We start from the raw sequence: 230686 nt of genomic DNA, 5'->3' as shown, positions 1-230686 counted from the left end.
CCCGGAGATGTGGACTATGGCTTTGATTACTTTGAGCTCAAACAAGTGGTAGCAGCTAAGAGTACGCCAAAAGGCATGGAGAGCGTTCCAGTCAAAATGGGTACAAAAACAGAGGTTCCTGTGCTGTCTGAGCAAGCCGTTTCTTTTCTTGTTCCCAAAGGCACTGATGCTTCTCAGCTTTTCTATCAGACGAATTTCGTGCCAGTAGAAGTCACTGCACCTTTTCCTGCCGGAACAAAGGTGGGGACCATTACTTACACGTACCAAATGCAAGGAATGGACATGATCCAAGAGAAAACGGTAAACGTGGTTTCTGCGGAACAATTGGAAAAGGCAGGTTGGTTTCGACTACTGTTCCGTTCTATATGGGAAGTCATAAGCGGTCTTTTTTGAGTTCGACAAACCCAGCATAATATCAAGCTGGAATTCAATGGTTTAAGTTGTAGACAAAATATGTGACTTGATTGATAATCAGAGCAAACGAATACATGAAGCCATTTCCCCCTAATGGTAGTTCATGAACCCATATCATTTACACGGCAGGAAAGTAGGTGATCGTATGCTTGGTCAAGTCTTGGCAGTTGTTGATACAAAAGGATGCGTAGCATTCGCTCAATCTCCCCCTTGTTGTAACGAAAGAGGGCAATGAATGAGGGGGTTGAACACCCCCATAAGGGGGAAAATCATGCACAGGAAGCTGTTGTTTCATCCACTTATCGTTCGGTATAGTGTGTTTATGCTTGGATTGGCCGTCATGGGATTTGGAATTGCCACGATGATCGAAGCCAATGTGGGTGTTGCCCCGTGGGATACCCTGCATATCGGATTGCAAAAGACATTTGGATTAACGATCGGCATGTGGTCACAAATCATGGGTGCGAGCATTATTTTCGCATCCTATATCATTGGTAAAATAAAGCCTACCGTGGGCATGTTTTTGAACATGATCTTCTTCGGGCTGTTTATCGACTTATTCATGTGGCTGAAATGGGTTCCCATCGGAGAGACAGTCATGGAGCGAGTCGTTTTTTTCGCCGCGGGTTTGCTCATCTATACTTTCGGTACAGGAATGTACATCTCGCCACGTCTAGGGGCTGGACCACGCGACAGCTTCATGTTGGCCCTACATGAACGAATGGGTTGGGACATCGGCAAAGCCAGAATCGGAATTGAATGCACAGTGACATTGTTAGGTTTTTTACTCGGTGGTCCTGTATCGGTGGGGACACTGGTGACGGCTTTGGCGATTGGACCATTAATCAAACAGTTTATCCCGTTGTGGGAACGAATGATGGCAAAACCGTATGGAAAAGAAGCCGTGAACAATCTAGTAGAATAGATTTCTGTATGACCACCACGCTAGCTTATCGCGTGGTGGTTTTATACATCGATAGAACCTGAGAAGTGATCGACCATTACATCCTTGTATGAATGGGAGGAATACGAATGAAAGCTATTCAAATAGTAGAGTTTGGTGGACCCGAAGTCTTGCAGTACGCGGAAGTAAACGAACCGATCCCAGCTCCTCATGAAGTACGTGTCAAACTATATGCAGCAGGTGTAAACCCAAATGAAACGTATATTCGCACTGGGACGTACTCCTTTTATATTCCGGAGCTGCCATATACCCCTGGATTTGATGGCGCCGGTGTGATTGATGCAACGCAAAAGCGGTCCATCGCTTGCCGGAGTCAATTTCCTATGAAACAGGGGCGTCTCTTGGCATTCCAGCACTTACTGCCTACCGGGCACTATTTCACAGGGCGAAAATCAAGCCAGGTGAGACCGTTCTGATACACGGGGCAAGCGGCGGTGTTGGATTATTGGCTGTTCAAATGGCAAAAGGCTTAGGGACGACCGTGATCGGAACGGCGAGTACAGAAGAGGGAAAAGCTTTGGTGAAAGCTTCAGGAGCTACACACGTGCTCGATCACATCACGGAAGATTCAATGGAGAAAATCATGTCTTTGACACAAGAAAGAGGACCCGATGTAATCATCGAGTTTTTGGCAAATGTGAATTTGGAGACTGATCTAAAAATACTCGCACCTTATGGCCGTGTCGTTGTAGTTGGAAATCGGGGCAGTATTGAAATCAATCCGAGATTGGCGATGATGAAAGAAGCAGATATTTTAGGGCTAGCTCTTTGGAACGCGCTGCCTGACGAGTACGAGGAGAGTCTACATGCTGTTGAGGCGTTCCTCCAAACCGGGATTTTACATCCGGAGATCGGAGAAGTATTGGCCCTTGAGGATGCCAAAAAAGCACATGAACAAATCATCAATCATAAAGCACATGGAAAGATCATTCTCTCCATCGATTAAGGATACGGCAAGACAGCTGCACCCACACAATTATGATTGTTAATACAATTTACGGTTTCCTTACTAGCTGCATAGATAAAAAGGTAGAGGAAGTTAATCGAAGGACAGTTTCTAATCGTGAAGCATGGAGAAATAGGACGAGGAAAGAAGGAATTACTGGGTATTCATTTGGCTTGTGCCGTTGCCACAGACGCCTATGCAGCTGCTCGACTGGCTGGACATCCTGTCATTGCGTTCCATCTCAGGTGCTTTCCTTGCTCATGGACTACAGGCCAACCGTATTCTAGCACTTGATGATCCTGATGTTGTTGTACAAGTGAGCCGCTCGTGTCACCCGTAGATGTATAGAAGAAGTAGAAGAAGTGGCAACAAAGATTTCGTTCAATTGTGCCTGTGTTCCGGTGATTTTTACAAAAGCAGATGGTTTGCAAATGATTTGGATGTTGATTAATCGGCTACTTAATCTCACTACCCCCTATAATTCGCAGAGTGGAAAGAAGTCATGGTCGCAATAACTTTCATAAGGAGTGAACCAGTGCTAAAGAAACCTTCAGTGAAAAATACGAATGGATAACTGGCTTGCATGCACATTTCAAATAAGTAACCAATTCATTAAAAAATGAAACGGGAGTCTTACTGCGTAAGCGTCAGGGACACCGTAGATAAATAAAAGAGGAAAAAGGAAGGTGCCGTTTGTTCGCCTTTCTTTTTTACAAATGACTAATCTAATTATGTTTAATGTGAATGGACGAGACAGAATATGGAAGGATATCTTTGGATACGACTGGTAATCAGGGGTAACTTCATCTGAGAGGGAGTGAGGGCTGAAAATAAGGGAATATGCGGGGTGAGCTAGTAAAGACAGTTATGTTACCATAACCCCCAAGTTAACCATAATGATTCGTGAGAGGAGAACAAGATACCAACCTCAACCAAATAAGGGCCTAGTTCCGCTCATGGCGGAAGCGGGGGAACCATCTATCAGGGGTTAATTCTGTGCAAACAGAAGGGGTGCAAAACTGCCATCCTACCCGTCAGCTAACCTCGTCGGCTAAAGCAGAGTAATCTTACATCAGTTGCATGTCATCTTTTTGATGCAAGTATCGGGCGCCCATGTCCATTGAGGAGATGGTTGGCTCTTCCCGTGATATTTGGCATGCGTATTTAGAGAAATCAGTCGGCGCATTTTGCTTTTCCGTCAGGGATGGCCCTCCTGAAGCGGAAGCGATGTGCCGACTTTTTTTCTACCATTTCTCATAAAAGAGAGGGGCAAGAGGAATGACAAAGACTAGCATAGCGAGATGGGGGGCTATGGCGATCCTGACGTGTGTCTTGCTGTTAGGAGGATGCGGCTCGGGAACACAGGAAGCCCAGCAAGTAGCAGGCGGGAATACCACTGAATCAGGCCAGGATACGCTGAAAAAAGCCAAGAGCCAGGGGTTTGTCACGGTAGGCTTCGCCAATGAAAAGCCGTACGCCTATGCCACGCCAGATGGAAAGCTGACGGGAGAAGCGGTCGAGGTGGCGCGAGTGATCCTGAAACGGATGGGAATCAATGAGATGAATGGCGTGCTTACCGAGTTCGGCTCCCTGATTCCCGGACTGAAGGCGAAGCGATTTGACATCATCACGGCCGGTATGTACATCACTCCAAAACGGGCACAAGAGGTTGCGTTTGCAAACCCTGAATACAGCATCGGGGAGGCTCTCGCAGTGAAGAAGGGCAATCCGCTCGGTCTTAAAAGCTACAAAGACATTGCGGCTAAGCCGCAGGCAAAAGTAGCGGTGATGAGCGGCGGCATCGAAACGGAGTATCTCGAAAAATCGGGAGTGAAAAAGGAACAGATGGTGCTTGTTCCTGATCAACCTTCTGCCATAGCCGCTTTGCAGGCAGGAAGAGCGGATGCCATAACGATGACAGGTCCATCCCTGCAAGCCATGCTTGAGAGCGCCAAAGACGACCAGCTGGAGCGTGTGATGGATTTTGTCCAACCGGAAATTGAAGGGAAGAGCGTACGCGGTTATGGGGCAGCGGCCTTCCGCAAAGAGGATGAAGCGTTCGTGAAAGCCTACAATGAGGAGTTGCAAAAGCTGAAAGAATCAGGGGAACTGTTGGAAATTTTGAAGCCTTTCGGTTTTACTGAGCAGGAGCTGCCGGGTGATATGACAGCGAATGAGCTTTTGCAGCCGTAGTGGAGGGAGAAGCAATGAGTGATCTTCTGCCGTTATTGGCAAAAGGAGCTGGAACCACTCTCCAGGTGACAGTCTTGTCGGTGCTTGTCGCTCTGTTTGTTGCATTTCTGGCAGGGTTTGGATGTCTCAGCCGATGGAGCGGCATTCGTATTGTGAGTACGGTTTACGTAGAGTTATTTCGCGGGACCTCTCTTTTAGTGCAGTTGTTCTGGTTATTTTACGCTTTGCCGCTGTTGGGGATCGAACTACCGCCTCTGGCTGCGGGAGTCATTGCGCTGGGACTCAACTACGGCGCTTATGGATCAGAGGTTGTGCGCAGCTCCATTCAGGCGATTCCAAAAGGACAGACCGAAGCGGCGATTGCCTTGAATATGACAGCATGGCAACGAATGAAGCTGGTCATCTTGCCGCAAGCCCTCGTCATGATGCTTCCTGCATTCGGAAATCTGTTGATTGAACTTTTGAAGGGTACATCCCTGATTTCATTGATTACTCTTGCGGATTTGACGTTCCAGGGCATGATATTGCGTACAACCGACTCGTCCAGAACATTTGAAATATTCTTTATGATTTTGGTTATGTACTTTCTCATGGCGTATCCACTGACACTTGCGATGCGGTGGCTTGAAAGGCGCTTTCATGCAGGGAGGGCGTAAGAAAAATGTGGAGCTGGTCTTTTACGTGGAGTATCCTTCCTGAAATTTTGCAAGCGATCCAAACGACGATTGTGGTGACGCTGGCCGGTTTTGTCCTAGCCATGGTCGGGGGCTTGGTACTTGCCTTCGGGCGCAGGTCGAAAAGGCGAGTGCTCTCCTGGTCTTCCGCGGCATTTATCGAATTTGTCCGCAGCACGCCGCTTCTCGTGCAGCTGTACTTTCTCTTTTACGGGCTTCCGGCGATTGGCATCTCGCTTGGTCCCCTAACCTCTGGTGTTCTTGGTTTGGGTATTCATTACAGCTGCTATTTGTCAGAAGTATACCGATCCGGCATTGATGCTGTCCCCCGCGGGCAATGGGAAGCAGCACGGGCACTGAACTTTTCCATCGGGCAGACATGGCTGCGCATTATTTTACCGCAAGCGATCCGTCCAGTGGTCCCCGTGCTGGGCAACTATTTGATCGTCATGTTCAAGGAGACGCCCATCCTGTCAGCGATTACCTTAGTGGAAATGCTGGCGACAGCCAAGATCATCGGTGCCGAATCGTTCCGTTATCTGGAGGCGTTCACGGTGGTGGGACTTCTGTTTCTGGTGCTTAGCTACGGTTCCTCCCTTTTGATCAAAAAATGGGAGCAGTCTTGGAATAAACAGTACATGCAGAGGTGATCGACATGAAAACAGGCATACAGACGGAACCAGTCGTTCGTTACCGAAATGTGAGCAAAGCCTATGGTGACCTGCAAATTTTAAAAGGGATTGACCTAGATATTCATCCTGGGGAAAAAATTGCGGTCATTGGCCCGAGCGGTTCCGGTAAAACGACGCTCGCCCGTATATTGATGACGCTGGAGGAGCCGACGGAGGGAACAGTTGAGGTGGCTGGTCAAAATTTATGGCAGAAGCAAGTAAGCGGCAGACTGGTCAAGGCGGATGAGAAGCATTTGCACAGCATCCGTGGGAATATCGGGATGGTTTTCCAGCATTTTAATCTGTTCCCGCATATGACCATCCTGCGAAATGTAACAGAGGCTCCGATCCATGTCTTGGGTATGAGCAAGGAGGAGGCAAAAGAACGGGCCGTGACGATGTTGAAAAAAGTTGGACTCGATGACAAGCTGGCTGCTTATCCTTCCCAGCTTTCTGGAGGGCAGAAGCAGCGAGTGGCAATCGCCCGTGCGCTGGTGATGCGTCCAAAGGTCATGCTGTTCGACGAAGTAACGTCCGCGCTCGATCCGGAGCTAGTGGGCGAGGTGCTTGCCGTGATCAAGGAAATCGCCAGGGAAGGTGAGATGGCGATGCTGTTGATCACCCATGAGATGGATTTTGCTCGCGATGTTGCGGATCGCGTCATTTTTACAGACGGTGGCACGATTGTCGAGCAAGGTTCTCCCGAGCAAATTTTTTACAATCCGCAAAGCCCGCGTTTGCAGGCGTTTCTGAGCCGCTTTCGTGCCGGCTGATGAAAGGAGGTGAAATCTTTGAAAGCGACAAGTCGAGACCGCATCGTCCTGCGCCTGCCGACTGAGGAGGATGGAGCAAGCATGTGGGAGCTGGCAAGAGATTCAAAGACGCTTGACCTGAATTCTTCCTATGCCTACTTGTTGTTTGCCAAGTATTTTTCGGACACATGCCTTATTGCAGAGGAAGAAGGCAAAGCTGTCGGTTTTGTAATGGGCTTCCATCCGCCAGAGTCTCCGGATACTTTGTTTGTTTGGCAGATTGGGGTATCCGAGAGCAAGCGCGGTCAAGGAATTGCCAAAGCGATGCTCCGGACAATGCTTCAGCGAACAGCCAAGAGTGACGTGCGTTTTTTGGAGGCGACAGTCTCCCCTTCAAACGGCGCTTCCCGTGCGCTTTTCACGAAAATCGCCAACGAGCTTGCTACCGAATGTGAAGTAACGGAGTGCTTTCCCGCAAGATTGTTTCCGGGACGTACACACGAGCCGGAATGGACGTACCGAATCGGTCCCGTTCCCACCATTTCATAAGGAGGTTTTGCATGAAAACGATTGTCGAGACGAGATCACATTTATCTGTGTTTGACCAGATGGAATCGGAAGTGAGAAGTTATTGCCGCAGCTTTCCTGTCGTCTTCACCAAGGCGAGCGGGCATACGGTCTGGGATCGTCAGGGCAAGGAGTACATCGACTTTTTTGCAGGTGCGGGTGCGCTCAATTACGGACACAACAACCCTGCGATCAAGAAAAAGCTGATGGAGTACCTGCAACAGGACGGAATCACGCACAGCCTGGATATGGCGACAGAAGCAAAGGAAGCGCTGCTCACCCAATTTCACGAGAGTATACTCACGCCAAGAGGGCTTTCCTACAAAGTGATGTTTCCAGGGCCAACCGGGACCAACTCGGTGGAAGCAGCATTGAAGCTCGCCCGCAAAGCCACCGGGAGAGAGATGATCATGAGCTTTACGAACGGCTTTCACGGAATGACCCTTGGTTCTTTGGCTGCCACAGGCAACCGGATGAAAAGAAAGGGAGCAGGTGTCCCGCTCTCCCATGTGATGGCTCTGCCTTTTGATAAGTACATGGGCGAGGGGATCGACACAACGGTTTATATTGAACGGCTGCTCGAAGACGATGGCAGCGGCGTACCTCTCCCCGCAGCTATGATCCTCGAAACCGTTCAGGGGGAGGGCGGCATCCATGTAGCGAGTGCCTCGTGGCTGAGACAGATCGAGCGTATCTGCCGCAAACACGACATCCTGTTAATCGTGGATGACGTGCAAGCGGGATGCGGACGAACGGGTCCTTTCTTCAGCTTTGAAGAGGCAGACATTACACCTGACATCGTGTGCCTGTCCAAATCGATTGGGGGATTCGGCTTGCCCTTTTCGCTTACACTCCTGAAGCCGGAGCTTGATGTGTGGCTGCCGGGCGAGCATAACGGAACCTTTCGGGGCAATAATCTCAGCTTCATCGCGGCAGCCGAAGCGCTGGAGTACTGGCGAGACGACAGCCTCAGCGAGTCAGTCAAGCAAAAGGGGAGCATCGTGCAAACGCATTTGTCACATCTGGTGCAAACGTATCCTGACCTGTCGGGAGAAGTGAGAGGGAAGGGCTTGATGCAAGGAATCGCCGTGGGTGTCGACGGGTTGGCAGAAGAAATATGCACGCGGGCATTTCAACGCGGACTGATTATGGAGACATCCGGGCCGAAAAGCGAAGTCATGAAAGTCATGCCGCCTTTGACCATCACCGAAGAGGCGCTGCGCAAAGGCTTGAACATGCTGGATGAGGCCGTGAAGGAGTGCCTATCTGGCGATTTTCGAAAAAGGAGTGAAGGAAAATGATCGTCAAGCATTTGGAAGAAATTATGGGGACCAAGGATGACATTGATACGCCAACATGGAGCAGCAGACGGATGCTTTTGAAGAAGGATGGCATGGGATTTTCCATGCATGACACGATTATCAAGGCGGGAACGGAGACCTTCATCTGGTACAAAAATCATCTGGAAGCCGTCTATTGCATAGAAGGCGAGGGAGAAATCGAGGTGGTAGGCGGCGAGACTTACCAGATCAAGCCAGGAATGATGTACGCCTTGTCGGAAAATGAAAAACACTATTTACGCGCCAGAAGCCAGATGAGGATGGTGTGCGTCTTCAATCCTCCGCTGACAGGCCGTGAAGTCCATGATGAAGAAGGCGTTTACCCTTTGCTGGAAGTGTAATGATTTTTAAAAGGAGAAAGGAGCTGTCGTATGAAGCAATCAAGACCTGAACTACTGATAGAAGATCAATACCCTTCCCGCATCCATGAGCATCCCGCACTCCTGCAACGAGTAGATCCTGTCGTCTACTGGAATGAAAAGACAAAGGAAGGGCCGCTTACGCAGGAGTCGCTGCAATCGTATGAGAAAAAAGGCTACATCAGTCTGCGAGGATTTTTCTCGCCGGAGGAAGTGCAGGAATTGCGCGATGAATTGACCAAACTCTGGCAAGAAAACCGCGGGTCCACACGCAAAGAGGTTATTTGCGAGCCGCATAGCAACGAAGTCCGTTCCATTTTTGCCGTTCACCGTGATAACCTCGTGTTTCAACACTTGTCTCGTCATCCGCGCTTAGTCTCTATCGCTCAACAGATTTTGGGGAGTGAGGTTTACATCCACCAATCCCGGATCAATTACAAGCATGGTTTTACAGGGAAAGAATTTTACTGGCACTCCGACTTCGAGACCTGGCATGTCGAGGACGGGATGCCGCGCATGAGAGCACTCAGTTGCTCGATTTCACTGGAAGAAAACTATCATTACAACGGGCCGCTGCTATTGCTGCCAGGCTCGCATCAAACGTTTGTCTCATGCGTAGGTCAGACGCCAGAGTCTCATTATGAGCAATCCTTGCGCAAACAGGAGTACGGTGTCCCAGATCAGCAGAGCTTGAAGAAAATGGTAGAGCAGCACGGTATCGATACGATGATCGGTCCTTCCGGTTCAGTAGTCTTTTTTGACTGCAATACCATGCACGGCTCCAATGGAAATATAACACCTATGCCGCGAAGCAATGTATTCATGGTCTACAACAGCGTAGAAAATCGGTTGGTAGCTCCTTTTTCCGGCCAAAAACCAAGACCGGATTACATCGCCACAAGGGACTAAGGAGTACGGCTCACAAGTCTAGCAAGCTAATGGGAGGAGAAAAATGGCTCTCGTTGTACAAAAGTATGGTGGCACATCGGTTGCTTGCGTGGAACGAATTCGCGCGGTTGCGCAACGGATTGCCCAATCAAGACAAAGCGGAAACAAGGTAGTGGTAGTTTTGTCAGCGATGGGGAAAACCACGGATCGGCTGCTGACAATGGCGACAGACATCGATCCTTGCCCAGAAGGACGTGAGCTAGACATGTTGGTCAGCACTGGGGAGCAGGCAGCTGCGGCTCTCCTGTCGATTGCTCTGCGGCAACAGGGCTGCGATGCGATTTCTCTTGCCGGGTGGCAGGCCGGAATTTTGACAGAAGCCAAACACACCGATGCCCAAATCGTGCAAATTGATCCCACCCCCATTGAAAAAAGGCTGAAAGAAGGAAAAGTAGTGGTGGTAGCAGGTTACCAAGGTGTGTCGGCGGACGGGGAAATCACGACACTTGGAAGAGGCGGATCAGATACAAGTGCAGTTGCGCTAGCTGGAAGCTTAGGTGCCGCGATTTGTGAGATTTTCACCGACGTGGAAGGTGTATACACGGCTGACCCGCGAACCGTTCCCACTGCTCAAAAAATTCACCGCATCTCTTACTCGGATATGCTGGAGCTTGCCCGTTCAGGCGCTGGTGTCCTTCATCCTCGTTCTGTGGAAGAGGCGAAGAAAAAGCAAGTGCCCTTAGTCGTGCGCTCCAGCTTTACAGAGAGAGAAGGGACCTACGTAGGCCAAAGTGAGACGAATAGAAGCGCGGAGCAGGTATGCGGAATTGCTCATCAAGAAGACATGTCCGTCCTTTCGATGAAGAGAAAATCGTATCTCACTGACAAAGTGGATACCGAGCTCGCTGGACTATTTCATGAAGCGGGTATTCATGCGGAAGTATGGGCGAGGGGAAAAAACAGCCTCGACATATGCTTACCCACATACCAGGTAAAACCCTTGCTCTCTCTTCTCCAGGATAAAGTGGACGGCAGCGTGGATTTTTGGAAGGAAGAGTTGGAATGGACCAAGATCAATATTATTGGTGTGAATCAGTCGAGCATTCAAGAGCTGATGCAAAAGGCTAAAAACTTCCCTTTTCCGATTCGCTGGGGGAGACAGGGAACGAAAGGGGCTTCTTGTCTCGTACCTCAAAAATTCAGCAAGCGTGCCATTCAGACTTTGCATACGGCACTTGGGCTGGACGCAAAGATGAAGGTAATCGTTGGTTGATAGCTGAGTATATCCAAACCGAGCGGAGGATCGTCCAATCGGTTTGGATATTTTTTATCTTTCCTGTAGGTTGTCTGAATGAGTAGTTTGATGTCCATGCTTGATTTCTGAAAAAATATTATCTTCGACAGTTAAAATGAATTAACTTCTGGATATCTTCTTTGGTTGCCGGTTGTTTATCTGATTTAAGTTGATAGAATCAGTAAAGTTCCTATGCCAATCATGACAACTACTTGGGCCATTGTCATTTGGGAGATAGATTTTCTGCCTGCAATACGAAGCAAAAGAGTACCTAATACGATAACACCGACGGTTCGCATTTACCCCCATCTTCCCATATCAGTATAGGTTTCTCAAATGGTAGAGGTATTATGAATGCAAATAGGTTTTCATCTACAATCATGATGCATGCATATCTAATTTTTTGTACATTCTACTGTTGGCTGAAATTAGAATTAAAATCACTCCTGCAAAGACATTTCCCATTACATATTCAGGACTATAACATGAAGGCCGAGTATTTGGGTAAAGCCGAGGGTGCAACGTCAAAGTTACCTGTGCCTGAGATCCAGCCAGTCCTGCAGTCGTTCATACAATCCCCGGTGCCCCCTTTTCCAGTTACTCCCAGAACGACAGTTCAACAATTTAATGACCGGGAAATCGCTACCGCTTATTTACTGACACTGAAACGGGCAGGCAGAGAATATGCGTGGGCAGCAATGGAGATGAGTCATCCGGAGATTAGAAGCTTTTTAGAGGATGCTTTTCGTATGAGTTCTCATCATGCCTATGACGTCTGGCAATGGATGGTAAAAAAGGGGTTCTACCCATTGGAATCTGCGTCGCAAACAACGACTAACATTCTTGGTGGAATGTATCAGGTCGTCCAAGAACAGGTCACCGTACCTGTACAATAAAGTGTGGCAACAAAAGGGCCCTCTTCGTTTTACAGAAGAGGGCCCTTTTCCATATCTCAAACACTGGAGGTTTTTGATTGCCAGCTTGTTGCTTATAATTTTCTTGTATCCAATAGTTACTGTTCTCGATCATGGGTATTTTAGAAAGTGTAGGATGCTTTGAGAGAATTAGTTTAAGTTCTGAAGGAACAGTGAGTCGGTATTTCGTTGATCTCATACGCCACACGGATGGCAGATTGTATTGCTCCCTGAATCCATCCGTGAAAATCAGAAGCATGTTCACCAGCGAAGTGAACTCTTCCCTCAGGTGTTGCAATGTATGGAGATAAATAAGTTTCTTGAAATGGTTTAAACAAGGTAAAGGCTCCTGCGGAAAATGGATCTAACGACCAATTATGTGCGACTCCAGTGACAAATGTCTTGTAGACTACGTCACCGTGTATGTCAGCCATGATCTTGAGAGCCTTCATCACTTGCTCTTCCTTTGACATGCTAATCCAAGGTAGCGCATCATCTTCCCATGTATAACTAGCTAAAACAACTCCACTTTCACTTTTAAAATTATGACTGGGGTAGTAAGAAAGGCGAATAGGCAAGTCAGTAACACTTTGGCCACCATACACCCCATTTTCTTCCCAGAATCTGCGTGAAAATTGGATGCCTATTTTCGTTGAAGCGACATAATGAAGCTGGCGAATGGCGAGCCGTTTATGATAAGAAAACGAATGGAAGGGTTCTACTTCGACAAATTGAAGCACAGTAAAAGGAACGGTAATAATTGCAAGGTCTGCCGTTACTTGAAATGACTCAAAGTTTTGAGTCTGTTCGCCAGCGATTGTAACATGGTTGTCGTACTGGATGATTTTGGTCATCTTACAATTGCAGTGTATATTCTCTTGTAATTGTGGTAGGAATGCATGAGGCAATTTGTCAAACCCGCCTGATATTTCATAAAACCGGGTAGTGGGTGTGAAGAGGATGAAGTCGCGCAAAATTTCAAGGAAAGAAAGTTCGGGAAAACCTTCAAAACCAGACATGACATTGATCATATTGACGGCAGCAGCGGACAATGATGGGCCCACAGGGTTGTTACGCAAAAAAAGTTCCATCGAATATTTATCAAACTTTTTGATTATGATGGGCCAATGCCTTTCAGGGTCTTGATTTATAAAATCTATGACCGGCTTGACTGCAAGTTGGGCTAATTCGTCAGCAGTCTTACCTCTTTCATGCGGTGCTAACGGAAAGCGAAGGATGTCGGGATCTTGTTCATATACCCATCGACGTGACCTTACTCCATTCACATACAACAAATCATTCGGTGTCAGGTTTAAAAATTCATTGAGAGGTAGCTGAAATTTCGAAACGTATTCCATCGTTAATTGATGGCTGCTGGGAATCCGCATAGCACCAGCCTCTATGTACTGATCATCATAAAAAGGGGAACGAAGTGTGAAGACTCTCCCTCCAATCCGGTCGGAGGCTTCTAGGATTGTTACGTGATGTCCCGCGTCTTTAAGCAGTGTGGCTGAAACCAGTCCTGCCATACCCGCGCCGACGATAACGATGTGTTTTGGAGTAGAAGTTTTGGGTAGCCCATGTTTAATTAGAGTAAGCATTTGAGCTTCAGATAGTGTAGAGGTATTTGCCATTAGTATCACCTTAGAGTTTAATATTGAATACAAATTATTCTGGGATTTGCCTAGGTGTGATTATTCCAAATTGAGTGGTTGGTATTTGTGTAAAATGAATTATTTTGTATTTCTCTTGTTCCGACTAATTCTTTTTTATCGAAACTTCATATCAATTAAGGTGGAATAAATTTCGGCTTAGGGCCGAACTATATGTACCAGGAGGTGAAGGGATATGACAGTAGCAGCTCAAGTAAAGCAAGCTCTTGCCACCTTGAAAGGTACACAAGCAGCTGAACAGACCCAAGCCATCGTTACCAACTTGCAACAACGGGTAACAGAACTGGAAAACGAGGAACCGCAGTACAAAGGATTCTAGAGATCTCGCTTGAACAGAGAGAGGGAATCCCTCTCTCTTAGATCTTGCCCATGGTTAACAGAGGTGGAATATACCTGACTGGTTGAACATACACTACTGGCTAAGGAGCTTATAACGTCGGCATCACCATGGGTTCCATCGCAGGTTTCTGCTTATGGAATGGATGTACTGCACGCTTAGCTTCACTATTAAGGAAGATTCTCCATGACGAAGTGATTTTTGCCACTTAAACAAATGCCAGTTAGACTTGGTTATGTTTTTTCTGTTCATAAAGTGAACTGAGAAGTTGTGAAATATCAGTGGTTTTTACAGAGCGTATTTGAATTGAGAGTAAGAAAAGGATAAATAGGGAATCACTAGAGGAACTTTTTGAACGACCGATTCTACATCGGCAGATCAATGGTGACGTAGTGTATATCGCTTTAGATTTAGCTCGCTTAGGTTGGAACGTCGAATCTTAGATAGAAGCTCCCGCACAGAATAGACTAGTATTTCCAGACTCATGAGGAGGAATTTAGAATCGGGAGTCCTAAAGATGACAAATAAACTAAACTTCATAACCCTCTCTTGCCCGAGAGATTTCCCCAGAAAAAACTGGATAAGGAGAAGAGCATGAATAAAGGTGAAAAAATACAAAATTCTAAAAATGACACAAAACAAAATATGTCCACATTCTTTATCACCGGAAAAAAAGAGGATACCGAAGCCATTCATAGTGATAATCTTGAGATCGATAGCGATGTGAATGAAGATCCTAAACGTGAAACCTTGCTTGATGACTCTTTACATTCATTTCTTGATCACTACATGAAGGGGTAATGAAACAAAAATATGATTGAACCCGTTTCTGCAGAAGAGGCGGGTTTATTTCATTTCCTTAGAACTGGATGATGAATTAAATGAAGTAATCGAACAACCAAAGAATAACCACAAACAAAACAGCTCCTATAAGAAACTTCATCCACTTTGATTTTTTCTTTTTTGGCTCTTTTGTTTGATTTTCTTCTTGTTGCTGTTTTTTGAGTAGTAATGGTAATTGAGATGAAGCAATTGCAGCTATGCCCGCAAATATCCAAAACCTCATTGTTTTCTTTGCTTCGTTATTCCCCAATCTTTTTCCCTCCTAACAGTTTTCAGTATGCCCAAAACATCCATAAACCGTTCGTGTTGATGATATAAATGATTTATGAATGGAAAACAAAGCATTAAGCATAATATGGGCAATTGAATACGTTTTTTAGAAACATTAAAAAATATTATAGTAAGTTGTTTAATTGAAAATCGTACGGAATTATTTTGCGAGTATAGACAGTTTCCCACAAAAAAAGCAAGGCGCCGGAAACAAGCGCCTCGCTCTTATAAAAGGGGCCATTAATGTGCTTACCCTGCTGTAATGTAGGGTGAAGGATCGTGACGAATTATCAACAGGTCAAGATCGTTTATTTTTGAATTCGGTTAATGTTTTCACTACCTTTTTTAACGCTTTCCGCCGTTGCGTCAATAGCAAATTGAGTTGCATCACTGGCAGTTTCCAGTGCATTTTGAGTAGCATCCGTTGCAGTTTCAACCCCTCTTTTAATTGCTGCTGACGTGGCTTCCAGTGTTGATTGCTCTTGATTATCAGGCATTTTTAACCTCCTGTTGTTCGATTTGATATTTAACAAACATAATTATGTCCTTTTTTCAAAAATACGATTCACTTCGGCGGAGCTGACAAATAATTTTCCAGCAATTTTTCTTTTGACATGATTAGGAATTTCGGGACCAGATCTTTTTCTTTGGCCATGCTTTTTCGATTCGGATGACATAAAATAAACATCGGTTTTAAATAGGCTTGTTTCAGTTGTAGATAAAGTGGATTGTTTATTTCTCTAACCTCAAATCCAAGCTTTTTTACTCCTCGCGTCAAAAGCGTAATCCCGATAATTCCTTTGATTAGTTTTTCCTGCGGATGCTTGGCTATGAATTGTGCTAAACCGGGAAGAGAATTTTCAACCCGATTATACACATACAATGCCCGCTTAACGTCATTTTCTATCGTCATCATTTCTTTTAAAAGTGAGCAGTTATGCAAGTGGATCTTGAGTAGCAGATCGTTGGGACGAAATGAAGTTCCGTCAGACATTGAAAGGGCGTCACCGCGAAAAAACAGAGGTTTTACACGAAAAATATTTCTTTCGGATTGATTCACATACTCTAAGCGGGATAAGCAAAAATAGAGTTTGTCTACAAGTGACCACATGTGAATGAAAGTTTTCATCTTCTTTAATCTCCATGAAAAATGATTTGAACACGTCATGATGAAACTTAGAGTCAACAATTGAAAAAAAGATATTCATCGCAAGGAATGGAAAAGAGAGGGGACCCGGATTTTTTACCCCTTAAAATACAAGCTACTTTCCTACATCAGTTTAATCCGGCAGAGGTTTGCAGCATTTCATTCAGTATTCGCATGGAGCCTCTTTATTGTTGCAACCCTTGGTATCACGGTGTTTGGGTTATTCCATTAATCCTAAGAATAGGTAGAGTAGAGGATTATCCACAAATAGATTGAGAAAGCTTTTTGTGGAAGGTGAAAATAAGCGCGGTGGATTATCAACGAATTAAGGCATGTTAAATAAGATAAGTATCTTGAAGAAACCGTGCAGGAGTTTTTATTGACAATTCAGTTTTTACATTTTGAATCACTGGCTGATGAGCAGCCTATTATGCAGAATTATATTCAGTTCATAAAAATGTTATTTCATGAACTGAACTTTATTTTGATCGAACGCGAGAACGTATATACCAAGTGTAAATGCATCGGGGCTTTTGAATCACTTATAGATGATATTGATGTAGATTATTTCACCAATTATGTATCGTTAGGCTACTCGTGTTGTTTACATTAATTAAACTGTGACACAAACAAGTATACAAATGATCTTATTTTAGTGTACATTTTTGTGTCACTCGACAATAACAAGTCCATAATCTCTAATTCGTATATAATCTAAATAATTTATTTAACAAGTATGACGCTGGTTAAAGCAGTATGTTTGTGTCGTGAATTGGTAGTATGTTTGTGTCGCCAGACATGTCTAGTGACACAAACATGTATACCAAAAGTGTAGCTGAAAACGACGTTAAATCAAGTTTTTTGCATCTTTTAGTATACTTGTTTGTGTCATTTTTTTGAGACACAAACAAGTATACCAGCACGAATTGTGACACAAACATGTATACCGAAGGTGCGGAACGAGATTCTGTTATGGTTTGAGAGGAAAATATAAAAATACGTAGAATTTTTATAAAAGGTATAATATTTAACATTTTCAGAAAAAATAAGATCATTAGCTTGTGGAGGTGACTCATGTACAAACAACCGGTCATAACGAAACGAAGTGCTAGGTATGGCAGTAACTATTGGCATGTTTTTAGCCCCAAACTCCAACGAATGGTCCATTTTTTCAGTGACCTTGAGTATGAACATTGGCTACTAGTAGAAGCTGACCAAACAGTTAAGCGGTTCTGTGAACAACCAGTTAGAATTGAAGGTTTGTACGAAGGTGCTAAGGTAAGTAGTATTTTTGATATGTGGATTGAAAGAGTAGACGGAAGCCAAAGTTTTATTGAAGTTAAATATACGCAAGAATTAGATCCGCGAAACCAAAGATCCGAGCGCTCTATTAGGCAAACTACCATTCAAAGAAAATGGTGCGTACAAAATAATTTCAATTATGAAATCAAAACGGAGAAAGATATACGTATTAATCAAATACTTCTTGATAACCTAAGAGTATTAATCCCAACGATAAAGAATCAATTAATTCCTAATGAAATTGACCGGCACCAAATATTGAAAGCAGTAGGTAGTCACCGAATGTCAATAAGACACCTTCGTGCGGAACTTCCACACTTTTTACCATCCCGCCTAAATGAAACGATATTCAATATGATCTATTTTGGGGTTTTTTACTCGAATATTGACCAAACGCTTTTGGGATTAGATACGGAGGTCTGGATTCATGGCTCACAGGAAAATACTTGAGGGGAAATCCATTGACCCTTCAGACTTGGATATGTCCACATGGCCAGGAGTCTTACTCGATACCCTAACTGCTAAAGACAGGGAAACTTTTTTGTCTCGAAAACGAGCTATTGAAATGTATATGTCTCCTCATTTTACTTTAGATCAGATAACGCGGGAGACAGGGGTTTCAAGGAATCGTCTTATAGGCTTTGTAAAACGTTGTTTGTCTGAAGATTCGAACGGTTTGCTTTGGGGCTACCGTGCCTTGATCCCTCAAAAAAAACTAAAGTCTTACACTCGAACCAATCTATCCTCAAAATCAGAAAAACTCACAGGAATCTTCAACCATTTCTTAAGTAAACATCCCCACATTAAAGAACTCATCCACGATCAATATTTGACAACCAAACAAGGAAGAGCCACTGATCCTGTGAAAAAACCCAAACATATACATTTAACATTTCTAAATGCTTGCAGATCCTTAGGGTTATCAATGAAAGACTATCCCTTTAGTACGAGGGATTTAGGGAGACGATCGCTTTATCGGTACTTAAAAAAACTGGAGCAAAATCTTCCAAAACAAGCTGCCAATCGATACGGTGACGAAGCTGCACGACATATCCGGCACACTGGCATTGGTCATAAAAATGCGGATCATATTCTAAAACCCTTTCAACGAGTTGAGTTTGACGGCCATCAAATTGACCTTATTCTCACTATCAAATTTCTAAATCAATTTGGGGACGAGTGCGTAGATGTGTTAGAAAGGATATGGCTACTCGTTATTATAGACGTTGCCACTCGAGTCGTTATTGGTTACCATATCTGTCTTCAATCACAGTATTCAGCAAGTGACGTATTAGCTTGCATCCGCAATGCAATTGTTCCAACATCTCCTAAAAAGCTCACCATTCCAGGATTGAACTATCCTACAAAAGGCGGTTTTCATTTTGAAGCCATTCCTCAAACACAATGGGCGCTTTGGAGTGAGTTCTGCTATGACAATGGAAAGGCCAATCTGGCAAAGATTGTTACAAACAGACTAGCTAACGTCGTCGGTTGTGCTATGAATCCTGGTCCCGTAAACATGCCGGAGCGTCGGCCATTTGTGGAGAGATTCTTTGGGCTCCTAGAAGAAAACGGTTATCATCGTTTTGTGAATACAACTGGGAGTCATCCTACTGACCCCCGTCGAACTCATCCAGAAAAGATGGCAATTAAATATGAGATGGATGTGGAAGAGCTTGAACAGATCACAGCTGTCCTGATCGCAAATTACAATCATGAGCCACACAGTAGTTTGGGATATCTGAGTCCACTTGAAGTCATGGAACAAAGGGTGGTGCATAGAGGTATGGAGCCAAGATGGTTGCCTGAAGAGCTAAGAAAAGAAGTTGAATTTTTTGGTGTACCTGCTATTCGAACTGTTCGTGGAAATATTAAACAGGGGAAAAGACCGTACATCACATTTGAAGGAGTTGAATATAGAAATGAACTACTTTCTAATACATTTGATCTGATTGGGGAAGAAATTTATTTACTAGTCAACACAAATGACATTCGGTATTTAAAAGCGTTCCTCAAAGATGGAGGAGAACTGGGGTACATTACCGCTACGGGTAGATGGGGTATTACTCCTCACACATTGCAAATGCGAAAACAAATTAACGCGCTACAGAGAAATAAACTTTTGCACTATGCTAATAACGCTGATCCAATTGAGGCTTTAAATAAATACTATGAAGAAAAAGCGACCAACAATAAAAAGGTCCGTAATTCATTAGCTACACATCAAAGATACATAAAACAAATGGAGTCCCAGGTTCCAGAACAAAAAAAGGACATGTCTGAAACGAAACCTTCAGAACATGCGAAACCCTTAAATCATGATAGACAATCGAAACAATCCAATAAGGGTGGTAGTCAAACATCAGATCTATCCAAACTACGTGAAAAGTTTAAAACCATAAATTTATAAAGGGGAGTACTCGGTGTCCAAAGATCATTACGAACAGATATCCTTTGAGAACCTCCTAGAGCAGCCTCGACCTCATGTGCCTACTGGAACGCATCCAATTGAAGAACAGTCCTACATTATCCCAACAAATGAAGTTTTACGAATGTTTCAAGCTATTTCAAAATGGATCAAATACCGTTCACCAGGAGGGATTATTTACGGTCGACCACGCTTAGGAAAAACACGTGCGATTGAATATCTATTACGAATTTTGCCAAACGAATTTGGGAATGATTTACCCGTATTCCACATTCGCACTTTACATACGAAGCTTGCCAATGAAGGTGTTTTCTTTGAAACACTGTTAAAAGATGTTGGTCATGGAGTCCCATTTTCCGGAAAACCCAGTATCAAAAGGGATCGTTTAGCCAAATTCCTAGCAGAAAAAGGGGACACATCCAGACATAAGAGGATTGTCATGTTTATTGATGAAGCGCAATGTTTGCATGAACTCAACTATGGTTGGCTAATGGATATTTACAATGAACTTGACCAGAATCGAATTGCAATGACTGTGATATTAGTGGGACAAGAAGAATTGTTACACCGTAGGACTCTGTTCATGGAAACCAAAAGACACCAGATTATTGGTCGTTTCATGGTACATGAGCATCGTTTTACAGGAATTAAAACCAAAGATGATTTAAGCATTTGTCTTAGTGGTTTTGATCAGCTTGCAGAGTTTCCAAAAGGATCAGGATGGTCATACACGCGGTATTTCTTCCCAGAAGCCTATGCAGTGGGAAATCGGCTTCAAGATTGTTCCGAGGAACTATTTGATGTTTTCTCTTCTTTGCGCCAGCAAGCTAAAATCCGAGGAACCTTTGAGATCCCTATGCAATATTTAATAACCACGATTGAATACGCTCTCTTAGAGTTCGGAGCAAACGGTCGGAATATTGGTTGGGTAACGAAGGCATTGTGGGAAGAAGCGATATACGCCAGTGGTTATATTCATGCTGAGCTTCGCATTCCGGCAGTAGAATTTGATGAATCCTTATGACATATCAATTTCATCAGAAAGTGAGGTCCATCAAAAGCTAATGAATCCCTACACATGGAGAAAAAATTGGATACGGCCGTATGAATCATCCTGGTCTATTCTTGAAAAGTTCAAATTCGCCAATACATTAACAGCCAGAGAAGTATTGAAAATACTCGGAACGGACCGGGTAAAAAGTCTGAAGGCAGGAATTGGGAGTTGCCATCGAAATCTGATAACTTTATCAGGCTTTGATTCACATACAGTTCAAGATGTGCTAGGCTTTGATATGGTTTCTTTCCATCAAAAAATAATAAACCAACTCTTATCACCGTTATTAGAAAGGCATCGCACTACATTTTTTCTCCGCGAAGATCTCGCCATTTGTGAAGCATGTCTTAAAACAGGCTACCATAGCATATTCCATCAATGGAGGTTCCTACACTACTGCCCCTTTCACTTATCTCCTCTACATTTCGCATGCCCGAATTGTAGTCAAATCTATACATACGAAATGACTGATGATGGATTTCTATCCCCTTATGTGTGCAAATGTGGCCATTTTTATCTACAAGAAAGCGCTGCTCGTTTTTTTTATAAGGAATGGGGGACAGATGATGCTATTCGCTGTAACAAGGTAAAAACTTGGTTATCCGAAGTTAATTACAACAGTAAGAAGATGGAATCTATCTATTTGTTTACAGAAAAGGGATTACATCAATCTCCAACTCTGTTTGATGGAGTATTAAGTTTTCTTACTAATGAAAACAGCAAGACACCAAAACGGTATATATCTCAGATAACTACCCCAAAAATTAGTATGATTAAAGGGGATCAAGAGAAATATGAAAATATGACATATTCCAAGAAAAGTTATCCCCATATCGGTGAGTATTCATTGGGAAAAAGTCGATTGCGTGTACAACAAGAGGACTTATTCCTTTCGTATAATCAGCTAATTTCTTCTATCGCAAGAAATCTCCGTAAAACCGTACTAATGAAACACAAAACTTGCATAGAACGTTATTTTCTTGGTGACAATGCAGCCCCTAAATGTCCTTATGCGTTTGCTTATGTACATTGGAGATCATTTGTCCAAGGCTTCCAATCGCCAAGACATGTCACGGCTAGATACAAACGCCCTAAAACGGTTGATCATCGATTTGTTCAATTTCCGTTTACCTTGTACTCAGAGTTTTTTGAGGATGTAGTGGATTTATGGAAATCACAAGTAGAAGATATTAGCAATGAAAGTAGAGCTTCGTTAAAGTGGGTACTGGGGCGGAGCATTGCTCATGTTTCCATCTCCCTTTTTTGGACGTGGTTATCTATAGCTAAAAAGCTTATGACTAAATTCATTATGTTACAGTTGCCACCGTTTTCATACGAATACCTGTCACCGTTTTTTCTCGTTCTTCCGTTCGGTGAACAAAAGGTATATGAGATTCATTCTGAAGCAATTCCTGACAAAATAAATATTATCAGTGAGCAAATATGCCCTTTTCAAACTGTAAAGAGCAGAAGAGATCCTAAAAGGAGAGAAAAGATACAACATGCCAAACAGCAACTACGCTACTACAAAATAAGTAAGCCGAATTATTCCAACTCATTAAAAAGGGATTAACAACACAACAGCTTTATTAAATCAATTGATTAAGGTCGAGGAACCTTCCTGACATACATTCGTATTACTATTGCGAACTTCTCAGATTTATTGCAAATTATGAAGAAGCTGTAACGTTGAATATAAAGAAGAAGGGACTAAAATCTTTACAATCTACATATTGAAATAACCATATGGTTATAATAGTATAAGGTTATTGTTGATGAATGGAGAGGAGGTAGAAAATAGACATGGACACAAAGCAAATGGTCAACGCACTAAAAGCACTTGCGGACCCTACCCGGTTAAAAATAATTAGTTTATTAAACCATCGAAGTTGCTGTGTTTGTGAGTTAGTTCCCATTTTTGGCATTTCTCAGCCTGCCGTGTCTAAGCACATGAGTAAGTTAAAAAGTGCAGATTTAGTTATTGAATCCAGAAGAGGACAGTGGGTCATCTACACTCTGAATCAAGAGCGTTTAGAACAGCTTCGCTTCGCTTTAGGGAATCTCCCCGATTACTCAGAAGAGTTCGAGAACTTGGCGGCACAAGGCCTCCTCGTAACTTGCGAATAGCGAAAGGAGAGAGAGCATGTTTTCTGTTTGGATCGCCTTTCTGATCTTTGCTGTGACATTGACCTTTGTCATTTGGCAACCGAAAGGACTTAACATTGGCTGGTCAGCAACAGGTGGTGCTATCCTAGCATTAGTTTTTGGTGTTGTCAGTTTTGCCGACGTTGTGACGGTAACGGGGATCGTTTGGAATGCAACGCTGGCGTTTGTCGCCATTATTTTGATATCGCTGATCTTAGACGAAATCGGTTTTTTTGAATGGTCTGCCTTGCATATGGCTCGGTTGGCCAGAGGAAATGGTCGGCGGATGTTCGTCTATGTCGTTCTATTGGGAGCAGCTGTTGCAGCTTTTTTTGCAAATGATGGCGCGGCACTCATATTGACACCAATTGTTCTTGCACAAGTCAGAGCACTGAAGTTCCCGGATAAAATGATTCTGCCATTCATTATGGCGAGTGGATTTATTGCGGACACTACTTCGTTGCCATTGATCGTTAGCAATCTTGTCAACATTGTCTCCGCGGACTTTTTTCATATCGGTTTTGTTGAGTATGCTACCCGTATGATTGTACCCAACTTTTTTGCGCTGGGAGCAAGCTTACTTGTATTGTTTCTTTATTTCAAAAACGATATTCCCAAACAATATGATTTAGGTGCGCTAAAACAACCTCATGAAGCGATAAAAGATGTTCGTCTATTCCGTCTCTCGTGGATCATTTTGGGGATTCTTCTGGTTGGATACTTGATGAATGAAGTCGTGTCCATCCCGGTATCTGTTACAGCAGGGATTGCAGCCATCATCTTTATCGTGGCTGCACGGAGCAGTAAAGGTATTGAGGCTAGGAAAATCATCAAAGATGCACCATGGGCAGTAGTAGTCTTCTCCATCGGGATGTATGTGGTTGTATACGGCCTGCGTAATGTTGGATTGACTGACATGCTTGGACAATTGATTCAAGCTTTTGCGGACCAGGGGTTGTTTATTGCAACAGTAGGTATGGGGTTCCTGTCTGCAATCCTTTCCTCGATCATGAACAACATGCCAACCGTAATGATTGACGCTTTGGCCATCCAAGGAACAAATACTTCTGGTATTATTCGAGAGGCGTTAATCTATGCTAACGTAATCGGAAGTGATTTAGGGCCTAAAATTACCCCCATCGGTTCACTCGCGACATTGCTTTGGTTGCATGTGTTGTCCCGTAAAAACGTGACGATTACATGGGGACAATACTTCAAAACAGGAATTATCCTGACCATTCCAACATTGTTTATCACGCTTATTGGCCTATATCTGTGGCTTCAAATCATCGCTTAACATCTACTACTATTCACAATAAAGGAGACTGAATCACATGGAGAAAAAACCACTCATTTATTTCCTTTGCACCGGGAACTCTTGCCGCAGCCAGATGGCCGATGGCTTTTTAAAAGCGTTGGGGGGAGAGCGTTACGAAGTAAAAAGCGCTGGTCTGGAAGCGCATGGTCTGAACCCAAGAGCTGTTCAGGTAATGAAAGAGGCTGGTGTGGACATCAGCAGCCACACTTCAGATGTGATCGACCCTGAAATTTTGGGACGCGCGGATTATGTGATTACCTTGTGCGGTCACGCTGATGAGCATTGCCCAGTGATCCCTAACAAGAACGTGGTTAAGTGGCATTGGGGCTTTGATGATCCGGCGAAAGCAACCGGCTCCGAAGAAGAAATTATGAATAGCTTCCGGACGGTCCGTGACGCCATCAAAAAGCGAATGGAGCAGTTTCTAAAAGAAGGTAAATAATTCGGGGGATAAATATGATCAAACGGATGCATGTGGCAGTGAATTGCAGCGATTTGGAAGCCTCTCTGAAATTCTATCGTCTTTTTTTCAACGCTGAACCGACAAAAGTAAAAGACAACTATGCCAAATTTGAGTTGGATTCTCCGGCTTTACATTTCTCCTTAAATGTGCGACCTTTTGAAAAAAAGGGCGTGCTAAACCATCTTGGTTTTCAAGTGGATAACACGGAGGATGTCCTTGCAATGGGAGAACGTCTGCGCGAGGCTGATTTATTGACAATTGACGAGATGGGTACCACGTGCTGTTATGCAGTCCAAGATAAAGTCTGGGTATATGATCCAGATGGCAATGCGTGGGAGATCTTCTATACAAAAGCTGACTCTGAATTTGAATCTGCCGGGGAACAGCGCGATATTTCTTTATGCTGCACGCCTCCATCTGGTCCTGTCTCCATTGAATTTGGTTCGTGGAAAAAGTAATTACCATTCATACCCCTCGCTTTTGAGGGGTATTTTACTAAACCAATCAGGAGGGGAAATCATGCATAAAGTTGTTGTCCTCGGAACAGGACCTGCTGGTCTAACTGCTGCCATTTATCTTGCACGTGCGAATATGAATCCACTTGTGATCGAGGGGAATGAACCGGGAGGTCAATTGACTCTCACAACCGAAGTGGAGAACTTCCCGGGGTTCCCTGATGGAATCATGGGGCCAGAGCTCATGCAAAACATGCGTAAGCAAGCAGAACGCTTTGGAGCAACATTTCAGACGGGGTGGGTAACCAATGTCGATTTATCAAGACGTCCTTTCACGCTAACCGTTGATGAATCAGTCCAAATCCAGGCCGAGTCTCTCGTCGTTTCTACAGGTGCTTCCGCAAAACTGCTCGGTATTCCTGGTGAGAAGGAAAACATAGGCCGTGGAGTAAGCACGTGTGCCACTTGTGATGGCTTTTTCTTCAGAGGGAAGAATGTTATTATCGTCGGAGGTGGAGACTCTGCAATGGAAGAGGCGAATTTCTTAACCAAATTCGCTACGGAAGTAAGAGTGGTTCATCGCAGAAATGAACTGCGAGCATCAAAAATCATGCAAGATCGGGCTAGGAATAACCCGAAGATTACATGGAGTTTAAACGCTACTCCCATTGAGGTTATCTCTAATGAAAAAGGGGTAACGGGGCTGAAAGTAAAACAGAATGACACTGGTGTGGAAGAAACGATCGATACGGATGGCATTTTTGTAGCGATTGGCCATCGACCGAATACAACTTTCCTTAAGGGGCAAATCAAAACAGACGAGACAGGTTATATCATGGTAACAGCAGGTACAACTGAAACCAATATTCCTGGCGTGTTTGCATGTGGTGATGTGCAAGATCACCGGTATCGCCAAGCCATTTCGGCAGCTGGGACAGGCTGCATGGCCGCACTTGACTGTGAAAGATTCCTGGAAGGCGTTGCCGTCCATGATTGGAGCATGTCGGAACCAAAACAGTATCAGGCATTAGTCGAAGATAAAATTTTCCTTGGGAGTGCCTCAGATGTAGAGTCCATGATCCAAAACGAAGGTGTAGACGTCGTTGTCGATCTACGTGGAGAAGCTCAGCAACCAGCGTTTTCAGATCCGAATGTACAGTGGATTCAGATTGCCCTCGGCGATGAAGGCAATTCGGATCAAGGTACTCTTTTTAAGCAAGCGATTGATGAAGTAGTGAAAGCTTACAAAAATGGCAAGAAGGTAGCCTTCCACTGTAATGGAGGACGCGGCAGAACAGGTGTTGTAGCAGCAGGTACACATCTTTCTCTTGGATTAAGCAGTACGCTGCAAGAAGCAGAAGAAAAAGTGAAAGAAATTCGGTCAGAAATCAACATTAAGCCTAAACAAAAAGAGGTTTTACACAAGCTGTTTTCTGAATAAAAGAGCAAGCAATGGAATACCAGAAAAAGAAAATCGATAAACGAAGAAACGACCATGGGGCTACATGGTCGTTTTTCCATAACGTTTAGCTGTTCTGCATATGTTTTACTACATATTTTGCATCACTGCCGACCCCACGTAGGGTAGCCGATGCTAGGGACCGTTGCCAGGGGAGCCCAACGTAATACAGGCCTGGAACTGTTGTACTGACGCCGTATTGATGCTGCGGAGAACCATCTTCGGTCAAAGCATGAAGAGAGGAAAGGTATTGGATATTAGGACGATAACCAGTGGCAAAGATGACTGTATCCACTTGTTCTTGAGTACCGTCTGACCAAACAACGCCTTTATTCGTAAAGTGGGTGAACATTGCTTTTCGATCAGGCTTTTGATTTTCGATGGCCATTTGGTATCTCCCGGTATCCAGTACACCTTCAGGTTTCGACTGAAGTAGCCACTTTCCAAAACCTGATTGGTCTAGCCCCAGTGCAGTGACCCAGAAGTGGATATCCTTGCCGAAAAGGATCTGCGGCTTAAAGACAATGGGTGATCGTGTGGCGATAGTAACCTCAGCATTTGTAGCCAACTCCACTGCAATTTGAACCGCAGAGTTACCAGCACCAACCACGATGATGCGTTGGTTTTGAAAAGGGGTAGGGTTTTGATAGTCCTTTGAATGGAGAGTCATTCCTTGAAATTGTTCAACCCCAGGAATTTGCGGAAGATAGGGTCGACTAAATCCGCCCGTCGCAGCGATAATATGTTTGGCTTGAAATACCTCATCTGATTGGGTTTTGACCAAAAATAAATCCTTTTCTTTTTGAACATTCGTTACAGTCGTACGGGTCAGAATAGGGAAGTTAAAATGTTTAGCGTAATGGATCAAATACGCAACGACCTCATTACGGGTAGGGTATCGGTTCGGGTCACCTGGGAAAGCAAATCCAGGAAGAGAAGAGTAGTTTGCAGGTGAGAACAAGGTAAGGCTGTCATAATACTGAGGCCACGAGCCAGCAGGTTTATCGGTAGCTTCTAGAATAAGAAAGTCACGCTGCTCTCGCAGAAGGTGATAACCAGCGGCCAAACCGGCCTGACCGGCACCAATGACAATACAATCATAAATACGGGTCATGTTCATCTTCCTTTCGTCATATCGGGATTTAACGATATGTTTCTTGAAAAAAGATTGTAAGTTTTCACTTACAACAATTGAGCAAGTAGGTATTGAGTTGCTGCATAGATGCTAGTATCTGCTCTCGGTTCGGAGAATAAAAAACCTCTTTTCCGTCCTTACGAGAATGAACTAAGCCTGCCCTTTTGAGTATGGCAAGTTGTTCTGACGCTGTTGATTGACCAATCGCAACCAAATGGGCAACTTCTCCTACTGTAAGTTCTTTACGATCTGTAAAGAGAAACATGATTTCCTGCCTTTTTTCACTTGCGAGAGCCTTTAAGAACGATTGTACTTCGTTAAACTGCACCAACCAGAAACATCCCTTCCGTCGTTATATCGGAATTTAACGATATAATATGTCTAATTTAGGTTGATGTCAAGGTCGTTACATTTGAAGAGTCTCTGTATCGTATTTTAACGTTTAATGAAATGCGGGATAGGCATCCCGCATTTCATTTATGAAGATTCTGGAAGGGTTTCAGTGGTAATCAGCAGCAGGACGGACTATTGTCTTTGGTATCAGAAGTGCAGCAAGAAGAACTGTCTCCTTGTTCTTCGGCCTCGCAGCATGATGCCGGTGCGGTTAATTCTCCCCCGCAGCATTCTCCTTTTTCATTTTCGGATGGACCTTTAACAAAGTTTGTCATCATCAATTCCTCCTAAGACGTTTTATTTGAACCCCGTATAGAAAGGGGGATTCAATGATTTTGCAGACAATATCAGTTACCACTTTGAATCATTTAACGATTGGCAAAAGATGAGATTATCATTAGCATGTTGCGCATTGATGCTGCTGGACTTGGAGGGGCGTTGTTTGTTGGCGTGGGTTGTTTGCAGATTGCACATTCTCCCCTCGATGAAACTGCCATGCCCTTCGTGTGACGAACTCAAGTTTTTGTTTTTGTTCTTCAAAAAGCATTTGTGCGAGTACATCATGCAAAATCATACGAATCAGCTCCTATATCAAGATTATTTGATGTATATATCAAAAAAAATTGATTAAAAGGTGAAAAAAAGAACTAGCAGCAATTATTTCGGCGGAAGATACAGCAAAGTTCTTCAGATAAAAGGTGATTCACTTCGTCAGGATTTAGGGAGTAGTAGTTCATGGTACCCTCTGTCTCTTTCAGAATCAGATTTGCATCCAAAAGGATCTTCAAGTGGTACGAAAGTTTAGATTGGGCCATATCTACAATTTCCGCTAAATCGGTGACACAAACTTTCCCTTTTTGGGTTAGTTCATACATAATCTGAAGTCGTTTTTTATCTGCAAGAGCTTTAAACTTTGCTTCATACTTCTCAAAGAAGGTATCGTTATTCGTATGTAGGATCGGTAGTTCTTTTAACATATTGTCACCTTCATCAATTTTTCTTGATGACATTACTATACTCCTCCATTTGTAAATTAGCAATGGGTAACATCAAATTTTTTTGATGAAAAAATAGTTGCGATTCGCAAATAATGTGTGTATAAATAGGAGGAGAGGTGAGGAAATGGAAAATATACGTGAAATTGTACAAACGATGACTCGACGTATTGGACTGTTAAATAAGAATTGTTGTTCGGTTGAAGGGATTGACATATCGGTTGCACAAAGCCACATCATCTATGAAATACACAGAAACCATCAACCATCCATCCAACAAATTGCCGAGATTCTTGGAATGGATGTAACGACATTTAGCCGACAGGTTCAAGTATTGGTCGATGCGGAGCTCGTGAAAAAGACTCCTTATGCAGAAGATCGTAGGGTACAGATTCTTTCTTTAACAGAAAAAGGCGAACGCATGCATGATTACATGGATCGGACGATGAATGCGTATTATGACGATATCTTTTCTCATATGTCCGAATTTGAAAAGGAAACAGTTATTCGATCCTTAAAATTGTTCAATCAAGCAATGGCAAAAACCAAGCAATGTTGTAATCCGATGGGTGATTAAACCCATTTCTCTTTCAATAATACTTGCAAAATGCAAATAAAAAGGGTGGTACGTATGTGGATTGAAGTACTAAACAGCTTATTGTGGATTGCTTTAGAGTTAACAGTATTGTTTATTGGGATCTCATTTGCTATCAGTTTGCTCCAGGGCTTTATCCCGTACGAAAAGGTTGAAAAATTCTTAGCTGGGAAAAACGCGGCCTTGGGAGCCCTCATGGCGTTGGTATTTGCTTTTGTTACACCATTTTGTTCATGTTCAACGATTCCGGTAGTTGTTAATTTGTTAAACAAAAGAATTCAATTCGGAATCGTAATGGTGTTCCTTTTCTCCTCACCAGTTCTGGACCCAACCATTATTACTCTCATGGCAGCAATGCTTGGTGCAAAAGTAGCCATTGCTTATACGATCATCACTTCCGTGTTATCGGTTATCATCGGGTTTACTCTTGAACGATTAGGGTTTGAAAAACAAGTGAAACAAGTCGTTATGACTGGATACAACGAGACAAAGAAGTCCTTTAGCCTGAAGGTAGCTCTCATAGAAACGATGGGGTTGATGAAAACGGTATACCCATATCTCATCATTGGTGCTGCTATTGGAGCCGTCATTCATGGTGTAGTACCGACCGAGTGGATTACGACCTATATTGGTGGTGATAAGTGGTGGATGGTGCCGATCGCAGCCATTATTGGTATACCACTATACATTCGATTGTCGACCATGATTCCCATTTCACAAATCATGATTGCTAAAGGAATGGCGCTTGGTCCAGCAATGGCATTAATGATCAGCTCTGCGGGAGCAAGTTTACCTGAATTGGCTTTGCTCAACTCCATTTTTAAAAAGCGATTAGTGGGAGCCTTTGTTGTATCTGTGTTCACTATGTCCACTATTTCTGGATTGTTATTCTATATCATCTAAGGAGGAGTCTAACATGGGATTCTTGAAAAGTTTGTTTGGAAAAAAAGAAGGTTCTTGCTGCAATGTGAAGATCGAAGAGGTAAAAGAAACGAAAGATGACTGCTGTAATCAAGAGGAGACAGTAAAAAAAAGAAGCAGAATAAAAAACGATTCTTGCTGTAAATAAACTGTCCGAAGGAGAGGCCTACCATGAATCTTTTCGTTCGAAAAGCAAGTGACGAAGACCTTGAATCCATCCTAGCTATCTACAATCAGGGGATCGTTGATCGAATTGCCACGCTTGAAACAGAAGTAAAGGCTTACACCTATATCCGAAAATGGTTTGATGAGCATCAGGGACGGTATACAGTCCTTGTGGCAGAGGTGGATAATACCATCATTGGATGGGCTTCTCTCAATCGTTACTCGAATCGTTGTGCCTATGATGGTGTCGCAGATTTATCTATTTATATTGAGCGAGATTACCGTGGGAAAGGTGTTGGAAAGGTACTTTTACGTAAGCTTGAAGAGACTGCCCGATCCCACCAGTTTTATAAAATCGTGTTGTTTACCTTTCCTTTTAATGAACTAGGGCAAGGGCTATATAAAAAATGCGGGTACCGCGAAGTCGGTGTATTTCATAACCAGGGAATCTTAGATGGAAGTTTTGTAGATGTGATGGCAATGGAAAAAGTTCTTATAGGAGGTAAGGAGAGTAATGAAGGTAAATAGGGGCAGCGTGCTTAGTAAGGAGTATTTTCTCGCGTATCTTACCCATGTTATGCGTGTATTTCAGTGTACTGCGGACGAGGCGAAGGTGAAAACCGTTGAGAGTCTTTTTCACGGGGATTTGGATGTTTATGGTGGAGAAACGCAACGAAATTTTTTAAATGCCTATGATGAGCTGACTTCAACCTGCTGATACTGCCTTGCAATAATAAATAGTTGAACATTGAAAAACGTTTACTTGCATCCGATTACATCACTTATTTCTAACGCTAGTATTATTATTCAACAAAAGGAATCTGCGGTAGATAAGGTGTTGAGTTGCTATAAAGAAGACAATGGCTTCAATTTGGCGACTACGAACTGAGCGAGCAGAAATTCGTCTGGAAAAGTAATCGCATCAAAATAATTTCAACGATGCATCATTTATGATCCTATCAATCAAGCATAGTAAAAACAAAAGCAGCACCCTTACTAAGTACAAGGGTACTGCTTTTACTGTGGATTATTTATTTTACAACCATAACTGGGCACTGTACTCTCTTAACTACCTTATGACTGACACTACCCAAAACAAATTCTTGGAATGCATTTAGCCCTCGGCTTCCTATAACGACCAAATCCACTTTTTCATTATTTGCATATTCTACAATAGCCGGGCCAGGATCTCCGATAATAATCTTTGTTTTATGATTAACATTCTTAGCCGACAGCTGCTCTGCGATGGGAATCAACTTTTGTTGTCGTTTTAGCTCGATTTCTTCATGACCTTGTGAATGGAGCACCTCATTCTTTACCTTGTCCATGTCTGCAACAAATAGGATTTCTACACATGAATCAGGAGCCAAAGAAGCAATTTTCGCAGCTTCCTGGGCCGCACGAATGGAGTTCTTTGAACCGTCAGCAGCCAGTAAAATACGCTGATACATCATCATCTCTCCCTTTTATTAATGTGTTTTTAGTTGGGCATTTTTATCGTGATAGATGGCTAACTTATCTATTAATTTCTTACTGGAAGCATTTAGTCCTGTGATCCTTACATGATTATTATTGTCACGATACTTGATGACCACTTTATCTACCGCACCAACCGCTGAATCGTCCCAAATATGTGCTTGAGAGAAATCAATAACGATTTCTTTTTCAGCAATAGTAAAGTCGAACTGGTTGACAAAACCCTCCACAGAAGCAAAAAACAATTGACCTGTTACATCAAAGATAATCTCTTCGTTCGCCTGGCGTTTTTTAACCTCCAGCTTTGAGATCTTGGCAACAAAAAAGATCGCGCTAAGAATGACACCAGCAATAACTCCTTTAGAAAGGTCATGCGTTGCCACCACAATAATTACAGTAGTCAACATGACAATGGAATCAGACTTTGGAGCTTTACGCAAATAGGAGAACGATGACCAATCAAATGTGCCAATGGAAACCATAATCATAATCCCAACCAGCACAGGCATTGGTATCTGCACAACCAATCCACCCAAGACCATTATGAGAAATAATAAGAATAGTCCTGCAATCAAAGTGGATAATCTGCCTCGTCCGCCTGATTTGACATTGATCACAGACTGGCCAATCATGGCACATCCAGCCATTCCACCAAAGAAGCCGGTAATAATATTTGCGATCCCTTGACCTCTGGATTCTCGATTTTTATTGCTATCGGTCCCTGTCATATCATCAACAATGGAGGATGTTAGCAACGATTCTAATAGTCCGACAATGGCTAAAGCAATGGAATAGGGAAAAATGATTTGTAACGTTTCTAAATTAAATGGAACGTCTGGTATAAAAAAGGAAGGCAATGTTTGCGTGATTTTACCTAGATCGCCAACCGTCCTTAAATCGTATTGTCCCCAAATGAAGGCGGCAGTTAACACAATAATTGCAATTAAAGGGGCTGGTATCGCTTTGAAAAATCTAGGTACAACATATACAATGATTAAAGTAATGGCAACAAAAACATAAGTCAAAGTCGATATCCCTACAAAATGAGGAACCTGCGCCATGAATATCAGGATAGCCAAGGCGTTAACAAATCCAATCATGACAGCTCTGGGGATAAATTTCATCAGTTTTGCAATCTTGCAAACTCCAAAAATAAGTTGAATGACTCCTGTGAGTATAGTGGCAGCCAATAAATATTGTAAACCATGTTCCTTAACGAGTGGTACCATAAGAAGAGCCATTGCACCCGTTGCAGCAGAAATCATACCTGGACGACCGCCAACAAATGCGATAATGACAGCAATACAAAAAGATGCATACAGGCCGACCATGGGATCAACACCAGCAATTATTGAAAAGGCAATTGCTTCCGGAATAAGGGCTAAAGCGACAACAATCCCTGCAAGTACATCCCCCCTAACATTGGAAAACCATTCTCGTTTCATTTGTTCTAGCACGGTTACTCTCACTCCTTATCTTTTTATCTTAGACTTTTATCAAAGCCTTTTTCGTTGAGCAGATTCATTTTATCATCGAACGAACCAAAAAGGAACCTTTTTGGTACTGATTTTGCGATATGCTTCAAAATAATAAGTGGACAGTCAGGAAGTGAAGGTAATGTTAATTGGTTACATAAGACCAAACGAAGAGGATAAAGAGTGTAAAAACCAAATTCAGCTACTGTCTGATTTAAACTGTGATCAGTTATTCATCGAGGAGCATTCTTCTCCCAAAAAAAGAGTCGTACTTAAAAAAATGATGGGTACACTTCAGCAAGGTGATACGATTGTTGTTGCCAAATTATTTTCATTTGCTGATTCTACCCGCCATCTTGCCGAGTTGTTAAATCAGATAAGTGATAAACAAGCCTTTCTTTTATCTGTTGAAGAAGGGATTGACACACGAAATTCTACAGGTTATTCCTTTCAGGATTGCGTGAATTTTTTGCTTCGTTTTCAAAGCGATGCCATTAGTGAAAATACGAAAAAAGGTTTATATGAAGCTAAGCAAAAGGGGATAAAAGCTGGCCGTCCTCGCAAGCCCGATGAGAATGTAACCCGTGCAATTAGTATGTATCAAAGCCAAAAATATAGTCTCGCCCAAATCAAAGAAGAAACAGGAATCAGCAAAACAACATTATACCGATACTTGGAGAGCTGATAAGTCCTATAGGGGAGTGAGCAGTCTTGAAAAGTAAAATCGCAGTATTGGTTAGTATGATGTTGGCGTTGTTAATGGCTTCGTTGGATACAACAATAATGAATACGACAATGCCACTTATCGCGAAAAGCCTTGGTGGCTTTGATCTTTTTGCATGGCCGTTTGCTACGTATATGATCGCGACCACCGTACTTGCTCCAGTAGCAGGTCGATTATCTGACCTGTATGGTAGAAAACAGGTTTTTGCTTCTGGCATGATCGTATTTTTAATTGGTTCTTTATTATGCGGTCTGTCACAAACCATGATACAGCTTGTCATTTTCCGTGGGATTCAAGGAATCGGTGCCGGCTTCATGATGCCGTTCCCGGCCATTATTGCAGGTGACCTCTTTTCAGTTGAAAAACGCGGAAAAATTCAAGCGATAGGTACATCCATGTGGGGCTTGTCAGCAGTCATCGCTCCATTGCTGGGTGCATTCTTTGTTGAGCATTCGACATGGAGATGGATTTTCTTTGTGAATATACCTATCGCGCTTCTTGCTTTGGTAGCATTGCTACCTTATCGGGAGGAGTATACTCCCAAGAAAGCACAGATCGATTATATAGGTACGCTCTTGTTTACCACCGGCGTTACCTTGTTGCTTTTGGTAACTGTTGTTGATCGGAATCCATTCGTTTATGGACTTGCTGGTGCATTGTTTGTCATCTGCTTTTATTTTTTCGAAAAGAGGCAATCATCGTCACTGATTCCCTTTTCCATATTTCGGGACAAGACTCTTCGATGGATGAATATAAACGGTTTTCTTGGCTGGGCTGCTTTGTTTGGGGCAGCAAGCTATATTCCGTTATTCCTGCAAAATATGGCTCATCTCACCATCTTTACAAGTGGGATCGTCCTGCTTGGAACAGCGATCGGTTGGATAACCGCCTCTGTTCCGACAGGAACGTGGATTTTGAAATATGGCTATCGACCGTTGTTTATTATTGGAAATGCACTATTAGCCTTTTCTGGGGTCTTGCTGGCTTTATTACATGAAGAGAGCGGATTTTGGTACGTATTTATCGTGATGATTATTCAAGGTCTAGCTTTTGGAATGTTGTCTACAACAGGTGTGATTGGAGCTCAACAGCTTGTTCAAGCACATGAAAAAGGGATTTCCACATCATTTATGATGTTTTCTCGCAACATAGGCACAGCAATTGGTGTAACCATTATGGGGGCTTTTTTGAGCAAATCAGAGGATTTTATGAGTGGTATGTACCAGTTATTTTTGTATGGGCTAATGGGAAGCTTGCTGGCTTTCGTAACCTCTTTCTTCATAAAAGATAGACAATCAGTAAAGTGAAGAAGATATCAGGTTGGGATTCATGGAATTAAATTTAGAAGCAACATAAATAATCAAGCCATAAATTATGTTTTTTGATTTGAGCATAGCTTTTACAAAACAGTAAACTTAGAACGAAATTATGTAACCTTTGATTAAGTCTTTACCTATATCTAAGGCAGCCTAAACTCCGCTGCCTTTTTCCATTTTGGGGATATGGTTTGTACCGAAATCAATTACGATTTTTCGTTTAATTTGCGTTAGAGCACCAATAAAAATGATATCAATATACTAATACATACTCTGTTTGGAAAGGATGAATAGAAGGTATGTAATCAGGAGTGATATCATGCATTATACATTAGCAACAATTCTTGAGCCTATCCAGATTGAAAATATGGGGGAATACACGATTAAATATGATGACCTCAATTTTTACTCAGTCTGGTACGAGGACCACTGTTTGTTGGAGAATAATACACTGAATGTTGCAAAAGAGTTCTGCAAGGCAAGACTCAATCGGGATGGTAAAATCGTTTTTGTTTTTAACACGTACTTCTTAAGTATTAGGGGAGAGACCTGCTCAAAATACGCGAATGAAAACCGTTGGCATAGAAGATACCATTTTCCTTGGCTTGGTTTTTATCCGATACCTCAAAAGATCGAAAGGGGAACGTTTCTTTATGAAATTCTCATCGATGAGTTTATTGAAGCAGAAAAAAAGAGAAGGATTTCAATTGTTTATAAGTCTTACTTCACTCAGAAAGAGCGTGAAAGGTTTAACAGAATTTAATTACTATGAAAAAGCCAAAAATACCTAACTACATTTCAGTTCATGAAATGGAAGTTTTATGAACTGAAATGAAAAAACACAAAAACTCACGCTAACGTTTTTATTATAGTACTGTATGGATTGAATTAGCGTTGTAAAGGTATATTCTGGTGCCGTAATTATAGATAACTTCATTATGCAGTTGCTCGTGTTATAAAAAACTGTGACACAAACAAGTATACTAAAAATCTTAATTTAGTGTACTTGTTTGTGTCACAGTAACTGCAAAGAAGTGTTAGTATACATGTTTGTGTCACTTTGGTATACATGTTTGTGTCACTAGACAAGACAAAATCCCATTATATTTGCACCTAGCCGATTTCTGCTCTTTTTATCAGTTTACATAATATATATTATCGGACTCAAAATGAAATGCATAATTTCTAAGAGGGGTACTCACCTGTTTTATAAGCCATGTGTCACAAACCCGTTCGTATATGGATCTAATTGAAAGATGATGCCAAATAAATAGCATTTTCCCATCTGTTGGTCCCATATGACATACATGCATGTGCCGAAACACGCTCTCATAAAAACCTTATTAGTAATAAGGAGCTTTTCCAGTATGTTTGTCAGCTTCACAGTAAGACATTAACAGCAGCAACCAAACTGCTGTCTGAACCATCACTCAAACATTTATCAACTATCTACATAAACTGCTTAAATTTCATTAGAATAAAAAAATTCATTTTAAATAAAAAACAGCATTTACATTTATTGTAAATTCATTTATAGTATAATTAAGATCACTATAACTAAAAACGCCCGGAGGTCCCCAAATGACCAAAGTAATCCCAAAATCCAAAGCGATCACCACTACACCGAAAAAAAGATCGTACGAAAATACCTTGAACAACTTGGCGCAATATCTCGAACGAAATAAGAAAAAATAACCAATAGAAAAAGAGTGCCACGGAGGCACTCTACTTTGGCGTCTATAAGCTTTTCTTCTCTCTTCCTTCCCCTTTTACCCCAACCTCTATTCTTCAGCCGTTCCCATCCAATCCAACAAGTAAAAATCTGTTACCAAACGTGCGATTTGTCCCTCGGCATCATAACCGATATAGCTCGCGTAGCTGCCGTCTCCCCATCCTGTTGAAAACATGGCAGCATTACAGCCTTCCGCTAAATCTATTAGACCCCAACTACGCGTGTGCTTATACGTTTGGTCCATTTTCTTCGTCAACGTCTCAAAGAACATCTCGTCCTTCTCCATTTCTCGTTCCAAAAGCGCGCAAGCTTCTGTATCCATGAACGAGCCTGTACCCGCATCCACACCGTAGCCAAAAAATTCACCTTCGCCAAGCTGTGACACATCTGACTCCGGCCAAACAGCCATTTCCCAAGACACGACAGGTTTATCCGAGAAGGCAATCCGTGCCAATGCTACCCGTTCGTCTGGCTCCAGAGAGTCATCTGTTTGGTTTTCCTTTGACAGGGATTGAACTTGCGCGATTGCGAGCTGTACGGGGAAGCTACCCTTAGGGAAAATCTCTGTAAACGGTTCCGTCTCAAACATGACAAACGGATCATTCGCCACGATTTTTCCTGTTTTCACCTGAAGCTTGCCCACATCTTGGCGGAACAACCGATAGAAATAGCCCTCTTGCTCTATCGTATACCCTTCGTCAAATGCCGTTTCAAAAAAGGCAGGGCAGTTATGAATCATGATTTCATCCCCTTTTTCCATTCTCTACATAAAATCCCACTGACGATAGTTTGCCAGTGGGATGTCGTCTGCATGCTAATTTACTTGATCAGAGCTGCGTCCAGCGCCACTTCAATCATTTCATTGAAGGTCGTTTGGCGTTCGTCAGCGGAAGTTTCTTCACCGGTCAGGATGTGATCGCTTACGGTGAGGATAGACAATGCGTTGCGTTTGTATTTTGCAGCCAATGTGTACAGTGCGGAGGATTCCATTTCAACAGCAAGCACTTGATAGGAAGCCAATTTTTTGTACAAATCCAAGTTCTCGCGATAGAAGCTGTCGCTCGTAAAGATATTGCCCACTTTGACAGACAGATTGCGCTCTGTCGCTGCTTGATACGCTTTGTGCAGCAAATCAAAGTTAGCAGTAGGAGCAAAATCAACCTGATTGAGCAGGAGACGATTCGTTTGGGAATCGGATGATGCAGCCATACCAATAATCACGTCACGTACTTTGATGTCTTCCTGGATCGCGCCGCAAGTGCCTACGCGGATCAGGTTTTGAACGCCATAAGATTGCATAAGTTCATTGACGTAGATCGAGATAGAAGGAACTCCCATGCCCGTTCCTTGTACAGAAACGCGCTTACCTTTGTATGTACCTGTGAAGCCGAGCATGCCACGCACGTTGTTGTAGCACTCTGCTCCTTCGAGGAAAGTTTCAGCAATGTATTTGGCCCGTAGCGGATCGCCCGGCAGCAGGATGGTTTCAGCAATTTGACCTTGCTGTGCTCCAATATGAATACTCATAATCTGTTTGCTCCTTTATCAGAAAAAAATGACCTACTTGCCTATCGTACTACAAAAACCGAACAATGCAAAGTCAAGAGATCAAATGATTCCAGCGGCTTATGATTGCTCATTTGCGTGAGACTTTTGAAAATAACGAATAAGCGATACCCACAGACGGCATCGCCTCAACAACGGTTTCATTCATTTGAGGGACATCACATAGTCCATCGCTTCCAGGTGATCTCCCAGGATCGTCTGGTTAACGCTCGGTTTATTCTTTCTCTGTGTCGCTCTTTTTCTCGTAAGCTTTGCTGATGCAATGTAATGAGATGGCACGACTCGCAATTGATTGTGTAGAGCAATGGCGTGCGCAACTGCAGGTACGACCAAATGTTGAACGCCAATGATAGAGGCAGCTTGTCGCGTCATAGCAAAAGGCAAATCGTACATCGAGGAAGTCCCTAGTTCATGTCGTGAAACCAAGGTATTGAGAAATGTCTTCGCTAGCAAAATGGTATCCGGTTCCATTGATGGTCGTCGAAGTGATGTCATGCGCTTTCTCAAAGCGATGTCTGCTCCCCGGTAACACGTTCTGACAAAGGACTGCATATCATTTGCAGCTACGACGTGATCCGCATCGAGAAACAGCCACACATCTCCTGCGGCCTCCTTGGCACCAATTGCTCTCCATACATCATTCCCTAAAGGAAACGGGTAAACAAACGCTGTGAGTGGGCAGGAGGAATATGTGAGTATCTTTTTCACCGATTGATCCGGGCAGCCATCCACAACGAGTACGATTTCCATGGGCCGGAGCTTCTCAATTTGTTTGAGTACTTTTTTGATCGTCCGCTCGTGGTGGTGAACGGAGAGGATGACACTTAATCGATTTAAGTTCTGGCATTTTTCTTTGCCATTAATGTTCTCTTCTTTGCTTTTTTTTGTGGGATCTCGCATATTTCGCTTTGCGTTTGCCACCCCATCCACCACCCTCCTTAACGCGCGATTCTAGATGAATGACCGAGCGCAAATGCAAAACGTTCGATGAATGCACCAAGTCGCGGTGTCGTTGTCCATCCTGCTCTGCGCGTCGCAGCTTCGTTCCACCCGTTAGTAATTGGATTGCCTTTGCATGCTCACGATAAATCGTACGGATGTCTTTTCGCACGATATCACGAGTGCCAGTTGCTTGTTTTTCCGGGGCAAACGGAGCGATTGTCGTCATTTTGAGCCCCAAGACTGACGCATGAACCAAAGCAACTGCCGGATTGATTAAAGTCTTGGAACCAATTGCCTCCAGAGCATATCGACTCAAGGCAAAGGGTATGTTTTCAAAGGAAGCGGAGCCCATGCTTTTTTGACCAAGAAGATGGTTCAGCAAGCAATAGGCACTTCTTGGTGAACCTCCTCCTCTTCTTGATACCGAGCGGTTGGAGCATGTCGTGATAATGACATCCGATCCCTTTTTGACCAGCGTGACATATTTCTTCAAATATAAAAGAGGCATGGCGACGCGTTCGTCGATAAAAAGGACAACGTCTCCCCTCGCGTGAGCAGAGCCAATCGCTCTGGCCTCATGGCTGTCTACTTCCAAACCGGTTGAAATAACGAGGGCTCCCCATTCATTGGACAGGATAGCTTCTTTGGAGCTTACTCCGTTGCGTACGACAATTACTTCCGTGTCTCGATCTATTCTTTTGGCAATAGAGAGCAGTTTCTTCATATTCCTGGCGTTGTCACTCATTGGGATGATGACGGACACGGCAGGGCGATCATAGATTCGGTTGTCCATCTCAATCCCCCTCACCAGAGATAAGTGATTACTCTAATGTACGCTCGTTTTTCACGATTGGACACGGCATCTATCCATCATAACTCAACAAGAGATGACCTGCTTGGAACACTGGTTTTCCCATGCGCTTTCACAAAAAAAACAGGACGCGCATATTGCCACGTCCTGTTTTGACTCTCATTTTTGTATTAGTAGAACCGCCGTTGAAGGTTTCGCTCACGAATTCGTTTATTCCTCTGTGCACGGGAAAACGTATACACGATTAAGAAAAGGTTCATTCCTAACCAGACGATTAAGACGCTATAACGGGCCAGAGGATGTGTGTTGCCACTTTCTGAATCCCCAAATACAGAAGCAGGAGCTGGAGCAGGCGGATCATGACGAAGCAACGGATAAGAGACGGTTAGGTTGCCAGCCTGAACAGACAGGTTCCCATCTGCTTTTAACTTTACCAAAGGCTCCACACCTTTGGGAACCGTCGCATACAAGTCCGCCTTGGCTGTAAAAGTCACAACGGAGTTATTGCCAGGAACAGCTACTTCTGAAAAAGCATCTCCTTTTTTGGCGATTGGTTTTGTCTCAAATCCTTGAAAGCCAAAGTCCAGTAGCTTTTTCACATCTTTGTATGCATTTGCACTAGTAGAGGCCTTCATCGTGACAGCGATGAGCTCCATTTCTCCACGCTTGGCGGAGCCTACCAGCGTATGCATTGCCTGATCAGTGAAACCGTTTTTCATGCCTGTCGCCCCTTCGTAATCGCGCAGGAGCTTGTTGTGATTCACTAACACTGTTTCCCACGTTTGTCCATGCCAAGGCAGCCGCTTCGTACCGACAATCTCCCTGAAAACGGGGTTTTTCATCGCGTACTGCGAAATTTTGGCCATGTCAGTGACAGTCGTGTAATGATTTGGATCATGCAGTCCGTGTGGATTGCTAAAATTCGTTTCGGTGACACCTACTTTTTCTTTCAAATAGGCGTTCAAATCCACTGCAAAACGCTCTGTCGTCTGGCTCATATGCTCCGCAATCGCTGTACCAGCGTCGTTGCCAGAATTCATGAGCAGTCCGTACAACAAATTGCGTAGGGAAATCTGTTCTCCCTCTTCCAAATAGACACGTGTTCCTTCTTCACGGCGTGCTTTTTTTGAGACGGTGACAGTGTCATCCAGATTCCCTTTTTCTATCGCGTAAATACCTGTTGCGATTTTTGTAATACTAGCAGGGTACAGCTTCTCATGAGGGTTCTTTTCAAACAAGACTTGTCCCGTTGTAGCATCAATCAGAATGGCTGATTGTCCAGTGAGAGTAGTAGGCTCCAGGCTTGATGACTCCTCGGCAAAAGCGAAAGGCATGCCAAGGTTGAACAAAACCATCACCACAACGAGTAGGTTCGTTAGTAAAAAGCGCATGTTAGTCTATATCCTTTCCTACTTTGTCGCGTTTTTTTCAGGAGACGTTATTTCAACCGGATCCCCAACAAATCGTGAATCATTTTAAACTTTGGATTGTCCGCAAAAGCCTCTTCGAAACCACTGACATGTTCCCTGTACAAGGCTGCGGCCGAATCCAAATCCTGCTTGACGTACAAGGAAAATATTTCTTCCAATTTTTCTTCCAGTGTCGTATCAACTTCTGCTGGTGTGAGAATTTCTTGACGCAAATTGTTCATCAGCACGTCGAGCTGATGCGTGATCACGGACGCTTCATGAAGCTGCTCCAACACGTCTGTCGGAATGTTGCCCGCATACTTGTATCGCAGTTCGTGTTCATTCGTCGCCCAGAAGTTCATGCCCAATGTACGGATTTGGATCTCACAAAAGAGTGTTTTCTTTTCGCTGCCGTGGTATACCGTATACGAAACAATCATGTGAATACTTCTGTAGCCGGAATCCTTTGGAGCTGCGATGTAGTCCTTGACATCGTGAATGACGATATCCTCCCGCTCCTGCAACAACTGCTGCACCTCGCGCACGTCGTCTACATAGCGGCATACAACTCGAAGACCCGCGATATCCTGGACTTCCTTGGCGACGTCACTTTGCCAATGATCTCCCAAAAAATCGATTCCTTTTTCATTCGCCTTCTTTACTAAACTGTCGACTTTTTTCACTCGTCCGACAACAAATTCAATAGGAGAATAGCGGCCGCTTTTTAGAAAGCCGTATTTAATTCCTTTTAGTTTTAACTTTAGCTCTTCAACTGCCTGTTCATACGGCGCCAAGAAATGAACCATGTTGTTGAGCACTTTGCTTGGCACGTTTGTGACTCTCATGAAGACACCTCCAATTACTTCCAGAGGAAAGGTGATGCATCAAAAAACGGCTGCGGATTCACATACGTATTTCCCACTAACATGCCGTAATGAAGGTGAGGACCTGTAGAAAAACCGGTGCTACCCATTTGTCCAATCACCTGTCCCTGTTTCACTTCTTGCCCTGTCTTGACATCTAGCTTGGACAAGTGAGCATATATCGAAAAAATATTTAACCCGTGATCGATGATGATGGTATTGCCTGTTAAGTATAACGAGTCGGCCAGAACCACTTTCCCATGGTTGCTCGCCCAAATTGGCGTTCCTGTTTTGTTCGCGATGTCAATCGCAGAGTGCCGGTTGGCTGGCACACCATTTACTACGCGTTGATAGCCGAATGGAGTCGTTAATTTTCCGACTGCTGGCTGTTTAAACGGCTCCAAGAAATACGGAATCGCTCTCGAGTTTGATCGGGCTGCATTGATCTTTTTTTGATCGGCATTGATTCGTTTCGTATCCTGTCGCATTTTGTTGAGCTGTTTACTTACCGTGAGCTTGTCTACTTCAAATTTTTTCGGTGCGATTGTCACAGTTACGGAAAGTTTTTTGTCAGCAGATGTAACTTTATAGGTCCCTGCTTTCGTGTTAAAAGGAATCGGGATGAACCGGGCATACTCATCTTGAGTCTTTTGCAAACGATAGTTCTGCGAGAATACCGTAACGGTTTGTGGCTCTTTACTGCGTACAAAAATAACGTCCCCAGGATATGTTTTGGCTGGTGTTACGCTGATTGCTGGTTGTTGTTTCGTTGTTTGGGCGTAAACCCCTTCTACTGTCTGGCTGAATATGCTTGTCCCAGAGACGAGCGTCAATGCTGTGACCAACATGAGACTAACCATTGATTTGAACATAGACATGCTCCCTCCCATTTTCTAGTATAACAAAACACACCCTGAAAGGAAAAAGAAAAAGAAGGCTAATGAGCTAGCCTTCTCCAATCATTCCAAATGTAATCTTACTGTTTCTTCGAATAATCCGACATCATTTCCATGATGGATTGCACGCCTGTCAGCATTTCGCTTGCACGTTTTGTTTTTTGCGAGATGCCTTCAAAATCAAGCACCCCTTTTTTTCGGTCGTTCCATCTTTTAAACAGCTCTTCAGCCATTCCCGGGTTGCTACGAACCGCTCTAATCCGCATGGAATCTTCGAGAACCCACGCTTCAAATTCGGGATGCTTTTTTAAAAGTTGCTTGATTTCTTTTTTCTTCATAGCCGGACGTCGCTCCTTTCCACTGGACAAACGAGGATAGTTAACTGTTCGTTACACCATATGACTAGTCCGCGATTGTGCTTGTGTGTTTGCACCACACAGGAAAGAAAAGGGCTTTTCATGGTAAACATAGAAAAGGCCCCTAAAAAGGGACCTCTCTTCATCCAGCTATTTACTTGTCAGTACGTTAAACTTGACGGCCTGCCATTTGTTGCTCAGCAAAGCTCACCAGACGCTTGGTAATTTCGCCACCAACAGAACCGTTTTGACGAGAAGTAGTGTCTGGGCCGAGATTTACACCGAATTCAGATGCAATCTCATACTTCAGTTGATCCAAAGCTTGGTTCGCTTGAGGAACTAGCAGGTTGTTGGTGCCACCTTGGTTGTTAGCCATGATTGATTCCTCCCGACGCGTTTTTTCTCCCGGGACGGGTTTGCACCGTCAGCGTTTGCTTCTCGCCTTGAGACCGGAAGTTGATTTTCAAGAGGTGGTTGTTGACCTCTTGTGGTACTATCATCCCACCGCAACAAAAGTACATGCACGTTTTCTTTCGATATTTCAGTTGTAAAATCTGACAAGGTTGTCCCGCTCCTTTATGCTATAATGGTGCGTATAGTTTGGTAGTGAGAGGGGCAAAGTTTTGTGAGTGATTCAGGAAAAGTACTGCTCATCGATGGCATGAGCTTTTTATTTCGCGCCTTTTATGGTTCTGCTTGGGGTGGAGCCTATCGCCAGACTTCAACAGGTGTGTACACAAATGCGGTTTATGGATTTACAAAAATGATGCTCGATTACGCAGAGTTGACACGTCCTACTCATCTCGTGGTGGGCTGGGATGTCGCTTCGCGCGAGTCTTTGGTGCGCAGTCAATGGTATGACGGCTATAAATCAAATCGTCAAGCGGCACCGGATGAGCTCATTCCACAATTCGATTTGGTAAAAGAAGTAACGGATGCGTTCTCGGTTCCGAACTTGGGTTGCCCAGGCTATGAAGGCGATGATGTATTGGGTACGCTCTCCACACGTCTTTCCGAAGAAGGACACGAGGTCATCATTGCGACGGGTGATTACGATAGCTTGCAGCTCGTATCTGAGCGAGTTAGTGTTAAAATCCTGAAAAACGGTGGTAAACACGAGCATTATGATCCAGCGAGCCTCTTGGCGTTGCGTGGAATTTCACCTGAACAGGTCGTTGACGTCAAAGCTTTAATGGGAGATGCATCTGACTGTATTCCAGGCTGCCCAGGTATCGGCGAGAAAACAGCGACAAAACTGATTACCGAGCATGGTGATCTGGACAACCTATATGTAAATCTGGCAAGCTGTACGCCCAAAATGCGCAGCAAGCTGGAAACGAATCGCGATCAGGTGTACTTGAGCAGAAAGCTGGCTACGATTATTCGGGATGTTCCGGTGGAGTATGAACTGGAGGATGCCGTGTGGGAATACGATCGTCAACTCGTTCAGAGCAAATTCGACGAGCTTGAATTCGGACGTACGATGGCAGCAAGAGTTGGTTAATTGGGGTCATGATTATCGGCTGAGAGGAAGCGGTCTATCCACTTTTTTTCAGCCGATTCCTTTAGGCACTGCATAATCGCTCCGTCAGTGAAACCCACACGATTCGACGATCCGTTCGGTCTCGGAATCTTCGTACCAAATTTTCCTCCTCCAGCCTACTAATTAAGCCGGAAGTTGTGCTGTTTGACAAATCAACAGCCTTGCTAATATCCCCCATTGTTTTTGGTCCGTTTCCCAGAAATTCGAGAATCAATACTTGTTGCCAATTAAGTTCATTTGTCGCTAGTTCTTTTTGTGCAATATTTGAAAACAAGACATTGGCTCCCCGGATAAGCTTGGCCAGCTTGATCAGTTCCTTCATGGTGTCCTCCTTTTACCATTTTCCTTTTGTTAGCTACGCTCAGCGTAGACGAAACTATTAAAGAAAAAAGTGGGTAAGAGTTAAATTTTTTCTTAAGCTTCCTAAAAAAATCCCGTCCCACGAGAGGAGACGAGATTTGGAATTGACGTCGAATCACTTATTTGGCTGTTTGAAATACATCCAAGAGCAGCCCTGTGTTCTCCTCCCCATCCGCTTCCCAGCTCGTCGCAAATTTGACGCGGTGAGAAACGCCCAGCAAATCATACGCTTGTACGAGATGCTGCCTCGCAGAACCCACAATCAAGCTGTGCAAGCGAACTTGTTTATACTGGCCCAAAGAGATGAGTTTTTCTTGGACATAAGGAGATATGCCCCCAATTCCATCCGTTACCATGACAAAATCTGCACCGCGCCACGCTTGTTCTTTTTCAACCAGCGCGATGGCTCGTTTCATTGGGGCATCGAAGTGAGTCCCTCCACCAAACGCCATTTGCGCCAAGCCGTAAAAGGCAGGCCAATCTGGCTTTTTGTAGTAGAGCGGTTGTTCTCTGATCTCGCCTTTTGCCCCGAACAAGAGGAGGATAAAATCACGCTTTTCCAGCATCGAGAGGGCGGCAAACGTCATAATGAAAATTTGCGCAAGCCGCAGCTTACTTCCGCGCATCGAATGGGATGTGTCGAGCATGCAGATCACCGGACCTTTTGGTGGTTCTTCTACCCATCCGGATGTATCGTAGGTCATGAGCTTTTGCTCCAGCCATTTGAGCATGAAGTAGTTCTCGAAGTCCGGATCAGCGAGAAGCACGGCTTCACCTGGCAGCATGCGTGCAATATCGCCTGATTGCCGCAAATCATAGTATTCCTCTGGAAAATGTCTGGAGCGAATTTCTTTGCGCTTCACACGGAAGCGATGGACTTGCCTGCCTACCTCGTTCAGAAAAGCGACCAGGTCAGGATGTCGCTTCAATTTCTCAATCCATTTTAAATACTGCTCAAAGCTTTGCCTGCGCAGCTTACCAAGCTCATGACCCCAGCTTCGGTTCGCAAAACGCTGACTGGCCGTAAATACTTCTTCAACAAAAAGCGTATCGAGTTCTTCAGTGGATAGGGTCACCTTTAACGATTGCTCCAGCCATTGTCCCAGCTCTTTTTCAAAAGCGGCGATCGCTTCCTTCTCTTGCTTTTGCAGTCGATCCAGCTGCTTTTCGCGCTGAGAGAGCTCACCCTCCAATTTTTTCACCTTTTGCAGCAGTTTGGTCCGTTTCGTGAACTGAACTTTCATTTCTTCTTGCAGCTCAGTAATGCGATTTTGCAAGGACAGTACCTCTGCCCGTATTAACGGTTTGGTGTCCATGGCCTCTTGCTTGTCTTCCACGACCCGCTTCCCCTGCTGAAGCGTATAACCGACTAACTCGAGCTTGGCCTTTTGTTTTTCTGTCAGCAGCTCGGAAAGCTGTGCTTGTTGGCTTCCTTCCTGGCCTTGCTGGTCTTTCAAGCCAGTTAAAAGCGGAGAAAGCCGTTGATCCTTCTCCCGCTGCTTCACTTCCTCAGAAAACGTCTCTGTCAGCCACAGCAAGGCCTTGATCGCGGTTTTGAACGACGCACTTTCCTGCCCGACTGTACGAGGATGAATCATGCGTGTAAAATACTGCTTCATGAGCGTACGAATCATCCAATGATGAAAAGGAGTGGATTCTTGCGTCAGATCGATCTCCGGTTTTTCCAAATAAAAGACGAGGAAAAAATCGGCCAAGAGCTCCAAATCAAACCATGCTGCTCGTACCCGCGCCTCATGAACCCATTCCTGAGCGGTGCGCGAAGAGGCGAGATACGTTTCAAATACATAGCGATCAACACCGCTAGCGCGAATGATCATGCGAACTACCCCCTACAACGTAAAATCATAATCCGCCCCGGGGATTTCCTTGTCAAAAATCGTCCGATACGTGCGCTGTAGCTGCTGCAAAATCCGTTCGCCTTCAATTCGCAGGTACGAATACTTGACTGCGTATTTTTCTACATGGGGAATCAAGCGGTTTTTTTCCAGGACATAGGTATGCAGATCGTGCTCCCGCTTCTCCCATTGAATGAGACGATTGCGCAAGTCTCGCGCCGTCTCTTCTACCTCTTCGCGACTCTCCTCCAACAACCGGATATTGCGCTCCATCGCTTCCTTGCCCAGCTTTGCGCCCACTTCCTTTTTAAACTGGAACGCATGCAGCTCCGATTCTTTTTCCTTCCATTTATCCGCAATTTGTCCGAAGCGCTGGAGTGGTAATTCACTCTCCATATCATTCTTCAGCACTTCCGTAAATTGTTGTTCAAACGCTTCCTGCATGACCGTCAAGTCCTCAGGAAGATTCCACAGCATATGCGGAGTGAAAACCGTGTCCCAGATGGTCACCTGTTCACGTCCATGCAAGGCAGCAGAAGTACGCCATACATGCGCGATTTTGCTCCAGCGGCGGTCGGAGAGTACATACTCTTTTGCTTCCAGGTCTTGTTTTAGACGGTACAAGAAATAAATGATGATTTCTGGAATGACCACTTGCTTCGCTGCCGCTTGAATATCCTTCACGTCATACAGCGAGAACACAACAGGAAGAGGCGTCGTTGGCAAAGAAAACATGCGCTCATAGCTTGCAGCATGCTTCAAATAGTAAACCTCATAGCGGAACAGGAAGCGGTCATAGAGAGCAGTCAATTGATCATCGTCATCGGGAAGTTCATTCGATGCAGCGATTAAGAACTGCAACGGAACCTCCTCTTTTTCTCTGCCATTGAAATAAATTCGTTCGTTCAATATAGAAAGCAGCGCATTCAGAATCGCGCTGTTCGCTTTGAAAATTTCGTCCAAAAACGCAAACTGCGCGTTGGGCAAATAGCCTGTTGTTTTTCGTACGTATTGATCCAGCTTCAATTGCTGGAGAGAGACCGGACCGAATATCTCATCGGGCGTCGTAAAACGGGTAAGCAAATACTCGAACCAATGTTCCGATCCAAAAAGCTGAGAGACAGATCGTGCTAGCTGAGACTTGGCTGTTCCCGGCGGACCGATTAACAAAGCGTTTTCCCCGCTCATGATGCCGAGCATTAAAAGGCGAATCAATTCACTTCTTTCCAGGAAACGGCGCTCCAAAAGCTCAATTGCCTGGTCCATTTTACGTTGGATGGGTGTAGTCGAATTCATCGTAGTTGGCTGCACGACGGACTGGTTACGTACGTCGATGTGCCGATCCCCCTCTCTTGCTTGGAACCCAAATATTCGTCATTCATTAATAGTGGCATATCATGGACAAAAATGCCAGTTTTCCAGCCGATTCACTCGCTTGATCTAGGATGTGCGTTCACCCATGGCCTATTTTTCGCATATGTTGTGACATCCAGGTACTTTCATCGGAGTAACGAAAAAGGAGGGTGCGACATGGGAATCGAGCTTTTGTGGATACATGGTGTGTACGTCTTGTTCGTAATCGGCATTGTTCTCGTAATGGTTTTGCGAAAAGATACGAGTCTGATCAGTATCGTAGGCATAGCGGTCCTCGGTTTCGTAGCGACCGGATCTGTGACAACAGCTGTCGGCGGAATATTCGGCAGCTTCATCTATGCGATTACCGAGCTATTGCCGACGATATTAGTCATCTGCATCATCGTTGCCATGAGTCACGTTTTGACGGATACGGGCGTAAATGAAACGATGATTCGGCCGATGACCCATTTGGTTCGAAATCCCACATTGGCTTATTGGGTCATCGGGATTGTCATGATGGTCATTTCCTGGTTTTTCTGGCCTTCTCCAGCTGTCGCACTGATCGGTGCTGTCATGTTGCCCGTGGCATTGCGCGCTGGCCTGCCGGCGATGGGTGTCGCCGTTTCGATGAACTTGTTCGGACACGGGATTGCACTGTCCGGCGATTATATTATTCAAGGGGCTCCTACTTTAACAGCCAAAGCCGCAGGGATTCCTGTCTCGGACGTGATTTCGGCCAGTGTCCCCCTCGTTATTATTATGGGCGTCGTGACAACAGCAATCGCATTCTGGTATTTGAAAAAGGACATGAAGCTCGGCGTGCTTGCTTCCCCCAAAGAGACAGTCGTACCCGATGCTGTTTTTACTTCCACACGAGTCCCTTTGTCAGATGGCGTGCGTCGTACGTTGGCTGGACTTGTGCCGGTATTATTTATCCTCGATGTCGTGGCCATGTTTGCTTTTGATTTACGCGGAGGCGATGCAACGGCGCTCGTGGGCGGAACCGCCTTGCTTATTCTCATCATCGCAACAATGCTCGCGCACAAGCAAAGTGGTCTCGAGCAAGTTACAACACATCTCATTCAAGGCTTTCAGTTCGGGTTTAAAGTCTTTGGGCCAGTCATCCCGATTGCTGCTTTCTTTTATATGGGCGACAGTGGGTTTATTAAGGTGTTTGGGCAAGTGCTGCCGCAGGGTTCACACGGAATCGTGAACGACCTTGGCGTGGCGCTTGCACAGACGATTCCCATTAGCAAGGAAGTGGCTGCTCTTACTGTATCCGCAGTAGGTGTCATTACAGGGCTGGATGGCTCAGGCTTCTCCGGGATTACTCTAGCTGGCTCTTTGGCCCAACTGTTCGCAACTGCTTTGGGTGCTGGTGCGGCAACCTTGACAGCCCTCGGACAAATTGCTGCCATCTGGGTCGGCGGTGGAACGATTATTCCTTGGGCATTGATCCCTGCTGCCGCGATTTGCGGAGTAGACCCTTTTGAGCTGGCGAGACGCAATCTATATCCGGTGGCGATCGGACTTTTGGTGACGACAATCGTGGCGATGTTTCTTCTGTAAAACGTCGCTATTTATACGAAAAAGCGAATGGTCACGTGCCATTCGCTTTTTTCTTGATCTGGTTTGGAGATAGACAAGTTTTCTCATTCTGTTTTTTTCCGAGGTTCATACACTTGTACTAGCAGTTATTTGGATGGGAAAGGAAAAAACCAGTATGAAGTTGTGGGGAAAAAGTATCCAGGTTGCAGCAACGTACATTGGAACGGTCGTAGGTGCCGGGTTTGCGAGCGGTCAAGAAATTCTCGCGTTTTTCACCGCTTACGGTCATGCGGGAACGATCGGCATCCTGCTCGCCACATCTCTTTTTGTTTGGCTGGGCTACAAGATGATGCTAATCGCTCATCATTTGCGCACACCCTCCTATGAGTCCTTTAATCAGAAACTGTTTGGACCGATGATCGGTCGTACGATGAATATTTTGGTCTTTCTCACCCTTTTTGGCGTAACGACTGTCATGTTGGCAGGAGCGGGCTCGGTCTTGGAGGAGCAGTTTGACATTCCGTATTTGGTCGGGACCATAGCCACTGTTCTGTTCGCCCTGTTGATTCTGCGAAAAGGGTTGGAGCAACTACTCGTCGTGAATGCGATTGTCGTTCCGTCGATGTTATTGTTTGCATTGCTTATATTGCTGGATGGCACAGCCGAATCACCAATGCCCCTCTCAGCGCCATCCGATTACTCGTTTCTATGGAAAACGATCTTGTATGTGTCCTTTAATCTGGCCATGGCCCAATCCGTTCTCATCCCGATCGGCTATGCGATCCGCGACAAGGTTGTTTTGTTTCGGGCAGCCGTTATTGGCGGAGTCGTGCTTGGATTCATGCTCCTTGTCGTCCATACTGCCATGTTGGCCAACTGGGACGATGTCCGTCTCATGAATATCCCGATTCTTTTCGTAACAGACCAATGGAACGAGTGGCTCCAGCTGTTCTTTGTTTTCGTACTCTATTCCGAGATTTTTACCACACTGATTTCCAACGTGTTCGGCATTGGTCAGCAGCTGCGTGAATTATTGGACGTTCCGGAATCGAGGCTTTACCTGTATTTGTTCTCAACTTCTTTTGTATTGTGCCTAATTGGGTATAGTCAGTTGCTCATGTTTTTGTATCCGTTATTTGGGTATTTGGGGTTGTCTACCCTCTGTCGGATTTCGGTTCCAGGGACGATTCCTAAGCATAGATTTTAAAAACGGACGACCACTCTTCCCATCAAGATCAAGAACACATATTGTTCGTGTTTAGGAGAGATACTTACGATAACCAAAAGTATTACCCCCGAGAATCTTTTAACAAATGAGATGACGGCTCAATATTTACGAACGATTTTAAATTATATTTATATATAGTTCGGAATAAATCCTGACCACGTTTCTCAACAGTCTTTCACATATGAACCTATACGTAAAAGCCGACTCTCCATCGTGAAGCAGTCGGCTTTTTACTATAAATGATCAATTGTTCGCGACTCGCTTCTTTGATCATATCTCCAATCATTTCCACCCGCTAGCTTTCAATTTTGTTGATTTGTACCCGCCAGACATATTCGCACTCTCTTTTGGAACTCTTTCATTTATTTACAAACGAATGGTAACATTTGTCACGACTGAACCGTCATAGTTTAAGCCAACTCATCAACCTACTAGAAAGGAATTCCTATCATGAAATTTTCTACCCTGTTAAAAACCATGCTCGCTCTGTTCCTCACCTTCGTCTCTACCTCGCCAATCAAGGCTGAAGAGCAGCAAGACCCATTAAATCCACCGCAATTACCAGTGGTTTATCAAAACCTGCAAATCCCGTCTCATTTGACCGAGCCATTCTTTCTTTTCACGAAGCAACCACTTTACAAGCACGATTCACCTCCAAAGACTTACACCATGTCATTGGTTTCACCGTCTGGAAAAGTAATAAAAAGCAAGTACCTCGCTTATAAAAGTGAAGTGTACCCGCTCCGAAATGGGTACGGTTATTTTTATAATGGCAGCTTTTTCAAGCATACGGAATATTTGGTCTACGATAAGCATGGCAAAGTTTCACCGATGGGTACCTGTTGCGATGTTGGTTTCAACCAGATACATGGGGAATGGTTTACGGGCACGGACTACCCGGGAAACTTGCCGTATCTGTACAATGCCAAAACAGGGAAAATTACCAAGAAGTTTCCGGACGCGGATCATCCATTCTACGTAGCCGAACCGACTGCGAAATCGTTTGATCCGTACTACTTGCCCTATGGTGAAATGGTAAAAGACGCAAAAGGGGACGAATACTACAAGATGGGTATGAGAAATATTCATGGAAAAAAACTGAGCAAGCCATTTTTTGATGAATATTTCGGATATGGTGAAGGCTGGCATCGTGTGAAAATAAACGGCCAGACGCATTTTATCAGCAATGAAGGCAAAATTATGCTGAAGCCTTCCCGTAATTACAAAGTCGAATCGAATATGCACAGTGGAGCATTCATTGTCTCAGGCAAGCTGGGGAACGAAGAATTTTATGTGCTGATGAATAAAAAAGGGCTCATTGTTTCCAAAAAGTATGCGTTTATCCGCCCGACAGCTGATGGTCACTTTCTCGCTGTGACGAAAAACAACAAGCAATATACCTTTGCCAAAATAAACGCAGCAGATAAAGTCGTCTCACCTCAACAATATGTGCTAAATAAGCCGGAACAATTAAAAGAGCTCAAACAGACGGGGCAGTTGTTCCATACGGATACCCAGATCATAACGAACACAGCTAACAATAAAAGCTTCAACTTTCCGCATCAATTGTTGATCACCCCTACGAATGAAACAGTTGCCATCGAGTACACCATCTCAGGGACCAAGAAAATAGGCGTGTATACTCATGACGGTAAACTGATCTATGAGGAGATTATCAAATAAGCAGGTACAATGAGCCTGGCTTCTCTAAAAATTAACGAAAAAAGCACGACAATGCCCTGCAAATCAAGGGAAATGGTCGTGCTTTTTCTTATCAAGTTTCCTTGGTCTCCCAAGTGATCACGCAATTATTCCAATCCCGCAGGCTTTTCCCTTCCATCCAATGGATACCAGCGAAGCACATCACGCGGAGGGCTTGCCAACCCTTCCTCCAACAAGACACACTTCCAAATTTCATCACCCGGCCCATCGGTTGTATCGCCGTCATTGATAACAGGACCATTTTCATATACATAGTTCGATATATTACGCAGGAAACTCGCAACTTCATTCGGATCGTAGGCATCCCCATTAAATACCGCCTCATGATCGATCACATCCAACTGTTGCATGCCGACGGTATCCATCAAAAGCCATCCTTCTGGAAGATTGAATAACCGGACATTGGACCACAGCTCCAGCGGAAGAAGCTGTATTTGCTCATAGCGTTGATCGAGCTCTTGCATCAGCTCGGCAGACGCGAGGCACTCTCCATTTGGATTAAAAAAGCAAAGGGCTTCTGGCATTTTCAACAGCGATTCCGCAATAGCAGTGACTGTCTTCAACTCCGGGAGCGGCTCGTAGTCCTCAGGCAGTACAGGAGCCTGATCGTTCGACTCTCCCAACACGAAAGAAGAGCGAATACGGATAAACGCTTTGTGCTCGGATGAGACTTGCCGCCCTTCGGGAAATCCCCACGACTGCTGAGCTGCCCGCTCAAGGCTATTCGAGAACGTAAACGGTCCGAAAAAGCCCATCGACCAAGCGCCAAACAGCATCGTATCTTCTGCCGGATCTCCCATACTATCCGGCCAAGGCTTATCGACGACATCGACCTGAATATATCCGTTTACATCTGGACGGTACGGAATAAGCAAGCTAGGACCGCTGAACACCCATTGGTCGAACGTTTCCATGATGTTGGCAATTTCGAATTGATCCTTGAGCATGTCTGCTATTTTATGAATCGGAACCGCCTCTGACAGCAGGACGGCAACTCCTTGAGAATACATACCTTTTGGCATATCGTCATCTTCTTTCCATTCTATTTTTATGAGGCATGGTGTGCTTTACGTAACTGTAAATCTGATCCCTTGAAGCTCCTTCATCGCCATTTCCAGATCAACTTCCGGATTCAGCTCCATCATCATTTCTTTGGTGATGGAAGTATTTGAATACGTGAAACCAACTAGATCGAGCGGGACTTTCACCTCGTAGTAGGCTTCTGCCCATTCTACATAGTCTTCTGGACTGTCATATATCATCCCAAGCAAAAAATCTGATCCGTCATCCAAGCCTTGCGGATTATGTACGTCTCCTGTTTTCCACACGCGATCAGTAGATTCTCGCCATAAGCAAAACGTAACGTCCTCCTTGGTAACCGCTTCGTCATCGAGTCGATGAAGCAAAGCAGGAGGGACTTGCTCATAGATGCCAGGCCAAACTTCGTATTCTCCTCTGGCGGGGACTCATTTCCGATTCATGATCGAACCCTTTTACAATGACGCCCTCAGGGGTGAACAGGATGAAAAGATCGTCGCCAGCGCCATTGCTAACGCTCGCGAAGGTTGTGTTTTCATCCCATTGTGGATCAAACTGATATCTGCGCAGCCATTCCTCTTGACACAATACGATATCCAGTGCGCTTAGGATAAGCAGGCGCTGTTTTAATGCTTCGGGCTCTAAGAAAGGCTTAGGCCAAATGCTCATGTTAGATTCTCCTTCAAGTTTCTAGCTACTATAAATAATTCGTCCAAATACTCGTATTTGTCTATGGGACGCCTTTTCTAATCCCAATGCAAGAAACACTCCACGGACAGCTTTTCCGTGCCGCACTCGGGACAAGCTAACGCAAGACCGTGATCAAGCTCCTCATCGACAGGCATAGAAGGCATTTTCTCTGAACATCGTGGACAATCATAGCTGTTCTTATATGTATCGGTATCCGACTCCATATGCAAATAGGTGGCATTCAGCAGGTAATTGCATTTCTCGCAAATATACAGACCTTGAAAGCAGCTATGTCTCGTGCTATTGTCCTGCATAAAATCACGGATGCGCTCCTTGCCAGCTTCATCCTCGAACCATTCCCATATTTCCGGCAATCGAATATATCTGAATCCAACGCCAACATATATTTTTTGGTTATAGGAACAATGATGACAAAGCAGCTTATAAGCTTCTCCCATACTATTTCCCTCCTCTATTGAGGAAACTTTTTCACTATGTCAAGAATCGATCCAGCAGACTAAAACAAAAATTTACCAGCACCACCACAATAACAGCCCGGACACTAGTCCCACCCAGCTTCTTTATCTCATCTAGATCAAGCGTTGTATGTTTACTGTGAGCTTTTTTAATTGTTTGCACTGCCGAAACATAGTACAAAAAATTGGCTGTTAATGCGAAAAGTACTCGTTGAGTAATTGCGAAGACAATGTATATTTCATAAAAAGTAGCATCATCAAGTCCAACTAAACCCAATAGTAAACCTACACATAGATTCACAGAATAAATAATGATTGCAAGCAGATACATCTTCCGGAAGGCAAACCATGCTTCTCCAAAAAATGCAGCTCCCCAATTCCATGAGAACCCTTTTGTACGCCACACATCCAGATAGTACTTATGGTGGTGGACATACGCAGATAAATAATTTAGCGTTAGTTGAGTGTCCAAGTATTCCCCTCCAATTCTAATCGTGCTTTTCTAACGGATTATTGTAATCTGCCAATCCACATATCGATCTGTTCATCCCCGAAAATGATTGTTTGGACTCCATACCGTGGCTTATTTACCCAAAATTCTCCAATCTCCATCACGATATCGATTGCCATCTCATCTGTTTTTGTAAATAAATCGTCTTCATCTGATCTCCATCTTGACCAAAACAGCCAACACCACTTTGCGACTTCTTCATGGGAGAGTGTTCTCGCTCTCGATCGTTCAAGTAGTTGACAAAGACTCTCTTTGCTATGAGGATATTGCCCCAGATTGATCATGTAATACAGTCACTTCCATTCATGTTGGATTCAACCCCAAAGCTTCAATGCCCTTGAATTATACCAAAAATAACCAACCCATTCGACACCAAACCCGATCTTGACAAAAAGACACTAGTAGAACGACTCTAGTGTCTTTTGAATCCAATATGTTGCCGTATAAACCTAGCTTTTACATACGCGGGCCAAATTTCACTTTCTTCCTCGACCATCCTCTGTTATTCGATTTGATTCAAATAATCGCGAAGCTTACCGATCATTCTCTCATCCACATCAAAATCATAGTGAGGCTCCAATTGCTTCCTCAATTTGTCCGCCAGCATCAGCGCATGCGTATAGGCTTGTTCCAATTCCTCTTTCCGCAATCTTGCTGTGATCAATGTGTAATCCTCGTATGCTTCAGGACTCAAGTCTCTCTCCAAATTCTTCGTGCTGTTTAGCCACCGCTCTACATTCTGCTCATTGATTCTAAGGAGCTGCAACATATACTTTTGCACATAGGTTAACACCTCTAAAGATCGTGCGAGTTCTCCTCTTCTCATCACGTTTATTCCCAACAACCAAGCGTTAACAAAGTTATGGAAAGCAAAGGAAACATTTTCATCAGTCAATCTCTCTGGACCTTTGCCCCCTAAATCATCCAGATATTCTCTCAGCATCCCTGTGTTGTCGTAAATAAACATGGAGTTTGTATCAGGGAAAACTCCCGTCGGCTTGAAGCTTTTTATGATTTCGATTTTTGAGGCAGGCAAGAAATGAAACTCACCTCGGATCAAATTAGAAAAAATCACGACTTCCGTTCCATATTCATTGAAAAACATCAAATCGTAAGGAGCAATATTGGCGACCCAATGTTTGGATTGAAATGTCTCAAAAGAAGGATCGTCTATAAAAATATAAAACTCAACATCCGAGTATTGATCCCCCTCGCCCTTTGTAAAGGAGCCATACATCATGCATGATGTAACTTGCTCATCTTGCTCACAAGCTTCTTGAACGGCTTCGATAATCTGCTTCTGTTTTAGCATTTCACACACTCCTTTCAAAAATTTTACAACAGATTTTTCTTTCGGTATACCGTCTACCTAATCCATAAGCCCTTGACTTTCACATTAGCGTGAACGTTTAGACTACATTCTGAAAGATTACTCATTCACTCAAGGAGGAACAGAAATGAACATCTATACAGGGAAAAAAGCTGTCGTAACTGGAGGTACACATGGTATGGGTTTGACTGTGGCAAAAGCATTGCTGGCAGGTGGCGCTGAGGTAATCGTTTCTGGCCGCAATCCGAAAAATGCGGAAGAAGCCAAACGTGAGCTGGGCGAACGGGCACAGGTTGTAGTGTCTGATGTTTCAAGCATGAAGGATGTGCAAGCATTCGGAGACTATGTTGAAAAGCATTTCGGCAAGATCGATTTTCTCCATGTGAATGCAGGCACTTCCATTCTGGAACCGTTTTTGGAAGTCACTGAAGAGACCTATGATCGGATTTTTCAAGTGAATACCAAAGGGGCATTTTTCACCGTCCAGCGCTTGGCGACACTTATTCATGAAGGAGGCTCGATCGTATTTACATCTTCCGTAGCAGATGAAGGCGGCTACCCCGGCATGAGCGTATACAGTGCATCCAAAGCGGCATTGCGTTCCTTGGCCTCCGGGTTTGCAGTGGAGTTGCTAGACAAGGGGATTCGCGTCAATGTCGTGAGTCCCGGTTTCATTGATACGCCTTCCATGGGAGTTGCCGGTTTCACGGATGCAGAACGTGCTACTTTCCAGGAGCTTGGCGACAAGGTTACACCAATGAAACGTCATGGTTCATCAGATGAAGTGGCCAAAGCTGTGCTATTCCTCGCCTTTGACGCTACCTTTACGACTGGTGCGAGGCTAACTGTGGATGGTGGTCTCGGGCAAAACTTAAGTTCATTGTAATAAGACAGCCCCGAAGCATCTGATCGCTTCGGGGCTGTGACTATGAACTAGCTCGTAACTTTTTTACCACGTGTAACGGATATTTGCCTCTCCAGCGTTTTCTTCCACTCTTGGAGTGCCTCAATCTGTTCATTCACTCTGCTGAGCTTTTGTTCGTAAATCGCAAGCATTTCCTCGCAATATTCGTAATCGTCGGGAGATGCAACTTCCCCTCTGAACAACGTTCTGATTTCATCCGCTGTTAACCCCAGCTTTAAGTACAGTTGAATCATCTTGACGCGCTTGACTGCCGATTCATTGAAATGGCGGTAATCATTTTCGAGTCTTTCTGCCTGTAGCAAGCCCTTTTCTTCATAATGGCGGATCGACCGGGTACTGACATTGGTTAATTGTGATAATTCACTTATTTTCACGCGGCAAAGGACCTCCTCACAACAATTGGCTACCTTAATTATATGCGAGTCGAGACGAGGAATGAAAGATGCCGCGTATCAGGATGATTCATAGATGTCGCTGTGTCGTAAATCCTTTCTCCTTATTGGAAAAGAGCAATGTCATTCCCATCAATATGACAAGCACGCCTACTACTGCAAAAGGGAGATGCTTTTCCAATTGGTAAAGACTTGTGCTGAGAATGGGCGCGATCACAGCAGAAATACCTTGGACGGATGCGACAAGCCCCGCTACGCCTCCCTGTTGCTCGCGACCAACTGCTAAGGAAGAGCCAGCCATAAATCCCGGCATCATGAACCCGGTTCCAATACCGAACAAGAAAAAAGCTACGTAATATACGATCAAGTTCATGAAAAAAAGAAAGAGAGCCAAGCTGATGATGACAAGCAACGAACCAATTAGAATAAGTGGTTTTGGCTGCCATTTCGGATTTCTCATTTGGAGTCCTTGCGTAACGATCATCGCTACTCCGGTAATCATGAGGCCAACTGAAATCATGCGAGCGGTTTCCTTCGTCGTCAAAGACAACTGGTCCTGAAAATAAAACCCACCCACGACCTGCAAGGTAACGATACTGACCATTGTCGCCAATCCAGCAAACAAATAAAGCGTTAGGCCTTTTTGAAAAGGATTCACCTTGGGTAGTTTTTCTTGAATAACTGGTTTGTGAGCAGGAATCAAGAAACTGACGACAAGCAAAGCGACAATCGGTAACAGGGCGCCAATGTATAACGGCCAGATGAGACCGATAAGCGCAAAGGCTCCAGCAATCGCCGGGCCAAGAACAAGCCCCATCCCATTGGCGGCGCCGATTAACGCCATACCTGCTGCTCTGCCTTTTTCATCCGTGACGTCCGCCATGTACGCCTGCGCCGCCGAAGGAACGGCCGGAATAAACATCCCGATTAATCCACGAGCCATAATCAGCAAAAGAACCAGTAATCCACCTCCTATGAGCTGCGACAAACCCGCATACATCGTTGCCGTGAACAGGACATAACTCACGAACATTCCGATAAAGCCAATGACAATGACTGCTTTCCTTCCCCTTCGATCGCTTAACCGTCCCCAAACGGGCGCCATCACAGCCATTGCAATGGAGCCGAGTGAAATAATGATGCCAGAATGGATTTCATTGAGTCCCAATTCACGAATGAGCGGGGGCATCACAGGAGCAATAATCATCAAGCCTACCATCGCGACAAACACACTTAAAAAGATACTGAACCGTATTCGAAACATTGTACATCTTCTCCTTCCAGACGTTCGCATTAGAGAAATCGTAAAAGAAATGCATAACGGCTGCTACCTCTGAGCGGAGAGTTTATGCCCCGAAACGGATTATTCTACTTCTCTCCTTTTGAACATTTTTGCATGATCGGGCATTGCTCCTTTGAGCGGGACCACATCGATGGCGCACGATCCGTGACTTCTTCAAGTAATGCTTTGAAATGCTCAAGCTGGCTTATTTTTTTGTTGATTTCTTCTATTTTGGCAAGGGCCAGCTGGTGCATTTCCTGAGTGGGAAGCTCTTCGTCTTTTTTGTACAGAATCAAAAGGTTTTTGATCTCTTCTAAGGTAAAGCCAATTTCCTGAGCACGTTTAATAAATCGGATGTCGGCAACGGTTTGCAGTGGAAACATGCGGTAGCCGGATTCATTCCGAGGGGCTGTGGCAATGAGTCCCCTTTTTTCGTAGTATCTGACTGTTTCAATATGCACGTTGGCTTCACTCGCCACTTGGCTTCTGGTCAATCTATCCATTTTTTCCTCCTCAATCGGTATGAGAAAGGCTGTAGTTAGGTACAGAGTCAATCAGCAAAAATGAGACTTCCAGTCAGCATGTAATAACGCCCCAGGAAGTCTCATCTGCACTTCTACTATGTTTCTTTTTTCTACAGCTTTACTACCATTTTTTCTTAGGTGGACATATCGGTTTGCAAGGCGGCGGAAATGTCGGTTTTGGTGGTGGTGTCGGTGCTGGTGTTGTTGGAATAGGAACTTGCTGATCCTGCAAAACCTTCAGGCCAAGACGCAGAACGATTTTTTCACGAACGGTCGAGAATGTCTTGGTTGTGTCTTTGCACCGCTTATTTTCCAAACCGATGTCTAATTCGGTGAATTCCGTGAATAGCAGCTCACAATACGGTCTTTCGTTGTAAAATTTTCGGTTGCCAAACAAACCTACGTTAATCTTTGCCCCATGACCCGATTTATTCAGATATTCTCCGTGTGACTCGAAATCTGGTGCCAGCTGCAAAGTCGGTCCTGTAGCCGGAAAGGTCAGATCCGTACAGAAATCGAATGGGATCAGCGCCGTTGTATGTCGTACATCACCGCATACAGCACTTCCCGTTACTTGATCGACTGTGGTGTACTCGATATTTTTGCGAATAAAACCACTGACGAACAACTTTGCAGATAACGGGTTGAATGTGGGAACCAGCTCACATTGCTCCAAAATGACACTCTTTAATACTCGAATGATCTCAAGTGCAGGCCTTTCCAAATGGACATTAGCCTCCACACAGACGACAACAGCCGTTTCTGCCAACGTTACAGGTACTTTAATTGTTTTAGGAAAAGCGGTTTCGGTTGAAGCCATTCCGAACACACGGGCGTTTTCCACCGTGCAGCTATTTTGCGTAACTTGAGTTTGGCCACATTTACAGCCATCGCCATGTATACCCATTTTTACTCTCTCCTTTATCAACGACCTACTCTCCTTATATTATATGGACTAGATTCAATATGGATTTGGCTGATGCCAAGCGTTATCTGCCCTTTTTTCTAGAAAAGACTGTTTACCTTTTTCGTTATGTATGGTGGCGGAACGGGAACCAGCTGCTTCCGATACCACCATACACGACCGCTAATGGTTGCCAAGCCGCTGAACTCCTTCCATTCTGATTGAGAATCCGTGAGCGGATCTGCCATCACTGTGATTTGCCATTCTCCCGTCTCTACCCATCTATTCGTCGGACAAGCTGGTGCTGTGAGGAGAATTGCACTTGTTCCTACATTTGCTTTCGGTAAGGATGGTCGTAATACTGTGGAGGTAAATGGAATGCGAATCGTTTCGTGCTCTAATTTTTGCGAATGGACAGTGATCCCCAAACCCTTGATTTCCAACTCACCAGACAGCCAGATAAGCTTTTTGCTATCATCGTGCCGAACGTGCTGGACATCAATCTTGCTTTGGCATTCCACTTCCTTCCAATTTAGCTTCCAGGGTATACGTAAGGAATGGACCCACTCTACGTCCCAAATTTCTTCCAAAAAAGCCACCTGCATGAACGATTGACCGGTGCGTTCCACGTAGACTACTTTTGCTTGAATCAGTTCATGCTGAGCACTGTTATTTTCTTGCGGAAGATCCTTGGCATCTATGGGGGTGGGACTGGAATGAGGAGAGACGTGTTCGGTAGCTGCCTGGTTGGCAGGAGGCCGCGTGGCATGATTTCGTCGTTTGCCCTTCTGTTTCTTAGAACGATACAATTTCTGCTTATCTATGGCACCTTCCTGAGGCAACATCTGTTCCTTCGTTTCGACATAGAGGAGCGGGAGTGATGCTCTCGACTTTTTCAAGGAGCCTCGATGATTAAGAATGGGCCTTCTATTCTTAGGATTTTTCTTGTCGTTCGGCATGTCCTCGCTCCTTTCCATCAAAATACTCCTCCCTTTATCCATACGTGATCGCCCGTCTGATTGTATAGACGCCTGCCCTTTCGGTAAACAATTCGTCTTCCCATCCACTTGCTTACAACAACAAGACATCCGCCTTTATAACGGATGTCTTGTTCACTACGATTCTTCATTGCTGCGCTTTTCTTTAATCAGGTAACGGCATTTCACTTGTCCTTCCGTCATACACGCAGTACGCTCTACATGCGCATCTACTAGCGACTCAAACAAGGAGAGCTCGCATTGACATGCGTGGCGATAGCGAATGGCTACTTGTAGGAGAGGACAATTTGCTTCTTCAAGCGCATACAAACCATCCCTGATTTTTTCCAAGTGAGGCATGTATCCTTCTTCATTTTGTATGCTCGCCAACGTTTTCACTCGCTGGTCAAAACCTTGTCCTCTCATTACCTCCCGATAGTTTTGTAACGACCGTGCCATTCTCTTCTCAAATAATTGATCGACGAAGGCTTCCCCATACAAATCCTGAATGCCCGCCACCATCTCCGTAGCCAAATCGCTGTAGTGACGCGGAAATAATTGCTCAGCAGTATTCGTCAGATAATACACATAGGTTGGTCTGCCTGTTCGCTGGCGGACGATTCGCGACTCGATATACCGTTCTCTATGCAAAACATCTAAATGCTTACGCACCGCGACTTTGGTTATGCCAAGATGCTTTGACAGTTCCTGGGCATTGATCGAACGGCGCTTCTTAAGCAACACCAAAATTTCTCGACGCTTCTCCTGTTCTTGAAAATAGACCGCGTGTCTGTTCATTGATGGACCTGCCTTAGCGGATTGCTTCGTTATACAAACGATTGACTTCCTCCCAGTTGACCACATTCCACCAGGACGAGACAAAATCAGGGCGCTTGTTTTGGTACTGCAAGTAATAAGCATGCTCCCACACATCTACGACCAATATGGGCGTTTTCTTCTCCATAAAAGGAGTATCCTGATTGGGCGTGCTCGTCACTTCCAACTTGTCTCCGTTGACTACAAGCCAGCCCCATCCTGATCCGAAGCGACTGACAGCTGCTTTTGTCAATTCATCCTTCATTTCCTCAAAACTTCCGAAATACTTGTCGATTCCTTTCGCAATATCCCCTGTCGGTTTCCCGCCGCCAGCCGGACTCATGATCGACCAATACAAGCTGTGTCCATAATGACCGCCTCCATGATTGCGAACTGCCATGCGAATGTCTTCCGGGATATCCTCCAAGTTACTGATTAGTTCTTCGACCGAAGCATTCCTGAACTGCGAGTAGTTTTCTAGGGCCTTGTTTAAGTTGGCCACATACGTTGCATGATGCTTCCCGTGATGAATTTCCATCGTTCTCGCATCCAGGTAAGGTTCCAGCTCATCATAGCGATATGGCAGTTCCGGTAACGTAAAGGCTTCCATTTCCTATCTCCTCCAATCTTGATTGTCAGTTACAAGCCTAGTTTACAAGATGAAAAATATTTTGTACATATACAAATTTGTTTCCTTAATGCAAAATGTAATTATGTAGGAAACATGCATTGCAAACCCTACCGCTCTGTTGTAAAATATCGACAACTTATCTTTCCTAAAGGAAACAATTTTTCTTTAAGTCAAATCTTTGGTGCAGGAAGGAATATGATTCCATGAACGTCGTATTGCAAAAGGAACCTCCATATCCTGTTTTTCAGCCCCTGGTGCATTTGACGACAGGACAATTTTTCGGGTATGAAGCACTTCTTCGCTCAGCTGCACACTACTCGCCAGAATCCCTTTTTCGAAAGGCTCGTTCAGAAGGACACTTGTATGAGTTGGATACGCTGTCGATAAAAAAAGCAATTCAATCGTACTTTACGAATGTGACTTTCAACGATCATGTTCCGCTCTTGTTCATCAACGTGTTTCCTTCTACGTTGTTGAACCCTGCTTTCCTATCGTTTATTACCGAGGGCTTGTTTAGATCGTGGAACAGTCGAATTGTCTTGGAAATTAACGAGGCCAATGAAGAAGACAAGATGTGGGAAATCAGATTGTTGGGGCAAAAAATACATGAGCTGCGACAGCATGGATTCTTGATCGCATTAGATGATGTCGGCTCGGGTGCCGCGTCATTAAAAAAGATCGTGGAGTATGAACCGGATATCGTTAAGCTCGACAGGTACTTCGGCAAGCAATTGTCCTCCGAACCGAATAAGCAAAAGCTCGTCTCGCTTTTCGTCCAATACTGTCAAGATCAAACGCAGCTTGTACTGGAAGGAATCGAGGAGCCGGAAGATTTATCTGCCGCTTTGGCATTAGGGGTACCTGTTGGTCAAGGTTTTTTGCTGGGGCACCCAGAACCACTTCAAGCAACACAAAAAAGACGATGAAAACTTCTCATCGTCCCCCCTTTTGCTGTTCTTCGTTCCTTGCGATTGTCTCGTCGGTCTCCTAACGATACGCGATATTTCGATCAAATGTGAGCGAAAGAAAAATCCCTCACAAGGAGGGATTACAAACGAAACATTTGCTGTTCCGCATATTGTACCAAACGCTTCGTCATCTCTCCGCCGACAGAGCCATTTTGGCGTGCCGACGTATCTGCTCCCAACTCGACTCCAAATTCAGCAGCGATCTCGTACTTTAATTGATCAAGTGCTGCGCGAGCTTGTCCATACACCAAGGAATTCGAACGTGCCATTGCTGTTCACCTCTGGTTGTGATTGTTTTAGTGAATGGTAGTATATGCAGATTATGGGAGCATATTCAAACATGCTCCGACCGAAGTATGAATATGAACAATGAAAAGAGGGCGGGACGGTCAGAATGGAACTGTAAGAGACGTTTTGAAGCAAATGCTTTGGAAGTGTCGTTGATCAATTTGGTATCGAGTGGCAGTTTCATTACGAGGAATAGCAATCGGATGAAAAGCCTACAATTCAGTCCTCTGAGTTGCTGTTTTTGATTTCTCCGAACCCAACCCTGGAAGGGAGATTCTTTACATCCTCACTGTGATAAGCATTGATGATATCCGGTACATACTCTTCCGTCAATCGCATGCCCGCAAGAATCATTTCCTTTTCTTCCTCTGACACGCTGAAAAACTGGCCACCGCATTTTTCGCAAGCCATCACCCACCGCTCCTCCAGCTTCTGCAGGCGATTCATATCCCATTGCACATCTTGTTCACATGTTGGGCACGCAATTGTTTTCATCGTCTTTCCTCCTGTACGCACGGCTTACTTTTCTTGCATTTTACTCGAATGGACAAAAAAAGACACTAACATCGTGTTAGTGTCTTCTCATATGATCGATGCGATGGGGAGATTCCTAAGGTGACGAGAATCCCCCCATATATGTAAAGCTTATCTCCCGAACCTGCACCTGTTGCCTGCCAACCGGACTTTCCAGCACAACAGAATCGTGTGGAGCCGCTAGCAGCAATTGCCTGCCTATGGGCGATAAGAATGAAATTCTGTTGTTATCCGGGTCAATGTCTGTGGGATACACCACAGTAAATGACTCCTCAAATTGATCTTCTTCAAATAGCACTTTTACGCTGCTGCCTAATAACGTAACTGCTTTAAGCGATTGAAAGAGTGCACTGTCTTCTTTTGACAAAAGGCTTTCAAGTGTTTGCTTGTAACGCTCGACAATCTCATCGATGGCTTGCTTTTCTTTTCCATAATTGCGTACATATTGATCGTAAAAGAGCGAATACTGCTCGTCAAAAAAGACAAGCTGGTTGATCAGATGATTTCTGGTGCCATTCAATATACTAGGGTTCATAGTAGATTTCACCCCCCAGTTGTTTTTCATAAACGTGTTTGATGAACGTAATGTTCTTCATCGGAAAAACCCTCCTTAAAAAAATAGCCCCCGAAGGGACTCTCACTATTGTATCAATAATTTCAAAATGATTCCATCTGCTGTTTAGAAATGCTTTACAGAGGATGATCAAAACGCTTGCGGACCGGCGTGAAGAATGCTTTCTCTACTTCCGTTGCGGGTAATGGGTGGCTAAAGTAATACCCTTGGATTTCCTTGCAGGCATTCTCCGTGAGAAAGTCTAACTGTCCCTGCGTCTCGATCCCTTCCACAATGACATTCATGTTAAAATGCTTCGCCATGGAAATGATCGTTGCGACGATCGCCTGATCACTCGGATTCATTGTAATATCCGTAATGAACGAACGATCAATTTTCAGCTTGTGAATGGGCAGCAGCTTGAGGTAGCTGAGCGAGCTGTAACCCGTTCCGAAATCGTCCAGACTAATTTTGACGCCATAATCATTCAATTCCTTTAAAATTTCTGTGGAAAGTTCTGCGTCCATCATCATGCTTTCCGTTATTTCTAATTCCAAGTACTGCGGTTCGAGTCCGCTCTCTACCAGAATTTGTCGAATATAACCTACGAGATTGGGTTGGTGGAACTGACGAGAGGACAGATTGACTGAGTTGATTGATCCCCGTCTGAATCTGTGGCTGCTGGTAGTACAAAACCAGCTCGTCATTCTTTACCGCTTTTCTCAAATCCCTCTCCAGTTCGATACGCATCAACACTTGGTCATCGAGCTCATTGGTAAAAAACTGAAATCCGTTTTTCCCGTTTTTCTTCACTTCGTACATGGCAGCATCTGCATTTTTGAGCAATTGCTCCTCACTGCATCCGTGATCGGGATACACCGCAACACCAATACTCGCCGAGACGTAATAATCTTTTCCTTGCAAGACATAGGGGATCTTGATTCCCTTGACCACCCGATCAGCCAACGTCGAAAACTCGTGATCACGTTTCAACATTTTGGCAGATCCGTGTGAACTCATCACCCCCCATACGGGCAATTGTCACATCGAATCCTTCCGCGCTTTTTTTGATACGCTCGCTCACTTCTTGCAAAAAACGATCCCCGTACGTATGGCCCAACGAGTCATTGATCATTTTAAAACGATCTATGTCCAGTACCAATTGCTGTTCAAAGCTGAGCAGCTTCGTAATGGCTTGTGCCAGTTTTTTTGAGTAAGGATAAACTTCTTTCCGATCATCTATAATTCGCATGAGTGTGCCTAACAGGTTTTGAAAAGAACCCATGTACCACTTGGGAGGAAGCCCGATTTTTTGATGGACCATCGCAATCTTCAAGCGTTTTTCAATGAAGGCGGGATCGATTCATAAAAAGAAGACGTAATCTGCTCAATTTCAGTCTCAATGACTGGACGAAACGCTGCTATTAACTGCAAATCCTCTTCCGTCAAGTTAATCATGTTCATTTGTGCTAGAACTTCGGTGTTTCCTTTTAGTAAAATCCGTGCAGAATCGTCTCCTGGCGAAATCGAAGGTTGGCAACATGCAGCGCTGTTTTCTTTGGACGAATTCGATTGAATATAAGTACAACCACATTTTCCATTTCTTTTAAAGCAACACATACGGGGAAAAGTATGCTGACCCAGCTTGCAAATTGGAAATTCTTCCTACATACTCTAATCAAGAGTGTAAAAACACAGCCCGGTTGGTAGTCCGGGCGCAGAGCATGTCCATATGCATACTCTGTCAGTAACCTTCCCCCCTCGGGATGTCCATCACTCTAAGTCTTGTTAGAGGGGGCGGTTTGTTTGAAACTAACCGTGTATTTTGATGGGCAGTACTGGGTAGGAGTCGTTGAGCAACAAGAAGCTGGACATTTGAAAGCGTCCAGGTACATTTTTGGAGCGGAACCTAAAGATGGAGAAGTCCAATTGTTTGTGTTGCACCAGATTCACTCTCTCCTTGATGCTACCCAACAAACGATCCAAGTGGAGACACCATCTCAGCAAAGAGTAAACCCCAAGCGTCTTGCTCGACAAGTCGCGAAGGAAATGAAGTCTAGCGGTGTGTCTACCCGTGCTCAAGAAGCCATAAAACTTGAGCTGAGCAGACGTAAGAAAGAAAAGAAAGTCGTCGGAAGACAAAGATTGCTTGAGATTCAAGAGAAAAAATGGCAGCAAAAGGTTCAAAAAGCAAAAAGAAAGCACAGAGGAAGATGATCTTTTCCGCTGTGCCAGGCCCTCAAGCTAACAAGCTATGAGGGTTTTTCTTTTATTGTCTCACCAAATCTGGTTGAAGCTCGCCTTTTCCGTATGGATTATCGCCAATCAATACAATCTTATCATCTTCTGTGATCAGCACATGGTAATGCGAGCCGGGGCCCTCAATTGCATAGTCATACGTGGATGAAATCAGTCTGACGGGAGCAGCCACTTTTTGCTTTTGAAGTGGTTCCCAATCATGTTCGAATATTTGCCCATCCTTGGTAATCCGCAAACGTCCGCTCATCATGGCAATGCCTTCTTCCGCTTTGGGTTCCAGCTTCACTTTGATGGCTCCTGCGTCATTCCCTTCGCTCTCAGGGTACACCTGAATTTCCTGAACCTTGCCTGCATCATCAATCGCCCAAACTGATGCGGTATCCTTTGTATAACGGACAAAATACTCAGGTGCAAGCTCACGAATGCCTTTCATACCAGCTATCTGCGCAAATGAAGTAAACGGTTCATCATTCTTCCGTTCTGCGTACAATACCTGACCATTTTTCGTCACTGCAAAGAACGTATAAAGATTGGCATAAAGCTTGGTTACATCCGCAGCCATTTTTGAATCGATCTTGAGGGTTTCCACTTTTTTGGGGCGCAAGTTCGTGATGCCAGATCCCCCTCCGCGTTCGGCGGAATTATAACTGAATTCCACAGTCAAGAATTGGTCATCTTCCGTACGCAACAAGAAATGCTTCTCCCCACCAACAAAATCCTTGATGCGAGAAGGCAACGCCAATGTTTCACAGCTGCTAAATTCACTCGTCCACAACTGGATTTGTCCGTTCTCATTCAAGGTAACCGGAAAATCCATGATGCTATCCATTGTTTTTACTTTCGCAGGTCCTTTCACTTCATATGGCACTCGATCCGCGCCAAAACTCCATACAGAACCATCCTTACGAACGAAGTACGGTCGATCCAGCTCAGTTACTACCTGTTTTACATCACGTAATTCGCCCAATTCTGTCCATTTGTCAAACGTAACAGGGATTCGTCCCAGCTGTCCTGTCATATTGCTGCCAAATGAATAAACGTTTCCTGTTTTATCGAGAGCAATCACATGGTCGGTGCCCGCTCGTACGTCTGTAATATCAGATAGACCTGCTATTTTGACAGGCTCCTTCAGCTCATTTTCCAGATTCGCACCGAGCATTCCATGGGTATTATGTCCCCAGCCCCAAACAGTTCCGTCCGCTTTTACGACCAAGTATAATCCTTCTCCGCCAACTGCCATCCGCGTGGCACCATCTGCATGAGCAGCACGCACTACTTTTTCATTTTCTTTTGTATTGTAGCTGTACACTTCGCCTTTTTCTGTTTGGATCAAGGCACGATCCGTGTAATCGACGGCTACCTGTTTGACTTTCCCTGGGATATCCATTTCCTGCAGTTTTTCTGTGTTCAGCTCTCCGGATTTGCCATCGAGATAAAGAAGCTTCCCTTGGTCATCTACTAGAAACAAGGAAAAGGCTGAGCTATACATGTCACGGATATTCGAGAGCTTCGTCACCTTTTCTGCTGCTTTCGCTCCATCTTGCCATTTCCATACAGTACCATCTTCTTTTAGTAAAAAGAGTACGCCTTCATGAAGGTCGATCTGCTGAATGTTCTTGATTTTATCCAGACCGGCCAGTTTTTCTGGTGCTTTCTTCTCGTCGATCTGCCATACTTCACCGGCGCTCGTGAGGACATAATCCGTCATGACTTGCTTGGCATCTTTGATCCCGGCTAGCTTGTGCGGTTCATACTTCTTGTCAGATTGAAAGCCCCATTTCCACACTTGCCCATCCTCGGTGAAGGCATAAGAAATGCCTGGCCTCCATCCATAGCCTGCTTCATCAAAAATGACGCCTGTTGCAATCGAAGTAATCCCTTCCAGTATCGGCTTATTCCCCAATGGTTTCCAGGACTTCATCGTTGTGTCCGAAGCATCCGCTTTTGCATCAGCTTGACTGCAAGCCTGCAGCTTCACCTCGGTATTTCCCGTCGCGCCAACCGATGCTTCTGCTTTTTGGGAAACTGCCTTCGCAGGGGATGCAGCAGCGACCCCACCCGTCGTAAATAGGGAGAGTACCGCGGTATAGCTCAATAATGCTACCCATTTCTCTCTTCGTACCATCATGATTCTCCTCGCCATCGTCTCATGTAAACAATTGTAAGACGCTGGCAACTCGAAATGCGTCACTATTTTTTCCGATTACTTTAGCACGCTTCTCACTGTTTCAGTCCAGATATCCCTCTGGTCTAGCTCAATCCCCATCAGCAAGTAGTTACTAATATTATCAACGACAAGCGCTAGAATATGAGCTTTTGCTACGACACGATCAGGTGGGACGACACCTAACTCTATCCCTCGCTCCAATAAGGAGGTAAAGCCCTGCAAAAAATCTTCTTGCATCAGCCGCAACTTGTCACGGTACTTCTCTTTTTGACTGACAGACAGCAGAAATTGATTGAAGACGCGTAAAAAGGCATAATCCTCTTCCTCGCTCGGCAATAACTTCAAGCCAGTTTCGATAAGGAGTTCCGCGAAATTGTCAGCTGTAAAATCCGTAACCGTGAAAAAATGGGAGAATGTATAGTTTCCAAACAGTTGATCAAACAAATAATCGAGAAGTGCGTCCTTTGATGCAAAGTGGTAGTAGATCGCCGGCTTTGTGATCCCTACTTCTGTAGCAATCATCGTCAAGCTCGTCTTTTCAATCCCATGCTCCGCGAATAATTGAAAGGCTGCATCTACAATATGTTGATGTGTTTTATTATCTTTTGACATGAATGACGTCTCCTTTGGCAAATCGATCCCATACGTTTTAGCCTACTGATTGTTAGGTAAAAATGCAACCGGATACAAAAAAGAGCTTTACCATGGATTCGGCAAAGCTCCGCTGTTCATTCAATCTTGATTGTTCACCGGGGTCATCAGTAAGGCTTGGACGGACGAGACTTCTGTTCGGCTTCCTTGACAGCCGCTCCGGGATTCGTTGCGCCCATCGGTCCGCCCATCTCCTTGCTGTTTCCGCCATTGCCCTGTGCGATTCCTGCTTTCAAACGCTCGCCGTACTCTTCGTCACATTGCGAGAAGTAGCCAAGCATTTTCTCTTGAATACGAGGATCACAGGAGAGGAGTGCATCCGTCAGATTGGCAATGAGGTCTTCTCTTTCCCAGTCTTCCATGATTCGATAACGTTCTCCCGCCTGTTTGAAATCGTTGGTGCGATCAATCTTTTGACGAACGACCTTCCCTTCCACTTCTGGCTGATGATCAGGAGCTGCTTGCTTGGCTTCCTGCAATCCGCCAATCGTTGATGGCTCATAGTTAATATGCCGCTGCGTCCGATCGACTTGATACAGCATTTGACCACCTTCCTGGTTGGTAGCTACATGCTTTTTGGGAGCGTTAATCGGAAGCTGCAAATAGTTCGCGCCAACCCGATAACGTTGCGTATCGGAGTAGGAAAAGGTCCTTCCTTGCAGTAGCTTGTCATCAGAAAAATCAAGTCCATCCACTAAAACACCTGTCCCAAAAGCTGCTTGCTCGACCTCAGCAAAATAGTTATCCGGGTTTTTGTTCAAAACCATTTTGCCTACAGGAAGAAACGGGAACTGATCTTCGGGCCATATTTTCGTTGGATCAAGCGGATCAAAATCGAGCTCAGGATGATCGTCATCACTCATGATCTGGACGCACATTTCCCACTCCGGATATTCTCCTCGCTCAATCGCTTCATACAAGTCCTGCGTGGCATGATTGAAGTTTTTCCCTTGGATCTCTTCCGCCTGTTTTTGTGTCAAATTCTTAATCCCTTGCGCTAACGGCTGCCAATGGTATTTGACCAGGACCGCTTTTCCTTCGTGGTTTACCCACTTGTACGTGTTTACGCCAGAGCCTTGCATTTGCCGATAGTTCGCTGGTATTCCCCACGGGGAGAACAAAAACGTAATCATATGCATGGCCTCTGGCGTGTTCGAGATGAAGTCAAAGATCCGTTCCACATCTTGAATGTTTGTCACTGGATCAGGCTTGAACGCATGGACAAGATCAGGAAACTTCATCGCATCTCGAATAAAAAAAACTTTAAGGTTGTTGCCAACCAGATCCCAGTTCCCGTCCTCTGTATAAAACTTCACGGCAAATCCACGTGGATCGCGCAATGTCTCGGGCGAATGTGTCCCATGAATAACCGTAGAAAACCGCACAAACACAGGCGTTTTTTTCCCTCGCTCCGAAAACAGCTTTGCCCTCGTGTACGTAGAAATCGGCTCATTCCCTACGGTTCCATACGCTTCAAAATAGCCATGTGCTCCTGCACCACGGCTATGCACGACACGCTCAGGTGTTTTCTCCCGATCAAAATGTGTGATTTTTTCAAGAAAGTCGTAATTCTCCAGAACGGTTGGTCCGCGATTTCCAACTGTCCGCAAGTTCTGGTTGTCTGTGATCGGATGGCCTTGACGATTTGTCAGGATATTTTCTTCTGATTGGTCGATGGACTTGCTATTGTCATCCATATGAATCCTCCCTGTCCAGTTTTTCTCATGTATGGTTCATAACCATGGTTACCGAATGAGGGATTCTTTATGCGAAAAGATTAAATCGCTTCGTAAGCAAAATCATTGTTCAGGACTGGAACCGTGCAGCTCCAATTCCATTGTGCTGCAAGTTCGACATCTTCCGGGTACCCCATGCTGATCAGTTCTTGGCCGGAAGCACATTTCTGCAAGTAAGCGGGAATATGACCTTGTGCCGATCGAAAGGCAGCCACCGCTATTTCGGCCTCTGGTGACAATCGATATCCCTCCAATTCGTGAAGCAATGCACCTGCCGCTATCATATCCTCAATAGCGGGTCGCAATGCTCCATTCCCCCACCGTTCACCGCAAGCAATGACCGTTACGGTTCCTTTCTGCTGCTGTATGTACCTGGCGACAGATGGCGCATTTCGCATGCATGCAGCGATTACCTTCGCCCCTGTTTTCTTTGCCAACACGGTGCAGGTCGATCCATTTGGCGAGGGTAACACCAACCTACTTCTCAGCGGTATCGTTTTCAGACAAGCAGGTGAAAGGGAGATTGGTTCTCCACGTTTCCCAGCGAGCAGCGCTGCTTTTTGTTTGGCGAATGCTACAGCTGACTCATCCTTTACTTGATAAGGATAGACGATACCACCGCGTCCCGTTACGATATCGACACATGTACTGAAGGAGAGCACATCGATAATGACGATCATATCCGAAGCTGCCCCGACCTGTTCCACCCCTTCATATCCCCAATCAAAGCGAGCCGTATAGTCTAGTTGTTTGCATACAGGCGTTTCTCCCAAAACCCCCACCATCCTCTATCAAAAATAGGTACTCGTCCCCTTACGTTCGCCGTTACAAATCAAGACAAGAAACAATATCGTATTATTGTCCCACTAGATTACACAAGAATGGAGTGAACATGGATGTCTGAAATCGAATACGACGACGATCAAGGCGGTAATGAAAGAAGAAGCAACAGACGCCCAAAACGAAATACTGTGAGAACGACTGGTATTTTGCAAAACAACCTCTCTGTTGCTCTCACCGCTCACCTTGACCTGGTCAATCTGAACACAGAAGATGTAGAAGTACGTGTGCAAGTATTGAGCTGGGGTACTGCAGTTACGCAAACCAATCCAGTTAGCACCTTGCTTGACATCACGCAATTTATCCCAGCGAATACTCGCACTGCTTTCAATGCGCTGGTCACCGCATCCAACCACTATGAAGTTCGCCTTACCGTTGCAGAAAACAACGGAAATGTCCTTCTCACCACTTATGGCCGTACTTCTATCGGCGGCGGTCAAGTTGTTGGTCTTACCGTTCTTGACAGTCAATTCCAAACGATCGAAATCGACACTTGTATTTAAATATTTTGTAGGAAGAGAATAAGGAATTATGGTGGGAAGCCATAGTTCCTTTTTTAATCCATTCGCAAGCAGGAAAAGGCGCTGGGGACGAACCCAACGCCTTTTTGCTTCCACGTCCTAAGACAAAAAGAAACTGCCCTCGAAAGGACAGTTTCTTTTAAAAGGAGACTTACAGTTTTACTACGTTCTCAGCTTGTGGGCCACGGTTGCCTTGAACGATGTTGAATTGAACTTTTTGACCTTCGTCCAAAGTTTTGAAACCGTCACCTTGGATTGCGCTGAAGTGTACGAATACATCGTCTCCGCCTTCTACTTGAATGAAACCGAAACCTTTTTCTGTGTTAAACCATTTTACTGTTCCGTTCGTTTGCATTTAAAAAAACCTCCAAAAATTCAATTTGAATATGCTAGTCATATTTACCGAAGCAAATAAAGCTCACATATCATGAAGAAATACCAGATCATGTGCTATGATACGCCTTCATGATATGTGAAATTTACCTACTCAGCAACTATGCGAATGTCATAGGACGGAACTGCAAGATTAAAAACAAAACCTTTTGAAAACCTAAAACAATGAAAGCCCTTCCTCTCTTCCATCCTTGCGGCTCCGATGACCGCGCCAGTGTGAATCGGGGATTCAAAAATGTTATCCATCAGCATACACCTCGATGAATGTTAGGTATCAATTTTTCAAGTAGCAACCTCATTCTACCATGGTTGTCCAATAAAAGCAACAGTTCTCCCTTATTCTGGGCGAAGCTGTTCTCTGTTACAATAACATTGGGAGGGATTTCATTGCAAAATCATACGTTAACAACCATACAATTATCAGAAATGCTCAAACAGAAAGTGCCCGTACTTTTATTGGACGTACGCGACGCCGAAAAATTTATAACCGGCAGCCTCGTTCATGAAAATGCACCGACTCGTAACGTTCCCTATCTTCTTATGAAAGAACAGGACAAGCCGTTCGATGAAGAAACCGAAAAACTTGTGAAAAATGTACAGATCGTTACCGTATGTACAACAGGTAACAAAGCTCAAAAGGCTGCCGCTCTGCTACGTGAGCATGGTTTTCAAGCAAATGCATTGGAAGGCGGCATAACCGCATGGAAGGAACAATCAAACGAAGCGAAATGAGCCTAATGTATCAACGCTTCCAGCTATTTGCCATATATTACTCCTTTATTTCGATTGGGATTGTCTGATATCGTTGTTCATGCCAAACGAAATAAGCCGAGACTTCCTACTGAAAAGGAAGTGCGGGGGACTTTTTTGTGGATGAGCTATTCCACATTGGGGTGAATCGCCGAACTGGCGTAGGGTTGTTTCCTCAATCCGAATCCGACAACTAACCTCGTAGGCAAAAAAAAGGAGAGATTTGTTTAATGAAACGTTTTGGTTCTGTTACAATCGCGATGACTCTTGGTCTGGGCTTGGCTCTAACAGGCTTCGCTACTTCTGCTTCGGCTGCTTCTACTTGTCCTGTTCCTGGCGGACAGTTCCAATATTATATGCCACAATTCCAAAAAGCTCCAAATTCCCAACCATTTTGGAACTTCTATCAACAAAAACAAGGCTTTACCCCTGGACAACCAATGCCAGTACAACAGCCAATGACGCCGATGCAACCTGCAAAGCCGGTACAACCAACTCCGGTTCAACCAGCACCAGTTCAAGCTGCACCAGCGCAACCTAGCAATAACGTCACTCAGCCTGCTGCTCCAGTAAATCAAGCGGATCAAGCAAAAGCTGGTGATTTTGCGAAACAAGTCGCGGATTTGGTAAACCAAGAACGTGCAAAAGCAGGTCTCAAGCCTGTTCAAATGGACGCAGCACTGTCCAAAGTAGCGTTGGCAAAAGCACAAGATATGTCTGCAAACAACTATTTTGACCACAACAGCCCAACGTACGGTTCGCCATTTGATATGATGAAGCAATTTGGCATCCAGTACTCGACTGCAGGTGAGAATATCGCCATGGGTCAACGCAGTCCTCAAGAAGTGATGACACAATGGATGAACAGTGAAGGTCACCGCCAAAATATTATGAACCCTGCGTTCACAAAAATTGGTGTAGGCTTCACAAATGGCTACTGGGTACAAGAATTTATCGGATAGAACACACTGCAAGATAAACGAAAAGCCGGTGTCTCGTAATCGAGACCCGGCTTTTTTCGTGTAGACGTTACTTCCGCTGCGCTTCTGTCGCCTGCTTTTTGGGGGTACAGCAGTTGTCCTCCTGCTCATTTAACAAAGCAACGTCCTTTTGATTCATTTCTTGCTTGGTTGGGTAAGCAGATACTTGCTGCAGCTCGGCATTGACATCAGACGATTGATTCATCCGTATGGCCCCCTCGCCGTTATTGGTGGTGCATCTCTATTATGCTCGCTGTTGTAAACGACTCATTCCTAAGGAACACTGGAAGCACATGCAAATGAACCTATCTGCTAATGATATGTTCAAGGTCTTTCAAGGCAGCCGCTGCTGCCGCGACAGGATCTGATTTTCCTCCAACGACCAATAAATCCCCCATGACATCTGTTACTACCCGTATGGCTTTTGTCGTACCTGATACAGATGCAAAAGGGTGGGTAAGATCCACTGCACAAAGCTCAACTGCGACAGAAACCGCGCCATTCGCTTCCTTTTGGATGGTTCCGATCAGCTTGGGAATCTTCGAATGCTTTTTCCACGTCTCGATTTGTAACGAGGTTATTTCGCGAATACTTGCGCGTGCGACATCGAGCAGTTTTACTTGCGCGCCAAAAGCGGCGTTTGCCAAGATCGTAAGCTTCGAAGCTGTATCCCAACCATCGATATCGTAAGAAGGGTCTGGCTCGGCAATCCCCATCTTCTGAGCCAACTCGACAGTTTCCACACAGCTGAGCCCCTCTTCCATCATTTTTGTGAGCACGAAGTTAGTCGTTCCTGTAAAAATGCCTTCGACTCGTTTTACTTCACAGCCTGCCAGATTATACTGCAAAAGATCGATCGTCGGCAGAGCTGCTGCTGTTGCTCCACTCACTTTCAACGCGACGCCATGTTTTTTGGCTAAAGCGGCTAAGCCAGCATAATCGACAACAAGCGCGCCTTTTGAAATCGCGATCGCATGCATGGCATTCTCCAATGCATAACGAATATAAGTCAGACCGGGTCCTCCCTCTTTTTCAGATGGACCAGCCTCGATGAGCACATCCGCTTGAGCTGACTTGATAAATTCCAGCGCGTCCCATGATGGGTCCCATGCTTGTTTTGTATGAGCATAGTCTTCCCATATTCCTGAATCGATTCCGTTCTCATCATAGAGGCCGGAAGCCGAACGAACGATTCCCACGAGTCTGACATCCGCTTGATATAGCTCGCGGTACCGCTCCCGTCTCTGCTCCAGCAGTCTGGCTACCTGCTGTCCTACTGTTCCAAAGCCTGTTACCATAATACTCCAACGCTTCATGAGTTAATCTCCTTGCTGTTTATGCTCCGTTTATTTCCACCATTTTTTTCCACTTGCAATCTGTATACGATGCAGATCCTTGCGATTCAATTTCTTTCCTGTTTTTACATAGTAGAGCTCTTCCGTATGATCAATAAACAATATTCCTTCCAAATGGTCCATCTCGTGCTGAATACACCGAGCAAGGAATTCTTCGGCTTCGATTGTCTTTGTTTCTCCTTGGCGGTTCAACGTCTGAACTTTGACATAATTCGCCCGACGAACGATTCCAAAAACACCCGGTATCGAAAGACAAGCTTCTTCCCCTACCTGCTCACCTGATTTTTCAATCAACACCGGATTGATCAGTTCAATCAAGCCGCTACCGCAATCCATCACAACTAAACGCTTCGGGATGCCAATCTGGATCGCAGACAAACCTGCTCGACCTTTCGCCGCGTAAATCGTTTGGGCCATATCATCCAAAATCTTTTCAACCTGTGGAGTAATGGATGGTACTCTTTTTGAAGTTTCACGCAAGACAGGGTCCCCCAGGCGAACGATCATGCGTTCAGCCATTTTCTTCTCCCTCCCGCATTCACTCAGTTTTCGATTTCAAGGTAGCAAATCAAGTCCTCGCTGTCAAAAGAAACCTCGTAAAATCTGAAATATCCCGCTGGGCAAGGGTGACAAATACATGTAGATACGCTATCTTTATTGGTAAAGAAAGATGTTTGTAAATGAAGAGGGAGGCTACCATGCATTCATTGGCATCAACGCTGAACGAAACCATCCAACGGGAAAACCCGCACGTGTATGAAATGCTTTCCAATATCGCCAAGCTGATTTATTTCCCAAAAGAGGGGATTCTCAGCCAGTCGGCAGAAGCGAAAGCAAAAGCGAAAAAGTACAACGCAACCATCGGGATTGCACTGGAAAACGGTCAACCGATGCATCTTAAGGTCATCCAGGATAACCTGTCTGCTTACCAGCCAAAAGACATTTACGAATATGCACCCCCAGCAGGAAAGCCTGAGCTGCGTGCAGCATGGCGTAAAAAAATGATCGAGGAACAGCCTGCACTGGCTAATCATACGTTTAGTAACCCAATCGTTACAAACGCATTGACGCATGGACTGAGCATCGTGTCTGACTTGTTCGCTGACAGCGGCGACAGTGTCATCATCCCGGACAAAAACTGGGAAAACTACGAGCTCACTTTTTCGATCCGCCGTGGTGCGGAAATGGTCTACTACCCATTGTATAACGACGAGATGAAGTTTAATGCTGCTGCTTTGCGTGATGCGATTCTCGCGCAAAAAGACAAAGGGAAAGCCATCGTCGTACTCAACTTCCCGAATAACCCAACTGGCTATACACCAGGTCCAGAGGAAGGAAAACAAATCGTCGCTGCACTCAAAGAAGGCGCTGAAGCGGGAATCAACATTGTTGCGGTGACAGATGACGCGTACTTCGGCTTGTTCTTTGAGGATTCCATGCACGAATCTCTCTTCGCTAGCCTGTGTGACGTTCACCCGCGTATTCTGCCTGTAAAAGTAGATGGGGCTACCAAAGAGGATTACGTATGGGGCTTCCGTGTTGGCTTCATTACGTATGCATCTCCATCCAGCGACTTGCTCAGCGCTTTGGAGCAGAAGACAATGGGAATCATCCGCGCGACTCTTTCCAGCGGATCCCATCCTTCCCAAACGTTTGTCCTGCAAGCAATCACTGCTCCGGAGTACAAAGCACAGAAGCAGGAGAAATTCGATATCATGAAAGGCCGCGCCAACCGCACCAAGGAAGTGCTCGACAGCGGTAAATACGATGACGTGTGGACCTACTATCCATTCAACTCTGGCTACTTCATGTGCCTCAAGCTAAAGACTGTTGAAGCAGAAACATTGCGCCAGCATTTGCTGGAACAGTACGGCGTCGGTACAATCGCTCTCGGTCAAACCGATTTGCGCATTGCATTCTCTTGCATTGAAGAAGAAAACATTGCGGACTTGTTCGAATTAGTCTACAGCGGTGTAAAAGATTTGGAAAATGCATTGACCAAATAAATGTAACTAGCTCTATTGCGAAAGCGTCTTGACCTCGTGTCAGGGCGCTTTTCGTTTTCTTTCAAAAAAAAGACTCGGATACCCAAAAAGTATAAATGCGAGGGTTTCCGAGATCTTTCCATCATGCTATTTCTATTAGCTTTCAACTGACGAACGTATACGACGAGGCTGCTGTGTACCGATAAAAATGGAAGCTAGCACCAGGAGCATCCCCACTCCGTGCATCCAAGTAAATGCTTCGTTCAAGAAAAAGACAGCCACGAGAGCAGCACTTATCGGCATCATACCGGTGAACAAGCCCGCTTTGGAAGCCTCCACCTTCTCCACTCCTTTGTACCAGAGAAAAAAGGATAAGACGCTGGCCGTAAACGCATAGTACACAAGAAGCCACCATACATTTGCAGGTACGGCACTCCAATCAAACCGCAAGCTTTCCCAGATCGCAAACGGAAGAAACAAGACAAAGCTGATGACATTAATCGCAGCCGTCATTTGAAAAGGTGTAATTTTCCCAGAAAGTCTTTTGGCGAAAATCGTGAAGAGCGCTTCGCTGACGACTGCAAAAAATACGAGCAAATTGCCAAGCATGCTTACCCAGTTTTGCTCCCCTCCGCTTCCTGTGAACGTAATGAACCCGATGCCGCCTACTGAAAAACCGATCGCCACTAAGCTGTTGGCGTGTAATTTTTCCTTGAGAATCCAAAACGAAAACAAAGCGATGCAGGCTGGTACCGTACTCGTAATGATACCGGCTGCAGTAGCAGTCGTCCATTGAACGCCGTACAGCATGCAAATACTAAACAGCAACACGCCAAAAAACGACTGCCAGAATAACACCTTGCCTTCCTCACGGCTCCAGGACGTTTTCCATTCTCCACGCATAGCCAGCAGCGGCAATAGGATGATGATCGCAAGCAAAAAGCGCAGCTCCGAAAACAAAAACACAGGAACATGGGAAACAATTTCTTTTCCGATGGAGATGTTGCTTCCTACCAGGGCCATAGCCAAGGCTAACTGAATGTAAGCAAACAGCATGATGACTCGCTTCTCCCTTCATCCTCCTACTATTCTCTTCATCTGGCCAAGCTGCTTTCGATTAACCTGCGTTTTGCCATTCTTTTTGAGAGGACGGAATCTTTTTTGTCTTTTTCTCTGCTGCCCCCACCAGCCAGGAACCAAACGGCAGTTTTCCCAGCCCATATGATATGGCAAAAGAAAGAATAGAGCACAAAACGAATGCTGCCATACTTCCCCACACGCCCATGTGAAAAAGCTGAAGCTCGCGTAAAACCTTCATCAAGTAAGTCAAAATTAGCGCATGAATTAAATAAGCTCCATACGAATACTTCCCAAGGAGTCCTAGCCAATGTGTCCATTTTGACTGCTTTTTGCTCATCCATAGGCAAAGAGCGTACACAGCCAATAAGCAAGCCATTGTATAGAGGAACATGGACGGTTTCAAGGATGTCGCGACGTTTAAATTGATCTGGCCTTGCCCTGAATCACGGAAAAGTTCATAACCAATGACTGCATACAGGGCACCAACTGAAACGATGATCCATTGCCAGTATCTTTTCAGGATGGCACGAAATGCAGGCAGCGTGAAGGCGACCAGGCCACCGAACAAAAAGTAATAGAAATAATAGAATGCATTTCGATCGCGGTATTTGATGAAGTACGTATCAAGTCCATTCATATCGAAACGGAAACCGTGCGCCGGAATGTACCGCGCTGAAAACCACATCAGGGCCCCATAAACCAATCCAGTCACACCAAGAGCGATAACAAGACGCAAGCGACTTGTCACGAATCTGCGAAAAAGTTCAAATACTCTTTGCCAAAACGGATACAAAAGATAAAACTGAAAAATCATCACGACGAACCACAGATGATACGAGGATGTCCCTGTCAGGAAATTTTTGCATATATTCCAGACGAACGCCGCTCCCTCACCCAAGGGTCTCTCCATCAAGTAAAGATACACCACTGACCAAATTCCATACGGAACCAAAATCTCCGTTATCCGCTTACGCGTGAAGGAAATATAGTTTACTTTTTCGGCGTAGTTGTAAAACAAAACAAGACCCGTGATGAAAATGAATGCTGGTACCGCGAATTTTAGCAAATGAAACAACATTCCGTAGACGATCGACACCTGCTCTGTCAGTCCCGGCTCACGGATATACACACCAATGACATGCTGATAAACCACAGCCAAGAATGCAAAGGCCCGGATCAGATCCAACTCACCAATTCGTTCTTTTCGAGCCATAATCAAATACCAGATCCTTCCTGTTTTACGAAAAAAAGTGCTACCTCCCATCTTACCGACCAAAAGTCAGTCTGGCAAGCCTCAAATCGAAAAAGACTGATACCCTTTGGACAGGTATCAGTCACGAATAACCTCCCTGATCCGAAGATAGATCCGCTAAACTGCGAATCGGCCAAACCAGACTTTGTACCCCACGTGAATACAGTGCTAGATGCGGAGAATCCGTGAGTGGAATTGACAGGTTTGCGGTCATCGAGTTTTCACGAATATGAAAGGCTGTCTCCTGTAGCTGCCACGGCTCATGCACCACGTCTGCATACATAATTTGCTTCGTTCTGTTACACGTGCAAAAGAGCGTGTATCGCTCTGTCAGCCAATGCATCAGCGTTCCCTCTTTGGCGAAAAATCTGTCAGCGTGAGGCTGATAGCTGCCTTCGAACCAGGGAGACTGAGGTAGACCAGATAGACGTCGAGAGGTAAAATCGATCCGATCCCCTTGGCGATGAAAAGCCATTTGGGCCGAATAATAAGGCAGTCGGTACCAAAATCTCGCAATCTTGATTACTAGCGGATTTGACGTATCCAGCGAAAGAAAATACACACCCGTCTTCCCTTTTGCCTTCACATACGTCCGCACATTGATTTCAGGGAAAGTCGTCGTGAATGGTACGGATGGCATCCGACGCAAGCGCACGCCACTCAGCAAAAACGGGATAATGCTGATCCATGCCTTGCCATCGTAAGTATCGAGCTCAAGTCCGGCTGGTATCAGCGCTTTGATAGATGTTGGGGAAATCGCCCAATGTAAAAAAAGAAGATGCTCCCACGTCTGCGTCATGGTCCATCCGTTATACTGTCCAGCCGATTTGATTTGGATGATCCTCTGTTCGATCCGAATCCCTCCCATTCGTACATCATCAAGCTGTCTAACTGGAAGAGGATGAATGATAGGCAAGGGGTACTTTCGTCACTTTGCTCGTCATCTCATCGAGTGAGACCATATCCGCAGCCGTAACTTCACGAATAGATGTTTTCCCCAGCGCGAGGATGGCTATTTCCATCTCATCCACAAACGAGAGGAAAAAGTTAGCCAAGTATTTCGTGGCTGAATCGGGGTCGAATTTGTTTTTCAAGCTCCCTGGATAGGTGACCAGTTCAGTCGGCGGTTCCCACGGTATTGCTTTTGTCACCTGATCATGAGTCATCGCCCACAAAACTGCTGTCCCCATAAATATGCCGTCTGCTCCCAAAGCAATTGCTTTCAGGCACTCACCCGGGGTGTTATATCCGCCCCCAGACAATAAGGTAATTCGGTCTTTCACACCTTTTTTCTTCAAATAGCGCACCGCCCGGGTCAGGGCATAAATCGTCGGCAAACCGAAATCATCCTCCAGGATGGGAGGTCCTCCTTTTGTCCCCGCTTGTCCGCCATCGATACTAATAAAATCTACACCGGCTCGGATCGCGATCTCCAGGTCTTTTTCAAGAATGGCACTCGCACAGATTTTGACGCCAATCGGTACACCATCTGTTATTGTTCGCAAATTGTCAACGAGCTTCTTGAGATCCTCCGGCTTCGATACTTCCGGATGCCGCGAAGGAATGACGATCATTTCTTCATCCTGAACACCCATGATTTCAGCAGCTCTTCCCTGGATATATTCAGCGGGGATAAAACTCGCGGCAGCTGCAGTCGCCCCCTGCCCAAAATGGATTTCGATGGCGTCCGCCTGTCGCAAAATTTCCGGCTCTTTCCCCCACTTTCCCGAGTTGTATTGGATCATCAGATGCTTGGCGAATTTCCTTTCTTCCGGTAATAACGGACCTTCCCCTGTATTCGTCAAAGTCCCTACTGCAGCCGTACCTTTTGCCAACGCGATTTTTACATCTTCACTCACACCGATACCGTACCCCATCGCGCCTACCATGAGCGGTATGTCCAAGGTTAACGGCTTTTTTGCCATGGGTCCAATCGTGATTTGCATATCCACTTCTGTATCCTCGCTCGAAGGCAGCACGGCCAGCTGTGCAGGAGAAAAAATCAGGCTATCAAAGTTCAAGAACTTGCGCGGACTTCCGAAAGGACGTTCGATGGCTTGTCCAGTAGTTGCACGCAAGCTGTTCTCCAAAACGTAGCGTGGACTGACTTTGGTCATTGCGGAGACCATCTCAAAAATATTTTCCGGATAGCGGTCTGACATAAGGCGCTTCATGAACCTGGCGAGTACCCACTGGGTGAGAGGTCGAAAAAGACAGATCAAAAGCAGTCCCACCACGATGAGTGCAGCCATCGATCCTACAAAGGAGCCGATTAAAAACGGAATCCAGTTGCCAGCCATCCTCTTTCTCCTTCCTACTGTCAGAGCGCTGCTGCTTGTTACTCGGCTATGTGAGATAGGAAAATTTTGCCCCAATCATGCCACTTTTATCCTAAGTCCTGCCCTGATGCTGAAGGATAAAAAAACGCCCAGATTAACTGGACGTTTTCGAGCGAAGCCTATTCCACAAATAAAAATAACAGGACGTCAGCATAAGCACGACAGCAATTGTCATGAGAGTGTCAAATCGCATGAGATCCTCCTTTTCGTTTCATTGGTACAAATTTGCCGTATGTCAAACAGCGCCAAAGCCATTCTGCCGGACCAAACTGATAGTAAGCGAGCCACCAGCGACTAACGAAGATTTGCGCAGTGAAGATCACCAAGCTAAACACCAATCCGAGAGCTAGCCCAGGCGTTCCGTACAAATGTCCAACACGCACCACCACTACAGCGATGATCGTTTGGCTCAAATAGTTGCTTAACGCCATTCTGCCGACCGGTTCCAAATGCTTCAGCATACGCTTGCCGCTCTCTTTCCGATAAAGAAGCAGTAGTGACGTGATGTAAAAAGCGCACAGACTAAGACCGCTCCAGGTAACAAATGTCTGAACGGCGATCGAGATCGAGGCTGGAAATTTTACGATGCCAAATTGAACAAGCGGAATCATCGGTACAAGCACAACACTCAAGCCCAGCGCCAGCCACCATACGCGGCGAATGGCCGGAATAAATTCTTCCGTCCTCTCAAATACACCCCGCTTGGCAGCCAGAAATCCGAATAAAAAGAGAGGCAGAACAGATAGGATAACAAACAACTCAAAAGAGAAAACTACCGGAATTTGGTAAGCAACCCTGAATTGTAACCACTCGATGAACGACCCATTGGTATGAGCATCGATAGCTTTTTGAATGAGTGGTGATTGGTCTGGCACAGGAACGAGTTCCTCTGGAACGGTCAGCATCAGAGCAGACAGGGCCTGCACACCGATCAAGAGCGTCCACGCCCATCTTTTGATCGTCTTCTCTTGCCTGTGGTAAAACAGCAACAGAAGAAAACCAGCTAGGGCGTACGTATGAAGAATGTCTCCATACCAGAGGAAAACAAGATGTGCCATCCCCACAATCAGCAGCACCAATAATCTGCGAGTAAACAGGCTCTGATAAGGCAACTGTTTGCTCTCGGCGCGATGCATAAACAGAAAAAAGCCTACCCCAAATAAAAACGAGAAGATGGTGTAAAACTTCGTCTGTACAAACATATTAAATAAAAGCCGTATCCAACCATCCATTTCCGAATGGGTATCGACCATCCCTGCATCTGGTAAGAACATGATCGGATACAAAAATGACGGCATATTCACCAGCAAGATTCCCAAGAGGGCAAAGCCTCTAATCCCATCTAGCTGCCGAATTCGCTCCCCTTCCGCAACAGGTGCTACTTTCACTTCAATGAACCTCCTCAACTGCTCCTTAGGCTTTAACACTTTTAATACGAATGAACCTCGAAAAAAGTAACAAATGCTTCTTCCACAACAAGAGAGCTTCGCAAAAACGAAGCCCTCTCTTACATGCTGCCTTATTTTGATGTGGAAGCCGTTGTTCCTGTTCCTGAGCGGTTTGTCCTTTTCCGAAAGTCGAGCAGAACACCGACAAAACCAGCAAATATTGCTGGCATGATCCAACCGGCGCCTTCCTTATAAAACGGAAGGAAACCCAAGATATCGTTCCAGCTCTGATTAAAAAACGTAAGATTCATCAAATCCACGACACCAAAAACCGTCACAACTGCGACAGTCGTCATGTACACAGAGGAATGCGCGGGTATCCAGCGCTCTAGCAACGCCAACAAAATGAGCACGATAGCAATTGGGTAAATAGCACCCAAAATAGGGACAGATACACTTAAAATCTCGGATAGTCCCAAGTTTGCGACTCCCATGCTCAAGACACAGAGAATGATCGCCCATCCTCTGTAGGACAAACCTTTGAATCGCCCATGAAAGTATTGGCTGCAAGAGGTGACGAGTCCAATTGATACACAGAGGCAAGCAACGGTAAAGATGACACCAAGAATCAGCGTACCGCTTGTCCCAAATAGCTGCCTCATGATTGCTGTCAGAAGCAGACCGCCATTCTCCGGCCTTCCTAAAGAGGCACCGGATGAACCCAGCAATCCCAAAATGACATAGATGAACGTCAGCAACATACCTGCTCCGAGACCTGCTTTGATCATATTCGCAGACAGTTGCTTTTTGTCTTCGATTCCCTTGCTCCGCAGCGTGTTGGCGATCACGATACCAAATACGAGTGCAGCCAAAGCATCCATCGTTAAATACCCGTCCAGAAAACCTTGCACAACCGGATTGGTGGCATATTTTCCTGCTGGTACCCCCGTTGGACCCAGTGGTGTGAATAAGCTCTTGATGTAGATCAATGCAATCATGGTCAACAGTGCAGGAGTCAGAATTTTCCCAAAGCGATCAATCAATTTGGAAGGAGTCAGACTGAACCAAAAGACAATGCCAAAAAACACGATCGTGTAGAGGAAAAGACTCCAGGTAGATTCAGCCGCTTGTACCGGCAAAAACGGCCCCATTCCCATCTCATACGCGAGACTGCCTGCACGCGGGATGGCAAGTGCGGGTCCAATCGACACATAAATCAAAATAGGAAAAATAAGAGCAAAGCTTGGATGAACACGACTCGCCAATTGGTAAAAGCTCCCTGCTTTTGCGATGGCAATCACCCCAAGGATGGGAAGACCGACAGCAGATAATACAAAGCCTGCAATCGACAGCCAAACATAGGTACCAGCCTCTTGACCCAGATAGGGTGGAAAAATAAGGTTGCCCGCACCAAAAAACATCGAAAACAGCATAAAACTGACCAGCAACATTTCTTTCTTAGACAAGGTTATCATCGACGTGTATATTACCTCCCACCTTATTGAGAGGCATTCTATCAACTTTTGCGTTCCTTAGCTAGTAGCAACGCCATAGTTGCAATTGCAAGATCATTATCATTTTTCCCACTATAGTTAGAAGTAAAAAAACAAGGGAAACCACCTGCCCATCTCTTACCGTATAAACATCGACAAGTGGCTTTCCTCTTATCGTTTTCGCATGGAGACAATTCGTTTGTAAAAGGACTGATCCTCCAGTTTTTGAAAGAGAGAAAGAGAAGGTCGGAAGTTGGCTTCAATAATCCACGGTTTGCCATCTACATCAATCCCTAAATCCAAACCGATCTCCCGGAGTGTCGGATAGGCTCTTCCCAATCGTTTAGCTACCGCCGCAGCTACCATGCGGATATCACTCAAAAGATTCGGGCCCGCTTCTATATTCGACAGCTTGATTGCCGTACGAATGGGCAAAACTTTTCCACGGCTGCGAGCCACATTTGTCACGACAAAGCCCGGACCTGCAAGCTTGGCACACCACCCTGTTATGACCCAAGGCTCCTTATTGCTCCTGCGCTGGATCATGACACGTACATCAAAAGGCTTGCCGTTGATTCTACCGAGTGGGATACGTGGCTGGAGCAGGTATGTTTTTGGGCGAAACAGCGATTCCACGTATCGGATCGTGGCATCCTTCCCGTCCACGAGACGCCGACGACTCCCGCTATGAACCAAATACTTCTCTTCTCCTCGTGCCGTTACTTGAATAATTCCTGCCCCACCGCCGCCTCCCGAAGGCTTCAGCATCACGTGTGTAAACGCTTCTGCATACTCCCATAGTTCTTTAGGTGAGTACACGCGGGTTTTGGGCAAATACTCCTGCAAAAATTCGTCTTTGACCATGTGCTTATGCTTGCCCCATTTACCTACGTTTGGCGGTTTTATGGCAGTGTCTCTCCATTCTTTATCAGATGATGCTCCTCTATTTTCGTGATGCGATTCTGTTCGTCCACAAACACGACCTTGGGAACGAGCTGTTCGATCTCGGATTCATCGTACATGCCCATACTCAAAATGATGACCAGATCTCCTGGCGAGAATAGATGGGCAGGTGGGCCGTTCAGACAGATGACTCCGCTTCCCGATGCTCCGGGTAACGCGTATGTTTTCCAGCGCGTGGCATTACGCAGACTGGTTATTTGCACGATTTCATATGGCTTGATATCTGCCGCATCCATGAGTGCAACGTCAATCGTGATACTCCCCACGTAATCCAGTTCGGCCTGCGTAACTGTCGCCCTGTGAATTTTGCCTTTGCACATGTGTCGTTGCATAGGCGGTTCACTCCTTTCCAAACCGATGACATTAGTCTATGTGCGATGAATTGTCCGTGAAACCACCTGCGAATGGAAATCTGGTTAGGCGATATGATACGCTGCCTGCAAATCGACACCATAGGTACGGCATAATTGGCTGAGTTCTTTCGTCAGGTTCGGATCGAATGGAATACCGTTTTCCATGCGTTCTTGCTTTTTTCGGCTCTCGATCTCCCCAGGTATGAAAATTTCGGATACACCTTCTTTCGTCGGTACGCTTTTCACCTCACGAATGTACGCATCCATTTTGGCGCAAAAATCGGGCAGTGGCATAAATCGTTCAATATCCACCGTCAAGAATAGATGGCCCACGTTCTGTGGATCGTTCCAATTGTCATACAGGCTTTTTACATGTGGTCCCGTTGCTGCACCCGTTAGCAGCCCACACAAGATATCGATGAACATCGCCATTCCGTAACCCTTTGCTCCCCCGATCGGCAAAAGCGAGCCTAGCAAGGCTTGTTTGGGATCAGTTGTTTCCTTCCCATTCGGATCGATGGCCCAATCGGCAGGAATCGTTTCCCCTTTTTTAACGGCTAAGGCGATTTTTCCCCTGGCAGCGACGCTTGTAGCCATATCTAACAAAAAGGATGGCTCTTCGCCTGCCGGAATTCCTACTGCCATTGGATTCGTGCCGAAAAATGGACGAATCCCTCCTGTAGGTGCCATTGCTTCGGGGGCATTGGAAAGGACAAGAAGAATCTTTCCTTCTGCGATTGCTCGTTCTGCATAGTACGAACAGGAGCCAAAGTGGTTGGAATGACGAACACCGACTACCCCGATTCCCATCTGCCGCGATAACTTGATCGCTTCCTCCAATGCCGCAACCCCGACTACCGCACCCAGCTGGTTTTTGCCGTCTACCAGTGCTGTTGCCCCCTCCTGTTTCCATACCACTGGTTCATCGTTCAATTCGATCAAGCCTGCTTCGATTCGTTGGAGATAAATCGGCAGCCTCGCCAAACCATGAGACTCGATGCCGCGCAAATCAGCATGGACGAGGGATTCTGCGACAAGCCTTGCATGCTCGCGTCTGGTACCTGCCTGTACAAGCACTTCTGTTACGACTTGCTCCAAACGCTTCCAATGAAACAGTGCAGGGTGCATCTTCTCTTTTTCCCCTCCTTCACCGCTGTTCTGTACTTCGCCTGCTTCCTAATCTGAATATAGATATGTCACCCTCTGATTGACCGCTACAGGCATTGACCCAGTTCGGTAGACGATACCAACAGAAAAAGGAGCTCCCGATATTGGGGCTCCTTTTTTGCGTGATACTATTCATAACTGGCCAGTGTCGTGATGATCTGGTCCTGCATCTTGGCAAACAGCTCTTCATCCTCGACATATCCATTAAACATAATCGAAACGATGAGCTTCTCTCCGCCTTTGGTCGTGATATAGCCCGACAAGGTGTTCACACCTGTCATCGAACCTGTTTTCGCATGAAGATTATTGGCGGCGGGTGTGTCCTTCAAGCGGTTTTTCAGAGTACCATCTATTGCTGCTATGGGTAATGATTCATCATAAGTGGCAAATGTCGATTCTTTGGTCATCCCTTCAAGTACGGATGCGATCTGCCGAGCAGAAATAAGATTGTAGCGGGTCAAGCCTGATCCATCCATCATGTCGAAGGTGGTATTGCCGCCAAGCGAAGCTACGGTTTCCTGAACGACCTCTGCACCAATGGCTGCGCTCCCTTTCCCTTTCTTTTCGGCTCCAAGTGTCTTGAGGAGCATTTCGGCGTAGTAATTGTCACTGCGCTTGTTGAGGTACAAAACGATGTCCTTCAGCGGCAGTGACTCAAATTGTGTCCATTTCACTGCTGCTGGAGGAACTGGCTGGATCATCACTTCGCTTTTCGGAGCAAATGCAATTCCTTGCTGCTCCAATGTTTCCTTCAGTACGGTCCCCACGTACTTGGCTGGCTCTTCCACAGGTACGCGCTCGTAATCTCCTTCGTGATCAAGCGGGAGGTTCCCCGACAGTCTGATGGTATTTGTGCCACGGTCACGCAGGATAGCAAACGTATTTTCTTCCCCTTTTTGTACGGTCTGGGCTTCATTGATTACTTGCACATACGCTGTTTTGGGTAGTACGTTGATGTCCACTGGTTCGCCAGCATCGTTAGCAGGCTTGAATTCGATCATGACTGTCCCGCGGTTCAGTGCAAGTGCCCCAATGGTCGGGTTGTAATAGTAGCTCTCATCATCCCATGCCCATCCGAGGCCAAGGCGTTGTTGGTCAAAGTAGCTTTCATCCATCACGAGGTTCCCGTTAATACGCGTGATTCCTTTTTGCTTGAGCCACCCCGCTATTTTCTCAATCGACACACCTTCCTGCACTTGAAGCGCATTCTCCGTATGCAAGGTAGGGTCACCGTATCCTTTCACATACAGATTGCCTTGTTGTACGCCCGTAGAGGTGATCGGTGCGTCTCCATACAGTTCCGTTTTGAATACATAATCCGAACCAAGCTGCTTCAAAGCTGTGGCAGTCGTCAGCAGCTTCAGATTCGAAGCAGGAGTAAGCAGTGTGTCTGCATCTCGTTCGTATAAAACGGGGTCACCTGTTGAATCCAACGATTTGATTATGATTCCAGCCGTTACACCTGCTGCTTCCGGCGTATCGAGGATGGGATCGATCAAAGCAGAGAGTGGGTACGTCTTTTTCTCTGGAGGGCTGAATCCTTCCGGTGCTACGATGTCCGGGTAGGTTGTTAACAAAATTCCGATTCGATCCTGTAGCTCCCTCGCATACTTCGATTGATAGATGCCGTTGATCAAAATTGAAAAGGCCAGCTGATGACCATTTTTTGCCGTTACATAACCCGACATGGTATTGACCCCGCTTAACGAACCTGTCTTCGCAAACAAATTCTTTTCCGCACTCGTTCCTTTCATGCGGTTTTTCAATGTGCCGTCCACTCCTGCGATTGGGAGTGATTTTTCCAGTTCCGTTCGATATTCTTGCTCCTGCAAAAAGATGAGGGTTTCAATCATCTGTTCTGGAGTGATCATATTAAATCTCGATAACCCCGATCCATCTACCTGACGGAAGCCTGACTCAATGCCAGCGCGCTTCATCACGTCCGCTACCGCTTCACTGCCTGCCTCAAAGCTGCCCTCACCTTTCTGAGTAACGCCCAGCGTCTTTAAAAGCATCTCCGCATAGAAGTTGTCACTATCCTTGTTGAGCTCCACCGTGATCTCAGCCAACGGTTTGGACAAGTGGGTATAGAGCGGCACTCCGCTTTGCAGCACAGTTTTTTTCACTTCTGTCTTCGGATGTAAGGCAATCCCTTGTTTCAGCAACTGATCCTTCCATAGATCCCCCACATAAAAAGCCGGGTCTTCCATCGTGACATCTTCCTCATAAGGAGCTGCTTGAAGCCCGATCGTACCGGATACGATGATTTCATTTTTTCCGCGCGGTCGCTCGACAAGCACGTTACTCTCCTTGCCCTCTGTTGTTTTCAACTGGTTTGTGACTGTTATGTATGTAGTAGCCGGATTCATGGTCAGGACGGGGGCATCGTTCACCGTTTTTCCAGGGGTTGCAGTTAGGGTGGTAAAGTTTTTATTGACGGCTAAACCACTTACCTGAGCGCTGTACCCATACGGTTCGTCATCCCACATCCAGCTCGTACCCAATCTGGTCTCATCGAAATAGCTGTCATCGAGAAGCAAGTTTCCATTGATTCGTTTGATCCCCAAATCTTTGATGGCTTTTGCCATTTGTTGCAAATCGCCTGTGGTCAGGCTAGGGTCCCCATAGCCTTTTAAAATCAGATCTCCTTGCAAAATGCCACCGTTATTTACCTTTCCTGAAACAAACACCTCGGTCTTCCACTGATAATCCGGCCCCAGCTTATCCAGACCGGCAATTGTCGTAAACAGCTTCATGTTGGAAGCCGGAATAAAATTGCGTTCCGCATTGTGCTTATATACGTACTTTTTGTCGGTTAGATCGTAGACCGCGATTCCAGCGTACATCCCCTTGCTATTCTCATCATTTTTCAAATCGGCGAGCAATTTTTCTATGCTGAGTGCAAGAGGACGAGAAGAAGTGACCTCTTCCCTGGCTAGTACAGGTGATACTGCTACCTGCAGCAAGAGAGCCAACACGAAAAACCACGTACCGACACGTCGAAAAGCAAATAAATGATTCATGATAACCTCCTTGTCATAGTCTGGGCGATTTCAACCAACAAATCACAGTACGCCATCATGATAGCACGTATTCTATTTATTCGGAATATTACCATTATACTAAAAGTCTACAGGCATGAATGATACCCATTCCGTTCATACTACCTTCAAGACTTCTTTCGTTTGGAGGAAATGGTTTCATGTTCTATCGATTGCTGCTCTGTCTATCACTTCTCTGCGCCTTTACATTCCCCGTCCATGCCCAAACCGACATCGGGCGTGTACAAGTAGATCCCTCCCGCTATTCTTCTCTTGCGGATCTCGTCAAAAAGTGCGACTTGATCGTAATCGCTTGGGTAGACAGTGCCCATCAGGCCTATCCAACGGGACGCACCATTCCCCAAGGCAAGATCGTGAACTACACACAAAGCCTCCAGGTAAAAACGGCCATTAAAGGTACGGCAGCCAGGCTATTAACGGTGATTAGCACTGGAGTAGAGCCGCTGCCTGATGCCTCCAGTCCACTTAACCTAACATACCCTGGGCCGCTGGCGGAAGGGAATTATTTATTGTTTTTACGAAAAGTGAGCGGATCACAGCTGTACAGTACAGCAGGTCTCTGGCAAGGCGTTTACCCCATCTATCAAGGAAAAACGATAGCTCTTTCCAACGTTGGCTTTACCGAGCTGAACCAGCTGTCACAAGAAGAAGCCATCCGAAAAATAACAGCGATATCCCGCTAACACCACAGCAAAAAACCGCTCTCGTAAATGAGCGGTTTTTTGACGGTTCCATCATGTGCTGTTAGTTGCGCATCACGTAGATGAAAATCACCATAGACACAGCACAAGCGAGTACACTGAGAATAAAACCCCAGATCACCCATTTGCTATTCGTCTTGTTTATGTGTTTGTCGTCCATGGAAACTTCTCCTCATTCAAGCATTCACCTTCTATTATAAGGTTGTTTGACAGGAAAGGGAAACCGTTTATGTGGCGAAACCTGTTAAAGACCTGCTCTCGTAAGACGGCGAATCCCCAGTGCACAGCCGCTCGTCACGAATAGTACACACATGACGACAAACGTCCCCAGCTCTCCTAGCGACAAACTCTCTTGACTAAGCACGCCCATGCCAATCGTCAAAAGTGACAGAGGAAAAAACATCCCGAGCCCAGACACATACAAGCCCAACCCTATAAAAACAGTGCAAACACTAATGCCGACAGGTACAGCAAAGCTCTGTATCCGCGTGGAAAGCCATAGTTGGAAGGCGATGATGGCGAGCGAGGCCAGCCAGCCTCGCATGATCCATCCGAACACTTCCATTGGAAACGAAAAATGTGCGTGTAGTCCAGCGATGAAACCCGCGCAAATATACAACACGAGGAAGAAAAGCTGCACAGCAAAAAGGAGAACACCAACCACCACCAGCTTCGCGAAAAAAATCGTTGGGGTTGCTACCGGTGCTGTCAGTATCACATTCCAGTTTCGGTTTACATGCTCCAGTCTGCACACGAACGAACAACAGATCGCGATGAGAATGGGCAAAAAAAATTCTCCGTAGAACAAGCTCACCTGCGTCCACAGGCTATACCAGCCATTTTGCAGGATCGCTTGGTTCATCCAGTAGTTGGCGAAGCCGATCAGCGTACTGAAAACAGGAAGCACAAGCAAAACGAGCCATATACGCGAACGTCGAAGTTTTACCCATTCTGCTCCCAAACATTTGATTAGCATACAAGTTCCTCCCTACACGTCTTGCCGGGATATGTGAATGCTCCCAGCAAGGTAGAATGCGATGCCCATGAGTACGACGATGATCGGCAAATGAACACCGATTTCGCGTGTAGTAAACAGCATGGTTTCGTTCACGTATTGATACGTAACGGGCGAAAAGTCCACATAGTACGACCATATGAAAAGGCGTCCGATTTGTGGCGGAAACAAGCTCGCTGTCATGCCAATGAAGCCCCCGATCATCCCGAGACATAGACTAAATGCCTGATTTTTGATGGCGAGAGAGATCCATTGCTGCAGAGCAATCACCACGAGATTCGTAAGCGTGGTCCCAGCTACATAGCGGAGTAATAGGCCAATCGGGACGGGCTCTGCTAATCCATAGCCAATGCCAAATGCCACGATCGCCAATGCCTGCAGAATGACTGCACTCCCCATCAAAACAGCCGCAGAGACGAATTTTGCCGCATAAACCGCTTTTCGGCTGACAGAAGCAGCCATCAACAGCTTCCATGTACGCCCTTTGTGTTCCATATCACATATCCGTGAAACAATGACAGCTGAACCGATCGGCAAAAACAATCCGTTCATGGCTGTAATCGTGACCAGTATGGCGCTCCACGTCGCGGCATCTGGATTTTTCGTCATGGAAGTACTGACAGCCATAAACCCCCATGCCAGTTCGATGCTCAAAAGAATGGCGAGCATGGGAAACAGACGCTTATGTCGAATTTTATAAAACTCTAGCAAGAGTGTCCTCATTACAAGCTCCCCTCCTTGCCTGTAAGGGAGAGGAAAATGCTCTCCAAGCTTTGTTTGTGCACTTCAATGCGATAAACATCAATGCCCGCCATAATCAGCGCCCGATTTGTCTGCGCTACCTCTCTATCCCCCATGCCTTCCATGACAAGGAAGCCATCTTGGAGACTTGGAGAATGCTCCCTATCTTGAAGAACCCTTCTCGCTTTTTCATTGTCCTGCGTTTTTATCCAAACATGAGGCTGACTGTTCCGTTGCAGCTGCTCCATGCTCCCTTGAAACAAAAGCTTCCCCCCGTGGATAATGCCGATAGACGTGGCCACTTGCTCGATTTCCGAGAGCAGATGGCTAGAGAGTAGCACGGTCATTCCATACTGTTGTGGCAACGATTGGATCAATTCCCGAATTTCACCGATTCCCGCAGGGTCCAGACCGTTTGTCGGTTCATCGAGGATGACGAGCTTTGGAAAATGCAGCAAAGCCATGGCAATTCCCAGTCGCTGCTTCATCCCGAGCGAATACTGATCTACCTTTTTGTTCTGTTGCTTTTCCAAACGGACGATTTGCAAGGCTTTCTCTACATGTTTGTCCGGAACACCTCGCAGCCGCTGCATGACGCGCATATTTTCCAGGCCAGTAAGATGACCGTAATAGGAAGGAGCCTCAATCAAGGAACCCGTCTGACTCAAAATTTCAATTCGGTTCCTGCTAAAATCCTTCCCGAATACAGAGACACTCCCTTCTGTCGGCTTGACTAATCCTAGCAGCATTTTAAGTGTCGTCGATTTTCCTGCACCATTTGGACCGAGGAAGCCATACACCTCCCCTTCTCCTACCGCAAGATTCACCCGCTGGACGGAATAGGCACCTCCATAACGTTTTGAAAGGTTTTCCGTTCGAATTACCGTATTCATCTTTTCTCGCTCCTATCTGTTGGTCTCTCCTACGAAATCATAGAGACCCAACCCGTCGATAAGCTGACAGAAACCTTACGACAACCTTAAATCGACTTCGAGTGGGTAGAACACACAATTCAAGCGAGTATAATAAATACGGGTGATTCAATATGGAAGAGTGGAAACAGAAAAAAGTGCTCATCGTGGAAGATGAGCTTGATATCAGAAATATGATCGATGGATTTTTGCGTAAGGAAGGATTCTCTCGTATTTTTCATGCGGGTAGCTGTAAAGAAGCGTTAGTGATATGCGCTTCGGACAAGCCAGATGTCGTAATCCTGGATGTCATGCTGCCTGATGGAGATGGATTTGGACTTTTGACTTCGATCCGTCGTTTCTCGCAAATCCCTGTCATTTTTCTGTCAGCCCGAGGAGAAGATGAAGATCGATTGCTCGGACTTGGCCTAGGTGCTGACGACTATATTGTGAAGCCATTTTTACCGCGCGAGCTCGTTCTCCGTCTCCTGGTCATTTTACGACGTGTATACGCCCCTCCCCAAATCGAACGGCTGCCTGTTTTCCAGCTTGGTGACAGTACAATCGATTTGGAGGCGGCAATCGTGACGAGAGATCACCACGAATATGCTTTGACCGCCAAGGAACACGCACTCTTGCGAAAACTCTATGAAAACCGGGGACGAATCGTCACAAGTGATGCCCTGTGCCAATCCGTATGGGGTGACGATTACTACGGGTATGAAAACACGCTGATGGTTCATATGCGGCGCATTCGCGAAAAGATTGAGCCATGTCCGTCCACTCCTGAATATTTGCTGACGGTAAGAGGACTTGGGTACAAATTACTCGTAAAGGAAGAGTTGTAGATGGATGGAGCTGTACGAATTTTACGTCGTTATACAGGTGCTTCTATCCTGATCGCCGTCTTTTTGCTCATCGTCAATTACATCATTCTCGGTACATTTGTTTTCAAAGGCATGAACGAAGGCTCTCCTCCCGTTCACGTCACACAAACTATCGCAGAAGGTCTCCACAAGAACGGTTCCCACTATAAGTTGGAACCAAATGCACAAGATTGGTTGCAAAAGAGCCAGGCTTGGGCCATGCTGATTGCGGACGATGGAAAGGTCATCTGGGACTACGCCATACCGGACCAATTGCCTCGCGCCTATTCCTTGGCAGAAGTGGCGCAGTTCTCGCGAAATTACTTACAGGACTATCCTGTTTTTGTCTGGGAGCATGAGATGGGGCTGGTCGTCGTGGGCTACCCGAAGGACAGTCTCGCCAAGTACCAGATTCATTTACCAATCAGTTGGATAAGCGATTTGCCGTATCGATTACTGGCTTTGCTATTCGGAAATATACTGCTCGCCGCTCTTCTCTCGCTATTCATCGGCACTCGACTCATTCGGGCCATCCGCCCTCTGATTAGCGGAATTCACGCTCTATCAGAAGATCAGCATACCCATGTCGAGGCAAAGGGAATGTTCAGCGGGATTGCCCGAAGCATCAATCATGCATCGACGCTTCTGCAAGAGAAGAACGCTATGCTAAAAGCCAGAGACGAAGCACGTTCGAATTGGATCGCGGGAATCTCCCATGATATACGCACGCCATTATCGATGGTGCTCGGGTATGCCAGTGAATTGGAAGAGAGCGACGCGGTGCCTTACGAACAGCAGCAAAAAGCAAGCATCATTCGAAAGCAAGGGGAAAAGCTCCGGTCTTTGGTCAGCGACTTGAATCTCGTTTCCATGCTGGAATACGAAATGCAGCCCATTCATACCAAACTGATTCGGCTATCGACACTTGCGCGGCAAATTGTTACTGACTTTTTGAACAATGATTTGGCAGAGGCCTTTACCATTGAGCTGGATGTCACGACTGAGCAATGCTTCGTGATGGGTGATGAAAAACTTCTTGTCCGCGCTATCACGAATCTCGTCCAGAACAGCATCGTGCATAACCCATCAGGCTGTCACATCCACGTGCAAACGACCCTATCAGCCAACCAGCGCAATGCTCTCCTAATTATCACTGACAACGGAAAAGGCATTGAGCAAAACATGCTGCCTGACTTGGTGGAATTGCCTTATTCGTCAAAAAGAAAATCTCCCTCACACAATGGTCATGGTCTCGGTTTGCCCATGGTTGCACGTATTGCAGCCGCTCATCATGGACGCCTGCTGTTAACAAGTGATACAGGAAAAGGGATGACAGCAGAACTTTGTTTCCCCCTCTCCTCCTAATCGGAATAGAACCATCCAGCAAAAAAAAAGCACCTCCTTTGCCTCGCTAATCGAGAGTAGACTCTCAAAAGTGTGCAAAGTGGGTGCTTTTCGACTGATTATTTCACGAGATCGCGCATGATATCTTCAGCTTTGATCTCTGCCGTAATCAGCTTTTCTTTTTTCATCCAATCAATCAGAGTTTGCCAAGACTCCACTGTCTGGTATCCAAATGGCTTTTCGCCAGCATCCATCAACGGAATCAGGATATCCAAACTCTTGGTTTCAATGTCTTTTTCCAGTGGGAAATCGGCAGCCTGTTTGGCAAGCAACAGATCGAGTGCCTTTTCCTTATTATTTTTCACATAGTCCTGGCCCTTGCCAATTGCACGGAGAAAACCTTCCACAGCTTTCTGCTTTTTGCCCAACGTATCGTCACTTGTCGCCAATACGAGCTCATAGTAGTCTGGAACACCAAACTCAAAAGGCTTGAACACATTGACAGGAACGCCGTGCTTCTCCAAAATCGGTTGCTCATGGTTGATATAGCCACCTACTACTGCATCGACCTTTTTGGCCGTCAACGCCGGGACGATGTCAAAGCCGATATCCGTGAAGGTTAGTCCGGAATCATCCCCACCAGCATGCTTCACAACTTGACGTACGATCGATTCATCGAGTGGAAGTGATGGATAACCGATATTTTTTCCAGCCAGCTCTTGCGGAGTATCGATTCCACTGTCTTGGCGCGTCATGATCACGTTTAACGGATGACGAACGAGTGCACCTACAGATACGACAGGTACTCCTTCTGCACGAGCTTGGACGAGCTGTGGTTGATAGCTGATCGCCAAATCTACTTTGCCAGCAGCTGCCATTTTCAGAGGATCATTGCTGTCGGAAGGCATTTGCATGGTCACCTTGAGGTTTTCTTCTTTAAAATAGCCTTGCTCCTCTGCGACATACAAGAAGGAATGTACGGCATTCGGATACCAATCGAGCGCAATCGTCAGCTCTGTCGGCTCCGCTCCTTTATCAGCAGGGGCTTGCGTCTGACCAGCATCCGAGCTCGCCTGATTGCCGCAAGCAGCAAGACCTGTTGCCAATGTGAGTGCCATGAATGCTTTCGTCCATTTGTTGAAAGGTTTCATTGTTGTTCTCCTTTGATTTTCATATGCGGGGAAAAATGACGTTCGAGTCGTCCAGCTAGCCAAAACAGCAGCATGCCGAGAATCGAGAGCAACAGGACCGAGGCAAACAACGCGGGAGCCTGAAAATTGCCGGATGCCCGTCTGCCAAAGTACCCGAGACCCTCGCTCGCTCCCAGCCACTCCCCAATCGTCGCTCCTGCCACACTGTAGGTAGCTGCCACTTTAAGACCACTGAAGAAATGGGGTAAACTCGACGGCAGTTGCAGCTTCGTGAAAATTTGTCCGTTCGTTGCCCCCATTGTTTTTAACAGCTGGAGCATTTCCTTGTCTGTCGAGCGAAGTCCATCATACGTGTTGACGACGATCGGAAAGAAAGTAAACAGAATCGTAACAGCGATTTTTCCAGATAAATCATACCCGAACCACAAAATAAAAACGGGTGATAACGCTATAATTGGGATCGTTTGGGAGATGACGATATACGGATAGACCAAGCGCTCCACAATCCGACTGCGAATCATCGCAAATGCAAGGGAGATTCCAAACACAATCGAGATCGATAGCCCCAGTAACACTTCCTTTAACGTCGCCCAAAGATGTATACCTATTAGAGAGGCACGTAAATCCCACAGCGATACGACCATAGCGCTAGGCGGCGGTAGAATGAATGGCGGCACTCCGAGGAAGCGGCATCCAGCTTCCCACACCAGGAGAAAAATGGCGATGGAGATACCAAACCAAATGCCTCTCCCCATCATGCTTCTCTCCTCAACGGCTTCATGGCTGCTTGGCGCTCCTGTCGAAGCAGTTCCCAAATTTGTTCACGCAATGCCAAAAATCCGGCTTGGTTGCGGCTGCTTGCTGTTCGCGGTCTGCTTACCGGAACGGCTAATTCGATCGGCCTGGTGATCGGACTACCAGTCAGCACAATAATGCGGTCCGCGAGCAATATGGCTTCGTCGATATCGTGCGTAATCATCAGCATCGTACTGCCTGTTTCCTGCCACTTTTCCATCAGCCACTCTTGCATGTCCATTCTTGTAATTCCATCCAATGCACTAAACGGCTCATCCAGCAGCATCATCTCTGCGCCGGAAAACAATGCGCGCAAAAAGGAAACACGCTGACGCATTCCACCGGAAAGCTGGGCTGGGTAGCTGTCAGCCCACTCCTGAAGCCCGTACCTTGGCAATTGCTGTCTGACGCACTCATGCGCTTCTTTTTTCGTCATACCTTTGATTTCTAGAGGCAAGGCTGCATTTTCGACAATCGTACGCCATGGCATGAGCAGATCTCGTTGGGGCATATAGCCGACTTGCCCCAAACGATTTGCAACTGCTACATTGCCAAGCCTGATTTCGCCTTGCGTGGGCGTAAGAAGACCTGCGATGAGTTGAAACAAGGTGCTTTTCCCGATCCCGCTCGGACCGATCAAGCTGACGAACTCCCCTTTTTCCACACGCAGATCAAAATGATCAAGAATCTGCTTGTCGCCATACGAAAAGCTGACGTCGACGAAAGCTAGTTGTTCTCCCACGGCCACATTTCCTCTCTGTAGGACATGTCCCAGAACATGTACTCCATTTTGGAGGTATTGACAAAATACTCTTCCAGTTTGGCCAGCTCTTGTTCGCTCTTTCCTTCCGCCAATTGGTTCATGATATCAATCAGCCAGATCGCCAGCTGCCCAAACTCATCGGAGCTGTACATGCGTACCCATTCGCCATACAGTTCGTGATCCAGCGCCCCTTCTACTTGTGCCAAGCGCTTGCCGATTTCCCAATAGCTCCACGTGCATGGGAGTAGTGCGCTCACCAATTCTGCCAACGACCCTTGATGAGCGACACGCAGCATGTAGCTGGTGTACCCCAACATCACAAACGAAGGCTCTGTCGCTTCCAGCTCCGCGCGAGAGATACCGAAGCGCTCTGCATACTGGCGATGCAGCTCCATCTCTGTGTTCAGCGTCGATTCTTGCAAAGCAGCGAAGCGAGAACTTGTTTCCAGATCGTACGCCTTCACACTCGCAATCGCGAACATTTTCGCGTAATCAATCAGATAGATGTAGTCTTGTTTCATGTAATATTTGAATGCACCAACGGGCAGGCTGCCATCTCCAAGTCCGGTGACGAAAGGATGTTGATGAACACGCTCCCAGATCGGGGCTACACTTTTTCTTAAACGATCAGTAAAGGTTGTCATGCAATACTCACTCCTTCGCTTCCTTTGGGGTATTGCACCAGGTGGCAATGAAGCGGGCCATGATCTGGGCAAAATGAACAAGCTGGTCGGGATCAATGGATTCATCTACGGCATGAGCATGCGTGAGCTCACCGGGTCCGAATAGGACAGCCGGAATGCCTGCATGCGCAAACCAGCCTGCATCCGTCACCGTAGGCGACATCGTAACGATAGGTGCTTGATGCATGTGACTTTCATAGGCGGATTGCAGCGTTGCCAAGCCTGGATGTTTCGTATCCAACTCCAGTGAAGGGAAGATTTCACCGCGCTCCTCAATCATCGAACGTCCACCCCACCGGAATGTAGGAGGATTGTCTCTCAGCCAAAGATCAGCAGCAGCTGCACGCCCGACATGATCCTCGATCTCTCGGATGATCTCTTCGTAGGATTCATTCGGATAAAAATGAACGGTAATCCACATAGCGCAACGGTCTGCGATAAATGCAGCGTGTCGACCTCCCTCGATGACTGCGGGATTGATCGTATTACTGCCTGCCGGGAAGCCGGGATAGGACTTCATGACAGCCCAGTCCCGCTCCAGTTCCTGCAGTGCGGTGATCACCTTCGTCATTTTTTCAATGGCAGAAGCTCCCCGAACACGTCCGCCTGCATGAATGGTCTGTGCACGCATTCCGTCATGCAGCGTCGTCGGACTCTCAATCGTGATCCAGCCTGTAATGACCCCGCCCTGCCCTTGCATGTGGAGATTGCTCGTGTCCACTACAACGGCGTAGTCAGCCTGATAGCCACGCTCGATAGCGACCAATGTCCCCGCTTCACCCGCTTCTTCTCCGATGACGGATTGAACGAGCAGATCGCCTTGGAGCTCGATTCCGTGTTCGCGCAGCATTTGGATCGCAAACAAGCTCGCTGCCAGTCCGCCTTTCATATCCGCAACACCACGTCCGTACAAGCGCCCATCCTTGCCATGTGTCAGAGCAAAAGGTGGATAGGTCCACCCCTTGTCATCTCCGACTTCAGCCACATCGATATGCCCGTTGACAATCAAGCTGTTTGCCTGGGTAGAAGCACTCCCTGATAACCGACCGACGATATTGTCGTCTCCTGGATATACCGTCCAGCGATCTACTTCGAATCCCATCGCTTGCAGTCTGTTGGCGATTACTCCTTGTGCGGCATCGCTATTTCGCGCGGGAGGACTCACAGTCGGATGAGAAACGAGCTCTGCCAATAGGGCGAACAGCTCTTCTTTGCGGCTGGCAATCGATTCTACCGCTTCTGTCAGTCGATCCACGCTACTCAATCATCCCTTCAGTCGGGCTGCTTGCGGACGCGTAACGCTTTTTCGCGATACGGCCTGCCAGGAAGCCTTTGCGACCTGCTTCCACCCCGAGCTTCATCGCTTCTGCCATCAGAACAGGATTGTCAGCGAGGGCGACTGCTGTGTTCAACAAGACACCGTCCGCCCCCAGCTCCATCGCTTTCGCGCAGTCTGCTGGCGAGCCAATTCCAGCATCGACGATAATCGGTACTTTGGCATCCTCGATGATAAAGCGGAGATTGTTTTCGTTGACAATCCCTTGTCCGGAACCAATTGGTGACGCACCCGGCATAACCGCATGTACGCCAACCTCTTGCAGGCGTCGAGCAAGAATCGGGTCGTCATTGGTGTAGGTCAGTACGATAAAGCCTTCTTCCACCAAGATTTTCGAAGCCTCGAGTGTGCCAATCGGGTCAGGGAGAAGAGTTTTCGGATCTCCAATGACTTCGACCTTGATCATGTCACACAGTCCAGATGCTTTAGCCAAACGGGCAATGCGCACGGCTTCTTCTGCTGTATAGGCACCTGCTGTATTTGGCAGCAGGGTGAATTTTTTCAAATCGAGTTGTTCCAAAAAGTTCGGTTCTTGCGGATTTTCCAAATTCAAGCGACGAATCGCAAATGTCAAAATTTCTGCTTCTGACACCTCTACCGCTTTCCCTTGTGTATCCAAATCAGCGAATTTACCTGTCCCTAAAAGCAAACGGGAGCGAAACTCGTACGATCCAATTTTCAATGTATCCATCATGATCATCCTCCTCCGACAAAATGAACGATTTCTATACGATCTCCGTCTGCAATCGGTGTTTGTTCGTACGCTGAGCGATCAATAATTTCACCATTTCGCTCTACGACGACAATTTTCTCTTGCAGGGAATAAGAAGCAAGCAAGGCTCGCACTGTTGTGATCTCTTCCGCCAACTCTACTTTTTTCCCATTCAGCTGAACAATCATTGATTACCTCCTTCTACTGGAAAAAAAACGGCTTCTCCCGCCTGCCTGAGTCGATTCAGACAAACAGAAGAAGCCGTATACCCATCCCATCTCACCGGACGAATGGCATAAAAAAACCATCCGCCTCGGATGGTTGAGTGTCATCTTATCATCCATGCGCGCAAACAAGCATAGTTCCGCTCGGATGCGACATGTGATACTGATTCCAAATACCTCTTCCTCCGCTGGCATGACCCAGGTCAGGTTCAACGGTCAGTAACACACTCGTTACAATCTCAGCCAACGTTGCTTGGCCCCCGTTTGGTAGTAAAGCTATGCAATTGTCGTACATTCGAGTACTACAGTACCACTCTATTTCGCGTTTGTAAAGGCTTCCTTGTGCATCTTTTCCAGCTCAACGAGACAACGCTCTGCCCAAGCTGCCATTTTCGCAAGCTTTTCCATTTCTCTCTCCATCGCCTGACGCACAGATTCCTTGTAGTCTGGAATCGTGCCATTATAGCGAATGACCCCTTGGACAGGTGTCATGAATTTTTCCATGTAAGAGAGTGCTGGACGCTGGTGAAACAGCGGCACATCTACTTCGTAGGAAGAATGCAAATCACCTTGCGTTGGGTATTTGGTAACTGCCAACACTTTTACCAGCAGCTTCGAATCGTGGATTTCCAATACTTCTGCAATATACTCACCAGTTCGCTGCGAAACGCGAACGATATCTCCCGGATTCCAGTTCATCGCGGATTCCTCCTTTTATTGAATCGAGTGCATCTACATTAGTGAGGCTTCCAGCAGTTTGCGTGCATGCAGCAATACTTCTTCCGCATCCACTACTGACTGACCGCCACCCTGTGCCATCGCAGGATTTCCCCCACCTTTTCCGTTAATGATCGGCAAGGTTTCTTTCAACACTTGATTAATGGCTACGTTGACTTCTTGCCCACGAGCAAACACGATTTGCATTTTGTCTTCGGTAGTAGCAGCCAAGAGGCAAATCGCATCTGGCGCCAGAGCAGTAGCCAGCTGTGCGAACTGTTGAAGCTGTTGAATGGTTTTGTCTGTGAAGGTACGCATAATGAGGCGAGAATGACCCAATTGGCTAGCAGCAGATAGTTGTTGATTGACTTCCACTTCTAAGAGCTGCTTATCCACTTCTGCCAATTTTGCCTTCAAGACATCACGTTCTGCAAGAAGGCGTTCCGTCTGTGCGAGCAGCTCCCCTTCATTGGTAGCGAGCAGCTTCGCCGTATCGCGAACGACAGCTTGCTTTTGGTTGTAGTCCCGCAAAGCTCGCCAGCCACAGATGAATTCCAGACGAATGTTTCCGCGATAGCGCTCCCAGCCCAAAATCTTGATCATCCCGACTTCGCCCGTTCGCGCTGGATGTGTTCCTCCACATGGGTTGTAATCAAATTCAGGTATCATCACGACCCGAATATTTTCAGTAACGGTCGGCTGTTTTTTCAAGGGCAGCGTTGCCAATTCCTCGTCATCAACGAACCGCGCAATAATGGGGTGGTTTTCCAGAACAATCTGATTCGCTCGCTTTTCTACCTTCTCCCATACATCTGCTGTCAACTCATCCAGTCGTACATCAATCGTGACACGCTCTTTGCCCAAGTGAAAGGCAACGGTCTCCGCTTGCACGACTTCCAGGAAGGACGCTGATAAAATGTGTTGGCCAGCATGCTGCTGCATGTGGTCGAAGCGGCGGTCCCAATCGATGTGACCGGTTACTTCCGCAATGCTTTCGGACAAGGGAGCTTCTAGTCGGTGACGAATTTCGCCATCTACCTCTTCTACATCCACCACACGAATTTCTTCCAATACGCCCAGATCGGAAGGCTGTCCGCCTCCAGTAGGGTAAAAAGCCGTTTGATCAAGTACCACGTAAGGTGTCCCATCTTGCTCGACACCAGTCCTCGTCACCTGGGCCGAAAACGTTCTTCTATAGGCATCCTGATAATAAAGTCTGTCTTCCATCGTTACTCCTCGCTGCATGGAACCATGGTTCCAGCCTGATTCTCCCACTTGGGGGCAAAACGAAATACGTATGTATAAAGCTTAGCCAAACAAGTGATCCATTTGTTTTTCGCGCTCTTGGCGCTCCTCTGGGCTTGCCAGGTCATACTTTTTCAATAAATGAAACAGCTCGTTTAGACGCTCTTGGCTGAGTTCGCCATTCAACTGCTTTTTGAATTGGCTCACACGCAACTCTGACAGATGTGGAGCTTGTTCTGCCAGTTTTTTGAGTACGTCCTCATGGCTGTGATCCAATTTGCATTCTCCCATGATTTCTCCCCTTTTCCTTACAGTCATCTTCATCATACCATGATTTTTCATGCGAAAAAAAGGCGTACAACCCGCGATGGAATGTACGCCAGATGACTATGCACGCTTACGGACGCGAAAGTTCTCCTCGATCAACAGCCAATTTTGCGGAAATGGCAAACCGAGTTTCCAGTAGCTGACACCTCTCAAACCAAGCTGTTTAACCAGATTGAACTTCGCTTGGATCGACCGCGCATCCTCAAACCACACCTGATGTTGCCTGCCTTGATCATCGGTGTACGTAAAAAACGGAGCTTGTGCGCGATAGTCATAGCGGATGACTGCATTATGCCGGGAAGCCAGGGCAATCGCTGCCTGTGGACTCAATGCACGCGCTGTCGTCCCTCTCTCATAGGGCAAGGTCCAGTCGTATCCGTACAGATTTTGACCCATCAAAATTTTTTCGGCTGGCATCTCGGTAATCGCATACTGCAAAACACGTCGTACCGGACCAATCGGGGAAACTGCCATAGGTGGACCGCCACTATAGCCCCATTCATATGTCATGATCACGACAAAATCGGCAATGGCACCGATCGCCTTGTAATCATGGGCGGTATACCATTTGCCTGCCTGCTCAGCACTTGTCTTCGGTGCCAGCGCAACAGACATCATCAGTCCTGCTGCATGGATACGGTCTCTCGCTTTTCGCAAGAAGTTGGCATACGCTTCTGCACCGGTTGTGGGTAATGCTTCCAAGTCAAAATGAATATCTCCCATTCCCAGCTCTCGTGCTGTCTGAAGAATATTGTTCAACAAGGTATTCTGAAGCTCTGGATTGTTGAGGATGAGCTCGCCCAATTCCGTGCTGAACTGCTCTCTTTCCAGATTCGTAATGACCATCATGAGCAGAACCTGGTTTTCTCTTGCGATTTGTGGAAAATTGTTCAATGTCGGTCGCACGAGGGTACCATCCCGTCTGATACGAAAGCTGAACGGAGCCAAATATGTCAGATGCGGTGCAGCCGTGCGAACATCGGCTTCCATAGCTGGTGTGACGGTGCGTCTCGGTTCCACATAAGCATTGAAATCAGCTGCACGCCGCGGACGGGGCGGGATGTAAAGGCGTTGCCCGACTTGAAGCGGTCTGTATTGCGGAATCCTATTGATTCGGGCAAGCTCTGCCGCGCTGATCTGATAACGCTGACCGATGGTATACAACGTATCTCCTTGCTTAACCCAATAGTAGCTTCCCACAATCGGAATCACCATCGCCTGTCCAGTTACCAGCTTATTAGGATCAGGCAGTTCATTTGCCTCCGTTATCGCCTCAGGTGTGGTTCCATACGTCTCGGCGATGCTCGCTAAGGTTTGTCCTTCTTCCACCACGTGGATTTGCATACGCCCCCTCCTTCGCATTTCTTCTCTCTTTGTCATATTCATGGCGAAGGAAATAGGTGTATGTCTAGGCCAGAGGTTTTAGAACATCGTATAAAAATCCAACGGACTGGATGGCATAATGACGTTCCAACAATTCATTTCTGTGAAAAATAAGCAAGGCGGGAACGCTGGTCACTTGCCATTGTTCTGCCAATGCTGGCGCCGTATTAATGTTGATCTGATACAGAGGAACGGTAGACAATGTTTCTTGTATGATACCGAGCATACGTGCTGCGAGCTTGCAGGTCCCACACATCGGTGTATAGATAAAAAGAGCGACCGACTCCTTTTCTTGCAGGTATTGGATCAATTCTGTTGAGGTTAGTTCTTGCAAGTCGTTCACTCCTTTCGATCACATCAGACATGATCTTTCATGCTAGACCCACTGTTTGGAGCTGTCAACAGCACGATACACATGCTCTCGAAAAAGTTGACAGCTTCTCTTAAATGTTAAATTTTGGTGCAATATTAATTTATTTTTGTATAATATAGCTAAAATTCGTTTAGATAATCATGCTTCAAAAAATCAATTTTACGTTGAATGGTGGATTGGTATGAGTTTTTTCAGCTATTTGTTTCATGATCGAAAAGATAATGTCAGAGCGTTTATTCTGTTTGCCTGTTTTTTCGCCTTCTATTTGTCGATGAATGTGCCTTTTCTTACTTATATGAATCAAAACATCGCCGTTCTGGCTCCGATCAGCCCTTTCTACGGCGTGCCGTTTACGCTTAATCTGTTTAATTTTGATCCGACGCTGTACTATAACTATACTAACCCAACGGTGATCCATCCGTTTATTCATTTTCTTTCAATTCCTTTGGCTTATTTATCGAAATTTTTCACGGAAAACTTCTTCTTCGCGGTGGTTCAAGCGATCATGAACGCGCTCGGTGTTGCCATGGTTTACTACTACCTGCGCAAGGGATGTAAAAGCTTCTATACCCCATTGCTTTTTGCTGTGTTTTTCGGGACGGCCTCTTATCAAATTTTCACGGCCATGATTCCCGATTCTTATCCGTATGCGCAGTTCGTCATTCTTTTATCCGTACTTTACACCCAGTACAGCCGTGCGGAAAAGAAATTGGCTTCGTGGCCGAACGCTTCGTTTGCCCTCGTCAACTTCGGTGTTACTTCGACGAACTTCATTCCATTTATGAGCGTTTTGGCCGTCAATCTGTTTCATACAGAAAAGAAGAGCATTTTTTTGAAGCTGGTGCGGATTGCGCTCGTATTTCTCTTATTAATCATTAGCTTCACGATTTTGCAGCATGTTCTGTTCGGGCAATCCTGGTTTTCGACCTGGTACAAATCGATTCATGCCGGAGGGTTCATCTACACGGCTCCGTTCTCGTTCGGCGAGCACTGGAAGGCTCTGTATATGCTCGTTATCAGTCCTGTACTGACTCCGGACATTGCACTTATCGACCCAAAACCGGGGATGGTCGCGTTCGCTACGAACCTAACGTTGCCGTATCCATGGTATGTGCATGTCATCGGCTTGACGCTGATCACTCTTGCTGTACTCGGTTTCATCAAAGGGATTCGCACGCAAGAAGCCTGGTCGCTCGCCGCCTATATCGGGTTTGCTTTCGTGCTCCACATTGTAATAGGGTTCGGTCTGGCCACGTTCCGGTATGATTTGTACCTGTATGCCGGACATTACTTCTTCGCCTTTTTCCTGCTCGCCGCCCGGTTCATCATGCAGCTGAGTCACATGAAAGTAAAGAAGGCATTGCTTGGTATCATCTTATTGTTCGTCATCGTGACGCTGGGGAACAATGTCGTGAAGCACTTCGAAGCTTTGCATGTGATTGAGCGGTCTTATGCGCATATGAACAAAACGAGTGAGTAAATGCTTGGGGACGAGCAGATGTTTCATGAAAATAGAGGTTGTAGACTTACCTCATTTCCCGTACGATTTCACAAGGTCGCAGAGCTGGAGTCATCTCCCTTCTTGGTGTCATACTTGGATTCGTGATTTACATGATCGCAACCATGCTCGGTCTCTCGGCTCTTTTCATAACGGTTCCGTTTGTTTACGAATCTGTCAAGTGAGTCGGAGCTGTCTACCTGCTCTGGCTCGCTTGGAATGCGGTCAAACCAGGTGCAGCGTTGGCTAATGGCAAGTGTCTTGACAGGCCTTGCTGCGAGTCTTGCTTTTGATCGCAGATAGTGATACATACTTACATTGAACAGCAGCCTACACAAAAAAGTAGACTACAAGCAATCGTTGCTGTAGTCTACTTTCTCTTTCAAACTCAACGCTTAACGCGCAATCGTTGTATGAGCCAGCTCCTCCGTCACGGTACAGACCGCACTCGAATCCCAGCTACCTTTCCCTTGCGCTTTCGCTGCCTCATACATTTGCGCAACCGTGCCTCCAACGAGAACAGGCACTTGCTGTTCACGTGCGGTTTGCGCATAGAGCTGTAAATCTTTGTGCATATGATCCAAGGAAAAGACCGTATTTTCATATGTACCATACAAGATGTTAGGCCCAAAAACGGAGAGTACACGATTGTGGGCAGATCCTTTGTCCATGACGGCTGCCAGCTTGTGAGGATCGACGCCAGCTTTTGCCCCGACACTAAACGCCTCACCCAACGCTGCTGTGATGACTGCAACGACAGAGTTGTGACAAAGCTTCGCCACTTGTGCGGAGCCGGATTCCCCCAGATAAAAAATTTCCTTTCCAATTGCCCTGAGATAGTCCATGATTTCTGGAAGCTTTGCCTCCTCACCGCCGACCATAATCGTCAACGTTCCAGCAGCAGAACCCGCAGGTCCTCCACTCACCGGACAATCGTAGTAGTAGATCCCCTTTTCTACGCCGTGCTGATTCAGTCGTTTGGCTGTAGCAGGGTCGATCGTACTTGTATCAAATACGAAACTGCCTGCTTCTAATGATAAGAAAAGTCCGTCCGCACCCAGCATGACTTCCTCAACAATCGCAGGACCTGGAAGCGAAGTGAAAACGACACGTGCTACGCTACCCACTGCCTGTGGAGACTCGACGACCGTCGCTCCTTTTTCCTTCGCCCAGGTTTTTGCTGCCGGACTTGGATCATAGGCATACACGTGGTAGCCTTTTTGCAAGAGATTGCAGACCATCCCTTTCCCCATTGCACCAATGCCGATAACACCAATCGCTTCCATCTTCGCTCCTCCTGCTTTCCTTATACTTAAGGCCGAATGTAAACTGTTTTTGTCTCGACGTAAAAGTCGAGCGCAGACTCCCCTTGCTCTCTCGGACCCAATCCAGATATCTTTTTGCCACCAAACGGAAACTGTGATTCAAAATGAGTCGACGGCATATTGACATGTGTGACGCCTGATTGAATGCCTTTGACAAATTGGAAAGCTTTTTGCAAATCGTTTGTAAAAATCGTGGAGGACAAGCCGAATTCCACCTGGTTAGCCACTTGCATCGCATGTTCGAAAGAATCCACATCGATCACGGCGATCACAGGGCCAAAAATTTCTTCGTTGGCAATCGTCATCTCCTGCGTTATGCCAGTAAACACTGTCGGTGCGACGAAGTAGCCCTGGGCGAGATCACCTTCTAGCAGGCGCTTACCCCCGCATTCCAGTACGCCCCCTTCTTCGATCCCCTTTTGTACATAGTGAAGATACAAATTGAGCTGATGCTCGTCCACTACTGGTCCGTTATGATTCTCTGGATTGAATCCATCCCCAATTTTCAAGCTCTTCGCTCGCTCGATCAGTTTTGCTTTTACCTGTTCGGCTACTTCGGGAACGACCAATACGCGACTGGTCCCCGTACAACGTTGCCCATTATCGAAGAATCCGCTCAGTACGATGGAATCAATGGCGAGGTCAATATCGGCGTCCGCGAGTATGATTGCCGGATTTTTCCCGCCCATCTCCGCCTGAATCTTGCCTCCTCTGGCTCCAACTGCTCTCCCCAAGGCAAGTCCCACTTCAGAAGAACCTGTAAAGGAAATGCCCTTGACCAGCGGATGATTCGCCAATTCATCACCGATTACCGCACCCGGTCCTGTTACCAAATTCACTACGCCACTCGGAACGCCGCTTTCAATCAGGAGTTCTACCAGCTTTACGCTAATCAAGGAGGTGTTACTCGCCGGCTTGAACACAACTGTATTGCCTGCGAGGATGGCAGGGACGATCTTCCACAAGCCAATCCCCAACGGAAAATTCCATGGGGCAATAATCGCGAAAACCCCGATTGGCTCTCGCACCGTGTAACCAATTACCCGTTCATCAAAGGAAGGCACTGTTTGACCTGTCAAGCGAGTAGCTTCCCCGGTTAACTGCTTCATGGAGGTGATTGTCTTGGCGACCTCGCCTCTCGCTTCCCGCAATGTTTTTCCTACTTCACGGGTGATGGTTTCTGCGAGCTCTTCTTTGTGTTTTTCCAATAAGTGAATGAGGGAGAACAAGAATTCTCCACGTGCGGGAGCTGATTTTTGCGACCATTCACCAAAAGCATTGGCAGCAGCTTCAATGGCAGAACGCGCATCCAGCCCGTCCGATTTTTGAAAATAACCGAGAACCTCATTCGTATTGGCAGGGTTCGTGCTAGGGAAAACCTGTCCAGTATGGCTCGTTACCCAAGCTCCATTGATGTAGTTATTGTAGGTTGCTGTCAAATCGTCTCCCACCTTCCGCATCTTATACGAGTATTGTATATAGTAAAAATTATGAATACAATGTATATACAGACACTTATTTCCAACTAGTAATGTGTATTTCTCTACATGGAGGACACGTGGATGAATTCATTTTCGCTCCTGCTTGAAAAGCTGCATGAATGGTTTGGCAATCAGCCTTTTTCGATCTGGTTCCAATTTTCGCGTGATCGACATTTTCGGCTTATTTTCTCTTCTTTTCATGAAAACGCTACCATGATTACGTCCCCTACGACAGTGCCTCTCTGTGACAACGGTGCTAGCCACATGCGTTATGAATATGCCCAACAGATGTACCGTTTTTTCTACGAAAACGAAGGACAAGCGGTTATTTGCCTTTCAAATCAAGCAAAACAACCGGTCATCCTTACCTCTGACCAATGGGAACTACTGTGGTTCGGCATTCGCCTGTTGTTGGCAGAAGAAAAAATGACAGCCAAAGCGGAGGAAAGCAAGAAACTCTTTGAAGGGATTCGCTCCATATCTGCTACCCTCGACGTTCACCAAATCATCCGTGGCATCATTGGTAACGCACTGGCTGTTATCCCGGCTGCAGACGCAGGACTCCTGCACTTGTATGATCCCACTATCGACCGATTGATTCCGAAAGCGACCGTCGGTTTTCATGATACGGTGTTCAAGGATCTCAAAATGCGGGTGGGAGAATCCATCGCAGGCAAAGTGTTTGAAGACGGAATCCCACGTATGTACAAAACCAGCCAAGAAACAAACCATGCGATGAAGGACATCTCCGCTGACAATTTTCACTCCCTGAACCACGCAAAAACATTGCGAGACTTGAATGGGTTGTTATGCGTTCCGATATCACGTGAAGAAAAGCGTATCGGCGTACTTGTCCTGCATCAGTTTCATCAAGAAAATGTGTTTACTGAGTACGACCTCGACCTCCTCCAAGGCTTCGCAGACCAAACTTCCATCGCCCTGCAGAATGCCGAGCTCTATGCAAAAGTCAAGAAAGCGTATGAACATATGGCTGCCATTAGCGCCGAACTGCAAGCCAAGCATGATGATTTGATACAACGCAACCATATCCATGAATCCATCAAGCAGTTGTCCTTGCAAAATAAAGGGGCGGAAACAATCGTAAAAACCCTCGGCAAAATGACAGGCCATTCCATTTATTTCGCCGATTGGCTTGAGCAGAAAATGTATCCTGAAGAAAGTGTTTCATTTTTTAGCTGGGATGAACTGTATACATTGCTGAACAAAAGAAGACAGCCTGTTTCTGTCAGCTTGTTCTCTCCCGCTTCTGGTAACGATCAACTGTTCTGTTTGTATCCACTAATCAATGGAAGCATCTTTCTCGGATGTCTCATGATTCCCTTAGACGAACGCGGGCTATCTGATCTCGCACGTATGACGGTCGAACAAGGGAGTGCTGTGCTCATACTCGATTTGGTGAAAAAGCAATCGATCAGCTCCGTGCTGTACAAGCGAGCACACGATCTTTTTCAAGAGCTGATCGCAAGCAAAGGAAATGAACTGTTTGACCGCGCCCGTTCGATGGGGTTGCAGCCGCAAGCAAAATACTACGTGGTTTATGCCCATCTGACGCAGTGCCACGACCTGGCATTGCTAGAAGCAAACATTCACCGGCTCATTACCCGTTGGAAATGGGAGTTCAATAAAACACAGATGTTCGTCTACGGATTCCATAATCACGTCACCCTCCTCATCCGGTCTCTCGGCTCCCGAGATGGCAAGGACATCCGTGAGAGGCTGCAACAGGCGTCCTACGAGTGGGAACTTGGCAAGGAAGCATCTTTGTCGATTGGCGTGGGAACTATGGCAAGCGGGATTGAGCAAATCAGCAAAAGCTACGAAGAAGCCAAGAAAGCCGCTCACTATTTGACCAACCGCAGCCGTTCTGGTGTGGTTCACTATAAAGACCTGGGTGTCAATCGCCTCATGTTGAACCAGAGTCAGGCCGATATTGATGCATTCATTCAAGATGTCTTTGCCCCTTTCTGGCAAGACCCGGAAAAATATCAGGAATGGGAACAGACGATCATGACTTATATGAAATGCAGTCAATCCCCTCAACTGACCGCCAAAGAGCTGCACATTCACGTCAATACGCTGTATCAGCGATTGCGCAAAGTTGAGGAGCTTCTTCACATCGATCTACGAAATCCGGAAGACTTGCTGAAATTACAGCTTGCTTGTCATTTGCGCCAGGAAGGATAACTCGAAAAAGGCAGGAGTAGCTTCGGACAGGAACAAGCCCTGGGCTACCACTGCCTTTTTTGTCTGCAAAGTGTTTTTTCGTGTGTTCGATCTGTTGTTTACCATAATTAATTTATGTAAATCAAACAATTGTGTATTTTTTCCTTGTAAAAATTGGATCATCATCCATAATGAACATGGGGGCATCAGAGGCTAATCACATCAGAGTTCGCGCCCTACTACAGGTAAAGGAGTGATGATGTTTTGGATTCGCAAAAACAAATGGAAAAGCATATGAGAGGTTCCAAACGATAATTTCATCCCCTCTCTCATATGCTGTGGGAGGAAATGAACGAAATGTTTGCTCAAAAAATGGTTCAGGGAACGGAACTCACAACCGATTGCTTCCATAGCGCGACCAATCTGTTTGAAGCGTTGAAGCATCATGTATCCATCAAAGGGGTCATTGCAGGTGTTATTCCTGGTAGAGTATTCCTGTCAAATGATGCAAGATCAGCCTTGTTGACAAGCCCCCAAGGTATTTTTCTAGGAGGCAGTGTTGATAATCCCCTCTTTTTTGAAGAAGTGAATACCTTAATCAAAGAGGAGATATTACCGCAGCTCGCTGCTGATGAACAGCTTGACTACGTCCTGTTTTATCCTACTGATAAGAAGTGGTATGACATTCTCGATATCGTAATGAAAGATGTATATCCCATGAGAAGCGGACGAATGATCTTTACTCACCATTTACAGGATCTGTCCTCTCCTGCTTGCGACCATCTTGTCCCGATAGACAGCACTTTGTTGAAGCGTAAAGAATTGGTAGGGCTTGAAGATGTTATCGATGAAATACAAGAGAACTGGCCATCCATAGAAGCCTATGAAAACAAAGGCTTCGGTTGTGCCGCGATTCAAGAAACCGATGAGGCGCCGACCATTATTAGCTGGTGCATGACGGACTGGGTAGTAGAAGACGAATGTGAATTGGGTATAGAAACCCATGAAGAGTATCGGGGGCTCGGATGGGCTCGAAAGACAGCATGGGGTGCTCTCTCTCTCGCTAAACAGCGCGGAATCAAAAGAGTGGGATGGCAGTGCTGGTCAAATAATATAGGATCGCAGCGAACAGCCTTGTCTGTCGGTTTCGAGCTGCTCGCGGATTTCCCGGTTCTGTTCGGATGGAACCTTCCGTTAAACAATTTCCTTGTCAATGGCAACCACTATATGCGTGGCGATTTGAATTATGGCGTGGAAAAAGACTACGCCCGCGCAGCATGGAGTTATGCCCAAGCACTCGATAAAGGCTGGGATTGGGATGGAGATCCGGCCTTGTATTGGAATGCTGCATGCTTATTCTATCTGAGTGGCGAAGAAGACCGCGCAAAGGATTACTACAAAAAGGCTATCGAGCATGGCTGGATAAGCATTCACCACCCCCATTATCATGATTATGTGTACAGAGAACAGGACAGCGAGCAGATCGCTCGTATTCTTGCTGAATCACTACTATAATGGAAAAGGCCGCCGTTTGATCGGCGGCTTTTTGGTGAGCTCATCCATTTTCCCTCTACTTCTCTGCCTTTGAATGAAAAAGAAATGGTGTGCCGTTCAAGTAGTTTTTGATCATAGCGATCGCATAAGGCTGTTCTGCTTTTAGCCCCTCGATTTCCCTGGGGTCAGAAGCATGATGACTATAATTTTCAATCATGACCATCACTGTGAAGCTCTCTAGTGTGGGGAGCCAGTCCCCTTCTAGTTTCCGCAAACTCTCGTAGCCTTTTATGACTAGCTCTCTTTGGGCAGGATATAAACCCAAAATGGTATGGGCGATATCATAAAGATAGTAACTAAACCCACATCTTCCAAAATCAATCGGTCGAGGGTCTCCCTTGTGAAAAACGATGTTACCTTGGTGCAAATCGCCGTGAATGATTCCATAGTGACTGCTATTCTGATCCAATTTGGCAAGACAAGTGAGTATTTTATCCGCCGCCAATTGATATAGCTCGAATTCTTCGTCTGTCAGAAATCGTTGGTAATGCTCCTTCAAATGAGTCATGGACTGCTTGAAGCTATCCTCTCCCCAGATCGGACGCGCAAATTCAGGGGTCAATCGGAAATCCTGGGATACTGTATGAAGCTTTGCTAACAGAACGCCCTCTTTGTAAACTTGGTCTTCCGAAAGCTCTTCATCTACATGCTCCCCTTCGACCCAATTATACCCGTTGGAATCGCTACCTCTATTTTTTCATGCAAATAGCTCAGCCAAGCAAGCTCGGAATCAATTTCCTTTCTGTTCTTGTTTCCATGAATGCGGAGTAAATAGCTACCATCCTTCTCTGTTTCTATCACAAACGTGCAAGTGTCGGACAGTTGATTGAAACGAAGCTGGTCCCCTTCTAAGTCGTATTCGTGCATCGCCTTTTGTGCGATTTGCTGCAACTGGGCCACTACCTTTTCGATGTCATCTTCAGAATCCAACTGAAATAACCTCGTCATGCGAATCCCCCTATCCAATATATGGATCATATGCTTACATTCGTTTGATTTCGGACTTACTCCTCTTTTCATATTTTTCACTTGACTCCAACCTAAGGTCAGACTGCAAACTCAATTTCAGGAGGTGAATCGCCATGTTGTATACCGTTAACGAGGTAGCCAAACTGTCCGGTACCACAATCAAGACACTGTACCATTATCAAAAGATTGGTTTGCTGATGCCCGAAATCGTAACAGAAAATGGATACCGCTATTACGGTGAGAATGAACTCAAGCGGTTACAACAAATCTTGTTTTATCGTGAGCTTGATTTTTCGTTGGACAGCATTAAAGCTGCACTTGATCACGAACCAGACAGACTTCGTTGCTTATGTGAGCAGCAAGCGATGTTAAAGGCACGCAAGCTTCGATTGGAGCGCATCTTGAATACTCTTGAAGAAACGATTCAACACGAAAGGAAGCGAGGAAATATGTCCACTGAGAACATGTTTGATGGATTGAACGAGGAAGAATGGAAGCAGGCATTCACTCAACAAAATGAGCATTTGCAGGAAGCGTACGATTTTCAATTGGATACGGAGAATCTGAACGCGGCTTCCATGAATGAAAAAGCTGCCGAAGCGACTGCTTTCATGACGTTTATGGCAGAGGCGTTGAAAAACAACAAAAGTGTCGATGATGAAGCAGTGGTTGCTGCGATCGAAAACCATCTTGCTTTTTTACAACAAGATCATCCGATCGATGCGAAAGCTTTTGCCGAGCAGTCAAGATTTTTCCTATCAGATGAGTTCCACCGCGCTATGTTGGAAGAACAGCAAACAGGATTAAGCTACTACATTTGCATTGCTGCCGAAAATTACGCTTCCAAGTAAAGTGTAGTTAAACGAGCGTTTAACAGTGAAACCGGGTGAGCTGCAACTCCCCGGTTCCTTGTTCCAATTCCTATCTGATGCCTTAGACTACCGCCCCGATAATATGCTCCTTGATCAGCGTCCATCGATCACGAGGATTCGGCATAAATTCAGATGCAATGGCTACGACGAGGTTTTTTTCTGGGATGCAACAGATAACATTACCGCCATCGCCTATTGCAGCATATGCAAAAACACCGTCCACTTCACGTAACCACCATAGATACCCGTATTGATTGGGATTCATCGCGGTTGATTCATCTATCCAAGTCTTTGGAATGATCTGATGATTGTCCCAACTGCCACGATTCAGGTAGAGCAAACCAACACGCGCCATGTCACGAGGGGTTAACGTGAGCCCCCACCCTCCTGTGGAGTTGTTATTTGGATCTTTTACCCATCCTCTCACATCTTTACCGAATAAATCTTCAAACGCGAACGCCTTCATTTCATAATCAGGAATATCTTTCATGCCGATGGGTGTAAACAAGCGTTCGTTAGCGAATTCTCGGGCACTTTTTCCTGTGCTGCGTGTGAGGATGGCTGAAAGCAGATGCGCCCCAGCGGTCGAATATTTAAATGTTCCAATCTGTCCCTTTTGCCCGAGCATATCCAGGGTATATTTTACCCAATCGGACTGCATGCACATTCTATCCAGTGGTTCATGCCAGTCCTCAAAAGAATACGGGGCCGTCATCGTGAGAAGATGGCGTATGGTGATTTCTTGTTTTTGCGAATCTGTAGAATCGGGCGCATAGTCGGGGAAAAAATCCAGCACCTTTTGATCGACATTTTTGATATACCGTTCCTCTATGGCAATACCAATGAGGGCAGATAGTATACTTTTCGTTACGGAGGCTACATGGTGCCTGTCTTCCGGTCCATAGCCATGATAGTATCTTTCATGGACGATATAACCATTTCTCACAACAACCATTCCGTTTATATTGCTGTACGCGTCTATTATGATAGAGTCTAGCTCTGCTAGTTTTTCAGCGTCTATGTTCAAGCTGGCCGGGTCTACTGCTTGCCATTGTGTAGTCGGCATATTGCTTCTTTGCATGATAATTCCCTCCTCGATAAGAGAATGTCATTTTTTCTGACTGGAAAATACACCTCCGTAACAAGCTCCTCGGGAACGCTGATTTGATCGAGTGAGGTTACATAGACTTCGTAGGGTGATCTCACCAGTTCATAGCCTTCATTTTCTACCCATTCCCTCAGCCTAGCATATACCGATGTCAATTCAGAATAAGGGCCCTTACATAAAGACTTCGCACAAAGACCTCCAGGCAGATCTCTTGTTCCCTTTACAGCCTCCGCGACCGGGAGTGCAAACTCGGTATCGTTACCGGCGGGATTGAACTCAGGGCTGTGATAAATCGTCATCGGCGTTCCGAGCAAGGTGAGCTTTTCAGTCGCAATCCTTTCATACAGCTTACTAAAATACTTTCCATATCCTGTTGCATAATCATCACTCGTCATCATGTGACGTATAGAAAGAATATGGATTGGCTGGGTCTCCACAAGCTGTACTTCTATATTGTCAAGGTATGACATCATGGGGATACCCTGCTCGATTATGGAAAGATCATGGTCAAGTTGTTTTATGGTATAGTCCAAAGCGTTTCGTTTTTCATACATCTCCCTTTGCTTGCGAAGAAGGGCGGAAACAAGCTTCTCCTCCGACTGATCTTCTTCCCATTCCAGAATGGCTTTTATTTCGTCCAGCGAAAAATAATACGATTTCAAACGGTTGATGAAGAGCATCTTTTTTAGTTGCTGGATGGAATAATACCGATAACCATTTTCCGAAGTAATCTCGTCCGGATTCATTAAACCTATTTCGGCATAATAGCGAAGCGTTTTGGTAGACACTCCGCAGATTTTTGAGAATTCTCCGATTGATAGCAAAGGCTCCCCTCCATTGTTCATTCCGTATCGATATTCTACTTATACCCCTTCCCCTAAGGGCAAAGTCAACGGCAATTATGAAAGCTTAGCTTGCTTCATCAAAAAATAAAACGATACTGCGTGAGATGCAGTATCGCTGTTTGAACAAAACACGTCAGATTTCGTTACGCCTTCCGAATGATTTTCTTATCCACAATGGTATAGACCATATCGGCTACGTTCTCCAGCAAGCGGACATCATGCGAGATGAAAATGATCGTACCCGCATAGCTTTTCATCAACTTTTCTAACGCTTCCACTGTCGGAAGGTCGAGAAAATTACTTGGTTCATCCATGAGCAAGATGTTGTATCTCCCCAACAACATCTTAGCAAGCTGTAATTTCATGATCTCGCCACCACTGAGCGCAGTCAGCTCTTTGCGTACATCCTGATGAGAAAAGCCCATAGAGGCCAGTACAGCACGAATTTCGGAAACCTGGTAATCGCAGCTTTCGAGCATGAACTCCATCACACCCTGATTGCGGTCGAACTTGTATCCATCCTGAGGTAGGTAGCCGATTTCGGCTTTAGGTGACAAGCTAATGCCATCTTCTCGATCCATGATCATTTTCATGAGGGTTGTTTTGCCTGTTCCATTCCCACCGATGATGCCAATCTTAGCCCCCAACGGAAACTGGAAGGAAGCCTGCTCGAATATGACTTTGTCCCCGAGCTGCTTGCATATATCCTTCCCCGTGATTGGATATGGATTGTGGAGCTCCAGTGCTTTACTCTGGCGAAACTGAATGGTACGAATTGTTTCAGGAGGTTTCACTTCTCCAAGTGCTTCGATTCTCTGCTCCATATTTTTCGCCGCATTGTGGAGCTTTTTCTGCTTGCTGCCCACCGTTTTTTGATGGCTCAAACGTCCACCGCTCTCCGAACTGTTTTTTCTTGAAGCTCCCTTCGCCTTCTGATCCAGCTTCCGCGCCTGATCTTTTTTTTCGGCGATGGCTTTCTCAAGACGGTCTCGTTCCGCTGTAAACTGCTTATATTGTTCAGCTTGGCGTTGCCGTTCCTCTTCCTTTTGAGCCACGTATTCGGAGTAGCCGCCCCAATACTCGGTTATCTTCCCCTCTTTCAACTCCCAAATCTTATCGACGACTTTATCCAGGAAATAGCGGTCATGACTGATCATGAGCATAGCGCCATTGAAATACTTCAGCTGGTTGATAAGCAGACCTACGCCCTCACGATCCAGGTGACTCGTCGGTTCATCAGCAAAAATACCATGTACCTCTCCGGAAAGGGCCTGCGCGATCTTTAGACGCGTTTCTTCTCCGCCGCTCCTATGCTCTTGTAATCGGTCCACTCCCAGCTTGCCCATTACCGCATAATCCTTTACCTCTTGTTCTACCGCATCCTCCAGCTGTGGGATGTAGGCAAAATTCCCTTCCCGTACTACTTTGCCAGACGGTAATGGCATCTCACCGAGCAGCACTTTTAACAACGTACTCTTTCCTGCCCCGTTTGCTCCTACTAAACCAATTCGGTCATATTCATAAATCTCTATTTCGTCAATGTCTAAGACTTCACGTCCCATATATTCCACATAAATATCTCTTGCCTTCAACAATACATTCATCATCGTGCCCTCCTTGGAAATCGCAGTTCTTTTGTTCGCAGGTTTGCCTGCGATTTTAGGAGAGCGGATTATATAAAGAAGTACCAATGCATATATATCGTTCGCATGGTTTTCAGTCCTTTTCGTTTTTTCTACGTTTCGAATAAAGGGATGCAGCATACGTTACGCTTGATTTTTTGGCAATAAAAAATACAGATCCCAGTCCACATTACGGGCCTAGATCTGCATGATCACGTTAGGAGCTCGCAGCGATAGAAAGGTACGGCAAAATAAGCCTTCCCAATCGCAGTCTATGTCCCCATCCGTAAAAATAAGCAGCTCAAAAAAAGCCCACAATTGTGGTGGATAACAAATCCGCTTTTTTATTGCCAGCTTATCGAATACGCACGGAATGTAACATAGATAACGAGCCTCCTCATTCATAATTAGCTTGGATGATAACATTGACTACGCTTTTTTGTCAAATTCAGAAACGATGTAAAGTTTGATTTACAACTGTACTTTCCCTATTTCTTGGCAACGAATGCACAAATAATAGTCTTATAGCGAAGTTTGCTAGATGAATAGAAAAAAGAGATAGGAGTTCGCTTTTTATGTCACAATCCGATAAACGTAATCGCTTCATTATCCTTGCTATGGCACTGGGCTTACTGATGTCTTCCCTCGACAATACCATCACCTCGGCGGCCATTAGTCACATTATTAAAGATATTGGCGGCTTTGAAAGCATGAGCTGGGTTTTCACCTCGTACGTACTTGCCGCGACCAGTACGATGCTCATCTTCGGGAAAATGTCCGATCTTTTTGGACGCAAATTATTTTACTTACTTGGCATTACGATTTTTCTCATTGGATCGGCACTTTGTGGCGTTGCCCAAAGCATCGAACAGCTGATTGCTTTCCGTGCCCTTCAAGGAATTGGCTCAGGGGCCCTCTTTCCTATTACTTTCACAATCCTATTTACGCTATCCTCTGATCCGAAATATACAGCACGAATCTCCGGCGTGTTTGCCGGTATCTTTGGGCTCTCTTCTATCGCCGGACCTCAAGTCGGGACTTTGCTCTCTGATTATTTGGGGTGGCGTTGGTGCTTTTATGTCAATGTTCCAATCGGTTTGCTGTCTCTCTTAACTCTTCTGTTTTCCCTGAAAGAATCCCGTTCTCATACAAAGCCAAAGATTGACTATTGGGGTACCGTTACATTAATCGTCGCCTGTATAGCTGTCATGCTGGCGCTTGAATGGGGAGGAAAAGCATATGAGTGGTCTTCGTGGCAAATCATCTCACTGTTTGTACTGGCAGGAATAGTGGGGCTCGCTTTTATCCTAGTAGAACGTCATGCACAGGAACCGATCCTACCCTTCCAAATTTTTCAAAGCCGTATGGTGGTCGCGACTTGTATCGCCTGTCTTTCTCAAGGTGCCATCATGTTTGCTGCCATCACTTATTTGCCCATTTTCGCTGTGGCCGTGCTTGGACATCCGAACTCGAATAGTGTTTTGACCCCGTTGATGCTCTCTTTGACGGGAGGTGCCGTGGTATTCGGAATGTTGCAAACCAAATTTTCCTTTCGATCTCTCATGGCGTTCTCGATGCTCGCTTGCGTAGTAAGTTCTATTTTGCTTATGTACGTGTCAACCGGCATTTCCTTCTTTTTCTTAACACTCTTGATGATTCTGTTCGGGTTTGCTGCAATCGGGCCGTTAATGAGCATTGCACAAAACGCGATTGTGCATTCGGTCGATAAAAAATATATGGGTATTTCTTCCTCGATCGTTGGGTTTTGTCGGAACATGGGAGGCGTACTCGGTGCATCGATTACGGCTGCTGTTGTGAACCAAAATTATGCGAGTATCGTATCTACAGGGGCGTCATTGCATGGTATTTCCTCGGGGAAAGTAGAAGGTCTGCTTAACCCTGAAGTACTCATGCGCGAGCCTTTAAAAATCGAGCCAGGTATTCATTCTTTTCTGATTGATTCTCTAGGAACCGCCATCAATCATGGTTATATCGTGGGATTGGTTTTCGCCGTTATCGGCTTCTTTTCGGTACTATACGCTGGCCCCGGCAAGCTTGAGCGCCATCAAAAGAGTCTCGAATCATAAAGGTTCACAGGTTTCTTACTCTGCATCACTTTCAAAAAATGGCATATTGATGTATGGTAACATATATGCATTGTGAAACTATACTTCACAAAGGAGAGTGTGCTTTGTGCCTGAAACCTGTGTTCCAACTGGCGTGGAGCTGAAAGACACTGGCTTTGGATATACGTTGTCTTTAATAGGCGGTAAATATAAAATGATCATTTTGTATTGGCTAGCTGAAAATAAGGTGATGCGGCATAATGAGCTGAAGCGAAGTATCGGTACCATTTCCTTTAAAACGCTGAGCTTAATGTTAAAAGAGCTAGAAGCAGACGACTTGATCATCCGCAAAGAATATCCACAAGTCCCTCCAAAAGTGGAATATTCTTTATCAGAACGTGGTCTTTCTCTCATTCCCTTGTTAAATATGATGTGCGACTGGGGAGAGAAAAACAGCTTGCCCCCTCTGGAGGCTGTAAAGCAGCAGGCATAACGCTTGTTTTTAACAGGAAAAGAAGTATCTCCTAAACGAGGAAATACTTCTTTTTTCATGTAGCTCCTTACAGGCTATCAACGAATTTCAAATAATCTTGCGCGCTCTTATCTAATAGGCTACCAGTTGGCTCAAGTTCTTGACCAGGTACATTTTCCCCTGACTCAGTCTCCGTACCATAATACGCAAAGAATGAACGATAATCCGCGTGGCAGTAGCGGAAGGTTGTTTCAAAAGGGGTCAATATTTGCTCAAGTGTATACCGGTATCTCCCCTTTTCCTGATAATCCTCTTCCCTAATTCCGGCAGAAACCGCTAATGCAGCTTTTCGATTCTTTAATTTATCGCCTCCCTTTGAACCGTATGCCCACCCATATGCGAAAACGTCGTCAAGCCATTTTTTCAGGAGCGGCGGACAATTAAACCAGTAAACCGGGAACTGCAATACTAGATTCCCATGCGATTCAACCAACTGCTGTTCTTTTTCCACATCAATGTTTCCATCTGGGTATGCCTTATGCAATTCGTGTACGGTATACTTTTCTGGATATTTTTTGAGTTCTTCTACCCAACGCTTATTGATGACGGATGTTTCGATGCTTGGATGAGTGACGATTACAAGAGTTTTCAAAGTAGGTCCTCCTTGAAGGTTTGTTGTGTTATGAGTATAAAATGCTTGCTGCAAATTTGTAAGTATGCACATTTTGTTCAGTTACTTACATAAAGGTGAGTGTAAAGAACAGAAAAAAGCCTCCCCTCGACCTAAAGATTCTAGGTTTGTATTGTTGGGAGGCCCTTTGAAAATGTATTATTTGAGCTGCTTTTCCATATACAACGTGCCTTCAATCGGATTGAAACGATAGGGCTCAATTGGATAGAATTCCAACGAGCGGTAAAGCTGAATCGCTTGTTGCATCGTAGGAAGCGTATCTAATCGGATGAATGAATAGCCTCGAATTTTCGCTTCGTCCAAGATCGCCAAGGCTAATTTTTTCCCTACTCCTCTTCCCTTCCATTGAGGCTTCACGTACAATCTCTTCATTTCGCAAACTTGTTCATCTATTTTTCGTAAGGCAACACATCCTGCTGGCTGCTCGTTTTCTAACGCCAGCAAAATACAGCCGTCAGGGGGTGCGTATTCGCCCGGTATATTTTGCAATTCGGTTGCAATGTTTTGAAAGCTCAAATCAACTCCTAATGACTCTACATACTCCAAGAAAAGTTCACGTGCTTGATCGTATTCAAATTCCTCCGTTGCATGAATCAAACGCAGCAAGCCTGACACCTCACTTCCCGTCGTGCGATCGTTTAAGAGGTGCGCAACGAGCGACGCAAGATTTTCCCCGTGCTGTTTTTGGGGAGCTCCGCTACGAATTCGACGTGACGAGGAACCTTATATTTCGCCAGCTTGTCACGACAAAATGCCATGATATCCTCTTGGGAAACCGCTATTTCCTTCAATGCCACAAATGCCTTGACTGCTTCGCCATGTACTTCGTCAGGAATCCCGATCACAGCCGCCTCAATAATCGCAGGATGCTGGTAAAGCACTTCTTCTACCTCACGCGGATACACATTATAGCCGTCAACGAGAATCATGTCTTTTTTGCGGTCAACGATGTACACATATCCTTCTTCATCCATCCGAGCCATGTCTCCCGTATACAGCCAACCATCTCGGAGCGCCACGGCCGTATCCTCTGGCAACCCGAGGTACCCTATCATGACATTGGGCCCTTGTACCACCAGCTCGCCCACTTCTCCACGTGCGACTTCGTTTCCTTCGGGATCAACGACCTTGTTCTTCACAAGCGGGATATCGACGCCAACCGATCCTGGTTTTCTGGTCCCGTGCAATGGGTTAAATGTTGTAGCTGGAGCTGCCTCTGACAACCCGTATCCCTCCAGTACCTTGGCATTGTATTTCGCTTCGAACTTGTGCAGGAGCTCCACGGGCATGGATGCACCTCCCGAGCAGTATATCCGGATGGAGGAGAAATCTTCTTTTGTCGCAGTCGGCAGCTGTAGCAGATAGTTGTACATGGTCGGAACACCTGCGAAACACGTGGCTTTTTGCTCACGAATCGTTTGTAGGACGTCTGCCGGATGAAATTTTGGCACGATAATAATGGCCGCTCCCGTGCGAATCGGGCCATTCATGCACACCGTCATGCAGAAAACGTGAAACATCGGAAGTACCGCGACCATGCGATCTTCTGGCACCAGCTCGAACAACATCCCCATCGCTTCCGCATTCGAAGCCATATTTCGGTGGGAAAGCATTGCCCCTTTTGGCTGGCCAGTCGTACCTGATGTGTACAGGATTACTGCGAGGTCCTCTTCGTTTCGTTCCGGCTCCGCGTACCCTGCCTCTGACTCTTGCCCTTCTTGTACGAGCTGATCGATCGTTATTTCATTTTCAATCGATTCCGTGTAGATGAGAAGCTGCAAATCTTCTATTTGGTCCTTCATTGGGGTTAGTACCGGCTGCAACGCGGATAAGGCAATGGCTGCCTTTGCTTTGCTGTAAGATAAAATGAAGCTAATTTCGCGCGCCGTATAGATGGGGTTCATCGGAACAACAACAGCACCTACGCGGAGAATCGCATAGTAAGCGTTTACAAAATGTGGCCGATTATCCATGAGCAGGGCGACAGCATCCCCTTTTCCAATCCCGTGCCGGGCAAGTCCTGCTGCGAGATGTTCGACCTGCTGATTGAATTGTGCATACGTCGTTGTTTCTCCCATAAAGATGAAGGCTGGGCGATCCGGAAACTGTTTCGCGCTCTGCATGAGGCTTTCATTCAAATGATACATCGCACATCTACCCCCTTTTCAGAAAATTTTAACATCTAGAACCAAGCCTATAAAGTATTACTTTTAGGAAACTTGGGAGATTGGCGGCGCTGATTGACTGACATGTTCATTGCGCTTCACAAAGAGCAGGAAAAGCACGCCGCAAATGATAAAGAGCAACCCGTTGACGATCATGGCATTGCCAAAACCTGTGCCAATATCTCCGGCTGACTGAACGATAGAGCCCGTTACCAGCGGCGAGATGATCCCTGCCAATGTAACCAGACTGGACAACACGCCTACCAAAAGTCCTGTGCGTTCCGGCAACAAACTGCTGACAATGACAGAGGCAGCTGTACCAACAGAAAAAGCAAATCCTTTTCCTAGGCACAGGAGAATCAAGACAAGTACCGTAGATTGAACAAGGCTAACACCGTAAAAGCACAGTCCCCCTAAAATAATCGAAACACCGCCAACCAGAACGTATGATTTGCGATAGCTGCGGTGCTTTTTAAAGAAACGATCACCCATCGAGGAAATCAGTATGGTCATCAGTCCAGCCAAAAGACCCGTACCGGCAATCGCATAGGCCATTTCCTGATTCGTAAATTGGAAGACCTTGACGAGATAGACAGGTTCCCATACGGTTGCGAAGGTCGTCCCCCATATTTGTGCGAAATAGATTAAAAAACAGAATAGAAACGTGGATGAGAGCAAGACACCGGATATATCCGACCATTTCGCTTTAGGCAAGCTAGGAGCTTCGACTTTTGCAGGAGCTACGCTGACAATTGGTTTCTCTTTTCCAATCCACAGCCAGAGCAAGAGCCATATCAGACTGAGTGCGCCCATAAACGCCCAGGAAAATCGCCATCCATAGCTATCAATTAGCGCCACGATCACCGGTGCGGAAGCAACCGCACCGACGAAAGCACCGAAATTCACGGTTGAATAAACCAGTCCACGCTTTTCTTCGGGAAACCATTTGTTCAAATGGCTGACAACCGTTGCCCAAAATGGCCCTTCGCCTATGCCAAGCAATACCCGCGCTACGACAAGCATCGGCAAACCCGCGATCGCATAAGCGCCGAATTGGATGACTGTCCAGGACAGTGCCATGATCGCCAGCATTTTTTTCGTCCCGATGCGATCCGACAATGCCGCGCCTACAATCCCGGCAATGGAGAAAAACCAGAAAAAGCTGCTACCAACAAGTCCCCATTCTTTCTCGTTCAACGAAAATTCAGCCATAATCGGAACAGCAGAATATCCCGCAATTGTTTTGTCCGCATAATTGATCATGTATAACACAAACAACATAACCATTGTGATTCTGGCCATCATATGAATCACTCCATTTGTCTAGGAAGTAGACTGCCGCTGTTCCCCCGCTATTTTGAAAGCCTCACGCGCCCAATTCCATCCATGATCTCAATCACTGTGCCATATGGTTCACTCAAAGTCTTGAGCCCCTCCAGGATTGAGGTATCCCCGCTTAATTTCGGCCACCCCATACGATGTACAGGCAGATCAAAGCCTAATTCAATCGGATGCAGCTCCAGTTCGAGCAGCTCACCATCTTGCATTTTCCACAAGGGAATAACCGACTCCCACACCTCTTTGTGCACACAGAGTCCGCGTGTGTAGTTGGCACTCATCGCTTCCAACGCATCTGCCACATTATAAGTGTGGTCTAGGCCATAGTGCTCGTAGAAATCAGCGGGCTGACTCGTAACGGCTTCTGTCTGAAAAATAAAATCTCCCAAGCTGTAAAAGATCGGCCGATTGTTGTAGATTTCAATGCCTCGCAATAAATGGGGGCCGTGTCCTACCACTGCGTGAGCGCCTGCATCGATGCAAGCTTTTGCAAAAACAGGCAAGAAATCAGCTGCAACCTCTTTCGCTTCCCCCTTCATCTCATGAGCGTGAATACTCACGATGACGTAATCAGCCCGCCTGTTTGCCTGCTCAATCGTTTTGACGATTCGGTTCAGATCGCGCGGATGCGGCTGGGTAGTCGTCCCTTCTTCGTCGCTTACCATGAAACGTGCATTTCCGAAGAGAAAGATCTCCTTGCCCGGATCGTTCATGAAGCCTTCCTCGATCAAAAGCTTGTTGAAGGCGTTAATGTCCGTCGACTCCGCAATGGCTTGCAAATCAGCGAGCTTTTCTTCCGTAATGTGGTGTGTCATCACATAGCGCATCGGATTGATCCCTGGTCTGCCGATACTATCCGAACGCTGGTCACCGGCCGCCCACCATGGATGAAAAGTCGACGTCGCTGCGATCAAGGCTACCCTGGCCCCTTCGCACTCAAGATAACGCGGAGCTCCCGCTTCTGCGAGATTTTTGCCTGCGCCAGCATGGACGAAGCTATACTCATTGAGATATCGTTCGGTTGCTTCTAGTCCCCCATACAAATAATCGAGCGTATGATTATTCGCCCAGCCAATCATGTTAAAGCCGTAATCCTTCATGACCTGCAAAACAGAAGGAGGTGACATCGCCCATGTGCCTCCGCTTTGCGCGCTGGGATAGCCCTCGTTATCGTGCACGGTTGTCTCCAGATTGGCAATGCGTACGTCCGCACGGTGTAGCAAGCTGGATACTTCTTGAAAAGCTTGATCCCTGTATGGCAGATTGCGTGTAATGAAGCTGTCGCCAGTCGCTGTGAACCAAATCGGCTTGGTCATTGGCAGGATTCCCCTTTCCCTTTTCTCATTTTTTCTGCTTTCAAAAGATCGAGAAGTCTTCCTCTTCCTCTCCGACAAACGAGTATAGCTTCGAGCTGATTTCATCATAGTGCTGCAATCGTTTCTGGACATTTTCCGCGTCGTGGAGCATGACGCCTTTGATCAAGACATTCAGCATGGAGAATAATGTGGGCATACCGCTAGTGGCAACGGGTTGGGGTGTGGTGATTTTCAGAAGATGATCTGCGACTTGGCTGATGGGAGAGAACTCGCCTTCCGTAATCGCCAATACCTTCGCTCCCAGCTCTTTTGCTGAATGGACCATTGCGACCGTCTCGCTAGGATGACGAGGAAATGAAATCGCAATGACCAGCCATTCTTGATCTCGTTCGGTGAGTAAGTAATCTGCGTTATCAACTGCTCCCGTATACAGATGTGTGTTTCCTTTGATTGCATTCAACGCCGAGAACAACCATTTTGCAGGAATATGGCACCAGCGAAATCCTACCACTACGATTCGGTTTGCCTGGATAATGCTTTTGACCACTTCTTGGAGCAACGTGTAATCAATTTGCTGCAAACCTTGTTGGAGATGCGCAATATCACTCTCCATCACTTGATGTGCGTAATTGCTCTGATCGAGCGTGACCTCGGTGTCTCGATATTTCTGCATCGGCCCCTTCCTTTGGTCTCCTATCAAAAGAGACTTTTTGATTTCTTCCTGAAGCTCTGTGTATCCGGAGTAACCCAATGCATAACAAAAGCGAATGACGGTCGCTTCACTGGTGTTCGTAAACTCCGCGATTTTTTTGGCGGTATGGATCGCAAGTAAGCTTGGCTTTTCAATCGCGATCTTACAGATGATTTTTTGGCTTGCTGTCAGCTTTCCATACTGCTTCCGAATCCGTTCTTTTACGAGTTGTGCCATACTTGAAGCTCCTTTATCATTCTGATTTGTTTTAATTTTGAGAATAGTATATCGTTTGCAATGAACTACTTCAACACTTCTTGAAAAATGTAGCTTATACTTCATTTTGTTGTATGGCAGCCTGAAAAAAGGGACCTCCACCGTTGGAAGTCCCCCTTCTTTTTATTGTTCCATGCTGAGACATTCGGTTAATCAAGCATGAGATACCAATAAATTGCTATCTCATCACTATCTTTATCTAAACCTCTGTAGACGTAGGAATCGAAACCTCCGATGACAAAACCACAACTTTCGTAGAATTTACATGCGCGGACATTATTATTTTGTGTCTCCAGCATGATTCCCGTCATACCGCCATCCTTCGTCCAGCGTTTAGCCTGTTCGATTAGTTTTTTACCGACACCATATCCTCTATATTGCTTATCCACTTTGATATCTTCCACATAGGCATATTTGTTCCAATTTCTTTTCAAAACAATTTGACCCACAACTTGATTATTTACGAGCGCTACATAAATGATTTGATGGGGATTACCGATATAGCTCGAATAATCCTCAACCGTATCTTCTTCAAACTGTTCTTCATCGTAGCTTTTATTCCTAAGAGGTCTCTCCTTCACCGTATATCCGATTCGCTGTCCCATTAGTTGCAAGACAAGGGTAGAGTCCACGATAAAGCTCCCCTCAATGTTTGTACCACACTCATCGTCCCCAGCCCTCAGTTCTCTAATGAAAATATCCATATTCGTCCTCCTATATTTTTATTAGGTGCGAATAGAGATATAAGGGGGACCACGGACTTCAGCATGTAAGATTCGATTCTCTAGATAATTGTACAATCATTGCTTAGCAGGTGCGACAGCTTTTTAATCGGTAAGCCCGTTACCATTCGTTACAACTAATTTAAGGTTCTGGCTTCTTAACTACTAATGAGCACAAACAATCTGGTATCAGTAAATATGTTAAATACTCGTACTTTCCATCCGACACGCATTCGCCTTCCAAGGGTACAGTAAATGACCTAGGAGGAAGAGAAAAGCCTTTTCCTTCTGCTTTCATGACAGCTTCTTTACGTGTCCATATTCGATAAAATGCCTGACGCTTGGCATCTGATGTCAGTTGACTGTTTACAAATTCGATCTCCTTTTCAACAAATACTACTCGCATGACATCGGAAGCGTCATGGTCTGTCCGCTCCACGTCGATACCCACTTTATCCCAAGGTGCAATGACACAAGCAATTACTCCTCTTGTATGCGAAAGATTAAAAAACAGATCTGGCTGAGCCTGTGACGGAATCAAATAGGGCCGACCGTATGCATTTTTCATAAATCGAACCTGATCCGGTTGCAATCCAAGCCGTACGCCTAACAAATTTTTGAGGAATACTCGACCCAAAAGGAATTCGATCCGCTTTTCCTCCACCCGATACGCTTCATAGGTCTTTCGTTCATCATCATCCAAATAGTGCAGATAGTGCTCCATTTCTGAAAGTGTTGTATGATCTGGAATCTCTAGCCAATATAGGTTTAATCCGGTGTTTTCGCCATTATTAAATAACCACTTAGGGGTGCTTTTCACCATACTCCGATGTACAAACAATAATGTTTTCTCCCTCCCCTTGTGGTTTACCTTCTCCTTAACTTTTGGTTCAAGTTAATCATGTAAGTTGATTTTTCACTATCTGAGTGATGTCATCTGTATGATCATTTATAAAGAAGTGCCCTCCGTTAAAATAAACGATCTGACAAGAAGACCTCGTATAGGACTTCCACCCTTCCATGTCCTCAGCATTGGCAATTGTGTCTTTGATTCCACTCAAAATTACGAACGGAACGTCAAGAAGTTCTCTTCCTTCTGGCTGATGATAAGTCTCAACCAATTGAAAATCTGCTCGCAAGACCGGCAAGAACAATTTTAGTAGCTCCCTATTCTCAAGCACTTCTTGTGGGGTCCCCCCCATCTCCACTAGTTCCTTTACAAAATCGTCGTCGGACATTAGATAACGTTTTCTCTCCTCAATTATGTGAGGAGGACGCCGACCGGATAAAAATGCACATACCGGCAAAGGCAAATTCTCCTTCCGAATGTGCTGCATTAATTCAAAGGCAAGTAAGTTACCCATGCTATGTCCAAATAGTGCATATGGTTCAGAAACGCACTCCCGATCTATTTTTTTTATGAGGTCCTCTACAGCATCTTCCAAGCACGTAAAAGGCTTCTCATTAATCCTTGCTCCCCGTCCGGGAAGTTCCATGGGGATAACTTCCACTTGTGGTGAGAGGAGATGTTTCCATTTAAAATAGAAGTTAGCTGAACCTCCTGCAAAAGGAATAGCGAATAGTTTTATCGATTGCATAACTTTGCCCCTTATTTCGGATATTTCCATGCCTTTATGAATTTCAATAATTACGAAAAATAGGTACGAAACTGATTTTGCACAATTAATAACGCACAAGTACACTTGGTTTATCGCTTCATCTCCACAGATAAAGCGATAAACCCTTATACCCATCTGGCTTGACTTGACGTGCTTCTGCTATCGAGTTTACTGGTTCTACTTAAGCTCGATTTTTACATACTCTGGATAGGATTTTAGTACGGAGAAGTCGTTTTCAAAAATGACTTTGTCACCTTGCACTTCAATTTCCTTGAACCCGGAAAACTTATATGTTACGTACATCATGCGGTTACGATCTGTCTTGACGAACTCCGCCTTCAAACGGACTCCATGCTCTTTAGCCATGTGCAACACATGGTTGATGATGATCGATCCGATACCCCGCGACATCACTCGGCAGGACATCAGGAGCAATTTGAGTGTCCACTCTCCCTTCACTGTGCAATCAATCAGAACCAGTCCGATTTTGCCATAGGTACCGAACTTGTCGTTTAATTCCATAATTAGTAGGAGATGGTCTTCTGACTGACGTAGCTCGTCCAATTCTTCATAGGAGTAGGTGTATCCGGTGGTGTTCAACTGGTTTGTGCGAACCGTCAACTCTTCAGCGCGCTGCAGATCATCCTCAGTCACTTTGGTGATCGCCAGGACCATACCAAGGGATGCGAGAAACTCTTCTTTGGGACCAGTAAAGTTTTCTTCGAGCTTGTTTCGCTCGATATCGCTGCGATACATCTGGCGGCGTATCTTCGAATCGGACGTGATAAACTTTGGTTTCATCTCCTGCATGTCTAGCAACCCGGTCAGATCGCCTGCGTCGATGCACATCACTTCCGGCAGTTCGAAAGCCACTTCCTCCCACTCAAACGCCTGATCGTCAATAAAGGCGACCGTATCTAGGCCAATGTTGATCGAGGATACGATAGAACGGATAGACGATGACTTGGAATTCCAATTAATTTGTGGATAGAGGAAGTATTCTCCGAGACCGTATTCTTCAATTTTTCTCCAGGCGATTTCATGTTCGTTCTTGCTTGAAATGGACTGCAAGATGCCTCTTTTGTCCAGTTCTTTGATGATATCCAAGACTCCGTCACGCAGACGTACGTTTTGATCTTCCATGAGGACACCATCCCAGATCGTGTTGTCAAGATCCCAGATGACACATTTTATTTTCTTGTCGGTCTTCCGTGCAGTTGTGGGTTTCATACCACAGTCCCTCCTGTGCTGTCCACCGTTAGGCAGACTTCCCCAAGTTCTTACTTTCTAAAAAACATCAATCGAAAACCACGAATGAACGTGTTGTTATCATCCATAGCAAAAGCCTTCCTGCGCGTTAACTGTAAGTATAAAATCCGCGGCCTGTCTTACGGCCGTGAAGACCAGCTTCCACCATCTTACGCAGCAGGGGACAGACTCGGAACTTGGAATCTTGGTAGCTCTCGTACAGGATATCCAAGGAGTTCACGACCGTGTCGAGGCCTATCAAATCGGCCGTCTCAAGAGGTCCCATCTTATGCCCGAAGCATTTCACAAAGATCTCATCGACATCTTTCGGATCGGCGACCTGATCTTGCACCACGAAGGCAGCTTCATTCATCAAGAGATGTGACAGACGGTTGGAAACAAATCCTGGCAAGTCGTTCACTAAGATCGCTTCCTTGCCCATCGTGGCGAGAAAGTCCATGGTCGCCTGGATGGTGTCCGTCGATGTGTGGTAACCCTTGATCGCTTCCACAGTCGGTTTCATGGGCACCGGATTCATAAAATGCACACCGATCACTCGATCCGCACGCTTCGTAAGTCCGGCAATCTTGGTGATCGAGATGCAGGAAGTGTTGACCAGTAAGATCGTACGCTCTGGACAGACTCGATCTAAGATCGGATACACGCTTTGTTTGATATCCCACACTTCTGGAACATTTTCGACGACCAGATCGGCATCATTCAGACTTTCGTAGTCGGTGGTGAACGAGATTCGCTTCATTACATCACCGACCGGCTCAAATTCCAGGTTATTGTCATAGAACCCCCGGAAGCGCACATTTTGGTAAATTTGAGCTTCCGCCCTTTGCAAAACCTCTGCAGTGAGATCTATCAAAATGACCTGATGGCCGGCCTGAGCAGCAGTTTGTGCTACTCCGGCTCCCATCACACCTGCTCCAATCACTCCTATGCGCATGTTGATCCGCTCCTTTTTTCTGGCTCCCGTTGCAAGTCCGGTACGTTTTACACGGACTCACTGCTTCCATTACCCGCTCTGAGCAACGCGGGCACGATATGCTCGCGGAACAAGCTCAGGGGTAACAGGGAGGATTCGTACAGCTCGCTTGTAATTGCCGCAACCATTTGATAGGCAGGGAGAACGATAATGAATTGACCGCCATAGCCGAGAGCAAAGTAGAACAAATTGGCCCCTTCTAAAGGCTGTTCACGATCTAGTGGGCCGACCCACCAATGACGAGCGTAGTGGCCAATGTTTTCATAGGTCATAAATTGCGGGGTCATCGAATTAGACACCCATTCCTTCGACACGATCTGTTTCTTACCGTACCTACCCTCGTTGAGATACATGATGCCGAACTTGGTCATGTCCAAGGTATGCATCATCATCCCGGAGCCACCGTTGTTGATGCCCTGTGGATCTTCGTGCCAAATGTACTCAGTAATGCCCAACGGTTTGAACAAGTGTTTATCAGCAAACTCGGACGCCTTCATGCCGCTGACCCTCTGCACAATGGCTGTCAGAAGATGCGTAGCGCCTGTGTTGTAGTTCATCCGCGTTCCAGGATCACATTCCAACTCCCGCTCTAGAACGAATCGCACCCAGTTTGATGCGTAAAACATGTGGCTGAACGCTTCCCATTCGCCAAACTCCGGCCAGTGATACCCTGGCGTCATTGTCAACAGATGATTGACCGTGATCGACCGTTTGCGAGGGTCCTGCTCCAACTCCGCATATTTAGGGAAAAAATCGAGGATTGGCGTATCCAGACTCGGGATAAGCTCTTGGTCGAAGCAAATGCCGACCAAGGCCGAGACGATGCTCTTAGTCACCGAGTGGATTTTTTGCGGTTTGCTTTCGATCTTTTTGTTTTTGTAGTATTCGAACACGCAATGCCCGTTCTTAATAATCAGGCAACTGGTGACCTTCTCCTTTTGCAGTCTTTTCTGCCATTTTTCAAGGTGATTCGGGTCAAGCCCCTGATCCTCCGGCTTTGTAAACGGAAAAATAGCAATAGTCTTGCCGTTTGCTTTCATCGTCAGGGTCAACTCCCTTGAACGGACGTGTATTGTTGGGTGAAGTGTTTTATGAACCCGATAAATTGCTTGTGCAGGGTTTGGAGCTTCTCTGCCGCCACTCGGTCTTGATTGACCACCATGCGGAGTTCGACCGTGGCGGCCTGCCATTCGATTCCAAAGTCATAAGGGGCGAGCCTCTCCCCCTCCTCCGCGAACGCTGCGAAGACGGTACCGCGCTCCGCAAGCAGCCGTGCGCGATAAACGTCCTCCCCATCATAAGCAAGGTTAGCATCCGCTTTTACTGCTGCTACCAGGCGAAACAGGTCGCCAAAATTAGAGTGGTGTTCCCTCTCGAAAACCGCTTGACAGGCCTTACCGCTCTTGACGAGATGCAACGCAACGTGAGCGGCTTGTGTCACTTCCGCCAGCACGTAGAGAAACAGACCTTGCAGGATGTCGGTGACATTCGCCCGCTCCAAGGCGGCGATCTCATCCAGTCGCTCCATCAGATCGGAGGTCATCACATACCGGTACGCTATGGTCCCTGTTCCTGCCGCATAGTATTCTCTCGGAAGCAGAATTCCCTTCAACGCCTTAGCACCCGGTGCTTTTACAGTCTCGGTTACCTTATCTGTGAGTTGCGCTATGGTAGCAAACGTAAACAAATCGGCTATTGTCAGCTTGCCAGGAAAGCGCTCTTGTAATTGATTGTGCAGTTGGATCAGTAGGATCGAATTTCCCCCGACCTCAAGGAAATGATCATAAACGCCAAATCTGTCATGCCCGAGCACCTGTGTCCACAGCTCATAAAGGGACTGCTCCACAGCACCAAGCGGTTTGATAGACGCTTCCGAAAATCCAAGTGCCTTACCGCTTGCGCGGAGCACACTTGCATCCACTTTACCGTTGCTCGTATACGGGATGGTGTCCACCTGATAGAAGAAGGCGGGCACCATGTAAGCAGGCAATGTGTCTTGTAAAAAGGTGCGCAAATCCTCCGCGACGAGAGGAACAGCGGCTGTTAGATATGCGCAAAGCTCAACAGGGCGGCCCGGTGTGACACGAGGCAGCACGACCGCCCGGTGAACCCCATTGAATTGGCTCAAGTTGTACTCTATCTCTCCCGTCTCAATCCGGTATCCGCGTATCTTCACCTGATGATCAGCTCGTCCCAGGTATTCCAGATTGCCATTGGGCATCCATCTAGCCAGATCGCCCGTTTTATACAATACATCGCCCGGTAGATAAGGGTTGGATAGGAAACGCTCGGCTGTTAATTCCGGGCGGTTCAGGTAGCCACGTGCCACCCCTTCCCCGCCGACATAGATTTCGCCTGTCATGCCGGGGGGTAGCAAATTCATGCCACGATCCAACACATACAGCGATAAGGTGGGTATTGGACGCCCAATGTTGCAGAGGTTAGACTCAATCTCCACATCATCGATCTCCTTGTACGTCACATGAACCGTTGTTTCCGTGATGCCGTACATGTTGATCAACGTTGTCTGAGGATAGCGGCAGCGCCATTCGCGCAATTGATAGGGTGCGAGCGCTTCTCCGCCAAAAATCACGTTCCGCACGTGCAGGATCTGTTCGGGATGCCTCTTTTCTTCCTCGATTAGCTGGTAGAACATTGTCGGGGTCTGATTAAGGATTGTGACTTTTTCCTTGCTTAGCAGTAGACGAAACGCCTGCGGATCGCGTGCGGCCTCTTTCGGTACGAGAACAAGTCGGCCGCCGTGCAGTAAGGCCCCGTACATCTCCCAGACGGAAAAGTCAAAGCAATAGGAGTGAAACATCGTCCAGACATCATCCGGTCCAAAATCAAACAAGTTCCGTTCGTGGAAGAATAGGCGCACGACGTTGCGATGTTCGACCATGACCCCCTTCGGCAGTCCGGTTGTGCCGGACGTATAGATGACATAAGCAAGATGCTCGGGCTGGGAAGCGGGAGGTGGATTGCTCGTGTCCCTTTCTGTCAGTGCATCCTGCAGCTGCAAAATCTCAATGGACGTTCCCAACGCCTTATCCACATGTTCCCTTTCGGTGAGCAGTACGCAAGCCCCACTGTCTTCCAGCATGAAACGGATGCGGTCCAGCGGATAGTCCGGATCAATCGGTACATACCCGCCGCCGGCTTTCAGCACTGCAAGCATCGCCACGATCATCTCCGGCTTGCGATCCACCATCAGAGCGACCAAGCGATCAGCACCTGTACCCTTTTGTTGAAGTCGTCGGCTAACACGATTAGCCTGCTCGTTGAGCTCCCGGTAAGTCAGGGATTCCTCTCCACATACGACTGCGATGCGGTCAGGTGTTCTGACTGCCTGAGCTTCAAACAGCGAAGTGAGGGTCTCGTGTTCCGGATAGAGGACGAGGTTTTCACGGGCGATGCTCAACTGCTGATGCCGCTCCCGAGTCGAGACCAGCTCCACTTCGAGTAAAGGCTTGTCCAAAGACTGCAGAATGACGCGAACCAAATCTCGAAAATATCGCTCGATCATCGCCGTATCTTCCTCAAGATAGACGAGTGCATTATATGTCATATGAACCTGAAGGGACTCCCCTGGCACAAAGATCACATGAAAATCGTATTGGGTCTGCTCGTAAGTCTCGACATCAGTGATTGTAAATCCCGTCTCGGAGTCACTCGAACCAAGCATTTCTTCATGCAGCAGATAGTTTTCAAACGCGATGATGTGGTTGAATAGATTTTGTTTAAGTGAAGACCTCGAAAACACTTGGTGCAAGGGGAAGTATTCATGGGGGTTTCCTTCCACCGTATTTCGCTGCACTTGCTGCAACAGGTCTGAGAAAGAGATATCGTGACCATCTTTAATACGCACCGGTATCGTATTGATAAAGAGTCCGACCATGCGCTCCACTCCAGGAAGCCCCGCGGGCCGGCCGGCAACCACAGCCCCGAATATCACATCATCAGTGTTGTTACATTTTTGAAGCAACACTCCCCACAGCGTTTGCATGACGGTATAAAGCGTCACTTGCGTTTCCTGGGCGATCTGGTGCAGTTGTTTTGTAACCGTTTGATCCAACGCGAACGATCTCTTGCGCATTTCGAACTTACCTGGCGCGAGGATTGTACCCGTTCGAGGAAGCAAGGCAGGCTGATCATAGCCCTCCACTACTTGCTCCCAAAAGTTGGCGGCTAATGACCTGTCTTGTGCTTCCAGCCACTTGATGTAGTGGCCATATGGGTAGGGCGTCTCCAAAATTGGTTCATTCCCAGCCAGAAGACTCCGGTAGATCTCCGTAAGCTCGTGAAAAATCACGCCCAGACACCAACCGTCCATCAATATGTGATGGTAGGTCAGGATGAGTTTGCAGGCTTGCTCCTCTGTACGAAGGATTGCAGTCCGAATTAAAAGGTCCTTTGTCAGATCAAATCCGCGCTCCAAGTCACAGCGCTTGAACTCGGTGACTGCACGCTCCCGCTCCACCGTCTCAAGCTCACGATAATCCTCCAGCTGAACTTCCGCCTTACGATGACGCAACACAATCTGCAGAGGCCGCTTTTTTTTGTGTGTAAAAATTGTCCGCAGGATGTCATACCGATCAATCAACCGCTGGAAGGCCTCTTGGAACAACTTCGGTTCGATCGTTCCGCAAATACTAAATTCCGTTTGAAGAACATAATCGGTGCTCTTCTGATTCAACAATGACTGAAACAGGAGACCTTCCTGCATAGAACTGAGCGGATAAATATTTTGAATCTCTATTTTTTTTGCCATCGTGTCATCCCTCGTCTTCCAAGCCCAAGTCTGTCAGGGTAGCGGCGACCTCGTCTGTGAGTTCGTCCAACTCCTCGATGGACAGGTCGTTATAATACAGATCACTCGGCGTCAATTCGATCGTTTTACGGCTTGCGCAATGATCAATCAGCATCAGCAGTTGATCCCGATACAGTTCAGCAAATTCACGCACCTGTGCGCGGTCGAACTGCTGGTTATGGTAGTCAAAACTGATCGTCAGAACACTGTCGATCACACGGCCGTTGATCAACAGGGCGTAAAGGCGTTCTGAACGGGGCGAAATCGCACGACCGACTGGCAGATCTGACAGCAACAACAGATCTTGCGGCACCGTCTGGTCGAACTGCCCCAGATAGTTAAACAGAATCTGCGACGCAAGCGACGGTAGCGCTCGTTCGCCTTCGCGCCGGGTCAGGTATTTGAGGACACCGTAGCCAAGTCCCTTGTTGGGGATGCGGCGCAAGCTCTCTTTGATGTATTTGATCTGGCCACCGATATCGTCACCAGTTAATGCGTCGAGCAGTACCGGATACAGCGAAGTAAACCAGCCGACGGTGCGGGAAACATCCAGATCTTCCTCAAACGGTTCCCGTCCATGCCCTTCCAGATCGATCAACACCTGATTCAACCCGGTCCATTGATGGACGGCCCTGGCGAGCGCTGTCAACAGTAGGTCATTGATCTCCGTGTTGTATGCATGGTTGGCGTCTTGCAGAAGTCGGCGCGTCTCCTCTGGCGTGAAGATGACTGTCTCCAGTGCGCTGTCCAACATGCGCGGACCCTCGGCCAAACTCTTCAGGTTGGGAAGAGGGCGCAAATCAGCCCGTTCCAGCGTCATCCAGTAGTCCCGCTCCTGCCAGAGCGCATCGCTTTGGGCGTACTGCGCTAAGCGAGCTGCGTACTCCTGGAAGGACATCGTCTTGTCCCCAAGCGAGACCGTCTCTCCCTGCAACGCTTGCTGATAAGCAATGGAGAAATCACCCAGCAAGATGCGCCACGAGATACCGTCCACCACGAGATGGTGAATAACCAACAGTAGATGATCTCCTACTTGGGTCTTCATGAGAGCGCCTTGAACTAGCGGACCTTTGGCCAAACTCAGTCCGGCCTGCAGGTGATTCGCCTCCCGTTCCATTCTATCCTCCAGATTCAGTTCCGCTCGGAAATCAAATACTCGCCAGCCGAAAATGCTGTCTTGGAAGAGTCTATTGTGTGCTCGTACAGCAGTGCCCTCGCGGACGAACACCATTCGCAGTGCGTCGTGATGTTCTACCAAAGCTTGCAACGCGGCCTTTGCGGCGCGTTCGTCCAAACCGTGGCGACCCTTGATCAGCACGGCATGATTGTAGTGATGAGGGTCGGTCAGATCTTGTTCGAAGAACCAATGCTGGATCGGCGTGAGGGTAACCTCGCCTTCCTCCCCTGCTGAGCACCCATCCACTTTGCGCTCTTTTTTCTGGACAAACAGACTCATTTGTGCAATCGTCGGGTATTCAAATAGATGCTTGATATCTGCTTTGTAGTCGTACTTCATCAGCGCAGACACGATCTGCAAAGCACGAATCGAATCTCCCCCGAGTTTGAAGAAGTTGTCGTGGATACCTATTGGCTGTCGACCAAGCACTTTCTCCCAGATGTCGACGAGGATATTTTCAACTTCGCTGCGAGGTACTTCATAACCTGACTGCGAGGAATTTGTCTCGTAATCGGAAGCCCGTAGAGTTTTACGATCGATCTTCCCATTTGGCGTGAGCGGGATTCGGTCGATCTGGATAAACTGCGTAGGAATCATGTAATACGGTAGGAAACGGCTCAGATGGCTTCGCACCGCTTGCTCCTGCACCGGCTGGTTCGACACCAAGTACGCGCAGAGATACCGCTCCCCTGCTTGATCTTCTCGGTCGAGCACGACAGCTTCACGAATGCCATCATAACGCTGCAACAGCGTCTCAATTTCCCCCGTTTCAATTCGATACCCACGTACCTTGACCTGTTCGTCCAGACGCCCCAATAATTCGATCGACCCGTCTGCTCTAAAACGCCCCAGATCTCCCGTTTTATACAGGTGACCATGTTCGGTGAAGCGGTTTGGCACGAAGCGTTCTGACGTTAATTCTGGACGGTTCCAATATCCTTCAGCGACTCCTTCCCCGCCGATGCAAACCTCTCCGGGTATGCCGATTGGTACGGGTTGCCCGTTCTCGTCCAGGATGTATATCTGCGTGTTGGCGATTGGTGTCCCGATGCAAAGCTGATTATTCTCGCGTGACAGTTCAAACGCGGCCGACCAGACGGTGGTTTCTGTAGGTCCGTACATGTTGAAGAGACGGGCGTCTGTCATCCGTTTCAACTCAGTAGCAAGATCTGACGGGAATGGTTCCCCACCTACAAGGATCGTGCGCAAGGAACGCAGGAATCGGCGAGACCCCTCTTCCTTGACCAGAGCCTTGAGTCGCGACGGTGTGCTCTGCAACATCGTCACCGGACGCATGACCTTTGCTTTGACAGCCGTCTCCTCTTTGAAGGTGGCACGCAGGGTAGCGAGCTGCTTCAGGCCTTGGATCACGTCATCCGGCGCCAGACCAAAATCGACTAGACAGGCGATCTCATCAACTCCGATCGCGGCCAGCCTGCGAACGAGTTGCTCGCAAGACTCCTGTGTTCCAAGCAATGCGGAAGTTTGCCAGTAACGTTCGAATCCGTAGTCGAGCAACGTCTGCATCGTTTCCTCGTCACCCAGTTGGTCGACTGGGACATTCAGGGCCTGTGCGAGGTTGCGAATCAAACTGAGGCTGGAGCGTAGATAGTCGCAAAATGGCTTTCTGACCATGGCTTTCACAACTTCGAGTTCATCACCTATGTATGTATGGAGCATCAGCGCTATGCGTCCGCTGTCGGCCGCATATCCATGTTCCTCCAGAGTGCGTCGATACAGACCGATGTTCTCCGCCAGCTCCTCTGTGTCCTGTCCAAGCAGATGGGTGAGCACGTTGGCTCCGAGCTTGCCTGCTTGGACGAACGTTTCTCGGCTACCGGACGTGGTGACCCAAACTGGCAGTTCGGCCTGCACAGGTCGTGGATACGTCTGTACCTCGATCTGTTGCCCTACTCCATTTAGAACCGACACCTTCTCCCCGCGCCACAACCGTTTGACTTCCTCGATCTGGCGGAACATCTCCTCGTGACGCATCTTGTAGACATCCGGCTGCAAGGCAAAGTCGTCCGCATGCCACCCAGCGGTAAACGACAAGCCTGCGCGACCGTTCGACAAGTTATCGACGACCGCCCATTCCTCTGCGATGCGCAACGTGTTATGCAGAGGCGAGACCACACTGCCCGATCTCAGTTGCAAGTGTTTCGTGACCATAGCCAACGCAGCCGAAATGACCGACGGATTCGGATACAATCCGCCAAATTCATGAAAATGGCGTTCCGGTGTCCAGACTGCTGTAAAACCGTTGTCGTCAGCAAACCGGGCGGAATCGAGCAGCAATTGGTACTTACCGCCCTCTTGAGAGTGATCATAGCTGGAGAAAAAGAACAGAGAGAAATCCATTTTGTTCTGAAGATCCCCCTGCCCATAGCGGTCGAATCGTTCGAACGGCTTTTGCTCCGGCAATATGACCTGTATCCCCCGTGTCAGCGTCCAGAGCTGTTCCAAGACGGAAATGTCAAATGAGAACGTCGTCACAGCAAGCAGCGCGTCATCCTCCTGCGGCTGCACACGCAGATCCATCCCGGCAAAAAAATTGCTGACATTGCGATGTGTGACACATACGCCCTTGGGCTGTCCCGTCGAACCGGAAGTGTAAATAACGTACACCAGATCTCTCGACGTCTGCACGGCAGGCAGGTTGTCCCTCAAGCCAGTGAACAGTTCCTCCCGATCCAGCAGAAGTGATTGCATGGTATCCGGCACTTGGGCCAAAAATGCCGTTTCTGTCAGTAGAAGAGCTGTACCACTGTCTTTCAAAAGATAGTCGATCCTATCTGGGGGAAACTGCGGGTCAATCGGCAGGTATGCGCCACCTGCCTTAAGAATCGCCAGCAGCGCCGCGACCATCTCCGGGCTGGGCTCGGCCATCAGACCGATAATTTGCCCCGGTGTTACGCCAGTAGCGCGCAGACGGTGGGCTAATTGGTTGGCCCGTTCATTCAGTTGTCTGTACGTCATGCTGCGGACGCCTTGTACCAACGCCGTCCTGTCCGGCGTCTTGGCAGCTTGAGCTTCAAACGCTTGATGGACAAGGACGTCCCAGGCGAATGGTACTTCTGTCCGGTTGAACCCGAACAGAATCTGTTCCCGCTCTTCCTCCCCAAGAAAATCCAAGTCACCGATCCGATCATAAGGTCGTTCCATCGCAGCCGTTAGGAAGCGACGTAAGTGGCCGGAGACGCGGCGGACGAACGCCTCTTCATAGACGAAGGCGTTGTAACTCAGTCGAATCGTCAATTCGTCCCCTGTCTCGACGATCAGGTTAAAGTCGTAGTTGGTCTGCTCAAACAACTTCACCTCAAGAATCTGAAACCCAAGTCGCTCTTGTCGGCACGCCTTGGTCAGTGCCTGCACCGGGAAATTCTCAAAGATCAGCAGGTTCTGCAACAACTGCTGCTTCAATTCACTCCCGTTCTGTGATTCACGCAATGGGTAGTGATCAAATGGTTGCGCTTCGATGCTTGCGCGATGAACTTGCTGCAAGAGATCTGCGAACGAAGTCTCTGGGCTGCTCGACACCCGCACAGGGACCGTGTTGATAAAAAGTCCCACCGCTTGCTCAATACCCGGCAGGTCAGCCGGGCGGCCGGACACGACCGTGCCGAACACTACATCATTGGTTTGGTTGTATCGCTGGAGCACCGCCCCCCAGACTGTCTGTATCAACGAATTGAGTGTTACACCCTGATCGTTGGCAAAAGCACGGATCCTCCAGCTCACTTCCAGATCGAATCTGTCAACCAGTTCTCGAGGATCGTAATGCTCCGGTACAGAGGGTCTCTGCTGCGGTACGACGGCTGTCTGCCCATACTCCTCCAACCTTCTACGCCAGAACCTACCCGCCTGTTCCTCATCTTGACGGGACAGCCAATCAATGTAGCGGCTGTAAGGATAGGCACGCACCGCCGAAGTAGGGTCACCATTACGGAGGGCTTCGTAGTTGGCGAACAGTTCTTCCGAGATAATTCCGATGCTCCATCCGTCCATCAAGATGTGGTGGTAGGAGATCACCATCGTGTACTTCTCTGCATGCGTCTGGAGCAGTGCCAAGCGAATCAACGGATCTTTGGACAGATCGAATCGGTGTTCCAACTGACGGAGCTTAAAAGATTCGACTGCGTCCTGTTTTCCGCTCTCCGGCACGTCTGTCAGATCAAGAAACTCCAGATCCTTGGGCCAGCTCGAAAAGACGACTTGCAACGGCCGCTTTACTTTCTCAAATATGAACGTCGTGCGCAACACATCATGACGCTCTATCAACAGATGGAAGCTCTTTTGCAATAAATTGGCATCGAGATCGCCTTCAAGCAAGATCTCATACTGCTGTAAATAGGCACTTGTCTCTGGGGTGAGGAGGGAATGAAACAACATCCCCTCCTGCATCGGTGACAAGTGGTACATGTCTTGTATGTTCTCTTTCTTCAACTTTGTCACTCTCATCCCACCCATTTGATTCTCACTAATTGTATCTCGTCAGAAATTTTTATCGATCAGGTCGAACACATCTTCCAAATCTTCGAGATCCAGCCCCTTCGCACTGAAATCGCTTGGGGTGAATTCGACGCTATCCTTACTCTGGCAATGCGTGATCAGCAATTGCAAGCTCCGCTCATACAAAGCCACCAATTTCGCGATTGTCTGGTCATCGTATTCATCCGCGCAATATTGGAAGTCGAGTCTTAAACACCCATCCGATACTCCGCCGTTGATGTCAAGCTTAAATAGCTGCTCACCTTGGGGGCTAACTGCCTCACCGGGCGACATAGTCGATTTGGAAAACGAGGAGGTCATTTCTTGCAGATCACCCCATTGACCGAGATAGTTGAAGGATATTTCCGGACGGATCTCTTGGAGTTCATTCCCTCGATATGCACGCAGGATTCCATAGCCGATCCCCTTGTGAGGAATACGGCGTAGGGTCTCCTTGACTTCCTTGATCATTCTGGAGATGTATTCATGTTCATCATTAACCGCCGGAAGGACGACGGGATACATCGACGTGAACCAGCCGACGGTGCGATGGACAGATAGTCCGACCAGCGCGTCTTCGCGCCCGTGACCTTCCAACTGTACTACCATCGACTCGTGTCCGCTCCATTCCCGCACAGCTATTGCCAGCGCGGTTAGCAGTAGATCGTTGATCTCAGTCTGGTAGACCCCGTGTACGTCCTTAAGCAGGGCAGCGGTCTGATCTGCTGAAAAGTTCGCGGTCAGAGTCCGCGATCGCGCGTTCTTCCGGACACTAACTTTACGGTCGGCTGGCAACGGACGGATCACAGTGGCGGCGACAGATTGCCAGTAGGGGAGATCGTTCGCTCTCATGGCGTGCTCTTGCAGAGCCTGATTCCACGTCTGATACGAGTCGGTCTTCGCTGGGAAGCGAATCGCTTCGCCTCGGGATGCCTGCTCCCAGCCGGTTACAAAGTCCTCTAGCAAAATTCGCCACGACACGCCATCCACGATCAGGTGGTGGAAGATCAACAGCAAATGATCTCCGTTGCTCGTTCGAAAACGCGCTACCTTGACCATCGGACCTGCAGCGAGGTCGATGGAGTTCTGCATACGGTTCGCCACGTTTTCAATCTGTGTTTTCAGTGCCTCAGAATTTAAGTCAAGCAAGTCGTGGCTCTCGAAATCGAACAGCGTCTCGTCCAAGCCGCGATGATTTGCGGTGATCAAACCTTCTTCTTCACGAAATACCAGACGCAACGCATCATGGTGTGCCACCAGTTCGCCCAGCACCGCTTTCAGACGCTGATCGTCCAACTCCTCTAGGCTGTGCAGAAGAAGCGACTGATTAAAGTGGTGCTTCTCAACGCGGATGTTCTCAAAGAACCATCGTTGCACCGGAGCCAGAACCAATTCCCCCTCTACCGGTCCCTGAACGATCGTTCTGCTTGCCTTTGTGACGAACGGGGCGACCGAGCGAACAGTGGGGTTGCTAAAAAGGTCTTTGACCTGCAGACACAGGCCCTCTCTCATCAGTTGAGACACCACTTGGATCGCTTTAATCGAATCGCCGCCCAAGTGGAGAAATGAGTCATCCACTCCGATAGGTTTCACTCCGAGCACATTCTCCCAGACAGCGATCACCCGTTCCTCGACCTGCGTACGTGGAGCCGCGTACTCGTTCTCCCGCTGCAGATGCCCTCTCGGGTCCGGTAGTCGCTTGCGGTCGAGCTTGCCATTTGGCGTGAGCGGCATCTCCGCCAACTCCACAAAGTACCCCGGTACCATATACCCCGGCATCCGCTCCGTCAGCGCCTGCCGGATCTCCCCCGCTGTCAGATCGCCCTGTTTCGTGTAATAAGCACACAGGTCTTTGATTCCTGCCTCGACTTCTCGGGCGGCCACCACTGCTTCCTGAATCCCTGCCACTTTGACCAGCGCCGCCTCGATCTCCCCGAGCTCGATGCGGTATCCACGCACTTTTACCTGATGATCCAATCGACCGAGGTATTCGATTTCCCCGTTCGGGAGCCAGCGTGCCAGATCTCCCGTCTTGTACATTTTCGTCCCCGGACGAAACGGATTGTCTACAAACTTTTCCCTCGTCAGTTCCGGCCTGTTCCAATACCCGCGCGCCAGTCCGGCCCCAGCGATGCACAGTTCCCCCGGCACCCCGATCGGTTGCAGGTGTTGCTGTTCGTCAATCACATACAGCTCGATGTTGTCGATCGGTTTCCCGATTGGCACGCTCATCAGATCGGCATCGCCCGTGCAGTCGTGAAACGACACGTCCACCGTCGCTTCCGTTGGTCCGTACAGGTTGACCAGTTCCGTCTGTGATAGCAACCGCTTGCATCGGTGCGCTTGCGGCACCTGCAGCGCTTCCCCGCTGATGAACACGCGGCGAAGACTGCTAAGCTGCTTTTCGCTCTCAGTGCTCTCCACCGCTTCCAGAAACAGATGCAACATTGACGGCACAAAGTGCATCACCGTCACGCCCCAACGCTCTACGGCCTCGACGATCGCCTGCGGATTTTTCTCCTCTCCTGGCCCTAAAAATGCTGCCGAAGCCCCCGTCATCCCCCACCAGAACAGCTCCCAGACCGAAACGTCAAAACTGAACGGGGTTTTCTGCAAGATCACATCCTGCTCCGTCAGGGGATAACGTTTTTGCATCCATTGCAGGCGGTTGATCACGGCATGATGCTCGATCATGACGCCCTTGGGCTGACCGGTTGAGCCGGAAGTGTAGATCACATACGCCAAATGACGGGGGCCCGATGTCACACCCAGGATGCTCTCGCCCTGGTACCAGCATTCATCTTCCAAATCCAGTGTCTCACCCGCAAAAGCCAGATCCACTAAAGCGCCCTTGACTAGCAAGAGTCTGGCTTGACTGTCTTGCAACAGATAGGCGATCCGCTCCTTGGGATATCCGGGATCGATTGGAAGGTAAGCCCCTCCCGCCTTCAAGATCGCCAAAATCCCGATGATCATCTCTGGCGAGCGGTCCGTCATGATGCCGACCGGTTGATCCGGCCCCACCCCTTTGGTACGCAAGACACGGGCTAATTGCCCTGCTTTCTCGTTAAGCTCTCCGTAGCAAAGCGTCTGCGTGTCAAAAATAGCCGCTGGAGCATCCGGATAGGCCCTGGCCATTTTTTCAAACAGCCCGTGCACCGTCTCCTCCTGGTCATACGCCACCGCTGTCGAGTTGAACTGATTCAGGATCAGATTCGTCTCCTTTTCATCGATCATCTGCAGTTCCCCGAGAGCTTTATCGGGTTGAGCAGTCAAACTCCTCACTACCTGTGTAAAATGGCGTGCGATCCGTTCCGCCGTAGAAGTTTGGAACAACTTGGTCGCGTATTCCAGCGTGAAGCGCAGCTCTGATCCCTCTTCATAGGTGTGCAGAGCAAGATCAAACTGCGCCGTACGTCCATCCAGCTTGACCGGCTCGATCTTTAAATCGTGTAGTTCGGCTTGGACAGAGCCCATATTGTCAAACACGAACAGGGTATCGAATAGTGGATTGCGGCTGGTGTCGCGGGGAAGACCCAGACGTTCTACCAACCGCTCCAAAGGATACTCTTGATTGTCGAATGCGTCCAAGCACGTACCTTTCACTTCCTGGAGGAAATCGCGGAAGGTGCGAGCGGCATGCGGACGCCCCCGTAACGGGACCGTGTTGACGAACATCCCGATCACCCCTTCTGTTTGTGCTGTCGGACGGCCTGCGACTGGAGATCCCACGATGATGTCCTCCTGCATAGTGAATTTGGCGAGCAGCACTTGGAATGCCGCTAGCAGCACCATGAACAAGGTGGAATCCGTTTTCAGAGCAAGTTCTTGCAAAGCCTTGGATAACTGGCTGTCGAAGGAAAATGCATGGCATGCTCCTTCATAACTCTTATTTGCCGGTCGCGGGAAATCGGTCGGTAACTTCAACAATGGCAATTCTCCTGCAAATTGGCTGAGCCAATACGCTTCTTGTTCTTGACCGAACTCACTCTCCAACAGTGTCTGTTGCCATTCGGCAAAGTCTTTGCTCTGCAATTCGAGTGGCTGGAGAGCGCGCCCTTTCCAACTGCTTAGCAGGTCGCGAAACAAAATGTTGACCGACAGTCCGTCTGCTATGATGTGGTGCAGATCGAGAAAGAGCACGTGTGTTTCATCACCAACCGTCACCAATCTGGCACGCATCAACGGGGCCGTTCCCAGATCAAACGGGCGGAGAAACGAATTAGCCATGCGGTGGATGTCGCCCTCCTCCCCGTCGCCTTCCTCAAGGCGCAGGCTAATGTCGTCATGCACGATCTGCCAACACTCTCCGTCATCAAAATGGAACGATGTGCGCAGGCTCTCATGGCGATGGACCACCTGCTGCAATGCATACTCAAGCGCGTTTCGATCCAAGTGCCCGGACAAACGAAATGCAGCCGTCAAATGATAGGCCGTGCTGGATGGATCGAGCTGGTTCAGGATGTATTGGCGCTTCTGTGCGGAAGAAGCCACATATCGCTCCTTGCTACGAATCGGCATGATCGGTGGCCGTTCGCGCGCTGTACTCCTATCTATGAAGCGGGCCAATTTAAACACGGTCGGATGCTCAAAGATCGTGAGAAGAGACAGATCGTTCCCCCACTCCTCCCTTATACGACCGATGATCTGAGCAGCCTTGAATGACTGGCCTCCCAGTTCAAAAAAGTGATCGTGGACCCCGATATCCGGTATCCCGAGCACCTCTTGCCAAAACGTAAGTAAACGGCGCTCTGTATCCGAGACAGCCTTTCCTCCGAGCAATTGCCGCTCCTGACACTGAAGTTCTCGGCCGAACAAGTCTGCGGTCAATCGTCGACCGCGTATCCCCAACGACCGCAGTTCTTCTCCCTGTCCAGGTAGAATCGCATACAGGTCTCCGTACACGCCGAGCGGAGCCGGGCGTCCCGTGTGTTGAAGTGCCACCAAGCTCACACCAGGTAACGCCCGTCCAAACGGTACGGTTTCAAGCGGATGTAAGAGGGCGTCCCCAACCTCATGAACTGCAACAAACTGTGCAAGTTCATCGGGACGATACAAAACGGTCACGGACGAACCAGGCGCCAGCCGCTCACGAAACGAATTGATGTCCGATCCGCTCAGCCGTTCATTGCCAATAGCCAGCCAGCGGATTGCATGCGATGGCAGGTACAAAGCGCCATCCTGCAGGGCGGATACCGGAACAGCGTACACCGTGGAAACATCGGCTGGGCCTTCCTCCGCACCCGCCGCTCGTGCGATCCGGATCAAGGATTCACGATCAGTCGGCAGCAGGCTGTCTGCTAATGTGAGACGATCCTCTTGAGAGATGTTTAGTGCGTTCGCGAGGGCCAGATCACCTCCGTCTTTTCCCTTCCGAGACTCAGACAAGAACTGAGGTGGCTCCCCGTCCAGCTCAAACTCGTCATGGAGAACCCCGGGCGAGGCCACGATCTGCTCTAAAAGCGACAAAAACTGTGCGGTCCAGCGTTGCACAGACTCGCTATAGAACAATTCGGTCTTGTAGTCAAAATCCAAGAGCATATCCCCGTCCACTTCCACTGCGTTCAAGGTGAGTTCATATTTTACGTATTGGATTGGATAGGCTACCATATCGGTCTTGATACCATAAAGCTGGGGTTTTCCCACTTGTCGATCCAGGTTGAACATCACTTGTACATCTGGTATAGTGGTCCCTTTCGCCAAGGAACTAACCGCCACATGCTGGTTCTTCATCGCGCTCGCCGAGTCGTGCTTGACCTTTTGCAACAAGTGCGCAAAAGCATCACCGCCCTCTACCTGACAGACGAAAGGCAGCACGTTGGCACATTGTCCTACCAAGTAGTTTTTAGGCATGTCAACCTGTCCTGCCGTAGGTATGCCGATGACAAATCGGTTCTGTCCGGTCAGTCTATACAAAAACAGTTGGAATACCCCAAACAGGGTATGAAACAGCGAGCATCCCTGATGACGACTGAACTTTTTCAATGACTCTAGCAACGGTGCCCCTACTTTGATGCGAAGGCGTGCGCCGGAAAACGAGCGTTGAACTGGACGTGGCAGATCCAAGGGCAGATCCAACGGAGGTATTGGTTCGGCGAATTGCTCCCTCCAATAAAGGACCATCTCTTCCCCTTCACTGCCACCCTGTCGCTCCGCCAGCCACTCTACATATTCGCGGAATTGCACTGGCTCGGGCAACGAGACCGGAATATGCGTGCATCCCTCCCGATAAATCGCTTCCAACTCGCCTAGTAAGACAGCGGTCGACCACCCGTCCGCCATCAGATGGGGCAATATGATGACCAATTGGTGACGAGTCGGTCCCTGCTTCAACAAGTACAGTCGAAACATCAGAAGGCTCTCCAAATCGATCGGGTGCTGTGCTTTCGACTCCAGCCAGTCACGAAGACGGTCCGCCTGTTCCGCTTCCGTAAAGGCTGTAAAATCAACGACCTGAATGTCGATTGCTGGGGACGCCTCTAGCAGGAACCCGTGTTCATCCACCCTCGTGGCTCGCAAGATCTCATGGCGTTGTACGATCTTCTGCACCGCGCCCCGCAAGGCTTTCGTGTGTAGCGGGCCGTCGAGGTCAAGGATCACATATTCGTTGTACGCCATAGATTCCTGGTGGCCGATCTGGGTATGAAGCCAGAGATTGCGCTGGCCCTCTGTAAATGGAATCCGTTCAATAGAAGAGGCATCACGCTCCTTGGCTTGTGTCAACTTTGGGAGGAAACCGCCTTCCCGCATAGCCTCGACGCTGTTGATCACCGCGTTGATCAGACGATCCACATCTCCATCGGTGTGTGCCGACGACAAAAAGCAATTGCGGCCTTCCCATACATAAATCCCGTTGTCGAGCAGGTGATAGAACAACAACTCAAGATCCCCACTCAGGACAAAGCGGAAAAGCGAGCCGAAATGCACCATCTTGATCGGCACTTCCGTTTGTTCAAAATACTCATTGAGAGTTGTGACCAATCGTGTCGTGCGCACATTAATCCGCTCTTGTACCACCGCCCCCTCAGCTCGAAGGTGGTCAAGCATTGCACGAATCGCAGCCATTGCCAGCGGATGATGGCAGAACGTCCCGCCAACCAGAGTACGGGTGCGGTCGCTTTGCGGATAAGAGTCATCTCCATATTGCCAATCGCCGCCATCGATCGAATTCATATATTTGGATTTGCCTGCGACAACACCGACCGGAAGCCCCCCGCCCATGATCTTGCCATATGTTGCAATATCCGCCTGAACTCCGAACCACGCCTGGGCACCGCCAGGGTGAATTCGAAAACCTGTAATTATTTCATCAAAGATAAGGGCAATGTCCCGCTCCTTTGTGACTTGCCGCAATTCCTGTAAAAACTCACGCGGTTGCAAGTCCGGTCTGCGGCTTTGTACCGGTTCGACCAATACACCCGCGAGTTCATGGGCGTGACGCTTGATGATCTCCAGCGATTCGGGGTCATTGTACTTCAAGACCACCACATCACCAACAAGATGATCGGTGATCCCCGGTGCAACTGGAACCGCCTGAACGCCGCCTGCAGAGTGACGCCGGGCCAGTACGCCGTCAAACGTTCCATGGAAAGAACCTTCAAACAAGGCGATCTTGGAACGGCCGGTGACTGCGCGCGCTAGGCGTAGTGCGACCATGACCGCTTCGGTGCCGGAGTTGAAAAAGGCAATCCGTTCCATGCCAGTAAATTCTGAAATAAGCTGTGCCACTTCGCCTGCCAAAGGATTCATCGGGCCAAGCGGCATGCCCCGGAGCGCTTCTTCACGTACCGCCTCCGTTATGAAGGAAGGCGCATGTCCGAGCAGATGCACTCCAAACCCCATCGAGATGTCGAGATATTCACGTCCGTCTACATCCCAGATTTTAGAACCTTGGGCTCGTTCGGCGATCACTTGTACAATCATTTCTTTCCAGGCAGGTTTAAACCCCGCCACGTTTCGATTGTTCGCTAATACCCTACGAAACTTTTGAGTCATCTCTTTGGTCAGCTTGAAACGCTCACTCAGACGCGCCGCCAATTCTTCTACATGTCGTAGCTGCTGTTCAGACATGGTCGAGGGAGTCAGCGCCAGTTTCCGATACGGAATAAAGACTCCCTGGTCTGGCTCGGTAGAACCTGTATCCCCCTCGTCCCGGATCTGTTGAACGGGGCTCGCCGTTGCGGTGGCGGCCGTTTGCAGAAACGCAGTTTGCGCCTTAGTCATATCTTGTGAAGGCTTACTAAGGAGTTCCAATTGCATCGACATCACCTGCAACTGCTGGGCCAGCAATCGCTCCAAATCAGATCCCCCGGCCGGAGGAAGATTACGAGCGGCTTGAGTAACGTCAGGAGCGACGGGATTTGACAACACCTGTTGAACAGGAGTGTTGTGAACCGACACGACACTCGCCTGATAATCTACGAGAGCATCCGGCGATTGTGCCGGCAGGTGCTCCGTTAGGTATGCGGCTAGCGCACCAGGCGTAGATAGTTCTTCGTAAAACTCGCCGAGCGGAATCTCCAGCCCATAATGGTCCTTGATCCGCTCACTCACTTGGACGAGCATAAGCGAATCAAGTCCCATTTCAAAAAGATTGTGTTCAGCGGAGATCTCAGCTTCGGAGATGCCTGTTATGTCCTGCACCGTTTGCTTAACAAATGCCAGGACTGTCTCTCCGTGCTTTATGGCCGCACTTTCATATGCCTGACTCATAGCGATGCCCTGCTCCTTTTTCGATAGATTGATCGGAATGTCGATCCAGCAACGCGTCCGTTCAAACGGATAAACAGGTAGGGAGGCCTTGTTCCAAACCTCATCCTGATAAACGAGGTTCCAAGGAATGTCTGCTCCTTGTACGTAGAGGATGCCAAGTTCGACAAGCAACTGTTCTCGGGCCTCTCCTTGTCTTTCCATTATCCATCGCGCCAACCAGCCGTCTACATCCGGCCCCTCAGTGTCCGACTTCTGCAACATCAGAGCTGAGCTGCTGTAAACACCTTCTCCTCCGCTAAGCTTCGCCAGCAGATCTGCTCTGCTCGAAGCTAAAATTGCCATGCGATGCTCATACTGCCCGCGCCCCAACGCCGCCGTCTGACACAGATCAGGCAACGATAGGTGTTCACCACTCATCAAGCGATGTCGGTATTGCTCTTTTAGAGCGGCCAGACCGCTCTTCGTTTTCGCCGACAAGGGCAACAGCCAGATCTTTTCTTCCTCCTTGCGGGTCTTGGCTCGTTTCGGTGCCTCTTCCAACACCACATGGCAGTTTGTGCCGGACAGTCCGAATGAACTGATGCCGGCACGCCTTGGGATTCCGTCTGTCGCCCATGGCATCAAGCGATCGACGACGTAAACAGGAGAATCTTCAAATCGAATCTGCCGATTTGCTTTCATAAAATGAAGCGAAGGCGGCAACTCTCCATGCTTCAAAGCGAGGATCGTCTTAATCAGCCCAACGAGACCAGCCGCGTTGTCCAAATGCCCAACGTTTGTTTTAACCGAGCCGATGCCACAAAATTGTGTGCGTGCTGTATGGCGACGAAATGCTTTTCGTAAGGCGTCGATCTCAATTGGATCGCCCAGTTTTGTACCGGTTCCATGCGCTTCCAGATAGGTGATTGTTTCTGGGGACACTCCGGCAGCCTGCCAAGCATCGAGCAACAACTGCTCTTGGGCCAACACGTTGGGAGCTGTCAGTCCGATTGAATTGCCGTCTTGGTTTATCGCGCTACCCTTGATCACCGCATGGATCTGATCCCCGTCATGCAATGCCTTATCAAGGGGTTTTATCAGCACTGCAACCACACCTTCACCGCTGCCTGTGCCGTCCGACGAATCGTCGAACGTTTTTGCCCGTCCGTCGGATGCCTGAATCCCCATACGCAATTCGCCTTTTTGCCGCAGGTAGTTAATTCGAATCCCGCCGACCAGCGCCTGTTCACAATCACCGTTGCGGATCGCCTGACAGGCGACATGCAAGGCAACCAACGAAGAGGAGCAAGTCGTATCTATCGCCATTGATGGCCCACGAAGGTCAAGCAGATAAGCGATTCGGCTGGCCACGATCGGCGAGAGGTTACCAGGTACCGCCATCGACACTGCATTCGGTTCAACAGTTTGAATCATCTGCATGTAATCGTGCAATGCATCCGATCCATACCCGATGTAGACACCTGTCTTGCTGCCGCGAAGCTGATTCCCTCCATAGCCCGCTTCTTCGATCGTCTCCCAAGCGGACTCGAGGAACAGGCGCTGTGCCGGGCTCATCAAAGAGGCTTCCTTTGGGGTCAGGCGGAAAAAGCGATAATCAAACGCATCGATCTCTTCCAAATACGCTCCTAGTTCGTAGTCGTGGGACAACTTTCCGAGAGCTTCCAGGTAGCGGTCTTCATCTTGACGCCTGCGCGGCGGAAGCGGTCCAATCGAGTCGATCCCTGCGCGCAAATTCTGCCAAAACTGATCAGGCGTCCGGGCGTGTGGCAATCGTACCGACATCCCGATCACGGCCATTTCAGCAGTCTGCAAGGTATGTTCGCGCTTCAACCGCGTGAGGAGTTCCACGCCGATGTTCCGATCTACCCTGCCAGCCAAGATCTGTTCGAAGAGATATGTGGTCGTGTCCTTCATCAGTTTCCCTCAAGTCTGTGATAGTCTCGTACAGTTTCTTCCAGCGTTTTCTCCCCCTGTTCCACCGCAGTGAGCAACGCTCGAATCTGCTCACGCAGTGACTCTTCGCCTCTGTCGCCCGACAGATCAAATTGCCCGGAGATCTGTTCGGCAATCTTGGCAATGGTTGGGTAGGCAAACAGGTCGGTCATCTGCAAACGGCCAGGGTATCGTTCCTCCAGATGAGCGTGTACCTTGATGATGTGGATCGAATCGCCGCCGATCTCAAAGAAATTATCGTGAACGCCAAACTCCGCAAAGCCCAGCACTTCCTGCCACACCGACGCAACATCCAGTTCCTGGTCAGTGTAGTCCTCTTGGGCCTTGCCACTCAGTTTGATCGACCTGCGAGGCGTTGAACTGCTCTGCTTGGGTTTGGATTCAGGCAGGCTCCACGTCCGCAATCCCTCCTCGATTTCTAGCGGCAATTGTCCGCTCAGTCCTAGCACCGGGCTCGTTTTGTTCAAGATACCGATTACCGCTCGGTCGATACGCTTAGACCATATGCCCGATAATGCTGTCAAAGCGACGTCTGGCGTCAGATAGCGGAACAATTCCCGATCTTGATCCACCGGCACCGGCGTCTCGGGCATGCTCACCTGCCAATACGGCCAGTTGATCGTCAGCACTTTACATGCGTTTAGGCGAGCCTGCGCTGCAAACGAATCCAAATAGGAATTGGCAGCTGCATAGCTGCCACCGCCGTGCGAGCCGACTAATGTCAACACCGAAGAGAACAGCAAGAGAAAATCCGGTCGGTCAGCCCGGATCGCTTTCTCCAACTGCCACGTCCCCTGCACTTTCGGCCAGAGTACCGCGGTATAAGTGTCCCGCGAGTCGGTCACAACGGGAGAACCGTTCATCCCCACACCAACTCCGGCACAATGCACAACGCCGCATATGCGCCCCCAACGCGACCGCACACAACCGAGCGCCCGTTCCAAAGACACCTCATCCGCCACATCCGCTTGCAGGACGAGCACCTCGGCCCCCGATTCTTCCAGCGATTGAATGCGGGCCCGTGTTTGGGCATCTGCTGTATCTGCCGTGCGGCTCAACAATGCGAGGCGAACGCCCGCCTTGGAAGCAAGGAAGCCCGCCATCTCCAGACCGAGCTTTCCAAGCCCGCCTGTGATCACATAAACTCCACCCTCATGAATCTCTACCGTTTCCTCTGACAAATCGTCAAGTTCGAGGGTCGTCAAACATTCAACATAACGAACACCGTTACGATAAGCGACTCCATAGGGAGTTTCCTCCGCGCGCAATTCCTCGATCAGGACTTCTATCGGGGTCACCGCATCGGTGTCAATGCTTCGACATCGCAACAGTGGCTGTTCCCATCGCATTGTCTTGCCTATACCGAACGAAAGCGCATGGTGAGCATATACAGGATTCTGTCCATCGGTCACCGGATGAGCCCAAGCCGAAAGGATTACGATATCCAAAGGATTTGTTCGCTCCGTTTGCCCTAGCGTTTTCAGGAGTTCCAAAAAACCGTACATCCCCTGCTCAAGCGTTTCTTCTAAGTCTGATCGGGTAGCTACCTCTCCCTCGATTCGCCAGTTCCGTGCATCGATCACTCTGTTGAACTCGGTGTCGCCGAGCGTTTGCAATAGGTCCTGGTACGCACGTTCCCCGTCGCCGAGTGTGTAAACATCGGTGCCACCGCACGAGAAAGCGTTTTCCGTCACTACTTCAATCACCCGTCCACCCGCATCACGCATTTGATGGGACAACTTGGTGGCGTGCTGTGATCCATCATGGAGCAGCAGGCTTGCGCCAATCGGCACACTTCCTTTGACAGCTGACACCGCCTGCCATCCAGCCCGGTAATGCAACGGCTCACTGGCCTCCTCGATCTCCAGCCAGCAGCGAGTCATCTCGAACGCATAGGACGGTAGAGAAACTCTTCGTCCTCCCCTTTTTGCGTGCAACAACTCCCAGTCAAACGCGGCACCATTCACGTATTGCTCACAACACTCGTGGAGGCGGGCGGGATCGAATTCTCGCTTTTCCCCAGTCTCCTCCGGCTTGCAGTGACCGTACAGTATCTCTTCGATGCTTTCTCGGCTGTTCAGCGCCTGCTCCAGTTTGTCGAGCAGTTCAGAACGGGTATGTGCCCAAAACACCAGCCTGTGTTCCCAGTGAGTACGACCTGTGTTCAAAGTACGACATACATCGGCCAGTTCGATCTCCTCATGTGCACACAGATGATCGAACAGATTGGTCACGGCCCGCCGCAATGCCTGAAGCGAACGAGCTGACAGCGTGATGATTTGAACACCTTCTGCCGCGGGTACGCTTGGCCGGGAAGGGGCCTCTTCTAAGACGACGTGGCAATTTGTGCCCGACAATCCAAATGAACTAACCCCGCAACGGCGAGGGCCAGCCGATTCCCAATCCCGCAGGCAGTCGTTGATGTAAACGGGAGAATTTTCTAACGGAATCTTGCGGTTAGGGCGTTGGAAGTGCAGCGTCGGCGGCAACTCGCGATGATATAAGGCGAGGATCGCCTTGATCAGTCCGGCGATTCCGGCTGCGTTGTCGAGATGACCGAAATTAGACTTGACCGAGCCAATCGCGCAAAACTGTTTACGATCCGTGTATGCGGCGAAGGCCCTACGAATGCCGTCTATCTCGATCGGATCGCCAAGCTTGGTGCCTGTGCCGTGCGCCTCCAGACAGGTGATCGTGGCAGGATCGATGCCGGCGTCCCGCCACGACCGCACAAGCACTTGTTCTTGCGCGGCTGCGTTCGGAGCCGTCAGTCCATTCGAGCGGCCATCTTGATTGATTGCACTTCCTTTGATGACCGCGTAGATGTGATCCCCGTCTTTTTTCGCCCTGTATAACGGCTTAAGCAGGACGGCAGCAACACCTTCCCCAGCTCCCGTACCATCCGAGTCATCATCAAACGTGCAGGTTCGGAAAGTCGAGGATTCGATCCCGACCTTCCCCTTACGTAGCGGCAAGACATGCACCTGCACTCCACCAGCGATCGCTTGGTCACACTCACCGTTTCGTAACGCCTGACAAGCCAGATGCACGGCCGTCAGCGAGGACGAACAAGAAGTGTCAACCACAAGGCTCGGCCCTCGCAGATCTAGTAGATAAGAAAGACGGCTGGGTAGCATGGCGTTCAAATTGCCCATCATCGCCGTCGACAGATCCGATCCGTCGATCGTTTCGACCATGCGCTTGTAATCCGCTTCCGAACTCGAACCCACGTAGATACCTGTGCGTGTGCCGCGCAGCCTCTCTCCACCATAACCGGCATCTTCAATCGCCGCCCATGCTGTTTGTAGGAACAAGCGCTGGTTCGGATCCATCAAGGATGCTTCCTTGGGCGACATACGGAAAAACGCATAATCAAATCGGTCGATTCCGTTGAGGAACCCCGCTTCGCCCGCGCGCAACATTTTTGCGTCATATGGCACGCCAGTGACTTTTAAGTAGCGAATCAGATCCTCCAGACGATCATATGGCAGTTTTTGCATACAATCGGCTCCCGAACGCAGGTTTTGCCAGAAACGTTCCGCAGTATCCGCCTGAGGAAAGCGCAACGAGAGACCGATCACTGCGATGTCCTTGCTATTCATTTTTTGAATCGCCTGTGCTTCGACTGATTGATCCGATAAGGCTTGACTCTTTTGCTGCAATAATTTTTTTAGCACGTGACGCGTTCTCCTTTTACCCGATTCGCGCGGCGTAGTGGGAGACGACAAGGCGAAGAACTTCCAGATACCCCTGCACCCACGCCTCTAGGATCTCCTCCCGCACCAGATCTGTCTTGCTTTCCAACGACATATGATCGCCTGACAGCTCAATCACCAGATCGTAGTTGTCAAAAAGATCAATCGTCAGCGTGAGACATTCCTTCTTGTAAATGAGTGGTAGGAGTCCAGCTCGCGCCCTTTTCAGTTGCCCCATCGAGTAACTTGTAGATGCATCGCTTCGTGCCCCGGACTCGGCAGCGCGAAACAGTTCCCCAAACTCTGTATACTGATTGACTGGCAAGAACAGCGGACGAACTTCATTGAACGGAACAAGCAGCGTGTCTACTTTCAATTCCTGCTGCCCAGTCCGATCACCCAGATGATAGAGCCATAGCCCCACTAGAACTGCCTCGATTGTTACACCTTCGTGAACGGCGATCTCTTGCAGCGACTGATAGAGTTCCTCCTCAAATTTCCATTCGTACCCGGCTGCCAACACTCTGTCCGCTTGCAATCCATGTGGCAACGCGATTTCCAGTACAGTCCGCTCCTCTTGACAAGTGAGTTTACGTTCTAAAAAAGCCGCCTGTTGCTGAACAGTTGGATTACTGAATAGGTCTGGAATTTCAAATAAATTTGGAAATCGTTTCTCGAATTTACCGTGCAGATGCATGATCATAATGGAGTTTCCGCCTAGATCAAAGAAGCTGTCTTGCACACTGACGGACTCCAACCTTAACACTTCCCGCCAACAAGCAGCGATGATTTCTTCCCACTCGTTTTTCGGCAGCACACGCTCCCCATGACTTTCTAGAAGCGCACGCGGGTCGGGAAGTTGTTTCATGTCGATCTTCCGGCTGGGCGTCAAAGGGAGTTCCTGCAATTCCACCCAGTAAGCAGGGATCATATAAGCGGGCATGCGGGAAATAAGGAATTCTTTCAGTTCTGCAATCCCCTTTTCCTCGCTTTCGCCCCAGACCACATAAGCACAGAGCGCTCTATCTCCACGGCCATCTTCGACCGGCGCAACCACCGTTTGCGCAATGTTTGGATGTTGCCGGATAGTCGCCTCCACCTCTCCGATCTCGATACGGAAGCCCCGCACCTTGACTTGGCGGTCCAATCGCCCGATAAACTCAACCGTCCCATCCTCCCGCCATCTTCCGATATCTCCTGTGCGATACAACCGTTCCCCTGGCACATACGGGTTGGGAACAAATCTTTCGGCTGTCAGTTCCGGTTTGTTCACATAGCCCCGCGCCGTACCCGCCCCGCCGACGCAGATCTCTCCGACAGCCCCGATCGGTTGCAACCGCAGATAGTTGTCGAGGAGATAGACACGTTTGTTCGGAAAGGGCTTGCCAATCGGCACTGGCTCGGGAATAGGTTCACCCGGTATGTAATGCCAGACAAGCGCCGAGTTAGTGGTCTCCGTCGAACCGTACGCATTCAGGTAGAAAATTCGGTCTCCCCACGACCGTACCAGTTTAGGACTGCTCTCTGAGCCAGCCGTGATAAGGCGCTTGAGCTTTGGAAAACGGAGGGGGTCCAGTTGGCTTAGATAAGTCGGAGCCATTGTGACCGTCGTAATCCCTTGCGTTTCAAAGTAATTTGTCAACTCTGCAGGGTCTTGGATCAGATTGGGCCCAAGCAGATGCAGTTGCGCACCGTTTAACAAGGCCATGAATACTTCCCAGATCGTCGCGTTAAACGCAAAGCTGGCGAATTGCCCTATTCTGTCTTCAGTTCCGATTCCTAGGACATGTTCCACATACGCTTTCTGGTTGACGATCCCATGATGCTCGATCTCCACGCCTTTGGGGAGACCGGTTGAGCCGGACGTATAATAGATTACCGCCACATCTTTCGGTTCTGTTACCACGGGAAGGTCGCAGCTGTCCTCAGCAAACACTGTCGGGTCTTTCAAATCCAGTATGGGAAGTCTTATTGGAGCTCGCTCCTTGTGCTGTGAGACGGTCAGCACCATAACGGCGGCGCTGTCATCGGACATATATTGAATTCGCTCATCAGGCAGGGCAGGATCGATTGGCAGGTATGCGCCGCCAGCTTTGAGGATTGCGAGCAACCCCACGATCAACTCCACGCTCTTCTCCATCAGAAGTACGACCGTAGCACCTCTTTGAATGCCGTGCTGATGCAGTGTCCTGGCAAGCCTGTTAGACTTTTCATGCAATTCTTGGTAAGTAAGCTGCACATCTCCCATCACGACCGCCAGATGGTTCGGCGTGCGTTCTACCTGTGCCGCAAACAACTGATCGACCGTCACGTTCTGCTGATAAGGAAGTTCGGTGCCGCTCCACGGACCCAGCAACGCCGCCCTCTCCTTGGGGAGCAGGGGGTCCAATTGCGCGACTAATCGATCTCCCGCCTCCGTAAGCGCCAACAGCATCTGAACAAATTGATCGGCAAAACGAGTAATTACCTCCGGCGCAAACAGAGCTGTTTGATAGTTGATCTCCAGTTTCAAACCCTGAAACGGATACACCCCCAATGTAAGAGGATAGTTCATCTTCTTACTCAAGGAGGTGAGTTCGAGTTTCTTTCCATCACCAGACCGGTTCAACCGTTCGTCCAACGGATAATTTTCCATGACAACTAAAGAATCGAACAAGGTCTCGCGTTTGTCGATCTCGCTAAGTCCACTAATCTCATACAGGGGAGCGGACTCAAAATCTTCTCTTTCATTCAAGGAGTAGTCCATACGACGCAACAACTCGCTCACTCGTTCCTGGCCATTCGTAGAGACCCGAAGCGGCAATGTATTGATAAACAGGCCAATCATTTGGTCGATGCCTTTGATGTTGGCTTTTCGGCCGGAAACTGTCGTGCCGAACACTACGTCATCAGCGTTGTTCCAGCGACCAAGGATTAAACCCCAGGCAGTATAGACCAACGTCGCCAGTGTCACTTGATGATCGTTTGCACAGAATTGTAGCTTGGCGGATTGTTCCTCGGTCAATTGATAGGTAATGGCCCCAATCTCGTCATGATCTGCATTCATCTCACGATTGCGCACATCAGTCGCCTTGATTCCCGGCAGGCGCGTACGGTTGTCAAATCCGGCCAGTACTTGTTTCCAATACTCATGTTGCGCCTTACGATCCTGTTTCTGATGCCAGCGAATGAACTCTTTATAGGACGGTTGGTGGATCAGTTCGCGTGGCTTCCCTTCTTCTATCGTCCGGTACACATCTATGAATTTTTGCAGCAAAAGCCCTGTGCTCCACCCATCAAACAGGATGTGGTGATAGGTCAGTACCATCTCCAACTCCGTTTGCGACAGTTTGCAGATAGTCAGGCGGAAGGGATCAGATTCAAGTGCAATGCCTCGATCGCGCTCAGCCTCGCGGATCTCTTTCAGGCGTACGTCTTGTTCTACTTGGTGCAAAGAAACCAAGTCATGTTCCGTCATAGGAATCACTTTGCGACGCAGGAAGATCTGCACAGGTTTGTCTACCTTTTCCCAACGAAAAACTGTACGTAAAGACTGGATTTCCTCTCCGAGCACATCCCACGCCTGACGAACAGCTTCACTAGATGTGAAACCAGTCAGGCGGAAGGAAAGTTGCTCCACATATGTTCCAGGTTCGCTGACGTGGTGAAAGAGGATTCCCTCTTGCAAAGGGCTTAAACCGATGATGTCTTCTACGTTTTGCTTGTCAAGCTTACGAGCATTCTCCAATATGTCCCCCTCCTTTTTACTGAGCATTCCAGTCACACCGAATCTCGATCTGCTCTTTCACAATCTCGAAACCAGCCTTTTGGTACAAGTTGCAAGCGGGAACGTTTGAGGCCGCCACATGCAACAATACCGACTGAAAGCCCTGTTTAAGCAAGTGGAACAACCCGTGTGCAACCAGCGCTTCGGCCAGTCCATGACCACGGAATTCAGGCAGCACGAACACATTTTCTATAAAACCCGCGGTCGCATCTTCTGCCCGCACCATGATCACACCTACCACCTCGTCAGCCGGCGTAAAGGCGGCGAAAGTCGTAAAATGCGGAATGCTTATGATTCCTTCCAACTGCTCCAGCGTTGCGGATTCCTCTGGAAAAGCCAATTTGTTAACCGCGAGAAACTTTTCCTTATCAGCCAAAGTCTCTAGCTTCCACTCGCGGATCTTCAAGTCGCCACGTACCAAACGATCGGGGATTTCCATATTCAGGTCACGTTGAAGCAATCGGTAGCTCTCTACCCTCTCAAATCCTTGGCCTGCCGCATAATCGAGAATCGGATGAACGGTCGCATAGTGTTGGATGCACAATTCAGTCTTGCGCGGCAACGCTTCTACCAGCATCTCTCCAACGCGCGCTCTCAAAGCCTCATACAGGGCATCGAGCACTCTCTCAGGCTGTTCTGCCTCCAGCGAGGCATTCATGTCCAGATAGATTGTGTTCGGCACATGTGATGGATCATTTGCATGAGCGAAACGGGGAATCAAGTGACCGTACCCAATCGCCTGCCTACCTTCGTAGGCTACGTACATGTTGTCCGGTTTTATCTCCGGTTTGTGGAGGTAGACCCAGTTTGCCCACGCAGGAAAATCCGGGAAGCGCTTTCTCATTTTCTTTTCAATCTCTTGCAGTTCGTCCAGCACTGCAGGGGTGTATGGGCGTACAATGATGTTTTGCATTTCACTTCCTCCGTTCTTTACATGAACACTTGCGGTTTCTTCAGGACGATATCCTCCATGATCAGCACATCCAGTGCACCTGTCATAAACGTTCGTACAGCATCGTACGGGGTACAGACCATCGGTTCGCCGCGCAGGTTGAACGACGTGTTCAACACCATCGGCAACCCCGTTTTCGCTTTGAATTTTTGGAGTAGATCATAATAACGCCAGTTTGTCTCTGCGGTCACCGTTTGTGGGCGTGAAGATCCGTCGACGTGTACAACACCCGGTATCTTGTCACGTTTGTCCACTTTGACGTTCACCGACTTCAACATGTAGCGTGAAGGGCTCATATGCTCAAACCAATCTCCAGCTTCCTCTTCGATTACTGATGGACCAAAGGGGCGAAACGACTCACGGAATTTGACGTTGTGATTCATATGATTTTGAATCCCAGGCACTGACGGGTTGGCCAGCATACTGCGGTTTCCTAGTGCGCGAGGCCCGTATTCGGCACGGCCTTGAAACCAGCCAACAGAATACCCTTGTGCCAACGACTCCGCCGCTAGTTCAGCGACATCGTCTGCCCGTTTATAAGACAGTCCCAGGTGCTCAACTGAACGAATGATCTCATCGTTGGTAAAAGACGGACCTGCGTACGGGCCGACAAGCTTTTCGATCTGATATCCGTACTGCACCGCTATTTCCGCAGCTGCCCCGATCGCCGCGCCTGCATCATTGGCAGCTGGCTGGATAAAAAGATCATCGACAATCCCGCTCCTCGCTAGTTTTCCGTTCGCCACACAGTTCAGAGCCACGCCGCCCGCTAAGCAGAGGTTACGTGAGCCTGTGCGCTCCACCAACACACGGGCAAGCGAGAAATAAGCCTGCTCCAGTGCCCTCTGGGCGGAAGCGGCCAAATTTTTGTGCTCCTCAGCAAACTCCAAGTGATCCGAGTGGCGGAATGTGACCGGGTTGTAAAGGCGCATGCTCGCATTTGGCTTGATTTTCAATCGTAAAAACTCGCGCTTCCAGATATTTTCGACCTGAGTCATGTGAAGACTGTGTTCGATGTTGATGTGATACCCGCGCTTTGCATCGATCATCAAGCGAGGAAATTCGTACACCGCTTCTCCGTAGGAAGCCAGTCCCATCGTCTTACCGGGATCATTCCAATCAAAACCTACAAATTCGGTAACAGTGGCATAGAACTCACCAAGCGACTCGTTGTGATGGATCGAATCCAGCTTCTTCAGTCGCCCGTTCTGGCCGTGATACAGGGTGGTGCAAGTGTCCTCACCCGCCCCATCCACGACAAGCACTCCAGCTGTTTCAAATGGCGAGAAGTAAAAGGTACTAGCAGCATGAGCAAGATGATGGTCGACAACTTCGACCCTCGGCAGCTTACGATAGTGGATCTTCTGTTTAGGAAACAAATTGTTCACGTCGTTGAAATAGTCTGGAAGTTTGATCTTTGTGTCAGGAATTAAGGATTGATCCCAGCTCAACGCAATGACATCCACTTCATCTAAAGTGATGCCAGCATGGCTTAGACAATATTCCATGGCAAGGTACGGCATCTGTCCACCTGGGGAGTGCGGCTTTCGGGTCAGCCGCTCCTCCTCCACCATTGCGACAATCCGGCCTTCATGCATCAAACAAGCGGCTGCATCGTGTCCCAACGGACCTGTGATTCCCAATATGTACATGTGAGTTCCTCCACGATAAGATTAGTCTACCCGTTGCACGAGTGCGTGCTTTTCAAGAAGCGTTGAGACCGTCTTGACCATCTCGGCCAGCTCTGCATTACTTACCTCGGGGTTTTGTTCCGCGATAAAACACATTAACTCTTCTTCTGTCCGTACTTCCGTCAGGAAACTGAGCAATTCGATCATCTCCGGTGAGATCTCCAAAATCTTGCCCGTTCCGCTGTGTAAAAAGTAGACGATTCCCTCTTCCTCCAGACGCTGAAGGTAATCAGATACCTTATATTGCAACACGGTCATCCCACCTTAACTTGTTTTCGCATCATGTCAAACACCTCTTGCTCCAACGCCGCGATGGTGCGAACGCGCTCAATCAACCTTTCGACCATTTGTTTGGGAGCAGCCCCTGCCTTGGCGAACATCATTTTGAGGATGTCCCACTGCTGGCAGAGTACCTCATACCGGACGACAGTCTCCTCAGAGACAGTTCCACCTTTCTGCAACTCGTGCATTACCGACAACATCTCACGACGAACGCTGGCCGGTCCCTTAGGATGAAACATGTGCTTGCCGAAGCAAGCTATGTATAGCTTGGCCAAGAGCGGGTTCAACCCCTCGACCAGCAATAGATCGGCGATCATCTTCTCAAAGTTTGCCGCACTATACCCTTTGGCCAGATCCGCTTGCAGTTGTGCTAGAAAGATCCGTTCCAGATATGAATGATCTAGCACTGGCATCTCCGTCATGCTCAGCTCCAACCACTGACATTCCGGCAAGGAAAAAGAAACGATTTCACGACGGGCTAAATCCAACTTCTCCAAACTTAGCCGTCCGCTATAAAACGTGCTGAAGACATCTACTGCCGATTCTTCCGGTAAATACTGGTTGATGGACATGAATGTCACAGTCTGAGTCGCTTCCAGATCAGGCAGCATATGGACAGCCACCCTCACAATCGGGTTCTGTCCCTTCATCAAGAGGGGTTCTAATCGGTTCCATCCTCTTTCAGACGTTACTGGGTCGTGCCAGATGGTTTTCAAACCCAGCCACTTCTCTAAATTCGTCTCGTCCGTGGGTTGGATCAGATCGACTTTCGGAAAAATATGTGAGGGATCCTCAAGGCGAGAAGAATAATGAAAATTCAGACTCCCAAAGATTATGTACAAAAAAACATCTGGAACTTCAACACCTAGTTGTCGATAGAACCAATGTTTTAATACTTCGATGAAACAATTTTTATCGTGCCTCTCTTCCACTGAAAATTTCACCTCCGTTAGGATATGTCCTAAACACACACATCTTTAATTGATCGTAAAATAGGAAATTTATAAAATTATCGTCTTCGTTACGACGTTGAAAATTAATCAGAGAAAAAGGCGAATCAGTTGATTTGCCGATTCGCCCATTTCCAACTGTGTGGCATTAGATTAGAAAGGTGTGCAAGCGTCTGCAGAAACATCTGCTACTTCTTTCACTTCGTAATTAGCCATTCTCACTGCACCTCCCCGCTATGTAACTATCCGAGATATCGTCATAAAATGACAAAATATCATCGGACTCTCTATTTATACCAATTTTAGATTTACTTGTAAATGAATTCTTTTAATTTTTTTAAAAGTTTCATTTTATCGAACAAATCGACTATTTACTCTCCTATCTTAGAAGCGATGAGATCAGCGATTTTTTTCACACTCGTAAAGTTTTCAATCAACAATTCGTCGTCTTCTACCACTACGCCTAAAGTGTTCTCGATTTCCACTAACAATTCCATCGCCTTTATAGAGTTAATGCCCAGCCGAATAAGCGGATCTTCTGGATTGATCTTCACTTCTTCTCCCAGTTCGGCCAGTTCCTTGATCTTGGTGATAATCGTTTCAATTATATGTTCCATATTTGTAGAGTTCATAGGAAACAACCTCTCTTGCGTTGGATGGATTAGCGGATCAGCGGTAGTACCCGTTCGCCAAGTCTTTGTAATTCCTCTTTCCCAGTCGATCCTGAGAATAGAAAACAATCTGCGCCTACCGACTGATAGAGACGGATGGTATCAGCAACTTCCACATACGATCCCACAATCGAAAGACTCTGAGCGGTACTTACCTGCGCTAGTCCAGCCCACAGGTTTGCCTGTAAGCGCAGGTTCTCCTTCTTGTTTAAAACACGGTTGCGGGAAATCCCCACCGAGTCACTGCTGTTCTGGTAAAGGCGAGCCATTCGCTTGTCAATCAGCCCGAAAGACGACTCCAACGCCTCGGCTGCCGCCCACGCTTCCGCAGAGGTTTCACGGGAAATCACATCAATCACCAATCCGCAGCGCGGCTGCCGTCCATAGACTTTCGCCCGTTCTCGAAAACGCGCAAACTGTTCGGCCACCTCACCAGGTTCCTGGGCATAGATCAAGTAGCAGTCTGCATAGGCTGCTGCCGAATCCATCGCCTCCTCTGAACTGCCTGCGAGAAAGAGAGACCCTGGGCTCTGAGGGTCCGGCTGCGGATAGACTTCCGCCCCACTCGCTTCGAAAAATTCACCTAGAAACGTAACAGGTCCTTGTTGAATTTTGTTCAGAAGTTCTACAAATTCCCTAGTCCTTCGATATCGAGTGGCGTGGTCCGCCACATGGGTAATCTGCCCCAGCTCGATTTTGGAGCTTCCGGTCACCACGTTAATGTCTATACGGCCCTCCGCGATCAGGTTCAGTGTGTTCCATGCTTTCGCGGTTATCATCGGCAACTGATAGTTGGTATTTTGGGCCACAAGTAGGCGGATTCGATCTGTCTTAGATGCTACATGGGTGGCAGTGATCCACGGATCCATATACCCGTTGACACTAATCGTCAGCAATGAGTCAAATGCGTAGCGTTCCGCCAGACGGGCTTGGTGGATAATGTTGTCAATATCGCCTTGTGGCAGTATCCAGCTGAATTCCATCAGTTATCCTTCCCTTCTTTCGTTGACGAGTGATCTACCGCCTCGATAGCTTGGATGGCTTTCGTCAACATCTCTTGCAGCAAAAAGGAGACAGCCGCCTGAGAACTCTCAACATCTTCGGCACGTAACGGTCTCTTACGGTAAATTCCCGTAGTATATTTGTTGACCAATTTGTTTGAGTGGAGCACCAGTTCATCGGCTAACGGTCGTAATACAGTACTCATCTCCGGACAAAAACGGCGGAGCAAGGTGTCTGCAAACAATTCCTTGGCACCGAGCACGATATATAGTTCGTTTAGCGCGTCTCCGTCCATTCTCCCCTCTCGGACCAATTCGGCCGCCAGATCAAAATCCCGCCCAGACTGTCCTGTCGCTAGCAACAGACGTAAGATCTCCAATGTTTCGGTCCGCAGAGAAGCTTCCTCCACAATAACGCCGGGAATTGGTTCAAGAGAAACCAGAACACGCGCTCCCAGCGGAAGATCGGCATAGATTTCCTCGAGTGATCCAAACTGTGCGTGGAAAGGCCCATAGGATACTTTTTGCGGACTCTCCAAATGCAGGTGGCTGTGGTTTACAATCTGATAGATGCCATTTTGCCGATTATAGCCATTGATGACCGTCAGATGATCGTTGTGTTCCTTGCGATAGTACGGCGAATAGAACATGTAAAACTCATCAAAACAAACGAGCACCAGTCTGCCACCCTCTACCAGACTACAGACTGCATCGTGCAGGCCGGAGAGTTCAGGAACAGTGGTAAGTTGAACACGCATGCCGAACTTGGCCAATAGCTGATGATCAGTTGCGTAGCCAAAAACTTTTTCTTCCGTCGAGAAAGAATACGGATAACCTTGATCTGTCAAGTTAAACCCACGTTTCAAGCCCAGCCACAGAAAAAAGTACGGGATCAAGCGTGCATTCGGTAGACCGAACTGTAATGCCAAGCCTCGGTCGTAACAGTTCAGTTGCCGCCATGACAGATCGGAAATAAGCTCGACCCCCGGAGAATCGACATAAGCCTGATCGGTGAGGTTTTTATGTGGAACCGAATCTGAGTTTTCTTCGTCATTCGCAGCCGTCTCCAAGCGTTGTGCTTGCTCAGATGATGGCTGAAATAGCTCGGCAGGTTCCGACATCATCACAACACCAAGCGATTCAAGATGCTGTGCCAGTTCATTGAGTGTTGGATGGTCAAATAGATCGGACACCTCAAGGTCCATGTGCAGGTGATCACTAATCGCGCTTACCAATTTGACGGCGAGAATCGAGTCGCCGCCAAGGGTGTAAAAATTGTCATAGACGCTGATCTCGGCAAACCCCAATGCTCCCCCCCACAACCTCCCAAGCTCTTGCTCAAACAAGGTATACTCCCCATCATGCCGCCCAGTGAGAACAACTTCCCGATATGCTTTGGTATCTTGGCGTGCTGCATTGGCGCTTAGGCGCCTTCGTTGGACCTGCAATAGAATATCCGGGCTCAGCAGGAAGGGCAAGTCGCCCTCAAATCGTGCCCATTGCAGCAAAGACATTTCCCCCGCCAGTAGATGAGCTTTCTCCTGCGCCATGGCCAAATCCAACAGGTGTAGAGCTTTTGCCGTCAAGAGAGGCTTGAACAGACGCTCTTCCTGCGCCACGTGGTACTCGACTGCCATGCCGGTCTCGCTCCAGCTCGACCATCCGATTGAGAGTGTGCTCTTGCCGCCGTGTTGGCGTGCCGCGGCAAATGCGTCGAGAAACGAGTTGGCTGCCGTGTAATCGGCTTGTCCGATTCCCCCGGTCAAAGCGGTCACCGAGGAGAAGAGCACGAAGAAATCTAGATCATCCTGTTGGGTCAATCGATCCAAATTCACGGTCCCATCCACCTTGGGAGAGACCACCTGTCGGAAGTCCCCTTCCTGCTTGCGCACCAGCAAACCTTCACCCGCAACACCCGCCGCATGTACGATTCCTTTAATCGGGCCTAGGTCTGTCCGGATCTGTTGCAACACCTCGCGCAAAGCATGTTCATCTGCTACATCGCAGGCATAGGGAACCACCTCGATGCCATGCTCCCTCATCTCGTGGATGGCTTGCAACGAGCGACGTGCTTTCACTGAGATGTCAAACTGATCTGATTCGGGCAATGGAGTACGGCTCAACAGGGCGAGCTTAATTTTTTTCATGGAACTGAAATGTTCCGCTACTTCCAAGCCGAGACCGCCCAACCCACCGGTAATGACATAGACGGCTCCCTCGTGCAGCGTGATCGACGACGCCCCTTTAGGCGAGACGCGCTGCAATTGTTGTACATAGCGTCGGCCATTACGGTACGCCGTCAAGCGATATGCGGATTGCTCTGGTCGTCCGAGCTCTGCCAGCAAGTTCGCGACCGGGGTCCGCTCGTCAACATCGAGGCAAGTCACGCGAAAATTCGCTTGCTCCTGCGCAATGCCTTTTGCCAGCCCGAACGCGCCTGCAGCATACGGATGCAGACTCCGCTCCTCGCCGGTTACCTTCGAGACGTTGCGAGCAGGCACGATCAAGTGAATTCTCGTACGTTCAGAGCGGGCGAGCCATGAATTGTACCACGTATAGAGGCTCTCGATCCCATCTTCCTCAGTGTCGAGCAACACGATTTCCACGACGGGTTCTCCGTCCGCGATAGCTAGCGTCCGTCCTTCCAAGACACGGCGGCCAGATTCGCGCAAAGCATCTGTCCACTGAGCGGCCCACGCTGATCCGCTGTGCAACACCATGGTCACTCCCAGCGGAAGATCGTACACCGCGTTGTCCAGGTCTTGGGGGATCCAAGTCAGTTCGTGTAACGCTGTACCGGCGTCGACCAGCGACAAGAACCGGTGTTCGTCAACTTCCTTGAGCAGTTTGATCGTGTACTGGGTTGCTGTCGCCAACACCTGCCCTGATTCATCAAACAGCGTGATATCGAACGATTTTGTTTCTTGCGCCCGCCCCTCCTTCATGTGTTTTACGATATGACTGTAAAAGCGATGGGGCAATGGACGATAGAACACGAACGATTTGAAGGCAAATGGGATGTAATGTCCTTCCCGGTCGAGATGGATCGGTACGTTCAGAGCATTATCGAGCAAGGCCGGATACAACGTATATCCGTCCAGGTCTTCTAGAAACTGTTCCGGCAGTTTGAGGTGAACGAGGTATTCCCCTTCACCGACTTTGATATCTGCCATGTTCGACCAGCGCGGGCCGAAATGAAAGTGGCGCATAGCGTCGGCCGGTCGCACTTCGTTTGCCTCTTGTGAGCAACGTCGACGGATCGCCACCGTGTCAGGAACGGCTGGAGCCGTTTGGTTAAGGATAGTAACTTGCCCTTCAGCGTGCAGCAACCAGTTCGTGTCTTGCTTACTGACCAGCCGGAAGTGCAGGCCGCCCATTTCTTTAGTCAGCACCGTCTGCAGTTCCAGTGATTCTCCTTCTGGCACGACCAGAGGAGCGAGGAACAGTACATCTCGAAACTCATAGGAGTGCTCTCCATACTGTTCACGACATGCCCCCAGCACCACTTCCAAAAACGCCACCCCCGGCATAACCGGATGCGTCTGCAAGCGATGCTCGTTCAAGACCCACAAGCGGTCGGCGTGCAGGGTCGTAGTGTAGATAGTCTGATCGATCGAATCAGCCATACAACGGTCTAGGAGCGGATGTTCCGCCGCCTTCGCCTGTGCCAGATCAGGCATGTGCACCTGGTTGACGCTCGCCCAGTAACGAGTCCGAGCCAATGGATAGGTCGGCAGAGACAACCGACGGTGCTGACCTTCCGGATACAGCATCTCCCACTCGATGTCCGCTCCGGCTGCATAGCACCGTGCAACCCCCTTGAGATTGCTTTGGATCGCCTCTTCCCTCGCACTGTGGTTCAGTTGACGCTTGTCCTGCTGTGAAAGATCGCCCTCCGCTCGAACTTTCTGGTCATGGACGATCTGATGGACCCCGTACCAACTCCGCTCTCCGTTCCATTCTGTCGGTGCCATCTGCAAGAACTGCGTCAATTGCGTATACAGGTCTTGGGTGCTCTCTACGAGGAGAGCCAGTCGATGACTGTAGTGACCACGGCCGGTCGCCACTGTGAAACAAATGTCGGCTAACGGAGCATGGGGCTCCCTTTCCAGATAGCGCTTGTATTGTTCCACCTGCCGAACCAGTAGTTCCTTCTGCCGCGCTGAGAGCACAAACAATCGCAGAGCTCCGCTCTCCTCCTCCAGACAACCTTTCCGAGCAGGTGCTTCTTCCAACACGATGTGACAGTTGGTGCCACTGAATCCAAACGAACTGACCCCTGCCCGCAACGGCTTATCACTATCAGGGACAAGCGGCTGAATTGTGTCGTTTACATAGAGTGGTGTCTGCGTAAACGAGATGTACGGATTGGGAGTTTGAAAATGCAAGCTCGGCGGCAATTCACGATGGCGCAGGGCGAGGATGACCTTGGTGATCGAAGCCAGACCGGAAGCACCAACCGCATGCCCGATATTGGTCTTGACCGAGCCGATGCCGCAAAATTGTTGCCTGTCAGTAAAACGGCGGAATGCTTCGGTCAACGCTTTGACTTCAATAGGGTCCCCGATCACAGTGCCTGTGCCATGTGCTTCCACATAGCGGATCGTCTCCGCATTGACCTTAGCGTTTTTCCACGCTTGCACGATCAAGTCTTCCTGAGCCGAAGCGTTCGGGGCAGTGATACCGTTGGAGGCACCATCGTTGTTCGTTGCGCTTCCTTTGATCACAGCATGAATCGGATCTCCATCCGCTATCGCTTTAGAGAGCGGCTTGAGCAACAGTGCACCGACCCCTTCGCTCCACAGCGTTCCCTTGGCTTCTTTGTCAAACGTTCGCACGATGGTCTCAGAGGTCTCTACCATTTTCATGTCACCATCCGGATTGATCAGCGGCAGGAACGACAGGTTGATTCCCCCTGCTACCGCCATCTCACACTCTTTGTTTCGAAGCGCCTGACACGCCTCATGAATGGCAACCAGTCCAGACGAACAAGCCGTGTCAATTACTTGGCTAGGACCTTGTAAATTGAAGATGTAAGATAAACGGCTGGCGAGAATTCCCGTCCACGAACCGGTAAGGTGCATCGCATCCGGCTCCGTCACCATCTTGTATAGTTGCATATTGGTATGATCCTTGCCGACGAAAACACCCGTCCGGGTGCCGACGATCTTGTCGCCGCCATACCCCGCATCTTCGATCGCCTGATAAGCTGTCTCCAAAAAGACACGCTGCCACGGATCCATATAGGTGGCCTCTCGCGGGGAGATGCGAAAAAAGGCTGCATCGAATGTGTCAATTGCATCAAGGTATCCGCCTGCCCCAAGTAGAACGGACAGCTCCTCTTCGGAGGGCGGCTGCCTGCCAAGCAGTAGTTGAGCGAAATACGGAACAGCAAGAATCTCAGCTACATCCCGACTCCTCTGTTCAGGAAACGAGGTTATCCCGTTGACACCGTTTCTGAGCAAACTCCAATACTCATCGATGCTGTTTGCAGAAGGATATCGTCCGGCCATGCCGATGATCGCGATCTCTTCGTCCTTAACGTTCTTGTTCAGTGACTGAAGTTCTTTCAACAGGCTCTTGGCATCCTGAGGATCGAGCTTTTTCTGAGCTACCTGATTAAATATGTAGTCCTTGATCAATCCCATTCGTCTTCCTCATCCTCCCATCGGAGCAGCTTATCCGCTTCCTTCGAGTCAAGCTCTCCACTGGCCAATTTACGTAGGACGCGCTCGATCTCATCGTCGTCCTCCGCCTCTTCCACCGCCTCGGGGTGCTCTGAAGCAGGTGCAGACACTTTTCCTTGCTTCTTCTCCAAATACGCAGCCATTTCGTACACGGACGAATACGTAAATATATCAGAAATGTCGATCAGGGAACCAAATTCGGCCTCCAAAGCTCTCAACATGCTAGCTGCCAATATCGAATCACCGCCCATGTCATGGAAACTGTCATAGACGTCAATCTCATCGAGTTCGAGTACTCCGGCCCAGATTTTCGCCAAGCGGATTTCGGTCTCGCTCAACCCCTGATCACCGTACCCGCGTATAGCGACCGCTTCCGATGGACGCACAACCTTATCAGCCGAGATAGAGCGCCCAACCATTTGAGCAACTCGACGGGAGATGAGACGGCGCAAGTCCGGAGAGAGCGGCAACAAATAGTCGTTGTCCTGCACGCTGCCGAGCACCGCATCGTTTAGCTTTCCAACCAGCACTTGCACGACATTTTTGCTCAGCAATTGATCCAGCACCTGTAACGCAGTTGCCGTGCGTATGCTCTGCAGGAATCCGCGATCTTCTACTCCGTAGTCAACCGCCATCCCCGTCTCCTTCCACGCTGGCCAGTTGATCGCCAACGTGCGTTTGCCTTGTGAATTGCGGAAAGCTGCATACGCATCGAGAAAAGCGTTTGCGGCAGCATAATCCCCTTGACCGACACCTCCCGTGAGTGCAGAGATCGACGAGAAGAATACGAAGAAATCGAGTTCGTCCTCTGCCGTCAGCCTGTCGAGCAGTATTGTTCCGCTGACTTTCGGCGTAAGTACGTGGCAGAACGTCTCGCGTTTTTTGTGGAACAAGAAACCATCCCCAGCCACACCTGCTGCATGAACGATCCCCCTTATTCGACCGTATCGCTCCCGCAGACCTCGCAATACAGGGCCAATCTCCGCTTCCACAGAGATGTCCGCTTTACAGACACACACCTCAGCACCCATCTGCTCCATCTCGATCAAGGCGCGGATCGCGCGCGTGATTTTGGGCGGTGTATCCCCACGATCCATCCAGGACGTCCATTCCTCACGTGGAGGAAATGTTGAACGGCTAAGAAACGCTAGCTTAACATTCGGGACATTCGCCCAATGCCTGCCCACTTCAAGACCCAGACCGCCGATTCCGCCGGTGATCAAATAAACACCGTCGGTTTTCAAAGCAAAAGGCACATCGGGTTGTGCTTGCAAATCAAACATGCTAAGTTGTGGGGTCCATCGAGTCCCAGCACGATAGCCGACTATGTAAGACGATGGTTCGTTGACGAGTTCCTTCCATAGAATAACGTCATCGGTGGACCGATCCCGATCGATACATCGAACGCGTAGATGCTCGAACTCTTCATGTATCACTTTTCCGAGTGCAAACGCTGCGGCTGTCAGCGGTTGCAATTCCCCTTCCTCACCGGTAATTCGATTCGCGTTCGTACCGAGCAGTGTCAGTTCAAGAGGATGATTCCAACGATTGGCGGATAAGGCCTTAGCCAATCCAAACAGATCTTCCGGCGTTTCCCCGTCAAGGAAATAAACGATTTGGCTGATGGAAGCCTCTCTCAATGAGCCGAGCAGTTCCGTCAGCTCCGTTTCCCTGTCTGTACCTTTCAGGTTCACCCTGACAACGGCGCGCTCTTCCTGCTTAGCCATCCGCAGAAATGGTTCCGCCGCATGTGCATCGCGCAACAAGAGCAGCAGGCCGCCTGTGTAGGTAACTTTTTGCTCGTTTCGGAACTCTTGTTTCCACTCCATTCGAAACATCTCGTTCACTTGCAAGCCCTGGTAGGTGACACCTTCTGGACGTACCTTCTTGACCACGTAGTCCTCCGCTTCCGCCACGACCTGACCTTCTGAGTCAAACAAAACCGCGTCAAAAGTCGCAGTCTCAGCATGAGCCTGCAAGGGGGATTTCAAGACCACCCAACTGGTGAACGCTTGCGGTATAGGTGCATACACGCGAAGCTTCTTGTATGTCCAAGGCAGATACATCCCGTCACCCACATGGTTGATCGCGATGTTCATTGCGTTATCGAACAGCGCCGGGTGAAGTACAAATTCGGTAAGATCAGGCGCATAGTCGTCATGCAATCGCAAGTCAACCAGCACTTCCCCTTCCATCGCGCGGATCAAATCGATGTTATGCCAACGAGGACCAAACTCGATAGCGCCTTGATGCTGTTCCTCCTGATGAATCTGCATCTTGCCTGTGAATCGGGCCGCTAGTTCCCCAACATCCAGAGGCGGAGCTTTTCGTTCTGAAAAGGATAATCTCCCCTCGCAGTGCTTGATCCACTGTTCGGCCGTGTCCCCGCGACTGACGATGGTAAAGGAGATCGGTTCGATTTCTTCTTTCAACATAACGTGAACTTCACGACTTTCCCCTGCTCCGACGATGAGTGGCGCCAGGAAGATTACCCCTTCCAGTTCCGAACTCTGGCCCGGTGCCAGCAACAAAGACAATTGTCGGATCATCTCCAGATACGTTGTCCCTGGCACCACCCCTTGCCCGTTGATCAGGTGCTCAGACAGCATCCAATGCGTATCGAAGCCGAACTGACTCCCATAAACGCGCAGATGCATCGTATCGGCCAAGATTCGATCGATCAGGAACGAGATACGCGGTCCGGCGGGTTGTGAAAGCGTCACCCGATTAGCGTTCTCCACCCAGTATCGCTTCTTAGCAAAAGGGTACAGCGGAAGAGCCACTTTGCGGTATGGCTGCCCTCCATACCATGCAGTCCAATCTACATCTGCACCACTTACATACAAGTGGATCCAGCCCTCCAGACAGTCAGCTTTTCCCAGCAGCGTCCGCGCCTCTACTGACAACTGTCTCTTGCGCTCTTCCGTCAGCTCTCCCTGAGCAAGAACGCCTTTTTGCTCGGGAATGATGCGGTGTTCTCCCCAGTAGATCCCACGTTGGGGGTCGGAGATCAATTGCTGACTGTAGACGAGTGTAGCCAATTGATTTCGGAGTTCCACATGGTTGTTGAATAGCAATGCCAGCCTTGTAGTGTAATGACCTCGCCCAACACTCGCTGTCGCGCAAAGGTCGAAAAGGTTAAGATTCGTTTCGCAGACGAGCAGACGATGGTATCGTTGGGTCAGTTCGCGAAGTGCCTCTTGAGATTTGGCAGAGATCGGAAGCACATACGGCCCGCTCCGATCGGCAGACTGGCCGTCCATTTCAATAGGTGGCGCTTCTTCTAATACCACATGGCAGTTGGTCCCGCTAAGCCCAAAGGAAGATACTCCACAGCGCCGCGGCATGCCATGACGCTCCCACGGCGTGCACCGGTCATTGACGTACAGCGCTGTTGAAGGGAACGAGATGTTTCGATTTGGCTTTTGAAAATGCAACGTTGGAGGCAATTGCCCGTACTGCATCGCTGCAATCGCTTTGACCACGCCGGCCAATCCGGCAAGATGGTCGAGGTGCCCGACGTTTGACTTGACGGATCCTATTGCACAAAACTGTTTTCGTTGTGTAAAGCGGTTGAACGCACGAGTTAGCCCCTCCATTTCGATCGGATCGCCAAGCTTCGTTCCCGTCCCATGCGCTTCAATTAAGCCAATTGTTTCGGGGTTCACTTGGGCATCTTGCCAGGCCCGGATGATTACATCCTCCTGTGCAGCAGCACTTGGAGCGGTGATACCGATGGAACTGCCGTCTTGGTTGATCGCGCTCCCCTTGATCACCGCGTAGATGCGGTCCCCGTCTCGTAGAGCACTCGGCAATGGTTTCAACAACATCGCGATGACGCCCTCACCAAATCCCGTTCCGTCAGCATCATCGTCAAACGTCCTTGCTTTTGCCGAGGTCGAGACAATATCTAGGCCTTCTTGACGGACTCGAAGCGGCAACAAGTTGAGCTTGACCCCGCCCACTAACGCATTATCACAGTCGCCATTTCGCAACCCCTGTACAGCAAGATGCAACGCTACCAGCGACGAGGAGCAGGCTGTGTCGACCAAAAGTGCCGGGCCATGCAAGTCCAGCAAGTACGCGATGCGGCTGGCGATGATGGACGAGATATTGCCTGGTACTGAGAGGGGCAGTTGTTCCGGGCTCTGATTCGCGATCATATCTTTGTATGCCTCGCTAAAATCACCTGTGTACCCGACATAGACCCCGGTACGGGTGGAGGATAACCTCCGCCCACCGTACCCAGCATCCTCCAACACTTTCCATGCAGTCTGCAAAAACAACCGCTGCTGTGGGTCCATCAATCTTGCTTCAACAGGCGAGATCTGAAAAAAGGCGGCGTCAAACTTATCCACTTCGCTCAAATACGAGCCTCGCGCATAGTCAGGCTCCTCCTGCCCGGCCTGGATGTGCGTGAGCAGTGGGTCTGTATCTTTCCTCCGTACGGCTGGAAAAGGAGCGACGCAATCGATTCCCTGTTGCAGATGGCTCCAGAACTGGGCTAATTCATCGGCATGCGGAAGTTGGATTGACAAGCCGACAACGGCAACCTCGTCCCGCTCCCCTGCTTTTTCTTCCAGTTTTAAACGCTTGAGAATCTCAACCCCAATCGTTTTATCAATGTTGCCGGACGCAGTCTTTTCGATGACATATTGAGTGACGTTGCTCACTTTTACCTCCGTGTGTTACGAATATTTTTTAACTGCTTCGTCCAGCGAGAGCTTACCGGAAGAAATCTGATCGAACATGTCCAACAACTCTTGTTCCAATTCAGCCTCCCCTATCTTAGGAGGAGCTATCACAAGCGGCCCTGGCTCTGCCTGATCGCTGTCCAGGTAGGCCGCAATCTTGGCGATTGTGGTGTGCGTGAACAGATCGACGATGCGCAGCCGTCCCGGATACTGTTCCGAGAGGCGGTAGTGCATCTGACTGACGAGGAACGAGTTACCCCCGATTTCGAAGAAATTATCGTGGATGCCAACGCCTTTCCAACCGAGCAGCTCCTCCCAAATCTGACTGATCAAGCGCTCCGTCCCCGTGGTTGGCAGGGACAATTCTCCCTCGTCGGTGAGTCGGTCCGGCAACGTACGCCCCGCGAGTTCCTGACGGTCGATCTTGCCGTTGGCCGTCCTTGGCAATTCCCCGAGTGCAAAGAAGTGCGACGGGATCATATACTCGGGCAAACTCTCCCGCAGATGATCCCGCAACCGAGCGGCCGTGACATCGTCCGGTGAGACGTAATAGCAAACCAACTTGTTTGTATCCCCTTCGCTCAATGCGACTACAGCCGTCTCGCTCACGGAGCCGATTCGGAGTAAAACGCTTTCTATCTCTCCCGCTTCAATGCGGTATCCGCGCACTTTGATCAGGCCGTCCCGGCGCCCGAGATACTCAATCACGCCTTTTGATGAGTAGCGTCCGATATCGCCCGTGCGGTACACACGATCCCTTGTCTTTGGATCGATGGAGTAGGCCTTGGCAGTCTGTACGGGATCTTTGTAATAGCCGGGTGTCACGTTGAGACCGCATATGCAGATCTCACCGGGCACACCGACTGGACACAACATGCCCTGTTCATCCAAGATCATAACGGCGTTGTTGACGAGAGGTCGTCCAATCGGCAGAATCCCGTTTATCCAATCGAGCTGCTCAACTTGGTAGCACGTCGCCCAGATCGTGGCTTCAGTTGGACCATACATATTCATTAATTCCGCTTGTGGAAAGAGAGCGAGAATCTCCTTGGCCAGTTCAGCGCTCCAGGCCTCCCCGCCGATCATGATCCGGCGGATGCTACTTTTTCCAGCCCATTCGGTTAGGTCGCTTCTGCTGCGCAAATAGAGCACCAACTGGTGAAACAAGGCCGGCACGGAATGCCATATCGTAATGCCATTGCCATGAAGATAGGTAAGCAGTTCTTCTGGATTCGTTAACAGCTCCTGCGAAATTATATGCAAGCCTGCCCCGCTGAGCAGTGCCCCGAAGATCTCAAAAACGGAGATGTCAAATGATATCGAAGTAACCCACGCCATCTGATCCCCACGGCCGAGACGTCCCTGAGCGATGCTGCCGAGGAGAAAATTCATCGCATTCAACTGGGTGACCATCACTCCTTTGGGACGGCCCGTGGAACCAGAGGTGTAAATCAGGTACATCAGATCGTCAAGACTGGACTGCAGCTTTAAGCCACTCGAGTCTTGCGCCTCGATGTCCGATCTGAGCCACACCTGGGAGACACCCGTCCAGATCGTGTGATCCGATCCGGTCAGATCCAGCACCTTTTCCAACAGAGGCAAATCGGCGCTCAAAACACGGAATCTCTCCGCTTGTTCTGCTTCGCTGATCAGCACCTGCACCTCACTGTGCTGCAACATGTAACAGACCCGATCCAGCGGGTATTGAGGATCAATCGGTACATAGGCCCCGCCAGCTTTTAAAATGCCAAGGATGCCCGCGATCAGTGGCAGCCCTCTGTTCAGCAACAGACCGACCGGCTGATTCCGGGTGACCCCCGCCTCCCTCAACAGGTGGGCGATGCGGTTCGACCAAGCCTCGAGTTCCCCATATGTGACTCGCTGATCGAAATACGTCACTGCTGTCTCACCCATATGGGTGGCAGCGATCTGTTCGAACCGCTGTATGACCGTGAGTTCTGGCACGCTTTCAGGGTCGAAATTCGTATACAATTCCCGCACATCTGCCTCTGCTGTCTCTCCCAATAACCGTACATTTGCGAGAATAACTTGCTCGTGATCGGTGATCACCTTTACCAGATGGAGGAAATACTCTGTTAAGCGCTCAATTGTCTTCGCGGTATATAAGTCTGTGTTATACTCCCAGCGCACTTCGATCTTGCTATCCGTTTCTTTGCAGAGGAAACAAAGTTCGTACAGACTCTGTCGCTCATTCGCTTGATAGTTCTCGAAAAATTGAAACATCGTCTGAAAGATCGGACTGCGGCTCAAGTCCCGCTCCGGGTTGACTTTCGAGACCAGCAAGTCGAAGGGATAGCGACTGTTCGCATAAGCCTTGACACTTTTAGCCTGAACAACCCGCAATAAATCGTCAAACGTGTGCAAGTCAGCGAACGAGACCCGCAGACAAATCATATTCATGAACAAACCAAGAACTGATTCCCATTCCTTCGACTCGCGGCCAGCGATGGGAAACCCGACGACGATCTCGTCTTGCTGGGACAGCTTTTGCAGAAGGAGGAAGTAGCTAGAAAGGAGCAACATGTGCAACGTTGCCTGATTGCGCTTGGCTAGCTCCTTCAATCTCGCCGAACGCTCCGCATCGATTTCGAACACATGATAGCTGCCGTTGTATGTCTGCAACTGCGGGCGCGGATAGTCGGTCGCAATCTCCAGTACGGGAAGAGGTTTCGTAAGTTCCTCAAGCCAATAACGTTCCATATTTGCAAATTCTGTACTTTGCATCCACGCGGCTTGTGTTTCAACCCAGTCCTGATATTGCACACGCAGAGGCGGTAATTCGAGCTCCGTACCTTTCAGTCGGCTCTCGTAGAGACGTTGCCATTCATCCAGCAACAAGAGCATGCTCCAGCCGTCTGTGATCAGATGGTGGATCGTCATTGCAATCACTTGCCGATCAGCACCTGTCATGAACACTTTGACCCTCCAGAGAGGCTCGCTAAAATCAATTGTCCGTTCGTGCTCTTCATTCAGCAGATCATGCAGCAGAACTTCGTCCGCCTCGACCCATTCCACAACAGGTTCATGCGATGGCAGCACCGCTTGTTTTGGGACACCTGACTCCTCGCGGATCACGGTGCGCAGTGCGGCATGCCGAGCGGTCAAGATACGCAAGGCTGAAAGAAATGCCTCCGGGTCGAGCCCCCTCATTTCAAAGTTTGCCCTCAAATTATAGACATGAATGCCCGGGTCTATCTGATGTAGGAACCAGAGGCGTTGTTGCCCGCTTGACAATTCGCCGACGTGTTCTTCTGCTCTAGTTCCTGCCGCCACTTCCGCGGGGACTTCCCGTTCGGCATCACCAATAGCTCGTGTCAACTCATAAATGGTCAGGTGTTGAAACAGGTCACTGATTGACACTCTAGTCTGTAGTCTTTCTTCTATTAAATTGGCGATCTTAATCGCAAGAATCGAATCCCCGCCGTATTCGTAGAAATTGTCGTGGATGTTCACTGTGTCGAGCCCCAGTACTTCGGCCCAGATGGCGGCGATCTGTTGCTCCCGCTCGGTGTAATCGCCTTCAGAACGGCCGCTCAGCACCACTGAAGCCGGTCGAATCAGCGATCTGGTAGTACGCTTGTTACGCTTTGAAGCAGACAATCTGCTGACCTCACGATGTATCTCCTCTGACAACAGGTAAGGGGCTTGATCCATGACATTCGTTAACAGATCATAATTCAACCTGCCGATAATCACTTGATGACGTTCCGGCGGCAACACAGCGGCCAGCCCTTGCAGAGCTTCTTCGGTGGTCAGGGATCGAAAAATACCGTCCGCAGTTACGCCATAGTCAAACGCCATGCCTGCCTCTTTCCAGGTAGACCAATTGATCGACAGCATCGGACGTCCCTTGCGTCTTTGTTCAGCCGCAAACGCGTCGAGATAGGCATTAGCTGCTGTATAGTCTCCCTGTCCTGCTCCGGATAGAATCGCGGTCACAGATGAGAACAGGATGAAGAAGTCGAGATCGTCTAACTGCGTCAACCGATTCAGCCACCATGTCCCTTCCACCTTCGGAGCGAGCACCTTGCGGAAGTCTACCTCGTGCTTGCGTATCAAAAATCCGTCTCCTGCCACCCCCGCTCCGTGAAACACACCGCGCAACGGCCCATGTTCTCGTACTTTCTGCAGAGCGCTTCGCAAGGAGTCGGCATCGGCTACATCACCTTGCACAAGCAAAAGTTTTGCACCCGAGGCTTCCAGCGTCAGTATTTTACGAATCTGGTGCGACAGTTTATCTTCGCCGCTTGACAACTCCGCCCAGCGCGCACGCTCCGGCAGCGGCGAACGATGCAACAAAGCGACCGTGACGTTCTGTTGGGTTAGCCAATGAGCAAGCTCCAACCCGATCCCGCCGGTGCCCCCGGTGATCAGATAGATGCCGTCGCGACGCAACGCGAACGAGGAATCGCTTAGTTGTGTATGTGACGGCCGCACTTCCGGGGTATAACGGACTCCCCCGCGGTATGCAATGCTGTACGGGGCTTCTTGTGAACTCAGTTCCCGCCACAGCACATCAAGCCCGGTAGCTTCGTCAAGATCGATCGTCCGACAGCGCAAGTTTAGCGCTTCTTCCCCGATTACCTTACCAAGACCAAGCAATGAGGCCTGTTCGGGCTTGATCACCGTTTCCTTCCCTGTGACCGCCGACGCATGATCGGCGATTAGAACGATCTGTATATCCTGCTTGCCGCGGCTGTTCATCAAGCATCGCGACAGACGCAACAGGCTGAGCACACCTCGCTCTTGATTGGCTTTGAGTTGCTCGATACCCTCAGCAGGCTTGCAGTTCCAGGTGAACAGATGGTACAGATGTTTCCACGGGACGTCGTCCGTCTCCCTCAGCAAACGTGCATAGTCGTCCTCGGTGCCACTCACGAGATAGCGATCGCCTCCCAGACTCCGGTACTCCTGTCCCCATTGCACCTCAATCACACGCCGCCCATTTTCCCGCAACCGATCAGCCAACTGATCGGCCAGACCGGAGTCGTCCTTCAAAATACAGACAGCTTCATTCGTCCATGCCGTAGTCTCCTTGAGCGGGGTCTCCCTCCACTCGGTCATATAGAACATCGTCTGTTCCTGACCGATCGGTACTCGGATCGTGGAAAATTCTCCGATCTCTGCCAGAACACACCCGCTCACATCGAACAGCTGCACTTTATAGACCTGCAAGTCGTCTGTCGAAACTTCGAGCCTGCGTACCCTCGAATAGAAACGTTCCGGCAACGGACGATAAAGACGTAGATTACGGTAGGAGAAAGCGAGATGCATCCCCTTTCCTTTTTGATCCGCTAAATCGACAACGGAGCCTGTCGCCCTGTCAAGAAGAGCGGGGTGAAGGGAATAATCGCCAAGTTCCTCCTGATGCGAAGAGGGCATCGTGATCTCGATGAGCGCTTCCTCCTCCCCGATCCACATGTTCGTGACGCATTGAAAATGCGGTCCAAACAGGATGCTATCTCCTGCCGCCACTACGTTCTCTTCTCTCTTTGCAAGATGCGGACACCGGGCGAACACAGCTTCCATATCGACATCCGCCTGCACGCCCTCCTCCGAATTCTCCAACAAGCCGGTTGCGTGCAACATCCACGTATCGTCCCCACCTTGTGAGCAGAGCGTGACGCGCATCCCATCAGCAGTCTTCGACAACACGGTCTGCAATGTGCGGGTCTCCCCGTCCTCGACTGTAAACGGCGCCAAAAACTGCATCTCGGCAACCGTGATCGGCTCTTGCATGCCATATTCACGCGCAGCCTCCAGCGAAATTTCCAGATACGCTGTGCCGGGTAGGACCGCCTTAGTGCCGATGCGATGCTCCTCCAACACCCAATATGTGGCGTCCAGGTCAGTCTCGTAGATCGCGCCTTCCATCGTTATCGCCTGACAACGGTCGACCAACGGTGTGGTCAGCTTCTTTGGCCTGCCGACATCCTCCCGTTGTTTCAACAGTAGTCCGTCAACTTGTACCCAATGGCGCAACCTGTCAAAGGGATATACAGGGAGACGCATCGCCCGATGCCCGATCTTGTAAAGAACACTCCAATCTATCTCTGCCCCGGCCAGATAGGATGCGCACAACTCCTCGGCCAGCTCCGGGGTCACCCCGTTCGGAGCGTGGACCAAGCGACGGTTGATCTCCGCGCTCATGCGGATTACATCTTGTTCAGACAATTCCCCTTGTTGCCGCTCCCCTTTGCGATGGACGATTTTGTGCTTTCCATAACCAGCCCCCTGCACCTGCCGAGTGATCTCCTCCCCCGTGACATGCAACACCTGCCGCAAGCGATCTCGAAGCTCCTTTACCGTTCTCACCTGGAAGATCATGCGCTCCTGATAATGCCCCCGCCCGGTGTTCGCCGTGTAGCACAAGTCCGACAGAGACACTTTCTCATGGTTTTGCAGATAGCGGAGATGACGGCGCAAAGACTCGCGTAATGCAGGGTAGGACTTGGCGGACAGAGTGAAGAGATGCAGCTCCGTTCCAGCCGGTGCTCTTTCTGGGAGCTGAGGAGCTTCTTCCAGTACCACATGGGCGTTCGTGCCAGAGAATCCAAATGCGCTCACCCCGCAGCGGCGCGGATGGTCAGCGCTCTCCCAGTTCCTCAGACGGTCATTCACATAGACTGGTGAGTCTACAAAGTTGATAAACGGGTTCGGTGTTTCAAAACCGATCGTTTGCGGCAACTGAGCATGTTCCAAGGCCAGCACCATCTTGATCAACGACGCAATACCGGAATTGCCGACCGTGTGTCCAATGTTGGTCTTGACAGAGCCAATCCCGCAAAATTGCCGCTTATCCGTATGGGCGCGAAACGCTTTGGCGATTCCTTTGATCTCAATGGGATCCCCGAGCTGAGTGCCGGTGCCGTGCGTCTCGATGTAGGAGATCGTCTCCGGGTGGATTCCGGACATCTTCCACGCCATTTGCAAGACCTCTGCCTGAGCATCGGCATTCGGCGCGGTGATCCCGTTCGACTGACCATCATTATTGATGGCGCTGCCTTTGATTACCGCCCGGATCGGGTCGCCATCCCGCAATGCCTGTTCCAGGGGCTTTAACAACAGTACGCCGACGCCTTCTCCCCAGACTGTGCCGTTGGCATCCTTGTCGAAGGCACGGATGATCCCGGTACCCGCTTCATGCACCAGATCCTTGCCTGCCGGAAATATGAACGTGGAGAGGCCACCGACTAGCGCCTGCTGGAATTCGTTGTTACGAAGTCCCTGACAGGCCATATGAAGAGCAACCAACCCTGATGAACAAGCTGTATCGAGAACCAGACTCGGACCACGCAAGTTGAGCAGATACTGGATGCGACTTGCAGTGATGCCCGTGTGTGAACCGACGAGGGCGAGTTCATCCTCTTCTTCAATTAATTGGCGATACTGATTGTTGAAATTAGTCTCCTGTCCAATGTAGACAGCCGTCTTCGTATTCTTGAGTTTTTCCTTGCCGACACCTGCATCCTCCATTGCTTCCCACGCTGTCTCCAGAAATAGGCGTTGATTGGGGTCCATCGCCTCTGCTTCCTTTCGCGAAATACGAAAGAACGGCGCATCGAACTGATCCACATGGGACAGATAACCGCCTTTGCGATATTCGACACCCTTTGGCAGGAACGGGTCTGTGTCACGCCTGCGGGAATGTGGGAATTCCCCCGTCGTGCGTACTCCGTTCATCAGCACGCCCCAATACTCTTCCGGTGATTGTGCCCCCGGAAGCTGGCAGGCCATCCCGATGATGGCGATGTCCTGTTTTGTTTTTGCAGCAGACGCCCCTTCCGCCTTTACAATCTCTTTGAGTAGCCGCTTCGCCTCGTCCTTGCTGAGCTGGTTTACGGCGACTTGGTGGAGGATATAATTTCTTACGCTTTCCACTTGTCATCACCCACTAATTTAAAGAGTACGGACGCCTCATCCACTGACAGTTTCCCGTCCGACAAACGATCGAGCAGATCGTCCAAGTCCTCCTCGTTTATGGTGTCTAGAGAGACGTTAACCGGATGTTTCTGTTGATTTTCCAGATACTCGGCCATCAGCGCGATGCTCGGATAAGAGAAGATGTCGGTGATGTCAAATTGATTGGGAAATGAATCATCCAATGCTCGCAACAGATGGGTCGCGAGGATAGAGTTGCCCCCAAGGTCATAAAAGTTGTCGTACAGCGATATCTCCTCAACCTGAAGCAGACGCGACCAGATCGCGGCGAGTTGTTGCTCGATAGCAGAGAATTCTTGTTGGTCCCTACCGATAAGCACAACCGGCTTCACTTCCATCTCTCTGGCCTCTGCCGATACGTACGGCGCGACCTGTTGCTGGGCCGCCCGTTTTTCGATCACCACGCGGATCTCAGTGGACAGAAAAGGGGGGTCGACTTGAAGCAATTCGGTCATCTCGCCATATTTGAGCCCCCCAATTACCACGCGGCTCTCCTGTCCGTGCAAGATGTCGTTCAAAGCTAACAACGCTTCATCCGTGTACAGTTCATGGAAAGGCGAATCATTTTGCACATCGTAGTCGACAGCCATTCCTGTCTCTTTCCACATCGCCCAGTTCAAGCACTGTGTCCACAAACCGCGTCGGTTCCTGGCCTTTGCAAACGCATCCAGATAGGCGTTTGCCGCTGTGTAGTCCCCTTGACCGACCGCTGCCATGAGCGTAGAAACCGAGGAGAACAACATGAAAAAATCAGGCGAATCAGCGGCTGTCAGCTGATCGAGGATCAACGTACCCCGCACCTTCGGGGCAAGCACCTCGCGGAACGTTTGCTCCGATTTGCGGACAAGAAATCCGTTTCCTGCAACTCCGGCTGCATGCACGACACCACAGATGCGACCAGATGTCGCCCGCAGATCTGCGATCACAGACTTCATCTGTGCTTCGTCTGCAACGTCAGCCGCATAGAACCGCAGATTGGCTCCGTTCTGTTCAATCTCTATCAACCGTTCGAGCGCGTTGCGTAGTTTGCGCGAGGGCTTGCCTGCCAACAGTCGCTCCCACTCCGAACGTGCAGGCAACTCCGAACGGCTCACCAACGCAATCGTTACACGTTCCTGCTCTGACAGATATCTAGCCACTTCCAAAGCCATACCGCCGGTGCCGCCGGTGATCAGATAGGCCCCGCCTCGTTTAACTGGTGCCGGAGCATTCGGGCGAACAGCCAACGGACGCAAGACCTCCGTATAACGCTCTGTGCCGCGGATCGCCGTCAGATAAGGTCGATCCTTCACTCCAAGCCATGCCGCCACCTGAACCGGATCGCCAGTTTCGTCAAGATCGAGACAAGTGCAGGACAAATGCGGGTACTCATGGGAAACGACTTTCCCCAATCCAAAGAGAGGGGCCGCTTCAGGATACAAAGTGGACTCGCTCCCCGTCACTTCATAGACTTGCTGACCGAGCAACAAGATTTCAACAGGGTGTTTCCACTTGTGTTCAAGCGTCGCTTTGGTCAGGTGGAAGAGACTCCAAACTCCGCGCTGCTGGGCTTCTTCCAGCGCTTCAAGCGCAGTCGCTTGTGGATCGTTCCCGATCATACCGGCGTGCAGGATTGTCTCGATGCTCACGCCCTTTAGATCTCCAATCAAGCGGCTATAGTCCTCTTGAATGGGACGAATAGTGTACGCGTCGTTACCCGTATGTGCATACTCAGTTCCCATAGACACTTCCACAACGCGCACGGCCAACCTTTTTAACTCTGCCAGCATGCGCTCCGACCACAAGCTCCGTCCCTTCAAAAATAGGACCGCGCCTGTGAGAGGTGATAGAATCAACTCGTTCTGAACGCTCTGCCATCCGATGACATGAAACAGACTGGTCTCCGGTGGGTTGTCGATCCAGCAACGAGATTTCTCAAAGGGGTATACGGGCAAATGAACGACCCGTCCATGGGTATACAAAGCCTGCCAGGGCACCGATGCCCCCTGCACATACAAGTCCGCCAATCTGGACAACTGTGCGTATGTGGCGGCTTCCTTGTCCATGTCGGCCAATAAGGTGCGCGTTTGCTCCGTGAGAATTTGCAATTCACTATTGGTGCGGGCATGCGCCTCGCACTTGGCCCCCTCGACAGATGTCAACCTGTGCACACCGGCGTACACATCGGTCGGTAGACGGTCCACATCTTCGATACCGCACAACTTGTTTTCAAGATCATGAAGGTTCTCGAACACAATTGCGAGGCGATGACCGTAGTGCCCACGTCCTGTGTTCGCCGTGTAACAGAGATCAGCGGGCGTAAGGTCAATGGACTGTTTCAACCGCTCCCGGTAACGGTCTACCAGTTCCAACAACGCAGATTGGCTTTTGGCAGACAGGGTGAGCAAGTGCAGGCGAGAACCTTTCACCCTCTCCTTGACGACACGTGGCGCTTCCTCCAATACGACATGGCAGTTCGTTCCGCTCAGTCCGAATGAACTTACCCCAGCCCGGCGCGGTTGTCCGTTGTCCGTCTCCCACGGGCGTGTCTCGTCTACCACATAGAGAGGGGAGCTAATAAACGGAATCTTGCCGTTGGGTCGCTGGAAATGTAATGAGGCCGGCAACCTCTCGTGCTGTAAAGCAAGGGTGGTCTTAATCAACCCGGCGATACCTGCACAATTGCCGAGATGTCCGATGTTGGTTTTGACGGAACCGATCCCGCAAAACTGTTGCTCGGTTGTGTAGTGCGCAAACGCCTTGTGCAGTCCCTCCACTTCAATCGGATCGCCGAGCTGCGTTCCGCTACCGTGCGCTTCGATGTAGGTGAGTGTAGTCGGATCGATGCCAGCTGCTTTCCATGCTTCGAGCAAGACTTGCTCCTGTGCTTTCGCATTCGGAGCGGTCAGCCCCATCGAAGCACCGTCTTGGTTGATCGCACTTCCCTTGATCACCGCATAGATCGCATCCCCGTCTCGCAACGCTTGATCGAAAGGCTTCAGCAAGACGGCCGCTACTCCCTCCCCGTTGCCGGAGCCATTGGAGCGGTGATCGAACGACTTCGTTTTGTAGTCAGACGATTCGATGCCCATTTTTTCATGAGCGTCTGCCTGTAAGGGCAAGAGGTGAACTTCAATACCTCCTACCAAGGCGTTGTCACAATCCCCGTTCCGGATCGCTTGGCAGGCCAAGTGCACAGCCACCAGAGAGGACGAACAAGTCGTGTCGATGACCATAGAAGGACCTTTCAGATCGAGCAGGTACGACAGACGGCTCGCAATGATCGCCTTGCTATTTCCCGTGAAAGCTAGCGCCGAGGATTCAGGTTGTATTTCAAAGATGTAGCGCTTGTACGTGCGCTCGGTATCGAAGTCATTGCTAAATCCTAAGTACACTCCTGTCTTCGTGGAAGCCAGCCTGTCACCTCCGTATCCAGCATCCTCCAGTGCTTGCCAAGCGGTTTGCAGGAACAACCGCTGGCAAGGGTCCATCAGACTCGCTTCCGCATAAGAGAGCCCGAAAAATCGGTAATCAAAAGTATCCACATCCCTGAGAAAGCCACCTTTGATATACGTGATCTCTTGCGGGGGCACCCCTTGATGACGCAGGAGTGGCAAGGTGTCCTTGCGCCGAGATAAGGGGAATTCGCGTATGGAATCCATGCCCCCGGAGATGTTTTGCCAGAATTCTTCAACCGTTTCAGCATGAGGAAACCGAACTGCCATGCCGATAATGGCAATGTCCTTTTTGGAAACACTTTGGATATCGATATCCACTGGGTCATCACGGAATTCCATAATACGAAAATCAAGCAAATTATCCACAGGATCTCCCCCCACTACCTGATGACCAACTCGGAGGTGATGTCAAAGTCAGGGAACAAGTGACGGGAGTTAGTCTCCTCAAACAGCTGTCGAAACCGCTCCTTTTGTTCCTCGATCGGCGTGCCTTTGGTACGGAACACGGAGAGCAGCATGTCGAGCGCTGCTCTCTTTTGCTCAAGAGTCGGTTCCAGGCCGTTCTGTTCGATCTCCTGAAGCATCGTCTGAATGCGGCGGTAGGGTTCCACAACACCGGATTGATAAGCATCTACATCCCAGGTGGAATTACGTGTGCAAACAGCGATGGCTAAGCTTCTCGAGATCAGGCACGGGTACGCCAGAACGCCAGAGTCGAACAGTTCGTTCATGTTAGCGATATCTTCATCCTTATCAAAAGAGAAACTGTGCACATCCGCAAAGGTCTTGCGCATCATGTTGCGCAGAACCACACCTGGTCCCAATTCAATTACCACATTTACACCTTGGTTTTTCAGGAAGTGCATGGTCTGATTCCATTGGATCGGCCGGGTCATCTGCACGGTGAGCTTTTCCACGATGTTCTTCGCCCCTAAGTAAGGCAGAGCGTTCACGTTGGCAATCACTGGCGTGCTCAGGTCCGCGTACTGATGGTCGAGCAGTTCATGCTCCAATTGAAAAGCTGCTTCTTTCATTAAGGGACAATGGAACGGCGCGCTGACTTTCAGCCGAACGACACTGCCCCCCATCGAACGAAGACGCTGTTCCGCACGCTCAATCGCTGTAACATGGCCGGCAATGACAGTCTGTCTCGGCGTGTTGTAATTGGAAACCGTCACGCGCTCTTCCGGTGTATCAAGTTCGTGGCAGACCTCTTCCACTGTCAGCGGATCTAGGTCGGATATTGCCGACATCGTCCCGACGCCGACCGGGACTGCTTGTTGCATAAACAGTCCGCGCTTTTGCACGATGCCTACCGCATCGGCAAACGGAATCGCTCCGGCGCAGACCAGCGCCGTGATCTCACCCAGGCTGTGGCCAGCCAAAAAATGTGGACGCAGGCCAAATTCCTGCTCAAACACGCGATAGGCCGCTATGCTATGCGTTAAGATCGCCGGTTGCGTGAACTCTGTCTTTTGCAGTTCATCGGCTGGACCATGAAAACACATGTCGGACAGATGATACCCAAGCGCCTCGTCCGCTTCCTCGAACGTGCGCTTGGCAACCTCATACGCCTTGTACAATCCTTGGCCCATGCCGACGTATTGGGAGCCTTGTCCCGGGAATATGAATGCGATCTTCCTCATTCTGATCAGACCTCCGGTTTCATTTTTATCAGGATCGCTTGCAGTAATCTGACAAAGCCGCGAATCCATTCTTCAAGAGCGTTGCGTTGTAACAAGCCCCCATCATAGTCGCACACGAATTTTATCGTCCCACTGCTGTCCGCATGCCCGAGCGCGAAACCGAACCATTCTCCCAATCGCTCCCCGCTTCTGACCGAATCCTGGCGATAAAACAGCGGTGCCACTTGGCCTGCTTGATTTCGAAAGGCGAGGAGACGTACAGCATCCATCGCGATGTCGATGGAACTATCGTGCCGGGCCATTCGCACTTGCTGGAAAAATTCCGAGAAATCACGCACTTGACTGCGTTCGACAGATACTGGTCGCAGCACATCCCTCTCCTCCATGGCATAAAGCGTGATTGGCTGATCGTGAACAATCTCGCCGAATAAATACAAACCGGCGGTCAGCAGAATGTCTTCCAGATCAACCTTCTCTTGCAACGCGAGTTCCCGCAGACCCTCTGTCAGAGGAGCCGGAAGCGCGAATTGGAGAGCAGCCCCTTCACTCCTCGCCCCTCGAGCTTGGAAACGCTTCGGCAAGGTGATTGTCTTGATATTAATGACCGACTGCGTGTCCGATTGTTCCAGACGAACGGCCAGATTGCGGACTGTCGAGTGAGAGAACAGCTCCGCGATTGTCACACGGCCGGGATAGAGTTGTTCCAGCTTGACGTGGAACTGCACCAGGGAGATCGAACTCCCGCCAAGTTCGAAAAAGTTGTCATGGACGCCGATCGTCTCCACGCCCAACACAGATTGCCACAGCCTGACCAATTCCTTCTCAGTCTTGCTCTCAGCCTCTTGGTAGGGCACACCCAACGCCTCCCGCGTCAAAAGCGGCGCAGGCAATGCCTTTCGATCTATTTTTCCGTTTGGCAGCAGCGGATAAGAATCGAGGCGGACAAAAGCGTTGGGCAGCATATAGTCCGGCAGAAGCAGGGCAAGATGCCCACGCAGTTCGAATACGGGCAGTTCTTCTGGGGCTAGATAATACGCGACAAGGAGCTTCTCGCCGGACTCTGATGGAACAGCGGCCGCTATCGGTTTTTGCAGCCCTTCCACACTTGCCAAGGCATGCTCGATCTCGCCGAGTTCGACGCGGTGTCCCCGAATCTTGACCTGTTGATCGAGACGGCCCAGATAGAGGATTTCACCGTTCGTACGCCAAAGGGCAAGATCGCCTGTCTTGTACAGTCGGCGCTCTGGGTCGAGCGGGTGCTGGATGAACTTCTCCTGTGTCAGATCCTCTCGGTTGTGATACCCGCGCGCGAGCCCGTCCCCTGCGATGCACAGTTCCCCAATCGCATCAAACATCTGAATCTCCCCGTTGCTGTCAAGCAATAGAATCTCTGTGTTGGCGATTGGTTCGCCAAGTGTTACCTCTTCCGCATGTGTCAGATCTACCGTCATCGACCAGACTGTGGTCTCCGTTGGCCCATACATGTTATGCAAGCGTGCCTTCGTGCAAGTTCGCAGCGATTTGATCAGATCCATGTGAAACGGCTCTCCGCCGATCAAAATCTCACTCAGTCCCGCGAGTCCTGCCCGACCGATCTCGTCGCCGAGCAACAGCTGGATCCTCGACGGAGTCGTCTGGAATATGTCTGCCTGGCTAGCCGCCAATAAGCGACCAAGCGCTGCAGGATCAGCCTGTTCCTTTTCAGTAGCTAACACGACGCGCATCCCGTTCATCAACGGCAGGAGCGTTTCCAACACAAATATGTCGAAGGAGACAGTCGTCACCGAAACGAACGTATTGCCCGGCCTGAAATCGATCCGCTCTACCATCCCCAACAGTAAGTTGACCACGTTGCGATGCTCCAACAGCACTCCCTTGGGTCGGCCGGTCGAACCAGAGGTGTAGATGCAATAAGCCAGATCCTTCTCACCGATGGTTGCCCCGAGATTGGGGCTCTCCCCCTCATACAAAGAGGAATTTTCAAGATTGATCCACTTGCCTGTATAAGTTCCTACTCCCAAGAGTGTCTCCGTAGACAGCAACAGTTGTGTACCGCTGTCCTCGATCATATGCCGGATGCGCTCTTGCGGATAAGTTGGGTCGATCGGAAGATAAGCGCCGCCCGTTTTCAAGATCGCCAACAGCCCGATGATCAATTCTACTGTGCGGCCGCACATCAGCCCGACGATGTTACCTGGGCCAACGCCGCTCTCCTGCAAGCGCCGAGCCAGTTGATTGGCACGACGATTCAGTTCCCCGTAGGTCAGTTCTTGATCCCTTGCAGCAAGAGCGGGCTCTGTTGGACGGTATGCCGCCTGGGATTCGAACCGCTCATGAATCGTTCCGGGCGGCACGACCCTCGCCATCCGGGCAGCGCGTTGGCATAAATAATCTAGCTGGTCTGGCAACAACAGATCAGACTTCTTCATAGGCCGCTCGGGTGTTTCGATAATCGCGTGCAGAGCACGCTCGTATATAGCTAAAAGTCGCTCCGCCACCGCCTTTGGATAGGCGCGCTCAGCAGTTGTCAGCACAATTGAGAGCTGTTCCTCTGCGAATACACAGGTGAAATCCAGATCTGAGTTGGTACGTTCGAAGTTGTTAATGTCGATGACTCCATGTGCCAGCTGCTTGGCATCGATTCGGCGTAACACATGAAAATCCACGTAGTTAAAGAAATTGTCAAACAAGGAACTGCTTTCAAACGTTGTTTTTCCGATTACTTGCTGGATGTGCTGCAGCGAAACCCGCCCATACTGCTGGATCTCCGTCAGCTTCCGATTCATGTCGTCCAACAAGTCAAGCCAAGTGATCTCCTTCTCCACACGTACGCGCACTGGCACGGTATTCAGGAAACACCCGAGAATCTGTTCGCCGTCTGCGCACAGGGGACGGTTGTTAACCACGAGACCGACAAGGAAATCTCCTTCCCGCGCCATGCTGTTCATCATAGCCGTGTAGGCGGAGAAGCAGACCGCCTTTATGGTCGTTTTGTGCTCGGCGGCGAACTGGCGCAGCATTACGCCCGTATCTGATCCAAAGGTCAGCGTCGTCTTGATAAACGCCTGATCTAAAATCGCCGAGTTCTGTGCTGTCAAAACCTCTAAGCGCTTGCAGTCATCCAGTTCACGCCGCCAATAGGTGGCGATGTCCTCTCCCTGCTTCAACATCGCTTGTTCGATCAGCAGTTCCTTGTAGCTATAGGCGAGCGGTTCGACCTGAATTTCTCCCTGCTTTCCGGCAAAATAGAGCGCGGATAGTTCCGTGATAACCAAGGCATTGCTCCAACCGTCCAACAGGGCATGATGGTAAAACCACCCGATCGAATAATTGCACTGATCCAGACAGAACAGCCTCATCCGCCACGGACTTGCTGCTACCCCGTTTTGGAAAAACGGCCGTTTCCGGTCTTCTTCCATCGCTCGGAAAATCGCCGCTTCCTGTTGCTCTTTATTCATTCCAACCAATGAGATTAGTTCGTAGTCAAGCGTTCCCCTCTCTCGCACGATCTGCACAGGAGCCGTAAAATCCTGAAGGTTGAATTCCGTTCTGAGTATCGGATGCTTGTCCACAAGCGCAGTCAGAGCAGTGAGAAAAGCATCCTCATTAAATGTTTTGTCCTCAAATTGATAGACAAACTGATCGTGATAGGCATACAGGTCAGGTCGGCTTAAGGAGTGATAAATCATCCCTTGCTGAATATCGCTTAACGGATAATAATCTTCCACCCCGTGCGTCAGCCACGACGGATCGTTTGCCTGCTCTACCAACTGGGATTTCCAGCTTTCCATTTCCTGTATCACTGCTGCCCGGCGACCATCCTCTACCCGCCGCTCCTTAGCTTGCAGGAAAGCCGCCAACTCTCGGATCGTGGGATGTTGATAAAACTCGATTAACTGCAACTCGATTTTCCATTCACGGTTGATGGATGTGATCACCCGGATCGACTTGATCGAATCGCCGCCGATGTCAAAATAGCGATCATCGATCCCAATCCGCTCTAATACCAACGCCTTTTGCCAGATGGTGACCAGTTTCGCCTCCGTCTCATTGCGGGGAGCCTCATACTTAGTCTCCCGCTGCAGATGCCCCCTCGGGTCCGGTAGTCGCTTGCGGTCGAGCTTGCCATTTGGCGTGAGCGGCATCTCCGCCAATTCCACAAAGTACCCCGGTACCATATACCCCGGCATCCGCTCCGTCAGCGCCTGCCGGATGTCTCCTGCTGTCAGATCGCCCTGTTTCGTGTAATAAGCACACAGGTCTTTGATTCCTGGCTCGACTTCTCGGGCGGCCACCACTGCTTCCTGGATCCCTGTCACTTTAACCAGCGCCGCCTCGATCTCCCCGAGCTCGATGCGGTATCCACGCACTTTTACCTGATGATCCAATCGACCGAGGTATTCGATTTCCCCGTTCGGGAGCCAGCGTGCCAGATCTCCCGTCTTGTACATTTTCGTCCCCGGACGAAACGGATTGTCTACAAACTTTTCCCTCGTCAGTTCCGGCCTGTTCCAATACCCGCGCGCCAGTCCCGCCCCAGCGATGCACAGTTCCCCCGGCACCCCGATCGGTTGCAGGTGTTGCTGTTCGTCAATCACATACAGCTCGATGTTGTCGATCGGTTTCCCGATTGGCACGCTCATCAGATCGGCATCGCCCGTGCAGTCGTGAAACGACACGTCCACCGTCGCTTCCGTTGGTCCGTACAGGTTGACCAGTTCCGTCTGTGATAGCAACCGCTTGCATCGGTGCGCTTGCGGCACCTGCAGCGCTTCCCCGCTGATGAACACGCGGCGAAGACTGCTAAGCTGCTTTTCGCTCTCAGTGCTCTCCACCGCTTCCAGAAACAGATGCAACATTGACGGCACAAAGTGCATCACCGTCACGCCCCAACGCTCTACGGCCTCGACGATCGCCTGCGGATTTTTCTCCTCTCCTGGCCCTAAAAATGCTGCCGAAGCCCCCGTCATCCCCCACCAGAACAGCTCCCAGACCGAAACGTCAAAACTGAACGGGGTTTTCTGCAAGATCACATCCTGCTCTGTCAGGGGATAACGTTTTTGCATCCATTGCAGGCGGTTGATCACGGCATGATGCTCGATCATCACGCCCTTGGGCTGACCGGTTGAGCCGGAAGTGTAGATCACATACGCCAAATGACGGGGGCCCGATGTCACGCCCAGGATACTCTCGCCCTGGTACCAGCATTCATCTTCCAAATCCAGTGTCTCACCCGCAAAAGGCAGATCCACTAAAGCGCCCTTGACTAGCAAGAGTCTGGCTTGACTGTCTTGCAACAGATAGGCGATCCGCTCCTTGGGATATCCGGGATCGATTGGAAGGTAAGCCCCTCCCGCCTTCAAGATCGCCAAAATCCCGATGATCATCTCCGGCGAGCGGTCCGTCATGATGCCGACCGGTTGATCCGGCCCCACCCCTTTGGTACGCAAGACACGGGCTAATTGCCCTGCTTTCTCGTTAAGCTCTCCGTAGCAAAGCGTCTGCGTGTCAAAAATGGCCGCTGGAGCATCCGGATAGGCCCTGGCCATTTTTTCAAACAGCCCGTGCACCGTCTCCTCCTGGTCATACGCCACCGCTGTCGAGTTGAACTGATTCAGGGTCAGATTCGTCTCCTCTTCGTCAATCAACTGCAAATCTGCCAACCGCCTATCAGGCTGGAACAACGCAATTCGCAACAAACGCTCCAGATGCACCATCCACCGCTCTACGGCATCCGCTGTGTACAGGCTGGCATCGAAGCGTACCATCAGTTGCAATTCCTCATCTTTCCCTTGCACGATAAACTGCGCATGAGTCTCACCTGGCTGAACAATGTTACTGTCGTGGATTTGATCGTGCAACACCAGTGTTCGCACCAGTACTTGTTCATCCTCCGTCCTTAGCCCGGCTAGTTGCAGTGCTTGCCGGATCGGGAAGTTCTGATAGCGGTTGGCTTCGGTTACCGTATCTTTCGTACTCAACACCAGATCCCGAAACGTGCCGCACTCTTCAAGAGAAGTGCGCAACAACAGCAAGTGATTGAGATGACGGCCGTCCTTACTCTCTTGCCGAAACACGGGCATGCCGACTACGACCTCTTGGCTGCGAGAATACTTGGCCAGCAGGACGTTCACAGCAGCCAAGATGAGCACATACAGGGAATAGGTAGAGCCCCTGCTCATCTGCAACAGCCGGGTTACGAGATCCGGCGCGACTGGAAAAACACATTCGTGTGAGGCTTTTTCCGGCGCATCTCCCCGTGGAAGGTCGGCAGGAAATGCACTGAGTACAAGATCGCCTTGCAATTGCAGTTTCCAATACTCGTATTCAGCGTCCAGTTTGCCATTGGCCACTGCGAGATTGTATGTAATTGTATCCGACATTCTGCACTCTCCCTAAAAACTAAAGTCGATCTCCTCGGTTAACACATTTTGCAGGGACACAGCACCACTTGCCATTTCCAACTGTCGGATCGGTCTTAGGGGGTCCTCTGCGATCTGTTTCAGAAGATGCCCAAAGTCTTCCGACATCCGCTCGATCGTCTTGGGATGAAACAAGGCCGTCGCGTATTCGATCACGAGGACTAACCGCTCCATCTCCAGCGTCGCCTCCAGCGTCAGGTCCACTTTTGCCACTCTATGCCCCATCGGTTGCGACTCGATATACAACGGCAATTCGGACAGTGCTACTTTGTTTTCATTGTGCATGACAAACATCGCGTCAAAAAGCGGATTGCGACTCAAATCCTTGCCGAGAGCCAGATCGGCAACCAGCTTCTCAAACGGATATTCCTGATGCTCGTATACGCGAAGAGCATTCTCCTTCACTTCCTGGAGGAATTCCGCAAAGGGGAGTTCACCCATGGGTCGGTTGCGATAAACGAGCGTGTTGGCAAACATCCCGATCAACGGCTCGGTCTGCACATGCGTCCGTCCGGCTGACGGCGAACCGATCACGATATCCTCTTGATTAGCGTACTTGGCCAACAGCACGTTGAAAGCAGCCAACAGCAACATGAACATCGACGTGTTCGTTTGTGTCGACCATTCCTTAAGAGAAGCCAGCACGTCTCCCCCTACAAAAAACAAGTGCGTGTCGCCGTCCAGGCTCTGCACCGCCGGCCGAGGATAATCCGCAGGGAGAAGGAGCAGTGGCGGTTCCGGTGAGAACTGCTCCTGCCAAAACGTCTGGTGCGATGCGAGGGCTTCGCCTGACAACTGCTCATTTTGCCAGTTCGCAAAGTCCTTATATTGAATGGACAAGGCAGGCAATTCATGCCCCCCGTAAAGCGCGAAAAATTCTTCGGTCAAGATGCCTATGGAGAAACCGTCAGCGATGATGTGGTGCATGTCGAGCAACATCACATGCGTTTCATTGCTAACCTGCAACAGCGTCACCCTCCAAAGTGGAGCAGTTTTCAAATCGAACGAACGAACGCTCTCCTCCAGAACTTGGTTTACCTCCGTCTCCGACACTTGCAGATGATTGATTGGCACCTCGATCCCGGTCAGCACCTGTTGCATCGGCACGCCGTCAACTACCAAAAATCGTGTGCGCAGAGTCTCATGGCGATCCATGATCGTCTGAAATGCCTCCGTAAATCGCTCGCGGTTCAATGTGCCTTTTATCCGTAATGCTACGGTCACGTTGTACGCCGTCTGCTCCGGCTGCATTTGATTCAGAATAAACAGGCGGTGCTGTGCTGACGAAAGCGGATAAGCATCCGCCTGCAATATGGGCTCGATGCGGTGATGCGCGGTGCCCCAACCACTAGCGGCTTTCTCTTTAAGAAAACGCGCCAGATCCGCGATGGTCAGATGTCCAAGGAACTCGACCATCGACAAAGACAGTCCGAAGGATACCTGAATTGCGTTGACCATCTTCGCGGCGAAGATCGAATCCCCTCCAAGCTCATAATACGAGTCGTAGAGCCCGACCTCCCGCACGCCCAGCGTCTGTTTCCAAATGTTTGCCAGTTGCCATTCATGCTCGTTGTATTCACCCGAGTCCCGCCCAGTCAACACAACTGGCTCCTCATCAACCGCGCTAATTTTCTCCCTGGTTTCGCTGGCATTTATAGCAGTTTCCACCAACTGCTCGACCTGAGCCAGCAATGGGGGACTGAGAATTATCGGAAAGCGGGGCTGATCCATAAGCGGTTTGATCTTTCTTAACTCACGGAAATTGAATGCACCGATCAGAACTTGGGTCAAGCGACTGTTCAAAGCGATATCGAACGCGTCCAGCGCTTCCTGAGTCCAAAGCGGATGAAACATGTGCTCTTGATCGACCACCCCGTGCTCCACTCCCATACCGGTCTCGCGCCACACTGCCCAGTTGATCGTTAGCGTCCGCGCTCCGCGCTTGGTGCGCGCCGGGGCAAGCGCGTCCAGATAAGCGTTTGCAGCCGCATATTCACCTTGTCCGAATCCTCCTGTTAGTGAAGTCATCGCTGAGAAAAGGACAAAAAAGTCCAACGGCTCTTCCTCCGTCAATTTCTCCAAAACCTGAGTGCCTTGAATCTTCGGTCGCAGCACGCGCTTGAACGTTTCCTCCTCTTTGGCATAGAGCATTCCAGCACTGGGTACCCCAGCCGCATGAACGATGCCGTTCAACCCACCCCATCGGCTACGCAGATCTTCGATCACCCTGAGCATAGCGGTTTCGTCCCCGCAGTCGGCAGCATAGAGTAACACGTTTGAACCGGCAGCTTGGATCTCGCGAATCGCTGCCCGCTGTGATTCCGTCCGGCCGGGATCACGGCTGACCAGTGCCAAGCGCACCGGCTGTTTCGTTGCGAGATGCTTGGCGATCTCCAATCCCATCCCACCAGTGCCGCCGGTGATCAAATACGTCCCGAATGGGCGGATTTTCACTTCCTGATGTCCTATGATCTCCGATGTCGCTTCGACGATCTGTTGGACATAGCGCCGACTGTTCCGATACGCTGCCAGATAGGGCGGTTCGGTATCATTTAGCTCTCGAAGCAAATCGTTCACGCATATTGATTTGTCCAAATCCAGAGCGCGCACGAGCAGTTGCGGGTGCTCTACGGCAATGGTTTTGCCCAGAGCGAACACGGCTGAATAGATGGGATGCAGATCCGTTTCCTTCCCATCTACTTCATGGACGGTCGGCGCGGCGAGCACAAGTTCCAGTTTGTCCCCCCATTTCTGGCTGGCGAACAATCGGACGTATCTGAACAGGCTCTCCACCGGATCGAACTCCCCTGGTTCTGAGGCCAATGCTGACATATCGAGAACCCGCGCGAACGTGCCGTCTGGAAAATCAGCTGCTTGCTCCAGCGCCACCGCTGTTTCGTAAGCCAGCCCCGCCTCCGTGCATACGTTCAAAAGCTCGTGCGCTAATGGGTTGCTCCCGCTTCCGGTGACGATAAGTGTTTTGCCCCAATGCCTTTCCGAATAGGCATGAGGGGCCGCTTCTACCCACTGGATCGTTGAAAACATTCTGCTTCCGGCTACGGGGTAAATCTCCAACCAACAGCGCGTCCGATCGAACGCATATTGGGGCAAAGGGATCCGCCGTTTGTCCTCGATGGTATACAACGCCTCCCAGTCAATCTCCGCTCCGCAGGCATAGAGGTTCCCCAGTGACGTCAGCGCACTCCAATCCGCATCTCTTTGCACCAACTGATTCGCTTGCTCACGCAGTACTAGCAAATCTTTCTGAGTCACGTCCCCTGCTTCGTGTTCCCTCTTATGGTCGGGAACAACCCTGTGAACTTGGCAGAAGACTCCTTTTTGAGACGGGACCAATCCATTCTCCAACAACCGCGCGATTTTAGACCTTAGATCGCTCACACTGTCTGTCACGATTGCTACCCGAAAGGGAAAGTGACCACGTCCCGTTTGTACCGTATAGCAGACAGCTCCAAGGCTCGCCTTCGTCTTTATGGTGAGCTCGCGTTCATACGAGCGCAACAGGGCGGCCAGCGCCGTGCGACTGTTCGCTGAGGCGGTAAACAAGCGCGGGACTTCACGATAAGTCAGCTCAAGTTGCGGTGCTTCTTCCAGTACCACGTGACAATTCGTTCCAGACAGCCCAAACGAGCTCACTCCGCAACGACGAGGCGTTCCGTCCGTCTCCCACGGCTCCAACTCATCCTGCACATAGACAGGGGAGTGAGTAAAAGGGATTTTGCGGTTGGGTCGCTGAAAGTGAATCGACGGCGGCAGCTCACGGCGATTCAATGCGAGCACCGCCTTGATGAACCCGGCGATTCCGGATGCCGCGTCGAGATGGCCGAGGTTGGGCTTGATCGAGCCAATTCCACAAAATTGACTTTGGTCTGTATACCGACGAAACGCCATCGTCACTCCTTCGATCTCGATCGGGTCCCCCAGCTCTGTTCCCGTGCCGTGGGCCTCGATATAGCGGATCGATTCCGGATGGATGCCCGCTGACTGCCACGCACGTTCCAGCACATTGGCCTGAGCCCGTGCGTTCGGCACCGTGATACCGTTGGTCGTCCCATCCTGATTGACGGCGCTCCCCTTAATCACGGCATAGACGTGATCACCGTCAGCGAGCGCTTGACGCAAAGGCTTAAGCAACACTGCCGCTACGCCTTCTCCGTCAGCCGTGCCAGTTGCCTGATCATCAAAAGTCCTCGCCCGGCCGTCCTGCGACTTGCCGATCTTGTCCTCATGTTCGAGTGACAACAAGCGGATATTCACGCCGCCGGCCAACGCCATGTCGCAATCCCCCGTCTTCAAGGCTTGGCAAGCCAGATGCAATGCAACCAAGGAGGAGGAGCAAGCCGTATTTACGATCAGGCTGGGCCCGCTCAAATCGAGCGCATAGGAGATACGGCTCGCAGCCATCGAAGTTAAATTGCCGGGCAGTGCTGTCTTCAACGCATCCGGCTGCACATCCCGGATATATTGGAAATAGTTTTCAATGGTGTTAGGATTTAGCCCCAAATAGACGCCGGTCACCGATCCTGCCGAGCGTTTCCCCACATATCCTGCATCTTCCAATGCTCGCCACGCACATTGCGTAAACAGACGCTGGACCGGGTCCATCAGGCTGGCCTCCAAGGGGGAGAGTTTGAAAAACCTGTGGTCAAAGCGGTCGATCTCGTCCAGATAAGCAGCAGGGGAAAACTCCACCTCTGCTGGGTCGTTTCCCTTATGCAGGAGATAGTTTTCGATGTCACGCCGTCTCCCGGTAGGCATCCCACCAATCAGGTCGCGGCCTGTGCGCAGATGATCCCAGAACGCCTCCAGCGTCTTGGCTTGCGGAAAATCAATCGCAACGCCGATCACCGCTACATCGCTGACTGCCGGCTCTTCGATCTCCTCGACGATTTCTCGATCCTCGATAGGCACATCTTTCAGAGACAGACCTTGGAAGGTCAACATGCAGTCTCCTCCTTTGAGAAGATGTCAGACAACCGTTCAGTCATCCCTGTATCGGAAAGCACCTTTTCGATGCGCCGCTTTTCTTCCTCCTCAGGAACCCCTTTGGTACGCATGATTTGAGAGAGCCACTCTAGCGCTTGGCGCATCTCAACCTCTGAGGGAAACCTGCGGGCAGCTTCCAACTCGCCTTGCAACCGTTCCAGTTGATCGTACGTCACGATGACGCCTTGTCGGTAAGCGTCTGCATCCTTGTTACGATTGCGTGTCGCTACAGCCATCGCCAAGCAACGAGTCACTACAGTTGGCACGTGCGGGTCAAACGCCGGTGCTGCAAGCCGTTCGCGTAGTTGGAGACGGTCTTCCCTCTGTCCATACGACATGGCTTCTATCGTTGTATTAGCCGTGACAAGATTGGTGAGCACTGCTTGCGGCCCCATCTCCACGACTAACTCCACTCCCTGCTCTTGCAAAAAGTCGATGGTCTTTGTCCACTGCACCGTGTCGGTCAACTGACGCGTGAGATAGGGGACGATACGTTCGGCCCCTTCGTATGGGCGACCGGTGACATTCGCGATCACTGCGTATTGTAACGGCCTAAACGACAATTTGTTCAATTCCGCCTCCAATTCCGTAGCAGCATGTGCCATCAGCGGACTGTGGAAGGGCGGAGTCGTCAACAACGGCGTGACTTGCATACTCTGCTCCAGAAAATAATCCTCTACTCTCTGCACGCCCGCCGCGTGCCCTGAGATAACGAACTGGTCACGGCCATTGTCACAGGCGAGTGCGATAGCCTCCTTCTCTGTCGAAAAAAGCCGGCATGCCTCGGAGACCTGCTCTTTCATGACGCCGTTGAGCACAGACATCGCGCCGCTCCGCACCGATGCGGCCAGCAGACTGCGCTTGCGAACCAACCGAATCGCATCAGCAAACGGCAATGCCCCCGCGCAGGTCAACGCCGAGTATTCGCCAAGGCTGTGCCCTGCCAGAAATGCTGGCTCGATTCCGATCTCTTCCAAATACACGCGAAAGGCAGCAACACTGACCGTCAGGATGGCTGGCAGCATATGTTCATGGCGATTCAATTCTCGCACTCCGCCTTCAAAGCAGATCTTCGTTATGTCATAGCCAAGGGCGTCATTTGCTTCAGCGAAGGTCAGCTTGGCCGCATTGAACTCTTCCCACAAAGCCTTTCCCATCCCGATATACTGAGATCCTTGACCTGGAAACAGAAACGCAAGTTTATACATTGAGAGGCACCCCTTTGGAAAAGTTACGGGTTTGATCTTTCAGAATACCGTCCGGATTACAAGAACTCCTGGTATGCGTGATCGGCGATAATCATCTCGTGCATTTGTGTCGAACCCTCGATTATCTCCATCACTTTACAATCGCGATAATGACGCTGCGCTGTCGACGCTTGGCTGCAACCGATGGCTCCGTGCATCTGCACCGCATCGCTGGTCAACTTGGGTAACATCGTCGAGGCAAAATACTTGGCTGTCCACATCTCTGCCAGCGACCGCGGATCTCCTTGCCCCTTTAACCGGGTAGCCCGCTCGCACAGCAGACGAGCTGCTTTCACCTGCGTGACCATTTCAGTGATCATCTTCTGGATCAGTTGGTGCTTGCGGAGAGGTACCCCGAACTGCTCACGGCTGGCCGTATAACGTACCGACTCCTCGATACAGGCTTGTCCGATTCCAACGCACCCCCATGCGATGGTAAAACGGCCATAGTCCAGACACGTTGTTGCCACATAGGTGATACCAAAACCGGGTAGCCCCAGCAGATTGGCCTGGGGGATCGCGCAGTCGATCATCGTCAGCTCCGCTATCATCGAAGCGCGGGTCCCCAACATACCGCTAACCGGATAAGTTGCAAATCCGGGCGTATGGCGCTCGACGAGAAAAGCGGTCGGTTTGCCTTCATGCTGCGCGAAGATCAGAAACAAATCGGCCAGCTGTCCATAGGTGATCCACTTCTTGTTACCATTAAGAACATACTGATCTCCTCGTAACTCCGCAGTCGTCCGGATGCTCTTCGCATCGCTTCCGGCAAATGGCTCGGTGAGGCCGAACGCGCCGACCAACTCACCACTCGCCAATCTAGGCAGCCACGTTTCCTTCTGCTCCTTCGTCCCGAAGCGAGTGATGGCTACACACACCATTCCGTGCACAGTTAGCAAGGAACGAATGGAGGAACAGCCTCGTCCGATCTCCTCATGCAAAAGTCCAAGCGACATCGCATCAAGACCAAGTCCACCCCACTCCTTCGGAACGGCCGCACCAAGATAGCCCTGCTCGGCCAATTTTCGGATAATATCGTTGGGGGTCTCTTCGCGCACATCCCATTCGTTCGCATTTGGTGTGATATGCTCATCCACAAAAGCTCGGCAAGAGGCGTAAAACGCCTCTTGCCCTTGTACAAATTCAAGATTCACGTGTATCCGTCTCCTCTATACCGCTTGCTTGGTTCTGATCAAGTCCAGGATTGCGTTGATACTGCGGAAATTGTCCAAATGAATATCTTGATTCTCAAGTTCAATTCCTAACTCCGTCTCGATGAACATCACCAGTTGCATAGCGAACAGCGAATTCACAAAACCAAGGGCGAATATATCATCGTCATCCTGCAAATCGGGTTTGCGGAAAAATCGATGTAAAAACTGTTTGAGCTGTTCTTTCGTCTGTTCCATGAATGATACCTCGCTTCCGTCTCGTATTTGTTACAGGGACACCAGAGGGTTCTGCCCCGCATACTCGACCACCCTGCCCATTTCCAGCTTGATATGCTGGTCAGCCATGTGAAAGTAGCGGTCGTCGTGCGTGATGGCGATTACACACTTGCCCTGTTCTTTGAGCCTGGGCAGAATCTCATCATAGAAATGCCGGCGGTACTCTGGATCTTGATCGGCTGCCCATTCATCAAACAGGCAAATCGGACGATCTTCCAGATAGGAAAGCAACAGAGCCAGACGCTTTTTCTGACCAGTTGACAAGGATGTCGTCGTAAAACGACCGTCCACTACAGCGACTTTTTCCGACAATTCCAATTGGCTGAGCAGTTCCTCAATCTTGGCCTCTTGTCCCTTAACGTAGATCCCGTATAAGCGATCAAACAGGTAATAATCGCTAAATATCGCTGAGAAATACTGACTTAGTTGCTCCGAAGATAAGCTCTCACCGTTGACGAGCACGAAGCCTTCCTGTGGGACGTACAGGCCCGTGAGCAGCTTGGCTAACGTCGTTTTGCCACTGCCATTGCCTCCCGTAAGGAATGTGATGCTTCCGGAGCGGAAGGTCAAGTCAATCGGTCCGACGCCGAACGCAGAACCGTCGGTCGCCGCATACTTGTACGATACCCCCCGCATGACCAGTTCTACTGGCTCCTGGCCGTTCGGAATATACAAGTCTTCATCATTCGGTGCATTCAGATTGGCTATCTCCTCGCTCAGTTCCTGAATCCGTTTCCAGGAAATGCGAATCTGCACGAATGTTGGATAGGACATCAGGATTCCATTGACTGGACCTGTCATATAGAGAAAGACAAACACAAACACTTGCAGGGTTCCCGCCTGAATATGGGGGAAGATCAATGGAAACAAAAAAGCCACAAACCCGATCACGACCGTGAACAACAATTCCCCGATCACCGTGACACTGGCAAATCGAACGTCTCCTTCCGTCCGTTTCCATCTATAAGCGTCACAACTCTTTTCCATCTGATCGCGAAAGCTCAGGTTACGGTGATGGTTAAGGCGCAACTCCTTAAACCCCTTAATCAGGTCGTTCATAAGACGGAAAAAGGTCGTTTGGATGTCGCGTGTCTCCTCCCACAGCTTCTCCGCCTTGTTGCCCATATAAAAATACAATCCGGCGGCGAGCGCGATTACGGCCATGGAGATAAAAAGCGCATATCCGTTCAGCAACCCTAGATAGAGAAAGCAACAAATCAGTGTAACCAGAGAAGTGAGGCCGCCGACCAGCACATTCATAGATCGAGAGACGACTTCGGTATCGTTATTGAGCACAGCGTGCATACGCCCGTCCGCGATGGCTTCCATCTTATAAAATGGTGTTCGCAAAATTTTTTGAATCATGTCCGTTCGTTTTTCATACACGAGATTATTGGTCATCGTCACGAGTTTTGTGCGAATGTACCGCTGCCCGCATACGTACATGATGATCCCAAGCACGAAGTAAAACAGCAACCCATTCGTCAAGTTGTCCTGATTGCCGAAAGTTTGGTTGATCACGAAGATGATAAACGCGTTACCAAAACCACTGACAATCCCGAGAAGGATCAATGCCGGATAGAGTTTTTCCATACTTTTTGGAAAAAACAGGATCAACAAGTGATACAAAAAGAACTGCACGCCTACTGCGATCATCGCCAAGACAGCCGGAAGCAGCGATTGAGGGCCCCAGACGCTCACTTCGCCCCATGGCAATCGCTCGAACAAGATATTTGGCAACCAATAAAAACCAAGGAGAAACAACCCGAGGAAAACACCGGATAAAAGTGCTCCCCTAACTTCCTTGCCTCGAAAGCCTGTAAACTTGCGCACGCCGCTCCCAATCTCCCGAACTGCTCGGATTTGAAAAACTAGCAGAGCGAGTGCCGTCGGTACCATTACAGCGAGAACGAGTGTTGCAATTTTGTCTACTTGGTCGAGTTGATCTTTTTGGGGTTTGACCAGCTCACGATCCTGAATCAGATCAAGTAGGCTTCGGGCGATATATTCGGTATAATCAGAATTCATGTTAGCGAGAACGGCTATTCCGATCTTGTCACCGGGACGGAGCACCATGAATGAAGAAAAGGCCGGATTCTCGCCTCCATGTGACAATTCGCCACTCCCACGCTGGAAGACCGACCAGCCTGCCGCATACGATGATCCGTTGCTAGACGGTGGCACAGTCGTGTCGGGGGCATGCGAGCGACGGATTAACTCCTCACCGAACCCGTTGATCTTTTTCGTGCCGAGCTGGATTTTCATCCATTCCGCCACATCCTGCATGGACGCGCTTATATAACCTGCAGGTACATTTCCCCTATATCGGGGCGCCTCATAGGCAAGTGGATATGTAAAACCCATCTTATATCCAGCAGAGAGCCCGTTACGAACGGCATCCTCATAATTGGCATAAGTATGATCGAGTCCAAGTGGCTGCAGGACATTTCGCTGCATGTACTCCTCATAGGGTATTCCACTCACCGTCTGAATCACCAAACCAAGAATATCGTAATTGGCTGTTGCATACTCGAATCGCTCGCCAAGCCGGGTTCCTTTGGCAGGCTTGAGTTCTATACCGCTCAGTTTCCGTACCCACTGCTCCAGAGCATCGTCTGAAGACGAGCGCGGAATGAGCCCGACGGTCTCCGGCGGAAGTCCAGACTTATGGTACAACAGCTGTTCCAGCGTTATTTCAACAGGCTGTCCACCAAGCGTTACCGTAAACCAAGGCAGGTACTTGCTAACCGGATCCTTTAACTTCAACCGGCCCTGTTGTTCCAATTGCAACACAGCCAGTGCGGTGTACGCCTTCGTGTTCGAACCGAGCTCAAACACCGTCTCGCGGGTGACAGGGCGCTGTTTCTCCAGATCGCTGTACCCAAAACCGCGCTCATATACGACCCGATCTCCATTTACAATTACCACAGCTAGGCCAGGGATTTTGCTTGCGTCCATCTGTTCATAGATGAATGTTTCGATCTTATCCGGAGCATTCGTTACTGCCATTGCAGTAGGAAGTAGTGGGCTACTCGCGATTAGGATAGTCAAGAGCAGGAGACACAATCGCAGCAGATTCATATAAAAGCTCCTTTTCTTATTCAAATAACAGGTCGAGTGCCTCTTGGCTAAGCCCAGCAGTTTCGAAGTCTGACGGCGTAAACTCCCTGTCCTCCTTACCCATGCAATGGGCGATTAATCGTTGTACCTGCAAACGCCACAGGCTCGCAAACCGTTCCATTGTGTCTGGGGAGAATTTGCGCGTGCTGTATGTAAACACTGCGCTCAGGCGCTGATCCTGTACATACGCAACGATGTCAAGCCGGGCTGTCAATACGTTCTCCCCCGACTGTTCAGGACCGGTGTCCAAAGAGCTACGCTCGATCCATTCGCTCGGGGCCTGATTGTCGATCACGCCCAAGTAGTTGAATCGCACCCGCTTGCGTCCGACTTCTCGGAGTTTGCCCCGAAGGGCTGACAGGACCCCGTAGCCGATACCTTTATTGGGGACAGCAAACACTTGCTCTTTGATTTGCTTGATTGCCTCTCCCAACTCTAGCTCGCCCGCAAAAGTTAGACGAATCGGGTACAAGGCTGTGAACCAGCCGACTGTTCGCGATATGTCTTGTTCCTCAATGAACGGTTCACGCCCGTGGCCCTCACTCTCCACTGTTACAGCTCCCGTGGTACCGCTCATCTCCCGTAACGCAAGTCCCAAGGCGGTCAATAGCAAGTCGATCGGCTGTGTGTTGTACGCACGGTTGGCGTCAGTGATCAGAAAACCCGTCTCCTCCTTCGACAGATTTACCGTTACAGCCTTACACTCTCGGAGAAGGTCAGCCCCGTAGTCGAACTCATAAGGCAAAGTCTCCGTCTCCTCCTCTAGAACCTGTTGCCAGTACGGTAACTCCTCGTCCAACTCCATATCGTGCAACGCGTCGGCCCACGCCTGATACGACATCGTCTTGGCAGGGAACTTCACCTCTTCTTCCCGTGACAGAGCGGTCAGGGCTAGGTTGAGATCCTCCAGCAACACATGCCAAGACACCGCGTCAACCAGCAGGTGATGAGCCGTTAGCAATAGGTAGTCCACTTCCTGCATATGGAACAACGCAGCACCAAACAGCGGTCCTCGAGTCAGGCGCAGGCTCTCTTTGAACAGTTGGGCCTGACGCTGCAGATCGTCTTCATCAGAGACGGTAATCTCCGCCAAATCAAACTCCTTCGTTAGCCATGCAGGATCATACCAGAGCGTACCTACGGCCTCGTCATAGCGAAGTCGAAGGGTATCATGATGGCGCATCACACAGGTCACAGCGGTTTGCAGAAGCGACGGCGAGACCAAATGACGCAGCTTCAAAAACACTGTTTGATGGAAAAAGTTCGGATTCGTAAGCTCTTGTGCCCAAAACCAGGCAACAATCGGCGTTAGCCGCACTTGCCCTTCAACCGGGACTTGCGCAGCGGCAACTCGTAAGCTTTGCTGCTCGATCACGGCAGCCAGTTCACCGATCACCGGGTAGGACAGGATGTCTCTGACCTTCAAGTGCAGACCCACCTCAGACAGCTTGGACACCACTTGGATTGCCTTGATCGAGTCACCGCCAAGGTGATAAAAATTATCGCTCGCCGCTACCTGGTCCACCTGCAAAATACTTTGCAAAATATTTCGTAAAATCTCCAACGACTGAAGTGAGTTGGTTAACATCGTACTACTTTCTGTCAGTGGATCGGGTAACGCCTTCCGGTCCACCTTCCCGTTTGATGTCAGTGGCAAACTATCCATCAACACCAGATAGGCTGGCACCAAATAGCTAGGCAAGCGTCCCAGCAAGGTCTTGCGAATCTCGAACGCTGTGAGCCCGCCGCTCGTGACCACAAACCCGGCAAGTGCCGTCTGCCCAGAAGCGTCTTGGACATCGACGACCACTGCTTCGACAACACCCTCCACAGCGAGCAGTTGATTTTCAACTTCCCCCAGTTCGATGCGATGCCCCTTCACTTTGACCTGGGAGTCCATCCGTCCGAGATACTCCATTACTTCATCCGCACGCCATCTCGCCACGTCACCCGTCTTAAACATACGCCCCGTGCCCCATGGGTCTTGCACAAATCGCTCAACAGTCAACTCAGGGCGGTTCAAGTAACCGAGCGCTACGCCGTCTCCGGCAATGCACAACTCACCTTTTTGCCCAATCGGCACAGGTTCGCCTCTTGGGTCCAGCAGATACAGGCGTGTGTTGAAAATCGGGCGCCCAATTGGCACTGAGCCTTTCCGGCCATCCGCTTGGTCATATCGATGAAACATGCACCCGACCACCGTCTCGGTCGGACCGTATTCGTTGAAGATCGACACTCTTCCATCGAAAATCGACAAGACATCTGCAGCCAACGAAGCTTTTAGGTCTTCTCCCCCAACAATCAATGTGTGTACCGCCGCATCTGGATAACGTTTCTCACGAATTAGCGCCAAGTGGGCAGGTGTCGTCTTGACAACCGTCGCTACTCCTTCACGCAAGAGCAAATCCAAGACGAACTCGTCTTCCTTGGCTGGATAAATAGCGATGGCGCCGCCACAGATCAAAACCGGATAAATTGAGGTGACTGTCAGATCGAAGGCGAGTGACGTGTAAAGAGCCGAAACATCGTCCGGCCCGCGAAGATAGCTTTTCATCGCCCACCACACGTAGTTGACCAGCCCCCTCTCCGTGACGACAACCCCTTTGGGCAGTCCGGTCGAACCTGATGTGTAGATCACATAGGCGGGGGCTTCCGCATTCATACTCGTCTCCAGATCTTCCGGCGAGCCTGCGTCATTCGCCAGCTCATTCACGCGTATTATATCGGTGACAACCTCAGCGCCGGCCGAAAAGGACTCGTCCGCCAACAACAGAGCCGCCCGACTGTCTTTTAATAGAAAGGAGATCCGGTCTGACGGATACGCCGGATCCATCGGTAGGTAAGCAGCGCCCGATTTTAACACTGCAAACAGTGAGATCAGTAGCTCAAACGAATGCCGAAGATGTACGGCTACAATCGATCCCGGCCCTATGCCACGCTCCTTCAGTAGATGTGCCAATCGATTTGAACCCTCATGCAATTCACCGTACGTGAGTGTCTTCCGCCCGAGGATTGCAGCTATTCTATGCGGGGCAGCTTTCGCCTGCTGAACGAACAGTTGATGCACAGGAACGGATGGATAGTCCGTAACGGTGCGATTGCGCCTCACAAGCAACTCCTCTCGTTCCGCCTCTTCAAGGATTGTCAGCCCCTCGATTGTGACCTGACCGCCGGACAGTAAAATCTGTTCTGACAGCAATACCATCCGACGTTGCATCCGTTCGATCGCGTCTTCATCATAATCGTCCCTTTTAAAATCAAACTGCAGTTCAATTCGTCCCGAATCCTGCCAATCCTTAATAACGACTTGCAACGAATAGACTTGATACCCGCTATAGAACTCCTCATTCTCTACCGTGACGCCATCCCAACCGCTCACTAGTTTTGTGTTGTAATAGTTTACGCAGACTTGAAACAGTTGATCGACTCCCTGCTTGTTCAGCTCCAACTCCGAGACCAGTAGATCGTACGGATAGCGCTGATGAAAATACGCGTCGCGAAATTCACGGTTCAACCGCTTGAGGAATTCGGAAGCTGTGGCTTCACCGTTGACAGTTGTACGAAAAGGAACTGTGCTGGTGAACATTCCTACCATTCGTTTTTCCTTAGCTCCGGAACGGTTCAATACCGGGCTACCGATGATTAAATCCTGCTGTTGAGTCGTCTTATAGAGATCGAGCAAAACCAACCCGGTGAAATATGTGTTAAGCGAACACTTCGTTTGTTCGACATACTCTCTGATACGCATAGACAACGGTCCGTCCAGCAAATACCGTTTTCGTCTTCCCGACAGGTCATCCGAACTCTTGTGCAGAAATCCCTCCGGCAGCAAGCGGAACTTGTCCAGCCAATAACGACGGTTTTTGGTGCAGCGCGCACTTTCCAAATACTCGCGCTCCCCTTTGATCGTTTCGATATAACTAGGTTCCGGGGTCTGATCGATCTCTTCTTGAGCGAGCAGTTGGAGGTATTGACTGCATATCTGATCAGTCATGATCTGAATACTCCATCCATCCGCCACCAAATGGTGAAACTTCACAAAATAAGCGTTATGCTGTTCAGTCATTTTAAGCAGAGCAAAACAGTACAGCGGCTGCCCAACAAGCTGGAAAGCTCGTCTGAATTCCGTCTCCGCCCACTTGGCCGCCGCAGCTTGTGGATCATCCTCTTGGCTGAAATCAAGCAACGGTACAGTTTCACGGCGATAGGGAACGACAATCTGAGCAGGTATACCCTCATGCTCGCTGATCCGAACATGCACGCCTTCATGTTTCTCAAGAAACAGATGGATTGCCTCTTCCAACAGCGCCAACTCAACAGGGCCTTTAAGATGTACAATCCCTCCGATGTTGTACATAGGCAGATTGGGATAGATTTTTTCAATGTACCAAATTCGTTTCTGTGGATGAGTAAGCGGTAACACCAGACTTTGCAATATCTTCGCCCCTTCTATTGACCGAAAAAGAAGAGATAATATACCTAAATCTCCTTTTGTTGGAAACCATATAAGAAATAAGTTAAATCATAGCACTTGGAACGTCAATATAATTTTTAATTTTACGAAAATAATTCATCCACAACCTTTTACTACTAAAAACTTCTCTTGCTATCAGCCGTTTTTTATGAGCTCGGTCAAGTAATTAAAATGTAATCCTTCACATCGTTGAGAATCTGGCTCCTCTACAATAACAATCGTAATCTCCCAAGGTGGACTCGAGGAGTCTTAAACCAAACTCAATGAAAAAAGGACTCCCTAAACGAAGTCCCCTACTCAAGTTGCTAATCGTATCACTTATGAAAGTGCTTCTGTCATCATTTGTGTGGCTCCTCTCATCGCGTGCACCTTCCTACTGGGCTGTCAAACGACTCCGAATCGCCTTCGTTGCCGCAACCATGTTTCGTAATGACTGAATGGTTTCTTCTCTCCCTCTTGTCTTCAGCCCGCAATCCGGATTAATCCAAAATTGATCTGGTGGAAGTACTTGTACACCTCGTGCTACCATCTCTTCCATTTCTGAGACAGCTGGAATCCGGGGGCTATGGATATCGTATACACCGAGCCCGATGCCTTTGTCATATGTACCTGTTTCGAACACAGACACGAGCTCTCCGTGGCTGCGGGAAGTTTCAATCGAAATCACATCGGCATCGAGTTCGCTGATGACATCCATGAAATCATGGAATTCGCAATAGCACATATGTGTATGAATCTGGGTACTCGGTGCAACGGTGGAGGTCGCTAGACGAAACGCTCTGACAGCCCATTCGAGATAAGCTGCCTGTTCTTCCTTTTTGAGCGGAAGTCCTTCGCGCAGTGCTGGTTCATCGACTTGAATCATGAGAATCCCCGCTTCTTCCAAGGCTTCTACTTCTTTTCGCAATGCCAAGGCGATTTGTTCGCACACTTCTTGTCGGGTGACATCGACTCGAGCAAATGACCAATGTAAGATGGTCGCTGGACCTGTTAACATGCCTTTCATTGGTTTGTCGGTCAATGACTTTGCATACACACTTTCTTTGACCGTCATCGGTGCCACAAACTCCACATCTCCGTAAATAATAGGTGGCTTCACGCAGCGCGAGCCATAAGACTGCACCCAGCCGTTTTTCGTGAACAAAAAGCCATCGAGCTTTTCGCCAAAATACTCAACCATATCGGTTCGTTCGAACTCCCCATGAACGAGGACATCCAAACCGAGCTCTTCTTGTATCTCGATCCACTCCTTGATTTGCGCCTGAATGAAAGCATCGTATTGTTCTAGTGTCCAGTTCCCTTTTTTAAACTGCTGTCGGGCTTGGCGAACCTCCGCCGTCTGCGGGAAGCTTCCGATTGTGGTAGTTGGCAGCAGTGGCAGCTTCCACGTGTTTTGTTGAATCTCTCGACGTTCGAGATAAGGGGCGCTTCTTTCAGGTTTTGCAGCAGCTATTTGACGCAAAGCATTCTTCACTTCTCGACGATTCCTCGCTGGAGATAGTGCCAGCTTGAGCAAATCCGCTTCATTTTGGGCGATCTCTCTCGAAATGACATACTTACCATATCGGAATCCTTGGACTAAGAGCTGTACTTCCCCCAGTTTTTCGTCGGAAAACGCCAATGCAGGCATGACTTCCTCTGGCAAATCGCTCTCTGCTTCAACCGTTACAGGTACGTGCAACAAACTACTGGACGGCTGCAGCCACAGCTTATCGAGTGGAACGATCTCGGAAATTTCTTTGACCAGCTCCCATTTCTCCTCAATGGACGTACGCCATATGTTTCGACCGTCGATGATTCCCGCTGCGAGAATCTTTTCTGCCGGAAACCCATGTCTTGTCAGATTCGCTAGATTGCGCTTGGCTCCGTGTACAAAATCAAGACCGATTCCTTTTATCGGTAATGAAACCAGCTCCGCATACCAATCCACCGCTTCAAAATAGGTTTGCAGCATGCACTGTAGATGCGGTAGTGCTTGATCGATTTGCGTATAAATCCGTTTGATGATGGCGCGATCATGCGACGAGACATCCCGTACAAATGCTGGCTCATCGATTTGCACCCATTCCACGCCATGCAGCTCCAACTCCCGGAGAACTTCTATGTAAAGCGGAACGAGTTGATCCACGACAGTCTCAAATTCGTTTTTCTCATATCCTTTGGACAATTTGACAAACGTATACGGGCCTACAATGACAGGCTTTCCGATGATACCGAGCTTTTCTTTGGCCTCCAAATATGCCTGGAGAGGCTTGTTCTCCGTTATGGATGGTTGTCGTTCACCGAACTCCGGGACGATATAATGGTAGTTCGTGTTAAACCATTTCGTCATTTCGCTGGCGACAGCTTCCTTCGAACCGCGAGCCATGGCGAAGTATGTAGCGAATGAAACCGGGCCTCCCTCGTATTCATAACGCTTGGGGACCATTCCAAACATCACAGCCATATCCAGCATGTGATCGTAGTACGTAAAGTCACCCACAGGGATCAGATCGACCCCTTTTTCCTGCTGACACAACAGGTTTTGGTGACGGATTTGCTCCATTTGCTGTACCAGGCTTGCCTCATCGATGGTGCCTGCCCAAAATGCTTCCAATGCCTTTTTCCACTCGCGGTTCTTCCCGATCCGTGGATATCCCAAATTGCTGCTTTTCATGAGCTTCCTCTCCATTCTTTAATCGATCTTGACTCGAATCCGCCCAATAAAAAAGGCATCTCCAACGATCAAAAAGAACGTTAGAAATGCCAAATAAGCACTGAGATCACAGCATCCTAACACCTCCCTATCTCCCGTAGGTTAAGCAGTGTCGTCGAAACAGGCAGGTCTCCTGACTTTGGGATCATCATCTGCACATGCCTTCCCAATCCGTTTGGATCAGTGGCTATTCAATGTGCCGACTCCCCTCATACAGTGGCGGGACCGTGTCGGAATCTCACCGACTTCCCTTTTCATCCTTGGTCGATCCTGACGACCAAAGAACCTGTTCCCACTCCTATGAAATTGTCATGGTTCTGTGAAGTGCCCCAATAAATTAGCAGGGCAGCATACTGTTCATACAGTAACACAGAATCCATTTTTTGTCATATTAAAATATAAAATCATCGTCCGTCAACGGTTCTACGTTCAGTGTGCGGACATAGCCATTTCCTTTTTTCGAGAAGAAGTCATGCTGCTTCGTCTGCGTCCGAATGCCATTCAGCACGATCGGGTTCACTTCTTCCTCTGGGAATAGCGGGTCCAGCCCCAGATTCATCAATGCCTTGTTCGCGTTGTAGCGCACGTAGGCATGAACCTCGTCAGCCAATCCGATTTCCGTATACAACGAAGTCGTATAGGCCTCTTCATTTTCTTGCAGCTCACGCAGAAGGGCATACAGCTCCTCTTTTGCTGCGGTCTGCTCGTCCACACTCAGACCTTGATATACTTCTTGGGCGAGAACGCCGACATAGAGTCCGTGGATGCTCTCGTCACGAACAATCAGGTCGATAATTTCCCCGCTGCTTGTCATCTTGCCTTGACCCGCCAAATAGAGCGGATAGAAGAAGCCGCTGTAAAACAGATAGCTTTCCAGGAAGACGGACGCTACCATCGCCATGTACAAGTTTTTCGGTTTCTCAATTTCCTGATAGCGCTTAGAGATGAGGGCCGCTTTCTTTTGCAGATGCGGATTGTTTTCTACCCACGAAAAAATACCGTCAATCTCTTCTGTCGATGCCAGCGTTGTAAAAATACTGCTGTACGATTTGGCATGGATTTGCTCCATCATGCCCATGAAGGCGAGAACCGCTTTTCTTTGCAGTCCATCGACATGCTCCATGATCTTCGGCATCCCTACTCCACCCTGAACCGTATCCAGCAAGGTGAGACCGCCCAATACTTTTTTATACGTATCCCGTTCAGTCGCACTGAGCTCCATCCAGGACATCTTGTCATCTGACAGCGGAATCTCATCATCCGTCCAGAACTGCATGATGTTTTGATTCCAAAACGTCATCGTAAAATCGTCGTCCGGCCTGTTCCAATTGACTGCTTTCATATGGCGTTCCTCTTCTCTTTTTGCTTGATGCTTTTCTTTCAATGAAGCTCGTTCCCTAAATTGCGCAGCTAATGCACTCTTCTACAGTCAAATGCTTCGTACGCGTATAGTAGAGTGACTTCAGACCTTTTTTCGCTGCGTAAATGTAATAGCGAGCCAGTTCTCTGGTGGAAATATTGCTGTTCACGTGCAGCACAGTCGAAATTCCTTGGTCGATGTGCTCTTGAATTTCGGCAATCAGATCAATCACTTTGAATTGATCGATCACATACGCCGATTTGTAGTAAAAATAGTTTTCCTGCGACAAGTACGGCATCGGGTAATACGTCGTAGAGTTGGCATACGTTCTCGTTTCGATATGCTCGACGATTGGCATCACGCTGGAAGTCGCATTCTGAATGTAGGAAATGCTCTGTGTCGGCGCAATTGCCAAACGGTACGCATGGTAAACGCCATGCTTTTGCACCTTTTGCTGTAGTTCCGCCCAATCCTCTGGCGTTGGAATGTGCATCCCTTCGAAGAGAAGCTTTGCTTTTTCCGTCCGCGGGCTGTAATCGTTCGTCAAATACTTGTTAAAATAAGTGCCTTTTGCATATTCCGATTGTTCAAAGCCCAAGAAGGTGCTGCCAGTTTTCTTGGCAATTTCCATGCTTTTCTCCAAGGAGAAGAAGTTCATCATCATGAAAAACGTACGAGCGAAATCCTTCGCTTCTTCACTCTCGTAAGCAATTCTGTTCTTTGCCAGATAACCGTTCAGGTTCATCGCACCGAGACCTACTGAGTGCAGCTCACGGTTTGCCTTTTGAACGCCTGGAGCGTTTTCTACACGCGTCATGTCACTCACGGCTGTAATGGCTTCGATGCCTTCGTGGACGGATTCACGAATCATTTTTCGTTCCATCACGTTGACGATATTGAGCGATGCCAGATTGCAGCTAATATCGCGACGGATGATATCCATCTCGCCGTAATTGGTGATCGTCGAAGTCTCCTGCAGCTGGAAGATTTCCGTGCACAGGTTGGACATTTTCACCGAACCAAGGTCTTTCAGCGCATGGTTGTTGTTCGCATTTGTTTTGTTCATGATGTACGGGTAGCCCGATTCCATTTGAATCATCGCGATTTTGGTCAGCATCTCGCGTGCGCTCATCACGGTCTTTTTCTTGATGCGATCGTTTGCCAAGAGCTCCTCGTACATGTCATCGAGGTCCATATCATCCAGATGCACGCCGTATTCTTTGTACACAGAGTACGGAGCAAACACAGTCAATGGCTTGTTTTCCTCAGCCAGCTTGTAGAATACGTTTGGTACGATCAGGCCGATGGACAACGTTTTGATGCGTGCTTTTTCATCCGCATTGATCTTTTTGCAATCGAGAAACTCGTTGATATCCCAGCCGAAGATGTTGTAGTACGCTGCACCTGAGCCTTTTCGTTGCCCCATTTGATCCGCGTAGGAAAACGCATCTTCCAGCAGCTTGAGAACGGGCATGACACCTTTTGCTGCGCCCTCGACGCCTTTGATCGGCTCTCCTCGTCCGCGAAGCTTGGACAGGTTCACGGCTACACCGCCGCCAATTTTGGATAGCTGCATACAAGTTCCCAAAATAAAGTTGATGGAGTTCAGTGAATCATCCATTTCGAGCAAGAAGCAGGAGACCATTTCTCCTCGGCGGCTTTTGCCTGCGTTCAGGAAGGTTGGTGTCGCTGGCTGCAAGCGTTGATCCATCATCGATACTGTTAAACGCTTGGCGAGTTCAAAGTCACCTTGTCCAAGGGACAGTGCCACAACGGCCACTCGGTCTGGATACTGCTCCAAGTACATCGATTTATCGTTCGTTTTCAGGGCGTAATCTTTATAAAATTTGGAGATAGCCATGTACGAAGCAAATTGAAAATCAGCGTCATAGGCCAAACGGAAAACTTCATCGACCTGCTCAACAGTGTATGTTTCATAGACGTTTTCATAGAAGTCATTCTCGATCAAATAGTCCATGCGTTCTTTGACACTGCCAAAAGTCATCGTATTGGACTGCACTTCTTCCATGAAGACCGCAACCGCTTCCCGATCCTTTTCCAGTTGGTAAAATCCGTCGTTGCCACGCTGCATCAGTTCGTTGTTCAATTCAATATGCCGCAATTGCTGCCACCCCACTCGTAAATTGTTCCACGTCCCGGCCGGTACCGGACAGTTCAAATTTAGAAATTACCGGAACGCCATATTGGCTCGCGATCGTATCCGCGCTTTTGGCAAAGCTGGTTCCCCAGTTGCGGTTGCCGCTGGCGGATACTCCGCGCAGATTGACATGATTTCGCTTCAGGAACGTCGCCACCTTCTCCGGCACTTGTCCGAATCCCGTCGTGTATGTTATCAAAATGAATGGCTCATCCAGCACCATATCTTGATCAATTTCCACATGTGGCAAATTAATTTTGTTGACGAATCTTCGGACGTTTCCTGTTTTTGAATCATAAGCGATTAACATGTCCCTCATCCTATCCTGCTATTTTTACTCTGTATGTATGAAATTTAGCCAAAGTAAAAGCGCATCCGACGTTTACATGCCGAATGCGCGTGATGACTTCCATCTAACAATTCGCCGATGCGAATTGAGCGCTCGAACACTTCCCTATCTCCCGTAGGGTAAACAGTGCAAGCGGTTAGGCAGGTCTCCTGGCTTTTGGATCATCGCTCCATTTACACCTTCCCGATCCTTCTTGATCAGTGGCATTCTTTCGCAAATGGAACTCTCTCATTACAGTGGCGGGACCGCGTCGGATTCTCACCGACTTCCCTATTAAGTCTACCAAATCTGGTGGTAAACACCTCACCGCATCAATATGTAGTTGGTAAAACTTACTTTACCTCAATATATCGTAGGAGTCAAGCTCGGTATGCGCTCTTATCGAAAACTAACTATTCTCCTTTTTCGGCTATTGCCAATCTCTGGTTCTCGTTCCTATAATAGATTTTGTGCGTGTTGGTTAGCCTTGGAGAGATTGGAGAGTCGCCCTCATGAAAAGCACCGACTATCAACCTGTCGTCATTCCTCGTTCTTACAGTAAAATGATGACTTATCAAGAACGTCACTATCACATTTTCGTAAGTATACCTGCCGATCCTCCTCCGGAATCAGGCTTTCCCGTCATATATTTGCTAGATGGCAACTCTGTTTTTGCAACCTTGACCGAAGCGATACGAATACAATCACGCGGCCCTGAACGAACTGGCGTGTATCCTGCAATCGTCGTCGGGATTGGGTATCCAACGGACGGTCCGTACCATCCTTCCCGTTTCTTTGATTATACGTATGAAGTTCCCGCCTCGGAGCTTCCTGGCAACCCAAGGGGAGCGGAGTGGCCTCAGATGGGGGGAGCGGAGCAGTTCCTCTCCTTTTTAGAGGAGGAGCTCAAGCCTAGCATCGAAAACGACTTCCCCATCGATCGGACGCAGCAAGCGATTTTTGGACATTCGCTTGGTGGCTTGTTTGTCTTGCATGTACTTTTGTCGAGACCACACGCTTTTCAGCGGTATATAGCTGGCAGTCCCTCGATCCACTGGAATGAGAGCGTGCTGCTTGCGAAGGAGAGTCAATTGCAGACCCAGCTGACCGATGACCTCGACGTCCATGTGCTCCTCACCATCGGGGAGTTGGAAAACGATGGGCGATTCTTGGTCAAAGAAAAATCTCTGGCGATGGTCGAACGATTGTCCTCTATGGGCAAAGGTCAAATCAAGGCTTCCTTTAAAGAATTTGCTGACGAAAATCATTCGTCCGTTTTGCCAGTCTTCATTAGCCAAGGACTCAAATTCGCCACGAAAAAAACTGCCCGCTAAAAACGGGCAGTTTTTGTTTATCATGATTCACTTACTGTAGAGACAACACTTTGGTGATTTGGGGTAGCTCTTCGATGGCAGATACAATCGTCGGTGTAATCTCTTCATCAGTCACAGAGATAAGCAGGGCATTCTTCCCTTTTTGTTCGCGCGATACATTTAACTTGGAAACATTGATTTGATACTCGGCCAGTTTTCGTGAGACATCATAAATCACGCCTGGATAATCGATATGGTGAACCAACAATCCATGGGCTCCTGGAGGTATGCGACACGCGCAGTAATTAATTTCGCTGATGTACACTTCTCTCCAATCTTGCGCAAAGGTGTACTTGTTCGCTCCTACCCGCAAAACCGCCAAATGATTCGCATATTCGCCGGAGCTGTGTTGGACAGAAACCTTTGTCCCGAGTCCTTCCACTAGCAGCGTTGCGATTTCCTCTTTATTTTCATGAGCAAGAATACTTAATTGTGCACCCGCTAACTCTGGCTCGAGTCTTCGAATCAGTTCAGCCAGCTCACGCAGTCCAGCATGTTGGGTCATGTGATGCCTTCACTCTCCCAGTCAGGTTTATCCTTGTTTTTACGGCAGAATCCATGCTTCCGGCTCTTTCTTGATGGAGGATTCGTTATCAGCACGATACCAAGCCGTCAACGTTTGCCCATCTTTCGTATAGTAGATTCGGTAGATGGTATTGCCTTTTCCGCTGTTGGTAAAAGGACTTTCTTCCAGCGGAACCGCTGTCACTCCACCCGAGGTAACAACCCCGCCGTTCTCCTTGATGACGTTTTGGATCGTTGTCATATGCTCTTTCCCCATGGAGGCCATCCCGAAATAAGAAATGATCGCCAAGAGAACCGCTCCCGCCAAAAACGAAACGATAATCACTTTTGATTTTTTCGTAGCATCCACCGAGTGCTTCCCCCGTCTATCTTAGTTCTCTTTATCGACTAAGCGTACCTTGTCAATCGTACCGCCACCCAAGCATACTTCCCCATCGTAGAAGACGACAGCCTGACCAGGTGTCACTGCTTTTTGCGGCTGATCAAATACAACTTCTACGGTGCCTTCTTCCAGCAGGTGAACGGTTACTCCCTGATCTGGCTGGCGATAACGGAATTTGGCTGTACAAGTAAACGTTTCGGATGGCTTCTTATCACTCACCCAGCTAACGTTGGTCGCCAAGAGACTCTTCGAGTACAGACGGATATGATCAGAGCCTTCACCGACGATCAAGACGTTGCGCTCCAGATCTTTGTCTACAACAAACCAAGGCTGTCCGCTCGTTCCATGACCTCCGCCTATCCCTAAGCCTTGTCGTTGACCCAGGGTGTAGTACATCAGTCCGTCGTGCGTACCGATGACTGCTCCATCTACGGTCTCGATATTTCCTGGTTTGGCAGGCAAATAGTTTTGCAGGAACTCGCGGAAGTTGCGCTCTCCAATAAAGCATATTCCTGTACTGTCCTTCTTTTTCGCTGTATACAGTCCTGCTTTCTCTGCGATCTCCCTTACTTGAGGTTTCGGGAGATGACCAATCGGGAACATCGTTTTGGAAAGCTGTTCTTGGCCCAATACATTCAAGAAGTAAGTCTGGTCCTTGTTGTTGTCTGCGCCACGAATCAGCTTGTACTCGCCGTCGATGTACTTGACCTGCGCGTAATGGCCGGTAGCAATATAATCCGCCCCCAGATCCATGACCTTGGCGAGAAGCTCACCGAACTTGATTTCACGGTTGCACATGACATCCGGATTCGGTGTACGTCCCCGTTTATATTCATCCAAAAAATACTGGAATACCTTGTCCATGTATTCTTTTTCAAAGTTTACCGTGTAATATGGAATGCCGATCTGTTCACAGACGCGCCGGACATCCTGGAAGTCTTCTTCCGCCGTGCAGTGGCCGAATTCATCGGTATCATCCCAGTTTTTCATGAAGATGCCGATGACGTCATATCCCTGTTGCTTAAGCAGGTAAGCCGTCACGGAGGAGTCGACTCCGCCGGACATGCCGACAACGACGCGTGTATCTTCTGGTCGCTTCATAAGTCTTTCTCCTCTTATTCAATTTGTACCCTTACAGATTACCATGTTTCGCAAAACAAATCATGTTTTGTTGCACTTTTGCCGGTTAGAATGAAAAAACGCCTGACGCGTAGTTGGCGCCAGACGTTTGGTAGCAAGGTTAAGCCTGCGTAGATTCATCCTTGATTTCCGCGCGAAATCCCTCGATGCTTTCTTCACGACGCTGATTTTTTGCTTCAAGGTTTGCTCTTTCCTCAGCAGAAATCTCTCCAGCATGAGCCGCCAGATAATCTTCGGACTCACGAATGCTCTCTTCGGTATTGGAAATCATCTGTTGAAGCTTTTCTGCGTTGTCAGAACGGTCATCCGGCTTCGCCATAATCGATACGCCTCCTACAAAGGGTTATATTCAACACCTTTACCATTGTGCGCCAATCATGGTTTCTTTATGTACCCGTGTTATAATAGAAGAAACGGATTAAACGAAAAAGAGGGTTTCACCTATGGCTTCCTTAGATTTGTTGGAAAGAAAGCTGCTTCGGATCATCTCTGATACCGATCCTGTCCGCCTGAAACGACAATGGGTGAAGGGGCAGCAAAAGATACCTGAATCCGAAGTGGAACAGCGCATGCGTATCGATCTTCTCTTGCGCAGACTCGACAAGCTACCTGAGGCCAAGCGTCAAGAAGTGCTTGCGCTACTCAAATGGTTTAGCTGGTAGAAGATTAGCGGATGGACGTTCCCAGACGCCACTGGCCGTCTATCCGATTCATTTGCTTCCTATCCACGATCGCATCTTGATTCAGAGGTCCGTAGATGTGCGGATACAGCAATCCATCCTTCGCAGGCTCGTATTTGACTTCCGAAGTCGTTTTCGTTTCATCGATAACGAGTACATACAACTCTTCATCAAACTGTGCGTAGACGCGGTTTGCTACCTTTTCAAGCAGCTCGTCCCCTTTTGTCGCGTGAATAAAGCCTTCCTGCTCGTAATCGCGCGGCAAATAGTGATCCTTGTCCATCCACTTTTCCCAGTATGCTTTTGGTACCATGCAGTAAATGATAGAGTCTTGCATGTTTCTCCTCCAGATTCGATTATTTTTTTGGCATTGCTTTGTTCAGGTGACGCATAGCTTTATCATAGAACATCTGATCCATTCGCCCCTGATCATGTCGCCATTGAATGAAGTTACGCAGAGAGTGCAGATCCACCCAAGCATCCTTCGCTTGCGGATTGCGGTCAGGTACCTCTCCCGTTATTTCACCATCGTAGACAAGCTTCGCCATCTCGGTTGGGTGCATGCCGATCTGATAAGCGATTTGGTGTAAAGCTATTTTCATGGAACCTCCCCTTGCTCTTCATGGGATACATCTTATCTTCCGTCTATTGTGCCAGTCTTTTCGAATGATGCCAAGCCCCAAGCCCTACTCCCAAAGGATGTACCTTCCTCCCTTGCGTTTTGCTACAATGGACAGAGGATTTTAAGGAAGGGGCGGTATCCCATCATGACAAAACAACGAGATCAACCACGAAAGAAATGGTTCCAGCGAAAACGTATCTGGATTCCCCTTCTTTTCATCGCTTTCCTGTTTGTTAACAACAGCTCTTATCTTGCAAAAGAGCCAGAAGGCGAGCCTTTTTTACTTGCTCATCGCGGGATGGCACAAACCTTTCATATGGAGAACATCACCAATGAAACTTGTACGGCGGAACGGATTTATCCACCGGAGCATCCGTACCTGGAAAATACGATTCCTTCCATGCAGGCGGCTTTTGATGCAGGCGCGGACGTTGTCGAGCTCGATGTACAATGGACCAAAGACAATCGGTTCGCCGTGTTTCATGACTGGACGCTCGACTGTCGGACAAACGGTACCGGTGTCACGAGAGATTATACCTTGGCCGAATTACAACAGCTCGACATTGGCTACAACTACACAGCGGATGAAGGAAAAACTTTTCCCTTCCGCGGAAAAGGGATCGGCATGATGCCCTCTCTCGATGATGCGCTACAAACATTCCCCGATCGCTCGCTGCTTATCCATATCAAAAGCAATGACCCACTCGAGGGGAAAGCGTTGGCGGATGTTTTGGCAGCATTGCCTGCCGAACGACTGGCACAGCTCTCTGTTTATGGTGGTGACAAGCCAATCGAGACATTGAAACAACAACTGCCCCAGCTGCGCGTGATGTCTGTGGCGACAATGAAAAGCTGCCTGATTCCGTACATCGCAGCAGGTTGGTCTGGATATGTACCAGAAGCCTGTGCGCAAACCCAATTGCATATTCCTGATCAAATTGCCCCATGGCTCTGGGGTTGGCCGAATCGTTTCATGGCAAGAATGGAAGCAAATGACACCCGCGTGATCCTAGTCGCAGGCAGTGGAGATGTGTCGCAAGGCTTTGATGTTCCGACTGATTTAAAACGAGTGCCTAAAAGCTTTACAGGGGGAGTATGGACGAATCGGATTGATCTGATCGGTCCAGCCTTTCACGATAACGCAGAAAAATAATGAAACGATTCTCCAACATATTCGTATATACTTATACGGAATAGACTTCCAACCTAACTAGGAGTGATTGATATGCTCAAGAAGCTTTTGAAAAATTTACTCGGTAATCACTCATCTTCGCACAAGTACCGGAAATACAGCAGCAGCGATTACAAGCATCGCAGAAAATACAGCTCTAGCAATCGGTACGGACATTCCCATTACGGCAGCTCCCATTATAAAAGAAAGCACTCCAGCCGTAGCTTCTTCAGCAGTTAAACAACTGTTTAACAAATGGTCAGACAACAAAACTCCGCTAACGCTAGCGGAGTTTTTTCATCATGTCGCTCTCCGGTCATTTTTGAATCTTCCCATAATAACGGTGTTGTAGTAATTGCCATCGGAAAGAACCTTGTCGTTTTTGAGTACCCCTTCGATTTCAAAGCCAAACCGTTTGTACAGCTCAATTGCCTTCTCATTCGTTTCCATTACATTCAACGTCATTTTGGTAATGTGGTTGGCGTCTGCCCAGGCAACCGATTCTTGCAAGAGATTTTTCCCAATGCCGTAACCCCAGAACTCTTGTAGGACGCATACACCAAACTCTACTTTGTGGGCAAATCTGTTTAAGTAAACACCTGCACATCTGGAAAACCCGACAATCCGATCCTGTACAACAGCAACTAAAAACAAGTTTCTTGGACTTTCTGCATCCGTATTGATGATCTGTTCGAATCCTTGCACATCGATGAAAGCCTCTCCTCTTTCTCTGTCCAAATTTTCAGTCTCCCCATCGATTTGCAGTCGCAGGTCCGACAACTGTTGTGCATCTGTTTTCATTGCAGAGCGAATCGTGTAGGATAACCCATTCACAGAAAGTAGTTGTTGGCTGATTATCATCATTTTTCTCCTATTGGTAAAATTTTGGCCTTTCATTCTAACATAGGTAGAAGTCTTTGTGAATCTTCTCTCTTCTCTCTTCATAACTAGAGAGAGGAAATCATTTTGTTTACATAACATTTATTATGTCTATTTATACGACTGACTGTAGATATGCTACAATAAGGAAAAGGAGCGTGCTCGCATGAATTTTTCCAAATCATTTTATTATACGGTCGATCATTCCAAGGTAGAGGAATATAAGAAGATGCTCGATCTAATGAAAATCCCCTACATCGTGGAAGCACCGATCGTCTTGCTGAATCAAGGAGCGAATGAATACTCCTTTGTTTTTCCTGACATGTCAGGTCGTCTCTACGGAATGGTGAGCAAGTTATTTCAAGAGGATGGCAAGCCTTATCCGAAGAAATGAACATAGGCAAAAAAAAGGACCCAATGACTGGGTCAAAATAGGAAGTGGAGAGAATGCATGCTATGTAATATATTCTAACATGTAAAAAGCAAATGTCAAACAAACTTTCGAATTTCCTGTGTTTTATGTTAGGTTTTGTTACATATATACTCTCGTCTTTGTGCGGAAAGGAAAGAACCCTAGCGATGAGTCCATTTTCACGTAAGGGTTCTATACGCACACCTATGCATGTACATTGGTAATCTTCTCCATATCGATCCATTGACTGCCCTTTTGGTTTGCTAATTGAACACGTCTCGCCTTCGGGTCTACCCATTTGACCACACCCCACATGCTGCACGTATTCCCCCGCTCCCCCTCAAAGGACACACACCAGCTCACATTCAAGGGATAATTCTCTCTTGCCGAATCTCGCAGCATGTACATAAATGCCTCTCTTTCTTTGTCCGTTACATCAAGGTTGCCGTTATTCACACTTTTCCACCCGCCTATTTACGAACATTTGATTATCCAGATACTCATCCTATGTGGGAAATTGTAATTACATTATAGTGATTACGAACATAAGTTCGCAACCCTTTTTTCAATTTCTTCATTTGAACCCATGATAGCCTTATGAAAGTTTCCTCTGTAAAAGTCTCCCCATTTGTTCAGCCAAGATTTGTTGTGAAATTGGACTTTTAATCACTTCTTGATAAGATCCTTCGTTCTTTGGTAGGAATCTGTAAGAAAAAAGCCGTTTTCCAATTGATTTAGGAAAACGGCTCTTGCTTTAGTTAGACAATTCCTGTGGTTGATGCTGCGGTCTTTTCTCAACCAGCTCCAAAAACTTTCCGAAGGTAGAAGCCAGTATTTGCTGAAAAAGCATACCGAGAACAACGGGAAGAGCAACAGGCGCAGGAAAGTACGTGATTGCCATAACTGCACCCGCACTAATGTTTCGCATTCCACTGTTGAAGGTTAACGTGACGATCACATCACGCTCCCATCCGAACAGCCTTGCGATCCCCCACCCCATCAAATAACCCAAAATGGCTACTACCAGTACAAGGACCGCCATTCCTACCAGTTTAGCGTCCATCATATGAAAGTAAGACGAGACCATCGAGCTGTTGATCGCGACGACAACACCCATTCCCATCTTAGAAAATGGCGCTAATTTGGGTGCCAGCGTTTTTTTGACGTTCCCATTTGATAAATGATTGAGCAGCATACCGACAAGCGATGGCAACACGATCATATAAAACAAACCCTTCATCAGTTCAGCTAAATCCATCTCGACTGTTGCCCCTAAAAACAAGGACATCCCCATCGGAACAACTAATGGGGAGAGCATCGTATCCAACAAAATAATGGATAGCGTCAGTGCGATGTTCCCGAAATATATTGATGACCACAAAAAGCTCGTGATCCCTGTGGGAATTAAAGCAGCCAACAAAAAGCCCGTGATGACATGGATATCATCTGGATAAAACAACCGAGCCATTGACCAAGCAATCAGCGGCATAAGTGCATGAA

The 230686-nt window shown here is 48.3% G+C and carries 186 protein-coding genes, 6 pseudogenes and 5 riboswitches (2 of these 197 cut by a window edge); of the genes and pseudogenes, 60 read left to right on the top strand and 132 right to left on the bottom strand.

The genetic code is table 11. The features are described 5' to 3' along the window. The 5 genes from EL268_RS14715 to EL268_RS33360 form a co-directional block, all read left to right on the top strand. Positions 1 to 52, top strand: the end of a protein-coding gene (locus EL268_RS14715) for a D-alanyl-D-alanine carboxypeptidase family protein (protein WP_106655344.1). It extends 626 nt beyond the left edge of the window; the window shows 52 of its 678 coding nt (coding positions 627-678); the start codon falls outside the window, past its left edge; its stop codon occupies positions 50 to 52. Beyond that, on the top strand, positions 46 to 393 hold the full coding sequence (locus tag EL268_RS14710) for a hypothetical protein (protein ID WP_141385441.1): 348 nt from the start codon (positions 46 to 48) through the stop codon (positions 391 to 393). The genes EL268_RS14715 and EL268_RS14710 overlap by 7 nt, the downstream gene beginning before the upstream one ends. A gap of 292 nt (positions 394 to 685) precedes the next feature. Then, complete coding sequence (locus EL268_RS14705; protein WP_106655346.1) at positions 686 to 1339, top strand: YczE/YyaS/YitT family protein; 654 nt, start codon at positions 686 to 688, stop codon at positions 1337 to 1339. Between the two features lie 107 nt (positions 1340 to 1446). Beyond that, positions 1447 to 1794, top strand: a complete 348-nt coding sequence (locus EL268_RS33365) for an alcohol dehydrogenase catalytic domain-containing protein (RefSeq protein ID WP_232030461.1) — start codon at positions 1447 to 1449, stop codon at positions 1792 to 1794. A 29-nt stretch (positions 1795 to 1823) separates the two neighbouring features. Further along, entirely contained in the window at positions 1824 to 2324 is a 501-nt protein-coding gene (locus tag EL268_RS33360; protein WP_232030459.1) for a zinc-binding dehydrogenase, read from the top strand. 283 nt (positions 2325 to 2607) lie between these two features. Here the strand turns inward: EL268_RS33360 and EL268_RS33950 are convergent, their stop codons facing one another. Beyond that, positions 2608 to 2793, bottom strand: coding sequence for a hypothetical protein (locus EL268_RS33950; RefSeq protein ID WP_377850508.1), 186 nt, complete (start codon positions 2791 to 2793; stop codon positions 2608 to 2610). Positions 2794 to 3255: 462 nt separating this feature from the next. Then, positions 3256 to 3391, top strand: a riboswitch (cyclic di-AMP (ydaO/yuaA leader). A gap of 211 nt (positions 3392 to 3602) precedes the next feature. On the opposite strand from EL268_RS33950, the gene ehuB reads away from it, so the two are divergent. The 9 genes from ehuB to EL268_RS14650 are packed head-to-tail and all read left to right on the top strand — an operon-like array spanning position 3603 to position 11041. After that, the gene (ehuB, locus tag EL268_RS14690; RefSeq protein WP_106655347.1) at positions 3603 to 4517 is read left to right on the top strand and encodes an ectoine/hydroxyectoine ABC transporter substrate-binding protein EhuB; all 915 of its coding nucleotides are present in this window, start codon (positions 3603 to 3605) and stop codon (positions 4515 to 4517) included. A gap of 14 nt (positions 4518 to 4531) precedes the next feature. Then, entirely contained in the window at positions 4532 to 5173 is a 642-nt protein-coding gene (ehuC, locus tag EL268_RS14685; protein ID WP_106655348.1) for an ectoine/hydroxyectoine ABC transporter permease subunit EhuC, read from the top strand. Positions 5174 to 5178: 5 nt separating this feature from the next. After that, complete coding sequence (ehuD, locus tag EL268_RS14680; RefSeq protein WP_106655349.1) at positions 5179 to 5841, top strand: ectoine/hydroxyectoine ABC transporter permease subunit EhuD; 663 nt, start codon at positions 5179 to 5181, stop codon at positions 5839 to 5841. Between the two features lie 5 nt (positions 5842 to 5846). Beyond that, positions 5847 to 6635, top strand: a complete 789-nt coding sequence (gene ehuA, locus EL268_RS14675; RefSeq protein ID WP_106655350.1) for an ectoine/hydroxyectoine ABC transporter ATP-binding protein EhuA — start codon at positions 5847 to 5849, stop codon at positions 6633 to 6635. An 18-nt stretch (positions 6636 to 6653) separates the two neighbouring features. After that, a complete protein-coding gene (gene ectA, locus EL268_RS14670) occupies positions 6654 to 7163 on the top strand; it encodes a diaminobutyrate acetyltransferase (protein ID WP_232030457.1) in 510 nt (169 codons plus the stop codon). 11 nt (positions 7164 to 7174) lie between these two features. Beyond that, positions 7175 to 8482 carry a diaminobutyrate--2-oxoglutarate transaminase gene (gene ectB, locus EL268_RS14665; protein ID WP_106655351.1) on the top strand — a complete coding sequence of 436 codons (1308 nt, stop codon included), beginning with the start codon at positions 7175 to 7177 and terminating at the stop codon, positions 8480 to 8482. Then, positions 8479 to 8862 (top strand): ectoine synthase, encoded by a 384-nt coding sequence (locus EL268_RS14660; RefSeq protein ID WP_106655352.1) that lies wholly within the window; start codon positions 8479 to 8481, stop codon positions 8860 to 8862. The genes ectB and EL268_RS14660 overlap by 4 nt, the downstream gene beginning before the upstream one ends. 30 nt (positions 8863 to 8892) lie before the next feature. Next, positions 8893 to 9789, top strand: a complete 897-nt coding sequence (thpD, locus tag EL268_RS14655; RefSeq protein WP_106655353.1) for an ectoine hydroxylase — start codon at positions 8893 to 8895, stop codon at positions 9787 to 9789. 43 nt (positions 9790 to 9832) lie between these two features. Next, positions 9833 to 11041: an aspartate kinase gene (locus EL268_RS14650; protein ID WP_106655354.1), complete on the top strand. Its 1209-nt coding sequence runs from the start codon at positions 9833 to 9835 to the stop codon at positions 11039 to 11041. Between the two features lie 197 nt (positions 11042 to 11238). Here the strand turns inward: EL268_RS14650 and EL268_RS33350 are convergent. After that, positions 11239 to 11361: pseudogene (locus EL268_RS33350) on the bottom strand (DUF421 domain-containing protein); the annotation flags it as partial. 186 nt (positions 11362 to 11547) lie between these two features. Between EL268_RS33350 and EL268_RS14640 the strand changes: the two are divergent. After that, positions 11548 to 11958: a spore coat protein gene (locus EL268_RS14640; RefSeq protein ID WP_232030455.1), complete on the top strand. Its 411-nt coding sequence runs from the start codon at positions 11548 to 11550 to the stop codon at positions 11956 to 11958. Between the two features lie 173 nt (positions 11959 to 12131). On the opposite strand, the gene EL268_RS14635 is transcribed toward EL268_RS14640, so the two are convergent. Continuing rightward, positions 12132 to 13610 carry a flavin monoamine oxidase family protein gene (locus EL268_RS14635; RefSeq protein ID WP_106655356.1) on the bottom strand — a complete coding sequence of 493 codons (1479 nt, stop codon included), beginning with the start codon at positions 13608 to 13610 and terminating at the stop codon, positions 12132 to 12134. Positions 13611 to 13824: 214 nt separating this feature from the next. Between EL268_RS14635 and EL268_RS32815 the strand changes: the two genes are divergently transcribed. Next, positions 13825 to 13968 (top strand): hypothetical protein, encoded by a 144-nt coding sequence (locus EL268_RS32815; protein ID WP_164724481.1) that lies wholly within the window; start codon positions 13825 to 13827, stop codon positions 13966 to 13968. 612 nt (positions 13969 to 14580) lie between these two features. Further along, entirely contained in the window at positions 14581 to 14787 is a 207-nt protein-coding gene (locus EL268_RS14630) for a hypothetical protein (protein WP_106655357.1), read from the top strand. A gap of 76 nt (positions 14788 to 14863) precedes the next feature. Here the strand turns inward: EL268_RS14630 and EL268_RS14625 are convergent, their stop codons facing one another. From EL268_RS14625 to EL268_RS14615, 3 genes are all read right to left on the bottom strand, one after another. Then, entirely contained in the window at positions 14864 to 15079 is a 216-nt protein-coding gene (locus tag EL268_RS14625; protein WP_106655358.1) for a hypothetical protein, read from the bottom strand. 328 nt (positions 15080 to 15407) lie between these two features. After that, complete coding sequence (locus tag EL268_RS14620; protein WP_106655359.1) at positions 15408 to 15596, bottom strand: hypothetical protein; 189 nt, start codon at positions 15594 to 15596, stop codon at positions 15408 to 15410. 68 nt (positions 15597 to 15664) lie between these two features. Further along, positions 15665 to 16228 carry a YkoP family protein gene (locus tag EL268_RS14615; protein ID WP_106655360.1) on the bottom strand — a complete coding sequence of 188 codons (564 nt, stop codon included), beginning with the start codon at positions 16226 to 16228 and terminating at the stop codon, positions 15665 to 15667. 1092 nt (positions 16229 to 17320) lie between these two features. Between EL268_RS14615 and EL268_RS14610 the strand changes: the two genes are divergently transcribed. The 10 genes and pseudogenes from EL268_RS14610 (at position 17321) to EL268_RS33345 (ending at position 26852) form a co-directional block, all read left to right on the top strand. Beyond that, positions 17321 to 17998, top strand: a complete 678-nt coding sequence (locus tag EL268_RS14610) for a TnsA endonuclease N-terminal domain-containing protein (protein ID WP_106655362.1) — start codon at positions 17321 to 17323, stop codon at positions 17996 to 17998. Beyond that, positions 17976 to 19958, top strand: a complete 1983-nt coding sequence (locus EL268_RS14605) for a hypothetical protein (protein WP_106655363.1) — start codon at positions 17976 to 17978, stop codon at positions 19956 to 19958. Before EL268_RS14610 ends, EL268_RS14605 begins: the two co-directional genes overlap by 23 nt. Before the next feature lie 13 nt (positions 19959 to 19971). Then, on the top strand, positions 19972 to 21000 hold the full coding sequence (locus EL268_RS14600) for an ATP-binding protein (RefSeq protein ID WP_232030453.1): 1029 nt from the start codon (positions 19972 to 19974) through the stop codon (positions 20998 to 21000). After that, positions 20987 to 22603 (top strand): hypothetical protein, encoded by a 1617-nt coding sequence (locus tag EL268_RS14595; RefSeq protein ID WP_106655364.1) that lies wholly within the window; start codon positions 20987 to 20989, stop codon positions 22601 to 22603. The genes EL268_RS14600 and EL268_RS14595 overlap by 14 nt, the downstream gene beginning before the upstream one ends. A gap of 230 nt (positions 22604 to 22833) precedes the next feature. Further along, the gene (locus tag EL268_RS14590; protein WP_106655365.1) at positions 22834 to 23157 is read left to right on the top strand and encodes an ArsR/SmtB family transcription factor; all 324 of its coding nucleotides are present in this window, start codon (positions 22834 to 22836) and stop codon (positions 23155 to 23157) included. Between the two features lie 16 nt (positions 23158 to 23173). After that, on the top strand, positions 23174 to 24472 hold the full coding sequence (locus tag EL268_RS14585) for an arsenic transporter (RefSeq protein WP_106655366.1): 1299 nt from the start codon (positions 23174 to 23176) through the stop codon (positions 24470 to 24472). Positions 24473 to 24509: 37 nt separating this feature from the next. Next, a complete protein-coding gene (arsC, locus tag EL268_RS14580) occupies positions 24510 to 24935 on the top strand; it encodes an arsenate reductase (thioredoxin) (RefSeq protein ID WP_106655367.1) in 426 nt (141 codons plus the stop codon). 17 nt (positions 24936 to 24952) lie between these two features. Next, positions 24953 to 25414, top strand: coding sequence for an ArsI/CadI family heavy metal resistance metalloenzyme (locus EL268_RS14575; protein ID WP_373863415.1), 462 nt, complete (start codon positions 24953 to 24955; stop codon positions 25412 to 25414). Between the two features lie 61 nt (positions 25415 to 25475). Beyond that, positions 25476 to 26417 (top strand): annotated as a pseudogene (trxB, locus tag EL268_RS14570) (thioredoxin-disulfide reductase); the annotation flags it as partial. Then, on the top strand, positions 26412 to 26852 hold the full coding sequence (locus EL268_RS33345; protein ID WP_174769421.1) for a protein-tyrosine phosphatase family protein: 441 nt from the start codon (positions 26412 to 26414) through the stop codon (positions 26850 to 26852). The pseudogene trxB and the gene EL268_RS33345, both read left to right, overlap by 6 nt. 85 nt (positions 26853 to 26937) lie before the next feature. Here EL268_RS33345 and EL268_RS14565 read toward each other — a convergent pair whose 3' ends face one another. The 3 genes from EL268_RS14565 to EL268_RS14555 form a co-directional block, all read right to left on the bottom strand. Then, positions 26938 to 27984: a flavin-containing monooxygenase gene (locus EL268_RS14565; RefSeq protein ID WP_106655369.1), complete on the bottom strand. Its 1047-nt coding sequence runs from the start codon at positions 27982 to 27984 to the stop codon at positions 26938 to 26940. A 64-nt stretch (positions 27985 to 28048) separates the two neighbouring features. After that, positions 28049 to 28333, bottom strand: coding sequence for an ArsR/SmtB family transcription factor (locus tag EL268_RS14560; protein ID WP_197724045.1), 285 nt, complete (start codon positions 28331 to 28333; stop codon positions 28049 to 28051). 712 nt (positions 28334 to 29045) lie between these two features. Beyond that, positions 29046 to 29375, bottom strand: coding sequence for an ArsR/SmtB family transcription factor (locus tag EL268_RS14555; RefSeq protein ID WP_056488493.1), 330 nt, complete (start codon positions 29373 to 29375; stop codon positions 29046 to 29048). Positions 29376 to 29520: 145 nt separating this feature from the next. Here EL268_RS14555 and EL268_RS14550 point away from each other — a divergent pair, with 145 nt between their 5' ends. The 4 genes from EL268_RS14550 to EL268_RS14540 are packed head-to-tail and all read left to right on the top strand — an operon-like array spanning position 29521 to position 31602. Beyond that, entirely contained in the window at positions 29521 to 29970 is a 450-nt protein-coding gene (locus EL268_RS14550) for a MarR family winged helix-turn-helix transcriptional regulator (RefSeq protein WP_106655370.1), read from the top strand. A 54-nt stretch (positions 29971 to 30024) separates the two neighbouring features. After that, the gene (locus EL268_RS14545; RefSeq protein WP_106655371.1) at positions 30025 to 30891 is read left to right on the top strand and encodes a permease; all 867 of its coding nucleotides are present in this window, start codon (positions 30025 to 30027) and stop codon (positions 30889 to 30891) included. 13 nt (positions 30892 to 30904) lie between these two features. Continuing rightward, complete coding sequence (locus tag EL268_RS32810; RefSeq protein WP_164724480.1) at positions 30905 to 31057, top strand: hypothetical protein; 153 nt, start codon at positions 30905 to 30907, stop codon at positions 31055 to 31057. A gap of 23 nt (positions 31058 to 31080) precedes the next feature. Further along, positions 31081 to 31602 (top strand): arsinothricin resistance N-acetyltransferase ArsN1 family A, encoded by a 522-nt coding sequence (locus EL268_RS14540; RefSeq protein WP_106655372.1) that lies wholly within the window; start codon positions 31081 to 31083, stop codon positions 31600 to 31602. A gap of 503 nt (positions 31603 to 32105) precedes the next feature. Here EL268_RS14540 and EL268_RS14535 read toward each other — a convergent pair. Together EL268_RS14535 and EL268_RS14530 are read right to left on the bottom strand one after the other, a co-directional pair. Next, positions 32106 to 32525, bottom strand: a complete 420-nt coding sequence (locus EL268_RS14535; RefSeq protein WP_106655374.1) for a universal stress protein — start codon at positions 32523 to 32525, stop codon at positions 32106 to 32108. Between the two features lie 18 nt (positions 32526 to 32543). Next, positions 32544 to 33995, bottom strand: coding sequence for a SulP family inorganic anion transporter (locus tag EL268_RS14530; protein ID WP_373863416.1), 1452 nt, complete (start codon positions 33993 to 33995; stop codon positions 32544 to 32546). Between the two features lie 172 nt (positions 33996 to 34167). On the opposite strand from EL268_RS14530, the gene EL268_RS14525 reads away from it, so the two are divergent. The 3 genes from EL268_RS14525 (at position 34168) to EL268_RS14515 (ending at position 36828) form a co-directional block, all read left to right on the top strand. Beyond that, a complete protein-coding gene (locus EL268_RS14525; protein ID WP_106655376.1) occupies positions 34168 to 34710 on the top strand; it encodes a recombinase family protein in 543 nt (180 codons plus the stop codon). Positions 34711 to 34736: 26 nt separating this feature from the next. Beyond that, positions 34737 to 36056: an MFS transporter gene (locus EL268_RS14520; RefSeq protein WP_106655377.1), complete on the top strand. Its 1320-nt coding sequence runs from the start codon at positions 34737 to 34739 to the stop codon at positions 36054 to 36056. Between the two features lie 328 nt (positions 36057 to 36384). Further along, positions 36385 to 36828, top strand: a complete 444-nt coding sequence (locus EL268_RS14515; protein ID WP_106655378.1) for a hypothetical protein — start codon at positions 36385 to 36387, stop codon at positions 36826 to 36828. 1018 nt (positions 36829 to 37846) lie between these two features. Here EL268_RS14515 and EL268_RS14510 read toward each other — a convergent pair. The 9 genes from EL268_RS14510 to EL268_RS14470 all read right to left on the bottom strand — a co-directional run bounded on the left by EL268_RS14510 (position 37847) and on the right by EL268_RS14470 (position 45016). Further along, positions 37847 to 38536, bottom strand: a complete 690-nt coding sequence (locus EL268_RS14510) for a DUF4241 domain-containing protein (RefSeq protein WP_106655379.1) — start codon at positions 38534 to 38536, stop codon at positions 37847 to 37849. An 80-nt stretch (positions 38537 to 38616) separates the two neighbouring features. Next, positions 38617 to 39324 (bottom strand): purine-nucleoside phosphorylase, encoded by a 708-nt coding sequence (deoD, locus tag EL268_RS14505; RefSeq protein ID WP_106655380.1) that lies wholly within the window; start codon positions 39322 to 39324, stop codon positions 38617 to 38619. Between the two features lie 183 nt (positions 39325 to 39507). Further along, the gene (locus tag EL268_RS14500) at positions 39508 to 40263 is read right to left on the bottom strand and encodes a glycosyltransferase family 2 protein (protein ID WP_106655381.1); all 756 of its coding nucleotides are present in this window, start codon (positions 40261 to 40263) and stop codon (positions 39508 to 39510) included. After that, positions 40223 to 41098 (bottom strand): glycosyltransferase, encoded by an 876-nt coding sequence (locus EL268_RS14495; protein WP_106655382.1) that lies wholly within the window; start codon positions 41096 to 41098, stop codon positions 40223 to 40225. Before EL268_RS14495 ends, EL268_RS14500 begins: the two co-directional genes overlap by 41 nt. Before the next feature lie 188 nt (positions 41099 to 41286). Beyond that, complete coding sequence (locus tag EL268_RS14490) at positions 41287 to 42507, bottom strand: D-alanyl-D-alanine carboxypeptidase family protein (protein ID WP_106655383.1); 1221 nt, start codon at positions 42505 to 42507, stop codon at positions 41287 to 41289. Positions 42508 to 42554: 47 nt separating this feature from the next. After that, a complete protein-coding gene (locus EL268_RS14485; protein ID WP_106655384.1) occupies positions 42555 to 43370 on the bottom strand; it encodes a GTP pyrophosphokinase in 816 nt (271 codons plus the stop codon). 14 nt (positions 43371 to 43384) lie between these two features. Continuing rightward, positions 43385 to 44260 carry a M23 family metallopeptidase gene (locus EL268_RS14480; protein WP_106655385.1) on the bottom strand — a complete coding sequence of 292 codons (876 nt, stop codon included), beginning with the start codon at positions 44258 to 44260 and terminating at the stop codon, positions 43385 to 43387. A 104-nt stretch (positions 44261 to 44364) separates the two neighbouring features. After that, the gene (locus EL268_RS14475) at positions 44365 to 44622 is read right to left on the bottom strand and encodes a hypothetical protein (RefSeq protein WP_047067209.1); all 258 of its coding nucleotides are present in this window, start codon (positions 44620 to 44622) and stop codon (positions 44365 to 44367) included. A gap of 187 nt (positions 44623 to 44809) precedes the next feature. Next, positions 44810 to 45016, bottom strand: coding sequence for an alpha/beta-type small acid-soluble spore protein (locus tag EL268_RS14470; RefSeq protein WP_106655386.1), 207 nt, complete (start codon positions 45014 to 45016; stop codon positions 44810 to 44812). Positions 45017 to 45265: 249 nt separating this feature from the next. On the opposite strand from EL268_RS14470, the gene EL268_RS14465 reads away from it, so the two are divergent. Then, positions 45266 to 46144 (top strand): 5'-3' exonuclease, encoded by an 879-nt coding sequence (locus EL268_RS14465; protein ID WP_106655387.1) that lies wholly within the window; start codon positions 45266 to 45268, stop codon positions 46142 to 46144. A 61-nt stretch (positions 46145 to 46205) separates the two neighbouring features. Here EL268_RS14465 and EL268_RS14460 read toward each other — a convergent pair whose 3' ends face one another. From EL268_RS14460 to EL268_RS14450, 3 genes are all read right to left on the bottom strand, one after another. Next, on the bottom strand, positions 46206 to 46505 hold the full coding sequence (locus EL268_RS14460) for a MarR family transcriptional regulator (protein WP_106655388.1): 300 nt from the start codon (positions 46503 to 46505) through the stop codon (positions 46206 to 46208). Between the two features lie 157 nt (positions 46506 to 46662). Next, positions 46663 to 48381, bottom strand: coding sequence for a hypothetical protein (locus EL268_RS14455; protein WP_106655389.1), 1719 nt, complete (start codon positions 48379 to 48381; stop codon positions 46663 to 46665). A 12-nt stretch (positions 48382 to 48393) separates the two neighbouring features. Beyond that, positions 48394 to 49695, bottom strand: coding sequence for an AAA family ATPase (locus EL268_RS14450; RefSeq protein ID WP_106655487.1), 1302 nt, complete (start codon positions 49693 to 49695; stop codon positions 48394 to 48396). A 234-nt stretch (positions 49696 to 49929) separates the two neighbouring features. Here EL268_RS14450 and EL268_RS14445 point away from each other — a divergent pair, with 234 nt between their 5' ends. From EL268_RS14445 to EL268_RS14435, 3 genes are all read left to right on the top strand, one after another. Then, a complete protein-coding gene (locus EL268_RS14445; protein ID WP_106655390.1) occupies positions 49930 to 51324 on the top strand; it encodes a hypothetical protein in 1395 nt (464 codons plus the stop codon). A 154-nt stretch (positions 51325 to 51478) separates the two neighbouring features. After that, entirely contained in the window at positions 51479 to 52510 is a 1032-nt protein-coding gene (locus EL268_RS14440) for a YkvI family membrane protein (RefSeq protein WP_106655488.1), read from the top strand. 471 nt (positions 52511 to 52981) lie between these two features. Further along, positions 52982 to 54214: a hypothetical protein gene (locus tag EL268_RS14435; protein WP_106655391.1), complete on the top strand. Its 1233-nt coding sequence runs from the start codon at positions 52982 to 52984 to the stop codon at positions 54212 to 54214. Positions 54215 to 54339: 125 nt separating this feature from the next. Here the strand turns inward: EL268_RS14435 and EL268_RS14430 are convergent, their stop codons facing one another. From EL268_RS14430 to EL268_RS14405, 7 genes are all read right to left on the bottom strand, one after another. Continuing rightward, a complete protein-coding gene (locus EL268_RS14430; RefSeq protein ID WP_106655392.1) occupies positions 54340 to 55275 on the bottom strand; it encodes a DUF4261 domain-containing protein in 936 nt (311 codons plus the stop codon). A 45-nt stretch (positions 55276 to 55320) separates the two neighbouring features. Continuing rightward, positions 55321 to 55659 (bottom strand): hypothetical protein, encoded by a 339-nt coding sequence (locus EL268_RS33340; RefSeq protein ID WP_232030449.1) that lies wholly within the window; start codon positions 55657 to 55659, stop codon positions 55321 to 55323. Between the two features lie 16 nt (positions 55660 to 55675). Next, positions 55676 to 55960, bottom strand: coding sequence for a hypothetical protein (locus EL268_RS33335; protein ID WP_232030447.1), 285 nt, complete (start codon positions 55958 to 55960; stop codon positions 55676 to 55678). 77 nt (positions 55961 to 56037) lie between these two features. Then, complete coding sequence (locus EL268_RS14420) at positions 56038 to 56439, bottom strand: hypothetical protein (RefSeq protein ID WP_106655393.1); 402 nt, start codon at positions 56437 to 56439, stop codon at positions 56038 to 56040. Between the two features lie 34 nt (positions 56440 to 56473). Then, positions 56474 to 56929 carry a DUF2628 domain-containing protein gene (locus tag EL268_RS14415; RefSeq protein ID WP_106655394.1) on the bottom strand — a complete coding sequence of 152 codons (456 nt, stop codon included), beginning with the start codon at positions 56927 to 56929 and terminating at the stop codon, positions 56474 to 56476. Positions 56930 to 56967: 38 nt separating this feature from the next. Further along, a complete protein-coding gene (locus tag EL268_RS14410; RefSeq protein WP_106655395.1) occupies positions 56968 to 57252 on the bottom strand; it encodes a hypothetical protein in 285 nt (94 codons plus the stop codon). Positions 57253 to 57470: 218 nt separating this feature from the next. Continuing rightward, a complete protein-coding gene (locus EL268_RS14405) occupies positions 57471 to 58280 on the bottom strand; it encodes a nucleotidyltransferase (protein WP_106655396.1) in 810 nt (269 codons plus the stop codon). Positions 58281 to 58425: 145 nt separating this feature from the next. Here EL268_RS14405 and EL268_RS14400 point away from each other — a divergent pair, with 145 nt between their 5' ends. Beyond that, positions 58426 to 59184 (top strand): SDR family oxidoreductase, encoded by a 759-nt coding sequence (locus tag EL268_RS14400; protein ID WP_106655397.1) that lies wholly within the window; start codon positions 58426 to 58428, stop codon positions 59182 to 59184. A 47-nt stretch (positions 59185 to 59231) separates the two neighbouring features. Here EL268_RS14400 and EL268_RS14395 read toward each other — a convergent pair whose 3' ends face one another. The 7 genes from EL268_RS14395 to EL268_RS14365 form a co-directional block, all read right to left on the bottom strand. Then, entirely contained in the window at positions 59232 to 59597 is a 366-nt protein-coding gene (locus EL268_RS14395; RefSeq protein WP_106655398.1) for a MerR family transcriptional regulator, read from the bottom strand. An 88-nt stretch (positions 59598 to 59685) separates the two neighbouring features. Further along, positions 59686 to 60879 carry an MFS transporter gene (locus EL268_RS14390; RefSeq protein ID WP_106655399.1) on the bottom strand — a complete coding sequence of 398 codons (1194 nt, stop codon included), beginning with the start codon at positions 60877 to 60879 and terminating at the stop codon, positions 59686 to 59688. Positions 60880 to 60983: 104 nt separating this feature from the next. Beyond that, positions 60984 to 61400, bottom strand: coding sequence for a MerR family DNA-binding protein (locus tag EL268_RS14385; RefSeq protein WP_106655400.1), 417 nt, complete (start codon positions 61398 to 61400; stop codon positions 60984 to 60986). A 142-nt stretch (positions 61401 to 61542) separates the two neighbouring features. Further along, on the bottom strand, positions 61543 to 62328 hold the full coding sequence (locus EL268_RS14380; protein ID WP_106655401.1) for a CsxC family protein: 786 nt from the start codon (positions 62326 to 62328) through the stop codon (positions 61543 to 61545). 98 nt (positions 62329 to 62426) lie between these two features. Beyond that, positions 62427 to 63302: a hypothetical protein gene (locus EL268_RS14375; RefSeq protein WP_106655402.1), complete on the bottom strand. Its 876-nt coding sequence runs from the start codon at positions 63300 to 63302 to the stop codon at positions 62427 to 62429. Positions 63303 to 63440: 138 nt separating this feature from the next. Beyond that, positions 63441 to 64100 carry a helix-turn-helix transcriptional regulator gene (locus EL268_RS14370; protein WP_106655403.1) on the bottom strand — a complete coding sequence of 220 codons (660 nt, stop codon included), beginning with the start codon at positions 64098 to 64100 and terminating at the stop codon, positions 63441 to 63443. Positions 64101 to 64113: 13 nt separating this feature from the next. Beyond that, entirely contained in the window at positions 64114 to 64728 is a 615-nt protein-coding gene (locus EL268_RS14365; protein ID WP_106655404.1) for a superoxide dismutase, read from the bottom strand. Between the two features lie 224 nt (positions 64729 to 64952). Between EL268_RS14365 and EL268_RS14360 the strand changes: the two genes are divergently transcribed. Then, a complete protein-coding gene (locus tag EL268_RS14360) occupies positions 64953 to 65675 on the top strand; it encodes an EAL domain-containing protein (RefSeq protein WP_106655405.1) in 723 nt (240 codons plus the stop codon). A gap of 122 nt (positions 65676 to 65797) precedes the next feature. Here EL268_RS14360 and EL268_RS14355 read toward each other — a convergent pair whose 3' ends face one another. From EL268_RS14355 to EL268_RS33695, 7 genes and pseudogenes are all read right to left on the bottom strand, one after another. Then, positions 65798 to 65986 (bottom strand): alpha/beta-type small acid-soluble spore protein, encoded by a 189-nt coding sequence (locus EL268_RS14355; protein WP_007729278.1) that lies wholly within the window; start codon positions 65984 to 65986, stop codon positions 65798 to 65800. Between the two features lie 238 nt (positions 65987 to 66224). Next, a complete protein-coding gene (locus EL268_RS14345; protein WP_106655406.1) occupies positions 66225 to 66500 on the bottom strand; it encodes a hypothetical protein in 276 nt (91 codons plus the stop codon). Positions 66501 to 66615: 115 nt separating this feature from the next. Then, complete coding sequence (locus EL268_RS14340) at positions 66616 to 67074, bottom strand: GreA/GreB family elongation factor (RefSeq protein WP_106655407.1); 459 nt, start codon at positions 67072 to 67074, stop codon at positions 66616 to 66618. Between the two features lie 155 nt (positions 67075 to 67229). Continuing rightward, positions 67230 to 67799, bottom strand: a complete 570-nt coding sequence (locus EL268_RS33325; RefSeq protein ID WP_373863414.1) for an EAL domain-containing protein — start codon at positions 67797 to 67799, stop codon at positions 67230 to 67232. 136 nt (positions 67800 to 67935) lie between these two features. Then, positions 67936 to 68088: pseudogene (locus EL268_RS33945) on the bottom strand (diguanylate cyclase domain-containing protein); the annotation flags it as partial. Continuing rightward, positions 68075 to 68227: a diguanylate cyclase domain-containing protein gene (locus tag EL268_RS33700; protein WP_269149411.1), complete on the bottom strand. Its 153-nt coding sequence runs from the start codon at positions 68225 to 68227 to the stop codon at positions 68075 to 68077. The gene EL268_RS33700 and the pseudogene EL268_RS33945, both read right to left, overlap by 14 nt. Before the next feature lie 75 nt (positions 68228 to 68302). Next, positions 68303 to 68550 (bottom strand): annotated as a pseudogene (locus EL268_RS33695) (protoglobin domain-containing protein); the annotation flags it as partial. Positions 68551 to 68898: 348 nt separating this feature from the next. Here EL268_RS33695 and EL268_RS14330 point away from each other — a divergent pair. Next, positions 68899 to 69309: a YjdF family protein gene (locus EL268_RS14330; RefSeq protein ID WP_106655408.1), complete on the top strand. Its 411-nt coding sequence runs from the start codon at positions 68899 to 68901 to the stop codon at positions 69307 to 69309. A gap of 52 nt (positions 69310 to 69361) precedes the next feature. Here the strand turns inward: EL268_RS14330 and EL268_RS14325 are convergent, their stop codons facing one another. The 4 genes from EL268_RS14325 to EL268_RS14310 all read right to left on the bottom strand — a co-directional run bounded on the left by EL268_RS14325 (position 69362) and on the right by EL268_RS14310 (position 74687). After that, positions 69362 to 71476, bottom strand: coding sequence for an RCC1 domain-containing protein (locus EL268_RS14325; protein WP_106655409.1), 2115 nt, complete (start codon positions 71474 to 71476; stop codon positions 69362 to 69364). 78 nt (positions 71477 to 71554) lie between these two features. After that, positions 71555 to 72130, bottom strand: a complete 576-nt coding sequence (locus EL268_RS14320) for a TetR/AcrR family transcriptional regulator (RefSeq protein WP_106655410.1) — start codon at positions 72128 to 72130, stop codon at positions 71555 to 71557. Between the two features lie 146 nt (positions 72131 to 72276). Continuing rightward, entirely contained in the window at positions 72277 to 73866 is a 1590-nt protein-coding gene (locus EL268_RS14315) for a catalase (RefSeq protein WP_106655411.1), read from the bottom strand. A gap of 80 nt (positions 73867 to 73946) precedes the next feature. Continuing rightward, positions 73947 to 74687, bottom strand: a complete 741-nt coding sequence (locus EL268_RS14310) for a 2-phosphosulfolactate phosphatase (RefSeq protein WP_232030552.1) — start codon at positions 74685 to 74687, stop codon at positions 73947 to 73949. Between the two features lie 114 nt (positions 74688 to 74801). On the opposite strand from EL268_RS14310, the gene EL268_RS14305 reads away from it, so the two are divergent. Next, the gene (locus tag EL268_RS14305; RefSeq protein ID WP_106655413.1) at positions 74802 to 75248 is read left to right on the top strand and encodes a hypothetical protein; all 447 of its coding nucleotides are present in this window, start codon (positions 74802 to 74804) and stop codon (positions 75246 to 75248) included. Positions 75249 to 75417: 169 nt separating this feature from the next. On the opposite strand, the gene EL268_RS14300 is transcribed toward EL268_RS14305, so the two are convergent. Continuing rightward, on the bottom strand, positions 75418 to 75621 hold the full coding sequence (locus EL268_RS14300; RefSeq protein WP_106655414.1) for a cold-shock protein: 204 nt from the start codon (positions 75619 to 75621) through the stop codon (positions 75418 to 75420). A 425-nt stretch (positions 75622 to 76046) separates the two neighbouring features. Between EL268_RS14300 and EL268_RS14295 the strand changes: the two genes are divergently transcribed. Together EL268_RS14295 and EL268_RS14290 are read left to right on the top strand one after the other, a co-directional pair. Next, positions 76047 to 76391 (top strand): rhodanese-like domain-containing protein, encoded by a 345-nt coding sequence (locus EL268_RS14295; RefSeq protein WP_232030443.1) that lies wholly within the window; start codon positions 76047 to 76049, stop codon positions 76389 to 76391. An 84-nt stretch (positions 76392 to 76475) separates the two neighbouring features. Continuing rightward, positions 76476 to 76632, top strand: a riboswitch (cyclic di-AMP (ydaO/yuaA leader). 7 nt (positions 76633 to 76639) lie between these two features. Beyond that, positions 76640 to 77371 carry a CAP domain-containing protein gene (locus EL268_RS14290; RefSeq protein WP_106655415.1) on the top strand — a complete coding sequence of 244 codons (732 nt, stop codon included), beginning with the start codon at positions 76640 to 76642 and terminating at the stop codon, positions 77369 to 77371. Between the two features lie 67 nt (positions 77372 to 77438). On the opposite strand, the gene EL268_RS32805 is transcribed toward EL268_RS14290, so the two are convergent. The 3 genes from EL268_RS32805 to def all read right to left on the bottom strand — a co-directional run bounded on the left by EL268_RS32805 (position 77439) and on the right by def (position 79263). Further along, positions 77439 to 77594 carry a hypothetical protein gene (locus EL268_RS32805; RefSeq protein ID WP_164724479.1) on the bottom strand — a complete coding sequence of 52 codons (156 nt, stop codon included), beginning with the start codon at positions 77592 to 77594 and terminating at the stop codon, positions 77439 to 77441. Between the two features lie 100 nt (positions 77595 to 77694). After that, positions 77695 to 78705 (bottom strand): homoserine dehydrogenase, encoded by a 1011-nt coding sequence (locus EL268_RS14285; protein WP_106655416.1) that lies wholly within the window; start codon positions 78703 to 78705, stop codon positions 77695 to 77697. Positions 78706 to 78735: 30 nt separating this feature from the next. After that, on the bottom strand, positions 78736 to 79263 hold the full coding sequence (gene def / locus EL268_RS14280; RefSeq protein ID WP_106655417.1) for a peptide deformylase: 528 nt from the start codon (positions 79261 to 79263) through the stop codon (positions 78736 to 78738). Positions 79264 to 79442: 179 nt separating this feature from the next. Here def and EL268_RS14275 point away from each other — a divergent pair, with 179 nt between their 5' ends. Then, on the top strand, positions 79443 to 80750 hold the full coding sequence (locus EL268_RS14275; RefSeq protein ID WP_106655418.1) for an aminotransferase class I/II-fold pyridoxal phosphate-dependent enzyme: 1308 nt from the start codon (positions 79443 to 79445) through the stop codon (positions 80748 to 80750). 135 nt (positions 80751 to 80885) lie between these two features. Here the strand turns inward: EL268_RS14275 and EL268_RS14270 are convergent, their stop codons facing one another. The 10 genes from EL268_RS14270 to dacB form a co-directional block, all read right to left on the bottom strand. After that, positions 80886 to 81785: a DMT family transporter gene (locus EL268_RS14270; RefSeq protein ID WP_106655419.1), complete on the bottom strand. Its 900-nt coding sequence runs from the start codon at positions 81783 to 81785 to the stop codon at positions 80886 to 80888. Positions 81786 to 81846: 61 nt separating this feature from the next. Further along, positions 81847 to 83022, bottom strand: a complete 1176-nt coding sequence (locus tag EL268_RS14265; RefSeq protein ID WP_106655490.1) for an acyltransferase — start codon at positions 83020 to 83022, stop codon at positions 81847 to 81849. 121 nt (positions 83023 to 83143) lie between these two features. Continuing rightward, a complete protein-coding gene (locus tag EL268_RS14260; protein ID WP_106655420.1) occupies positions 83144 to 83929 on the bottom strand; it encodes a YqjF family protein in 786 nt (261 codons plus the stop codon). 19 nt (positions 83930 to 83948) lie between these two features. Further along, positions 83949 to 85361 carry an FMN-binding glutamate synthase family protein gene (locus EL268_RS14255; RefSeq protein ID WP_106655421.1) on the bottom strand — a complete coding sequence of 471 codons (1413 nt, stop codon included), beginning with the start codon at positions 85359 to 85361 and terminating at the stop codon, positions 83949 to 83951. Positions 85362 to 85582: 221 nt separating this feature from the next. Continuing rightward, positions 85583 to 86788, bottom strand: coding sequence for a DUF418 domain-containing protein (locus EL268_RS14250; protein ID WP_106655422.1), 1206 nt, complete (start codon positions 86786 to 86788; stop codon positions 85583 to 85585). Positions 86789 to 86919: 131 nt separating this feature from the next. Next, positions 86920 to 88263, bottom strand: a complete 1344-nt coding sequence (gene brnQ, locus EL268_RS14245) for a branched-chain amino acid transport system II carrier protein (protein ID WP_106655423.1) — start codon at positions 88261 to 88263, stop codon at positions 86920 to 86922. 189 nt (positions 88264 to 88452) lie between these two features. Then, positions 88453 to 89145 carry a YheC/YheD family protein gene (locus EL268_RS14240; protein WP_106655424.1) on the bottom strand — a complete coding sequence of 231 codons (693 nt, stop codon included), beginning with the start codon at positions 89143 to 89145 and terminating at the stop codon, positions 88453 to 88455. Between the two features lie 38 nt (positions 89146 to 89183). Continuing rightward, on the bottom strand, positions 89184 to 89576 hold the full coding sequence (panD, locus tag EL268_RS14235) for an aspartate 1-decarboxylase (RefSeq protein WP_106655425.1): 393 nt from the start codon (positions 89574 to 89576) through the stop codon (positions 89184 to 89186). An 84-nt stretch (positions 89577 to 89660) separates the two neighbouring features. Beyond that, positions 89661 to 90725, bottom strand: coding sequence for an Ldh family oxidoreductase (locus EL268_RS14230; RefSeq protein WP_106655426.1), 1065 nt, complete (start codon positions 90723 to 90725; stop codon positions 89661 to 89663). A 167-nt stretch (positions 90726 to 90892) separates the two neighbouring features. Beyond that, positions 90893 to 93787, bottom strand: a complete 2895-nt coding sequence (gene dacB, locus EL268_RS14225; RefSeq protein ID WP_106655427.1) for a D-alanyl-D-alanine carboxypeptidase/D-alanyl-D-alanine endopeptidase — start codon at positions 93785 to 93787, stop codon at positions 90893 to 90895. Between the two features lie 179 nt (positions 93788 to 93966). On the opposite strand from dacB, the gene EL268_RS14220 reads away from it, so the two are divergent. Continuing rightward, positions 93967 to 94509 (top strand): hypothetical protein, encoded by a 543-nt coding sequence (locus tag EL268_RS14220; RefSeq protein ID WP_106655428.1) that lies wholly within the window; start codon positions 93967 to 93969, stop codon positions 94507 to 94509. 262 nt (positions 94510 to 94771) lie between these two features. On the opposite strand, the gene EL268_RS14215 is transcribed toward EL268_RS14220, so the two are convergent. The 3 genes from EL268_RS14215 to EL268_RS14205 are packed head-to-tail and all read right to left on the bottom strand — an operon-like array spanning position 94772 to position 97176. Further along, a complete protein-coding gene (locus EL268_RS14215) occupies positions 94772 to 95503 on the bottom strand; it encodes an ABC transporter permease (protein WP_106655429.1) in 732 nt (243 codons plus the stop codon). A 12-nt stretch (positions 95504 to 95515) separates the two neighbouring features. Next, positions 95516 to 96265 carry an ABC transporter permease gene (locus tag EL268_RS14210; protein WP_106655430.1) on the bottom strand — a complete coding sequence of 250 codons (750 nt, stop codon included), beginning with the start codon at positions 96263 to 96265 and terminating at the stop codon, positions 95516 to 95518. Beyond that, positions 96265 to 97176 carry an ABC transporter ATP-binding protein gene (locus EL268_RS14205; protein WP_106655431.1) on the bottom strand — a complete coding sequence of 304 codons (912 nt, stop codon included), beginning with the start codon at positions 97174 to 97176 and terminating at the stop codon, positions 96265 to 96267. The genes EL268_RS14210 and EL268_RS14205 overlap by 1 nt, the downstream gene beginning before the upstream one ends. Positions 97177 to 97328: 152 nt before the next feature. Here EL268_RS14205 and EL268_RS14200 point away from each other — a divergent pair, with 152 nt between their 5' ends. Together EL268_RS14200 and EL268_RS14195 are read left to right on the top strand one after the other, a co-directional pair. Continuing rightward, positions 97329 to 98042, top strand: a complete 714-nt coding sequence (locus tag EL268_RS14200; RefSeq protein ID WP_106655432.1) for a response regulator transcription factor — start codon at positions 97329 to 97331, stop codon at positions 98040 to 98042. Beyond that, entirely contained in the window at positions 98043 to 99425 is a 1383-nt protein-coding gene (locus tag EL268_RS14195; protein WP_106655433.1) for a sensor histidine kinase, read from the top strand. 98 nt (positions 99426 to 99523) lie between these two features. Here the strand turns inward: EL268_RS14195 and EL268_RS14190 are convergent, their stop codons facing one another. The 12 genes from EL268_RS14190 to EL268_RS14135 all read right to left on the bottom strand — a co-directional run bounded on the left by EL268_RS14190 (position 99524) and on the right by EL268_RS14135 (position 109083). Next, entirely contained in the window at positions 99524 to 100555 is a 1032-nt protein-coding gene (locus tag EL268_RS14190) for an ABC transporter substrate-binding protein (protein ID WP_106655434.1), read from the bottom strand. Beyond that, positions 100552 to 101310, bottom strand: coding sequence for an ABC transporter permease (locus EL268_RS14185; RefSeq protein WP_106655435.1), 759 nt, complete (start codon positions 101308 to 101310; stop codon positions 100552 to 100554). Before EL268_RS14185 ends, EL268_RS14190 begins: the two co-directional genes overlap by 4 nt. Further along, positions 101310 to 102092 (bottom strand): ABC transporter ATP-binding protein, encoded by a 783-nt coding sequence (locus EL268_RS14180; RefSeq protein ID WP_106655436.1) that lies wholly within the window; start codon positions 102090 to 102092, stop codon positions 101310 to 101312. Before EL268_RS14180 ends, EL268_RS14185 begins: the two co-directional genes overlap by 1 nt. Further along, positions 102077 to 102757, bottom strand: a complete 681-nt coding sequence (tenA, locus tag EL268_RS14175) for a thiaminase II (protein ID WP_106655437.1) — start codon at positions 102755 to 102757, stop codon at positions 102077 to 102079. The genes EL268_RS14180 and tenA overlap by 16 nt, the downstream gene beginning before the upstream one ends. Before the next feature lie 7 nt (positions 102758 to 102764). Further along, entirely contained in the window at positions 102765 to 104060 is a 1296-nt protein-coding gene (locus tag EL268_RS14170; protein WP_106655438.1) for an acetylornithine deacetylase, read from the bottom strand. Beyond that, positions 104053 to 104826: a thiazole synthase gene (locus tag EL268_RS14165; protein WP_164724478.1), complete on the bottom strand. Its 774-nt coding sequence runs from the start codon at positions 104824 to 104826 to the stop codon at positions 104053 to 104055. The genes EL268_RS14170 and EL268_RS14165 overlap by 8 nt, the downstream gene beginning before the upstream one ends. 2 nt (positions 104827 to 104828) lie before the next feature. Further along, entirely contained in the window at positions 104829 to 105032 is a 204-nt protein-coding gene (thiS, locus tag EL268_RS14160; protein ID WP_007729348.1) for a sulfur carrier protein ThiS, read from the bottom strand. 199 nt (positions 105033 to 105231) lie between these two features. After that, positions 105232 to 105342, bottom strand: a riboswitch (TPP riboswitch). A gap of 41 nt (positions 105343 to 105383) precedes the next feature. Then, positions 105384 to 105767 (bottom strand): kinase-associated lipoprotein KapB, encoded by a 384-nt coding sequence (locus tag EL268_RS14155; protein WP_106655439.1) that lies wholly within the window; start codon positions 105765 to 105767, stop codon positions 105384 to 105386. A 33-nt stretch (positions 105768 to 105800) separates the two neighbouring features. Then, entirely contained in the window at positions 105801 to 107012 is a 1212-nt protein-coding gene (locus EL268_RS14150; RefSeq protein ID WP_106655440.1) for an alanyl-tRNA editing protein, read from the bottom strand. Positions 107013 to 107093: 81 nt separating this feature from the next. Further along, positions 107094 to 107321, bottom strand: coding sequence for a hypothetical protein (locus tag EL268_RS14145; protein WP_218033738.1), 228 nt, complete (start codon positions 107319 to 107321; stop codon positions 107094 to 107096). Between the two features lie 96 nt (positions 107322 to 107417). Further along, the gene (locus EL268_RS14140; RefSeq protein WP_106655442.1) at positions 107418 to 108701 is read right to left on the bottom strand and encodes a glycoside hydrolase family 18 protein; all 1284 of its coding nucleotides are present in this window, start codon (positions 108699 to 108701) and stop codon (positions 107418 to 107420) included. A gap of 64 nt (positions 108702 to 108765) precedes the next feature. Beyond that, positions 108766 to 109083 carry a thioredoxin family protein gene (locus tag EL268_RS14135; protein WP_232030438.1) on the bottom strand — a complete coding sequence of 106 codons (318 nt, stop codon included), beginning with the start codon at positions 109081 to 109083 and terminating at the stop codon, positions 108766 to 108768. Positions 109084 to 109294: 211 nt separating this feature from the next. Here EL268_RS14135 and EL268_RS14130 point away from each other — a divergent pair, with 211 nt between their 5' ends. Both EL268_RS14130 and EL268_RS14125 read left to right on the top strand, forming a co-directional pair. Further along, positions 109295 to 110593, top strand: coding sequence for a DUF6080 domain-containing protein (locus EL268_RS14130; protein ID WP_106655444.1), 1299 nt, complete (start codon positions 109295 to 109297; stop codon positions 110591 to 110593). Between the two features lie 47 nt (positions 110594 to 110640). Beyond that, a pseudogene (locus EL268_RS14125) lies at positions 110641 to 110793 on the top strand (LysE family transporter); the annotation flags it as partial. Positions 110794 to 111006: 213 nt separating this feature from the next. On the opposite strand, the gene EL268_RS14120 reads toward EL268_RS14125, so the two are convergent. Next, a complete protein-coding gene (locus EL268_RS14120) occupies positions 111007 to 111897 on the bottom strand; it encodes an NAD(P)-dependent oxidoreductase (protein WP_106655445.1) in 891 nt (296 codons plus the stop codon). Positions 111898 to 111923: 26 nt separating this feature from the next. After that, positions 111924 to 113396, bottom strand: coding sequence for an aldehyde dehydrogenase family protein (locus EL268_RS14115; RefSeq protein ID WP_106655446.1), 1473 nt, complete (start codon positions 113394 to 113396; stop codon positions 111924 to 111926). A gap of 102 nt (positions 113397 to 113498) precedes the next feature. Between EL268_RS14115 and EL268_RS14110 the strand changes: the two genes are divergently transcribed. After that, the gene (locus EL268_RS14110; protein ID WP_106655447.1) at positions 113499 to 115622 is read left to right on the top strand and encodes a helix-turn-helix domain-containing protein; all 2124 of its coding nucleotides are present in this window, start codon (positions 113499 to 113501) and stop codon (positions 115620 to 115622) included. A gap of 336 nt (positions 115623 to 115958) precedes the next feature. Next, complete coding sequence (locus EL268_RS14105) at positions 115959 to 117116, top strand: GNAT family N-acetyltransferase (RefSeq protein ID WP_106655448.1); 1158 nt, start codon at positions 115959 to 115961, stop codon at positions 117114 to 117116. Positions 117117 to 117171: 55 nt separating this feature from the next. Here EL268_RS14105 and EL268_RS33320 read toward each other — a convergent pair. Further along, a pseudogene (locus EL268_RS33320) lies at positions 117172 to 117762 on the bottom strand (phosphotransferase enzyme family protein); the annotation flags it as partial. 35 nt (positions 117763 to 117797) lie between these two features. Beyond that, positions 117798 to 118103: a hypothetical protein gene (locus tag EL268_RS33315; RefSeq protein WP_232030436.1), complete on the bottom strand. Its 306-nt coding sequence runs from the start codon at positions 118101 to 118103 to the stop codon at positions 117798 to 117800. Positions 118104 to 118237: 134 nt separating this feature from the next. On the opposite strand from EL268_RS33315, the gene EL268_RS14095 reads away from it, so the two are divergent. Then, a complete protein-coding gene (locus EL268_RS14095) occupies positions 118238 to 118975 on the top strand; it encodes a MerR family transcriptional regulator (protein WP_106655449.1) in 738 nt (245 codons plus the stop codon). An 82-nt stretch (positions 118976 to 119057) separates the two neighbouring features. On the opposite strand, the gene EL268_RS14090 is transcribed toward EL268_RS14095, so the two are convergent. The 3 genes from EL268_RS14090 to EL268_RS14080 all read right to left on the bottom strand — a co-directional run bounded on the left by EL268_RS14090 (position 119058) and on the right by EL268_RS14080 (position 122553). After that, the gene (locus EL268_RS14090; protein WP_106655450.1) at positions 119058 to 120077 is read right to left on the bottom strand and encodes a serine hydrolase domain-containing protein; all 1020 of its coding nucleotides are present in this window, start codon (positions 120075 to 120077) and stop codon (positions 119058 to 119060) included. Next, positions 120035 to 120928, bottom strand: coding sequence for a MerR family transcriptional regulator (locus EL268_RS14085; protein WP_232030434.1), 894 nt, complete (start codon positions 120926 to 120928; stop codon positions 120035 to 120037). The genes EL268_RS14090 and EL268_RS14085 overlap by 43 nt, the downstream gene beginning before the upstream one ends. Positions 120929 to 121092: 164 nt before the next feature. Further along, entirely contained in the window at positions 121093 to 122553 is a 1461-nt protein-coding gene (locus EL268_RS14080; protein ID WP_106655451.1) for an Msr family ABC-F type ribosomal protection protein, read from the bottom strand. Between the two features lie 593 nt (positions 122554 to 123146). Between EL268_RS14080 and EL268_RS14075 the strand changes: the two genes are divergently transcribed. Next, positions 123147 to 124658: an MFS transporter gene (locus EL268_RS14075; RefSeq protein ID WP_106655452.1), complete on the top strand. Its 1512-nt coding sequence runs from the start codon at positions 123147 to 123149 to the stop codon at positions 124656 to 124658. Between the two features lie 106 nt (positions 124659 to 124764). Then, on the top strand, positions 124765 to 125130 hold the full coding sequence (locus EL268_RS14070) for a winged helix-turn-helix transcriptional regulator (RefSeq protein ID WP_106655453.1): 366 nt from the start codon (positions 124765 to 124767) through the stop codon (positions 125128 to 125130). Between the two features lie 67 nt (positions 125131 to 125197). On the opposite strand, the gene EL268_RS14065 is transcribed toward EL268_RS14070, so the two are convergent. From EL268_RS14065 to nrdI, 39 genes are all read right to left on the bottom strand, one after another. Beyond that, positions 125198 to 125761, bottom strand: a complete 564-nt coding sequence (locus tag EL268_RS14065) for an NAD(P)H-dependent oxidoreductase (RefSeq protein ID WP_106655454.1) — start codon at positions 125759 to 125761, stop codon at positions 125198 to 125200. 177 nt (positions 125762 to 125938) lie between these two features. Next, a complete protein-coding gene (locus EL268_RS14060; RefSeq protein WP_232030432.1) occupies positions 125939 to 126415 on the bottom strand; it encodes a GNAT family N-acetyltransferase in 477 nt (158 codons plus the stop codon). A gap of 23 nt (positions 126416 to 126438) precedes the next feature. Beyond that, positions 126439 to 127947 carry a fatty acid--CoA ligase family protein gene (locus EL268_RS14055; protein ID WP_106655456.1) on the bottom strand — a complete coding sequence of 503 codons (1509 nt, stop codon included), beginning with the start codon at positions 127945 to 127947 and terminating at the stop codon, positions 126439 to 126441. Between the two features lie 63 nt (positions 127948 to 128010). After that, positions 128011 to 129270 carry an MFS transporter gene (locus EL268_RS14050; protein WP_106655457.1) on the bottom strand — a complete coding sequence of 420 codons (1260 nt, stop codon included), beginning with the start codon at positions 129268 to 129270 and terminating at the stop codon, positions 128011 to 128013. 47 nt (positions 129271 to 129317) lie between these two features. Further along, the gene (locus EL268_RS14045; protein ID WP_106655458.1) at positions 129318 to 130619 is read right to left on the bottom strand and encodes a CapA family protein; all 1302 of its coding nucleotides are present in this window, start codon (positions 130617 to 130619) and stop codon (positions 129318 to 129320) included. A gap of 40 nt (positions 130620 to 130659) precedes the next feature. Beyond that, the gene (locus EL268_RS14040) at positions 130660 to 131547 is read right to left on the bottom strand and encodes a MurR/RpiR family transcriptional regulator (protein WP_106655459.1); all 888 of its coding nucleotides are present in this window, start codon (positions 131545 to 131547) and stop codon (positions 130660 to 130662) included. A 188-nt stretch (positions 131548 to 131735) separates the two neighbouring features. Beyond that, positions 131736 to 132290, bottom strand: coding sequence for a GNAT family N-acetyltransferase (locus EL268_RS14035; protein WP_106655460.1), 555 nt, complete (start codon positions 132288 to 132290; stop codon positions 131736 to 131738). Positions 132291 to 132450: 160 nt separating this feature from the next. Beyond that, complete coding sequence (locus EL268_RS14030; RefSeq protein ID WP_126435433.1) at positions 132451 to 133149, bottom strand: 4'-phosphopantetheinyl transferase family protein; 699 nt, start codon at positions 133147 to 133149, stop codon at positions 132451 to 132453. 58 nt (positions 133150 to 133207) lie between these two features. Further along, positions 133208 to 133906: a thioesterase II family protein gene (locus EL268_RS14025; protein WP_164724477.1), complete on the bottom strand. Its 699-nt coding sequence runs from the start codon at positions 133904 to 133906 to the stop codon at positions 133208 to 133210. 198 nt (positions 133907 to 134104) lie between these two features. Further along, positions 134105 to 135157 (bottom strand): HAD-IIIC family phosphatase, encoded by a 1053-nt coding sequence (locus EL268_RS14020; protein WP_106655463.1) that lies wholly within the window; start codon positions 135155 to 135157, stop codon positions 134105 to 134107. Between the two features lie 127 nt (positions 135158 to 135284). Continuing rightward, positions 135285 to 136130 (bottom strand): 3-hydroxyacyl-CoA dehydrogenase family protein, encoded by an 846-nt coding sequence (locus EL268_RS14015; RefSeq protein WP_174769473.1) that lies wholly within the window; start codon positions 136128 to 136130, stop codon positions 135285 to 135287. Between the two features lie 47 nt (positions 136131 to 136177). Then, entirely contained in the window at positions 136178 to 137209 is a 1032-nt protein-coding gene (locus tag EL268_RS14010; RefSeq protein ID WP_164724476.1) for a serine hydrolase domain-containing protein, read from the bottom strand. Positions 137210 to 137217: 8 nt separating this feature from the next. Then, the gene (locus EL268_RS14005) at positions 137218 to 140940 is read right to left on the bottom strand and encodes a non-ribosomal peptide synthetase (protein WP_106655466.1); all 3723 of its coding nucleotides are present in this window, start codon (positions 140938 to 140940) and stop codon (positions 137218 to 137220) included. A 4-nt stretch (positions 140941 to 140944) separates the two neighbouring features. Next, the gene (locus EL268_RS14000; RefSeq protein ID WP_164724475.1) at positions 140945 to 146611 is read right to left on the bottom strand and encodes a MupA/Atu3671 family FMN-dependent luciferase-like monooxygenase; all 5667 of its coding nucleotides are present in this window, start codon (positions 146609 to 146611) and stop codon (positions 140945 to 140947) included. A gap of 39 nt (positions 146612 to 146650) precedes the next feature. Beyond that, positions 146651 to 157273, bottom strand: a complete 10623-nt coding sequence (locus tag EL268_RS13995) for a non-ribosomal peptide synthetase (protein WP_115984375.1) — start codon at positions 157271 to 157273, stop codon at positions 146651 to 146653. Further along, a complete protein-coding gene (locus EL268_RS13990; RefSeq protein WP_106657693.1) occupies positions 157273 to 160989 on the bottom strand; it encodes a type I polyketide synthase in 3717 nt (1238 codons plus the stop codon). Before EL268_RS13990 ends, EL268_RS13995 begins: the two co-directional genes overlap by 1 nt. 16 nt (positions 160990 to 161005) lie before the next feature. Continuing rightward, on the bottom strand, positions 161006 to 164734 hold the full coding sequence (locus tag EL268_RS13985) for a non-ribosomal peptide synthetase (RefSeq protein WP_164724474.1): 3729 nt from the start codon (positions 164732 to 164734) through the stop codon (positions 161006 to 161008). A 16-nt stretch (positions 164735 to 164750) separates the two neighbouring features. Further along, complete coding sequence (locus EL268_RS13980; RefSeq protein ID WP_106657691.1) at positions 164751 to 165686, bottom strand: GNAT family N-acetyltransferase; 936 nt, start codon at positions 165684 to 165686, stop codon at positions 164751 to 164753. Between the two features lie 17 nt (positions 165687 to 165703). Next, a complete protein-coding gene (locus EL268_RS13975) occupies positions 165704 to 167377 on the bottom strand; it encodes a carbamoyltransferase family protein (protein ID WP_106657690.1) in 1674 nt (557 codons plus the stop codon). A 21-nt stretch (positions 167378 to 167398) separates the two neighbouring features. Continuing rightward, complete coding sequence (locus EL268_RS13970; RefSeq protein WP_106657689.1) at positions 167399 to 167668, bottom strand: hypothetical protein; 270 nt, start codon at positions 167666 to 167668, stop codon at positions 167399 to 167401. A gap of 2 nt (positions 167669 to 167670) precedes the next feature. Further along, positions 167671 to 168414 carry a hypothetical protein gene (locus EL268_RS13965; RefSeq protein ID WP_126435431.1) on the bottom strand — a complete coding sequence of 248 codons (744 nt, stop codon included), beginning with the start codon at positions 168412 to 168414 and terminating at the stop codon, positions 167671 to 167673. A 605-nt stretch (positions 168415 to 169019) separates the two neighbouring features. Next, the gene (locus EL268_RS13960) at positions 169020 to 169280 is read right to left on the bottom strand and encodes an acyl carrier protein (RefSeq protein ID WP_106657687.1); all 261 of its coding nucleotides are present in this window, start codon (positions 169278 to 169280) and stop codon (positions 169020 to 169022) included. A gap of 29 nt (positions 169281 to 169309) precedes the next feature. Beyond that, positions 169310 to 170302 carry an LLM class flavin-dependent oxidoreductase gene (locus EL268_RS13955; protein WP_106657686.1) on the bottom strand — a complete coding sequence of 331 codons (993 nt, stop codon included), beginning with the start codon at positions 170300 to 170302 and terminating at the stop codon, positions 169310 to 169312. Next, a complete protein-coding gene (locus EL268_RS13950) occupies positions 170302 to 175968 on the bottom strand; it encodes an SDR family NAD(P)-dependent oxidoreductase (protein WP_106657685.1) in 5667 nt (1888 codons plus the stop codon). Before EL268_RS13950 ends, EL268_RS13955 begins: the two co-directional genes overlap by 1 nt. Next, positions 175959 to 180680, bottom strand: coding sequence for a type I polyketide synthase (locus tag EL268_RS13945; RefSeq protein ID WP_106657684.1), 4722 nt, complete (start codon positions 180678 to 180680; stop codon positions 175959 to 175961). Before EL268_RS13945 ends, EL268_RS13950 begins: the two co-directional genes overlap by 10 nt. A 15-nt stretch (positions 180681 to 180695) precedes the next feature. Further along, entirely contained in the window at positions 180696 to 188459 is a 7764-nt protein-coding gene (locus tag EL268_RS13940) for an amino acid adenylation domain-containing protein (protein ID WP_377850564.1), read from the bottom strand. 131 nt (positions 188460 to 188590) lie between these two features. Next, positions 188591 to 192466 (bottom strand): SDR family NAD(P)-dependent oxidoreductase, encoded by a 3876-nt coding sequence (locus EL268_RS13935; RefSeq protein ID WP_106657682.1) that lies wholly within the window; start codon positions 192464 to 192466, stop codon positions 188591 to 188593. A 14-nt stretch (positions 192467 to 192480) separates the two neighbouring features. Then, positions 192481 to 193746, bottom strand: a complete 1266-nt coding sequence (gene fabD / locus EL268_RS13930; RefSeq protein WP_106657681.1) for an ACP S-malonyltransferase — start codon at positions 193744 to 193746, stop codon at positions 192481 to 192483. A 5-nt stretch (positions 193747 to 193751) separates the two neighbouring features. Beyond that, complete coding sequence (locus EL268_RS13925) at positions 193752 to 200129, bottom strand: non-ribosomal peptide synthetase (RefSeq protein ID WP_126435429.1); 6378 nt, start codon at positions 200127 to 200129, stop codon at positions 193752 to 193754. 12 nt (positions 200130 to 200141) lie between these two features. Next, positions 200142 to 205130, bottom strand: a complete 4989-nt coding sequence (locus EL268_RS13920) for an SDR family NAD(P)-dependent oxidoreductase (RefSeq protein WP_106656373.1) — start codon at positions 205128 to 205130, stop codon at positions 200142 to 200144. Further along, positions 205124 to 206380: an ACP S-malonyltransferase gene (gene fabD, locus EL268_RS13915; protein ID WP_106656374.1), complete on the bottom strand. Its 1257-nt coding sequence runs from the start codon at positions 206378 to 206380 to the stop codon at positions 205124 to 205126. Before fabD (EL268_RS13915) ends, EL268_RS13920 begins: the two co-directional genes overlap by 7 nt. A gap of 56 nt (positions 206381 to 206436) precedes the next feature. Next, complete coding sequence (locus tag EL268_RS13910; RefSeq protein ID WP_106656375.1) at positions 206437 to 207573, bottom strand: acyl-CoA dehydrogenase family protein; 1137 nt, start codon at positions 207571 to 207573, stop codon at positions 206437 to 206439. 15 nt (positions 207574 to 207588) lie between these two features. Next, entirely contained in the window at positions 207589 to 207828 is a 240-nt protein-coding gene (locus EL268_RS13905) for an acyl carrier protein (protein WP_106656376.1), read from the bottom strand. Positions 207829 to 207858: 30 nt separating this feature from the next. Continuing rightward, on the bottom strand, positions 207859 to 210948 hold the full coding sequence (locus EL268_RS13900; protein WP_232030417.1) for a cyclic peptide export ABC transporter: 3090 nt from the start codon (positions 210946 to 210948) through the stop codon (positions 207859 to 207861). Positions 210949 to 210964: 16 nt separating this feature from the next. Beyond that, complete coding sequence (locus EL268_RS13895; protein ID WP_106656377.1) at positions 210965 to 215422, bottom strand: non-ribosomal peptide synthetase; 4458 nt, start codon at positions 215420 to 215422, stop codon at positions 210965 to 210967. Between the two features lie 412 nt (positions 215423 to 215834). After that, positions 215835 to 218117, bottom strand: a complete 2283-nt coding sequence (gene metE / locus EL268_RS13890; RefSeq protein WP_106656378.1) for a 5-methyltetrahydropteroyltriglutamate--homocysteine S-methyltransferase — start codon at positions 218115 to 218117, stop codon at positions 215835 to 215837. A gap of 145 nt (positions 218118 to 218262) precedes the next feature. Next, positions 218263 to 218461, bottom strand: a riboswitch (cobalamin riboswitch). Between the two features lie 86 nt (positions 218462 to 218547). After that, entirely contained in the window at positions 218548 to 219498 is a 951-nt protein-coding gene (gene nrdF / locus EL268_RS13885) for a class 1b ribonucleoside-diphosphate reductase subunit beta (protein ID WP_106656379.1), read from the bottom strand. A 55-nt stretch (positions 219499 to 219553) separates the two neighbouring features. Then, a complete protein-coding gene (gene nrdE, locus EL268_RS13880) occupies positions 219554 to 221638 on the bottom strand; it encodes a class 1b ribonucleoside-diphosphate reductase subunit alpha (protein ID WP_106656380.1) in 2085 nt (694 codons plus the stop codon). Then, a complete protein-coding gene (gene nrdI, locus EL268_RS13875; protein WP_106656381.1) occupies positions 221625 to 221984 on the bottom strand; it encodes a class Ib ribonucleoside-diphosphate reductase assembly flavoprotein NrdI in 360 nt (119 codons plus the stop codon). Before nrdI ends, nrdE begins: the two co-directional genes overlap by 14 nt. A gap of 161 nt (positions 221985 to 222145) precedes the next feature. Continuing rightward, positions 222146 to 222344, bottom strand: a riboswitch (cobalamin riboswitch). Positions 222345 to 222514: 170 nt separating this feature from the next. Between nrdI and EL268_RS13870 the strand changes: the two genes are divergently transcribed. Then, on the top strand, positions 222515 to 223336 hold the full coding sequence (locus EL268_RS13870; protein ID WP_106656382.1) for an alpha/beta hydrolase: 822 nt from the start codon (positions 222515 to 222517) through the stop codon (positions 223334 to 223336). Between the two features lie 31 nt (positions 223337 to 223367). Here EL268_RS13870 and EL268_RS13865 read toward each other — a convergent pair whose 3' ends face one another. The 4 genes from EL268_RS13865 to tlp all read right to left on the bottom strand — a co-directional run bounded on the left by EL268_RS13865 (position 223368) and on the right by tlp (position 225741). Continuing rightward, complete coding sequence (locus EL268_RS13865) at positions 223368 to 223880, bottom strand: ACT domain-containing protein (RefSeq protein WP_106656383.1); 513 nt, start codon at positions 223878 to 223880, stop codon at positions 223368 to 223370. A gap of 39 nt (positions 223881 to 223919) precedes the next feature. After that, positions 223920 to 224249: a hypothetical protein gene (locus tag EL268_RS13860; protein ID WP_106656384.1), complete on the bottom strand. Its 330-nt coding sequence runs from the start codon at positions 224247 to 224249 to the stop codon at positions 223920 to 223922. Between the two features lie 21 nt (positions 224250 to 224270). After that, the gene (gene mnmA, locus EL268_RS13855; RefSeq protein ID WP_106656385.1) at positions 224271 to 225383 is read right to left on the bottom strand and encodes a tRNA 2-thiouridine(34) synthase MnmA; all 1113 of its coding nucleotides are present in this window, start codon (positions 225381 to 225383) and stop codon (positions 224271 to 224273) included. Positions 225384 to 225522: 139 nt separating this feature from the next. Continuing rightward, entirely contained in the window at positions 225523 to 225741 is a 219-nt protein-coding gene (gene tlp, locus EL268_RS13850; RefSeq protein ID WP_106656386.1) for a small acid-soluble spore protein Tlp, read from the bottom strand. Positions 225742 to 225865: 124 nt separating this feature from the next. Between tlp and EL268_RS13845 the strand changes: the two genes are divergently transcribed. After that, the gene (locus EL268_RS13845) at positions 225866 to 226084 is read left to right on the top strand and encodes a hypothetical protein (protein WP_106656387.1); all 219 of its coding nucleotides are present in this window, start codon (positions 225866 to 225868) and stop codon (positions 226082 to 226084) included. 4 nt (positions 226085 to 226088) lie between these two features. Here EL268_RS13845 and EL268_RS13840 read toward each other — a convergent pair whose 3' ends face one another. Both EL268_RS13840 and EL268_RS13835 read right to left on the bottom strand, forming a co-directional pair. Further along, positions 226089 to 226439, bottom strand: a complete 351-nt coding sequence (locus tag EL268_RS13840) for a DUF952 domain-containing protein (RefSeq protein ID WP_106656388.1) — start codon at positions 226437 to 226439, stop codon at positions 226089 to 226091. A gap of 19 nt (positions 226440 to 226458) precedes the next feature. Then, the gene (locus EL268_RS13835; protein ID WP_047067373.1) at positions 226459 to 226704 is read right to left on the bottom strand and encodes a hypothetical protein; all 246 of its coding nucleotides are present in this window, start codon (positions 226702 to 226704) and stop codon (positions 226459 to 226461) included. Positions 226705 to 226869: 165 nt separating this feature from the next. On the opposite strand from EL268_RS13835, the gene EL268_RS13830 reads away from it, so the two are divergent. Next, the gene (locus EL268_RS13830; RefSeq protein ID WP_106656389.1) at positions 226870 to 227877 is read left to right on the top strand and encodes a glycerophosphodiester phosphodiesterase family protein; all 1008 of its coding nucleotides are present in this window, start codon (positions 226870 to 226872) and stop codon (positions 227875 to 227877) included. A gap of 72 nt (positions 227878 to 227949) precedes the next feature. After that, a complete protein-coding gene (locus tag EL268_RS13825; protein ID WP_083994995.1) occupies positions 227950 to 228135 on the top strand; it encodes a hypothetical protein in 186 nt (61 codons plus the stop codon). Positions 228136 to 228195: 60 nt separating this feature from the next. Here EL268_RS13825 and EL268_RS13820 read toward each other — a convergent pair whose 3' ends face one another. Continuing rightward, on the bottom strand, positions 228196 to 228756 hold the full coding sequence (locus tag EL268_RS13820) for a GNAT family N-acetyltransferase (protein ID WP_106656390.1): 561 nt from the start codon (positions 228754 to 228756) through the stop codon (positions 228196 to 228198). A gap of 184 nt (positions 228757 to 228940) precedes the next feature. Between EL268_RS13820 and EL268_RS13815 the strand changes: the two genes are divergently transcribed. Next, complete coding sequence (locus EL268_RS13815) at positions 228941 to 229168, top strand: hypothetical protein (RefSeq protein WP_106656391.1); 228 nt, start codon at positions 228941 to 228943, stop codon at positions 229166 to 229168. Positions 229169 to 229390: 222 nt separating this feature from the next. On the opposite strand, the gene EL268_RS13810 is transcribed toward EL268_RS13815, so the two are convergent. After that, on the bottom strand, positions 229391 to 229642 hold the full coding sequence (locus EL268_RS13810; RefSeq protein ID WP_106656392.1) for a YolD-like family protein: 252 nt from the start codon (positions 229640 to 229642) through the stop codon (positions 229391 to 229393). Between the two features lie 298 nt (positions 229643 to 229940). Then, positions 229941 to 230686, bottom strand: partial view of a bile acid:sodium symporter family protein gene (locus EL268_RS13805; RefSeq protein WP_106656393.1) — the 3' portion only. Its footprint extends 229 nt past the window's final position; only the last 746 of its 975 coding nucleotides appear in the window; its start codon lies off the right edge, out of view; its stop codon occupies positions 229941 to 229943.

The organism is Brevibacillus brevis (genome assembly GCF_900637055.1).
In the GTDB taxonomy this organism is placed as follows: Bacteria; Bacillota; Bacilli; order Brevibacillales; family Brevibacillaceae; genus Brevibacillus; species Brevibacillus brevis.
Note: the sequence above shows the minus strand (reverse complement) of the source record. Positions and strands in the feature narration are given on the sequence as shown.

What these genes read in the sequence shown, in the direction of transcription:
- ectB (WP_106655351.1), top strand. Translation starts at nt 7,175, where the DNA reads ATGAAAACGATTGTCGAGACGAGATCACATTTATCTGTGTTTGACCAG.
- EL268_RS13820 (WP_106656390.1), bottom strand. Translation starts at nt 228,756, where the DNA reads ATGATAATCAGCCAACAACTACTTTCTGTGAATGGGTTATCCTACACG.
- EL268_RS13835 (WP_047067373.1), bottom strand. Translation starts at nt 226,704, where the DNA reads ATGAAAATAGCTTTACACCAAATCGCTTATCAGATCGGCATGCACCCA.
- fabD (WP_106657681.1), bottom strand. Translation starts at nt 193,746, where the DNA reads ATGAGGAAGATCGCATTCATATTCCCGGGACAAGGCTCCCAATACGTC.
- EL268_RS14020 (WP_106655463.1), bottom strand. Translation starts at nt 135,157, where the DNA reads ATGAAACCCACAACTGCACGGAAGACCGACAAGAAAATAAAATGTGTC.
- EL268_RS14610 (WP_106655362.1), top strand. Translation starts at nt 17,321, where the DNA reads ATGTACAAACAACCGGTCATAACGAAACGAAGTGCTAGGTATGGCAGT.
- EL268_RS33315 (WP_232030436.1), bottom strand. Translation starts at nt 118,103, where the DNA reads ATGACGAGGTTATTTCAGTTGGATTCTGAAGATGACATCGAAAAGGTA.
- EL268_RS14110 (WP_106655447.1), top strand. Translation starts at nt 113,499, where the DNA reads ATGAATTCATTTTCGCTCCTGCTTGAAAAGCTGCATGAATGGTTTGGC.
- EL268_RS14705 (WP_106655346.1), top strand. Translation starts at nt 686, where the DNA reads ATGCACAGGAAGCTGTTGTTTCATCCACTTATCGTTCGGTATAGTGTG.
- panD (WP_106655425.1), bottom strand. Translation starts at nt 89,576, where the DNA reads ATGCAACGACACATGTGCAAAGGCAAAATTCACAGGGCGACAGTTACG.
- EL268_RS14535 (WP_106655374.1), bottom strand. Translation starts at nt 32,525, where the DNA reads ATGTATCAGCGTATTTTACTGGCTGCTGACGGTTCAAAGAACTCCATT.
- EL268_RS14375 (WP_106655402.1), bottom strand. Translation starts at nt 63,302, where the DNA reads ATGGAAAGGAGCGAGGACATGCCGAACGACAAGAAAAATCCTAAGAAT.
- EL268_RS14290 (WP_106655415.1), top strand. Translation starts at nt 76,640, where the DNA reads ATGAAACGTTTTGGTTCTGTTACAATCGCGATGACTCTTGGTCTGGGC.
- EL268_RS14630 (WP_106655357.1), top strand. Translation starts at nt 14,581, where the DNA reads ATGAATAAAGGTGAAAAAATACAAAATTCTAAAAATGACACAAAACAA.
- EL268_RS14585 (WP_106655366.1), top strand. Translation starts at nt 23,174, where the DNA reads ATGTTTTCTGTTTGGATCGCCTTTCTGATCTTTGCTGTGACATTGACC.
- EL268_RS14540 (WP_106655372.1), top strand. Translation starts at nt 31,081, where the DNA reads ATGAATCTTTTCGTTCGAAAAGCAAGTGACGAAGACCTTGAATCCATC.
- EL268_RS14145 (WP_218033738.1), bottom strand. Translation starts at nt 107,321, where the DNA reads ATGGGAGAATGCAAATTGGATCACAGCCATGAGGACGTACTCAAAAAA.
- EL268_RS14550 (WP_106655370.1), top strand. Translation starts at nt 29,521, where the DNA reads ATGGAAAATATACGTGAAATTGTACAAACGATGACTCGACGTATTGGA.
- EL268_RS14210 (WP_106655430.1), bottom strand. Translation starts at nt 96,265, where the DNA reads ATGAGGACACTCTTGCTAGAGTTTTATAAAATTCGACATAAGCGTCTG.
- EL268_RS14455 (WP_106655389.1), bottom strand. Translation starts at nt 48,381, where the DNA reads ATGATCATTCGCGCTAGCGGTGTTGATCGCTATGTATTTGAAACGTAT.
- EL268_RS14005 (WP_106655466.1), bottom strand. Translation starts at nt 140,940, where the DNA reads ATGGCAAAAAAAATAGAGATTCAAAATATTTATCCGCTCAGTTCTATG.
- EL268_RS14140 (WP_106655442.1), bottom strand. Translation starts at nt 108,701, where the DNA reads ATGCAAATCCACGTGGTGGAAGAAGGACAAACCTTAGCGAGCATCGCC.
- EL268_RS33335 (WP_232030447.1), bottom strand. Translation starts at nt 55,960, where the DNA reads ATGAGCATTTGGCCTAAGCCTTTCTTAGAGCCCGAAGCATTAAAACAG.
- EL268_RS13825 (WP_083994995.1), top strand. Translation starts at nt 227,950, where the DNA reads ATGCTCAAGAAGCTTTTGAAAAATTTACTCGGTAATCACTCATCTTCG.
- EL268_RS33345 (WP_174769421.1), top strand. Translation starts at nt 26,412, where the DNA reads ATGTCGGAACCAAAACAGTATCAGGCATTAGTCGAAGATAAAATTTTC.
- tenA (WP_106655437.1), bottom strand. Translation starts at nt 102,757, where the DNA reads ATGACAACCTTTACTGATCGTTTAAGAAAAAGTGTAGCCCCGATCTGG.
- EL268_RS13830 (WP_106656389.1), top strand. Translation starts at nt 226,870, where the DNA reads ATGACAAAACAACGAGATCAACCACGAAAGAAATGGTTCCAGCGAAAA.
- EL268_RS14635 (WP_106655356.1), bottom strand. Translation starts at nt 13,610, where the DNA reads ATGGCAAATACCTCTACACTATCTGAAGCTCAAATGCTTACTCTAATT.
- ehuB (WP_106655347.1), top strand. Translation starts at nt 3,603, where the DNA reads ATGACAAAGACTAGCATAGCGAGATGGGGGGCTATGGCGATCCTGACG.
- EL268_RS14450 (WP_106655487.1), bottom strand. Translation starts at nt 49,695, where the DNA reads ATGAATTCGACTACACCCATCCAACGTAAAATGGACCAGGCAATTGAG.
- tlp (WP_106656386.1), bottom strand. Translation starts at nt 225,741, where the DNA reads ATGGCGAAGCCGGATGACCGTTCTGACAACGCAGAAAAGCTTCAACAG.
- EL268_RS13845 (WP_106656387.1), top strand. Translation starts at nt 225,866, where the DNA reads ATGGCTTCCTTAGATTTGTTGGAAAGAAAGCTGCTTCGGATCATCTCT.
- ehuC (WP_106655348.1), top strand. Translation starts at nt 4,532, where the DNA reads ATGAGTGATCTTCTGCCGTTATTGGCAAAAGGAGCTGGAACCACTCTC.
- EL268_RS14530 (WP_373863416.1), bottom strand. Translation starts at nt 33,995, where the DNA reads ATGAAACGAGAATGGTTTTCCAATGTTAGGGGGGATGTACTTGCAGGG.
- EL268_RS13980 (WP_106657691.1), bottom strand. Translation starts at nt 165,686, where the DNA reads ATGCAAAACATCATTGTACGCCCATACACCCCTGCAGTGCTGGACGAA.
- EL268_RS14025 (WP_164724477.1), bottom strand. Translation starts at nt 133,906, where the DNA reads ATGCAATCGATAAAACTATTCGCTATTCCTTTTGCAGGAGGTTCAGCT.
- EL268_RS14435 (WP_106655391.1), top strand. Translation starts at nt 52,982, where the DNA reads ATGAAATTTTCTACCCTGTTAAAAACCATGCTCGCTCTGTTCCTCACC.
- EL268_RS14190 (WP_106655434.1), bottom strand. Translation starts at nt 100,555, where the DNA reads ATGAAACCTTTCAACAAATGGACGAAAGCATTCATGGCACTCACATTG.
- EL268_RS14275 (WP_106655418.1), top strand. Translation starts at nt 79,443, where the DNA reads ATGCATTCATTGGCATCAACGCTGAACGAAACCATCCAACGGGAAAAC.
- EL268_RS14115 (WP_106655446.1), bottom strand. Translation starts at nt 113,396, where the DNA reads ATGCGGAAGGTGGGAGACGATTTGACAGCAACCTACAATAACTACATC.
- EL268_RS14305 (WP_106655413.1), top strand. Translation starts at nt 74,802, where the DNA reads ATGTCTGAAATCGAATACGACGACGATCAAGGCGGTAATGAAAGAAGA.
- EL268_RS14365 (WP_106655404.1), bottom strand. Translation starts at nt 64,728, where the DNA reads ATGGAAGCCTTTACGTTACCGGAACTGCCATATCGCTATGATGAGCTG.
- EL268_RS14640 (WP_232030455.1), top strand. Translation starts at nt 11,548, where the DNA reads ATGAAGGCCGAGTATTTGGGTAAAGCCGAGGGTGCAACGTCAAAGTTA.
- EL268_RS14650 (WP_106655354.1), top strand. Translation starts at nt 9,833, where the DNA reads ATGGCTCTCGTTGTACAAAAGTATGGTGGCACATCGGTTGCTTGCGTG.
- thpD (WP_106655353.1), top strand. Translation starts at nt 8,893, where the DNA reads ATGAAGCAATCAAGACCTGAACTACTGATAGAAGATCAATACCCTTCC.
- EL268_RS14265 (WP_106655490.1), bottom strand. Translation starts at nt 83,022, where the DNA reads ATGGCTCGAAAAGAACGAATTGGTGAGTTGGATCTGATCCGGGCCTTT.
- EL268_RS14495 (WP_106655382.1), bottom strand. Translation starts at nt 41,098, where the DNA reads ATGGACAACCGAATCTATGATCGCCCTGCCGTGTCCGTCATCATCCCA.
- EL268_RS33700 (WP_269149411.1), bottom strand. Translation starts at nt 68,227, where the DNA reads ATGATCAATGACTCGTTGGGCCATACGTACGGGGATCGTTTTTTGCAA.
- EL268_RS14200 (WP_106655432.1), top strand. Translation starts at nt 97,329, where the DNA reads ATGGAAGAGTGGAAACAGAAAAAAGTGCTCATCGTGGAAGATGAGCTT.
- EL268_RS14510 (WP_106655379.1), bottom strand. Translation starts at nt 38,536, where the DNA reads ATGATTCATAACTGCCCTGCCTTTTTTGAAACGGCATTTGACGAAGGG.
- ehuA (WP_106655350.1), top strand. Translation starts at nt 5,847, where the DNA reads ATGAAAACAGGCATACAGACGGAACCAGTCGTTCGTTACCGAAATGTG.
- EL268_RS14590 (WP_106655365.1), top strand. Translation starts at nt 22,834, where the DNA reads ATGGACACAAAGCAAATGGTCAACGCACTAAAAGCACTTGCGGACCCT.
- EL268_RS14220 (WP_106655428.1), top strand. Translation starts at nt 93,967, where the DNA reads ATGTTCTATCGATTGCTGCTCTGTCTATCACTTCTCTGCGCCTTTACA.
- EL268_RS14390 (WP_106655399.1), bottom strand. Translation starts at nt 60,879, where the DNA reads ATGTTTCGAATACGGTTCAGTATCTTTTTAAGTGTGTTTGTCGCGATG.
- EL268_RS14355 (WP_007729278.1), bottom strand. Translation starts at nt 65,986, where the DNA reads ATGGCACGTTCGAATTCCTTGGTGTATGGACAAGCTCGCGCAGCACTT.
- EL268_RS14480 (WP_106655385.1), bottom strand. Translation starts at nt 44,260, where the DNA reads ATGTTCAAATCAATGGTTAGTCTCATGTTGGTCACAGCATTGACGCTC.
- def (WP_106655417.1), bottom strand. Translation starts at nt 79,263, where the DNA reads ATGGCTGAACGCATGATCGTTCGCCTGGGGGACCCTGTCTTGCGTGAA.
- EL268_RS33325 (WP_373863414.1), bottom strand. Translation starts at nt 67,799, where the DNA reads ATGACGAGCTGGTTTTGTACTACCAGCAGCCACAGATTCAGACGGGGA.
- EL268_RS33365 (WP_232030461.1), top strand. Translation starts at nt 1,447, where the DNA reads ATGAAAGCTATTCAAATAGTAGAGTTTGGTGGACCCGAAGTCTTGCAG.
- EL268_RS14185 (WP_106655435.1), bottom strand. Translation starts at nt 101,310, where the DNA reads ATGGGGAGAGGCATTTGGTTTGGTATCTCCATCGCCATTTTTCTCCTG.
- EL268_RS14605 (WP_106655363.1), top strand. Translation starts at nt 17,976, where the DNA reads ATGGCTCACAGGAAAATACTTGAGGGGAAATCCATTGACCCTTCAGAC.
- EL268_RS32805 (WP_164724479.1), bottom strand. Translation starts at nt 77,594, where the DNA reads ATGAATCAATCGTCTGATGTCAATGCCGAGCTGCAGCAAGTATCTGCT.
- EL268_RS32810 (WP_164724480.1), top strand. Translation starts at nt 30,905, where the DNA reads ATGGGATTCTTGAAAAGTTTGTTTGGAAAAAAAGAAGGTTCTTGCTGC.
- EL268_RS13900 (WP_232030417.1), bottom strand. Translation starts at nt 210,948, where the DNA reads ATGAATCTGCTGCGATTGTGTCTCCTGCTCTTGACTATCCTAATCGCG.
- EL268_RS14285 (WP_106655416.1), bottom strand. Translation starts at nt 78,705, where the DNA reads ATGAAGCGTTGGAGTATTATGGTAACAGGCTTTGGAACAGTAGGACAG.
- EL268_RS14525 (WP_106655376.1), top strand. Translation starts at nt 34,168, where the DNA reads ATGTTAATTGGTTACATAAGACCAAACGAAGAGGATAAAGAGTGTAAA.
- EL268_RS14325 (WP_106655409.1), bottom strand. Translation starts at nt 71,476, where the DNA reads ATGGTACGAAGAGAGAAATGGGTAGCATTATTGAGCTATACCGCGGTA.
- dacB (WP_106655427.1), bottom strand. Translation starts at nt 93,787, where the DNA reads ATGAATCATTTATTTGCTTTTCGACGTGTCGGTACGTGGTTTTTCGTG.
- EL268_RS14615 (WP_106655360.1), bottom strand. Translation starts at nt 16,228, where the DNA reads ATGAAAACTTTCATTCACATGTGGTCACTTGTAGACAAACTCTATTTT.
- EL268_RS14255 (WP_106655421.1), bottom strand. Translation starts at nt 85,361, where the DNA reads ATGGCTGGCAACTGGATTCCGTTTTTAATCGGCTCCTTTGTAGGATCG.
- mnmA (WP_106656385.1), bottom strand. Translation starts at nt 225,383, where the DNA reads ATGAAGCGACCAGAAGATACACGCGTCGTTGTCGGCATGTCCGGCGGA.
- EL268_RS14565 (WP_106655369.1), bottom strand. Translation starts at nt 27,984, where the DNA reads ATGACCCGTATTTATGATTGTATTGTCATTGGTGCCGGTCAGGCCGGT.
- EL268_RS14270 (WP_106655419.1), bottom strand. Translation starts at nt 81,785, where the DNA reads ATGCTGTTTGCTTACATTCAGTTAGCCTTGGCTATGGCCCTGGTAGGA.
- EL268_RS14045 (WP_106655458.1), bottom strand. Translation starts at nt 130,619, where the DNA reads ATGACCAAGCCGATTTGGTTCACAGCGACTGGCGACAGCTTCATTACA.
- EL268_RS14420 (WP_106655393.1), bottom strand. Translation starts at nt 56,439, where the DNA reads ATGGGAGAAGCTTATAAGCTGCTTTGTCATCATTGTTCCTATAACCAA.
- deoD (WP_106655380.1), bottom strand. Translation starts at nt 39,324, where the DNA reads ATGAGTATTCATATTGGAGCACAGCAAGGTCAAATTGCTGAAACCATC.
- EL268_RS14055 (WP_106655456.1), bottom strand. Translation starts at nt 127,947, where the DNA reads ATGTATCATTTGAATGAAAGCCTCATGCAGAGCGCGAAACAGTTTCCG.
- EL268_RS14380 (WP_106655401.1), bottom strand. Translation starts at nt 62,328, where the DNA reads ATGGGTATACATGGCGATGGCTGTAAATGTGGCCAAACTCAAGTTACG.
- EL268_RS14490 (WP_106655383.1), bottom strand. Translation starts at nt 42,507, where the DNA reads ATGCGCTTTTTACTAACGAACCTACTCGTTGTGGTGATGGTTTTGTTC.
- EL268_RS14130 (WP_106655444.1), top strand. Translation starts at nt 109,295, where the DNA reads ATGAGTTTTTTCAGCTATTTGTTTCATGATCGAAAAGATAATGTCAGA.
- metE (WP_106656378.1), bottom strand. Translation starts at nt 218,117, where the DNA reads ATGAAAAGCAGCAATTTGGGATATCCACGGATCGGGAAGAACCGCGAG.
- EL268_RS14405 (WP_106655396.1), bottom strand. Translation starts at nt 58,280, where the DNA reads ATGCTAAAACAGAAGCAGATTATCGAAGCCGTTCAAGAAGCTTGTGAG.
- EL268_RS14460 (WP_106655388.1), bottom strand. Translation starts at nt 46,505, where the DNA reads ATGAAGGAACTGATCAAGCTGGCCAAGCTTATCCGGGGAGCCAATGTC.
- EL268_RS14075 (WP_106655452.1), top strand. Translation starts at nt 123,147, where the DNA reads ATGTCACAATCCGATAAACGTAATCGCTTCATTATCCTTGCTATGGCA.
- EL268_RS14205 (WP_106655431.1), bottom strand. Translation starts at nt 97,176, where the DNA reads ATGAATACGGTAATTCGAACGGAAAACCTTTCAAAACGTTATGGAGGT.
- EL268_RS13940 (WP_377850564.1), bottom strand. Translation starts at nt 188,459, where the DNA reads ATGGCCTGCCAGCTTCCGGGGGCACAATCACCGGAAGAGTATTGGGGC.
- EL268_RS14015 (WP_174769473.1), bottom strand. Translation starts at nt 136,130, where the DNA reads ATGCGCATAGGAGTGATTGGAGCAGGTGTGATGGGAGCCGGAGTAGCA.
- EL268_RS14260 (WP_106655420.1), bottom strand. Translation starts at nt 83,929, where the DNA reads ATGGGAGGGATTCGGATCGAACAGAGGATCATCCAAATCAAATCGGCT.
- EL268_RS14300 (WP_106655414.1), bottom strand. Translation starts at nt 75,621, where the DNA reads ATGCAAACGAACGGAACAGTAAAATGGTTTAACACAGAAAAAGGTTTC.
- EL268_RS14010 (WP_164724476.1), bottom strand. Translation starts at nt 137,209, where the DNA reads ATGAAAGCAAACGGCAAGACTATTGCTATTTTTCCGTTTACAAAGCCG.
- EL268_RS13920 (WP_106656373.1), bottom strand. Translation starts at nt 205,130, where the DNA reads ATGTTGACCTTCCAAGGTCTGTCTCTGAAAGATGTGCCTATCGAGGAT.
- EL268_RS13840 (WP_106656388.1), bottom strand. Translation starts at nt 226,439, where the DNA reads ATGCAAGACTCTATCATTTACTGCATGGTACCAAAAGCATACTGGGAA.
- EL268_RS13975 (WP_106657690.1), bottom strand. Translation starts at nt 167,377, where the DNA reads ATGTACATATTGGGAATCACAGGTCCGTTGGGACACGATGCAGCCGCT.
- fabD (WP_106656374.1), bottom strand. Translation starts at nt 206,380, where the DNA reads ATGTATAAACTTGCGTTTCTGTTTCCAGGTCAAGGATCTCAGTATATC.
- EL268_RS13960 (WP_106657687.1), bottom strand. Translation starts at nt 169,280, where the DNA reads ATGAACTCTACAAATATGGAACATATAATTGAAACGATTATCACCAAG.
- EL268_RS14430 (WP_106655392.1), bottom strand. Translation starts at nt 55,275, where the DNA reads ATGCCAAAAGGTATGTATTCTCAAGGAGTTGCCGTCCTGCTGTCAGAG.
- EL268_RS14050 (WP_106655457.1), bottom strand. Translation starts at nt 129,270, where the DNA reads ATGATGGCCAGAATCACAATGGTTATGTTGTTTGTGTTATACATGATC.
- EL268_RS14515 (WP_106655378.1), top strand. Translation starts at nt 36,385, where the DNA reads ATGCATTATACATTAGCAACAATTCTTGAGCCTATCCAGATTGAAAAT.
- EL268_RS14595 (WP_106655364.1), top strand. Translation starts at nt 20,987, where the DNA reads ATGAATCCTTATGACATATCAATTTCATCAGAAAGTGAGGTCCATCAA.
- EL268_RS14555 (WP_056488493.1), bottom strand. Translation starts at nt 29,375, where the DNA reads ATGTTAAAAGAACTACCGATCCTACATACGAATAACGATACCTTCTTT.
- EL268_RS14475 (WP_047067209.1), bottom strand. Translation starts at nt 44,622, where the DNA reads ATGAAGAAAAAAGAAATCAAGCAACTTTTAAAAAAGCATCCCGAATTT.
- brnQ (WP_106655423.1), bottom strand. Translation starts at nt 88,263, where the DNA reads ATGATAACCTTGTCTAAGAAAGAAATGTTGCTGGTCAGTTTTATGCTG.
- EL268_RS13870 (WP_106656382.1), top strand. Translation starts at nt 222,515, where the DNA reads ATGAAAAGCACCGACTATCAACCTGTCGTCATTCCTCGTTCTTACAGT.
- EL268_RS14470 (WP_106655386.1), bottom strand. Translation starts at nt 45,016, where the DNA reads ATGGCTAACAACCAAGGTGGCACCAACAACCTGCTAGTTCCTCAAGCG.
- EL268_RS14660 (WP_106655352.1), top strand. Translation starts at nt 8,479, where the DNA reads ATGATCGTCAAGCATTTGGAAGAAATTATGGGGACCAAGGATGACATT.
- EL268_RS14215 (WP_106655429.1), bottom strand. Translation starts at nt 95,503, where the DNA reads ATGCTAATCAAATGTTTGGGAGCAGAATGGGTAAAACTTCGACGTTCG.
- EL268_RS14195 (WP_106655433.1), top strand. Translation starts at nt 98,043, where the DNA reads ATGGATGGAGCTGTACGAATTTTACGTCGTTATACAGGTGCTTCTATC.
- EL268_RS14080 (WP_106655451.1), bottom strand. Translation starts at nt 122,553, where the DNA reads ATGAATGTATTGTTGAAGGCAAGAGATATTTATGTGGAATATATGGGA.
- EL268_RS14440 (WP_106655488.1), top strand. Translation starts at nt 51,479, where the DNA reads ATGAAGTTGTGGGGAAAAAGTATCCAGGTTGCAGCAACGTACATTGGA.
- EL268_RS14320 (WP_106655410.1), bottom strand. Translation starts at nt 72,130, where the DNA reads ATGTCAAAAGATAATAAAACACATCAACATATTGTAGATGCAGCCTTT.
- ehuD (WP_106655349.1), top strand. Translation starts at nt 5,179, where the DNA reads ATGTGGAGCTGGTCTTTTACGTGGAGTATCCTTCCTGAAATTTTGCAA.
- nrdI (WP_106656381.1), bottom strand. Translation starts at nt 221,984, where the DNA reads ATGTTAATCGCTTATGATTCAAAAACAGGAAACGTCCGAAGATTCGTC.
- EL268_RS14165 (WP_164724478.1), bottom strand. Translation starts at nt 104,826, where the DNA reads ATGATGGATACATTGAAAATTGGATCGTACGAGTTTCGCTCCCGTTTG.
- EL268_RS14240 (WP_106655424.1), bottom strand. Translation starts at nt 89,145, where the DNA reads ATGGTCAAAGACGAATTTTTGCAGGAGTATTTGCCCAAAACCCGCGTG.
- EL268_RS14090 (WP_106655450.1), bottom strand. Translation starts at nt 120,077, where the DNA reads ATGCAAAGAAGCAATATGCCGACTACACAATGGCAAGCAGTAGACCCG.
- EL268_RS14315 (WP_106655411.1), bottom strand. Translation starts at nt 73,866, where the DNA reads ATGGATGACAATAGCAAGTCCATCGACCAATCAGAAGAAAATATCCTG.
- EL268_RS14620 (WP_106655359.1), bottom strand. Translation starts at nt 15,596, where the DNA reads ATGCCTGATAATCAAGAGCAATCAACACTGGAAGCCACGTCAGCAGCA.
- EL268_RS14150 (WP_106655440.1), bottom strand. Translation starts at nt 107,012, where the DNA reads ATGGAAGACAGACTTTATTATCAGGATGCCTATAGAAGAACGTTTTCG.
- EL268_RS13925 (WP_126435429.1), bottom strand. Translation starts at nt 200,129, where the DNA reads ATGTCGGATACAATTACATACAATCTCGCAGTGGCCAATGGCAAACTG.
- thiS (WP_007729348.1), bottom strand. Translation starts at nt 105,032, where the DNA reads ATGATTGTTCAGCTGAATGGGAAAAAAGTAGAGTTGGCGGAAGAGATC.
- EL268_RS14340 (WP_106655407.1), bottom strand. Translation starts at nt 67,074, where the DNA reads ATGAACCCTAGTATATTGAATGGCACCAGAAATCATCTGATCAACCAG.
- EL268_RS14410 (WP_106655395.1), bottom strand. Translation starts at nt 57,252, where the DNA reads ATGATCAATCTGGGGCAATATCCTCATAGCAAAGAGAGTCTTTGTCAA.
- EL268_RS14035 (WP_106655460.1), bottom strand. Translation starts at nt 132,290, where the DNA reads ATGGATATTTTCATTAGAGAACTGAGGGCTGGGGACGATGAGTGTGGT.
- EL268_RS14040 (WP_106655459.1), bottom strand. Translation starts at nt 131,547, where the DNA reads ATGGCACAACTCGTAAAAGAACGGATTCGGAAGCAGTATGGAAAGCTG.
- nrdF (WP_106656379.1), bottom strand. Translation starts at nt 219,498, where the DNA reads ATGAAAGCAGTCAATTGGAACAGGCCGGACGACGATTTTACGATGACG.
- EL268_RS14445 (WP_106655390.1), top strand. Translation starts at nt 49,930, where the DNA reads ATGGGAATCGAGCTTTTGTGGATACATGGTGTGTACGTCTTGTTCGTA.
- EL268_RS32815 (WP_164724481.1), top strand. Translation starts at nt 13,825, where the DNA reads ATGACAGTAGCAGCTCAAGTAAAGCAAGCTCTTGCCACCTTGAAAGGT.
- EL268_RS14345 (WP_106655406.1), bottom strand. Translation starts at nt 66,500, where the DNA reads ATGAAAACAATTGCGTGCCCAACATGTGAACAAGATGTGCAATGGGAT.
- EL268_RS14370 (WP_106655403.1), bottom strand. Translation starts at nt 64,100, where the DNA reads ATGAACAGACACGCGGTCTATTTTCAAGAACAGGAGAAGCGTCGAGAA.
- arsC (WP_106655367.1), top strand. Translation starts at nt 24,510, where the DNA reads ATGGAGAAAAAACCACTCATTTATTTCCTTTGCACCGGGAACTCTTGC.
- EL268_RS14120 (WP_106655445.1), bottom strand. Translation starts at nt 111,897, where the DNA reads ATGGAAGCGATTGGTGTTATCGGCATTGGTGCAATGGGGAAAGGGATG.
- EL268_RS14485 (WP_106655384.1), bottom strand. Translation starts at nt 43,370, where the DNA reads ATGAGAGTCACAAACGTGCCAAGCAAAGTGCTCAACAACATGGTTCAT.
- EL268_RS13955 (WP_106657686.1), bottom strand. Translation starts at nt 170,302, where the DNA reads ATGGAATTCAGCTGGATACTGCCACAAGGCGATATTGACAACATTATC.
- EL268_RS14385 (WP_106655400.1), bottom strand. Translation starts at nt 61,400, where the DNA reads ATGGATAGATTGACCAGAAGCCAAGTGGCGAGTGAAGCCAACGTGCAT.
- EL268_RS14230 (WP_106655426.1), bottom strand. Translation starts at nt 90,725, where the DNA reads ATGCACCCTGCACTGTTTCATTGGAAGCGTTTGGAGCAAGTCGTAACA.
- EL268_RS13865 (WP_106656383.1), bottom strand. Translation starts at nt 223,880, where the DNA reads ATGACCCAACATGCTGGACTGCGTGAGCTGGCTGAACTGATTCGAAGA.
- EL268_RS13950 (WP_106657685.1), bottom strand. Translation starts at nt 175,968, where the DNA reads ATGGGATTGATCAAGGACTACATATTTAATCAGGTAGCTCAGAAAAAG.
- EL268_RS14095 (WP_106655449.1), top strand. Translation starts at nt 118,238, where the DNA reads ATGTTGTATACCGTTAACGAGGTAGCCAAACTGTCCGGTACCACAATC.
- EL268_RS13905 (WP_106656376.1), bottom strand. Translation starts at nt 207,828, where the DNA reads ATGGAACAGACGAAAGAACAGCTCAAACAGTTTTTACATCGATTTTTC.
- EL268_RS14155 (WP_106655439.1), bottom strand. Translation starts at nt 105,767, where the DNA reads ATGAACTGGAATCCGGGAGATATCGTTCGCGTTTCGCAGCGAACTGGT.
- EL268_RS14500 (WP_106655381.1), bottom strand. Translation starts at nt 40,263, where the DNA reads ATGCGAGATCCCACAAAAAAAAGCAAAGAAGAGAACATTAATGGCAAA.
- EL268_RS14400 (WP_106655397.1), top strand. Translation starts at nt 58,426, where the DNA reads ATGAACATCTATACAGGGAAAAAAGCTGTCGTAACTGGAGGTACACAT.
- EL268_RS14105 (WP_106655448.1), top strand. Translation starts at nt 115,959, where the DNA reads ATGTTTGCTCAAAAAATGGTTCAGGGAACGGAACTCACAACCGATTGC.
- EL268_RS13995 (WP_115984375.1), bottom strand. Translation starts at nt 157,273, where the DNA reads ATGAAGGACACGACCACATATCTCTTCGAACAGATCTTGGCTGGCAGG.
- EL268_RS13815 (WP_106656391.1), top strand. Translation starts at nt 228,941, where the DNA reads ATGAATTTTTCCAAATCATTTTATTATACGGTCGATCATTCCAAGGTA.
- EL268_RS14545 (WP_106655371.1), top strand. Translation starts at nt 30,025, where the DNA reads ATGTGGATTGAAGTACTAAACAGCTTATTGTGGATTGCTTTAGAGTTA.
- EL268_RS14360 (WP_106655405.1), top strand. Translation starts at nt 64,953, where the DNA reads ATGAACGTCGTATTGCAAAAGGAACCTCCATATCCTGTTTTTCAGCCC.